Annotated in this window: 206 protein-coding genes, 1 tRNA gene and 1 riboswitch (2 of these 208 cut by a window edge); of the genes, 122 read left to right on the top strand and 85 right to left on the bottom strand. The window is 72.5% G+C overall.

Translation table 11 applies throughout. The features are described from left to right. A protein-coding gene (locus ACIP6W_RS02305; RefSeq protein WP_400427997.1) for a discoidin domain-containing protein crosses the window boundary here: on the top strand, window positions 1-2181 show its end. Its footprint begins 3276 nt before the window's first position; the window shows 2181 of its 5457 coding nt (coding positions 3277-5457); its start codon lies beyond the left edge, outside the window; its stop codon occupies window positions 2179-2181. 44 nt (window positions 2182-2225) lie between these two features. On the opposite strand, the gene ACIP6W_RS02300 is transcribed toward ACIP6W_RS02305, so the two are convergent. The 3 genes from ACIP6W_RS02300 to ACIP6W_RS02290 are packed head-to-tail and all read right to left on the bottom strand — an operon-like array spanning window position 2226 to window position 5025. Next, window positions 2226-3197, bottom strand: a complete 972-nt coding sequence (locus ACIP6W_RS02300) for an ATP-grasp domain-containing protein (RefSeq protein ID WP_400427994.1) — start codon at window positions 3195-3197, stop codon at window positions 2226-2228. Then, complete coding sequence (gene alr, locus ACIP6W_RS02295; RefSeq protein WP_271826194.1) at window positions 3194-4345, bottom strand: alanine racemase; 1152 nt, start codon at window positions 4343-4345, stop codon at window positions 3194-3196. The genes ACIP6W_RS02300 and alr overlap by 4 nt, the downstream gene beginning before the upstream one ends. Continuing rightward, window positions 4342-5025, bottom strand: a complete 684-nt coding sequence (locus ACIP6W_RS02290; RefSeq protein WP_400427991.1) for a M15 family metallopeptidase — start codon at window positions 5023-5025, stop codon at window positions 4342-4344. The genes alr and ACIP6W_RS02290 overlap by 4 nt, the downstream gene beginning before the upstream one ends. A gap of 88 nt (window positions 5026-5113) precedes the next feature. Between ACIP6W_RS02290 and ACIP6W_RS02285 the strand changes: the two genes are divergently transcribed. The 5 genes from ACIP6W_RS02285 (at window position 5114) to ACIP6W_RS02265 (ending at window position 10386) form a co-directional block, all read left to right on the top strand. After that, window positions 5114-5812, top strand: a complete 699-nt coding sequence (locus ACIP6W_RS02285; RefSeq protein ID WP_400427988.1) for a response regulator transcription factor — start codon at window positions 5114-5116, stop codon at window positions 5810-5812. Next, entirely contained in the window at window positions 5809-6924 is a 1116-nt protein-coding gene (locus ACIP6W_RS02280; protein ID WP_400427985.1) for a sensor histidine kinase, read from the top strand. The genes ACIP6W_RS02285 and ACIP6W_RS02280 overlap by 4 nt, the downstream gene beginning before the upstream one ends. Window positions 6925-6971: 47 nt before the next feature. Next, window positions 6972-7676 carry a 5'-methylthioadenosine/S-adenosylhomocysteine nucleosidase gene (gene mtnN, locus ACIP6W_RS02275; protein WP_251160560.1) on the top strand — a complete coding sequence of 235 codons (705 nt, stop codon included), beginning with the start codon at window positions 6972-6974 and terminating at the stop codon, window positions 7674-7676. A gap of 444 nt (window positions 7677-8120) precedes the next feature. Next, on the top strand, window positions 8121-10070 hold the full coding sequence (locus ACIP6W_RS02270) for a potassium transporter Kup (protein WP_081985211.1): 1950 nt from the start codon (window positions 8121-8123) through the stop codon (window positions 10068-10070). Window positions 10071-10170: 100 nt separating this feature from the next. Next, entirely contained in the window at window positions 10171-10386 is a 216-nt protein-coding gene (locus ACIP6W_RS02265; RefSeq protein ID WP_066652356.1) for a hypothetical protein, read from the top strand. Window positions 10387-10502: 116 nt separating this feature from the next. Here the strand turns inward: ACIP6W_RS02265 and ACIP6W_RS02260 are convergent, their stop codons facing one another. Then, window positions 10503-11381: a DUF808 domain-containing protein gene (locus tag ACIP6W_RS02260; RefSeq protein ID WP_400427982.1), complete on the bottom strand. Its 879-nt coding sequence runs from the start codon at window positions 11379-11381 to the stop codon at window positions 10503-10505. A 295-nt stretch (window positions 11382-11676) separates the two neighbouring features. Between ACIP6W_RS02260 and ACIP6W_RS02255 the strand changes: the two genes are divergently transcribed. After that, window positions 11677-12489 carry a glycoside hydrolase family 16 protein gene (locus ACIP6W_RS02255; RefSeq protein ID WP_400427979.1) on the top strand — a complete coding sequence of 271 codons (813 nt, stop codon included), beginning with the start codon at window positions 11677-11679 and terminating at the stop codon, window positions 12487-12489. A 54-nt stretch (window positions 12490-12543) separates the two neighbouring features. Here the strand turns inward: ACIP6W_RS02255 and ACIP6W_RS02250 are convergent, their stop codons facing one another. Continuing rightward, entirely contained in the window at window positions 12544-12852 is a 309-nt protein-coding gene (locus ACIP6W_RS02250) for a hypothetical protein (RefSeq protein WP_400427977.1), read from the bottom strand. Between the two features lie 64 nt (window positions 12853-12916). Here ACIP6W_RS02250 and ACIP6W_RS02245 point away from each other — a divergent pair, with 64 nt between their 5' ends. Then, window positions 12917-13201, top strand: coding sequence for a hypothetical protein (locus ACIP6W_RS02245; protein WP_400427975.1), 285 nt, complete (start codon window positions 12917-12919; stop codon window positions 13199-13201). A 6-nt stretch (window positions 13202-13207) separates the two neighbouring features. On the opposite strand, the gene ACIP6W_RS02240 is transcribed toward ACIP6W_RS02245, so the two are convergent. The 4 genes from ACIP6W_RS02240 to ACIP6W_RS02225 form a co-directional block, all read right to left on the bottom strand. Continuing rightward, window positions 13208-13630 carry a glyoxalase gene (locus ACIP6W_RS02240; protein WP_066652363.1) on the bottom strand — a complete coding sequence of 141 codons (423 nt, stop codon included), beginning with the start codon at window positions 13628-13630 and terminating at the stop codon, window positions 13208-13210. Between the two features lie 218 nt (window positions 13631-13848). Further along, a complete protein-coding gene (locus tag ACIP6W_RS02235; RefSeq protein WP_400427972.1) occupies window positions 13849-14871 on the bottom strand; it encodes a hypothetical protein in 1023 nt (340 codons plus the stop codon). Between the two features lie 182 nt (window positions 14872-15053). Next, window positions 15054-15644, bottom strand: a complete 591-nt coding sequence (locus ACIP6W_RS02230; protein ID WP_066652370.1) for a TetR/AcrR family transcriptional regulator — start codon at window positions 15642-15644, stop codon at window positions 15054-15056. A 119-nt stretch (window positions 15645-15763) separates the two neighbouring features. After that, entirely contained in the window at window positions 15764-18004 is a 2241-nt protein-coding gene (locus ACIP6W_RS02225; protein ID WP_066652372.1) for an MDR family MFS transporter, read from the bottom strand. Window positions 18005-18186: 182 nt separating this feature from the next. On the opposite strand from ACIP6W_RS02225, the gene ACIP6W_RS02220 reads away from it, so the two are divergent. Then, the gene (locus ACIP6W_RS02220) at window positions 18187-20007 is read left to right on the top strand and encodes a DEAD/DEAH box helicase (RefSeq protein ID WP_066652376.1); all 1821 of its coding nucleotides are present in this window, start codon (window positions 18187-18189) and stop codon (window positions 20005-20007) included. 180 nt (window positions 20008-20187) lie between these two features. Here the strand turns inward: ACIP6W_RS02220 and ACIP6W_RS02215 are convergent, their stop codons facing one another. Next, complete coding sequence (locus ACIP6W_RS02215) at window positions 20188-21117, bottom strand: NAD-dependent epimerase/dehydratase family protein (protein WP_400427968.1); 930 nt, start codon at window positions 21115-21117, stop codon at window positions 20188-20190. A 121-nt stretch (window positions 21118-21238) separates the two neighbouring features. On the opposite strand from ACIP6W_RS02215, the gene ACIP6W_RS02210 reads away from it, so the two are divergent. From ACIP6W_RS02210 to opgC, 4 genes are all read left to right on the top strand, one after another. Continuing rightward, window positions 21239-21988 carry a TetR/AcrR family transcriptional regulator gene (locus tag ACIP6W_RS02210; RefSeq protein WP_066652382.1) on the top strand — a complete coding sequence of 250 codons (750 nt, stop codon included), beginning with the start codon at window positions 21239-21241 and terminating at the stop codon, window positions 21986-21988. 115 nt (window positions 21989-22103) lie between these two features. Beyond that, window positions 22104-24131 (top strand): glycosyltransferase, encoded by a 2028-nt coding sequence (locus ACIP6W_RS02205; protein ID WP_066652384.1) that lies wholly within the window; start codon window positions 22104-22106, stop codon window positions 24129-24131. Continuing rightward, the gene (locus ACIP6W_RS02200) at window positions 24128-24541 is read left to right on the top strand and encodes an ATP-binding protein (protein WP_066652386.1); all 414 of its coding nucleotides are present in this window, start codon (window positions 24128-24130) and stop codon (window positions 24539-24541) included. Before ACIP6W_RS02205 ends, ACIP6W_RS02200 begins: the two co-directional genes overlap by 4 nt. Then, window positions 24538-27045 (top strand): OpgC domain-containing protein, encoded by a 2508-nt coding sequence (gene opgC / locus ACIP6W_RS02195; RefSeq protein ID WP_400427964.1) that lies wholly within the window; start codon window positions 24538-24540, stop codon window positions 27043-27045. The genes ACIP6W_RS02200 and opgC overlap by 4 nt, the downstream gene beginning before the upstream one ends. Before the next feature lie 204 nt (window positions 27046-27249). Here the strand turns inward: opgC and ACIP6W_RS02190 are convergent, their stop codons facing one another. The 8 genes from ACIP6W_RS02190 to ACIP6W_RS02155 all read right to left on the bottom strand — a co-directional run bounded on the left by ACIP6W_RS02190 (window position 27250) and on the right by ACIP6W_RS02155 (window position 35649). Continuing rightward, the gene (locus ACIP6W_RS02190) at window positions 27250-28128 is read right to left on the bottom strand and encodes a hypothetical protein (RefSeq protein ID WP_400427961.1); all 879 of its coding nucleotides are present in this window, start codon (window positions 28126-28128) and stop codon (window positions 27250-27252) included. Window positions 28129-28263: 135 nt separating this feature from the next. Beyond that, window positions 28264-28884, bottom strand: a complete 621-nt coding sequence (locus ACIP6W_RS02185; RefSeq protein WP_400427958.1) for a response regulator — start codon at window positions 28882-28884, stop codon at window positions 28264-28266. Beyond that, entirely contained in the window at window positions 28881-30245 is a 1365-nt protein-coding gene (locus tag ACIP6W_RS02180) for a sensor histidine kinase (RefSeq protein ID WP_400427955.1), read from the bottom strand. The genes ACIP6W_RS02185 and ACIP6W_RS02180 overlap by 4 nt, the downstream gene beginning before the upstream one ends. Window positions 30246-30501: 256 nt before the next feature. Next, a complete protein-coding gene (locus ACIP6W_RS02175) occupies window positions 30502-31623 on the bottom strand; it encodes a Gfo/Idh/MocA family protein (protein WP_400427951.1) in 1122 nt (373 codons plus the stop codon). Continuing rightward, window positions 31620-32465 carry a ThuA domain-containing protein gene (locus ACIP6W_RS02170; protein ID WP_245171596.1) on the bottom strand — a complete coding sequence of 282 codons (846 nt, stop codon included), beginning with the start codon at window positions 32463-32465 and terminating at the stop codon, window positions 31620-31622. Before ACIP6W_RS02170 ends, ACIP6W_RS02175 begins: the two co-directional genes overlap by 4 nt. 49 nt (window positions 32466-32514) lie before the next feature. Beyond that, on the bottom strand, window positions 32515-33405 hold the full coding sequence (locus ACIP6W_RS02165; RefSeq protein ID WP_209683854.1) for a carbohydrate ABC transporter permease: 891 nt from the start codon (window positions 33403-33405) through the stop codon (window positions 32515-32517). Further along, the gene (locus ACIP6W_RS02160) at window positions 33402-34352 is read right to left on the bottom strand and encodes a carbohydrate ABC transporter permease (protein ID WP_066652406.1); all 951 of its coding nucleotides are present in this window, start codon (window positions 34350-34352) and stop codon (window positions 33402-33404) included. The genes ACIP6W_RS02165 and ACIP6W_RS02160 overlap by 4 nt, the downstream gene beginning before the upstream one ends. Window positions 34353-34410: 58 nt before the next feature. Further along, window positions 34411-35649, bottom strand: a complete 1239-nt coding sequence (locus ACIP6W_RS02155; RefSeq protein ID WP_066652409.1) for a sugar ABC transporter substrate-binding protein — start codon at window positions 35647-35649, stop codon at window positions 34411-34413. Window positions 35650-35896: 247 nt separating this feature from the next. Here ACIP6W_RS02155 and ACIP6W_RS02150 point away from each other — a divergent pair, with 247 nt between their 5' ends. From ACIP6W_RS02150 to ACIP6W_RS02135, 4 genes are all read left to right on the top strand, one after another. Then, entirely contained in the window at window positions 35897-36916 is a 1020-nt protein-coding gene (locus tag ACIP6W_RS02150) for a LacI family DNA-binding transcriptional regulator (protein ID WP_245171591.1), read from the top strand. 161 nt (window positions 36917-37077) lie between these two features. Next, window positions 37078-38397, top strand: a complete 1320-nt coding sequence (locus ACIP6W_RS02145) for an ABC transporter substrate-binding protein (RefSeq protein ID WP_066652411.1) — start codon at window positions 37078-37080, stop codon at window positions 38395-38397. Continuing rightward, window positions 38394-39377 carry a carbohydrate ABC transporter permease gene (locus ACIP6W_RS02140; protein WP_400427945.1) on the top strand — a complete coding sequence of 328 codons (984 nt, stop codon included), beginning with the start codon at window positions 38394-38396 and terminating at the stop codon, window positions 39375-39377. The genes ACIP6W_RS02145 and ACIP6W_RS02140 overlap by 4 nt, the downstream gene beginning before the upstream one ends. After that, a complete protein-coding gene (locus ACIP6W_RS02135) occupies window positions 39377-40225 on the top strand; it encodes a carbohydrate ABC transporter permease (protein WP_081984659.1) in 849 nt (282 codons plus the stop codon). Before ACIP6W_RS02140 ends, ACIP6W_RS02135 begins: the two co-directional genes overlap by 1 nt. Before the next feature lie 135 nt (window positions 40226-40360). On the opposite strand, the gene ACIP6W_RS02130 is transcribed toward ACIP6W_RS02135, so the two are convergent. Further along, window positions 40361-40513 carry a hypothetical protein gene (locus ACIP6W_RS02130; protein ID WP_158407728.1) on the bottom strand — a complete coding sequence of 51 codons (153 nt, stop codon included), beginning with the start codon at window positions 40511-40513 and terminating at the stop codon, window positions 40361-40363. A 161-nt stretch (window positions 40514-40674) separates the two neighbouring features. Further along, window positions 40675-41121, bottom strand: a complete 447-nt coding sequence (locus tag ACIP6W_RS02125; protein WP_251160547.1) for a MarR family transcriptional regulator — start codon at window positions 41119-41121, stop codon at window positions 40675-40677. A gap of 121 nt (window positions 41122-41242) precedes the next feature. Here ACIP6W_RS02125 and ACIP6W_RS02120 point away from each other — a divergent pair, with 121 nt between their 5' ends. Continuing rightward, entirely contained in the window at window positions 41243-42229 is a 987-nt protein-coding gene (locus tag ACIP6W_RS02120; protein WP_066652426.1) for a helix-turn-helix domain-containing protein, read from the top strand. A gap of 733 nt (window positions 42230-42962) precedes the next feature. Here the strand turns inward: ACIP6W_RS02120 and ACIP6W_RS02115 are convergent. Then, on the bottom strand, window positions 42963-43991 hold the full coding sequence (locus ACIP6W_RS02115) for a LacI family DNA-binding transcriptional regulator (protein WP_066652428.1): 1029 nt from the start codon (window positions 43989-43991) through the stop codon (window positions 42963-42965). Window positions 43992-44149: 158 nt separating this feature from the next. Here ACIP6W_RS02115 and ACIP6W_RS02110 point away from each other — a divergent pair, with 158 nt between their 5' ends. The 5 genes from ACIP6W_RS02110 to ACIP6W_RS02090 all read left to right on the top strand — a co-directional run bounded on the left by ACIP6W_RS02110 (window position 44150) and on the right by ACIP6W_RS02090 (window position 51240). Next, complete coding sequence (locus ACIP6W_RS02110; protein WP_400427938.1) at window positions 44150-45448, top strand: ABC transporter substrate-binding protein; 1299 nt, start codon at window positions 44150-44152, stop codon at window positions 45446-45448. A 2-nt stretch (window positions 45449-45450) separates the two neighbouring features. Next, window positions 45451-46470: a carbohydrate ABC transporter permease gene (locus ACIP6W_RS02105; RefSeq protein WP_058728968.1), complete on the top strand. Its 1020-nt coding sequence runs from the start codon at window positions 45451-45453 to the stop codon at window positions 46468-46470. Continuing rightward, a complete protein-coding gene (locus tag ACIP6W_RS02100; protein WP_066652437.1) occupies window positions 46470-47363 on the top strand; it encodes a carbohydrate ABC transporter permease in 894 nt (297 codons plus the stop codon). The genes ACIP6W_RS02105 and ACIP6W_RS02100 overlap by 1 nt, the downstream gene beginning before the upstream one ends. 182 nt (window positions 47364-47545) lie before the next feature. Beyond that, on the top strand, window positions 47546-49918 hold the full coding sequence (locus ACIP6W_RS02095; RefSeq protein ID WP_400428868.1) for a glycoside hydrolase family 3 N-terminal domain-containing protein: 2373 nt from the start codon (window positions 47546-47548) through the stop codon (window positions 49916-49918). Window positions 49919-50082: 164 nt separating this feature from the next. Beyond that, the gene (locus ACIP6W_RS02090; RefSeq protein ID WP_400427935.1) at window positions 50083-51240 is read left to right on the top strand and encodes a PP2C family protein-serine/threonine phosphatase; all 1158 of its coding nucleotides are present in this window, start codon (window positions 50083-50085) and stop codon (window positions 51238-51240) included. Window positions 51241-51261: 21 nt separating this feature from the next. Here the strand turns inward: ACIP6W_RS02090 and katG are convergent, their stop codons facing one another. The 3 genes from katG to ACIP6W_RS02075 form a co-directional block, all read right to left on the bottom strand. Further along, window positions 51262-53667, bottom strand: a complete 2406-nt coding sequence (gene katG, locus ACIP6W_RS02085) for a catalase/peroxidase HPI (RefSeq protein ID WP_400427932.1) — start codon at window positions 53665-53667, stop codon at window positions 51262-51264. A 109-nt stretch (window positions 53668-53776) separates the two neighbouring features. After that, window positions 53777-54241: a DUF2231 domain-containing protein gene (locus tag ACIP6W_RS02080; RefSeq protein ID WP_066652441.1), complete on the bottom strand. Its 465-nt coding sequence runs from the start codon at window positions 54239-54241 to the stop codon at window positions 53777-53779. A 157-nt stretch (window positions 54242-54398) separates the two neighbouring features. After that, complete coding sequence (locus ACIP6W_RS02075) at window positions 54399-54593, bottom strand: hypothetical protein (protein ID WP_400427929.1); 195 nt, start codon at window positions 54591-54593, stop codon at window positions 54399-54401. 138 nt (window positions 54594-54731) lie between these two features. On the opposite strand from ACIP6W_RS02075, the gene ACIP6W_RS02070 reads away from it, so the two are divergent. Both ACIP6W_RS02070 and ACIP6W_RS02065 read left to right on the top strand, forming a co-directional pair. Then, window positions 54732-54905, top strand: a complete 174-nt coding sequence (locus ACIP6W_RS02070; RefSeq protein WP_200884131.1) for a hypothetical protein — start codon at window positions 54732-54734, stop codon at window positions 54903-54905. Window positions 54906-55023: 118 nt separating this feature from the next. After that, a complete protein-coding gene (locus ACIP6W_RS02065; protein WP_271826206.1) occupies window positions 55024-55596 on the top strand; it encodes a TetR family transcriptional regulator in 573 nt (190 codons plus the stop codon). On the opposite strand, the gene ACIP6W_RS02060 is transcribed toward ACIP6W_RS02065, so the two are convergent. The 4 genes from ACIP6W_RS02060 to xylA form a co-directional block, all read right to left on the bottom strand. Beyond that, entirely contained in the window at window positions 55554-56561 is a 1008-nt protein-coding gene (locus ACIP6W_RS02060; protein WP_209683830.1) for a helix-turn-helix domain-containing protein, read from the bottom strand. The two genes, ACIP6W_RS02065 and ACIP6W_RS02060, sit on opposite strands and share 43 nt — an antisense overlap. Before the next feature lie 144 nt (window positions 56562-56705). Further along, window positions 56706-57695, bottom strand: coding sequence for an acetylxylan esterase (locus ACIP6W_RS02055; protein ID WP_400427925.1), 990 nt, complete (start codon window positions 57693-57695; stop codon window positions 56706-56708). Window positions 57696-57809: 114 nt separating this feature from the next. Next, entirely contained in the window at window positions 57810-59315 is a 1506-nt protein-coding gene (locus ACIP6W_RS02050) for a xylulokinase (RefSeq protein WP_400427922.1), read from the bottom strand. Further along, window positions 59308-60501 carry a xylose isomerase gene (gene xylA, locus ACIP6W_RS02045; protein ID WP_066652452.1) on the bottom strand — a complete coding sequence of 398 codons (1194 nt, stop codon included), beginning with the start codon at window positions 60499-60501 and terminating at the stop codon, window positions 59308-59310. The genes ACIP6W_RS02050 and xylA overlap by 8 nt, the downstream gene beginning before the upstream one ends. A 97-nt stretch (window positions 60502-60598) precedes the next feature. On the opposite strand from xylA, the gene ACIP6W_RS02040 reads away from it, so the two are divergent. From ACIP6W_RS02040 to ACIP6W_RS01990, 11 genes are all read left to right on the top strand, one after another. Further along, complete coding sequence (locus ACIP6W_RS02040; RefSeq protein WP_066652454.1) at window positions 60599-61792, top strand: Gfo/Idh/MocA family protein; 1194 nt, start codon at window positions 60599-60601, stop codon at window positions 61790-61792. Further along, window positions 61792-62493, top strand: a complete 702-nt coding sequence (locus ACIP6W_RS02035) for a ThuA domain-containing protein (protein ID WP_400427918.1) — start codon at window positions 61792-61794, stop codon at window positions 62491-62493. The genes ACIP6W_RS02040 and ACIP6W_RS02035 overlap by 1 nt, the downstream gene beginning before the upstream one ends. Beyond that, complete coding sequence (locus ACIP6W_RS02030; RefSeq protein WP_251155295.1) at window positions 62478-63575, top strand: Gfo/Idh/MocA family protein; 1098 nt, start codon at window positions 62478-62480, stop codon at window positions 63573-63575. Before ACIP6W_RS02035 ends, ACIP6W_RS02030 begins: the two co-directional genes overlap by 16 nt. 83 nt (window positions 63576-63658) lie before the next feature. Beyond that, entirely contained in the window at window positions 63659-64735 is a 1077-nt protein-coding gene (locus ACIP6W_RS02025; protein WP_235426493.1) for a sugar phosphate isomerase/epimerase, read from the top strand. Window positions 64736-64872: 137 nt separating this feature from the next. After that, complete coding sequence (locus ACIP6W_RS02020) at window positions 64873-66198, top strand: ROK family protein (protein ID WP_400427916.1); 1326 nt, start codon at window positions 64873-64875, stop codon at window positions 66196-66198. After that, the gene (locus ACIP6W_RS02015; RefSeq protein WP_209683818.1) at window positions 66195-67241 is read left to right on the top strand and encodes an NAD(P)-dependent alcohol dehydrogenase; all 1047 of its coding nucleotides are present in this window, start codon (window positions 66195-66197) and stop codon (window positions 67239-67241) included. Before ACIP6W_RS02020 ends, ACIP6W_RS02015 begins: the two co-directional genes overlap by 4 nt. A gap of 168 nt (window positions 67242-67409) precedes the next feature. Then, window positions 67410-68789 (top strand): MFS transporter, encoded by a 1380-nt coding sequence (locus tag ACIP6W_RS02010; protein ID WP_311205988.1) that lies wholly within the window; start codon window positions 67410-67412, stop codon window positions 68787-68789. Window positions 68790-68874: 85 nt separating this feature from the next. Next, window positions 68875-70302 (top strand): bifunctional UDP-N-acetylglucosamine diphosphorylase/glucosamine-1-phosphate N-acetyltransferase GlmU, encoded by a 1428-nt coding sequence (gene glmU, locus ACIP6W_RS02005; RefSeq protein WP_209683812.1) that lies wholly within the window; start codon window positions 68875-68877, stop codon window positions 70300-70302. Between the two features lie 55 nt (window positions 70303-70357). Beyond that, complete coding sequence (locus ACIP6W_RS02000) at window positions 70358-71335, top strand: ribose-phosphate diphosphokinase (RefSeq protein WP_066652469.1); 978 nt, start codon at window positions 70358-70360, stop codon at window positions 71333-71335. Window positions 71336-71381: 46 nt separating this feature from the next. Next, window positions 71382-72167, top strand: coding sequence for a putative protein N(5)-glutamine methyltransferase (locus tag ACIP6W_RS01995; protein WP_400427913.1), 786 nt, complete (start codon window positions 71382-71384; stop codon window positions 72165-72167). A 28-nt stretch (window positions 72168-72195) separates the two neighbouring features. Then, a complete protein-coding gene (locus ACIP6W_RS01990; RefSeq protein WP_400427910.1) occupies window positions 72196-72648 on the top strand; it encodes a GNAT family N-acetyltransferase in 453 nt (150 codons plus the stop codon). Here ACIP6W_RS01990 and ACIP6W_RS01985 read toward each other — a convergent pair. Then, complete coding sequence (locus tag ACIP6W_RS01985; protein WP_400427907.1) at window positions 72635-74236, bottom strand: molybdopterin-dependent oxidoreductase; 1602 nt, start codon at window positions 74234-74236, stop codon at window positions 72635-72637. The two genes, ACIP6W_RS01990 and ACIP6W_RS01985, sit on opposite strands and share 14 nt — an antisense overlap. Before the next feature lie 144 nt (window positions 74237-74380). On the opposite strand from ACIP6W_RS01985, the gene ACIP6W_RS01980 reads away from it, so the two are divergent. Continuing rightward, a complete protein-coding gene (locus tag ACIP6W_RS01980) occupies window positions 74381-75067 on the top strand; it encodes a hypothetical protein (protein WP_400427904.1) in 687 nt (228 codons plus the stop codon). A gap of 168 nt (window positions 75068-75235) precedes the next feature. Here ACIP6W_RS01980 and gndA read toward each other — a convergent pair whose 3' ends face one another. Continuing rightward, window positions 75236-76708, bottom strand: a complete 1473-nt coding sequence (gndA, locus tag ACIP6W_RS01975; protein WP_081984671.1) for an NADP-dependent phosphogluconate dehydrogenase — start codon at window positions 76706-76708, stop codon at window positions 75236-75238. A gap of 113 nt (window positions 76709-76821) precedes the next feature. On the opposite strand from gndA, the gene ACIP6W_RS01970 reads away from it, so the two are divergent. Beyond that, window positions 76822-77361, top strand: coding sequence for a gluconokinase (locus tag ACIP6W_RS01970; protein WP_209683801.1), 540 nt, complete (start codon window positions 76822-76824; stop codon window positions 77359-77361). Here the strand turns inward: ACIP6W_RS01970 and ACIP6W_RS01965 are convergent. Continuing rightward, window positions 77348-77593 carry an SHOCT domain-containing protein gene (locus ACIP6W_RS01965; protein WP_251160531.1) on the bottom strand — a complete coding sequence of 82 codons (246 nt, stop codon included), beginning with the start codon at window positions 77591-77593 and terminating at the stop codon, window positions 77348-77350. The two genes, ACIP6W_RS01970 and ACIP6W_RS01965, sit on opposite strands and share 14 nt — an antisense overlap. Window positions 77594-77809: 216 nt before the next feature. Between ACIP6W_RS01965 and ACIP6W_RS01960 the strand changes: the two genes are divergently transcribed. Continuing rightward, a complete protein-coding gene (locus tag ACIP6W_RS01960; protein WP_400427901.1) occupies window positions 77810-79234 on the top strand; it encodes a sensor histidine kinase in 1425 nt (474 codons plus the stop codon). Then, window positions 79231-79914 (top strand): response regulator transcription factor, encoded by a 684-nt coding sequence (locus tag ACIP6W_RS01955; protein WP_235426495.1) that lies wholly within the window; start codon window positions 79231-79233, stop codon window positions 79912-79914. Before ACIP6W_RS01960 ends, ACIP6W_RS01955 begins: the two co-directional genes overlap by 4 nt. Here ACIP6W_RS01955 and ACIP6W_RS01950 read toward each other — a convergent pair whose 3' ends face one another. From ACIP6W_RS01950 to ACIP6W_RS01935, 4 genes are all read right to left on the bottom strand, one after another. Beyond that, window positions 79915-80538, bottom strand: a complete 624-nt coding sequence (locus ACIP6W_RS01950; RefSeq protein ID WP_251155287.1) for a class I SAM-dependent methyltransferase — start codon at window positions 80536-80538, stop codon at window positions 79915-79917. A gap of 183 nt (window positions 80539-80721) precedes the next feature. Beyond that, a complete protein-coding gene (locus ACIP6W_RS01945; protein WP_400427898.1) occupies window positions 80722-84132 on the bottom strand; it encodes an SdrD B-like domain-containing protein in 3411 nt (1136 codons plus the stop codon). Between the two features lie 220 nt (window positions 84133-84352). Continuing rightward, on the bottom strand, window positions 84353-85792 hold the full coding sequence (gene uxaC, locus ACIP6W_RS01940) for a glucuronate isomerase (RefSeq protein WP_400427896.1): 1440 nt from the start codon (window positions 85790-85792) through the stop codon (window positions 84353-84355). A gap of 85 nt (window positions 85793-85877) precedes the next feature. Then, on the bottom strand, window positions 85878-86918 hold the full coding sequence (locus ACIP6W_RS01935) for a LacI family DNA-binding transcriptional regulator (protein WP_066652489.1): 1041 nt from the start codon (window positions 86916-86918) through the stop codon (window positions 85878-85880). Window positions 86919-87061: 143 nt separating this feature from the next. Here ACIP6W_RS01935 and ACIP6W_RS01930 point away from each other — a divergent pair, with 143 nt between their 5' ends. The 9 genes from ACIP6W_RS01930 to ACIP6W_RS01890 all read left to right on the top strand — a co-directional run bounded on the left by ACIP6W_RS01930 (window position 87062) and on the right by ACIP6W_RS01890 (window position 97102). After that, a complete protein-coding gene (locus ACIP6W_RS01930; protein WP_400427893.1) occupies window positions 87062-88414 on the top strand; it encodes an ABC transporter substrate-binding protein in 1353 nt (450 codons plus the stop codon). Then, window positions 88414-89427 carry a carbohydrate ABC transporter permease gene (locus ACIP6W_RS01925; RefSeq protein WP_066652494.1) on the top strand — a complete coding sequence of 338 codons (1014 nt, stop codon included), beginning with the start codon at window positions 88414-88416 and terminating at the stop codon, window positions 89425-89427. The genes ACIP6W_RS01930 and ACIP6W_RS01925 overlap by 1 nt, the downstream gene beginning before the upstream one ends. Further along, on the top strand, window positions 89424-90371 hold the full coding sequence (locus ACIP6W_RS01920) for a carbohydrate ABC transporter permease (RefSeq protein WP_066652496.1): 948 nt from the start codon (window positions 89424-89426) through the stop codon (window positions 90369-90371). Before ACIP6W_RS01925 ends, ACIP6W_RS01920 begins: the two co-directional genes overlap by 4 nt. 125 nt (window positions 90372-90496) lie before the next feature. Next, window positions 90497-91333, top strand: coding sequence for a sugar phosphate isomerase/epimerase (locus tag ACIP6W_RS01915; RefSeq protein WP_209683783.1), 837 nt, complete (start codon window positions 90497-90499; stop codon window positions 91331-91333). Further along, the gene (locus tag ACIP6W_RS01910; RefSeq protein WP_400427891.1) at window positions 91330-92514 is read left to right on the top strand and encodes a Gfo/Idh/MocA family protein; all 1185 of its coding nucleotides are present in this window, start codon (window positions 91330-91332) and stop codon (window positions 92512-92514) included. The genes ACIP6W_RS01915 and ACIP6W_RS01910 overlap by 4 nt, the downstream gene beginning before the upstream one ends. Then, window positions 92511-93383, top strand: a complete 873-nt coding sequence (locus ACIP6W_RS01905; RefSeq protein ID WP_209683780.1) for a sugar phosphate isomerase/epimerase — start codon at window positions 92511-92513, stop codon at window positions 93381-93383. The genes ACIP6W_RS01910 and ACIP6W_RS01905 overlap by 4 nt, the downstream gene beginning before the upstream one ends. Then, entirely contained in the window at window positions 93380-94660 is a 1281-nt protein-coding gene (locus ACIP6W_RS01900; RefSeq protein WP_400427888.1) for a mannitol dehydrogenase family protein, read from the top strand. Before ACIP6W_RS01905 ends, ACIP6W_RS01900 begins: the two co-directional genes overlap by 4 nt. Beyond that, a complete protein-coding gene (gene manD / locus ACIP6W_RS01895) occupies window positions 94657-96012 on the top strand; it encodes a D-mannonate dehydratase ManD (RefSeq protein ID WP_245171582.1) in 1356 nt (451 codons plus the stop codon). The genes ACIP6W_RS01900 and manD overlap by 4 nt, the downstream gene beginning before the upstream one ends. A gap of 175 nt (window positions 96013-96187) precedes the next feature. Further along, window positions 96188-97102, top strand: a complete 915-nt coding sequence (locus tag ACIP6W_RS01890; protein ID WP_400427886.1) for a hypothetical protein — start codon at window positions 96188-96190, stop codon at window positions 97100-97102. A gap of 13 nt (window positions 97103-97115) precedes the next feature. On the opposite strand, the gene ACIP6W_RS01885 is transcribed toward ACIP6W_RS01890, so the two are convergent. Beyond that, entirely contained in the window at window positions 97116-97577 is a 462-nt protein-coding gene (locus ACIP6W_RS01885; RefSeq protein ID WP_400427884.1) for a hypothetical protein, read from the bottom strand. 263 nt (window positions 97578-97840) lie between these two features. On the opposite strand from ACIP6W_RS01885, the gene ACIP6W_RS01880 reads away from it, so the two are divergent. The 7 genes from ACIP6W_RS01880 (at window position 97841) to mfd (ending at window position 108697) form a co-directional block, all read left to right on the top strand. After that, window positions 97841-99043: a sensor histidine kinase gene (locus ACIP6W_RS01880; RefSeq protein WP_400427882.1), complete on the top strand. Its 1203-nt coding sequence runs from the start codon at window positions 97841-97843 to the stop codon at window positions 99041-99043. Then, a complete protein-coding gene (locus ACIP6W_RS01875) occupies window positions 99040-99696 on the top strand; it encodes a response regulator transcription factor (protein WP_400427880.1) in 657 nt (218 codons plus the stop codon). The genes ACIP6W_RS01880 and ACIP6W_RS01875 overlap by 4 nt, the downstream gene beginning before the upstream one ends. A gap of 10 nt (window positions 99697-99706) precedes the next feature. Continuing rightward, window positions 99707-100666, top strand: a complete 960-nt coding sequence (locus ACIP6W_RS01870) for a hypothetical protein (protein ID WP_400427878.1) — start codon at window positions 99707-99709, stop codon at window positions 100664-100666. A gap of 335 nt (window positions 100667-101001) precedes the next feature. Further along, entirely contained in the window at window positions 101002-101634 is a 633-nt protein-coding gene (locus ACIP6W_RS01865; RefSeq protein ID WP_066652537.1) for a 50S ribosomal protein L25/general stress protein Ctc, read from the top strand. A 32-nt stretch (window positions 101635-101666) separates the two neighbouring features. Next, entirely contained in the window at window positions 101667-102251 is a 585-nt protein-coding gene (gene pth / locus ACIP6W_RS01860; RefSeq protein WP_058742290.1) for an aminoacyl-tRNA hydrolase, read from the top strand. Between the two features lie 160 nt (window positions 102252-102411). Then, a complete protein-coding gene (locus ACIP6W_RS01855) occupies window positions 102412-105024 on the top strand; it encodes a hypothetical protein (RefSeq protein WP_400427874.1) in 2613 nt (870 codons plus the stop codon). A 61-nt stretch (window positions 105025-105085) separates the two neighbouring features. Further along, window positions 105086-108697, top strand: a complete 3612-nt coding sequence (gene mfd, locus ACIP6W_RS01850; RefSeq protein WP_066652554.1) for a transcription-repair coupling factor — start codon at window positions 105086-105088, stop codon at window positions 108695-108697. 225 nt (window positions 108698-108922) lie between these two features. Here mfd and nhaA read toward each other — a convergent pair whose 3' ends face one another. Next, the gene (nhaA, locus tag ACIP6W_RS01845) at window positions 108923-110101 is read right to left on the bottom strand and encodes a Na+/H+ antiporter NhaA (RefSeq protein ID WP_311205973.1); all 1179 of its coding nucleotides are present in this window, start codon (window positions 110099-110101) and stop codon (window positions 108923-108925) included. A gap of 103 nt (window positions 110102-110204) precedes the next feature. Here nhaA and ACIP6W_RS01840 point away from each other — a divergent pair, with 103 nt between their 5' ends. The 8 genes from ACIP6W_RS01840 (at window position 110205) to ACIP6W_RS01805 (ending at window position 118626) form a co-directional block, all read left to right on the top strand. After that, window positions 110205-110867 (top strand): MazG family protein, encoded by a 663-nt coding sequence (locus ACIP6W_RS01840; protein WP_311205972.1) that lies wholly within the window; start codon window positions 110205-110207, stop codon window positions 110865-110867. A gap of 358 nt (window positions 110868-111225) precedes the next feature. After that, window positions 111226-112470 carry a histidine--tRNA ligase gene (hisS, locus tag ACIP6W_RS01835; protein ID WP_400427870.1) on the top strand — a complete coding sequence of 415 codons (1245 nt, stop codon included), beginning with the start codon at window positions 111226-111228 and terminating at the stop codon, window positions 112468-112470. A gap of 98 nt (window positions 112471-112568) precedes the next feature. After that, entirely contained in the window at window positions 112569-113852 is a 1284-nt protein-coding gene (gene eno / locus ACIP6W_RS01830; protein ID WP_058728084.1) for a phosphopyruvate hydratase, read from the top strand. Between the two features lie 375 nt (window positions 113853-114227). Continuing rightward, entirely contained in the window at window positions 114228-114785 is a 558-nt protein-coding gene (locus ACIP6W_RS01825; protein WP_066652590.1) for a septum formation initiator family protein, read from the top strand. A 68-nt stretch (window positions 114786-114853) separates the two neighbouring features. Then, window positions 114854-115402 carry a DUF501 domain-containing protein gene (locus ACIP6W_RS01820; protein WP_066652599.1) on the top strand — a complete coding sequence of 183 codons (549 nt, stop codon included), beginning with the start codon at window positions 114854-114856 and terminating at the stop codon, window positions 115400-115402. Window positions 115403-115449: 47 nt separating this feature from the next. Then, window positions 115450-116925, top strand: a complete 1476-nt coding sequence (locus tag ACIP6W_RS01815) for an NAD(P)/FAD-dependent oxidoreductase (RefSeq protein WP_066652606.1) — start codon at window positions 115450-115452, stop codon at window positions 116923-116925. Window positions 116926-117001: 76 nt separating this feature from the next. Then, window positions 117002-117075: transfer RNA gene (locus tag ACIP6W_RS01810), tRNA-Leu, on the top strand. A 222-nt stretch (window positions 117076-117297) separates the two neighbouring features. Next, window positions 117298-118626 (top strand): threonine/serine exporter family protein, encoded by a 1329-nt coding sequence (locus tag ACIP6W_RS01805; RefSeq protein ID WP_251154682.1) that lies wholly within the window; start codon window positions 117298-117300, stop codon window positions 118624-118626. Window positions 118627-118909: 283 nt separating this feature from the next. Here the strand turns inward: ACIP6W_RS01805 and ACIP6W_RS01800 are convergent, their stop codons facing one another. Next, entirely contained in the window at window positions 118910-121282 is a 2373-nt protein-coding gene (locus tag ACIP6W_RS01800) for an Ig-like domain-containing protein (RefSeq protein WP_400427867.1), read from the bottom strand. 237 nt (window positions 121283-121519) lie between these two features. Here ACIP6W_RS01800 and ACIP6W_RS01795 point away from each other — a divergent pair, with 237 nt between their 5' ends. Then, on the top strand, window positions 121520-122101 hold the full coding sequence (locus ACIP6W_RS01795; protein ID WP_400427864.1) for a LemA family protein: 582 nt from the start codon (window positions 121520-121522) through the stop codon (window positions 122099-122101). A 23-nt stretch (window positions 122102-122124) separates the two neighbouring features. Next, window positions 122125-123027: a M48 family metalloprotease gene (locus ACIP6W_RS01790; RefSeq protein WP_066652624.1), complete on the top strand. Its 903-nt coding sequence runs from the start codon at window positions 122125-122127 to the stop codon at window positions 123025-123027. A 291-nt stretch (window positions 123028-123318) separates the two neighbouring features. Here the strand turns inward: ACIP6W_RS01790 and ACIP6W_RS01785 are convergent, their stop codons facing one another. Beyond that, window positions 123319-124581 carry a winged helix-turn-helix domain-containing protein gene (locus ACIP6W_RS01785; RefSeq protein ID WP_400427860.1) on the bottom strand — a complete coding sequence of 421 codons (1263 nt, stop codon included), beginning with the start codon at window positions 124579-124581 and terminating at the stop codon, window positions 123319-123321. Window positions 124582-124674: 93 nt separating this feature from the next. Here ACIP6W_RS01785 and ACIP6W_RS01780 point away from each other — a divergent pair, with 93 nt between their 5' ends. Together ACIP6W_RS01780 and ilvA are read left to right on the top strand one after the other, a co-directional pair. Then, on the top strand, window positions 124675-125913 hold the full coding sequence (locus ACIP6W_RS01780) for an AI-2E family transporter (RefSeq protein ID WP_066652641.1): 1239 nt from the start codon (window positions 124675-124677) through the stop codon (window positions 125911-125913). Window positions 125914-125978: 65 nt separating this feature from the next. Next, window positions 125979-127238, top strand: coding sequence for a threonine ammonia-lyase (gene ilvA, locus ACIP6W_RS01775; protein ID WP_066652647.1), 1260 nt, complete (start codon window positions 125979-125981; stop codon window positions 127236-127238). 363 nt (window positions 127239-127601) lie between these two features. On the opposite strand, the gene greA is transcribed toward ilvA, so the two are convergent. Together greA and ACIP6W_RS01765 are read right to left on the bottom strand one after the other, a co-directional pair. Beyond that, entirely contained in the window at window positions 127602-128090 is a 489-nt protein-coding gene (greA, locus tag ACIP6W_RS01770) for a transcription elongation factor GreA (RefSeq protein ID WP_066652650.1), read from the bottom strand. 67 nt (window positions 128091-128157) lie between these two features. Then, window positions 128158-128472, bottom strand: coding sequence for a DUF4307 domain-containing protein (locus tag ACIP6W_RS01765; RefSeq protein WP_400428867.1), 315 nt, complete (start codon window positions 128470-128472; stop codon window positions 128158-128160). 250 nt (window positions 128473-128722) lie between these two features. Here ACIP6W_RS01765 and mca point away from each other — a divergent pair, with 250 nt between their 5' ends. Both mca and ACIP6W_RS01755 read left to right on the top strand, forming a co-directional pair. After that, on the top strand, window positions 128723-129613 hold the full coding sequence (gene mca, locus ACIP6W_RS01760) for a mycothiol conjugate amidase Mca (protein ID WP_400427857.1): 891 nt from the start codon (window positions 128723-128725) through the stop codon (window positions 129611-129613). After that, window positions 129610-129903 carry a hypothetical protein gene (locus ACIP6W_RS01755; RefSeq protein ID WP_081984689.1) on the top strand — a complete coding sequence of 98 codons (294 nt, stop codon included), beginning with the start codon at window positions 129610-129612 and terminating at the stop codon, window positions 129901-129903. The genes mca and ACIP6W_RS01755 overlap by 4 nt, the downstream gene beginning before the upstream one ends. A gap of 159 nt (window positions 129904-130062) precedes the next feature. Here the strand turns inward: ACIP6W_RS01755 and ACIP6W_RS01750 are convergent, their stop codons facing one another. Next, on the bottom strand, window positions 130063-130761 hold the full coding sequence (locus ACIP6W_RS01750; RefSeq protein WP_209683735.1) for a hemolysin III family protein: 699 nt from the start codon (window positions 130759-130761) through the stop codon (window positions 130063-130065). Between the two features lie 86 nt (window positions 130762-130847). Here ACIP6W_RS01750 and ACIP6W_RS01745 point away from each other — a divergent pair, with 86 nt between their 5' ends. The 3 genes from ACIP6W_RS01745 (at window position 130848) to ACIP6W_RS01735 (ending at window position 134585) form a co-directional block, all read left to right on the top strand. Next, a complete protein-coding gene (locus ACIP6W_RS01745; RefSeq protein ID WP_235426501.1) occupies window positions 130848-131633 on the top strand; it encodes an isoprenyl transferase in 786 nt (261 codons plus the stop codon). A gap of 112 nt (window positions 131634-131745) precedes the next feature. Next, complete coding sequence (locus tag ACIP6W_RS01740) at window positions 131746-132855, top strand: aminotransferase class V-fold PLP-dependent enzyme (RefSeq protein WP_400427852.1); 1110 nt, start codon at window positions 131746-131748, stop codon at window positions 132853-132855. A gap of 368 nt (window positions 132856-133223) precedes the next feature. After that, a complete protein-coding gene (locus ACIP6W_RS01735; RefSeq protein WP_200884132.1) occupies window positions 133224-134585 on the top strand; it encodes a PhoH family protein in 1362 nt (453 codons plus the stop codon). 164 nt (window positions 134586-134749) lie between these two features. On the opposite strand, the gene ACIP6W_RS01730 is transcribed toward ACIP6W_RS01735, so the two are convergent. From ACIP6W_RS01730 to xseA, 5 genes are all read right to left on the bottom strand, one after another. Next, a complete protein-coding gene (locus tag ACIP6W_RS01730) occupies window positions 134750-136123 on the bottom strand; it encodes a class II fumarate hydratase (RefSeq protein ID WP_311206001.1) in 1374 nt (457 codons plus the stop codon). A gap of 164 nt (window positions 136124-136287) precedes the next feature. Further along, complete coding sequence (locus ACIP6W_RS01725) at window positions 136288-136902, bottom strand: carbonic anhydrase (protein WP_311205969.1); 615 nt, start codon at window positions 136900-136902, stop codon at window positions 136288-136290. A 35-nt stretch (window positions 136903-136937) separates the two neighbouring features. Then, window positions 136938-137573 (bottom strand): DUF4245 domain-containing protein, encoded by a 636-nt coding sequence (locus ACIP6W_RS01720; RefSeq protein WP_066652670.1) that lies wholly within the window; start codon window positions 137571-137573, stop codon window positions 136938-136940. Continuing rightward, entirely contained in the window at window positions 137570-137842 is a 273-nt protein-coding gene (locus tag ACIP6W_RS01715; protein WP_066652672.1) for an exodeoxyribonuclease VII small subunit, read from the bottom strand. The genes ACIP6W_RS01720 and ACIP6W_RS01715 overlap by 4 nt, the downstream gene beginning before the upstream one ends. A gap of 64 nt (window positions 137843-137906) precedes the next feature. Further along, window positions 137907-139148, bottom strand: a complete 1242-nt coding sequence (xseA, locus tag ACIP6W_RS01710) for an exodeoxyribonuclease VII large subunit (RefSeq protein WP_066652675.1) — start codon at window positions 139146-139148, stop codon at window positions 137907-137909. A gap of 137 nt (window positions 139149-139285) precedes the next feature. Between xseA and ACIP6W_RS01705 the strand changes: the two genes are divergently transcribed. Both ACIP6W_RS01705 and ACIP6W_RS01700 read left to right on the top strand, forming a co-directional pair. Then, window positions 139286-140350 (top strand): 4-hydroxy-3-methylbut-2-enyl diphosphate reductase, encoded by a 1065-nt coding sequence (locus ACIP6W_RS01705; protein ID WP_081984691.1) that lies wholly within the window; start codon window positions 139286-139288, stop codon window positions 140348-140350. Next, entirely contained in the window at window positions 140347-141105 is a 759-nt protein-coding gene (locus tag ACIP6W_RS01700) for a DUF6264 family protein (RefSeq protein WP_400339541.1), read from the top strand. The genes ACIP6W_RS01705 and ACIP6W_RS01700 overlap by 4 nt, the downstream gene beginning before the upstream one ends. Window positions 141106-141144: 39 nt before the next feature. On the opposite strand, the gene ACIP6W_RS01695 is transcribed toward ACIP6W_RS01700, so the two are convergent. Beyond that, a complete protein-coding gene (locus ACIP6W_RS01695) occupies window positions 141145-141714 on the bottom strand; it encodes a TetR family transcriptional regulator (protein ID WP_066652678.1) in 570 nt (189 codons plus the stop codon). An 85-nt stretch (window positions 141715-141799) separates the two neighbouring features. Between ACIP6W_RS01695 and ACIP6W_RS01690 the strand changes: the two genes are divergently transcribed. Next, on the top strand, window positions 141800-142921 hold the full coding sequence (locus ACIP6W_RS01690) for a zinc-binding alcohol dehydrogenase family protein (protein WP_400427847.1): 1122 nt from the start codon (window positions 141800-141802) through the stop codon (window positions 142919-142921). A gap of 46 nt (window positions 142922-142967) precedes the next feature. On the opposite strand, the gene ACIP6W_RS01685 is transcribed toward ACIP6W_RS01690, so the two are convergent. Together ACIP6W_RS01685 and fbaA are read right to left on the bottom strand one after the other, a co-directional pair. Continuing rightward, complete coding sequence (locus ACIP6W_RS01685; protein WP_326495683.1) at window positions 142968-144227, bottom strand: M18 family aminopeptidase; 1260 nt, start codon at window positions 144225-144227, stop codon at window positions 142968-142970. A gap of 94 nt (window positions 144228-144321) precedes the next feature. After that, window positions 144322-145350, bottom strand: a complete 1029-nt coding sequence (gene fbaA, locus ACIP6W_RS01680) for a class II fructose-bisphosphate aldolase (RefSeq protein WP_400427843.1) — start codon at window positions 145348-145350, stop codon at window positions 144322-144324. 120 nt (window positions 145351-145470) lie between these two features. On the opposite strand from fbaA, the gene glpX reads away from it, so the two are divergent. Then, window positions 145471-146460, top strand: coding sequence for a class II fructose-bisphosphatase (glpX, locus tag ACIP6W_RS01675; protein WP_081984693.1), 990 nt, complete (start codon window positions 145471-145473; stop codon window positions 146458-146460). A 147-nt stretch (window positions 146461-146607) separates the two neighbouring features. Here the strand turns inward: glpX and rmuC are convergent, their stop codons facing one another. Then, window positions 146608-147870, bottom strand: a complete 1263-nt coding sequence (gene rmuC, locus ACIP6W_RS01670) for a DNA recombination protein RmuC (protein ID WP_400427841.1) — start codon at window positions 147868-147870, stop codon at window positions 146608-146610. A 148-nt stretch (window positions 147871-148018) separates the two neighbouring features. Here rmuC and iolC point away from each other — a divergent pair, with 148 nt between their 5' ends. The 8 genes from iolC to ACIP6W_RS01630 all read left to right on the top strand — a co-directional run bounded on the left by iolC (window position 148019) and on the right by ACIP6W_RS01630 (window position 157028). Further along, on the top strand, window positions 148019-149032 hold the full coding sequence (iolC, locus tag ACIP6W_RS01665) for a 5-dehydro-2-deoxygluconokinase (RefSeq protein ID WP_400427839.1): 1014 nt from the start codon (window positions 148019-148021) through the stop codon (window positions 149030-149032). Next, window positions 149025-150014, top strand: coding sequence for a class I fructose-bisphosphate aldolase (locus ACIP6W_RS01660; protein WP_400427836.1), 990 nt, complete (start codon window positions 149025-149027; stop codon window positions 150012-150014). The genes iolC and ACIP6W_RS01660 overlap by 8 nt, the downstream gene beginning before the upstream one ends. Then, a complete protein-coding gene (locus ACIP6W_RS01655) occupies window positions 150011-151534 on the top strand; it encodes a CoA-acylating methylmalonate-semialdehyde dehydrogenase (protein WP_400427833.1) in 1524 nt (507 codons plus the stop codon). The genes ACIP6W_RS01660 and ACIP6W_RS01655 overlap by 4 nt, the downstream gene beginning before the upstream one ends. Window positions 151535-151542: 8 nt before the next feature. Next, on the top strand, window positions 151543-152451 hold the full coding sequence (gene iolB, locus ACIP6W_RS01650; RefSeq protein ID WP_066652709.1) for a 5-deoxy-glucuronate isomerase: 909 nt from the start codon (window positions 151543-151545) through the stop codon (window positions 152449-152451). Further along, window positions 152448-154385 carry a 3D-(3,5/4)-trihydroxycyclohexane-1,2-dione acylhydrolase (decyclizing) gene (gene iolD, locus ACIP6W_RS01645; protein WP_066652710.1) on the top strand — a complete coding sequence of 646 codons (1938 nt, stop codon included), beginning with the start codon at window positions 152448-152450 and terminating at the stop codon, window positions 154383-154385. The genes iolB and iolD overlap by 4 nt, the downstream gene beginning before the upstream one ends. A 31-nt stretch (window positions 154386-154416) precedes the next feature. Continuing rightward, entirely contained in the window at window positions 154417-155367 is a 951-nt protein-coding gene (locus ACIP6W_RS01640) for a sugar phosphate isomerase/epimerase family protein (RefSeq protein ID WP_400427830.1), read from the top strand. Between the two features lie 17 nt (window positions 155368-155384). Further along, entirely contained in the window at window positions 155385-156425 is a 1041-nt protein-coding gene (locus ACIP6W_RS01635) for a Gfo/Idh/MocA family protein (RefSeq protein WP_209683703.1), read from the top strand. Window positions 156426-156620: 195 nt separating this feature from the next. After that, entirely contained in the window at window positions 156621-157028 is a 408-nt protein-coding gene (locus ACIP6W_RS01630; protein WP_066652713.1) for a tautomerase family protein, read from the top strand. 18 nt (window positions 157029-157046) lie between these two features. Here the strand turns inward: ACIP6W_RS01630 and ACIP6W_RS01625 are convergent, their stop codons facing one another. Continuing rightward, window positions 157047-157805, bottom strand: a complete 759-nt coding sequence (locus tag ACIP6W_RS01625) for a GntR family transcriptional regulator (protein WP_066652718.1) — start codon at window positions 157803-157805, stop codon at window positions 157047-157049. A gap of 97 nt (window positions 157806-157902) precedes the next feature. Further along, the gene (locus ACIP6W_RS01620) at window positions 157903-158538 is read right to left on the bottom strand and encodes an exonuclease domain-containing protein (RefSeq protein ID WP_209683696.1); all 636 of its coding nucleotides are present in this window, start codon (window positions 158536-158538) and stop codon (window positions 157903-157905) included. Between the two features lie 80 nt (window positions 158539-158618). Here ACIP6W_RS01620 and ACIP6W_RS01615 point away from each other — a divergent pair, with 80 nt between their 5' ends. The 3 genes from ACIP6W_RS01615 to ychF all read left to right on the top strand — a co-directional run bounded on the left by ACIP6W_RS01615 (window position 158619) and on the right by ychF (window position 160521). After that, the gene (locus ACIP6W_RS01615) at window positions 158619-159161 is read left to right on the top strand and encodes a hypothetical protein (RefSeq protein WP_209683693.1); all 543 of its coding nucleotides are present in this window, start codon (window positions 158619-158621) and stop codon (window positions 159159-159161) included. 24 nt (window positions 159162-159185) lie between these two features. Further along, the gene (locus ACIP6W_RS01610) at window positions 159186-159386 is read left to right on the top strand and encodes a hypothetical protein (RefSeq protein ID WP_066652723.1); all 201 of its coding nucleotides are present in this window, start codon (window positions 159186-159188) and stop codon (window positions 159384-159386) included. Window positions 159387-159447: 61 nt separating this feature from the next. Then, window positions 159448-160521: a redox-regulated ATPase YchF gene (ychF, locus tag ACIP6W_RS01605; protein WP_066652725.1), complete on the top strand. Its 1074-nt coding sequence runs from the start codon at window positions 159448-159450 to the stop codon at window positions 160519-160521. Between the two features lie 49 nt (window positions 160522-160570). Here the strand turns inward: ychF and ACIP6W_RS01600 are convergent, their stop codons facing one another. Next, window positions 160571-161197 carry a TetR family transcriptional regulator C-terminal domain-containing protein gene (locus tag ACIP6W_RS01600; protein WP_066652727.1) on the bottom strand — a complete coding sequence of 209 codons (627 nt, stop codon included), beginning with the start codon at window positions 161195-161197 and terminating at the stop codon, window positions 160571-160573. Window positions 161198-161344: 147 nt separating this feature from the next. Here ACIP6W_RS01600 and ACIP6W_RS01595 point away from each other — a divergent pair, with 147 nt between their 5' ends. Further along, entirely contained in the window at window positions 161345-161710 is a 366-nt protein-coding gene (locus tag ACIP6W_RS01595; RefSeq protein ID WP_144411241.1) for a hypothetical protein, read from the top strand. A gap of 99 nt (window positions 161711-161809) precedes the next feature. After that, window positions 161810-162157: a hypothetical protein gene (locus tag ACIP6W_RS01590; protein ID WP_066652733.1), complete on the top strand. Its 348-nt coding sequence runs from the start codon at window positions 161810-161812 to the stop codon at window positions 162155-162157. Between the two features lie 99 nt (window positions 162158-162256). Here the strand turns inward: ACIP6W_RS01590 and ACIP6W_RS01585 are convergent, their stop codons facing one another. Both ACIP6W_RS01585 and ACIP6W_RS01580 read right to left on the bottom strand, forming a co-directional pair. After that, window positions 162257-162544, bottom strand: a complete 288-nt coding sequence (locus ACIP6W_RS01585) for a hypothetical protein (RefSeq protein WP_400427826.1) — start codon at window positions 162542-162544, stop codon at window positions 162257-162259. Between the two features lie 312 nt (window positions 162545-162856). Then, window positions 162857-163633, bottom strand: a complete 777-nt coding sequence (locus tag ACIP6W_RS01580; RefSeq protein ID WP_400427824.1) for an isocitrate lyase/phosphoenolpyruvate mutase family protein — start codon at window positions 163631-163633, stop codon at window positions 162857-162859. A gap of 112 nt (window positions 163634-163745) precedes the next feature. Between ACIP6W_RS01580 and ACIP6W_RS01575 the strand changes: the two genes are divergently transcribed. Beyond that, window positions 163746-164933, top strand: a complete 1188-nt coding sequence (locus tag ACIP6W_RS01575) for a MalY/PatB family protein (RefSeq protein ID WP_251154690.1) — start codon at window positions 163746-163748, stop codon at window positions 164931-164933. Window positions 164934-165056: 123 nt separating this feature from the next. Here the strand turns inward: ACIP6W_RS01575 and ACIP6W_RS01570 are convergent, their stop codons facing one another. From ACIP6W_RS01570 to ACIP6W_RS01560, 3 genes are read right to left on the bottom strand one after another with little or no spacing between them, the layout of a single operon-like run. Then, on the bottom strand, window positions 165057-165254 hold the full coding sequence (locus ACIP6W_RS01570; protein WP_400427821.1) for a hypothetical protein: 198 nt from the start codon (window positions 165252-165254) through the stop codon (window positions 165057-165059). A gap of 17 nt (window positions 165255-165271) precedes the next feature. Next, window positions 165272-165730 (bottom strand): GNAT family N-acetyltransferase, encoded by a 459-nt coding sequence (locus ACIP6W_RS01565; RefSeq protein ID WP_400427819.1) that lies wholly within the window; start codon window positions 165728-165730, stop codon window positions 165272-165274. 24 nt (window positions 165731-165754) lie between these two features. Next, on the bottom strand, window positions 165755-166240 hold the full coding sequence (locus ACIP6W_RS01560; protein WP_400427817.1) for a GNAT family N-acetyltransferase: 486 nt from the start codon (window positions 166238-166240) through the stop codon (window positions 165755-165757). 68 nt (window positions 166241-166308) lie between these two features. On the opposite strand from ACIP6W_RS01560, the gene ACIP6W_RS01555 reads away from it, so the two are divergent. Continuing rightward, entirely contained in the window at window positions 166309-167187 is an 879-nt protein-coding gene (locus ACIP6W_RS01555) for a LysR substrate-binding domain-containing protein (RefSeq protein ID WP_400427814.1), read from the top strand. A 41-nt stretch (window positions 167188-167228) separates the two neighbouring features. On the opposite strand, the gene ACIP6W_RS01550 is transcribed toward ACIP6W_RS01555, so the two are convergent. The 5 genes from ACIP6W_RS01550 to ACIP6W_RS01530 all read right to left on the bottom strand — a co-directional run bounded on the left by ACIP6W_RS01550 (window position 167229) and on the right by ACIP6W_RS01530 (window position 170510). Then, window positions 167229-168515: a hypothetical protein gene (locus tag ACIP6W_RS01550; protein ID WP_400427812.1), complete on the bottom strand. Its 1287-nt coding sequence runs from the start codon at window positions 168513-168515 to the stop codon at window positions 167229-167231. A 75-nt stretch (window positions 168516-168590) separates the two neighbouring features. Further along, complete coding sequence (locus ACIP6W_RS01545; RefSeq protein WP_209683676.1) at window positions 168591-168845, bottom strand: hypothetical protein; 255 nt, start codon at window positions 168843-168845, stop codon at window positions 168591-168593. Continuing rightward, window positions 168842-169324, bottom strand: a complete 483-nt coding sequence (locus ACIP6W_RS01540) for an FBP domain-containing protein (protein WP_081985224.1) — start codon at window positions 169322-169324, stop codon at window positions 168842-168844. Before ACIP6W_RS01540 ends, ACIP6W_RS01545 begins: the two co-directional genes overlap by 4 nt. A 48-nt stretch (window positions 169325-169372) precedes the next feature. Beyond that, window positions 169373-170107 carry a M56 family metallopeptidase gene (locus ACIP6W_RS01535; protein WP_400427810.1) on the bottom strand — a complete coding sequence of 245 codons (735 nt, stop codon included), beginning with the start codon at window positions 170105-170107 and terminating at the stop codon, window positions 169373-169375. Between the two features lie 13 nt (window positions 170108-170120). Next, complete coding sequence (locus tag ACIP6W_RS01530) at window positions 170121-170510, bottom strand: BlaI/MecI/CopY family transcriptional regulator (RefSeq protein ID WP_066652757.1); 390 nt, start codon at window positions 170508-170510, stop codon at window positions 170121-170123. A 95-nt stretch (window positions 170511-170605) separates the two neighbouring features. Next, window positions 170606-170696: riboswitch (glycine riboswitch) on the top strand. 170 nt (window positions 170697-170866) lie between these two features. Here ACIP6W_RS01530 and gcvT point away from each other — a divergent pair. From gcvT to ACIP6W_RS01490, 8 genes are all read left to right on the top strand, one after another. Next, window positions 170867-171970, top strand: coding sequence for a glycine cleavage system aminomethyltransferase GcvT (gene gcvT / locus ACIP6W_RS01525; RefSeq protein WP_066652765.1), 1104 nt, complete (start codon window positions 170867-170869; stop codon window positions 171968-171970). Window positions 171971-171974: 4 nt separating this feature from the next. After that, window positions 171975-172352 (top strand): glycine cleavage system protein GcvH, encoded by a 378-nt coding sequence (gcvH, locus tag ACIP6W_RS01520; RefSeq protein ID WP_066652768.1) that lies wholly within the window; start codon window positions 171975-171977, stop codon window positions 172350-172352. After that, window positions 172349-175264 carry an aminomethyl-transferring glycine dehydrogenase gene (gene gcvP, locus ACIP6W_RS01515; RefSeq protein WP_400427806.1) on the top strand — a complete coding sequence of 972 codons (2916 nt, stop codon included), beginning with the start codon at window positions 172349-172351 and terminating at the stop codon, window positions 175262-175264. The genes gcvH and gcvP overlap by 4 nt, the downstream gene beginning before the upstream one ends. Window positions 175265-175666: 402 nt before the next feature. After that, window positions 175667-177295 carry an ABC transporter substrate-binding protein gene (locus ACIP6W_RS01510; protein ID WP_066652772.1) on the top strand — a complete coding sequence of 543 codons (1629 nt, stop codon included), beginning with the start codon at window positions 175667-175669 and terminating at the stop codon, window positions 177293-177295. A 246-nt stretch (window positions 177296-177541) separates the two neighbouring features. Then, a complete protein-coding gene (locus ACIP6W_RS01505; protein ID WP_066652773.1) occupies window positions 177542-178471 on the top strand; it encodes an ABC transporter permease in 930 nt (309 codons plus the stop codon). After that, complete coding sequence (locus ACIP6W_RS01500) at window positions 178461-179411, top strand: ABC transporter permease (protein ID WP_066652788.1); 951 nt, start codon at window positions 178461-178463, stop codon at window positions 179409-179411. The genes ACIP6W_RS01505 and ACIP6W_RS01500 overlap by 11 nt, the downstream gene beginning before the upstream one ends. After that, window positions 179408-181150: an ABC transporter ATP-binding protein gene (locus ACIP6W_RS01495; protein WP_066652791.1), complete on the top strand. Its 1743-nt coding sequence runs from the start codon at window positions 179408-179410 to the stop codon at window positions 181148-181150. Before ACIP6W_RS01500 ends, ACIP6W_RS01495 begins: the two co-directional genes overlap by 4 nt. Window positions 181151-181212: 62 nt before the next feature. Next, entirely contained in the window at window positions 181213-181716 is a 504-nt protein-coding gene (locus ACIP6W_RS01490; RefSeq protein WP_066652794.1) for a PH domain-containing protein, read from the top strand. Between the two features lie 174 nt (window positions 181717-181890). Here ACIP6W_RS01490 and ACIP6W_RS01485 read toward each other — a convergent pair whose 3' ends face one another. From ACIP6W_RS01485 to ACIP6W_RS01475, 3 genes are all read right to left on the bottom strand, one after another. Then, a complete protein-coding gene (locus tag ACIP6W_RS01485; protein WP_400427804.1) occupies window positions 181891-182436 on the bottom strand; it encodes a hypothetical protein in 546 nt (181 codons plus the stop codon). A 212-nt stretch (window positions 182437-182648) separates the two neighbouring features. After that, a complete protein-coding gene (locus tag ACIP6W_RS01480) occupies window positions 182649-183125 on the bottom strand; it encodes a peroxiredoxin (protein WP_251154698.1) in 477 nt (158 codons plus the stop codon). Window positions 183126-183194: 69 nt separating this feature from the next. After that, complete coding sequence (locus ACIP6W_RS01475; protein ID WP_400427802.1) at window positions 183195-184877, bottom strand: ABC transporter family substrate-binding protein; 1683 nt, start codon at window positions 184875-184877, stop codon at window positions 183195-183197. A gap of 144 nt (window positions 184878-185021) precedes the next feature. Between ACIP6W_RS01475 and ACIP6W_RS01470 the strand changes: the two genes are divergently transcribed. From ACIP6W_RS01470 to ACIP6W_RS01460, 3 genes are read left to right on the top strand one after another with little or no spacing between them, the layout of a single operon-like run. Continuing rightward, a complete protein-coding gene (locus ACIP6W_RS01470; RefSeq protein ID WP_400427800.1) occupies window positions 185022-186005 on the top strand; it encodes an ABC transporter permease in 984 nt (327 codons plus the stop codon). A gap of 1 nt (window position 186006) precedes the next feature. Next, complete coding sequence (locus tag ACIP6W_RS01465) at window positions 186007-187035, top strand: ABC transporter permease (protein WP_400427798.1); 1029 nt, start codon at window positions 186007-186009, stop codon at window positions 187033-187035. Next, the gene (locus ACIP6W_RS01460; RefSeq protein WP_400427796.1) at window positions 187032-189167 is read left to right on the top strand and encodes a dipeptide ABC transporter ATP-binding protein; all 2136 of its coding nucleotides are present in this window, start codon (window positions 187032-187034) and stop codon (window positions 189165-189167) included. Before ACIP6W_RS01465 ends, ACIP6W_RS01460 begins: the two co-directional genes overlap by 4 nt. Before the next feature lie 52 nt (window positions 189168-189219). Here the strand turns inward: ACIP6W_RS01460 and ACIP6W_RS01455 are convergent, their stop codons facing one another. Next, window positions 189220-189759: a GNAT family N-acetyltransferase gene (locus ACIP6W_RS01455; RefSeq protein WP_400427793.1), complete on the bottom strand. Its 540-nt coding sequence runs from the start codon at window positions 189757-189759 to the stop codon at window positions 189220-189222. Next, entirely contained in the window at window positions 189756-190505 is a 750-nt protein-coding gene (locus ACIP6W_RS01450; protein ID WP_251159881.1) for a CPBP family intramembrane glutamic endopeptidase, read from the bottom strand. The genes ACIP6W_RS01455 and ACIP6W_RS01450 overlap by 4 nt, the downstream gene beginning before the upstream one ends. A 139-nt stretch (window positions 190506-190644) precedes the next feature. Between ACIP6W_RS01450 and typA the strand changes: the two genes are divergently transcribed. The 7 genes from typA to ACIP6W_RS01415 all read left to right on the top strand — a co-directional run bounded on the left by typA (window position 190645) and on the right by ACIP6W_RS01415 (window position 198751). Beyond that, window positions 190645-192567, top strand: coding sequence for a translational GTPase TypA (gene typA, locus ACIP6W_RS01445; protein ID WP_066652823.1), 1923 nt, complete (start codon window positions 190645-190647; stop codon window positions 192565-192567). Between the two features lie 109 nt (window positions 192568-192676). Further along, the gene (locus ACIP6W_RS01440; protein WP_400427789.1) at window positions 192677-193870 is read left to right on the top strand and encodes an amidohydrolase; all 1194 of its coding nucleotides are present in this window, start codon (window positions 192677-192679) and stop codon (window positions 193868-193870) included. A 75-nt stretch (window positions 193871-193945) separates the two neighbouring features. Beyond that, window positions 193946-194485, top strand: coding sequence for a hypothetical protein (locus ACIP6W_RS01435; RefSeq protein WP_066652830.1), 540 nt, complete (start codon window positions 193946-193948; stop codon window positions 194483-194485). A gap of 19 nt (window positions 194486-194504) precedes the next feature. Then, a complete protein-coding gene (locus ACIP6W_RS01430) occupies window positions 194505-195770 on the top strand; it encodes a PIG-L family deacetylase (RefSeq protein ID WP_251159879.1) in 1266 nt (421 codons plus the stop codon). A gap of 37 nt (window positions 195771-195807) precedes the next feature. Beyond that, a complete protein-coding gene (gene fdxA, locus ACIP6W_RS01425) occupies window positions 195808-196125 on the top strand; it encodes a ferredoxin (protein WP_066652836.1) in 318 nt (105 codons plus the stop codon). A gap of 14 nt (window positions 196126-196139) precedes the next feature. Continuing rightward, window positions 196140-197258 carry a succinyldiaminopimelate transaminase gene (gene dapC, locus ACIP6W_RS01420; RefSeq protein WP_400427787.1) on the top strand — a complete coding sequence of 373 codons (1119 nt, stop codon included), beginning with the start codon at window positions 196140-196142 and terminating at the stop codon, window positions 197256-197258. 194 nt (window positions 197259-197452) lie between these two features. Next, window positions 197453-198751, top strand: coding sequence for a citrate synthase (locus ACIP6W_RS01415; protein WP_081984701.1), 1299 nt, complete (start codon window positions 197453-197455; stop codon window positions 198749-198751). A 503-nt stretch (window positions 198752-199254) separates the two neighbouring features. Here ACIP6W_RS01415 and ACIP6W_RS01410 read toward each other — a convergent pair. Together ACIP6W_RS01410 and dapD are read right to left on the bottom strand one after the other, a co-directional pair. Further along, entirely contained in the window at window positions 199255-200070 is an 816-nt protein-coding gene (locus tag ACIP6W_RS01410; RefSeq protein ID WP_400427785.1) for an alpha/beta hydrolase, read from the bottom strand. A 23-nt stretch (window positions 200071-200093) separates the two neighbouring features. Further along, a complete protein-coding gene (dapD, locus tag ACIP6W_RS01405; RefSeq protein WP_209683644.1) occupies window positions 200094-201062 on the bottom strand; it encodes a 2,3,4,5-tetrahydropyridine-2,6-dicarboxylate N-succinyltransferase in 969 nt (322 codons plus the stop codon). 174 nt (window positions 201063-201236) lie between these two features. On the opposite strand from dapD, the gene dapE reads away from it, so the two are divergent. Continuing rightward, window positions 201237-202319, top strand: a complete 1083-nt coding sequence (gene dapE, locus ACIP6W_RS01400) for a succinyl-diaminopimelate desuccinylase (protein ID WP_326495709.1) — start codon at window positions 201237-201239, stop codon at window positions 202317-202319. Continuing rightward, on the top strand, window positions 202316-203554 hold the full coding sequence (locus ACIP6W_RS01395) for a hypothetical protein (RefSeq protein ID WP_271826003.1): 1239 nt from the start codon (window positions 202316-202318) through the stop codon (window positions 203552-203554). Before dapE ends, ACIP6W_RS01395 begins: the two co-directional genes overlap by 4 nt. Here the strand turns inward: ACIP6W_RS01395 and ACIP6W_RS01390 are convergent. After that, window positions 203533-204675, bottom strand: a complete 1143-nt coding sequence (locus ACIP6W_RS01390) for an AI-2E family transporter (protein WP_158407733.1) — start codon at window positions 204673-204675, stop codon at window positions 203533-203535. The genes ACIP6W_RS01395 and ACIP6W_RS01390 overlap by 22 nt on opposite strands. Window positions 204676-204820: 145 nt before the next feature. On the opposite strand from ACIP6W_RS01390, the gene ACIP6W_RS01385 reads away from it, so the two are divergent. After that, window positions 204821-204991, top strand: coding sequence for a DUF3117 domain-containing protein (locus tag ACIP6W_RS01385; RefSeq protein WP_017887054.1), 171 nt, complete (start codon window positions 204821-204823; stop codon window positions 204989-204991). 173 nt (window positions 204992-205164) lie between these two features. Here the strand turns inward: ACIP6W_RS01385 and ACIP6W_RS01380 are convergent, their stop codons facing one another. Next, complete coding sequence (locus ACIP6W_RS01380; protein WP_066652851.1) at window positions 205165-205797, bottom strand: O-methyltransferase; 633 nt, start codon at window positions 205795-205797, stop codon at window positions 205165-205167. 64 nt (window positions 205798-205861) lie between these two features. Between ACIP6W_RS01380 and ACIP6W_RS01375 the strand changes: the two genes are divergently transcribed. After that, window positions 205862-206242, top strand: coding sequence for a twin-arginine translocase TatA/TatE family subunit (locus ACIP6W_RS01375; protein WP_066652853.1), 381 nt, complete (start codon window positions 205862-205864; stop codon window positions 206240-206242). A gap of 69 nt (window positions 206243-206311) precedes the next feature. On the opposite strand, the gene ACIP6W_RS01370 is transcribed toward ACIP6W_RS01375, so the two are convergent. Genes ACIP6W_RS01370 through ACIP6W_RS01355 form a run of 4 tightly spaced genes read right to left on the bottom strand, consistent with a single transcriptional unit; the run spans window position 206312 to window position 210235 of the window. Beyond that, a complete protein-coding gene (locus ACIP6W_RS01370; protein ID WP_400427782.1) occupies window positions 206312-207163 on the bottom strand; it encodes a class I SAM-dependent methyltransferase in 852 nt (283 codons plus the stop codon). Between the two features lie 43 nt (window positions 207164-207206). Further along, complete coding sequence (locus ACIP6W_RS01365) at window positions 207207-208373, bottom strand: P-loop NTPase (protein ID WP_400427779.1); 1167 nt, start codon at window positions 208371-208373, stop codon at window positions 207207-207209. After that, entirely contained in the window at window positions 208366-208881 is a 516-nt protein-coding gene (locus tag ACIP6W_RS01360; protein WP_400428864.1) for a DUF1003 domain-containing protein, read from the bottom strand. Before ACIP6W_RS01360 ends, ACIP6W_RS01365 begins: the two co-directional genes overlap by 8 nt. Window positions 208882-208915: 34 nt before the next feature. Then, complete coding sequence (locus ACIP6W_RS01355) at window positions 208916-210235, bottom strand: magnesium transporter MgtE N-terminal domain-containing protein (protein WP_400427777.1); 1320 nt, start codon at window positions 210233-210235, stop codon at window positions 208916-208918. 157 nt (window positions 210236-210392) lie between these two features. On the opposite strand from ACIP6W_RS01355, the gene ACIP6W_RS01350 reads away from it, so the two are divergent. After that, on the top strand, window positions 210393-211310 hold the full coding sequence (locus ACIP6W_RS01350; protein WP_209683629.1) for a general stress protein: 918 nt from the start codon (window positions 210393-210395) through the stop codon (window positions 211308-211310). 120 nt (window positions 211311-211430) lie between these two features. Here ACIP6W_RS01350 and ACIP6W_RS01345 read toward each other — a convergent pair whose 3' ends face one another. Together ACIP6W_RS01345 and ACIP6W_RS01340 are read right to left on the bottom strand one after the other, a co-directional pair. Then, window positions 211431-211940, bottom strand: coding sequence for a GNAT family N-acetyltransferase (locus ACIP6W_RS01345; RefSeq protein WP_400428862.1), 510 nt, complete (start codon window positions 211938-211940; stop codon window positions 211431-211433). A 15-nt stretch (window positions 211941-211955) separates the two neighbouring features. Then, a complete protein-coding gene (locus tag ACIP6W_RS01340) occupies window positions 211956-213440 on the bottom strand; it encodes an aminopeptidase P family protein (RefSeq protein WP_209683626.1) in 1485 nt (494 codons plus the stop codon). 70 nt (window positions 213441-213510) lie between these two features. Between ACIP6W_RS01340 and ACIP6W_RS01335 the strand changes: the two genes are divergently transcribed. Further along, entirely contained in the window at window positions 213511-214383 is an 873-nt protein-coding gene (locus ACIP6W_RS01335) for a PHP domain-containing protein (protein WP_374191719.1), read from the top strand. 91 nt (window positions 214384-214474) lie between these two features. On the opposite strand, the gene ACIP6W_RS01330 is transcribed toward ACIP6W_RS01335, so the two are convergent. Then, window positions 214475-215971, bottom strand: coding sequence for a DEAD/DEAH box helicase (locus tag ACIP6W_RS01330; protein ID WP_066652870.1), 1497 nt, complete (start codon window positions 215969-215971; stop codon window positions 214475-214477). A 104-nt stretch (window positions 215972-216075) separates the two neighbouring features. On the opposite strand from ACIP6W_RS01330, the gene ACIP6W_RS01325 reads away from it, so the two are divergent. Continuing rightward, window positions 216076-216792, top strand: a complete 717-nt coding sequence (locus tag ACIP6W_RS01325; protein WP_066652872.1) for a ferritin-like fold-containing protein — start codon at window positions 216076-216078, stop codon at window positions 216790-216792. A 57-nt stretch (window positions 216793-216849) separates the two neighbouring features. Here the strand turns inward: ACIP6W_RS01325 and ACIP6W_RS01320 are convergent, their stop codons facing one another. Together ACIP6W_RS01320 and ACIP6W_RS01315 are read right to left on the bottom strand one after the other, a co-directional pair. Then, window positions 216850-217146: a hypothetical protein gene (locus ACIP6W_RS01320; RefSeq protein WP_066652875.1), complete on the bottom strand. Its 297-nt coding sequence runs from the start codon at window positions 217144-217146 to the stop codon at window positions 216850-216852. A gap of 1 nt (window position 217147) precedes the next feature. Beyond that, window positions 217148-217372, bottom strand: a complete 225-nt coding sequence (locus tag ACIP6W_RS01315; RefSeq protein WP_066657860.1) for a DUF3107 domain-containing protein — start codon at window positions 217370-217372, stop codon at window positions 217148-217150. A 117-nt stretch (window positions 217373-217489) separates the two neighbouring features. On the opposite strand from ACIP6W_RS01315, the gene ACIP6W_RS01310 reads away from it, so the two are divergent. Beyond that, window positions 217490-220645 carry a PD-(D/E)XK nuclease family protein gene (locus tag ACIP6W_RS01310; protein ID WP_400427774.1) on the top strand — a complete coding sequence of 1052 codons (3156 nt, stop codon included), beginning with the start codon at window positions 217490-217492 and terminating at the stop codon, window positions 220643-220645. A gap of 89 nt (window positions 220646-220734) precedes the next feature. Continuing rightward, window positions 220735-224001, top strand: coding sequence for an ATP-dependent DNA helicase (locus ACIP6W_RS01305; protein ID WP_400428860.1), 3267 nt, complete (start codon window positions 220735-220737; stop codon window positions 223999-224001). A gap of 179 nt (window positions 224002-224180) precedes the next feature. On the opposite strand, the gene ACIP6W_RS01300 is transcribed toward ACIP6W_RS01305, so the two are convergent. Beyond that, complete coding sequence (locus ACIP6W_RS01300; protein WP_066652883.1) at window positions 224181-225179, bottom strand: phosphotransferase; 999 nt, start codon at window positions 225177-225179, stop codon at window positions 224181-224183. A gap of 119 nt (window positions 225180-225298) precedes the next feature. Here ACIP6W_RS01300 and nudC point away from each other — a divergent pair, with 119 nt between their 5' ends. Beyond that, window positions 225299-226234 (top strand): NAD(+) diphosphatase, encoded by a 936-nt coding sequence (nudC, locus tag ACIP6W_RS01295; RefSeq protein ID WP_400427772.1) that lies wholly within the window; start codon window positions 225299-225301, stop codon window positions 226232-226234. Continuing rightward, window positions 226231-227985 carry an ATP-dependent helicase gene (locus tag ACIP6W_RS01290; RefSeq protein ID WP_209683617.1) on the top strand — a complete coding sequence of 585 codons (1755 nt, stop codon included), beginning with the start codon at window positions 226231-226233 and terminating at the stop codon, window positions 227983-227985. Before nudC ends, ACIP6W_RS01290 begins: the two co-directional genes overlap by 4 nt. Here ACIP6W_RS01290 and ACIP6W_RS01285 read toward each other — a convergent pair. Then, the gene (locus ACIP6W_RS01285; RefSeq protein ID WP_400427770.1) at window positions 227876-228733 is read right to left on the bottom strand and encodes a hypothetical protein; all 858 of its coding nucleotides are present in this window, start codon (window positions 228731-228733) and stop codon (window positions 227876-227878) included. The genes ACIP6W_RS01290 and ACIP6W_RS01285 overlap by 110 nt on opposite strands. Before the next feature lie 60 nt (window positions 228734-228793). Beyond that, window positions 228794-230215 (bottom strand): zinc-dependent metalloprotease, encoded by a 1422-nt coding sequence (locus ACIP6W_RS01280; RefSeq protein ID WP_209683613.1) that lies wholly within the window; start codon window positions 230213-230215, stop codon window positions 228794-228796. 169 nt (window positions 230216-230384) lie between these two features. On the opposite strand from ACIP6W_RS01280, the gene ACIP6W_RS01275 reads away from it, so the two are divergent. Next, on the top strand, window positions 230385-230686 hold the beginning of the coding sequence (locus tag ACIP6W_RS01275) for a PDZ domain-containing protein (protein WP_400427767.1). The gene runs 808 nt beyond the window's last position; the window shows 302 of its 1110 coding nt (coding positions 1-302); the start codon lies at window positions 230385-230387; its stop codon lies beyond the right edge, outside the window.

Here is a 230686-nt window from a genome sequence, read left to right as displayed (position 1 = left end):
CACACGTCGAACCCGCTGAGCCAGGTGTTCCGCGCCGCCGACGGCACGTACTCCTACGTGATCGACAACGTCGACGACGTCCAGCGCACCTACGACGTGTACGCGGGGCAGCGGGTCGTCGGGCAGATCGCGGTGCCCGCCCGGACGCAGATCACGTCGCACCTCGATGCCCGACTGGCGAAGGTCGTCGTCGGGACGGCGGGCGACCCGCGCACGCTCGCCCCGGGCAGCACGACCGCGTTCACCGCGACCGGCTACGACCAATACGGCGCGACCGTGCCGCTCGACGACGTGCGGTGGTCGACGAGTGCGGGGACGATCGACCAGGACGGCACCCTGCACGCGGGGGCCGCGGCGGACCAGGTGTCCGTGACCGCGACCGTCGGCACGGTCTCCGACGCGTACGACGTCCGTGTCGCCCCGGCACCGGTGCTCACGGGCATCGCCGTGACGCCCGGCACCGCCCGTGCCGTGGTCGGCGAGCCGGTGACGTTCTCCGCCGAGGGCCACGACCAGTACGGTGACCCGGCTCCGCTGCCCGCCGACGTCGCCTGGAGCACCACCGCTCCCGGCACGGTCACCGGTGACGGGACCCTCACCACCACCGCGCCCGGCGCAGGCTACGTCGTCGCGACGGTGGGCGACGTCGAGGCCGGCGGGGTCGAGGCCGGCGGGGTCGAGGGCAGCGCCGTCGTGTCGTCGATCGCCTCTGTCCCGGTGGTCGAGGGGACCACCGCGACCGCGAGCTCGACCGACGGGGGCAACACCGCGGCGAAGGCCGTCGACGGGGACCCCGCCACCCGCTGGGAGAGCGCGCACGGCGTCGACACGGTGGACCTGACGCTCGACCTCGGGTCCGCGCGGGACGTCGACTCCGTCAGGGTCACGTGGGAGAACGCCGCGGCGGCACGGTACGTCGTGCAGGTGTCCGACACGGACGACGGCCCCTGGCGGAACGTCCGCACCGTCACGAACGCGGACGCGTCGGTGGACACCGTGCCGGTCGGCGCGACCGCCCGCTTCGTCCGGCTGCACATGACCGACCGCCTCACCCAGTACGGCTACTCGGTCTGGGACGTGCAGGTGAGCGGGACACCGGCCACCGCCGACGTGGACGTGCGCGACCTGCTGGTCGCCCCGCGCAGCGTCACGGTGCTGCCCGGCGCCGCCGTCCGGCTCGCCGCGTACGGGTTCGACGCCGACGGCTACGGCGGTCTGCTGACCGGTGACGCCCAGCCCGTCTGGACCGCGGACGACGGTGCGACGGTGAGCGCCTCGGGCACGGCGACCCTGCCGGACCGCGGCGGTGCCACCGCGACGGTCCGCGCGGTCCGTGGTGCGGCGACCGGGCAGGCCGTCCTCACGACCCTCGACCAGGGTGAGTCGCCCGCGGTCTCCCGCGACGTCGCCGTCGGCAAGCCGGTGACGACCTCGTCCGACGAGCGCGGTGACCTGTCCGGCGACGCCGCCGTCGACGACGACGACACGACCCGGTGGTCGAGCACGGCTCGCGACGGCGAGTGGCTCGCCGTCGACCTCGGCTCGGTGCTGCCGCTCGACCGCGTCGAGGTCCTCTGGGAGACGGCTGCAGCGGCGTCGGACCACGTCGAGGTCCGCGACCGGGCATCCGACCCGTGGCGCACGGTCTCGACGACGGCCGAGGGACGGGGCGGGACGGAGACGCACGACCTCGACGGCATCCGGGCCCGCTTCGTGCGCCTGGTGGCCGACTCGCGCACGACCCGGTACGGCGTCTCGGTGTGGTCGTTCCGGGTGTTCTCCACCGAGGGCACGCCGACGCCGGACCTCGCCCGGCGCGCCGCGGTCTCGTCGTCCGGCGACGAGTCGGCAGGCACACCGGCGCGTCACGCGGTGGACGGGGACCCGGGCACGCGGTGGGCGAGCGAGCACCGGGACGATGCCCGGCTCGACGTCGACCTCGGTGCGCGCCACGAGGTGCACGAGGCGACGATCCGGTGGGAGGACGCGTACGGCCGCGCCTACCGCATCGAGGGACGGGACGGGACGACGGGCGCGTGGACGACCATCGTCACCGTCACCGACGGTGACGGCGGCACCGACCGGGTCCCGCTGTCCGGTACGTGGCGGCAGATCCGGTTGCAGGGTGTCGACCGGGCGACGCCGTACGGGTACTCGACGTACGCCTTCGAGGTCCGGTAGCGCGGGCGGCGGGCGGAGGACGACGTCGCCGCCCGCCCGCCTCGTCAGCCGAGCGCTGCCGCGAGCAGCTCGTCGACGAGCTCGACGTAGCCGAGGCCCACCGCCGCGTACATCCGCGGGACCTGCGACTGCTCGGTGAAGCCCGGCGCCGTGTTCACCTCGTTGAGCACCACCCCGTCACCGGTGACGAAGAAGTCGAAGCGGGCGACCCCGGCGCAGCCCAGGACCTCGTAGAGCACGGCGGCGGCACCGGTGACCGCTGCGTGCTCGGCGACCGACAGGCCGGCCGGGATCCGGAACGGGGCGCTGCCGTCGTACTTCTGTTCCCGGTCGAAGACGCCGCGCCCGTCGGTGGCGATCTCCAGTGTCGCGCCGCACCGCAGGACGCCGGACCGGTCGCGGAACAGCGCCACGTCGACCTCACGCCCGGCGACGAACGACTCGACGAGCACGGTGCCGCCGGCGGAGCGTGCGTGCTCGATCGCCGCCGTCAGGTCGTCGTGCCGCCGGACCAGGGTGACGCCGTTGCTCGACCCGGCAGACATCGGCTTCACCACGAGCGGGGGTGCGGACGGGACGGCCGCCGCTGCCTCGGTCGCCGACACCGCTGCCGCGACGCGCACGGCGGGCGCGCAGGCGATGCCGACCGCGCCGGCGACCGTCTTCGTCACCCACTTGTCCGCCGCGAGGGCGCCGGCTCGGACCGGTGAGCCGACGACGGGCACGCCGACGAGGTCGAGCAGCCCGGCGACGGCGCCGTCCTCGCCGTGCTCGCCGTGGAGCAGCGGGAAGGCCGCGTCGCAGGACGTCAACCGGGCGACGGCATCGGCCGGGGACAGGAGCGCCCCGCCCTCGTCGTGCCACGTGCCGTCACGGCCGACGGTCAGCGGGACCGCGGTGTGGCCGCCGGTGCGGAGTGCGGCGACGACGGCCGCCGCGGAGGCCAGGGACACGTCGTGCTCGTCGTTCGCGCCGCCGCCGATCACGGCGACGCGGTGGTGTGGTCGGTCGGTCACGGGTGCTCCTCGGTGCTCGGATTGGTGCTGGTGCTGGTGCTGGTGCTGGTGCGGTGCACGCGGGCGACCCGGCTGCCGATCCGCGTGACGAGCTCGTGCGGGATCGTCCCCGCCCACGCCGCCCACTCGGCGACGGTCGGTTCGCCGCCGTCCCCGGGGCCGAACACGGTGACCGGTTCGCCCGGGGACGTGCGTTCGGTGCCGGTGTCGACGACGACGCTGTCCATCGAGAAGCGCCCGACGACCGGACACCGGCGCCCACGGACCAGGACCTCGGCCCGGCCCGAGGCAGCGCGGGGGAGACCGTCGCCGTACCCGAGCGGCAGCAGCGCCAGGTTCGTCGCGGACGCGGTCGTGCTCGTCCCGCCGTACCCGATGCGGGTGCCCGCCCGCGCCGAGCGCGAGGACACGACCACGGTCGTCAGTGACAGCGCCGGCCGCAGCCGGTCGGTCGTGCCCGAGGGGTCGATGCCGAAGAGTCCGGCGCCGATCCGGTGCAGGTCGAACCCGGCCCCGACGCCGGTCAGCGTGGCAGCGGTGGCCGCGAGGTGCACCGTGGACGGGGTCAGCCCGCGGCGACGGGCGGTCCGGACGGCGTTGCCGAAGAGCAGGCGTTCGCGGACGTTCTGGTCGTCCTCGGGGCGGTCCGCCGAGGACATGTGCCCCATCACGCCGACGACCCGGACCGCGCCGGTGCCCTCGGCCTCGCGCGCCAGCGAGCACAGCGCTGCCCAGTCGGCCGGCGCACACCCCTCGCGGGCCATGCCGACGTCGACGTGCAGGTGCACCCGTGCCGCGCGACCGACGGCGCGTGCCGCGACCACGACGGCGACCAGGACGGCGGGGTCGGCGACGGCGAGCGCGACGTCGGCGCCGACCGCCGCGGCGAAGTCCGCGTCCGGTGGGTTCAGCCAGCTCAGCACCGGTGCGGTCACGCCCTCGGCGCGGACCGCGAGCGCCTCGTCGACGCTCGTGACACCGACGGAGCCGGCCCCGGCCTCCAGGACGGACCGTGCGACCGCCCCGTGCCCGAACCCGTCGGCCTTGAGCACCGCCATCAACCGTCCGCCCGTCAGGGCGGCGAAGAAGGTCGTGTTGGCGCGGATGGCGTCGTCGTGGACCGTCAGGAGCGACCCGGACGCGGTCACTGCTGCATCCGCGGGTCGCCGGTCGGGTCCCAGTACTTGCGGGGGCACCCGTCGGAGGGGGCGTCCGGCCGGAGCTCGAAGTGCCACGCCTCGTTGTCGTAGACCTGGCAGAGCCCGTACCGAGCGCCGTTGTCCTGCAGCCAGGTGGCCGCATCCCAGTCCCCGATGTCGATCGCCTCGCCGCGGACGTGGAGCGACGTCTCGGGCGTCGAGACCCAGCGCGCCGCCTCCTGCCGCGAGCCGTACTCGGCGACGGCGTCGTCGAGGAGTCGTTCCTGGAGCGCGGGGGAGCGCCAGCCGCTGTTCACGACGAAGCGCACGCCCTCGCCCTCGGCGTCCCGGGCAGCGCGACGGACCGCGTCGAGCAGGTCCGGCTGCAGTCGTGCGACCGCGGGCAGGTCGTCGTCGAAGACCGACGCGCCGGACGGCACCTCGCCGGCGGCGGATCCGGTGGCGGCGCCGGCCGTGCCGTCGTCGTGTGTGCCGGCGGAGGCGCCGGTGAGGCCGTGCCCCGGTGCGCCGCCGGTCGCTCCGGGGCGGCCGGAGACGGCGGACAGCACGACGAGGACGACGGCGACCGCCGCGACGAGGGCGAGGAGGACGACGACGACCAGGACGGCCCCGGTTCGTCGCGGTCGTGCGGGGACGGGGACGGAGGGAGGAGCGGGACGGTGCTGCATGTCGACCAGTGCAGCGTGGACCGTGTCGTCGGAGCGTACGCGTTTCCGCATACGCTCCCGACACGTACCGCCGCCTAGCATCGGTGCCGTGCGTGTGCTGATCCTCGAGGACGAGCCCCTGCTCGCCGAGGCCGTCCGCGACGGCTTCCGCCTCGAGGCCATCGCGGCCGACGTCGCGCAGGACGGGGACGCCGCGCTCGAGCTCCTCGCGCTGAACCGCTACGACGTCGCGGTGCTCGACCGGGACGTCCCCGGGCCGACCGGCGACGAGGTCGCCGCACACCTGGTCGCGACCGACGCCGGCGTCCCGGTGCTCATGCTGACCGCGGCCGACCGACTCGACGACAAGGTCTCCGGCTTCGCCGTCGGTGCTGACGACTACCTGACGAAGCCGTTCGCACTGCGGGAGCTCGTGCTCCGCGTCCGCGCGCTGGCACGGCGGAGCGGCGAGCACCGCCCACCGGTCCTCGAAGCGGCGGGGCTGCGGGTCGACCCGTTCCGCCGCGAGGTCTTCCGCGACGGCCACCACGTCGCCCTCACCCGCAAGCAGTTCGCCGTGCTCGAGGTCCTCGTCCGCGCCGGTGGCGGGGTGGTGAGTGCCGAGCAGCTGCTCGAACGCGCCTGGGACGAGAACGCGGACCCCTTCACGAACGCCGTCCGGATCACGGTGTCGGCGCTCCGCAAGCGCCTGGGGGAGCCGTGGGTGATCGCCACCGTGCCGGGCGTCGGCTACCGCATCGACACCGACGGACCGCGTGCCGACGGCGTGACGGACGGCGGCTCGTGACCGACCGTCGCCGCGGCGCCAGCGTGCGGGTGCGACTCGCCCTCAGCTACGCGGGGGTGGTGGTGCTCACCGGAGCGCTGATCCTCGCCGTGGTCTGGGTGTTCCTCCTGCGGTACGTGCCCGTCGGGAACCTGGCCACGACCGACGGCTACGTCCCGGATCGTTCCGACCTCGTCCGTGCGTTCGTCCCCGCAGCGGCCGCGGTGTCCGTGGGACTCGTGGTCGTCGGGCTGGTCGGCGGGTGGTTCCTCGCCGGGAGGGTGCTGGCGCCGCTCCACCGGATCACCGACGCCACGCGACAGGTCGCGGCGGGGTCGCTCGCGCACCGCGTCGCGCTCCCCGGGCGACGCGACGAGTTCCGCGACCTCGCCGACGCGTTCGACGGGATGGTCGGACGGCTCGAGGCGTACGTGGCGGAGCAGCAGCGCTTCGCGGCGAACGCCTCGCACGAGCTGCGGACGCCGCTGGCCACGACGCGCGCGCTGCTCGAGGTCGCCGCCCGCGAGCCGGACCGCGACCCGGCCGGGGTCCTCGAGCGGTTGCGGAACGTGAACGAGCGGGCGGTCGACCTGACCGAGGCCCTGCTGGTGCTCGCACGAGCCGGCCGGGAGCTCCCGGACCGCGAGCGGGTGGACCTGTCGCTCCTGGCGGACGAGGCCGTCGAGACCGTCCTGCCCCTCGCCGAGGCGCGGGGCATCGACGTCGAGCCCGTCACGGCGACGGCGTGGACGACCGGCTCGACGTCCCTGCTGCTCCAGCTCGTGACGAACCTCCTGCAGAACGCCGTCGTCCACAACGTCGGCCCGGGGCGGGACGGCTGGGTCCGCGTCACGACGGGCACCCGGCACGGCGCGTCGGTCGTCGTGGTCGAGAACCCCGGTGCCGTCGTGCCGGCCGCGGTCGTCCCGACCCTCACCGAGCCGTTCCAACGGGTGGCCTCGCGGCGGCGCGAGGACGACGCCGGCGCCGGTCTCGGTCTGGCGATCGTCGCGGCGATCGTGACCTCGCACGGTGGCACGCTCGACGTCGCCGCACGTCCGGAGGGCGGTCTCGTCGTCGAGGTGGCACTGCCCGCCGCGGGGTCCCCGGCCGGGCCGTCCTCCGCCGCGTGAGCGCCGTCGTGCACGGGAGCCGAGCCGCTCCGTGCGAGGATCGGTCGGTGCAAGCAACGCCCGTCGCCGTCGTCATCGCCGCGATGACCGAGGAACTCTCCGCCGTCGCCACCCTGCTGGGGGGTGTCGTCATCGACGACGGGCCGGTGGGCGGACACGACGAACACCACCTGCTCGACGTCGGCGGATCGGTGGTCGCCCTCCGCCGCAGCGGCATCGGGTTCACGAACGCGACGGCCGCCGTCGCGCACTGCTTCCACGACTTCGGCACCGTCCCGGTGCTCAGCGTCGGGACCGCCGGCGGGCTCATGCGCGGCATCGAGATCGGTGACGTCGTCGTCGGCGAGCACTACGTGAACATCAACGCGGACGCGACGGCGTTCGGCTACGCGCTCGGGCAGGTCCCCGGGATGCCGCCGCAGTACGCGCCCGACTCCCGCATGCTCGCCCGCGCCGCCGCTGCTCGGACGCCGTACCGCATCCGATCCGCGACCATCGGCTCGAGCGAGGTCTTCGTCACCGAGGGGCGCGCCCGTGCGTTGCGCGAGGTCTTCCCCGCGGTCGCAGCGGTGGACATGGAGTCCGCGGCCATCGCGCAGTTCGCGCACGTGCACGACATGCCGTTCCTGTCGATCCGTGGGATCAGCGACCTGTGCGCACCGGACGGCGACGAGTTCCGGGAGCACCTCGACGACGCGTCGGCACGCGCAGCGCGCGTGGCGCACGACGTGCTGCTCGACCTGGCGGCCTGAGGCGGCGACCACCAGCGACCACCGCCGCCCACCGGACGGGAGGCAGGGCACCCGTCGGTCCCGCGCCTCCCGTCCGTCGGTCGCCCGCGTCGGACGCGCGTGGCGGCAGACCGGGTGAGCGCCGGGTCAGCGACGCCGGCGGCTGGCGATCAGGCCGCCGAACACCAGGACGACCGCGATCACGAAGACGATCAGCTGGGCCGGTTGGAACCCGTCGAGGTCCATGGTGCACTCCTTCCGTGCGCGGGACGTCCGCGCTCGCATCGACCCGAACGGTAGGACGCGGTTCCTGTACGCGTCGAGGGGACGGGGTACGACTCCTGCACGACAGCCGGTCTCCGCACACTCGTGCACGGTTGGGCGCCAGCCGAGTGCCTCGACGCTCCGCCGGTGCGATGATGATCCGCGGCCGTCGCCCGGACGGCCCGGACGGAAGTGACGAGCGTGACCGAGACCCGCTCCCCGGCGCCGACGAGCGACACCGTCGACGACCCCTCGCACGGGCCGGCGAAGGGCATCGCAGCCCTCGCCCTCACCGCCCTCGGCGTCGTGTTCGGCGACATCGGCACCAGCCCGCTGTACGCCCTCCGCACGGTGTTCACCATCGACGGCGGCATCGTGAAGGCGAACCAGGAGGACGTCTACGGCGTCATCTCGATCATGTTCTGGAGCGTCACGATCGTCGTGTCGATCAAGTACGTGCTCGTGCTCATGCGCGCCGACAACGACGGCGAGGGCGGGGTCATGGCGCTCGCCGCACTGGCGCGCCGGCTCTACGCGAAGCGGCGCGGGGGCGCGACGGTCTTCCTGGTGATCGGCATCATCGGTGTCTCGCTCTTCTACGGCGACTCGGTCATCACCCCGGCCGTGTCCGTGCTCTCCGCGGTCGAGGGGCTCTCGACCGCGGCGCCGTCGCTCGAGCACCTCATCGTGCCGATCGCGGCCGTCATCCTCGTGCTGCTGTTCCTCGTGCAGCGGTTCGGCACCGGCAAGGTCGGCAACCTGTTCGGTCCGGTGATGCTGCTCTGGTTCGTGGTCATCGCCGCGGCCGGCGTCCCGCACATCGTCGCGCACCCCGGCGTGCTGCAGGGGCTCTCGCCGACCTGGGCGATCTCCTTCCTCGTCGCCCACCCGTACATCACGTTCGTGGCGATGGGCGCCGTCGTGCTCGTCATCACCGGGGCCGAGGCGCTGTACGCGGACATGGGCCACTTCGGCCGTCCGGCGATCCTCCGCGCCTGGTTCTTCGTGGTGTTCCCGGCGCTCGTGCTCAACTACCTCGGCCAGGCGTCGCTGGTGCTGCAGGACCCCTCGGCGGCGAAGGACCCGTTCTTCCTGCTCTTCCCGGACGCCCTGCAGATCCCGGTCGTCGTGCTCGCGACGATGGCCACGGTGATCGCGAGCCAGGCGGTCATCTCCGGCGCCTTCTCGCTCACGCGTCAAGCCGTCCAGCTCGGGCTGCTGCCGCCCCTGACGATCCGGCAGACCTCGCGGGAGGAAGGCGGCCAGATCTACCTGCCGGCGGTCAACCTGCTGCTCTTCATCGGTGTCCTCGCGATCATGCTCGCCTTCCGGTCGTCGGCGAGCCTCGCCACCGCGTACGGGGTGTCGGTGACCGGCGCGCTGGTCGTGGACACGCTGCTGCTGCTCCTGGTCGTCAAGCCGCTCTGGCACTGGGCGACGTGGAAGCTCGTGCTGGCCGCGGTGGTCTTCGGCGGGCTCGAGCTGACCTTCCTGGCCGGCAACCTGTCGAAGATCGTGCACGGCGGTTGGGTCCCGCTGCTCATCGCCCTCGCGGTGATCACGCTGATGACGACCTGGCGTCGGGGACGGCAGCTCGTGCAGGAGGAACGCAAGGAACGCGAGGGGTCGCTCGCCGAGTTCATCGAGCGCATCAACACGAAGCACGTCCCACGGGTCGAGGGCATCGCGATCTTCCCGCACCCCAACAAGGAGACGACCCCGCTGGCGCTCCGCGCGAACGTCGAGCACAACCACGTGGTGCACCGGACCGTGATCATCGTCTCGGTGCTCACCGCGAACGTGCCGCACGTGCCGCACGCCAGGGCGTTCTTCCGCGACGACCTCGGGTACGAGGACGACGGCATCGACCACATCACGGTGAAGTTCGGCTTCTCCGACGACCAGGACCTGCCGCGGGCCCTGCACGCCGCGTGCCTGGCCGAGGTGCTCGACGTCGATCCGGAGGCGATCGCCGGGGCGTCGTACTTCATCTCGCGCGGTGCGCTCCGACCGCAGGCAGGCAACCGCGGCATGGCGCGCTGGCGGAAGAAGCTCTTCGTCGGGTTGGCGCACAACGCGGCCGATCCGGCAGCGCGCTTCGGGCTGCCGGCACAGCGCACGGTGACGATGGGCAGCGACGTCGAGCTCTGAGCGCCGTCCGTGCGGCTGAGCACCGTCCAGGCGGACGGCGTAGCGTCCGACGGGTCGTTCCGCCACCCGGGCTCCTGCGGCACCGAACGGAAGCCGCACCATGGCACACCGGAACGACCTCACCTGGCGTCAGGACAGCGACGCCTCCTGGTCGGCGTGGGCCGACGGCCGCGTGCTGGCCCGCATCACGCTCCAGCGGCAGTACGAGCTCGAGTCCGAGGACGGATCGGTGCGCGGGTCGCACAGCGCACTCGGCAGTGCGCAGGCGCAGCTCGAGGCCTGGTACCAGTGGGAGACCGCGGTCGGCGACGCCTGAGGCCGCCGTCCCGGCCGCCGCAGCACTCCGCCCCGTCGCGGTGACGACCTGCCGGCCACGTCCACGGCGCGCCAGGAGGACCGCTCGGACCGTGCCGTCGGGGGAGCCCGGTCGGGTCAGTGCGCGCGGCCCCGCAGGCGACCGACACCGAGCACGATGCCGACCACGACCATGCCGAGCACGAGCCCGAACACGGCCGACACCGCGGTGTCGACGATCCACGTGACGACCGGGCCGGCGACCTCGACCGCGTGCTCGACCACGTGCAGCAGTTCTTCCGGGCCCGCCCAGAACGTCTCCGCCAGGTTCGCGATCACCAGGTGCCCACCGACCCAGAGCATGGCGACCGTGCCGACGATGCTGATGACCCGGAACACCGTCGGCATCGCGCGCACGATCCGCGCACCGGCACGGCGGGTCCGCCGGGAGTCGTTCTTCATCATCTGCAGGCCGATGTCGTCGACCTTCACCAGGAGCGCCACGGCGCCGTAGACCAGGGCCGTCATCCCGAGCCCGATCAGCGCGAGGGCACCGACCTTCGGCCAGAAGTCGAGCCCGGTGTCCAGGCTCGACAGGGCGATGAGCATGATCTCGGTGCTGAGGATGAGGTCGGTGCGCACGGCGCCGAAGACGAGCCTGGGCTCCGTGGTCGGCTGCGCGTCGCCGGCGGCCTCGTGGTGCACACCGAACCACTCGGTGACCTTCTCGGCGCCCTCGAAGCACAGGTACGTGCCGCCGATGACGAGCAGCCAGGGCAGCACCCACGGGGCGAACGCCGACAGCAGCAGCGCCAACGGGATGATGATGACGAACTTGTTGAAGAGGCTGCCGAGCGCGATGCGCCCGACGACGGGGAGTTCGCGAGCCGGTTGCAGTCCCTGGACGTACTGCGGAGTGACCGCCGCGTCGTCGATCACGACCCCCGCGGTCTTCGCGCTGGCCTTGAGGGCCGCGGAGAGGATGTCGTCCACCACGGCGAGCAACCCGACTGACATGTCGCTCACCCTACTGGAGCGGTCACCGGCGTCCGTCCCGCGCCCTCCCACCGGCCGGCGCTTCCCCCAGGTCGGGGTACGTGCGACGGCGGGTCCGCGCCGACATCCGCGGAGCGGCGCGCAGTCAGACCGTTCTGCTCGCGCGAACGGGGTACGCCGCTGGGGGTTGCCTGGCAGCCGCCCGTCGTTCCACTGACGGCAGCCCTTCCCGAGCCGACACAGCAGGGCACACCGAGCACCACCACCACGGTCCGCCGACGCCACCCACGTCGGCGCCCACAGGCAGGAGCGCCCCTTGCAGTCTTCGATCGTCGCAGCCCTCACCGTCGCCGTGCTCGCAGTCGGCGCGGTCGCCGATGTCTCGGCTCCCCCCTCCGCGTCCGCCGCACCGACGTCGACCACGACGACCTCCGCCCCGAAGGGCGCCGTCGTGTCGAACGGTCGGACCTGGAAGCAGACCTACCGGCAGGACTTCGCCACGGCCGCGCCGGCGGGCGAGGTCGCCGCGAAGTACCCGGGCATGGGCCTGTACGACGGGTTCTCCGACACGAGCGGTCAGGGGCGCTACACACCGTCGAAGGTGCTGAGCGTGCAGAACGGTGCGCTCGACTTCTGGCTGCGGTCCGACCGCGGTCAGCCGCTCGCCGCGGCCGTCATGCCCGACGGCTACGCGCCGCACCGCACCGGCCGCGTCTCGATCCGCTACAAGACCACGAAGACCCCCGGGTACAAGTTCGTCGTGATCCTGTGGCCGTCGAGCGACCGGTGGAACGAGGGCGAGATCGACTGGCCCGAAGCGGCCCTCGGCGCGAAGCCCCGACCCGCGTCGGCCGTCCCGGGCAGCCTGCGGAACGGCGCCATGACCTTCCAGCCGGAGCGTGAGACCTTCGCGGCCACCGACACGAGCAGCTACCACGTCGCCACCACCGAGTGGGACAGCAAGGTGGTCCGCTTCTTCTGGGACGGCAAGCTGGTCGCGTCGACGACGAAGGCCGTGCCGACGAAGCCGATGCGGGTCACGCTGCAGGCCGAGACCGACACCGGTGGGCGCGTGCCGGCGGGCGCCTCGGGGCACGTGAGCGTCGACTGGATCGCGATCTACGACTGACGGGAGGCGCGGTGTCGGTGAGCGGGACCGCCCACCGGCACCGCGCCTCCGTGCTCAGCCCGTGGTGCGACGGGCGGTCAGCCGACCGCGGCCCAGTGGCAGTGCGCTGCTGCGGTAGGCGAAGCCGTCGGCATCGCCGACCGTGCCGCTGGCGGTGCCGAAGTGCCACAGGCGGTTGAAGCAGGAGACGCCGATCCGGGTCGACCCGTCGTCGGCGACCGCCCACGTGCCGGTGCCCCACTGGGCCGGGTGACCGACGCCGTCGATCGTCACCGTCGGTCGTGCTCCCCAGGTCAGCAGGGGGCGACCGAGGTCGAGGGTGATCCGGCGCTTCGTCGTGCCGGACGGCTGTGGGGTGTCCATGCGGTCAGGGTACGGGCGTCGGGACCCTGAACGCGCTCGGGCGGCCGTCCGTAGGATCCGCTGCATGGCTGACTTCACCGCTGCACAGGCCGCCGTCGTCCGGATCGAGCGCGCGGAGGAGGGCCGGTGGGACCTCACACTCGTCAGCGACTCCGGCGTCCGGATGGGGCACGGCGTGCACCTCCCCGACGCTGCGTCCGACGACGCCGAGGACGAGCGGGTCGCAGCCCTCGACTTCGTGCGCGGGTACGGGTTCAGCTTCGAGGCCGACGCCGTCGTCACGGACGGCCCGGACGCGTTCTGGGCACCGTTGCTCCCGCTCGGGTCCGACGAGCACCCGACGGACTGAGGCTGGTCAGTCCTGGTCGTCGAGCGCTGACCGTTCGAACCCGATCAACCAGGTCACCCCGAACGCGTCGCGCACCGTTCCGTCCCAGTCGCCCCACGGCCGCTCCTGGAGGTCGTCGACCACCGTGCCGTCGGAGGCCAGGTCCACGAACCACCGCCGGAGCACCTCGGGCCGGGCGCTCCCGAGCAGGGCGAACAACAAGCCGGAGACCGCGAGCGCGGTGTCGTCGGGGCCGGTGTCGGCGGCGAAGAGCCGGACCGGGCCGACGAGCTCGCCGTGCGCCACGGCGCCGGGCGGCCCGTCCTCTCGAGCGGCCTCCTCGTACGAGGTGACGCGGACGTCGCCGCCGAAGACCTGCTGCCAGCGGGCGAGCGCCGTGCGGGCGGTGCCGGGGAGCAGGAGGTACGGGGTCGGGGCTGTGCCGTCCATGGGCTGACCGTACTCCGGTGCTCGCAGGCGGGCCCCCTTCGGCCTCCCTGTCCGTGGTCGACGTGAGACGCCGGCGTCGTGCCGAGACGCCGGCGTCGTGCCGAGACGCCGCCGAAGAGGACGGCGTCTCGCGCGATCGGGGGCGTCTCGCGGTGACGCCGGCGTCTCGGACCCGTCCGGCACGGCGAAACGCCGGCGTCTCGGGCCGGCCGCCCGGCTCAGGCGCGGTGCCGCGTCCGACGCGCCCGGCGCAGTCCGACCACGGCCGTGCCGAGCGTGAGGAGCGCCACGGCCCAGCCGATCGGCACGGCGGCATCGGCCCCGGTCCAGGCGAGCTCGCCGGCGGTGTCCGCGACGGAGCGGGCGCTCGACGGACCACCGTCCGGGTCCTGCCCGACCCGGGCTGCGGTGGTGGCGTCTCCCTCGGGAGCGGTCGCCGCCCGTCCGCCGGTCACCCGCACCGGGAACGTGGTCGCGGTGCCGTCGACCGACACCCGGACGGTCTGCGACGCCGCACCGGTGAAGGTCACCGTGACGGTCCCGTCGGCGCGGTCGACCCGGTCGGCGTCGTCGCTCGCACGGACCTCGGCGTCCTCGGCGACCGCCACCGTGTTGCCGAACCGGTCGGTCGTCCACGGTTCGAGCGTGAGGGAGCCGCCGAGCGCCACGCTCAGCGGATCCGGGTAGACCCTGCCGTCGGCACCGACCCAGGTGTACGTACCGTCCGACGCGGCGGGGACGGTGCGGACGACCACGCCGACGCCGGTGGCGGCAGCCGGCAGGACGGTCCAGCGCACCCAGTGCTCCGCGGAGCCGACCGCGGTCGTCGCGGTGACCCGCACGGTGGCGGTGCCCGCGTGGGTCGGGGTGCCGGAGAGCACACCGTGGGCGAAGGTCAGCCCGTCGTCCGGGTGGGCCGTGGCGCCGTCGGCGGTGGTGAGCGAGTACGTGGCTCCGTCGGCGTCCCGTGCGCGCAGGTCGGCGGAGGACGGTTCGCCGGCCCGGACGGTCGGGAGCACCTGGGGGGAGGACTCGCTGGTGGCCGCTGCCCAGGACGGCACGTCCGCCGTCGTCGGCGGGGTGACCGGTGTCGGCGACGACGACGCTGTCGACGCCGACACGGGCTGGGTGGCGCCCCGGGCCGTGGCGGCCGGCAGGACGCCGAGTGCGGCGGCGACCAGCACGGCGGCAGCCGCTGCGGTGGTGCGCGCTGCGGACCGAGCGCTCGGGACGTGGTGCATGGTGCTCCTCGCGGATCCCCGGAGCGTCGGGAGACCGCGCCGGGACCGGTCGTCGGGTACGTCCGGTGCCGCGAGCGTAGGCGGCGAGGAACCTTCGCGGACGATCGGTTGCGGCTTCCCGAAGGGACCCTGTGGAACCCCGCAGCGCCGTGCGGCACCGTGCGTCGCACCGCGGGCGCGGATCAGGACGCGGCGATCGCGCCCATCTCGGCGACGACGGTGCGGAGCTTCACCGCGAGCTCGTCGCTGTCACCGACGGTGTCGCGGTGCGCGACCTCGGACAGCGCGGACAGCACGAGTCCGACGGCCGTGCGAGCGGTCTGCTCGTCGGTGCGCGACGACACCGTGGCGAGGAGCGACTGCCGCGACTCGGCCATCCACTGCATGACCATCGGTGCCATCTCGGGTCGGAGCACGAGGAGCTCCTTCATCCGGCGGCGGTCCTGGGAGAGCGGGACGGTCGCGGCGATCAGGACGCACAGGTCGTCGACGAGTCGGCCGTCCGCCTCGGCGAAGCGCGTGGCCGCCCACTCCGGCACCTCGACGGTGTCGAGACCGAGCGCCGCGTGCGCCTTCGACGTGAAGTAGTTGAAGAAGGTCCGCGGGGAGACGTCGGCGTCGCTGCAGATCTGCTCGACGGTGACGCCGTCGAGACCGTGCTCGGAGACGAGCGTCAGGGCGGCGTCGTGGAGCGCCTGCCGGGTCTGCTGCTTCTTCCGCTCGCGCAACGTGCACGGCGCGGTGACCGGCTCCGGTGCTGCTGTGGTGCTCACGTGCACTCCTGTGGTGCTGGGCGGCCACCGTGTCCTGCGGTGGCCCGGGTCGTCTGCGCCGGACGGGTCCGGCACGGGGAGGCCGCCCGCACCCCGGGCGGGGTGCGGGCGGCCGGGGGTCACCGACGCTGGGTCGGCGTGGAGCCGGTCATCGGCCCGGTGAACGATCCGGCCTCGGCTGCCGCGAGCCCGGCGCGGGCCTCGAGCTCGGCCTCGGCCGACGGCGCCGAGCGGTCGACATCGGACGAGGAACCGTCGGACGAGGAGCCGTCTGACGAGGATCCGTTCGCGGCGTCGTGCTGTTCCTGCAGCGCCGAGCGCTGGCGCAGCGGCGGCACCCGGAAGAACCAGGTGAGCACGAAGGCGAGCAGGATCACGCCGAGTCCGACCCAGTAGATCGTCACGGACGAGGCGTTGAAGCCCGCCATGAACGGCCGCGTGAGGCGGCTGTCGGCGCCGGTGAGGAACGAGGTGTCGTTCGTGCTCGTCGCCGCGGAGTCCGAACTGGCGCCGTCGTCGATCTGCTTCGCCAGGGCCGGCGTGAGCTCGTCCACCCAGTACGACCGCTGCGAGGCGTTCGACCAGTCGACCGACACCGTGCCGTCCTGGACGCTGGCGTGCGCCTCGTCCGCCACGGCCTCGAGGGCTGCGGACTCTGCGGCCGGGGTGGCCGCTGCGACCTGCTGGTCGATCACGCCCTGCGCCGCGGCTGCGGGCACGGCACCGGCGGCGACCTGCTGCTGCACGGCCGCGGTGACCTGCTGCGTGACGGCCTGGTCGGCCGCCTGCTTCGCCTGCGCCGAGGCGTCGTCGAGCTTCCCCTGGACGGTCTGCTGCAGCGGGGTGGTGATCGGGGCCCAGATCGTGTCGATCGCGCCCTGGTTGGCCGGCTTGCTCGCCACCGCGGGGTCGAGTGCGGCCGACAGCGCCGGCTTGAGGTCGGCCTGGTTCGCGGTCGCCGTCAGGATGTTGCTCGGCATGACCGAGAACAGGATCGAGAGCAGCACCGCGGTGCCGAGCGTTCCGCCGATCTGCCGGAAGAACGTCGCCGAGCTGGTCGCGACGCCCATGTCCCGGGCCTCGACCGAGCCCTGCGACGCCAGGGTCAGCGACTGCATGACCGAGCCGAGCCCGAGGCCGATCAGGAACATGCCGATCATGAGGAACCAGAGCGGCTTGTCGATCGTCATGAAGGTCAGGACGACGTAGCCGGCCGACACCAGGAACGTGCCGATGACCGGGAAGATCCGGTAGCGGCCGACACGGGCGACGATCTGGCCCGAGGTGATCGACGCGATCATCAGCCCACCGACGAGCGGCAGCGTGGCGAAGCCCGACTCGGTCGGGGTCAGGCCCACGACGATCTGCAGGTAGAGCGGGATGGTCAGCATGGCGCCGAACATCGCGAAGCCGACCAGGAACCCGATGACGGTCGCCATCGAGAACGTGCCGGAGCGGAAGAGCTTCAGCGGGATGATCGCCGCGTCGCCCATCTTCGACTCGACGAGCAGCAGTGCGACGAGTCCGAGCGCACCGATCACGTAGCTGGCGATCGCGGCGGGCGAGCCCCAGCCCCAGGTGCGGCCCTGCTCGGCGACGAGCAGCAGCGGCACGAGCGTGACGATGACGGCCGTCGCGCCCCACCAGTCGACCTTCGGCTTGTCGCCCTTGCCGTGCACCTTCGGCAGGTGCAGGAAGACGATCACCATGATGAGCGCGGCGACGCCGATCGGCACGTTGATGAGGAGCACCCAGCGCCACCCGGTGATCCAGAGGATCTCGGAGGAGCCGGCGAGCAGGCCGCCGATGAGCGGTCCGATGACGGACGAGATGCCGAACACGGCGAGGAAGTACCCCTGGTACTTCGCACGCTCACGCGGCGCGAGGATGTCACCCATGATCGCGAGCGGCAGCGACATGAGCGCGCCGGCGCCGATGCCCTGCACGGCACGGAAGGCCGCGAGCATGAGCATCGAGGTGGACATCGAGGACAGCACGGCGCCGAGGATGAAGACGACGATGCCGAAGATGTAGAGCGGCCGTCGGCCGAAGATGTCGGAGAGCTTGCCGTAGATCGGCGTCGCGATCGTCGACGTGATCAGGTAGGCCGTGGTCACCCATGCCTGCTGGTCGAGACCGTGCAGGTCGTCGCCGATGGTGCGGATCGCCGTGCCGAACACCGTCTGGCCGAGGGACGACAGGAACATGCCCGCCATCAGGCCGTAGATCACCAGGAGGATCTGGCGGTGCGTCATGAGCGGCTGCTGGCCGGAGGTGCCGGGCGCGTGCGCGCCGGTCGCCGCGTCGGGGCCGGCGGTGTCGCGGCCCTGCTGCACCGAGACGGGTGCGGTGGCGGTCATCGAACTCCTTTTTCGTACTGTGTAACTTTGCAGACCGCGCAACGATACATCGGGTGGTTCCGAAATGCAACTAAATGGCGACGGACGGGAGGCGCGTCGCGGCGCCGCCACGCGCCTTCCGTCCGGCCACCGCTCGCCCGGTCGCGTCAGCGGGCGTCCGCCGTCCGAGGTACCGTTTCCCCATGAGCACGGACACCGCCACCGCCACCGAGACCGCCGACGAGGGGCCCGTGGTGACCTTCGCCGACCTCGGCCTGAGCGATCCGGTGCTCAAGGCCGTCAAGGACATCGGCTACGAGACCCCCTCCGCCATCCAGGAAGCGACGATCCCGACGCTGCTCGAGGGGCGCGACGTCGTCGGCCTCGCGCAGACCGGCACCGGCAAGACCGCGGCGTTCGCGCTGCCGATCCTGTCCCGCATGGAGTCGGGCAGCAAGGTGCCCCAGGCCCTCGTGCTGTCGCCGACCCGTGAGCTCGCGCTGCAGGTGTGCGAGGCGTTCGAGCAGTTCGCATCGCACATGAAGCACGTGCACGTCCTGCCCGTCTACGGCGGCCAGGCGTACGGCGTGCAGCTGTCCGCGCTGCGCCGTGGCGTCGACGTCGTCGTCGGCACGCCCGGTCGCATCATGGACCACATCGCCAAGGGCACGCTCGACCTGTCCCAGCTGAAGTACCTCGTGCTCGACGAGGCCGACGAGATGCTCAAGATGGGCTTCGCCGAGGACGTCGAGACGATCCTGGCCGAGACGCCGGACGACAAGCAGGTCGCGCTGTTCTCGGCGACGATGCCCGCGCAGATCCGTCGCATCTCGCAGCAGTACCTGAACGACCCGTCCGAGATCACCGTCAAGACCAAGACGAAGACCGCCGCGAACATCACGCAGCGCTACCTGATGGTGTCGTACCCGCAGAAGGTCGACGCGCTCACCCGCATCCTCGAGGTCGAGGACTTCGAGGGCATGATCATCTTCGTCCGCACGAAGAGCGAGACCGAGACCCTGGCCGAGAAGCTCCGCGCCCGCGGGTACGCCGCGGCGGCGATCAGCGGTGACGTCGCCCAGGCGCAGCGCGAGCGCACGGTCAACCAGCTGAAGTCCGGCAAGCTCGACATCCTGGTCGCCACCGACGTCGCCGCCCGTGGCCTCGACGTCGACCGCATCACCCACGTCGTGAACTTCGACATCCCCGTCGACATCGAGTCCTACGTGCACCGCATCGGCCGCACCGGTCGCGCGGGCCGCAAGGGTGACTCGATCAGCTTCGTCACGCCGCGCGAGCGCCGGCTCCTGTCGGCCATCGAGCGCCACACGAAGCAGCCGCTCACGCAGATGCAGCTGCCCACGGTCGAGGACGTCAACGAGACGCGCCTCAGCCGGTTCGACGACGCGATCACCGCGGCGCTCGAGCAGCAGGACCGCATCGAGAAGTTCCGTGACGTCATCGCGCACTACGTCCGCAACCACGACGTGCCCGCCGAGGACGTCTCGGCCGCGCTCGCGGTCGTGGCGCAGGGTGACTCGCCGCTGCTGCTCGACCCGGCCGACGACCAGCTCCGCAACCAGGTGGACCGCGACGGCCGCCGTGGTGAGCGCCGCGACCGTGACGACGACCGTGGTGGCCGCGAGGACCGTGGGCCGCGCCGCTCGCAGCCGATGACCGCCTACCGGATCGAGGTCGGGCGTCGCCACCGCGTCGAGCCGCGCCAGATCGTCGGCGCCCTGGCGAACGAGGGCGGCCTGCGGCGCGACGACTTCGGCGCGATCCAGATCCGACCCGACTTCTCGATCGTCGAGCTGCCCGAGAGCATGGACCCGGGCGTGCTCGACCGGCTCGCCGACACCCGGATCAGCGGGAAGCTCATCGAGATCGCGCCGGACCGCCGCGGCGGTGCCCGTCGGTACGACCGCGACGACCGCGGACCGCGTGCGCCCCGTCGGGACGACCGTCCCCGCCGTGACGACCGCCGCGACGACGACCGTCCGGCACGCAAGCCCCGGCACTGACCAGTCATCGGTCGGTCACTGACCGGCCACTGACCGGCCACTGATCCGCTGCGCGACCCCGTTCTCCGGGGTCGCGCAGTCGCGTCGCGGGACCCCATCGGCCCTGCCCACTGCCGGGCCGACTCCGGGACGGACGCGAGCCGCCCGCCCGTCGCGGGTCGTGCCTCCCGTCCGGTCGGCTCAGACGGTCAGCCCGTCCACCGTGCGGCGGCAGACCTCGTCCCAGGGCGTCGGGCCGAACCCGAAGTGCGCACGGGTCGCGGTGTCGTCGACCACGTAGGGGGCCGACCACTGGTAGCCGAGCTGCGCGACCTCCCGCATGAACGGGGACACCGCGCCGATCCCGCGGAGCAGGCCGATCGGCAGTGACCGCACGCGGACGGCGGGCCGACCGGCCGTCCGGAGCATCTCGGTGAGGACCTGCTCCTGGGTCCGCGGTGCGTTGGTCGGGACGATCCAGGTCCGACCGTGCGACCGCTCGTCGTCCGCCGCGGCGACGAGGAGCCGCGCGACGTCGCCGACGTCGGTGTACGAGTGCGGCTTGTCCGAGCGCCCGATCACGGTGACGGGCTTCCCCCGCATCGCGGTCGGGAGCACCCGCGTGACGTGCCCGTTGACGCCGGTGCCCGGGCCGACGTAGTCCGAGCCGCGGACCTCGACCGTGCGGATGCGTCCGGCCTCGTGCGCCGCCAGCGCGTCTGCCCACATCCGGGCCCGCAGGACGCCCTTGTGGTCGGTCGCGGCGTCGGGCAGGTCCGCGCGCATCGGTCCGTCGACCGGGCCGTACGGGTACAGGTTCCCGGTGATCGCGTACACGGCACCCGTCCGCTCGGCGGCGGTGAGGAGGGAGGACGCCAGCGGCGGCCACACCCGCTCCCACTGCGTGTAGTCGCCGGGGTTCGCGCAGTTGTGGAGTGCTGCCGCGCCGTCCGCGACGGCCGTCAGGGCGTCCGCGTCGGCGGCGTCGAGCCCGACGTGGCGGACCCCGGGCAGACCGGTGTCGCGTCCGGAGCGGGTGACGACGACGACCTCGTCGCCACGCTCGGACAGCAGTGCCGCAGTGTGGCGACCGACGGGGCCGGCGCCGACGACGACGTGGTGACGGGGCATGGTTCCTCCTGAGATTCGGGAGAGCAGTGCTCTCGGAAGCCATCATGCAGCCGGACGGGCTCCGATGCAAGAGCAGTGCTCTCGTTTGTGTGCAGTGCTCTCCCGTGGCACGCTTGACGGCATGGTGGAGAAGGCGAGGACCGCCCGGTCCCTGGCACGGGAGGCCGTGCACGCGAGCATCCTCGCGGCCGCGCGCGCCCGGCTCACCGAGGAGGGACCGGAGCAGCTGAGCCTGCGCGCCGTCGCTCGTGACGTCGGCCTGGTGTCCTCCGCCGTGTACCGGTACTTCCCGAGCCGCGACGACCTGCTCACCGCGCTGCTCGTGCTCGACTACGACGAACTCGGCGCCGCGGTCGAGGCGGCAGAGGCGCCGGTCGACCGGTCCGACCACGTCGGCCGCTGGGTCGCCGCGTGTCGTGCCGTCCGGCAGTGGGCGATCGGGCACCCCGGGGACTTCGCGCTCCTGTACGGCTCACCCGTGCCCGGGTACGTCGCACCGCAGGACACGGTCGAGCCCGCCTCGCGGACGACGCACGTGCTCGTCCGCGTCGTCACCGACGCGTGGTCGGGGGTCGCCGGGTCCGAGCTGGCTCCGGACTGGAGGCTCGGTGCCGGTCCCGCGATCGGCTCGCGGCCCGCAGCGCCGGGCGCCGTCGCCGACGCGGTCGCCTACACACGAGAGCGCGGCTTCCACGACGACCCCTCGCCCGAGGTCGTCCTGCGGACCCTGATCGCCTGGACGACGGTGTTCGGCGTCCTGTCGTTCGAGCTGTTCGGGCACGCGGTCGGCTCGGTGACCGACCCGGCGGCGTACTTCGACGAGGTGATCGTCCGCCTCGCGCACGATCTGGGGCTCGCAGCGCCCGGATGAGCCGATCTCACCCCGCGGACGGGGCGGCGGGCTGACAGCGGTGCCCTGCCTGCGGTAGACAGGGCGGTACGGCGCACTCACCCAGCGCTCGCCGGCTGCAGCAGGAAGGACGCCGATGACCGCGCTCGACGTCAGCCGTCAGGACCGTCGCCGACTCACCACCGGTACCCCGACCAAGCGGCTCGCGACCGTGCGCACCGTCGCGCTCCTCGCGTCGATCGCCGGCGTCAACTACATCGTCTGGCGCTGGATCGGCTCGGTGAACTGGCACTCGTGGTGGATCGCGGTGCCGCTGATCCTCGCGGAGACCTACAGCGTGATCGACTCGCTGCTGTTCGCGTTCGGCGCCTGGCGACTCCGCGAACGCGGGGAACCGCCGACGAAGCCCGCCGGGGACGTCACCGTCGACGTCTTCATCACGACGTACAACGAGCCGGTCGAGCTGGTCGTCCGCACCGCCCGTGCGGCGAAGGCGATCACGCACCCGCACGCCACGTGGATCCTCGACGACGGCAACCGCCCGGAGATGCGCGCCGCCGCCGAGTCCCTCGGCATCGGCGTGATCACGCGCGGCGCCGACTGGGTCGACCGGCCACGGCACGCGAAGGCCGGCAACCTCAACAACGCGCTGCTCGCGACGCAGGGCGAGTTCCTGCTCATCCTCGACGCCGACCAGGTCCCGGAGCCGTCGATCCTCGACCGGACGCTCGGCTACTTCAAGGACGAGCGCATGGCGCTGGTCCAGACGCCGCAGTGGTTCGAGAACGTACCCGAGGCCGACCTGCTCGGCAGCCAGGCGCCGCTGTTCTACGGGCCCATCCAGCAGTCGAAGGACGGCTGGAACGCGGCGTTCTTCTGCGGGTCGAACGCGATCCTGCGGCGCGAGGCACTCATGCAGCTCGGCGTGACCCGCTACGTGCGCGAGGTCGAGGAGTCCGTCGAGCGGACCATCAAGACGTCGCGGAAGCTGCTCGCACGAGCCCGCGAGACCGAGACCGACCCGCGGGTGCTCGACGCGCTCGACGGTGCGGAGCAGGTCGTCGACCGTGCCCGTGACCAGATCGACCGCGGCGAACCGCTCGGCGACGTCACCTACGACTTCCAGCGCGGCATCGACGCGATCGCGTACCGGTTCGCCGCCGCCGACCTCGAGTCGGTCCGCCGTGACCTGCAGGAGCTCGCCGCGATGTCGACCGAGGCGGACACCTTCGCCGGCCTCGACGACGCTGCCCTCGACGTGCTCGGACGACGGGACGCCTCGCCGGTGGCCGCGATCGAGTCCATCGCGGTGCTCGCCCGGGCGCTCGACGTGAACCGCGACGACGAGGCCCAGCCGATCATGCCGCTCGCCACGATCTCCGTGACCGAGGACATGGCGACCGCGATGCGCCTGCACGGCCTGGGATGGAGGTCCGCGTACCACGACGAGATCCTGGCGAAGGGCCTCGCGCCGGAGGACCTGCCCACCATGCTCGTGCAGCGACTCCGCTGGGCGCAGGGCACCATGCAGGTCTTCTTCCGCGAGAACCCCCTCGTGCAGAAGGGCCTGTCGTGGGGGCAGCGCCTCATGTACTTCTCGACCATGTGGAGCTACCTGTCGGGCTTCGCGGCGATCGTGTACATCGCGGCCCCGGTGCTCTGCCTGTCGTTCGGTGTCGTGCCCGTGCAGGCCTACAGCGTCGACTTCTTCGTGCGGCTCATCCCGTTCCTCGTGCTCAACCAGCTGCTGTTCTGGGTGGTGGCCGCCGGCAGACCCACGTGGCGCGGGCAGCAGTACTCGCTCGCGCTGTTCCCCGTCTGGATCGAGTCGGTGACGAGCGCGTTCGAGAACGTGTTCCGTGGCAAGCCACTGGGGTTCCGGGTCACGCCGAAGGTCAAGGACGAGTCCGACCAGCGACCGCGGTGGGACCTCGTGAAGCCCCAGCTGTACGCGATGGGTGCGCTCGTCGCCGCCCTCGTGATGATCGCGATCCGGTACGCCACGGGCCAGGCGGACGGCATCGCGCCGCTCGTGAACACCGCGTGGGTGATCTTCGACCTGTTCATCTTCAGCATCGTCGTCCGCGCCGTGCTCTACCGCGGACCGGAGGCGGGGACGCCGCAGTCCGAACACGTGTCCTCGACGGCAGGAGGCCCACTGTGACCGACCACGACCTGACCTTCGACGTCCCGGCCGTCGCCGAGTCGCTCGACGTCGTGCAGGACCGCTTCGGCGCCTGGTGGGACACCATGGCGATCGACGACGCCCGTCTCCGCTTCTCGCTCGAGACCGCCCTCGCCGAGATCGCCGCCAACATCGTCGAGCACACGCGACGCACCGATGCCGAGGCCGGCCGCGGGTACACGGTGGAGCTCTGCGCCACGGACCGTGAGCTCGTCGCGGTGCTCACCGACAACGGGCGCCCCGCCGACGTCGACCTGTCCGCCGTGACCATGGCCGACCCCGACGAGGAGAGCGGTCGCGGCCTCGCGCTGGCGATCGCCGCGCTCGACCGCCTCGAGCACGAGCACACCGGCGGCCACAACATCTGGACCCTGGCGTGCAACCGGTGAGGGGCGCGCTGGCGAAGGCCGTCGCGTTCCTCGTCGTCGTCGGGACGCTGCTGCTCGGCGGGGCGCTCCCCGCGTCGGCCGTGTCGGCTCCGGGTCGTGCCGGCGAGACGCCCTCCGACGGGCGCGTGTGGTTCGGCCCGGACCTCGACTGGGGGAGCGACGCCCCCGACGGGTACGAGGGTCGGCTCGGCGCGACGCCGTCGGTCTACGGGGTCGAGATCGAGTACCCCTTCGACCGCAGCGCACGGGACGAGTTCCTGCGGGCGACCCGCGCGGCGGCGACCCAGGGCGCGGTGCTCGCGGTGAGCCTGGAGCCGTCGCGGTCGCTGCGGTCCCTCACGAAGGCCGACGCCGCCGCGGCGAACCGGCTGTTCGAGGAGGTCCACCGGCAGTACGACACCCAGTTGCTCGTGCGCTTCGCTCCCCAGATGAACGGCACGTGGGTTCGCTGGGGACAGCAGCCGACCGCGTTCGTCCCGGCGTTCCGGACGCTGGCCGCGGCCGTGCACGCGGGTGACTCCGACGCTGCCATGGTGTGGTCGCCGTCGTACGGCGCGGGCTACCCGTTCGGCGAGTCCGCCGGGCGGCTGCAGACCCTGTCGGGCAGCGACGTCGCCGAGCTGGACACCGACGGCGACGGCCGACTCACCGCCGCCGACGACCCCTACGGCCCGTACTGGCCCGGCGCCGAGAGCGTCGACTGGGTCGGGCTGTCGATGTTCTTCTTCGGCAAGGGCAAGGCGACCGAGGCCGCCGGTCGCGACGTCCCGCTGACCCGCAACGAGGTCCCGCAGGACGGCGAGGTCGCGGCACGCTTCGACGAGACCTGGGGCTACGAGCAGACGCAGTCCGAGGGCACGTTCACCGAGCGCTTCGCACAGGGCGAGGACCGGCCGATGCTGCTCGACACCGGCGCGCTGTACGACCACTCGTTGCGCGGTGCGGCCGAGCTCCCGGTCAAGCAGGCGTGGTGGCGGCAGGTGATCGCCGCCGTGCAGGACCACCCCGAGGTCCGGGGCGTGACGTTCCTCGAGACGAACCGGCGCGAGCCCGAGGCCGGCAACCGCGTCGCCGACTGGCGGGACACGGCCGACCCCGGGATCGCCGGGTCCTTCCGGACGGACCTCGAACAGGCCGGGGCCTTCGTCCTCGGACCGGTGACGGAGCGCGTGACGACGCAGGAGGGTGCCGCGGCGATCAGCCAGCAGTACGAGACCGGCGGCGACCAGATGGCGTGGATCGTCTGGTGCGCCTTCGGCCTCGCAGCGGCGTTCCTGCTGAGCGGGCTCGTCGGACGGCTGCTGCCGAGCTGGCGGTACCCCGACGACGGCAAGCCCGGGCGCGACCTGCGCCTCGACCTCTTCCGCGGGTTCATCATCCTCGCGGTGGTGATCACGCACATCGAGATCGGCGGGCCCTACTCGTACATCACGCTGCACGCCACCGGTGCGATCACCGGCGCCGAGATGTTCGTGTTCCTGTCCGGCATGGTGCTCGGCATGACGTACCCGTTCGCGATCAAGAAGTTCGGCGAGTGGGTGGCGGCCGTCGGGGCGTGGAAGCGGGCGCGGAAGCAGTACGTCGTCACCCTGGCGGTGATCGTGGTCGTCTTCGCGCTGAGCTTCGTGCCGTTCCTGGACACCGATGCGATCACCACCTTCACCGACCGGGGGACCGGCACCGGGGGCGTCGGCGCCGAGGGCCGGGTGTACGACCTGTACCCGAACGCGATGCAGCTGCTGGCCTACCCGCCGCCCTGGTTCGCGATCCGGCAGTTCCTGCTGCTCGAGATGGGGCCGTGGCCGTTCAACATCATGGGCCTGTTCGTGGTGCTGAGCCTGTTCATCCCCGTCTTCCTGTGGGTGATCCGGCGCGGCTTCTGGTGGGCGCTGCTCCTCGTCAGCTGGGGGCTGTACGCGTTCCAGGCGCTGAACCCCGAGTTCCGCCCGCTGAACTCGCAGTTCGAGTCGGTGTTCCCGCTGCTCACCTGGCAGGTGGTCTTCACGCACGGCCTGGTGCTCGGCTACTACCGGCGCCAGGTGATCGGGGCGCTGACCGGCCGACTCGGCAAGGTCCTGATCGGCATCGGGATCACCGGGTACGCCGCGTTCCTCGTCTACGTGTGGGCGGGCGACCAGTTCGGGTTCACCCCGGCACCGTTCCCCGCGTCGATGTACAACGACCTGTACAACACGGCGTACCAGCGGGTGGACCTGCAGTGGGGGCGTCTGGTCGACATCGCCTTCTTCGCGATCGTCTCGTACGCGATCCTCACCGTGTTCTGGAAGCCCATCAGCGCCGTCATCGGGTGGCTGTGGATCCCGATCGGGCAGGCGAGTCTCTACGTGTTCGTCTGGCAGGTCTTCTTCGCGCTGGCCATCGCGTCGATCCCGGGCGTGGACTGGTTCAACGGCTGGATCGGCTTCGCGGCCCACACGGCCCTGATCCTGCTGGTCTGGTACATGATCCGGAAGCGCTTCATGTTCTCGGTCATCCCGCGCTGACCCGCGTGGGCGGCGTGGTCCGTCGCAGCGGGCTCCGAGTCTCGTCCTGACCGACGGTCCTCGCGGTCGGCGGCACGAGGACCGTCGCTGAGCCCGAGTCTCGGGCCGGGCTGGGCCGGGCCGGGCCGGGCGGGCGGGACGGAACGACGGACGGGAGGCGCGGTGCCAGCTGGCACCGCGCCTCCGGTCCGTCGCGTGGTCCCGTCAGCGCGTGGCGACGCGCAGCGGCTGCGGTTCCACCGGGTCCGGGGGGACCGGCAGGGAGCCGCGGACCTGGTTCTGCGCCTGGCAGTCGCTCGTGCAGTTCGTCGCGCCCTGCGACAGCTCGACCGCGTCCTCGCCGAGCACACCACCCATGCGTCCGCCGGGCTGGACCGTCCAGGTCGTGGTCGTCGCGGTCTGCGAGGTCTTCGTCGCGACCTGCGGGCTGTCCTTGCCGAGCAGCATCTGGTGCGCGTCGCTGCCCGAGGACACCGCCGCGACGCCGTCGCCGAAGTTGATCTTCCCCGTGTAGGGGTTGGTGAAGTAGAACAGCCCGGCCCCGAGCGTGTGCGTGAACGTCACGGGCTGGGCGAACTCGGTCTCCATCTGGAAGATCCCGCCCTGGGCGCCGTCCTTCGCCTGGATCTTGAACTTGCCCGCGCCGGTGCCGAAGATCGCCACGAGCGTGTCGTCGCGGACCTCGAGCGAGGAGAGCTTCGTGCCGGCGAGCTGCGCGGCGGTGAGCGACGGGACCTTCGAGGCGAACACCACGGTCGGCTTCGTCACCATCCGCTGGGTGTCCGGTGCCCCGGTCAGCGTGTAGTCGTACACGCCGAGGTCGGCGATGCGGATGTCGAAGCCGTTGTGCTTGCCGCGGACCGCGATGGTGCCGGTGACGGCGACGTCCTTGAGCTTGAAGTCCTTGCCGACCGCGGGGTTCGTCGTGGCGCCGTTGACGGTGACGGCGTAGTCCCCGCCGGTCGACGTCTTGCCGGACGCGTTCGCGGGGGACACCCCGACGAGGGCCGCCGCGGCGACGGCGCCGAGCGCGATCGCGGTGGCGATGCCGGTGGTGCGGCGTCGCGTGCGCTGGGTGGTCATGGGGTGCCTCCTGGGCTGGTCCGACGCGCCGGCGGTGGTCGCGTCCCTCGTGACGATCGTCGCCGGGACGCGGAGGCGGCACCATCGGACCTTGGTACTAGTACCCGCTCCGCCGGCGTGTGCACGGCCGGGTCGTCACCAGCCGTGGTCGCGGGCCCAGAGCGCCGCACTCGTCCGGTCGGCGACGCCGATGCGGCGGAACAGCGATCCGACGTGCACCTTCACGGTCCGTTCGGCGATCCCGAGCTCGGTCGCGATCTGGCGGTTCGACAGGCCGCGTGCGATGCGGTCGAGCACGTCGCGCTCGCGGGGCGGCAGGGCCGGTCCGCGGTCCCGCCCCGGAGCCGGCGCACCCGGCAGCAGGGCACGGGCGACGCGTGGGTCGACGGGTGCCTCGTGGCGCGCCGTCGAGCGGACCGCGGCGACGACCTCCTCCGGGGCCGCGTCCTTGAGCAGGTACCCGGTCGCCCCGGCGGCCAGGGCAGCGCGCACGCGGTCGTCGTCGGAGAAGGTGGTGAGGACGAGCACCCGGACCGTCGGCATCGTGGTGCGGATCACCCGCGTCGCCTCGACCCCGCCCGCGCCCGGCATGGAGAGGTCCATCACGACGACGTCCGGGCGCAGGGACGCGGCACGCTCGGTGGCCTCCTCACCCGTGCCTGCCTCGCCGACCACGTCGCAGTCGGTCGTGGTCGCGAGCACGGCGCGGAGGCCCTGTCGGACCAGGGCGTGGTCGTCGACGAGCAGGACCCTCACCGCAGCGACTCCGTCCTGGCGGGCAGCGTCAGCTCCCAGGCGGTCCCCGCCCCAGGTGCGGTCCGCAGCAGCAGCGCGCCGCCGGTGTCCTCGGCGACCTCGCGCAGGAGCGTCGTGCCGAGGTGCCCGGCGGGAGCCGGCCCGTCGAGGAGCCGCGGGTCGAACCCCACCCCGTCGTCGGACACGCGCACCACCAGGTCCCCGCGGTCGGTCCGCACCGACACCCGGATGCGGGTCGCGTCGGCGTGCTTCACGGCGTTCCAGACCGCCTCACGCACGAAGCGCACGACCGCGGTCCGCGCGGCCGTGGAGGCCTCGAGCGGCTCCGGCACGTCGACGTCCGTCACCACCCCCGCGGCCCGGGCACGGGCGCACGCGTCGTCGAGCGCGGCACCCAGGCCGTCGCGACCGGGAGCGGCCGGGCGGATCGTCGCCATCGAGGTCCGGAGGGCGGACACCGCCTGCCGGAGCGTCTCGGCGGCGGCACGGGTCTCGGGCACCGCACCGAGGGAGAGTGCGAGCCCGGCGACGTCCTGCACGGGACCGTCGTGCAGTTCGCCCGCGAGGCGTCGGCGCTCGGCCGCCTCGGCGTCGAGCGCGCGCCCGAGCAACCGCTCGCGGAGCCGCTGGCCCGTGCGGATCCGCACGAGCAGCCAGAGCAGCAGCGGCACGAGCAGCACGAGCACGACCCCGACGGTGCCGAACGCCAGCGCGGCGAACGCGGCACGCAGGTCGGCGGCGCGGGCGATGACCTGGTCGTACGGCCGGTACGCCTCGAACAGCAGGGCCTCGCCCGAGGGCGTGTGCACCGCCTGGTACGCCTCGAGCAGCGGTCCGTGCCCGCGTTCGTACCGGTTCTCGGGCTCGTCCAGGTCGGACACCTCGGCGTCGGACCGGTCGGACCGGAGCGCCGCGAGGTCCTCGTCGGAGAGCGGGAAGCGCTCGCCGACCAGCCGGGGTTCGTCGGACCAGAGCACGGTGCCGTCCGCACCCCAGAGCTTCAGACGCACCGTCGAGCCGGCGCGGGACTCGCCGGCCAGGGCGTCGTCGAGTCGTGCGCGGGCGACGGCTCGGGCGTCCGGGTCGCCGCTGGTGACGTCGTCCACGAGGGCGGGCTCCACCACCACCCGGGCGAGCGCAGCCGTGTCGGCGGTGGCGTCCCGCACGGCGAAGGACTCGGCGACGCGCTGCGACACGAGGGTGCCCGCGGTCGCGACGACGGCGCCGCCGAGCAGCGCGGCGACGACGACCCCGACGAGGACCCGCCGCCAGGGGGTCCGTGCCGCACGACGACGCGGGTCGGCGGTGACGAGCACGACCGGGGTCGGCTGCCCGCTGGTCGACGCCCGGTGTCCACGCACGGAGCAACCGTAATCGCCCTGAGCTGCACTCGCGTCCTGGTCGCGGATGCCGGACGAGCCGACCGTTTGCCGTGTGCCCGTTCCTCCCCATCACGCCTGGAGTGGGAAGCGGAACCGCGCGTACCTGGTCAGGAGGAACGACCTGGTACGCGCGGATCCGCCCGCGACGCGCGGATCCGTCCGGCGGGGTGGCGCGAACAGCGACGGACGGGAGGCGCGGTGCCGGCCGGCACCGCGCCTCGCGTCCGTGCCTGCGTCAGCCCGCGGGCGTGCGGTCCGGCGTGGAGGCGAGCGCCTGCCGCACCGACCCCCACGCGGCGAGCCGCTCCCGGACGGCGTCGTCCCGCTCGACCTCGAGCGCCGTCGCGTGCGCCTGCTCGAGCACGTCGTCGACCACGACGCGCTGACCCGAGCGGGCGGAGGCGATCGCCGCGTCCACCATCACCAGGCTCATGACGTTGCCGTGCACCTCGCCGTCGGGGGTGACCCCGGTCCGGACGGCCCGCACGAAGGACGCGAGCGCCCCGGCGATCTCCGTACCGACTCCCGGCGCACCCGCCGGCGTGCCGGGTGCGTCGTCGATCACGCTCGACGGGTCGTGGTCGCCGTCCCACGACGCCGACCCCGACGCTCCCGACGCGCGCCAGTCACCGTTCCACGACGTCTCGTCACCGGGCGCGCACCACGAGCCGTCGTAGACGTAGCGGACGTCGTCCTCGAAGGTGAACACCGCGGCGGCGTCCGCGTCACCGCGGTACCAGGACCACGACGGGTTCCACGACTCGCAGTACACCGACACCGGGTCGCGCTCGAGCACGTAGCGGGCGGAGTCGAAGGCGTGGATCGCCATGTCGAGGAGCAGGACGTCGTCCATCTCCTCGCGGAAGCCGCCGAAGTGCGGGGCCTTCGCGAACCGGGTGTTCAGGCTGCCGACGCCGCCGAGCGCGCGGACGTGCTGCCGGAAGGCCACGAGCTGGTCGTTGTAGCGGCGCGACTGCGACACCATGAACAGCTGCCCGGTGGCCTCGGCGGCGGCGGCGAGGGAGAGCGCCTCGGCGACGGTCTGCGCCGCGGGCTTCTCGCCGAGGACGGGGAGCCCCGCGTGCAGGGCGTCCATCGTCACCGGGTGGTGGGCGACGGGCACCGTGATGTCGAGGACGGCCTCGGCGCCGGTCTCCGCCAGGAGTGCGGGCAGGTCGCGACCGACCGGGATCGTCGGGGACCCGGCGAGCTCGGCCCCGGCTCGGGCGGCGTCGAGGTCGAGGTCGACGACACCGACGAGCTCGACGTCCGGGTCGGCGGCGACCGTCCCGAGCCACGCGCGGCCCATGCCGCCGGCGCCGACCTGCACGACCCGCAGCGGGGCGTGCTCGGTCATGCGCGGGCCTCGGCGGGCTCGGCGGGCTCGGCGGGCTCGGCGGGGTCGGTGGGCTCGGCGAGCTCGTCTTCGGGTGCGTCGTCGAACGGGCCGCGGTAGTGCTGCCCGTCGAAGTACTCGCCGAGGTCGTAGCGGCGCAGGGTCGGCAGCTCGCGCTCGCGCTCCGGTCGCGCCCACTCGGTCGCGTTCGCGATCACCCGTCGGACGTCCGGGTGGTGGTACACGGGGAAGTCCTGGTCACCGGGGGAGAAGTAGAAGATCCTCCCCAGGCCGCGGCGGTAGGTCATGCCGCTCCGGAAGACCTCGCCGCCGGTGAACCCGGAGATGAAGACCAGCTCGTCGGGCGTGGGCACGTCGAAGTACTCGCCGTACATCTCCTGCTCGGGGATGACGATCGGGTTCGGGACACCGCGTGTGATCGGGTGCTGCGGGTTCACGGTCCAGACGAGCTCCTGGTCGTGCTCGCTCCGCCAGCGCAGGGTGCACGTGGTGCCCATGAGCTTGCCGAAGATCTTCGACCAGTGGCCGGAGTGCAGGACCACGAGCCCCATGCCGGACAGCACGTGCTTGTGGACGCGGTCGACCACGGCGTCGTCGACGTCGGCGTGGGCGGCGTGCCCCCACCAGGTCAGGACGTCGGTCTCGGCGAGCACGGCATCGGTCAGCCCGTGCTCCGGCTCCTGCATGGTGGCGGTGCGGACGACGGCATCCGGCAGGTTCTCGCGGATGCCGTCGGCGATCGCGCCGTGCATGCCGTCTGGGTAGCGCTCGGCGACGTGCTGCTCGACCTGCTCGTGGACGTTCTCGCCCCAGACGGTGATGCGCAGCGGGGTGGTGGTCATGGTGTGGGCCTTCCTGGAGGGGTGGCGTGGAGCACGTCGGGGGCGGTCGTCACTTGACCGCCCCGCCGAGTGCACCGGCGGAGATGTAGCGCTGGGCGACGATGAGGAGCACGGCCGCCGGCAGGGACGCGAGGACCGACGTCGCCATGACGGGTCCCCAGTCGGTGACGTTCGAGCCGATGTAGTTGTAGATGCCGAGCGTGATCGGTCGGACCGCGTCGGTCGAGGTGAGCGTGAGCGCGATGAGGAAGTCGCCCCACGCGCCGAGGAACGTGAAGAGTGCCGCGGTGACGATGGCGTTGCGGCTGATCGGCAGCACGATCGACACGAAGGCACGCAGGTCGTTCGCGCCGTCGACGAGCGCGGCCTCGACCAGGCTCGGCGGGATCGACTCCATGAACGCCCGCATGAGCAGGATCGCGAAGGGCACCTGCACGGCGCTGTCGGCCAGGATCAGCCCGACGTAGCTGTTGAGCAGCCCGACGTTGTTGAAGAGCGTGTACAGCGCGTTGGCGATCACGATGCCGGGGATCATCTGGGTGATGAGCAGCACGAGCAGGAACACCTTCGTGCCGCGCATCCGGAACCGGGCGAGGCCGTACGCCGCCGGGGTCGCGATCGCCAGCGTGAGCACGACGGTGCCGAGGCCGATGATCATGCTCGACACGAAGTTCTGCCCCTGCTGGGCGAAGGCCGCCCGGTAGCCGGCGAACGTCGGGTTCCACGGGAACCAGGTCGCGGTGGCGGCTCCCGAGGTCGCCTGGAGGCTCGTGTTCACCATCCAGTACACGGGGAAGACCATGATCGCGAGGAACACGATCCCGAGGATGGTGAACGGCAACCCCTTCGCGGTGCGGCGCGGGCGGGGCGCTCGTGCGCTCCGCTTCGTCGTGATCGCGCGGGTGACGGTCACGGTCTGGTTCGCGAGTCCGACGCTCATTCGTCGACCGCCTTCCGGGAGATCGCGATGTAGACCATCGCGAAGACGAACGAGACGACGATGAGCACGTTGCTCACCGCGGCTCCGATGCCGAACTGGAAGTTGATGAACGACTGGTGGTAGGCGTTCGTGGCGAGCGTCTGCGTCGAGTTCGCGGGACCGCCGCCGGTCAGGCCGAGGATGATGTCGACGACCTTCAGCGTGTAGACGACCCCGAGCACGATGACCACGCTCACGACGCTCCGGATGCTCGGCCAGGTGATGTACCAGAACGCCTTGACGCCGGTGGCACCGTCGAGGGCGCCCGCTTCGTAGAGCTCCGGCGGGACGGACTGCAGCCCGCTGTACAGGATCGTCGTGTTGAAGGGGATGCCGAGCCAGACGTTCACGCCGATGACGGCGATGAGGGCCAGGCTCGGGCTGACCAGCCACGGCACGGGGCCGATGCCGACGACGCCGAGCAGCTGGTTCAGCGCACCGCTGTCCTGGTCGAGCAGCCACTTCCACACCGCGCTCGAGGCGATGAGGGGGAGCAGCCACGGCAGGAGCAGCAGGCCGCGCAGGAAGCCCGACAGCGGGAAGTGCCGCCGGAAGAACAGCGCGAGGCCGAGGCCGAGGACGAACTGCAGGACGATCGAGCCCGCGGTGAACAGGGCGGTGTTGACGACGCTGGTCGTGAAGACGCTGCTCGAGAAGACCGCGATGTAGTTGCCGAGGCCGACCCAGGGGGCCTCGCCGGTGAAGAAGGTCTTCGTCGTGTAGTCCTGGAACGACATCAGGATGTTCTTGACCACGGGGTAGCCGAAGAACAGGGCCACGAACACCGCGGCCGGCACGACGAACAGCCAGCGGGTGATGGACGACCGGATGCGCGCGCGGCGCTGTCCGGGGCGGGCGGGGGCCGCGGGCGTCGTCGCCCGGGGCCGGATCTGCGTGGAGGCGCTCATGTCAGGTCCTTCCGTCAGGGAACGGGGAGCCGGTCTCGCGACCGGCTCCCCGGCTCCGCTACTGGTTCTGCGACTGCGCCTGCTCGAGCGCCTGCTCGGGGTCGGCCTTGCCGGTCAGTGCGAGCTGCACGGCGGTGTAGATCCTCGTGGCGGCCTTGGGCCAGTCCGGTCCGAGCTCGGCCGTCCGGGCCCGGGCGGTCTGCACGGTGGTGACGAACGAGGCCACGTCGGCGTGGTCCTCCGCCCACTTCTTGCCGACCTCGATGTTGGTGGGCACATTGCCGCTGACCCCGGCCAGGACGGCCTGCATCTTGTCGCTGTTCAGGCACCCGACGAACTTGCCGGCGAGCTGCATCGTGTCCTTGTTCCCGGTCTGCGGGACGGTGAAGGCCTCGCCGCCGAGCGGGGCGACGGTCTCGGACCCGGTGCGCGTCGGGATCGGGACGCTGTCGAACTCGAGGTCCTTCGCCTTCTTGAGCGCCGGCAGCTGCCACGGACCGTTGATCATCATCGCGGCCTTGCCGGCGATGAACTGGTTGTTGACGTCGGCCTGCGCCCAGTTGATCGAGCTCTTCGACATCGAGCCGTCGTCCTGCAGGTCCTGCACGAGCTGCAGCGCCTGGGCGGCCTCGGGCGTCGCGATGTCCTTCTCGTCGCCGCCGTTCGACCAGAAGAACGGCAGGAACTGCCAGGTGCCCTCGTAGGTGTTGATGTTGCTCATCGCGAAGCCGTACGTCGACCCGTTCGTGAGCTTCTTCGCGGCTTCCTTGAGCTCGTCCCACGTCTTGGGCGGCTGGACGCCTGCCTCGTCGAGCAGCTTCTTGTTGTAGTACAGCGCGATGGAGTTCGTGTTCGGCTGCAGCCCGTAGAGCTTGCCCTCGAACGTGTTCGCGCCCTTCACGCCGGGGACGTCGTCGTCCGCGTCGAGGCCGTAGTCGGCGAGGTCGGACAGCGCCCCGGACGAGGCGATCTGCTGCACGTCGGGGTTGTCGAGCATGAGCACGTCGGGCAGGGTGCGCGACGACGCCTGCTGCAGGACCTTCGAGATGAGGCCGGCGCCGGCGACGTGGTTGATCTTCACCTCGACGCCGACGTCCTTCGCGCACTGCTGGTACACGGGGTCGTAGTTGGCGTCGTAGTAGTCCTCGATCGTGAGGGTCTTGCCGCCGCCGCCGGACGACGATGCGTTGCCGGAGCCGGAGCACCCGGCCAGGACGAGGGGGACCGTCGCGACGATCGCGGCGGCGCCGACGAGGGCGCGGCCCCGGCGGGACGTGGAGCGGAAACCAGGCTTCATTGCACTGCTCTTCTCTTCGCGGATGCGGGGAAGGACACGGTGCGTCGACTCCATTGACGTCGTCGTCGCGGTGGTCCTGGGGCGAGAAGCTAACAGAGAAGCGCTTCACCTGTAAAGCGCTTTTCTGGTTCCGGTGCGGGTCTATGCTCGTGACCACCGCAGTGCACGCGGAGCAGGACGGCACCGTCGCCGGCCTGCCGCCGGACCTGCACGGAACCCGACGGTGCCGATCGATCAGGAGGGGCCGATGGCCACGATGCAGCAGGTCGCCGACCGCGCCGGCGTCTCCATCGCGACGGTGTCGTTCGTGGTGAACGGCACGAAGTACGTCACGCCGGCGACGACGGCGAAGGTCACCGCGGCGATGCGCGAGCTGAAGTTCCGCGGCAACGTCGTGGCGCGCGCGCTCGCCAGCCGGCGGACGCGGATCATCGCCCTGCTCTTCCCGACCACGGGCAACCGCTTCAGCCCGACCACGTCCGAGTTCTTCATGAACGCCGCGGAGCGGGCCTCCGAGCGCGGGTACCACCTGGTGCTCTGGCCCGTCGACCCGGCCGGCGACGACCTCGACGACCTCGTCTCCGGCGGTCTCGTCGACGGCGTCGTGCTCATGGAGGTGCGGATGGACGACCCGCGCGTGGTCAAGCTGTCCGAGCTCGGGGTGCCCTTCACCCTGATCGGCCGGACGCGCGACGCGGACGAGCTGCCGTACGTGGACATCGACTTCGAGACCACCATCGAGGACGGACTCGACCACCTGCAGGGTCTCGGCCACCGGCGCTTCGGGCTCGTGCTCGAGAGCCTCGAGGGCACACCGATGGCCGGGTACGCACCGCACCTGCGGGTCGAGGACACCTTCCGCCGCTCGGTCGCCGAGCGCGGTGGTGCGGGAACGATCGTGTACGCCGGCCCCGGGAGCGAGGGCGGTCGCGACGCCGCCCGACGCCTGCTCGAGGCGGACCCGGACGTCACCGCGGTGCTCGTGATGAAGGACGACTCGTCCGCCGGTCTGCTGGTCGGTCTCTACGCCGCGGGTCGACGGGTGCCTGATGACGTCTCGGTGCTCAGCATCGCGTCGTCGGCCGCAGCGGGGGACCAGCACCACCCCCGCCTGTCGACGATGATCGCGCCCGGTCGCGAGCTCGGCGTGCGCGCGGCCGACGCGCTGATCGACCGCCTCGACGGCACGTCCGTCGAGCTCCCGCACTTCCTGCTGCCCTGCGTGCTCCGCCCCGCCGAGTCGACGGCCCCCGCACCCACCCGCTGACCAGCGCGGCCATGCCTCGGACGGGAGGCACGTGGCGGGGCCCGCACCGCGCCTCCCGTCCGTCGCCTACTCAGGCTCCCTGTGCGGTCGCTCAGGCGCGCTTGGTTCTGTGGTGCCACGTGATCGCCGGGTGCTCGCGCACCCTTCGTCGAGGAGGACGGATGGCAATCGACCGCAGGCTCTTCCTGCTCGGGGGCACGGGGGTGCTGCTGCTCGCCGGCTGCTCCACCCGGCCGGAGCGCACCACCGTCGAGCAGTGGCCCACCGACCCGCCCGAGGGCGACGTCACGATCAGCTGGTGGGCGGGGCAGGTGGCCTCGAAGGACGGCGGTGACCTCCGTCGCCGGTTGATCGCGGAGTTCCAGAAGGAGCACCCGAACATCCGCGTGCGGATCGTCAGCGCCCCGAGCGACACCGACACGAACCGCACCAGCCTGACGACGCAGATCGCCGCGGGGAGCCCGACACCGGACGTGTACCTGGGCGACGTCGCGTGGCCCGGGCAGTTCGCGAAGAACAAGCTCGCGACCCCGGTGAACCAGCTCGTCGGCGAGGACTTCTTCGAGCAGTTCCCCGAGGGACTCCGGCTGGCCGCCAGCGTCGACGGGACCTACTACATGTTCCCGCTCTACATCGACGAGTCGTTCTTCCTGTACCGGCAGGACCTGCTCGACAAGCACGGGTTCCAGGTCCCGCGCTCGTGGGAGGAGGTCAAGGAGACCGCCGCGAAGCTCGTCGACACGGGCGACGTCGACTACGGGCTGGCGTTCCAGGGCGACGTGTACGAGGGCCTCACCTGCAACGTCACCGAGTTCGTCGCCGATGCGGGCGGCTCGCTGCTCAACGACGACCTGACGAAGCCCGCGACCACGAGCTCGGAGACGAAGCGCGCCTTCGAGTTCATGCGGTCGCTCATCACCGACGGCGCCGCACCGCGCGCGACCCTGACGTACCAGGAGCAGGACACGAACGACGCCTTCGCAGGCGGTCGCGCCGCGTTCCTGCGCAACTGGTCGTACGCGTGGGGCATCGCCAACGGGCCGGACTCCGCGGTCGCGGGCAAGGTCGGTCTCGCCGCGCGCCCGACGTTCGACGGCACGGACGAGCACCACTCGACGATCGGTGGGTGGGGGAACTACATCAACCCGCACACCCAGCAGCCCGCGGCGGCGCTCACCTTCGCGGCCTGGATGTCGAGCGAGACGGCGCAGCAGTTCCTCACCCGCGAGGGCGGTGTCCTGCCGGCCCGCAGCGCGAGCCTGGTCAGCGACGACGCGAAGCGGCAGAACCGCCCGACGTACGACACCGCGGCGGGCATCACGCTCGTTCCCCGTCCGACCTCGACGGCGTACTACCCGAAGGTCTCGCAGGGCGTGTACCAGAACGGCAACAGCATCCTCGGCGGGCAGGCGTCCGTCGACGGCGGCACCCGCGCGATGGCCTCCGCGATCTCGCTCGCCCTGACCGGGGACGCGCTGTGAGCGCCGGCACCGCGACGCGGACGCCGGCCGGTGCGGCCGGGGGACGGACTCCGGGGAGGAGGCCCGACGGGTACCGCCAGGCGAGCGCTCGGTCGCGGATGGAGCGCGTCCGTGCCCGGGGCGCGTGGGGCTTCGCCGCCCCGGCGCTCCTGGTCGTCGCCGCGGTCACGATCTTCCCGGTGGTGTACTCGATCGTCCTGAGCTTCGCGGACGTCGAGATCGGCTACGACGGCTTCACGATCCAGGGCTTCGGCCTCGGCAACTACGCGGCCCTGCTGCAGAGCGCCGACTGGTACCGGGCGCTCGGCTTCACGGTGCTGTACACGGTCGTCACGGTGTCCGTGGAGCTCGTCCTCGGCATGCTCGTCGCCCTGGTGCTCGAACGGCTCGGGGTCACCCGCGGCTGGATGCTCGCGCTGCTCCTCGTGCCGTGGTCGCTCGTGACGATCGTGAACGCACAGCTGTGGAAGTACATCTACGACTCGACGTACGGCGTCGCGACGTGGTTCTTCGGGCTGTTCGGCGACGCCCCGGTGATCCTCGGTGAACCGGTCCCCGCGATCACGGGTCTGATGGTCGCGGACATCTGGAAGACCACGCCGTTCGTGGCGATCATCCTGCTCGCGGGCCTCGTCCAGATCTCGGAGGACCTCTACGAGGCCGCCGAGCTCGACGGGGCGAACGGGTGGCAGACGTTCTGGCGCGTCGTCGTCCCGCAGTTGGCTCCGACCCTGACGATCGCGGTCCTGTTCCGCGTGCTGCAGGCGTTCGGCGTCTTCGACCTGCCGTTCGTGCTGACGAACGGCGGACCGGGCACCACCACCCAGTCGCTCGCGATCATGGGCTACAAGGTGCTCTTCCAGGACATCAACATCGGACCGGGCGCAGCGATCGCGACCAGCACGGCGGTCATCGTGGCCGTCGGGTGCCTGCTCTTCCTGCGGGCGTTCCGGAACCAGGCGAAGGGAGGGGATGCCTGATGCCCCGTCAACGTGTCCGCAAGGGCTGGCGGAAGTGGGTCAACACCGTCAACGTCAGCGGTGTCGTCATCGCCGTGCTCACCGCGCTGCCGCTCTACTGGCTGGTCTCGACCTCGCTCAAGCCGTCGTCGGAGATCGCCCAGTCGCCGCCGACCGTCGTGCCGCAGTCGCTGACGTTCGACAACTTCGTCGTGGCCTTCCGCGACAACGCCCTCGGGCAGTACATGGTGAACAGCATCGTGGTGTCGGTGGCGACGACGGTCATCGTGCTCGCGCTGTCGTTCCTCGCCGGCTACGCCCTCGCCGGGCGGTGGATCAAGGGCCGCACGGCGATCATGACCTCGCTGCTCATGCTGTCGGTCTTCCCGGCGATCGCGGTCCTGACGCCGCTGTACCTGCTCGAGCGGAACCTCGGGCTGCTCAACTCGTACCCGGGCCTGGTCGTGCCGTACGTCGCGTTCAACCTGCCCTTCGCCATCTGGATCATGCGCAACTACCTGCAGGGGATCCCCTCGACCATCGAGGAGGCCTCCGAGATCGACGGCGCCGGCGCCTGGCGCACCGTGCTGTCGGTGATCCTGCCCATGGCGAAGCCCGGGCTCTTCACCGTCGGGGTGTTCACCTTCACGGCGTCGTGGAGCGAGTTCCTCATGGCGCTCACGTTCAACAGCGAGAACTCGTTCCGGACCATCCCGGTCGGCATCGCCCTGTTCGGGACCCAGTTCACCGTGCCGTTCGCGCAGATCTTCGCGGCGAGCGTCGCCGCGACGATCCCGATCGTCATCCTCGTGCTGGTGTTCCGCCGCTCGATCGTCTCCGGGCTCACCAGCGGAGCGGTCAAGGGGTGACGTCCGCAGCCTCGGTGACCGCGGACCGGTCGCCGGCCCCGTGACGGACGGGAGGCCCGTGGCGATCCCGCCACGGGCCTCCCGTCCGTCACCCGGCCGGTGCTCGCTCGTCGCGGCCCGGACGGTGCCGTGCCGTCAGCGACGTGCGTCGCGCGCGGTGTCGGTGAAGAAGTCGGCGTACAGGCCGTTCGCGTCCTGCAGCTCGCCGTACTTCCACCGCTTGCGCATCCGGCGGAACGTCTCGATGCGCACCGGGTCGATGCCCGGCTCGGACTGGTACGAACCCATGGTTCCTCCCCGTTTCCCTGATCCACCCCCGTGTGGGGGTACCCAGTGGTGACGGTACGGGCAGAGCGGCTCCGCGTCCGGCAAGATAGGTCGGGAAGTTACCTAACTGCGCTTGTTGGACAAACGTTCGAGCAGGGTCCTCGGCCGCCCGTAGCCTGCCGTCAGGGGGTCGGAGCGCCGTACTCGAGCGCCTCGATCACACGATCGATCACGCGGACGTACCGCGTGATCTCGCGCTCGGAGAAGGAGGACAGGAGCTCGTGCAGGTGCTCGTTCGTACTGTCCATCGCCGCGGCGTAGGCGCGCTGCGTCTCCGGCGTGAGCTCGATGAACCGGCTGCGGCCGTCCTCCGGGTTCGGCACGCGGCACAGGTGCCCGGCGCGTTCGAGCCGGTCGACCGTCCCGGTGACCGCCGGGCCCGTCAGGCCGAGGTGCGACACGAGGTCCTTCACCCGGACCGTCCGGTCCGCCGCAGCGGCGCGGGCGACGAACTGCAGGACCGTGAGGTCCGAACCGGAGACGGAGAGGCGTTCGCGCAGTCGGCCGCGGAGGGCACCCATCGCGGCCTCGAGCCGGGTGATCGCCGCCGTCAGGTCGATCTCACTCACGTGGTCGCCCCCTCCGTGCGCATCGGTCGTGCGCGACACTACGCGGCACCCACCCCAGAACCGTATCCGGATAACGAGGAAGCATGCGCCATCTGGACAGAGCCACGCCGACGGACCTGCCGTGGCTGACCCGTTGATCGAGGCGTTCGGCGCCGAGGAGACCATCGCACCGGTGCGGTTCGAGGTGTCCGGGACGCGCCCGGACGCCGCCGTCCGCGCCCTCGGCGGCATCTACGCGGGGGAGCGGTGGAGCGCCGTGCCGTCCCACGGGCGGTTCGACTACCGCTACACCGCGATCGGGGACAGCGAGGTCACCATCCGGCGCTCCCAGATGCACGGCGAGATCCGGGGCTGGATGCCCGTCGGCTCGGTCGACTACGTCGTCACGTGGATCAGCACCGGCACGGGTGAGCTCGAGATGCGCGGTGAGCGCTGGCCCATGCTGCACGACACCCCGGTGATGTTCCCCGCCGACGAGGAGTTCGGCTTCGTCACCGCGGACTACGACCAGCGGCTGGTGCACTTCGACCGCGAGTTCGTCCGACGTGTCGCCGCGGCGCGGGCGGACGTCGCGGACCGGCCGATGCGGTTCGACGCGCGACGCGGTGCCGACGAGTCGATCGAGCACCGCTGGCAGGGTGCCCTGACGGCGTTGTCCCGGGCGCTGCGCGTCGGCGGACCGGACTCAGACGCGTGGCAGGACGCCAAGGTCACCGCTGCCGAGGTCTTCCTCGACATGTTCCCGCCGCAGAGCGACGACCTGCCCGACGTGCTGGAGCAGCCGCGGAACGCCCGGCTCCGGGCCGCCGTGGAGTACATCCACGCGCACGCCGCCGAACCGGTGTCGATCGTCGACCTGTCCGAGGCCGCGGGGTTGAGCGTGCGGTCCGTCCAGGAGTCCTTCCGGCGGGTCTTCGACGTCTCCCCGCTGACCTACCTGCGCCACGTGCGGCTCGACCGCGTGCACGAGGAGCTCCTCGAGGCAGGGCCGCAGGCCGGTGCCGTCGGGGACATCGCGCGCCGGTGGGGCTTCGCGCACCTCGGGCGGTTCTCGGCGTCCTACGCCGAGCGCTTCGGCGAGTACCCGAAGCAGACGCTGCGGCGCTGAGCGCTGCGCCGCGCCGGTCGGCGCAGCGCGCAGCGGCGGGCGCGACGTGCTCACGCGCAACCAGGAGCACGTCGCGCCACGGAACGCCGTGGCGCGACGTGTCTTCGGTTGTGCCGCTGGCGCCGCGGGCGCGAGGGGCGCGAGCGGCGCGGCCTGCGCCGCTGTCGGCGGGTGCGACGTGCTCACGCATGACCAGGAGCACGTCGCGCCACGGAAAGCCGTGGCGCGACGTGCCGTCGGTTGTGCCGCAGGCGTCGTGGGCGCCGCGGGCGCGAGCGGCGCGGCCCGCGCCGCGGCAACGACGTGATTCCGTCTCCCGACCGCGGCGCACTGTCGCTCCCGCGGACGACTCGCGCCACCGCGCAGCAGGCGAGCACCGCCGGACGGGAGGCGCGGTGCCGGGTCGTCGCGCGCCTCCCGTCCGTCGACCCGTCGGGACGGCTGAGCGGGTACGACATGCCGCGGTCGTACGTCGAGCGGGCGCGATCGGTTGCCAGCAGCGCCGAGGGTGACGGATGTGGCCCGCTCGTCGTGCGGACGGGAGGCGCGGTGCCAAGTCGTCGCGCGCCTCCCGTCCGTCGACCTGTCCGTCGGCCCGTCGCGACGGCTGAGCGGGTACGACCCGCCGCGGGCGTGCGTCGGGCGGGTGCGATCGGTTGTCAGCAGTGCCGAGCGTGACGGATGTGGCCCGCTCGCCGTACTGACGGGAAGCGCCGCGCAGCGGCCGCGCGCCTCAGGCGTGCGCCGGCGCCGTGCTGCTCCGGACGCGCAGCGTCGAGCGCAGGCGCACGTGGTCGCTCGTGGGCTCGCCGCGGAGCATGGCGAGGAGCATCGCGACCGCGCTCGCGCCGAGTTCGGCGAGCGGCTGAGCCACGGTGGTGAGCGGCGGCGTCGTGGTCGACGCCTGCGGGACGTCGTCGAACCCGACGACCGACAGATCCTCGGGCACGCGCAGCCCGAGCGACGCTGCGGCGTGCAGCACGCCGATGGCCGACGAGTCGTTCGCGGCGAACACCGCCGTCGGCCGGTCGGGCAGCGTGAGGAGCTCGTGAGCAACGGCTGCCGAGCGCTCCTCCTGGTAGTCACCGGCGCGCACGAGTCGCTCGTCGACCGCGATGCCGGCGGCGGCGAGGGCGTCCCGGTAGCCGGTCTCGCGGAGCTGCGACGACGCCAGGTCACTGCGCCCCTGCACGTGGGCGATGCGGGTGTGCCCGAGCTCGAGCAGGTGGTCCACGGCGTCCCGGGCCCCGGCGACGTTGTCGGTGTCGACGGTCGCGTGGCCCTCCGGCCCGGTGTGCGGGTCGATCGCGACGACGGGGATGGACGCTCCCGACAGGGCGGCGGAGGGGGTCACGACGATGGCGCCGTCGATGAGCGTTCCGGACAGGCGTGAGAGCGAGCGGCGTTCCCACCCGGGCTGCCCCGTGCCGGCCTCGAGTCCGGCGTAGGCGAGCAGCTCGTAGCCGGTCCCCGTGGTCGCCGCCGAGACGCCGCGCAGGAGCTCGGTCGAGAACGGCTCGAACTCGGGGACCAGGATGCCGATGACGTTGGTGCGGGAGCTCCGCAGGCTGCGCGCGACGAGGGACGTCTCGTAGCCCAGGCGCTCGACCACCTCCTGGACACGGAGCATGGTCGCGGGCGCCACGCCGTCGCGGTTGTTGACCACCTTCGACACGGTCGGGATCGAGACGCCGGCGGCACGCGCGACGTCCGCGATCGTGACCCGCCCCGGTCCGGGCGTGTGGTCGACGGCGGTCTGCATGTGCTCACCGTACCGCCGCCACAGCGTTCCGCCAGCGGACACATCACGGTTAGAAAACGTTATCGATAACGATTGACAAGCCCGTGGAGCAGCTGGCACGCTCTCCGCAGCGGCATCGACTGCCGCGAACGTCAACGACGACACCGAGGAGTTCCACGATGACGAGGAAGATCCGTGCCGCGGCAGCCATCGCGCTGGTCGGGGCCACCGCTCTCACGCTGGCGGGTTGTTCCGCCGGCGGCAGCGACCCGTCGGAGGACGGCGGCAAGGTCACGATGACCTTCTGGCACAACTCGACCACCGGTCCGGGCAAGGCCTACTGGGACAGCACCGTCAAGGCGTTCGAGGAGAAGTACCCGAACGTCACCATCAAGACCCAGGCGATCCAGAACGAGGACCTGGACGGCAAGCTCCAGACCGCGCTCAACTCCGGTGACGGTCCGGACGTCTTCCTGCAGCGCGGCGGCGGCAAGATGGACGCGATGATCGCGGCCGGTCAGCTCATGGACATCTCCGACTCGATCAGCGACGACGCGAAGCAGTCGATCAGCAAGGGCACCTTCGCCGGGTACGAGAAGGACGGGAAGACCTACGCCATGCCGGGCGCCGTGCTCCCCGAGGGCATCTGGTACTCGAAGGACCTGTTCGAGCAGGCCGGCATCGACGGCACCCCGACCACGATGCACGAGATGAACGAGGACATCGCCAAGCTCAAGGCCAAGGACATCGACCCGGTGGCCGTCGGCGCGAAGGACGCCTGGCCCGCCGCGCACTGGTACTACAACTTCGCGCTCCGCGAGTGCAGCGAGAAGACGCTGAACGACGCGGCGAAGACGCTCGAGTTCGACGACGCGTGCTGGACCAAGGCCGGCCAGCAGCTCGAGGACTTCACCGCGACGAAGCCCTTCAACCAGGGCTTCCTCACCACCGCCGCGCAGCAGGGCGCCGGCAGCTCGGCCGGACTCCTGGCGAACCACAAGGCCGCGATGGAGCTCATGGGCGCCTGGGACCCGGGCGTGATCGCCTCGCTGACCCCCGACGCGAAGCCGCTCGGCGACCTCGGGTGGTTCCCGTTCCCCGCGGTGGACGGCGGCAAGGGTGACCCGAAGTCGATGATGGGTGGTGTCGACGGCAACTCCTGCTCGGCACAGGCCCCGAAGAAGGCCTGCACGGACTTCCTCAACTTCATCGTGCAGAAGGACAACCAGGAGGCGTACTACAAGGCCTTCAACGCGATCCCCGTCAACAAGGACGCGCAGTCCGTCGTGTCCGAGCCCTACCTGAAGACGGCCCTCGCCGCCTACCAGGAGGCCCCGTTCGTCTCGCAGTACCTCGACACCCTGTACGGCCAGAACGTCGGCAACGCGCTGAACACCAGCGTCGTCGACCTGCTCGCCGGCAAGGGCAGCGCGAAGGACATCGTCGAGACCACCAACCAGGCCGCGGCCAAGGGCTGATCATGGCGCTCGACACCTCCCTCGGCACGACCCCGGCGAAGGCGTCGGGCACGGCTCCCGGGACGTCCCCGGCGGGGAGCGGTTCGCCGCTCCCCGCCCGGCGGACCGCCCAGCGCGTCGCCGACTGGCGCAAGCGCGTCGAGATCGCGGTCCTCGCCGGACCCGCGGTCATCGTCTTCGTGACGTTCGTCATCCTGCCGGTGGCGCTCGCCGCGTACTACGGCTTCTACAAGTGGCAGGGCTACGGCCCGCCGACGAACTTCGTCGGGCTGCAGAACTACCTGATCATCTTCCAGGACAAGGCGTTCCAGTCGGTCCTGCTGCACAACGGCTTCATCGTCGTGATGTCGCTCGTGCTCCAGGGCCCGATCGCCATCGTCCTCGCCCTGCTGCTCAACCAGAAGATGCGCGGCCGCGGGCTCGTCCGCGTGCTCGTCTTCGTGCCCTACGTGATCTCCGAGGTCATCGTCGGCACCGGCTGGAGCCTCATGCTGCAGTCCAACGGCGCCGTGAACGACCTGATGCAGGGCATCGGACTCGGCGGACTCCGTCAGGACTGGCTGTCCAACCCGGACATCGCCATCTGGAGCCTCCTCGCGATCATCTCGTGGAAGTACATCGGCTTCGCGGTGATCCTGTTCCTGGCCGGTCTGCAGAGCATCCCCGAGGAGCTCTTCGAGGCCGCGGCGATCGACGGTGCGAGCTACTGGCAGATCCAGCGCCGCATCACCCTGCCGCTGCTCGGCCCCACCATCCGCATCTGGGCGTTCCTGTCGATCATCGGCTCGCTCCAGCTGTTCGACCTCGTCTACATCATCTGGGGCCAGTACATCTCGTCGACCGCAGGGACCTCGACCATGGCGACGTACATGGTCGCGAACGGCCGGACCTCGGGCAACTACGGCTTCGGCAGTGCCGTCGCGGTGGTCATGTTCCTGATCTCGCTCGCCGTCGCCCTGGTCTACCAGCACTTCGTGCTCCGTCGGGACACCGCCGGCGCCATCACCGAGAGGAAGCACTGATGGCCGTCACCAGCGCCACCACCAACCTCGTCGCCCCCGGCCGCCGCGGTGCCCGGGCACGGAAGTCCGGCGCAGCACTCGGCCAGGCGAGCCCACTGACCTACGTCGTCGCGATCCTGTTCGTCGCCGCGAACCTCGCCCCGGTGCTCTACATCGTGCTGGGCGGGTTCCGGACGAACTCGCAGATCACGACGAGCCCGGCCGGTCTGCCGGCACCGTTCCAGTTCGGCAACTACGGATCGGTCCTGTCGAGCGGGATCTTCTGGCAGCAGCTCGGCAACTCGACGATCAGCGCGGTCACCACGACGCTCGGCGTCGTCGTGCTCGGGCTCATGGTCAGCTTCGTGCTCGCCCGCTACTCCTTCCGGGGTCGCGGTGCGGTGTACGCGCTGTTCGCCGCGGGCCTGATGTTCCCGATCACGGTCGCGATCACACCGCTCTACCTGCTCGTCAAGGACCTCGGTCTCACGAACAGCCTGGCGGGCGTGATCCTGCCGCAGATCGCCTTCGCCCTGCCGACGACCGTCATCATCCTGGTGCCGTTCCTGCGGGCGATCCCGGACGAGCTCGAGGAGGCCGCCTCGATCGACGGGGCCAGCCGCCTCGGCTTCTTCTTCCGGATGATCGTCCCGCTGTCCCTGCCCGGTGTGGTGACCGTCGGCATCCTGGCGTTCATCGGCAGCTGGAACAGCTACATCCTGCCGCTGTTCATCCTCAACAACGAGGCCGCCTACACGCTGCCGCTCGGCGTCCAGGCGTTCTCGTCGCAGTACTCCGTCGACACGGCGAAGGTGCTCGCCTTCACGTCGATGTCGATGATCCCCGCGCTGGTGTTCTTCACGATCTTCCAGAAGCGCATCGTCGGCGGTCTGACCGGGGCGGTGAAGGGGTGACCACGCTCGACCACACGGTCACCACCGACGGCACCACCGACGGCCAGGCGGCACGCGGCACGTCCGCACCGCGGCCCGCCGCCACCCGTGACGGACGGGAGGGACGTGGCGACGCCGCCACGGGCCTCCCGTCCGACCCGGGGCACGTCACGGACGCGACCGCGTCCGACCGCGTCACCACGCTGCTGGCCGCGATGACCCTCGAGGAGAAGACCGCGCAGCTGGTCGGCTACTGGCTCGACCAGAACGGCGTCGTCGCCCCGATGCAGGGCGAGATGGCCGCGGCCCAGCAGGGCACGACGCTCACCGACGTCACCCGGCACGGCCTCGGCCAGTACACCCGCGTGTACGGCACCCGTCCCGTCGAGCCCGACGAGCGCGCCGCCTGGCTGTGGGCGGAGCAGCGTCGGCTGAAGCGCGAGACCCGCCTCGGCATCCCGGCGCTCGTGCACGAGGAGTGCCTGACCGGGCTCGCGGCGTGGAAGGCCGCGACGTTCCCGACACCGCTGGCGTGGGGTGCGTCGTTCGACCCGGAGCTCGTCGAGCACGTCGGTGCCGTGATCGGCCGCTCGATGCGCGAGCTCGGCGTCCACCAGGGCCTCGCGCCCGTGCTCGACGTCGTCCGCGACCCCCGCTGGGGACGGGTCGACGAGTGCATCGGCGAGGACCCGTACCTCGTCGGCACCGTCGGTACCGCGTACGTCCGCGGTGTGCAGAGCGCCGGCGTCGACGCCACGCTCAAGCACTTCCTCGGCTACTCGGCCTCGCGCGCCGGCCGCAACCACGCCCCGGTCCACGCCGGACCGCGCGAGGTCGCCGACGTGTTCCTGCCGCCGTTCGAGATGGCCCTCGTCGACGGCGGCGCGCGGAGCGTCATGAACTCGTACGCCGAGGTCGACGGCGTCCCCGTCGCCGCCGACCCCGCGCTGCTCACCGACCTGCTGCGCGACCGGCTCGGGTTCGACGGCACGGTCGTGGCCGACTACTTCTCCGTCGCGTTCCTCGAGGTCATGCACGGCGTCGCCCGTGACCGCGGCGAGGCCGCTGCGACGGCGCTCGCCGCCGGCATCGACGTCGAGCTGCCGACCGGTGACGCCTACCTGGCGCCGCTGGTCGAGCGGGTGCGCAGCGGACTCGTCGACGAGGCCCTCGTCGACCGCGCCGTGCTGCGCGTGCTCCGGCAGAAGGAGCGGCTCGGCCTGCTCGACCCGGACGTCTTCGAGGACGAACCGCCCACCGGCGTCGACCTCGACTCGCCGGAGCACCGGGCGCTCGCGCGGCGGCTCGCGGCGGAGTCGCTCGTGCTGCTCTCGAACGACGGCGTGCTGCCGCTCGACGGTGGCGCCGCAGCCCCCGTCTCCCCGACCCCGGGCGCCGACTTGCAGAGCCCCGTCGCGGTGATCGGCCCGAACGCCCACCGCGCCGAGGCCCTGCAGGGCTGCTACTCCTTCGCCAACCACGTGCTGGCCACGCACCCCGGGCTGGAGGCCGGTTTCGCGATCCCGACCGTGCTCGAGGCGCTGCAGGACGCGCTCGGGTCCGACACCATCCGGTACGCCCGTGGTGCCGAGGTCGAGGGCGAGGACCGCGCCGGGTTCGCCGAGGCGGTGGCGGTCGCGCGGGAGTCCTCGGTGGCGGTCGTCGTCGTCGGCGACCAGGCCGGCCTGTTCGGTCGTGGCACGGTCGGCGAGGGCAACGACTCCGAGTCGCTCGACCTGCCGGGCGTGCAGCGCGAGCTCGTCGAGGCCGTCGTCGCCACCGGCACGCCGACCGTCGTCGTGCTGCTGACCGGTCGTCCGTACGCGATCGGCTGGGCACTCGACGGCGACCAGCCGAAGCCTGCGGCGGTCGTCCAGGCGTTCTTCCCGGGCGAGGAGGGCGGCACCGCGATCGCCGACCTGCTCACCGGTGCCGCGGCGCCGTCCGGCCGCCTGCCCGTCTCGCTGCCGCGGTCGGCCGGCGCGCAGCCGTACTCGTACCTGCACCCTCGTCTCGGCGGACCGTCCGACGTCACCGCGACGGACTCCACGCCCGTCCGACCGTTCGGCTTCGGCCTGACCTGGACGTCCTTCGCGTACGAGGACCTGACGGTGGACGGGACCGCGTCCACGGACGGAGCGCTCACCGCGTCGGTCACCGTGCGGAACACCGGCGACCGGGACGGCGTCGAAGTCGTCCAGCTCTACGGGCACGACCCGCACGCGTCGATCACGCGCCCGGTCGCGCAGCTGCTCGGCTACGCCCGGGTCGCGGTCGCGGCGGGGGAGTGCGTCACGGTGCGGTTCGACGTGCCGGTGCAGCGGTTCGCCTTCACCGACCGCGCGATGCGGAAGGTGGTCGAGCCGGGGGACGTCGAGGTGTGGGTCGCGTCCGACGCGGCGGCGTCGCGGCCGGGAGGCCCGGTGGAGACGGGCGGGATCGTCGCGTCCGGGGACGGACCGGTCCGGCACGAGTTCCCCCGGTCGGCGACGGACCGTGCGGTCGTGCGCCTGACCGGCGCCGTGCACGAGGTCACGCTGGCCGACCGGCGCACCGTGACCTGGACGACCGTCTGAGCTGCCGACGCCGCCGTGGAGTGTCCGGATCAGGGCCTCCGCGGCGGCGTCCGCGTGCGTTCCGACGTCCGGCCGGTAGCGTGGAACGAGTCTTCCACGGGGACCGCGTCACGGTGCGCCACCACGCACCGCGGCCCCGGTGGACCAGGAGGAGGACGACACCCGTGAGCACCGACGACCAGGCACGCGTGCGCAGCGCGCTCGTGGCGGCACTCGACGTCGTCGACGCGCCACCGTCGGAGCGCTTCGAGCGCATCGTCCGGGTCGCGCGCGAGGTCTTCGACGTGCCGCTGTCGTACGTCAACGTGCTCGACGACGACCTGCTGCACACCCTCACCCCGAACGTGCCCGACGAGATCGTCTCCGGACCGGTCGGGTGGTCCTTCTGCCAGCTGACGGTGCAGCACACGGAGCCGACCGTCGTGCCGGACACCACGGCCGACCCCCGGACCGCCGACCTGCCGGGCGTGACACGGCGCGGCATCCGGTTCTACGCGGGCGTCCCGCTCACGATCGCGGGTGGGGAGCCCGTCGGGACGCTCTGCCTGATGGACACGCGACCGCGCGCCTTCTCACCCCAGGACACCGCCGCGCTCATCGACCTCGGACACTGGGCCGAGCGCGCGCTCGCCCAGGGGCTGCACCACGACCGCCTGCTCGAGGTCGCAGGCGCACTCGCGCCGAGCACCGTCGCGCCCGACGGCTACCGGATCGCCGGCACAACGGTGCCCTACGGCGACCTCAGCGGCGACCTGCACGACTGGTCGGTCGTCGACGGCGACCTCGTGCTGACGCTCGCCGACGTCATGGGCAAGGAGCAGCCGGCCGCGCTCCTCGCGGCCGGGATCCGGGCCGCCCTCCGGCAGCACCGCACCGTCGCGCCCGTGGCCGCCGTCGCCGCCGTCGAACCCGCCCTCGCCGAGGACCTCGGACGTGCGAGCGCCTTCGCCACACTGTTCCACGCCCGGCTCGACCCGGCCAGCGGCGTGGTCGACGTGGTGGACGCGGGCCACGGGCTGGCGGTGCACGTGCCGGCGGCGGGGACGCCTCGGGTGCTCCGGTCCCACGGGCTGCCGCTGGGGTTGCACGCCGAGGGTGCACGGCGCCGGGCGTCGACCACGGTCCTGGAGCCCGGGGACGCCCTCGTCGTGGTGAGCGACGGCGCGCTCGACCTGGGTGACGGGACGATCGACACCCTGCTGGACCTCGCGCGGACCCTGCGCGCCGCGTCGAGCGTCGACGCCTTCCTCGAGACGGTGCGGCTGCGTGCGGCCGAGCGGGCCGAGGACGACGTGACGGTCGTCGTCCTCGGCCGGGCCTGACCGCGCGCAGCGGCCTCCGGCTCAGGCAGCCATCGGGCCGTACCGGCGGTGCCCCTTGACGTCGTAGCGGTCGAGCATCATCACCTTGTCCCAGGCGGCGACGAAGTCCCGCACGAACCGCTCCTGCCCGTCGCTGCCGGCGTAGACGTCGACGATCGAACGGAGCTGCGCGTTCGACCCGAACACCAGGTCGTTCCGCGAGGCCGTCCACCGCTCCTCGCCGGTGGCCTGCACGGTCCCGGTGAAGGTCGTCTCGGTGTCGTCGGTCTTCTTCCACACCAGGTCGGTGTCCGTGAGGTTGACGAAGAAGTCCGTCGTGAGCGCCCCGACGCGGTCGGTCAGGACGCCCGTCGACGAGCCGTCCCAGTTCGCGCCGAGCACCCGCAGCCCGCCGGTGATCACCGTCCACTCCGGTGCCGTGAGCGTCATGAGGTTCGCACGGTCCAGGAACACCGCCTCCGGAGCGACACCGGGGGCGAAGTCCGCGAAGCGCTCGGACACGTGGTTCCGGAACCCGTCGGCGACGGGGCGCAGCCACTCGAACATCTCGACGTCGGTCTGCTCCTGGCAGGCGTCCACACGGCCGGGCGTGAACGGCACGGTGACCTCGACACCCGCGGCGCGTGCGGCGTCCTCCACCCCGACGCAACCGGCGAGCACGACCAGGTCGGCGAGCGAGACGTGCTTCCCGTCCTGCTCGAAGGCGGCCTTGACGCTGCGGAGGGTCTCGACGACCGGGACCGTCCGCCGGTTGATCGGCCAGTCCTTCTGCGGGGCGAGCGCGATCCGCCCGCCGTTGGCACCGCCGCGCTTGTCACTGTCCCGGTAGGTCGACGCGGCGGAGTACGCGGTGACGACCAGGTCGGAGACCGAGGTGCCGGTCGACCGGATCGCCGCTCGGAGCGTCTCGACGTCCGCGTCGCTCAGGGGCTCGCCGACCGGGTCGGGCAGCGGGTCCTGCCACAGCAGGTCGTCCGAGATCGTCGTCTCCGGACCGAGGTAGCGGTGCTTCGGCCCCATGTCGCGGTGCGTCAGCTTGTACCAGGCCTTCGAGAAGGCCGTGGTGAACAGGTCGAAGTCGGCGAGGAAGCGCTCGCACACCTCGCGGTAGGCCGGGTCGACCTTCAGCGCGATGTCCGAGGTCATCATCATGAGCGCGTGTGTCTCGCCGGGCACGTGGGCGTCCGGGGTGCGCGGGGCGTCGGGGTCCGCCGGGGTCCACTGCAGGGCGCCCGCCGGGCTCTTGGTCTGCTCCCACTCGTGGCCGAACAGGTTCTCCAGGTAGCTGTTGTCCCAGCGGGTCGGGTCCTGGGTCCAGCTGCCCTCGATGCCGTTCGTCATCGTGTCCTTGCCGTTGCCGGCACCCTTCGGGTTGTGCCACCCGAGCCCCATCGCCTCGATCGGCGCGATCTCCGGCGGCGGACCGATCTCGGCCGCGGGGACCTGGCCGTGGCTCTTGCCGAACGCGTGGCCACCGGCGATCAGGGCGACCGTCTCCTCGTCGTTCATGGCCATCCGGCTGAAGGTGATGCGGATGTCCCGCGCCGAGCCCATCGGGTCGCCGTTCGCGTACGGTCCCTCGGGGTTCACGTAGATGAGCGCCTGGTGCGAGGCAGCGAGCGGGCTCTGCAGGTCGTAGTCCGCGTCGCCGTTCTCGCCGTGCCACCGCTCGTCGCGCTGGACCATGTCGTCCTGGCTCTCGACGTGGTGCGGGTCCCGGACCTCCGGGCCCCACCAGGTGCCCTCGTCCGGCTCCCACGCGTCGAGTCGACCGCCGCCGAAGCCGTACGTCGGCAGACCCATGAGCTCGAGCGAGCAGTTCCCCGTGAGGACCATCAGGTCGGCCCACGAGAGCGCGTTGCCGTACTTGTGCTTGATCGGCTGGAGCAGACGACGCGACTTGTCGGTGTTCCCGTTGTCCCACCAGCTGCTGATCGGGGCGAAGCGCTGCATCGCGGTGCCCGCTCCGCCGCGACCGTCCGCGATCCGGTAGGTCCCCGCGGCGTGCCAGGCCATCCGGATCATCTGCGGGCCGTAGTTGCCGTAGTCCGCGGGCCACCAGTCGACCGAGGTCGTGAGCAGCTGCGTGATGTCGCGCTTGAGCTCGTCGAGGTCGATCGTCGCGAAGGCCGCCGCGTAGTCGAAGTCCGCACCGAGCGGGTCGGCGTCGACGCCGTTGCGGTGCAGCAGCTCGACACGGAGCCGCTGCGGGTACCAGCCCTCGAGCGACGACGGTGCCTGACCGAACGTCCCGCCCAGGTGGTCACCGCCGGCGGGCAGGGACCCGGCCATGTGGAAGCTGCAGGTGTCGGTGCCGTCGGCGTCCCGGCCGTGGGAGCCGTGGAAGGACGCGCCCTGCGGGGTCGCGGTGTCGTGCTGCCCGCTGTCGTCGGTGCCGTGCGTGCCGGTCGTGCTGTCGTTGCTCAACGCTGCTCCTGTTCGATGACTGTCCGCGGAACGCGGGGGACGCCCGTCACGCTCCGCCCCGAGGCTGTGAGGACGGCGGGAGCAGTGCGCATCCCGCCGGTGGGTCCGGTCAGCCCTTCCAGACGGACACGGCGCCGGCGTGACCGATCACGACGACCTCGACGAGCGAGCCGATGCCGGCGGCGACGAGCAGCACGGGGCCGACGATCCCCACCGCTCGTGCCAGCCCGGCGTCCGCGACCCGCGGGGCGGCGAAGCGGTGCCAGCCCCACCAGAGCGTCAGCAGCACGAACACCGCGATCGACCACGGCAGCAGTCCGTCGGCGAGCTCGGTGTGCCGCTCGAGCAGCGCGGTCTCACGCTCGCGGTGTTCGAGCCACTCGCCGGACGAGGTCGCGAGCGGCACCGAGACCAGCGCCACCAGGGCGATGGCCGGCGCGCCGACCGCGAGCCACCGTCGGGCTGCCGGCCAGGCCGCCGTCACGATCGCGGTGAGGGCCGCGACGGGCACCGAGACCGTGGTCAGGTGCACGAGGAGCGGGTGCAGGGGGATGCCGTCGAACTGCCAGTCCATCGTGGCCTTCCGGATCGCGCGTCGGTGGTTCCGACGACCTGCGATCAGCCAAGCGGACCGACCGGTACCGCGCTCGCCCGGCAGGCCGGTCGACGCGCTCCGCGATCACTCGAGACCTCACACGGAGCGGCCGGAGCGCCACACCGGGACGACCCCGTCAGGGGCGGTGGTCGTACCGACCCGGCGGTGGGTCGAGCGGCAGCTGTCGCGGCGACTGGCCGCCGTTCCTCGCAGCGCCCACGGCCGTGAGGGAGCGGGTCACGATGCTCACCGCGGTCGCGAACCACCCGCGCCTCCGCGGGTGCTCGAACGCGTCGTCACCCCACGGTCGGTCGTCGTCCGAGTGCCCCATGACGCCCCTCCCGGTGTCGGTGCTCGTGAGGCTACACGGCCGCGGCCCGCACCGGGAGGTCCGGGATCCGACCTCGCTCCGGGAACCCCGGGGGAGCGTGGGTACCGTGGCACTCCTCACACCGTGAAGGAGCACGCCATGTCGGACGCACACGACCCCCGCGACACCACCAACGACCCCGAGGGCACCGAGAAGGCCGACGGCCTCGGCGAGGACGGCACGATCCCCGCGCACCCCGAGGGCGTCGCCGCCGGCTTCGCCGGTGACGACTCGCACTTCAACCCCGAAGAGGACGACGAGACGGCGGAGTAGCCGACCCGAGCACGAGACGTACGGGAGGCCCGTGGCGACGCCGCCACGGGCCTCCCGTTGCGTCTCCGGTCGCCGCGTCGTCTGCGGGACCGGGCCGCGGATCGGTACCGTGTCGGGCATGGCCCGCTTCACACCCCCCGCTGCCGACGCGATGCGTGCGGCCCTGCTCGCCGCCGCCCGCGACGAGTTCGCTGCGCACGGGCTGGGCGGGGCGCGGATCGAGCGCCTCGCCGCCGACGCCGGGAGCAACAAGGCGCAGGTGTTCCACTACTTCGGGGGCAAGGACGGCCTGTTCGACGCGCTGCTGACGAGCGAGCTGACGGCCGTGCACGAGGCCGCGCCGCTCGACACGGCCGACCTGGCGGCGTGGGCCGGACGCCTGCACGACGTCCTGGTCGAGCGTCCCTGGGTGCAGCGTCTCGCCACCTGGCACCGGCTCGAGCGGCCGGAGACACCGATCGAGGCGCTCGCCGAGCAGTACGCCGACGCCGTCGCCGAGGTCGAGCGGGCACAGCGCGCCGGTGTGCTCCCGCGGCGCTTCCGCCCCGCGGTGCTCTACGGGCTGGTCGTCCAGCTCGCGGAGGTCTGGTCGACGCTCCGGCCCGAGGCGTCCGCTCCGGTCGCCGCGGTCGTGCCGCAGCGCCGCCGTCAGGTCGTCGTGGACGCCGTCGGAGCGCTGCTCGGCGACTGACCGGTGTCCCGTCGGGCCCTGCGGTGCAACGTGTCCGAGGGGCGCTCGCCGAAGGCGCCGGCGTAGGTCCCCGCGAACCGGCCGAGGTGTGCGAACCCCCACGCCTGCGCCACCTCGGAGACCGTGGTGGTGGTCGGGTCCCCGGCCTCGAGCGCGGCACGGACCCGGTGCAGTCGCACGTCGCGCAGGAACTGCATCGGGCTCGCGGCTCCGACGCGGTGGAACGCCGCCTGCAGCCCGCGGGCGCTGAGCCCGGTGGCGCGACAGACGTCGGCAGTGGTGAGCGGGCGGTGCGCGTTCGCGGCGATCCACTCCTGCGCGACCCGTACCGATCCCCGTCCTGCGGCCGTGACGCCGGACGCAGCGGTCACGTCGAACGCCCCGATGACGGCCTCGGCGACGCGACGGTGCTGCACCGAGCGGACGACGGGGTCGGCGCCCGGGTCCCACAGGGTCGTGGCGGCGCCCGCGATGGTCCGCCGCAGTGCGGGGAGCGCGTCCGGGTCGGCCTCCGCGCGCAGGTCCAGCGGGCCGGGGAGGTCACCGCGGACCGCAGCCGAGACGGACTCGAGGAAGGCGCCGTCGAAGCGGATCACGTGCTGGACCGCGGGGGCGGCGTCGAAGGTGAACGGGCGTCCTGCCGGGTACATCACGGGGACGTTCGGCCGCATGGTGATCCGGTCACGGCGGTCGGTGTCGAGGACCATGCCCGGCCCGGTCGCCCACGCCAGGGTGTACTGGCGCCCCGGGTTGATCGTGCCCCAGCGGTGCGCCGCGACCGCTGACGTCGCGGTGGTCACCTGGTCGTCGCCGACCGCGCGGTACCGGTACGAGAACCCCTCGGAGACCGCCTGTCCGATGTTGATGTCGTGACTGCTGTAGACGCCCTCGAACAGCTCCACGGCGTCGTCGACCGCTGCGCCGTGCTGTTCGGTGGCGGTGGGGGTGCGGAGATCGGTTCGCATGCGCGCACCAGTCTGCGCCTCCTCGCCGAGGACCAGTGGTGCAGTGCGCGTCGCGGCGTTCCGGCGTTGCGGCGTTGCGGCGTTGCGGCGTTGCGGCGTTAAATTTATCGTCGCCGGTCCGACGTTGTTGACTTTAACTGCGGGTCAGCCGAGGTGCCGAGCGAGGAACGCGGCCTGCCGCTCCCAGTGCCGGTGGCCGCCGCCCTCGTGGCCGTTGTAGGGGTAGACCTCGATGTGCTTGTCGGTCGACGCGAGCGCGTTGTACGCAGCGAAGGTCGTGCGCGGCGGGACCACGTCGTCCATGAGGGCGACCGAGAACAGCGCCGGGGCCGTGATGCCTGCGGCCAGGTTCACGCCGTCGAAGTACGCCGCGGTGTCCCACACGGTGTCGACCGCGTCCCGGTGCACGGCGAGGTACTGGGCGAGCTCGAGGTAGGGGCCGCCGGTCGCGACGTCGGTGCCGTGCTCCCAGTCGGACAGGAACGCGACGTCGGGCAGCACGGCGACGAGCGGCGCGGTGTGTGCCTCGACCAGGGCGGCCGCCGCGATCGCGATGCCCCCGCCCTGGCTGCCGCCGGTCAGTGCGATGCGGTCCCGGTCGACGCCCGGCAGTGTCCGCACGGCGTCGACGAGTCGGACGGCGTCCGTGTAGACCCGCCGGTAGTAGTGCTCGGCGGGCGAGGCGATGCCGCTCGCCATCCACCCGCCACCGTTCGGGCCGGACCCGTGCGGGTCGGGGGTGTCGCCGCCGGTTCCCCAGCCGCTGCCCTGCCCGCGGGTGTCCATCACGACGTGCACGTACCCGGCGAGCGCCCACGCGACCCGCTCGCCGGGCAGCCCGCGACCACCGCCGTAGCCGATGAACTCGACCACGGCGGGCAGGTCGCCCGTCGAGCCCGCCGGTCGCGAGACCCAGGCGCGGACGGGGTCGCCGCCGAAGCCCGGGAACGTCAGGTCCTGCACGTCGAGCGCCGTGACCGGCGTGGTGGCGGGGGCGAGCACGTGCTCGATTCCGGCGCCGGCCGCCCGCGCCTCGGCGACGGTGGCCGTCCAGAAGGCGTCGAGGTCGTCGGGCCGCCGCACGGTCGGGCGGTAGGCGCGCAGCTGGTCGAGGGGCAGGTCGGTGAGCGGCATGGGGTCCTCGCTGGTGGTGGGTCGTTCCGGGTGTCCCTGGTCGGAACGGGCGTACCTGGTCGGGAGTTCCGACCGGGTACGCCCGATTCCACCAGGTGGACGCGCCTCAGCGCATCAGCGTGCGGCGGCGCGGTACTGCTCGAGCACCTCGGGGTGCGGGTCCGCGGGCACCACGGTCGCGGCGACCTCCCACGACGGCAGGCTCCCGGTCAGCACCCACGCGGCCTGTCGAGCGGCACCCGAGGCGACGTACTCGCCCGGTTCCGGGATCGACACGTCGCGGCCGAACACCTGCGCGGCGACGGCCCGGACGGCCTCGTTCCGCGCGGCGCCGCCGATCAGCAGCAGCCGCGACACCTGCACTCCGGTGGCCTCGACCGCGGCGAGGCCGTCGGCCAGGGCGCAGAGCATGCCCTCGACTGCGGCGCGGGCGAGGTGCGCCCGGTCGGTCGTCGCGGGCGTCATGCCCACGAGCGAGGCGGTGGCGTCCGGTCGGTTCGGGGTGCGCTCGCCGACGAAGTACGGCACGAGCACGAGCCCGTCCGCCCCTGCCGGCGCCTGCAGCGCCAGCTCGCCGAGCTCGCCGTGGTCGACGGAGAGGAGTCCGCCGATCACCTCGAGCACGCGGGCCGCGTTGAGCGTGGTGACGATCGGGAGGCGCGACCCGGTCCCGTCGGCGAAGCCCGCCACGGTCCCGCTCGGGTCCGTCACCTCGGTGTCGGTGACGCCGAAGACGGTCCCGCTGGTCCCGAGGGACACCGCGACGTCACCCGGGCCGAGCCCGAGGCCGAGCGCTGCCCCGGCGTTGTCGCCGAGCCCCGGGCCGACGACGAGACCGGCGCGGGCGACGGCGCCGCCCGGCAGCTCGACGTCGGACGCCAGGGTGCCCATCGCCTCGTCGGGCGCCACGACCCGCGGCACCACGACCGGGCCGTCGCCGTCGGCGTGCGCGTCGCCGTCGTGCGGTCCGGCAGCGACCCGCGAGGGACGCCCGAGCGCCTGCTCGAACAGCTCCGCGTCGTACTCCCGGCGCACCGGGTCCCAGTAGCCGGTGCCGCTGGCGTCAGAACCGTCGGTCGCCAGCGCGTCGAGGTCCGGCCCGAGCGGGCTCTCGTCGGCGGGGCCGTACCCGCGCAGTCGCCACGACAGCCAGTCGTGGGGGAGCGCGACGGCGGCGACGCGCGCCGCGTTGTCGGGCTCCGCGTCGCGGAGCCACCGCAGCTTGGTGCCGGTGAAGGATGCCACTGGGACCAGCCCCGTCCGGGCGACCCATGCCTCCCGGCCGAGCTCCTCGACCATCTGCGCGGCCGCGTCGGCGCTGCGGACGTCGTTCCACAGGAGTGCGTCGCGGACCACGCGACCGTCGGCGTCGAGCGCGACCATGCCGTGCTGCTGCCCGGCGATCGCGACGGCGGCGACGTCGTCGAACCCGCCGGCGTCCGAGATCGCGGTGCCGAGCGCGTCCCACCAGTGGCGGGGGTCGACGGAGGTGCCGTCCGGGTGGGACGCGCGCCCCTCCCGGACGACCGCACCGGTCGCCGCGTCACGGACCGTGACCTTGCAGGACTGGGTCGAGGAGTCGACCCCTGCGACCAGCCGACGCTCGACGACGTCAGCCACGAGCGCCCATGAGGTGCTCGATCGCGAGCTGCTGCAGGCGCACGAAGCCGAAGCCCTTGCCGCCGAAGTACGCGTCGGCGTCGAAGTCCTCGTAGGCCGAGCGGTCGGCGAGGAAGTCGTCGTACGACTCACCGCTGTTCAGCGTCGGCGTCGAGAGCTCGTCGACCTTCGCGGCGGACAGGGCCTCCTGCACCTCGGGGTCGGCGCGGAACGCCTGGGCGCGCTCCTTGAGGAGCAGGTACATGCGCATGTTCGCCTGCGCCGAGTCCCAGACGCCGGTGATGTCCTCGGTGCGGCTCGGCTTGTAGTCGAAGTGGCGGGGGCCGTCGTACGCCTGGCCGCCCTGCGGGGCACCGTGCTCGAGCAGGTCGACGAGCGAGAAGGCGTTCTGCAGGTCGCCGTGGCCGAACACCAGGTCCTGGTCGTACTTGATGCCGCGCTGCCCGTTGAGGTCGATGTGGAAGAGCTTGCCCTGGTAGAGCGCCTGGGCGATGCCGGCCGTGAAGTTCAGGCCCGCCATCTGCTCGTGGCCGACCTCGGGGTTGATGCCGAAGAGCTCCGGACGCTCGAGCGTCTCGGTGAAGGCGATCGCGTGGCCGAGGGTCGGCAGGAGGATGTCGCCGCGGGGCTCGTTCGGCTTCGGCTCGATGGCGAAGCGGATGTCGTAGCCCTTGTCGGTGACGTACTGGGCGAGCAGGTTCACGGCCTCGCGGTAGCGCTCGAGCGCGGCCTGCACGTCCTTGGCGGAGTCGTACTCGGAGCCCTCGCGGCCGCCCCACATGACGAAGGTCTTCGCGCCGAGCTCGGCGGCCAGGTCGAGGTTGCGGAGCACCTTGCGGAGGGCGAAGCGACGGACGTTCCGGTCGTTCGAGGTGAAGCCGCCGTCCTTGAAGACGGGTGCCGAGAACAGGTTCGTCGTGACCATCGGCACGATGATGCCGGTGGAGTCGAGCGCGCCCTTGAGACGGTCGATCTGTGCCTGGCGCTCGGCGTCGGTCGAGCCGAACGCGAACAGGTCGTCGTCGTGGAAGGTCAGGCCGTAGGCACCGAGCTCGTCGAGCTTCTCGACCGCCTCGACCACGTCCAGCGCGGGACGGGTCGGGCCGCCGAACGGGTCGGAGCCGTTGTAGCCGATGGTCCAGAGACCGAAGGAGAACTTGTCGTCGCGGGTGGGCGTCGTTGCCATGGTGGATCACCGTTCGTCGTCGAAACAAAATGTTGCCGCGCCCAACATAAGCGGTAGGGTGGATCCTGGCAACACCGGATCGCAAAGGAGCGAGTGGATGGCACAGGACGGACACGGACCGGGACGACTGCGCGTCGCCATGGTCGGGCACGGCTTCATGGGAGCGGCGCACTCCCAGGCGTGGCGGACCGCACCGCGGTTCTTCGACCTCGGCGTCGAACCCGAGATGGCCGTGGTGGTCGGCCGTGACGCCGAGCGCACCGAGGCAGCGCGCGTGCAGTACGGGTGGCAGGCCGCGTCGACGGACTGGCGGCAGGTGGTGGCGGACCCCGACATCGACCTCGTCGACATCGTCTCGCCCGGTTCCTCGCACGTCGAGATCGCGATCGCCGCGCTCGAGGCCGGCAAGCACGTCCTCTGTGAGAAGCCCCTCGCCAACACGGTCGAGGAGGCCGAGGCGATGACCGCCGCTGCGGAGGCCGCCGCCGAGCGCGGCGTCCGCGCGATGGTCGGCTTCAGCTACCGCCGCGTCCCTGCGATCGCGTTCGCTCGGCAGCTGGTGGCGGACGGGAGGATCGGCACGGTCCGCCAGGTCCGCGCGCTCTACCTGCAGGACTGGTTGTCCGACGAGGACGGCCCGATGACGTGGCGCCTCGACAAGGCGCTCGCCGGCTCGGGCTCGCTCGGCGACATCGGTGCGCACGCGATCGACCTCGTCGAGCACGTCACGGGCGCACACCTGTCGACCGTGTCCGGCACGCTCGAGACCTTCGTGCACGAACGTCCGCTGATGGCCGAGGGGGTCGGGCTCTCCGGCACCGCGTCGAGCGAGCGCGGACAGGTCACCGTCGACGACGCCGCGTTCTTCCTCGGTCGGCTCACCGGCGGCGCTGCCGAGGGTGCGATCGGCACCTTCGAGGCCACGCGCTACGCGACCGGGCGGAAGAACGGCCTGACGCTCGAGGTCAGCGGGTCCGAGGGCGCGATCCAGTTCGACCTCGAGTCGATGAACGAGCTGCGCCTGTACGAGTCGTCGGCACCCGCGGGGGAGCAGGGCTTCCGTCGCGTCCTCGTCACCGAGCCGGAGCACGAGTACATGGCCGCCTGGTGGCCGACCGGGCACCTCATCGGCTACGAGCACACCTTCAGCCACCAGGTCGCCGACCTCGTGCGGGCGATCGTCGCGGGCACCGACCCCTCGCCGTCGTTCGCCGACGGCCTGCACGTGCAGCGCGTCCTCGACGCGGTCGAGCGCAGCGCGTCCGACGGCAGCGCCTGGACGGCGATCTGATGGCCGACACGACGAAGCGAGCGCTGGTCGTCCGTGGCGGGTGGGACGGGCACATGCCCGTCGAGACCACCGACCTGTTCGTCCCCTTCCTGCGCGACAACGGCTTCGACGTCCACGTGTCGGACTCGACGGCGGTGTACGCCGACGAGTCCGTGATGGCGGACGTCGACCTGATCGTGCAGGTCGTCACGATGTCGACCATCGCCGACGACGAGTTCGCGGGACTGCAGCAGGCGGTGCTCGGCGGCGCCGGGCTCGCCGGGTGGCACGGCGGGATCGCGGACGCCTTCCGGAACACCGCCGACTACCTGCACATGGTCGGCGGGCAGTTCGCGCACCACGCGGGCAAGCACCCGTCCGAGCGCACCGGCGAGCAGTCCGACAACTACATCCCGTACACGGTGCACATCACCGAGGCCGGGCACGAGCACCCGATCACGCAGGGCATCGAGGACTTCGACCTCGTGACCGAGCAGTACTGGGTGCTCTCCGACGAGTACAACGACGTGCTGGCGACGACGACGCAGGAGGCCCGGGACTTCGACGCCTGGAACCGTCCGGTCACCGCGCCGGCGATCTGGACCCGGCAGTGGGGGCAGGGACGCGTGTTCGTCTCGGCACCCGGGCACCGGCTCGAGGTCGTCGAGTCGCAGCCGCTCCGCACGATCATCGAGAGGGGACTCCTGTGGGCAGCCCGATGAAGGTCGGTGTCGTCGGGGTCGGCGTCATCAGCCAGCAGTACTTCGAGCACTTCCCGGCGCTGCCCGGGCTCGAGCTCACCGCCGTCGCGGACATCGACGTGGCCCGGGCACGGTCGGTGGGCGAGACGCAGGGCGTCCGCGGTTCCTCGGTCGACGAGCTGATCGCCGCGGACGACGTCGACGTCGTGCTCAACCTGACGATCCCGGCGGCCCACGCCGAGATCGCCACGCGGGCGCTCGAGGCCGGCAAGCACGTGTACGGCGAGAAGCCGCTCGCGATGTCGACGGCCGAGGCGCGCCCCGTGCTCGACCTCGCGCGTCGCTCGGGCCTGCGGGTGGGCAGCGCGCCGGACACCGTGCTCGGCACCGGGATCCAGACGGCGCGGCAGGCGCTCGACAGCGGCGCGATCGGCACCCCGGTCGGCGCCGCCGTGTCGTGGTCGGCGCCCGGACACGAGCTCTGGCACCCGGCGCCGGCGTTCTACTACCAGCCCGGCGGCGGCCCGCTGCTCGACATGGGGCCGTACTACCTGACGAGCCTCGTGTCGTTCTTCGGCCCGGTCGTCCGGGTCAGCGGAGCCTCGACCCGGTCGGACCGCGAGCGCACCATCGCGACCGGCCCCGCGGCCGGCACCCCGCTCCGGGTCGACATCGACACGCACGTCGTCGCCGTCCTCGAGCACGCGGACGGCGTCGTCTCGACCGTCACGGTGTCGTTCGAGGTCTGGGCCACCAGGGCGCCGCTGTTCGAGGTGTTCGGCACCGCGGGCACCCTCGGCGTCCCCGACCCGAACCGGTTCTCCGACACCGTGTCGATCGCCGACGCCGCCACCCGCGAGTGGCGGGACCTGCCGACGAGCGCCGGGTACGCCGACGCCGGACGCGGCTACGGCCTGGCCGACATGGCGCACGCGATCGCGACGGATCGCCCGCACCGCGCGTCCGGCGACCTCGCGTTCCACGTGCTCGAGGTGATGGAGGCGGTCTCCACCGCGGCCCGCGAGCACACCGTGGTCGAGGTCCGGTCGCGCGTCGACCGCCCCGACACCGTGCCGGCCGGTGCCACCCCCGGGTCCTGGTGAGCCAGACTCAGCAGCAGCAGCAGCAGCAGCAGCAGCAGCAGCACGACGCGACACGACACGACAGGCGAGGAAGGACGACGACGATGACGACGACGGACGGAACCGGCGAGACCGGGGCGAGCGGCGCCTCCAGGCCGGACGGCGGCGGCCGCTCGACCAGGCCGGTGACCCTGTTCACCGGGCAGTGGGCGGACCTGCCCTTCGAGGAGGTCGCACGGCTGGCGGGCGAGTGGGGCTACGACGGGCTGGAGATCGCCTGCTGGGGCGACCACCTGGACGTCCGACGCGCCGCGACGGACCCGGCGTACGTGGCCGACCGGAAGGCGGTCCTGGAGCGCAACGGACTGCAGGTCTGGACGATCGCGAACCACCTGACCGGCCAGGCCGTCTGCGACGACCCGATCGACCAGCGGCACGAGGACATCCTCGCGCCGCACGTGTGGGGCGACGGCGACCCCGAGGGCGTCCGGCAGCGGGCGGCGGAGGAGCTGCAGTGGACCGCCCGTGCGGCCGCTGCGCTCGGGGTGTCGACCGTGACCGGCTTCTCGGGATCCTCGATCTGGAAGACCGTCGCCGGGTTCCCGCCCGTGCCCCCGGCGATGATCGAGGCCGGGTACCAGGACTTCCACGACCGCTGGTCGCCGATCCTCGACGTGTTCGAGGAGGTCGGCGTCCGCTTCGCGCTCGAGGTGCACCCGTCCGAGATCGCCTACGACTACTGGACCGCGAAGCGGGCGCTCGAGGTGTTCCGGGACCGCCCGTCGTTCGGGTTCAACTTCGACCCGTCGCACTTCGTGTGGCAGGACCTCGACCCCGCCGCGTTCCTGCTCGACTTCGCCGACCGGGTGTACCACGTGCACTGCAAGGAGTCGGTGAAGCAGCTCGACGGCCGCAACGGTCGACTCGGATCGCACCTGCCGTGGGGCGACCCCCGTCGTGGGTGGGACTTCGTCTCCGCCGGGCACGGGGACGTGCCGTGGGAGCGGGTGTTCCGCGTGCTGAACCACATCGGGTACGACGGCCCGACGAGCGTCGAGTGGGAGGACGCCGGCATGGACCGACTGGTCGGCGGCCCCGAGGCGCTCGCGTTCGTGCGTCGCCTGGGGACGATCGCCCCACCGGACGCCGCGTTCGACGCCGCGTTCTCCCGCTCGCGCTGAGCCGCGCGCGGGTACGGACGGACCCGCGAGACTCGGCACCGCGGACAGTTCCGCGGTGCCGAACCCGCGAAGGTGTCCGCCGAGCCGAGACTCGGCCCCCCACACCACACCAAACCACACCACCACGAGGAGGACCCATGGCCAGGTCGGCCACGACCACGCCCGGGAACGTCGCGCGCGTCCTCCGTATCGTGCACGAGGGCGGGCCGGTCACCCGAGCCGAGCTCACCCGTCGGACGGGACTCAACCGGTCGACGGTCCTGGCGCTCGTCGGGGAGCTCGTCGAGCAGGGGTTCGTGCACGAGGAGCTCCCGGGAGCCGGGGCGGACCGTCCCGCCGGGGTCGGTCGGCCGAGCGCCGTCGTCCGGGCATCGCGCGACGTCGTGGCTGCCGCGGTGACCGTGGAGATCGACGCCGTCGCGGTGGCGCTCGTCGCGCTCGACGGCACCGTGCGCGACCGCCTCGTCGAACCGCAGTCGAGCGTGCCCGGTGCCGCCGCAGCGATCGACGCCGTGGCCCGTGTCCTCGCCACGCTGACCGCACGCGCCGATCCGGCACTGCGGCTCGTCGGTGTGGGCGTCGCGGTGCCGGGCATCGTCCGGGTCGAGGACGGGGTCGTCCGCGACGCCCCGCACCTCGGTTGGCGGGACGAGCCCTTCGCCGGGCCCCTCGCCGAGCGTCTCGGGCTGCCCGTCCGCGCGGCGAACGACGCGAACGTCGGTGCGTGGGCCGAACGGCTCTACGGCAGCGCGCGCGGCGTCGACGACCTCGTGTACCTCAACGGCGGCGCCAGCGGCATCGGCGGTGGGATCGTCAGCGCCGGCCGCCCGTTCAGCGGCGCGGACGGGTACGCGGGCGAGCTCGGGCACACCTTCGTCGCGGCGAACGGCATCCGCTGCCACTGCGGGGCGATCGGGTGCCTGGAGACCGAGGCTTCACGCGGGGCCCTCACCGCGGTGACCCGGACCGCGCCCGACGACCTGGACGCCCTCGCCGCCGCCCTGGCCGAGGGACACGACGCGGTCGAACGGGTCGTGGACCGCCAGGTGACCGCGCTCGCGACGGCGATCCGGAACGCCATCCACACCGTCGACCCGCAGGTCGTCGTGCTCGGGGGGTTCCTCGGCGTGCTGCTCGGGCACGTGGGGGACCGCGTCGAGGACGACGTCCGGGCGCAGACGATGGCCGCGATGACCGACCGGCTGCGCATCGTGCCGGCGGAGCTCGGCCGTGACGTCCTCGTCCGGGGCGCCGCCGAGCTCGGCTTCGCCGACCTGCTGCGCGACGGGACGCTGCCGACCACGACCGGCGCGACCACGACCGGCCCGAGCGGCGCGACCCCGACCGGCGCGACCGGCGCGCCCGGGACCCGCGCGACCGCCGCGACCTCGACCCGCGCGTCCGACACCGACCACACCACAGCCGACCGCGACGACGCGGTCGAGGAAGCGAGATCCGCATGAGCACCACCTCCGACACCCAGCGCGCGAGCGTCCTGCTCGGCACCGAGGACCTGACGATCGAGGATCGCCCCGTCCCCGAGGTCGCCCCCGGCGACGTGCTCGTCCGCGTGGCCGCCGTCGGCGTCTGCGGCTCCGACGTCCACTACTACCGCCACGGCCGCATCGGCGACTTCGTCGTCGAGGAGCCGCTCGTCCTCGGTCACGAGCTCTCCGGCACGATCGCCGCCGTCGGCGAGGGCGTCGACCCCGCCCGCGTCGGCGAGCGCGTCGCCGTCGAGCCCCAGCGCCCCTGCCACCGCTGCGCGCAGTGCCTGGCCGGCCGGTACAACCTCTGCCCGCACATGCGCTTCTACGCGACACCGCCGGTCGACGGTGCCTTCGCCGAGTACGTGACGATCGAGGCCGAGTTCGCGCACGCCCTGCCCGACACGGTGTCCTTCGAGGCGGGTGCACTGCTCGAGCCGCTGTCCGTCGGCATCGCCGCGGCGCGCAAGGCCGGCATCGTGCCCGGCTCGAGCGTCCTGATCGCCGGTGCCGGTCCGATCGGGGTCATCTGCGCCCAGGTCGCCCGGGCGTTCGGCGCGACCCGCGTGGTCGTCAGTGACCTCGTCCCCGAGCGGCGCGAGCGGGCGCTGTCCTTCGGCGCCACCGAGGTCGTCGACCCCGTCGCCGTCGACGTCACCTCGGACATCGTCCCCGTCGACGCCTTCATCGACGCCAGCGGTGCGCCCCGTGCCGTCTCGGACGGCATCAAGGCCGTCGGGCCCGCCGGTGCCGCGGTGCTCGTCGGCCTCGGCAACTCCGAGATGGTGCTGCCCGTCGAGCACATCCAGAACCTCGAGGTGACGGTCACCGGCATCTTCCGCTACACGAACACCTGGCCGGTCGCGATCGGTCTGGTCGCGTCGGGCCAGGTCGACCTCGACGCGCTCGTCACCGGGCGCTTCGGACTCGACGCGGTCCGCGAGGCCCTCGAGAGCGACACCGACCCGGCCTCGCTCAAGTCCGTCGTCTACCCGAACGGCGTGCCCGCGGGCGCGTGAGGACGCGAGCCGACGTGCGCGACGCGGGGTCGCGCCGTCCGGTGAGCGGTCGACGGACGGGAGGCGCGGTGCCGGCGGGTGCCGTCCTCCCGTCCGTCGTCCGGTCACCACGGCGAGCCGTGGCCGGGTCGGCCCCGCCGCGACACCGCGACGCGCTACGGTTCGGCCATGACCGCGACACCGGCGGCGGCAGTGCCGCGACGCACCGACCGGCGGGCACTCGTGTCCTGGGCGCTCTGGGACTGGGGGTCCTCGGCGTTCACCGCCGTCGTCACCACCTTCGTCTTCAGCACCTACCTGGCGAGTCGGGCGTTCGTCGACCCGCGGCTCGTCGCTGCCGAGGACTCGTCGACGGCCGCTGCGCAGACGGTCGAGCGGGAGCTGGCGCACAACGCCGCGACGGTGTCGACGGCCCTGACCCTGGCGGGGATCGTCGTGGCGCTCGTCGCACCCGCGGTGGGGCGGCTGGCGGACTCGTCCGGGCACCGCCGCCGGTCCGTGCTCATCGGGACGATCGGGGTGGCGCTGTCGATCGGGGCGATGGTGTTCGTCGCGCCGCAGCAGCCGTACCTGGTGCTCGGCGCAGCGCTCCTCGGCATCGGGACCGTCGCGTACGAGGTCGCCACCGTCGGCTACAACGCGATGCTCGGCCAGGTGGCGTCGGGCCCGCAGACCGGACGCGTCTCGGCGATCGGCTGGGCCGCCGGGTACTTCGGCGGGATCGTGTTGCTCGTCGTCCTGCTCCTGCTCTGCATCCAGGACTTCGGCACCGAGGGCGTCGCCGGCCTGCTGCAGCTGCCGTCGACCGTCGCGTCCGGGTCGTGGGACGTCCGGGTCGCGATCGGGATCGCCGCGGTGTGGCTCGCGGTCAGCTCGGTCCCGCTCTTCCTGACCGTGCCCGAGGCGGCGCCGGACCGTTCGCGCACGGGCGGTCTGCTCAGCGCCTACCGTGACCTCGGACGGCACGTCGCCCGGCTGTGGCGGGAACGCCGCAACGTCCTGGTCTTCCTGCTCGCGAGCGCCGTGTTCCGCGACGGCGTCGGTGCGGTCTTCACCTTCGGCGGCATCGTCGCCGCGCAGGTGTTCGGCTTCAGCCCGTCGCAGGTGATCCTCTTCGCGATCGCGGCGAACGTGGTGGCGGGTGTCGCGACCTTCGCCTCCGGGCGGCTCGACGACCGCTTCGGTTCCCGGGCGGTCATCACGGTCGCGCTCGTCGGGCTCGCGCTCACCGGCATCGGGGTGTTCCTGATCGGGAGCGCGACGGCCGGGTTCTGGGTGCTCGGGCTCACGCTGGCGATCTTCGTCGGGCCGGTGCAGTCGTCGTCCAGGGCGTACCTGGCACGCCTCGCCACCCCGGGACGCGAGGGCGAGCTCTTCGGCCTCTACGCGACGACCGGGCGTGCGGCGTCGTTCCTCGCGCCGGCGCTGTTCGGCATCGCGGTGACGGTCGGCGGCTCGACGCGGTACGGGATCATCGGCGTGGTCGTGGTCCTCGTCGCGGGCCTCGTGCTCATGGCGTTCGTGCAGCGGGAGCCCGCGCGGGCGTAGCGCACGGTCCGCTCGCCCCGCTCCGGGCCGGCGCTGCCGGTGCGGGTCGAGCACCCGGTCGGAGCACATGCGCCAGGATGGGTGCATGACCGACCAGCGGATCGCCGTCGTCGTCCTCGCCGCCGGGCAGGGCACGCGCATGAAGTCGTCCACCCCGAAGGTGCTGCACCGCCTCGCCGGCCTGCCCCTGCTGGCGCACGTGCTGCGCACGGCGTCCTCGATCGAGCCGGAGCACGTCGCCGTCGTCGTGCGGCACGAGCGCGAGCGCGTCGCGGCCGAGGTCGCCGAGCGTGCCCCCGGGGCGATCGTGGTCGACCAGGACGAGGTCCCCGGCACCGGACGCGCCGTCGAGGTCGCGGTGCAGGCGCTCCCGGCGGACTTCGACGGCTCGGTCGTGGTGCTCTCCGGGGACGTCCCGCTGCTCGACACGGCGTCGCTCCGACGCCTCGTGGACGCGCACGCCGGCAACGCCGTCACTCTGGTCAGCGCGATCGCCCCGGACCCGACGGGGCTCGGCCGGGTCGTCCGCGACGCCGCCGGGGCGTTCGTGCGCGTCGTCGAGCACAAGGACGCCACCGAGGCCGAACGGGCCATCACCGAGGCGAACGCCGGCATCTACGCGTTCGACGTGACCCACCTGCGTGCGGTGCTGCCCTCGCTCACCACGGCCAACGCGCAGGGCGAGAAGTACGTCACCGACGTCCCGTCGCTCGTCGCCGCGCGCGGGGGAGCGATCGACGTCGTCACGCTGACCGACCCGTGGCTCGTCGCCGGCATCAACGACCGCGCGCAGCTCGCCGACGCGGCGCGTGAGCTCAACGCCCGCATCGTCCGTCGGCACCAGCTCGCCGGTGTCACCGTGCAGGACCCGGCGACCACGTGGATCGACGTCGACGTCACCGTCGAGGCCGACGCCGAGATCCTCCCCGGCACGCAGCTCGTCGGGGCGACGGCGATCGCCGCCGGCGCGGTGGTCGGACCGGACACCACGCTCCGCGACACCGAGGTCGGAGCCGGCGCGGTCGTGAACCGTGTCGACGCGACGCTGGCGGTCATCGGCGACGGCGCCACGGTCGGTCCCTTCGCCTACCTGCGACCGGGGACGGTCCTGGGCGAGCACGGCAAGATCGGCACGTTCGTCGAGACGAAGAACGCGGTGATCGGCCGCGGCAGCAAGGTCCCGCACCTGTCGTACATCGGTGACGCCGAGGTCGGCGAGGACTCGAACATCGGGGCCAACACGATCACCGCGAACTACGACGGCGTGCACAAGCACCGCACCGAGGTCGGGTCGAACGTCCGCACGGGCTCGCACAACGTGTTCGTCGCCCCGGTTAGGATTGGTGACGGGGCGTACACCGGCGCGGGTACGACCGTCCGCAAGGACGTACCGGCCGGGTCGCTGGCGATCAGCTACGCCCCGCAGCGCAACACCGACGGATGGGTCGAGGAACACCGACCCGGTTCGCCGGCGGCCGAGGCGGCTCGGCGCGCGCACGGCGAACAGATCTGACGGCGGTCGGGTCGATCGAGACGACCCCGAGCGGGTCAGGGAGTGAGCACCGCACTTGTCCGGAATCAAGACCACGGGCCAGAAACGACTCGTCCTCGTGTCGGGCCGGGCGCACCCGGAACTCTCGGCGCAGATCGCCGACGAGCTCGGAGTCGACCTGGTGCCGACCGATGCCCGGACCTTCGCGAACGGTGAGCTCTACGCCCGCTTCGACGAGTCGGTCCGCGGTTGCGACGCGTTCGTCATCCAGTCGCACACCGCGCCCATCAACGAGTGGCTCATGGAGCAGCTCATCATGGTCGACGCCCTGAAGCGTGCCTCGGCGAAGCGCATCACCGTCGTCGCGCCCTTCTACCCCTACGCGCGCCAGGACAAGAAGGGCCGCGGGCGCGAGCCGATCTCGGCCCGGCTCGTCGCCGACCTGTTCAAGGCCGCCGGTGCCCACCGCATCATGAGCGTCGACCTGCACGCCGCACAGATCCAGGGCTTCTTCGACGGCCCCGTGGACCACCTGTTCGCCATGCCCGTCCTGCTCGAGCGCTTCCAGCAGATCCTCGACCCGAAGACCCTGACCGTGGTGTCGCCCGACATGGGCCGTGTGCGCGTCGCCGACATCTGGTCCGAGAAGCTCGGTGCTCCGCTGGCGATCATCCACAAGCGGCGCGACCCGCTCGTGCCGAACCAGGTGTCCGTGCACGAGATCGTCGGTGACGTCTCGGGCCGCGTGTGCCTGCTCGTCGACGACCTCATCGACACCGGCCGCACCATCGCGAAGGCCGCCGAGGCGCTGAAGAACGCCGGCGCGACCGGCGTGGTCGTCGCGGCGACCCACGCCGTGTTCTCCGACCCGGCCACCGAGCTGCTGCAGAGCGAGTTCATCGACCGCGTCGTCGTCACCGACACGCTGCCCCTGCCCGAGGACAAGCGCTGGGACCGCCTCGAGGTCCTGCCGATCGCGCCGCTCATCGCCCGCGCGATCCACGAGGTCTTCGACGACGGGTCCGTGACCTCCATGTTCGACGGTGCCGCGTAGGCGGACCGGCCGCGCGTCGGGCGTGACCCGGCCGGCGGGCTGAGCCGTGCCTCCCGTCCACGCGGCACGCGCTGCCCTGGCTGCCCGTCTGCGGGCGACGGGCAGCGTGTTCGCCGAGGACGAGGCCGACCTGCTGCTCGAGGCCGGCGACGGCGATCCCGTGAAGCTGCGCGGGCTCGTGCAGCGGCGACTCGACGGTGAACCGCTCGAGGTCGTGCTCGGCTGGGCCGCGTTCGACGGGCACCGTGTCCGGGTCGTCCCGGGGGTCTTCGTGCCGCGGACCCGCACCACCGTCGTCGTCGAGCAGGCCGCGCGACGCCTGCACCGCTACGACCGGGTCGTCGACCTGTGCTGCGGTGTCGGGGCGATCTCGGTGGCGTTGCTCGGACGGGTCGGCGCACTCGACCTCGTCGCGGCGGACATCGACGCGGACGCCGTCGACGTCGCGGCGGAGAACATCGGCGACCGGGGGATCGTCGTCCTGGGCGACCTGTTCGCGCCGCTGCCCGAGCGCTTCCGCGGCGTCGTCGACGTCGTCGCGGTGAACGCGCCGTACGTGCCGTCGGACGCGCTGGCCACCATGCCGGCCGAGGCGCGGGAGCACGAGCGGCGCATCGCGCTGGACGGTGGGCCGGACGGGCTCGACGTGCACCGGCGCGTGGCCGCGGGAGCGGGGGAGTGGCTGCGCCCGGGCGGCGCGGTCGTCATCGAGGTCTCGTCGACGCAGGCGCCGCAGTCCGCTGCGCTGTTCGAGGGCGCCGGGTTCACCGTGACGGTCGAGTCCGACGAGCAGGTCGAGGGCACGTGCATCGTCGCGGAGTTCCCCGCCTGACACTCGTCCGCCGCGGTACCGTCGCGGTGTGGAGTACTCGTTCGCACCGCCGACCGCAGCGGAGTTCCGGGCCCTGTACGACGAGACCGGGTGGGGTGCGTGGGACCTCGAACGGTTCCGTCGGGCGCTGGCCGGCAGCTGGCTGGTGTGCAGCGCACGCGACGAGACGGGGCGTCTGGTCGGCATCGGACGGCTGATCAGCGACGGCGCCCTGCACGCCTTCGTGACCGAGATGATCGTGGCGGAGGACGCGCGCGGCCGGGGCGTCGGCGGCGAGGTGCTCGCGCGGCTCGTCGACGAGTCGCGCCGTCGTGGGGTCGACGACGTGCAGCTCTTCGCGGCTCGGGGCCGAGCTGCCTTCTACGAGCAGCGTGGCTTCGGACGCCGGCACGAGGACGGACCGGGCATGGACCTCGTGACGGTCGTCGCGGCGCCCGGCAGCGGCAGCGACGGCATCGGCAGCGGGGTCAGCCGGCGCTGACCTGCACCGTGTGCCACCCGGTCGCGCCGTTCGGCGCCGGCGGCCGCTCGACGCTCGTCTGCACCTGACCGTCGGCGCTGACCGCCCGGACCCGGATCGTGTGCGAGCCGGCGTCGGGCGTCCAGCGGTACACCCACTGTCGCCAGGTGTCGGCCGAGACGGAGTCGGCGAGCGTGGCGTCCTGCCACGAGCCGTCGTCGATGCGGACCTGCACGGCCTTCACGCCGGTGTGCGGCTGCCACGCGACGCCGGCGACCGCGACCTGCTGCCCGGCGGTCACCGAGGCACCGCCGCGAGGGGTGTCGATCCGCGACTCGAGCTTCACCGGCCCGCGCTCCGACCACCCGCGGGGTGTCCAGTAGCCCTGGGCGTCGGCGAAGCGGGTGACCTCGAGCTCCGTCACCCACTTCGTCGCGGAGACGTACCCGAACAGCCCGGGGACCACCATCCGCACCGGGAACCCGTGCTCGGCCGGCAGCGGTTCGCCGTTCATCCCGATCGCGAGCAGCGCAGCCGTGCCCTCGTCCTGCAGCACGTCCAGCGGCGTGCCCGCGGAGAACCCGTCGATGCTGCGGGACAGCACCATGTCGGCACCGTCCTGGACACCCGCACGAGCGAGCAGCTCACGGATCGGGTAGCCCAGCCACAGCGCGTTGCCGATCAGGTCGCCGCCGACCTCGTTCGACACGCAGCTGAGCGTGGCCATGTGCTCCTGCAGCGGGAGCGCCAGCAGCTCGTCCCACGTCAGCTCGACCTCGCGGTCGACGGCGCCGTGGATGCGGAGCGACCAGTCCGCGGGGTCGACGGACGGGACCCGCAGCGCGGTGTCGATCCGGTAGAAGTCGGCGTTCGGGGTGACGTAGGGCGTGATCCCGTCGACGTCGAGGGACGCGCCCCCGGGAACGGCGGGCGCGGTCGTCGCCGCGCGGGGCAGCCGGACCGCCCGCCGTGCCGCTGCGGCGGCCTGCGCCGCCGCGGTGCCGGCTCGCGACGCTCCTCCCACGACGATCGCCGCCACGGCCGTCGTCGCGCTCCACACGAGGAAGGTGCGCCGCTCGGTCGCCGCGGGGCGGGGCGAGGCCGACGGCACGGCGGTCGCTGCCTCCCACCGGCGGAGGTGGCGCAGGAGCACGCGGAGCACGACGATCGCGGCTGCGACGCCGAGGACCGTGGGCGCTCCGTCCCACGTGCCGCTGCCCGATCGGGTGGTGACGGCGATCAGCGCGAGGACCGCACCGGCCGCGAGGACGAGCGCGCCGAACGGCGGGCGGGCACGTTCGAGCACACCGGCGCCGGCGCTGACCGCGGCCGTCACCACGGCCATGAGCACGAAGAGGGCGACCTTGTCCCCGGTGCCGAACAGGCCGACCATCAGGTCCTTCGCCGCCGGGGGAGCGAGGTCGATCACGGCGGAGCCGACGGCCACCAGCGGACTGCCCGCCCCGCCGAGCAGCAGCGCTCCGAGCTCGGCGACCGCCAGGAACGCGGCGATCGCGATCACGCCGCAGACCGCGGCGAGCAGGGCCGGGCGACGGACCGGGGTCGGGGTCGGTGCCTGCTCGGTGGTCGGTGCCGCTGACGTGCTCACCCGTGCAGCGTAGGTCGGCGCCACCGCGGATGGGCTGACAACAGCACGGCGGTGGACGCCTCGGTCCCGCTCCGCGCCGGGTTCGTCGGTCGTGCGCCGCTCCGGGACAGCGCCGCCGACCGCGGCCGTGCGAGGATCGGGAGCGTGTTGGACCGACCAGACCGCGTGCCCAGCGGCCGCCGCGCGCACCGGCCGCGGACGCCGGGGAGCGCTGGCCGCCGGTTCGCGGTCCTGCGGTGGACCCTCGTCGGTGTCTGGACCGCGCTCGTCGTCAGCCGCATCGTGGTCGTGGCGGCAGCGCCGCAGACCGACCTGGCGTTCCTCGGCATCGTCGAGCTCGTCGCGATCTCCGTCGGCGTGGTCGGGCTCGTCGTCGCCGTCGTCCGCGCCCGCGCGATCCGTCGGCGACGCGCGGACGAAGCGCTCGCACTGGCCATCCGTCGCATCGACCCGACGGTCTGGCTGGTCCCCGCGGCGCCGACACCGGAACTGCGCCAGGACGTGCTGCGGGCCCGCCCCGAGGTCACCCTGGGCGAGCGCGTGACCTGGGCGTTCGGAGCCACCGAGGCGTCGCTCTGGGAACTCGAGGAGCGCCGGGCGACGCGGCTGCTCGTGATCCGCTGGAGCCGGATGGTGCACGTCGGGGTCGAGGACGTCCCGGGGGAGCGCGACGCGAGCGCCGTGGCGATGCACTACGTCCGACCGGACGACTCCGCTGCCGTCGCGACGTTCTTCGTCCGCTCGTCGCCCGGGTCCCGACGGCTGCTCGGACGGGGACCTCGGCTCGAGCGACTCGTCGCCGACCTCGCGCGGGAGCGGATCGTGGCCTGACCGCGTCGCCCGTGTCCGGCCCCGGGGCCGAACGGATCGACCGACCGGCCGCGGCAGCTGCCTCCTCCGGCCGGGCGGGAGCACGCCCCGCCGACCCGGCGGGAGCACGCCCCGCCGACCCGGCGGCAGCAGGCCCCGCCGTCCGACGGGGCCTGCTGCCCGACCGGGTCAGTGCGTGGAGGGTTCCTGCTCGACCTCGCGCCGGCCGTCCTCGGACCACAGCGTGTGGAACGTGCCGTCCTTGTCGACGCGCTGGTAGGTGTGCGCTCCGAAGAAGTCACGCTGCCCCTGGATGAGCGCCGCCGGCAGTCGATCGGACGCGAGCGAGTCGAAGTACGCCAGCGCGGACGAGAACCCCGGGGCGGGGATGCCGGACGCAGCGGCGATGCCGACGATGCGACGCCAGGCCGCTTCGCCCTCGGCGACGGCGTCCGCGAAGTACGGGTCGACCAGCAGGCTCTCGAGCGCGGGGTTCTTGTCGTACGCCTCGACGATGCGGTTGAGGAACTGGGCGCGGATGATGCAGCCACCGCGCCAGATCTTCGCGACCGCGCCGAGGTCGATGTCCCAGTCGTACTCCTTCGCCCCGGCGATGATGAGGTCGAAGCCCTGCGCGTACGCGACCACCTTCGACGCGTACAGCGCGGCCCGGACGTCGTCCTCGAACGTGTCGGGGACGTCGACCACGTCCGGCCGGTTCGTCACGGAGCGCTGGACGGCTGCGCGCTGCGACGGCTTCGAGGACACCGCGCGGGCGAAGACCGCCTCACCGATGCCGGAGACGGGGATGCCGAGCCCGACCGCGTTCTGCACCGTCCACACACCCGTGCCCTTGGACCCGGCCTCGTCACGGATGACGTCGACGAGCGGCTTCCCGGAGTCGGCGTCCTGCTGCTTGAGGACCTCGCCGGTGATCTCGATCAGGTAGGACTCGAGGTCGCCCTCGTTCCACTTCTCGTAGATCTGGACGAGTTCGTCGACCGAGTGTCCGCCGGCACGACGGAGCAGGTCGTAGGACTCGGCGATCAACTGCATGTCCGCGTACTCGATGCCGTTGTGGACCATCTTGACGAAGTGACCGGCGCCGTCGGTACCGATGTGCGTCACGCACGGCTCGCCCTCGGCCACCGCGGCGATCGACTTCAGGATCGGGCCGAGGGTCTCCCACGCCTCGTCCGAGCCGCCGGGCATGATCGACGGGCCCTTCAGCGCGCCCTCCTCGCCACCCGAGATGCCGGTGCCGACGAAGTTGAGGCCCTGCTCACGCAGGTCGTGCTCGCGGCGGATGGTGTCGTGGAAGTTGGCGTTACCGCCGTCGACGATGATGTCGCCTTCCTCGAAACGGTCGGCGAGCTGCTCGATGACGGCGTCGGTGCCCTTGCCCGCCTGCACCATGATGATCGCGGTGCGCGGCTTCGACAGCGACGCGACGAAGCCGTCGATGTCCTCGGACGCGATGAACCCCATGTCGCCGTGCTCGTCCAGCAACTCCTGGGTGCGCGCGTAGGTGCGGTTGTACACCGCGACCGTGTTGCCCTCGCGCGAGGCGAGGTTGCGGGCCAGGTTCGACCCCATCACCGCCAGACCGACGACACCGATGTTCGCCGTGCCGCCGTCGTCGTGCTGTTCGTTGTCCGCCACCTGAGTCTCCTTCGTCCTGACGTGTCGCGGCCCACGGTACGACCGACACCTGGGGTCGGCACGGGGATCCGGTCAACTGGGGACGGGAAGCGGACGACCCGTACTGTGGAGGGATGACCGACCACGACGTCCTCCCGCCCGTGCTCGTGATGGGTGTCTCCGGCTCGGGCAAGTCCACGATCGGTCAGGCGCTGGCCGACGCGCTCGCCGAGCAGGGCCAGCCGAGCACGTTCGTCGACGCCGACGACCTCCACCCGGCCGCCAACAAGGAGAAGATGCGGCAGGGTACGCCGCTGACCGACGAGGACCGATGGCCGTGGCTGGACGCCTGCGCGGCACGGATCGCCGAGGTGCAGGCGTCGGGGCGCCGGTGCGTGATGGCGAACTCCGCGCTGAAGCGCGTCTACCGCGACCGGCTGCGCAGCGCGGCACCCGACCTGGTGATCGCCTTCCTCGACGGCTCGCACGACCTCATCGCCGAGCGCCAGGCGCACCGCCACCACGAGTACATGCCGTCGTCGCTGCTCGACTCGCAGTTCGCGACCCTCGAGCGGCCCCAGCCCGACGAGACCGTCGTCGCGGTGTCCATCGAGGGGTCGGTCGACGACACCGTGGCGACGATCACGTCGGCGCTGGCGGTCACTTCCGGCTGAGCTCCGCGAGCCGCGAGCGGTACTCGTCCGCGTCGATGTCACCCCGGGCGAACCGGTCGGCGAGGACGGCCCGGGCATCGGACCGCGCCCGCCAGCCGCCGCGACGCAGGACGCCGAACACGACGGCGGTGGCCAGGAGCACCAGCAGGAAGAACGCCGGGAACAGGAAGAAGGGCGGCCCGCCGTGCCCGAGGGGGCCGACGGCGGCGAAGGTGGAGAGAGCGGTGTGCACGGTTGCCTCCTGGGCGGATCGTGTCGCCCGGTCGGGCGACGTTCCCAGCATCCGGCCCGGAGGCTCGTCCCGCGTCCGCCACGGAGGCCGACTCCCGCCTGCTCCCGCAGCCGTACGACCGGTCCTCCTGCACCACCGACTACTCCCGTAGGAGTAGTCCACAGCTCCTGCCACGACCCGATGCCGTGCCGCCGAGGCGACCCTAGGCTCGGACGCATGCACCGCACCCCCACTGCCGCCGCCGAGGCGACCGACGACCAGCGAGACGGCGTCCGTCGCTTCGCCCGGTTCGGTCGGGTACTGCCGGTCGCACTCGTGCAGATCGTGGGGACACTGCTGGCGGCGCGCTTCCCGACCGGGCCGACCGACACCGTCGGCCCTCGCGGTGGCCCGCCCTGGGCGACCCACGTCCTCGGCTCCTCGATCGTCGACGCAGCGCAGCCGGGTCCACTCGCGATCGTGCTGCTCGTCGTCGGGGTGCTCGTCCTGCCGTGGCGCTGGCGGTGGCCGACGGGCGTCCTCGCCGTGACGCTCGTGACGACGATCGGCTACGCCCTGCTGGTCAGTCCGCGGGGGCCGTTCGTGGCCGCGCTGACGATGGCGGCGGTGAACGCGTGGCTGCACGGGGGCCGCACCGCAGTGGGTGTCGCGCTCGGACTGGCCGTCACGGCGCTGCCGACCGCCGACGAGTTCCTCGGCCGTGCACCCGCGCGGAACCTCGACGCGGTCGTCCTCGCCGTCGCCTGGGCAGCGGTGACCCTGTCCGTGGCGGAGCTCGTCCGCGTCCGTCTCGACCGCGTCGCGGACCGACGGCGTCGGCGCGCTGCCGCAGAGCAGGAACGCGCCCGTGACGAGCGCGTCCGCATCGCCCGTGAGCTCCACGATTCCGTCGCCCACAGCATGTCGCTCATCAACCTGCAGGCGGGTGTCGCGCTCCACCTGGGGTCCGCGCTCCCCGAGCAGACCCGCACCTCGTTGGCCGACATCCGTGAGACGAGCCGCGAGGCACTGGTCGAGCTGCGGACGATCCTCGGGGTCCTCCGGTCGGTCGACGGGTCCGGGGACCGGGTCGTTGACAGGACGGACGGACCGACCGGCGGAACGGCCGACCGCGGGTCCGCCGGGAGCGAGCCGCTCCCCGGCGCCGTGGACCGCACCCCCGTCCCGGGGCTCGACCGCCTGGCGGACCTGGTCGAGCGGGCACGCGCGGCCGGGGTCGACATCAGCGCGACGGTCGACGGTGACCCTGCACCGGTGGACCGGACCACGGACCGCACGGCCTTCCGGATCGTGCAGGAGTCGGTGACGAACGTGATGAAGCACGCTCCCGAGCACCGCGCCCGCATCGCGGTGCGGTTCGGACCGGAGATCGTGGACCTGTCGGTCGAGGACTCCCCGGCCCCGGACCGTGACCCGGCCGACGCCCGGGTCACGCCGCTGCTCGGACCGTCCGGCAACGGCATCATCGGGATGCGCGAGCGGGCCTCCGCCGTCGGTGGCACCCTGTCGGCCGGACCCACGCCGGACGGCGGGTGGCGCGTCGTCGCACGACTGCCCTCGACCGTCGCCGCGCGGTCGTCGGACGAGCACGAGCACGAGCACGAGCACGAGGACGAGGACGAGGACGAGGAGCGATCGTGACGACCACCGACGAGGCCATCCGGGTCGTGCTCGTGGACGACCAGGTGCTCATCCGCGCCGGGCTCCGCGCCCTGGTCGACGCCGAACCGGGGATGACCGTGGTCGGCGAGGCCGGCGACGGTGACTCGGCCGTCGCGGCGGTCCGGCGTGAGCGTCCGGACGTCGTGCTGATGGACATCCGGATGCCGGGCACGGACGGGCTCGTCGCGACCCAGCGCATCTCGGCGGATCCGGACCTCGACGGCGTGCACGTGGTGATCCTCACCACCTTCGAGGAGGACTCGTACGTGTTCGAGGCGATCCGTGGCGGTGCGGCCGGCTTCCTCGTGAAGGACACCGAACCCGCCGAACTGCTCCGCGCCGTCCGTACCGTGCACGCCGGGGAGTCGTTGCTGTCGCCGGGTCCGACGCGCTCGCTCGTCGCCGCCTACGCAACGCACGCGAAGCCGTCCGCGCTGGCCCCGTCCCTCGACGTCCTCACCGACCGCGAGCGCCAGGTCATGCAACTCGTCGCCCTCGGCCTGACCAACACGGAGATCGCCGAGCGGCTCTTCGTCAGTCCGATGACCACGAAGACGCACGTCTCGCGCGCCATGATCAAGCTCGGTGCCCGCGACCGCGCGCAGTTGGTCGTCTTCGCCTACGAGACCGGGCTGGTCACTCCGGGATGGCAGCCGTGATCAGGCCCGGTGCGCGAGGACGGCCGCGTGCGGGCGCGCTCCGTCGTCGGAGCGTCGGTGCACGGCGTCGACCGTGAGACCCGCGTCCTCGATCGCAGCGACCATCCGCTCGACGGGCCATCGGTGGGCGGTCGTCACCGCGTGGTCGAACGGCTCGAGCGTCGGACCCTCGAAGAACCCGACGAGCAGCCCGCCCCCGGGTGCCAGGATCCGGCGGCACTCCGCGAGCGCGACAGGCACCCGGTCCGGACGGTGGTGCACGAGCGAGTACCAGGAGAGCACACCGCCGACACCGCCGTCGGACAGACCTGTCGCCTCGATCGTCCCGGTCCGGAAGTCGACCTCGGGAGCGGCAGCGCGCGCGAGCTCGACGAACCGCGGTACGGGCTCGATCCCGATGACGGCGTGGCCACGACGGTGCAGGTGCGCGGTCCAGTGGCCGGGTCCGCATCCCACGTCGAGCAGGAGTCCGTGCGTCGTGTCCGCCCAGTCCTCGACGAGCGTCCGGTCCTCGGGGTGGACGGCGTCCATGGACCCGAGGACCTCGGCGTACTCGTCCGCCCGGTCGTCGTAGGCCGCCACGACACGGGCGTCCGCTCGAGCTGCTGCGCTCGGGGCGCTCATCGAGGCAGGGTCCACGGGGCGACGCTACCGCCGACCGCCGACCGCCGACCGCCGACCGCCGACGTACCGACGGGCGCACGACCGGGGCCGCTGCTGCCCGACGGTGAGCGGTGGGCGCACGACAGCGGGGTCGAGCCCCCCGGAGGTGACCCGACCCCGCCGTGCGGAGCGCCGGACGCCGGGTCAGTCAGACGACCGACGGGACCGTCGTCGGCTGATGAGCACGGTCAGCCCGGGCACGAGGAGCGCGAGCGCCAGCGCCACCGCAGCACCGACGGTCGTCCCCGTGTAGGCGAGTCGGTCGGCGGACAGGGCCTGCGCCGCGCCGATCCGCTCGTGACCGCTGCCGATCGGCGCATCACCGCCCGCCTCGGTACCGGCACCGGCGCCACCAGGACGGCCGCCGTCACCGTCGCCGGGGTTCCCCGGGCCACCGGACCCGTCGCCTGCCCCCGGGTCCCCGCCGTCGTCCCCACCACCGCCGTCCCCACCGTCGCCGGGTCCGCCCTCGACCAGGCCGGCATCGACGGTCGTGTCGCGGCGCACCCCCTCGAGCGCTCCCTCCGCGCTCGTGACCCGGTCGATCATGACCGCCGCGGTCTCGCCGTCCGGTCCGGCGTCGGAGTCGACCGCCGGGTCGTCGCCGACGTGCTCCTCGGTGAAGTGCATGCCGTCGGGCGCCCTGAAGTGCACGCGGTAGTCGCCCGGCCGCAGCCCGTCGAAGCGGTACCCGCCGTCGTCGGCGGTGGTCGTCCGCCGCTCGACCGCGTCACCGTGGTCGTCGGTCCCGGTGAGGGTGACGGGGACGCCACGGACGCCGGGCTCGTCGTCGTCCTGCAGGCCGTCGTCGTTCCGGTCGTCCCACACCCGGTCACCGATCATGCCGGCGACGACCCGGACCGTCGACGGGTTCGACTGCACCGGGAGCGCCAGGTCGGACGTCCGCAGGCCGAACCGGTTCACGTAGCGGTCGCCGTCGTGCGCGCCGCTCGTCGCGAGCACGAGCCGGTGCGTGACGGTCTCGCCGGCGGGGACCGGCGTCTGCCGTTCGATCCGGACGGCGGTCACCCGGTCGAGTGTGTCCGGGCAGCCGCTCGCACCGAACTCGTCCTCGGTGCACCAGTGGGTCGTACCGCCGGGCTGGTTGCTCGGGTCGGCACCGTCGGGGGAGACGTCGGCGGCCTCGGTGTCGGTGTACCGGACGACCTCACCGGCGTCGGGGTCGGTGGGGGCCGGCGCCGCGAGTCCGACGGTGCCGTGGAAGTCCGAGCCTCGTGCGTCTCCGTGGTGCGGGAGCACGTCGATCAGGTCGAGGCCGCCGATCGCGGCGTCGTCGGTGTTCGTGACGTCGAGGTCCCACTCCGGATCGTCGCCGGTCACGACGACGGGGGCAGGCGTGCGCTTCTCGACCCCGACCCCGCCGGTGGTGACGACCTCCAGGCCGCGCTCGGCGGTGCGCCAGCGTTCGTCGGACCGGTCGGCCGGTGACGCCACGGTCACCGTGTTGCTGATCGGACCGGCCGGCGCCGAGCGGTCGATCCGCGCCGTGTAGGTGATCGGGGTGATGCGGCTGTTCGGTTCCACGTCGTGCAGCGTCCAGGTCAGACGCTGGTGCTCCTGGCCGTCGGCACCCGGCACCGTGTCGACCTCGGGGGTCCTCGACGCACTGTCCTCGACGTACGAGGTGTGCGCGGGCAGGACGTCACGGACGGTCACGTCGGTGGGGCGACCGTCGGCGAAGCCGTTCGTCAGGGTCGGACGGAGCGCGTAGTCGACGGTGTTGCCGGGGACGACCGAGCTCGTCCGGTCCGGGGTGTCCGCAGCGTCGGAACCCGGATCGACGACGACCTTGCCGACGCGGACCAGGTCCTCGGTGAGCTCCACGCTGTCGGCCAGCCCGCCGGCACCGAGCCCGGGGTCCTGGTGGTCGTGCACCCACTCGGGCCGGTGGTCACCGAAGCGGGCGTGCCCGAAGTCGTACACGCGGGTCCCGTCGGGCGCGCGCTGCGTCGTCACCGTGGAGTACAGGCCGCCGCTCGCGCCGCCGGCCAGGTCGCCGGTGACGCGGACCGCCCCGACCGCCGCGATGCCGCCGGGGACCTCCGCCGGGTCGTCGAACCAGGGGCCGTCGCCGTCGTCGCAGGTGCGGACCTGGCCTGCCGGCGGTGACGCCATGTCGTACGCGGCGTACTGCACGTGCGCGTGCTCGAGGCCGCTCGACCACGCAGGAGCCCGCCCTGCCACCGTCGTCAGGCGCTGCGTCCGGCGGTCGAAGGTGTCGCAGAGCGCTGCGCCGCGGAAGGGTGCGAGACCGGTGTTCACCATCGTGACGTCACTGCGGAGTCGGGTGCCGCCCGTGGCCCACGGGTCTCCGTCCTTCGCCGATCCGGCGGTCACGCCGCTGCCGTCGCTCCCGAGGCGCCAGAGCCGCTTGCCTGCGCTGCCCGGTCCGAGTTCGACGAGGTTCCGCCGGGCGCTGTTGTCGGCCGTCGGCTCCGCGCCGCCGGGGAAGTTCGGGGTCCCGCTGACCGAGGTCGTCTGCAGCGGCGTGAAGGTGTTCACCGACTCGACGGACGTCGGCACCGACGGGGTGGGCATCCACAGCGAGATCCACCCGCTCACGACGTACGGCTTCGCGCCGCCGCTGATCGGGCCGCCGCCGATGTTGCGCCCCGGCATGCGCGCGGCGTCCGTCACGGCGCCGTGGATCGTCACGTCGACCTCGCCGCCGGGCGCTGCCTGCGTGCAGGTGACGGTGCCGGAGTCGGCCACGGCTCGGTCGCCTCCGCCGCGGCCGCCCGGCAGACCGCCGAACTGCACGCCGTCCTCGCCGTTGCGGCCGCAGGCGGGTCGACCGCCGTTCCAGAGCACCGCACCCGACGGTCGGTCGCCGAGCAGGTGGGACAGGTCGTCGGTGAAGTGCATGTCGCCCGTGCTCCGCTCGAAGCCGAGCAGGCCCTGCCCGGGGACGGGGGACTGCCAGTCGACGGTGATCGGGTAGCGCAGTTGCACGCCGGGGGTGCCGTCCGGCCCCGGCACGTCCGACCGCAGGGTCGAGCCCACCACGGCCTTGCTGAGGTTGTACCGCGGCGCGGCGGACACGACGGTCGTCGCCGACGTGACCGGTGCGGTGGGCTCGGCGTCGTCGGCGGTCGCGGTGCCCGTCACGGCGATGCGGTCACCGTTCCGCAGGTCCCCGGAGACGTCGAGCACGGCCGGCACGGCGACGGCGTGCCCCGAGGGGACGTCGCCGAGGTCGCAGGTGAGCCGCTGGCCCTCGACCGCCGACCCGGCACCCGTGCACGCGAGCGGGACCCCCGCCCAACCCGTGCCCGCCGGAGCGTCGAGGACGAAGCGCTCGTGGTGCGCGGTCCCGTCGCCGGCGTTCACCGTGACCCGGTACGTGACGGCGTCGCGGGTCCGGACGATGCCGTTCGCGGGACCCCGGTCCCCGCCCGGGCCGTCGTCCGGCGTGAAGGGCCCGCGGCCGTCGGCGGCGACCTCGACGGCCAGGCCGACCACCGCTGCCGGCGCGGTCGCGGCAGCGGCAGCACCGGCCGGTCCGAGCAGGACGGAGGGGACCGCGAGGGCCACTGCCCCCAGGGCGCCGACCGCGCGGCCGAGCGAGGGCGGCCCGTCGGGTCGGCCGGGTCGGCCGGAGCGGGCAGGGGCGGGCGAGGGAGGACGTTCGGACGACGGACGACGAGACATGGCGCTCCTCGGTCGGAGATCGGATGGACGACGGACGCCTCACCCTGACCCCGCCGACGCCGAAGGACCGAACACTCCGCATGTCACATGTGCGGCATCCCGCTCAGAGCTTGAACGTCGCCCGTGGGATGTCCGACACGATCCTCCGTGCCGTCCGCACCGCGTCCTCCTCGGAGAGCTGGTGCGACACCACGAGCGACGCCAGGTACGCCGCATCGGCCCGTCGTGCCATGTCGTGCCGTGCCGGGATCGAGCAGTACGCCCGGGTGTCGTCGATGAACCCGGAGGTCTTCGTGAACCCGGCGGAGTCCGTCACCGCCGCCCGGTAGCGGCCGATCGCCGCCGGGGTGTCGGTGAACCACCACGGGGCGCCCGCGTACACGGCGGGGTAGAAGCCGGCCAGGGGGCCGATCTCGCGCGAGAAGACGGTCTCGTCCACGGTGAACAGCACGAGGTGGAAGCCGGGTGCGGTCCCGAAGGCCTCGAGCAGCGGCCGGAGCGGCTCCGTGAACGCGCCGACGGCCGGCAGGTCGTGGCCCGTGTCCGGGCCGAACCGCTCGAGGGTCGGCGTGTGGTGGTTCCGGAGCACGCCCGGGTGCAGCTGCATGACGAGGCCGTCGTCGACGCTCATCTCCGCCCACCGGTAGAGCATGTCGTGGCGGTAGGCGACCGCCTCGGCCGCGGTGACGCCGGACGGGCCCTGCATCGCCGCCGCGTGGATGCGCGAGCGCTCGGTCGCGGACAGCGGCGCGGATCCCGCGTCGAGCACGCCGGTGTCGGTGGCGGTCGCGCCGTGCTCGATGAAGTACCGGCGCCGGTCCCGGAGGGCCGCCAGCAGCCCGTCGTGGGTGCCCGTGTCGATGCCGGACGCCTCGCCGATCGACGCGACCACGTGCCTCCAGTCCGGGCGTGACGGGTCGAACACGGCATCCGCGCGGAAGGTGGGGAGCACCCGACCGGTGAAGGAGGGGTCGGCGGCGAGCCGTGCGTGCGCTGCGAGGTCGTCCGCGGGGCCGTCGGTGGTCGCGAGCACCTCGATCCCGAAGGAGTCGAACAGCGCGCGGGGTCGGAGCGCCGGCGTCGCGAGCGCGGCTGCGATGCGGTCGTACTGCGCGTCCGCGTTCGCGGCCGACGGCTGCTCGGTCAGACCGAAGACGTCGTGCAGCTCGGTCTCGAACCAGTAGCGGACCGGCGTGCCGGCGAAGTCGTCCCAGTGCTCGGCGAGCCGGCGCCAGACCTCCCGGCCGTCGGGGTCCGGGTGCGTGCCCGTCAGGTCGCGGCGACCCAGTTCCTGCAACCCGACCCCGTTCGCGTGCAGCAGGCGCAGGACGTAGTGGTCGGGCGTGACCAGCAGCGCAGCGGGGTCCGGGAACGGCTGGTCGTCCGCGATGAGCGCCGCGTCGACGTGCCCGTGCGGGGAGATGATCGGGGCGTCGCGGACCGCCTCGTAGACGGTGCGGGCGACCGAGCGCGTCCCCGGGTCCGCCGGGAACAGCCGGTCGGGGTGCGGTGCGAGCGGCGTGGTCGTGCTGGTGGAGGGCATCATCGGCTCCTTCGGGCAGGCGGGCGAGGTCGGGCGAGCGGCGGGTGGGCGGGCGGGCGGGCGGGATCGTGCGGCGGTGCGGGGATCAGCGGGGCCGCACGGGTGCCGGGCCCGTGGACCCCCGGACGGTCAGGTGGGTCGGCAGCGCGACGGCGCCCGACGGGTGCTCACCCGGCGGCTCGTCGGCCGGCAGCGCATCGAGTCGACCGAGCAGCATCCGGATCGCCACCCGACCGGCGCGCTCGATCGGCGACGTCATGGTCGTCAGGGGCGGGTTGCAGAAGTCGGCACCGAAGATGTCGTCGCAGCCGACCACGCTCACGTCCTCGGGCACGCGGACGCCCCGCTCCCGGAACCGCGTCAGCATCCCGATCGCGATGAGGTCGTTGAAGGCGATGCACGCGGTGGCCCCGGCGTGCACGGCGGCGTCGGCGGCGGCCGCTCCGGAGTCGACGAACGGCGCGTGCGGGCCGACGCGGGCGACCCGGACGCCCAGACGCCCCGCCACGCGGACGAGCGCCCGCCAGCGGCGTTCGTTCGACCACGAGCTGTCCGGGCCGGCCACGTAGAGCACGTCCCGGTGCCCGAGGGAGACCAGGTGCTGCACGGCCTGCTCGACGCCTCCGGGGGTGTCGATGAGGACCGACGGCACCCCGGCCGGGCGACGGTTCACGACGACGAGCGGGGTGCGCTCGGCGAACCGGGCGATCTGCGCGTCGGACAGGCGGGACGCCGTGAGCACGGCGCCGTCGGCCTTGCCGGCGACGGCACGCAGCGCCGCGACCTCGGCCTCGGCGGACTCCTCGGTGTCGACGAGCAGCTGCGTCCACCCGGCGGCGGAGAGCTGGTGCTGCGTGCCGCGGATCACGTCGAAGTAGAAGGGGTTGGTGATGTCGGACACCAGGACGGCGACCGCCCGGGTCCGTCCCGAGGTGAGCGCCCGGGCCTGCGAGTTCGCGACGTAGCCGAGCTCGCGGGCGACCTGCTGGATCCGCTGCTGGGTGTCGCGGTTGACCCGGTCCGGCAGCGAGAGCGCGCGGGAGACCGTGGACGGGGCGACCCCGGTCGCGTCGGCGATGTCCCGGATGGTCACCCGCCGCGAGGTGTCCGTGTCTGCGCTGCTCACGAGGCGAAACTAGGCCGGCGTGGCAACAAGTGGCAACCGGTTGCCGGTTGTTGCCACGGCCGGGACAGTGGTGGCACGTCGGCAGCGCAGCCGCCGTCCCGGGCACCGTCGCCCGGGGGAGATGTCGAGGAGGACACCCCCGCATGATCACAGGAAGACGCAGGACCCGCATCCTGGTCGGTGCCGCCGTCGTCGCCGTCGCCGCCCTCTCGCTGCAGGGCTGCGCGATCGTCGACGGCAGCGGCGACGACCCGGACACCCTCCGCGTGATGATGGGCGCGGACACGACCTACCCGAAGGAACGCGCGCAGTGGCAGCGGGAGACCGCCGCCGAGTTCGAGCGCACCACGGGTGCCGACATCCAGTGGGAGACCTACTCGACCCCGCAGGAGGAGCTCACCGCGATCCAGACCAGCGTCATCTCGGGCCAGGGCCCGGACGTCTACGCGATCGGGACGACCTTCACCCCGACCGCCTACGCCACCGGTGCCTTCGTCGAGATGGGGCCGGAGCAGTGGGACGCGGTCGGCGGCAAGGACCAGTTCGCGCCGGCGTCCCTCGGCATCTCCGGCCCGAGCACGGCGGAGCAGATCGGGATCCCCTTCGCCAGCCGACCGTTCGTGATGGCCGTCAACACGGAGCTCCTCGAGCGCGCCGGGATCACGGACCTGCCGACGACCTGGGACGAGCTCACCGAGGACGCCCGGAAGACCACCGGCGACGGTACCTACGGCATGGCGATCGCCTACGCGGACGGCTTCGACCCGTGGAAGTTCGTGTGGGGGATGGCACAGAACGCCGGCAACACGATCATCGACGGTGGGAAGGCCGAGATCGACGCCCCCGCCGTCGAGCAGGCCTACCGCACCTACTTCGACTGGGTGACGGAGGACGGCGTGGTCGACCCCGCGGCGATCGGCTGGAACAACCCGCAGGCCCTCGCGCAGTTCGCCGACGGCAAGGCCGCGTTCTTCCCGATGACCACGACGACCTCCCTGAACTCGCTGCAGGGCTCGGCCGTCGACGGCAAGTACGAGTACGCCCTGCTGCCGACCGTGCCCCCGGGCGCGACCGAGCGTCCCGCCGACGGCATCGAGGCGGCGAGCATCCTGTCCGGGGACAACCTCGTCGTCGCCGACTACGGCTCGAAGCAGGACCTGTCGTTCGACTTCGTGCGGCAGGTGTCCTCGCCCGAGGCGCAGGAACGCTACTTCGAGCTGTTCGGGCAACTGCCGACGAACACCGTCGCGGCAGACCGCATCGCGCAGCAGAACCCCGACCTCGCCCCCATCGTCCGCGCCGGCGAACTGTCGAAGCCCACCGCCTTCACCGGCGCCTGGTCGGACGTGCAGCTCTCGCTGGTCGACGTCGTCGTGCAGTCGATCCCGTCGCTGAAGCGCGGCGAGGTCAGCGACGACCAGCTCCGGAAGCGCCTCGCAGCGGCGCAGCGGGACGCCCAGGCAACGCTCGACCGCCAGAAGAACGGAGGGCTGTGATGACCACCACGCAGACCCGACCCCGCCAGGAGACCCCGCGGGAGGTCCGCCCGCACGGGACGACCCCGCTGTACCAGCGCGAGCGTCCGCTCTGGATGCTCCTGCCCGGCGGCGTCCTCATGCTCGCCGTCATCGTCGTACCGCTGCTCGTCGGCCTGTACATCGCGATGCTCGACCTCGACCAGTACACGCTGCGCCAGTGGTTCAGCGCCCCCTTCGTCGGGTTCGCCAACTTCGCCGAGGCCTTCACCGACTCGCCGCTCCTGCACTCGATCTGGATCTCGGTGTCCCTGTCGGTGCTCGTCACCGCGGTCACCGTCCCGATCGGTGTCGCCGCGGCGGTCTCCACGCAGAACCGGTTCCCCGGGCGCGGCCTGGTCCGGTCGATCTACCTCGTGCCGTACGTGCTGCCGGCCTTCGTCGTCGGGACGTTCTTCCGCACGATGCTCCAGCCGCAGGGCGTGGTGAACACCGTCCTCGGCACCGACGTCCTCTGGCTGAACGGCTCCGCGTCCTACTGGGCGCTCGCCGGCGTCATGGTGTGGACGAGCTGGCCGTTCGTCTACCTGCTCTCGCTCGCCGGACTGCAGGCGGTCGACAACGAGGTGCACGAGGCCGCCGCCCTCGACGGCGTGACGTGGTGGGCGAAGCTCCGCTACATCGTCTTCCCGTACCTGCGCGGACCGCTGAGCCTGGCGATCATCATCTCGATCCTGCACAACATCAACAACTTCACGCTGCCCTTCGTGCTCTTCGGCAACCCCCTGCCCTCGAGCGTCGAGGTGATGCCCGTCCTGACGTACATCGCGAGCTTCCAGTCGTTCCGCTTCGGCCTGTCCGCGGCGATGGCGATCTGCTCGCTGGTGATCGTCGCGATCCCGCTGTTCGTCTACCTCCGGGCCGTCAAGCTCGACACCGGAGACGACGCGGGCCCCACCCGGAAGCAGCGTCGCGCGGACCGCGCCCTGCTCGCCGCCCCGGCCGCCGCCGACCTCGAGGGAGCCCGCGCATGAGCGCCTTCAGCCAGACCCGCACCCGTCCGACCGCGACGCTCACCGAGAGCATCACCGCCGGTGGCGCGAAGCGCCCGAAGCGTCCGTACGACACCGACGTCACCCGGCTGCTGCCGCGGTGGCTGCTGGTCACCGTGATCGCGGTCCTCGTCGCGTTCATCGCCGTGCCGGTGCTGTACATCCTGTTCGGCTCGGTGAACTCGGACGTCGCGGTCGCCCGCGGCGAGTACTTCCCGTCCGAGTTCACGCTGTCGAACTACGTGGCGATCTGGGACACCGTGGCGCTCGGGCAGGGCCTGGTGAACTCCCTGCTCACCGCCGGTGCGGTGGCGGTCGCGAGTGCGGCGCTCGCCGTGTCCACCGCCTACGTGCTCGTCCGGTTCCGGTTCCTCGGCAGGCTGACGATCCTCCGCGGGCTGCTCGCCCTGCAGTCGATCCCCGGCACCCTGCTGCTCCTGCCCGTCTTCGTGGTCTTCGCCAACATCGCGAGCGCCACCGGCGTGCAGGTGATCGGCACCCGCTGGGGCCTCTTCGTCACCTACCTGACGTTCGCCCTGCCGTTCTCGACGTGGGTGATGGTGACGTACCTGCGCGGTCTGCCGAAGGAGCTCGAGGAGGCGGCCCGCATCGACGGCGCCTCGAGCACCCGCATCCTGCGGAGCGTCGTGCTGCCCCTCTCGTGGCCCGGCATCGTGGTCTCGGCGATCTTCGCCTTCCTGCTCGGCTGGAACGACGTGCTCTTCAGCACGATCATGACGACCCCGAACACCCGCACGGTCGCCGTGGTGCTGCAGGTGCTCGGCACCGCCCAGGAGGGCGGCGCCGTCCCGATCTACGGCCAGATGATGGCCGCGTCGATCGTCTGCGCCGTGCCGGTCGTCGCGCTCTACCTCATCTTCCAGCGCTACCTGGTCGGCGGGCTCACCGCCGGCTCCGTCAAGTGACCTGGTCGGCGGGCAGGACCCGTCGAGGCCGCCGGCTCCGTCACGTAGCGAACGCAACCACACGACGGACGGGAGGCGCGGTGCCGGCCCGCCACGCGCCTCCCGTCCAACAAGGAAGGAACACGATGACCCAGCCAACGTGGGAGCTCTCCGGCTTCGGCGACGAGATCGATGCCGACCCGGCCGTCCAGGTCGCGGTGCTGCAAGCGCTCGGCGCGAGTGCGATCGAGGTGCGCAGCGCCTGGGGCACCAACGTCGTCGACCTCGACGACGACCAGCTCGCCGGCCTCCACCGCCTGTTCGAGGAGCGCGGGCAGACCGTGTCCGCGATCGCCTCGCCGATCGGCAAGGTGGTCGTCGACCGGCCCGTCGAGCACGAGGTCGAGCGGCTGGGCCGCGCGATCGCGGCCGCGCACGCGCTCGGCACGACGAACATCCGGATCTTCTCGTTCTACTTCGACGGGCGCACCGCGGACGAGGTGCGCGACGACGTCATGGTCCGGATGCGTGCGCTCGCCGACCTCGCCGAGCGCGAGGGCGTCACCCTGCTGCACGAGAACGAGAAGGACATCTACGGCGACGTCCCCGAGCGCGTGCTCGACATCGTCGAGAGCGTCGGGTCGAGCGCGCTGCGGCTCGCCTGGGACAACGCGAACTACGTGCAGTGCGGCGTCCGGCCGTTCACCGACGGCTGGGCGCAGCTCGCGCCGTACGTCGACTACCTGCAGGTGAAGGACGCCCTGGCCGCCGACGCGTCCGTCGTCCCGGCGGGGGAGGGCGACGGCGAACTGCTCGAGACCCTGACCGCCCTCCGCGACGCCGGCTACTCCGGGTACGCCTCCCTCGAACCGCACCTCAGCGACGTCACCTCCCTCGGCGGGTTCTCCGGCCCCGCGGCCTTCGGCCGTGCCGGACGGGCCTTCCGTTCCCTCACCGACCAGATCGGAGTCACCCTGCGATGAGCACCCCCCTGAAGTTGGCGGTCGTCGGCGCCGGCGTCATCGGACGCCACCACGCCCGCGTCGCCGTGCAGCACCCGGACCTGCAGGTCGTCGCCCTCGTCGACGCCGTCCCCGCAGCCGCCACCGGCGCGGCGGACGAGATCGAGGCGACGGGCGCCGACCGGCCCGTCACCACCGCGACCGTCGAGGATGCCATCGCGCAGACCGACATCGACGTCGTCGCGATCTGCTCCCCGTCCGGCATGCACGTCCAGCTGGCCGAGGCGGCGCTCGCCGCGGGCAAGCACGTCGTCATCGAGAAGCCGCTCGACACCACGATGCCCCGGGCGCGCCAGATCGCGGCGCTCGCCGCGGACGCCCGCTCGCGTGGGGTGACGGCGAGTGTGATCAGCCAGCACCGCTTCGACCCGGCCTCGGTCGCGGTCGCGGGAGCCGCGCACGGTGGCGACTTCGGCACCGTGACCTCCGGCGTCGCGAGCGTCGCCTGGTACCGCTCGCAGGGCTACTACGACTCGGGCGACTGGCGCGGCACGTGGGCGCTCGACGGCGGCGGCGCGGTGATGAACCAGGGCGTGCACACCGTCGACCTGCTCGTCTGGGCACTCGGTCGTCCCGAGGAGATCTCGGCGCAGGTCGGGCTCCTCGCGCACGACCGCATCGAGGTCGAGGACACCGCGGTCGCGACCGTCCGGTTCCGCGGCGGCGCGCTCGGCGTCATCCACTGCACGACCGCCGCCTACCCGGGACTCTCCGCGCGCTACGCGGTGTACGGCACGCACGGTTCGGCGATCGTCGACGACGACCGGCTCGCGTACTTCCACGTCGCACCGGACGCGGCGACGCTCGAGTCCGCGTCGACCACGGCGAACGCCACCGCGGTCGCCGACGCCGTCGACCAGAAGCACGACGTCGTCCCGCCGGAGCACGTCGTCGGCGGCCCGCCGGAGCCCGACCACTTCGCCGCGGGGCACGCCCGCCAGTACACGGACATCGTCGCCGCGATCCGCGAGGGGCGCGACCCCGGCGTGACCGTCGACGACGCCCTCGTGTCGCTCGCGACCGTCCGCGGCCTGTACGTCAGCGCGACCCTCGGGCAGCCGGTCCGGATCGACGACGTCATCGAGGGGAAGTACGACGACGTCGAACCGGTCGTCGCTCCCCGGGAAGGAGCAGTCCGGTGAAGTTCTCCGTGTTCACCGCGTCCACGCCCGACTGGACCCCGTCGCAGGCAGCCGACACCCTCGCCGAGCAGGGCTGGGACGGCATCGAGTGGCGGATCGTCGACGACCGCACCGAGGACGGCTCGTCCGGCTTCTGGGCCGGCAACCGGTCGACCTGGCAGTTCACCGGCATCGCGGACCGGGTCGGCGAGATCGCCCGCACCACCGCCGCCGCCGGCCTGCAGTACTCGGGCATCGGCGGCTACCAGCCGGTGTCCGACCACGAGGGCGTCGAGACGATGCTCCGGGTGACGAGCGAACTCGGCGCCCGCCAGGTGCGCGTCACCATGCCCTGGTACCAGCGGGAGCGCGAGCGGACCGGCGCCACCTACGGGGAGCTCTTCGACCGCACGCGCGCCGACCTCGAGTGGACGGCGGCACGCGCTGCCGAGCTCGGTGTCAAGGCACTCGTCGAGCTGCACCACATGACGATCACCCCGTCCGCGTCGGCCGCGCTCCGGCTCGTCGACGGGCTCGACCCCGAGCACGTCGGCGTCATCCACGACCTGGGGAACCTCGTGATCGAGGGGCAGGAGGACCACCTCGCGGCCTTCGAGCTCCTCGGGCCGTACCTCGCCCACGCGCACGTGAAGAACGCACGGTGGGTCGACACCGGCGAGACCCGGGCCGACGGCAGCCGGATCTGGCGGAACGAGTGGGCACCGCTGCGCGACGGCCAGGCGTCGGTGTCCGAGTACCTCGACGCCCTGCGACGGCACGGGTACGGCGGCTGGGTCACCATCGAGGACTTCTCGACCGACCTGCCGCTCGCCGAGCGCACCGCCGACAACCTGGCGTACCTGCGCTCCCTGGTCCCGGTGACCGCATGAGTCGGCGCCCCGGCATCGCCCACCTCGGCATCGGCGCGTTCGCGCGCGCCCACCTCGCCTGGTACACGCAGCACGCCAGCGGTGATCCGTGGGGGATCACCGCCTTCACCGGGCGCTCGCCCGGGGCAGCCGATGCGCTCGCCGGCCAGGACTGCCGGTACACGCTGGTGACGCGAGCGGCCGACGGCGACACGGCCGAGGTGGTCGACTCGATCGTGGCGGCGCACCCCGGCGGCGACGGCACGGCCTGGAGGCACGTGGTCGCGTCCCCGGGGACGACCATCGTCACGCTGACGGTCACCGAGGCCGGCTACCGCACCGACGCCGACGTGCCGGCCCGGTTGGTCGACGGGCTCGCCGCACGCCGGGCCGCCGACGGCGGACGCATCGCCCTGGTGTCGCTCGACAACCTGACGCACAACGGCGCCGTGCTCCGCGAGGCCGTGCTGGGGGCGACGGACGACCCGGCACTCCGGTCGTGGATCGAGTCGTCCGTCGCCTTCCCGTCGTCGATGGTGGACCGGATCACGCCGGCCACCACCACCGCCGACCTCGACGAGATCGGCGACCTGCCCGGGGCGCTCGACGGTGACCGTGTGCCCGTGGTCACGGAACCCTTCGCCGAGTGGGTGCTCGAGGACGTCTTCGACGGCATCGACCGCCCGGCGTGGGAGACCGCCGGCGTCCGGCTCGTGCCGGACGTCACCCCGTACGAGCAGCGGAAGCTCTGGCTGCTCAACGGGGCGCACTCGCTCCTGGCGTACCTCGGCCTGCTGCTCGGCCACGACACCGTGGCGTCGGCGATGGACGACCCACGCTGCCGGATCGCCGTCGAGCAGCTCTGGGACGAAGCCGCCGCCGAACTCCCGCTGCCGGCCGACGAGGTCGCCGACGCCCGGGCCGCGCTCGTCGAGCGGTTCGCGAACCCGCGCATCCGGCACACCCTGCGCCAGATCGCGTCCGGCGGCTCGCAGAAGCTGCCCGTCCGCGTCGTCGACGTCCTGCGTCGGCGACTCGAGCGCGACCCCGACGCCGGGGTCGGCCCGGGCGCCGCGACCCTGCTCGCCGCCTGGTGGGTGCACTGCACCACGCAGGCCGAGCTGGTGGACGACGCCGGAGCACCCGGGCCAGACTCGGACGTGCACGACGTGTTGGGGGTCGTCGCGCCCGACCTCGACACCACCCCCGTGGTGGCCGCCGTCACCGCGGCCGCCGAACGCATCCGCGCCGCCGCGGCACCAGCACGCGGCCCCGTCGACGAAGGAGTCCACGCATGACCGACACCGGCACCACGAACCCCGCTGCGCCCGTCCCCGGCGCTGCCGACGGCGGCGCGGCGACGGACCCGACCGCCGGCCGACCGGACACCTGGGCGTCGGCCGACCGCGGACAGCTCATCGACCGGGCGGAGGTCATCGTCACGAGTCCGGACCGCAACTTCGTCACCCTGCGGATCACCACCGCCGACGGTGTCACCGGGCTCGGCGACGCCACCCTCAACGGCCGCGAGCTCGCCGTGTCCGCGTACCTGTCCGAGCACGTCGTCCCGCTGCTCGTCGGGCGGGACGCCAGCCGCATCGAGGACGCCTGGCAGTTCCTCTACCGCTCGTCGTACTGGCGCCGGGGCCCGGTCACGATGGCCGCCATCGCGGCCGTCGACATGGCGCTGTGGGACATCAAGGCCAAGGTCGCCGGGATGCCGCTCTACCAGCTGCTCGGCGGGGCGTCGCGCACCGGACTCATGGCGTACGGCCACGCCTCGGGCAAGGAGCTGCCGGAGCTCTTCGACTCGATCCGCGAGCACCAGGAGGAGGGCTACCGGTCCATCCGCGTGCAGACGGGCGTCCCCGGGCTCGAGAGCATCTACGGCATCGCGTCGAACCGGACGACCGAGGGCAACGCCGGCGTCCGGTACGACTTCGAGCCGGCACAGCGGGGTGCGTTCCCGGCGATGGAGGACTGGGACACCCGTGCCTACCTGCGCCACGTGCCGACCGTGTTCGAGGCCGTCCGGAACGAGTTCGGGCCCGAGCTGCCGCTCCTGCACGACGGCCACCACCGGATGACCCCGCTGCAGGCGGCCAAGCTCGGCAAGAGCCTGGAGCCGTACGACCTGTTCTGGCTCGAGGACTGCACCCCCGCCGAGAACCAGGAGGCGCTCAAGCTCGTCCGGCAGCACACCACCACGCCGCTCGCGATCGGCGAGGTCTTCAACACGATCTGGGACTTCAAGGACATCATCCGCGACCAGCTCATCGACTACGTGCGCGGTGCCGTGACCCACATGGGCGGCGTCACCCCGCTGCGCAAGACGATGGACTACGCCGCGATGTACCAGATCAAGTCCGGGTTCCACGGGCCGACGGACATCTCACCCGTCGGACTCGCCGCGCAGATGCACCTCGGGATGGCGATCCACAACTTCGGCATCCAGGAGTACATGCAGCACGGACCGAGGACGAACCAGGTGTTCCGGCAGACGTTCACCTTCACGGACGGGTACCTGCACCCGGGCGACGAGCCGGGCCTCGGCGTGACGCTCGATGTGGACGAGGCGGGGAAGTACCCGTACGAGCAGGCGTACCTGCCGTTCAACCGCCTGGCCGACGGCACCGTCCACGACTGGTAGTCCGACGCCGGACCGGCGGCCGACCCCGCCCCCGCCCCCGAGCGGGCGACGTACGGCACGGTCGCGCACGACGGTGACGTACGCGGCCCGCTCGGTGAGCGACGCGCGGCGTGTCGTGCCCGGTCGCTCGTGCTTCCGTCGAGAGCGCGGGTGCGTCGACGGGCATGCTGGGGGCATGGAGTTCGCGGACGAGGCGAGGGAACTGCTCCTCGTCGCGCCCGCCGACTTCGTCCGGGAACGCACCGCTCGGCAGCGTGCGGTGCGGAAGGACGACCGAGCGCTCGCGACGCGCATCGGCGGTCTGCGCAAGCCCGCGCCCGCGGCGTGGGTCGTCGACCTGCTCGCGCACGAGGGCGCCCTGGACGAGGCGGTCGACCTCGGCCCGGCGATCCGGCAGGCCCAGGCGGACGCCGACCCCGACGAGATCCGACGGCTCCGCCGCCAGCGGTCCGACGTCGTCGCCGCGCTGGCGCAGGCGGGGGCCGACCTGGCGTCCGACGCCGGCCACCCGCTGACATCCGCCGTCCTCGACCAGGTCCGCGCGACGATCGAGGCTGCGATGGCCGACGGACACGCGGGCGCCGCGGTCCGGTCCGGCCTGCTCGTCCGACCGCTCGAGAGCGCCGGGTTCGACGACGTCGACCTCGACGGGGCACTGGCCGATCCCGACGCGGTACCGGACGCGTGGTCCGGTACCGACGCCGAACCCATCCCGATCACCAGCGCGCGCCGATCCCGGAAGGGGAGCCGAGCCTCCCGGCCGGAGCCGGAGCCGGAGCCGGAGCTGCAGCCGGAGCCGCAGGCCGAATCCGGACCGCGTACCGACCCCGCTGCCGAGCGCCGCGCCGCTCGCGAGGCCGAGGCGACCGCTCGGGCCGAGTCCCGCGACGCCGACGCGGCGCTGGACGCCAGAGAGCAGGAACTCGAGGCCGCCGAGGACCGTCGTGCCGAGCTCGAACGGCAGCTCGCCGACGCCACCGCCGAGGTCGAGCGGGCCGAACGCGCGCGCGACGAGGCAGCGGACGCGAGTGACCGCGCGCGGGACCTCCTGCGCGCCGCGCAGCACCACCGCCGCGACGTCGGTCACTGACCGGTGACGACCCTCAGGCACCAGCCGATCGCTCGGAACGCACCTCCGCGACGAGCCGCTGCACGCGCGACCACCGACGACGTTCAGCGACGGCGAGGACGACCACCAGGACGGCGGTCGCGAGGACGATGGCGGGGACGAGCGGCCCCGGGGAGCCGAGCAGGACGATCCCCAGTCCGACGAGGCTCGGCAGGGTCGCCGCCGACGTCCGGCGCCGCCACCGGGTGATCGCGTCGACCAGGTCGACCGATCGCGGCGTGGGTACCTCCGCACCGCGGAGCTGTCGGCGGAGGTCCCGACGATCGGCAGCCCCGAGGAGTGCGACCGGAGACCGGGCAGGGAGGAACGGTTCGAGTCGCCCGCGCCGTCGAGCGACCGACCACGCCCCGACCGCCACGACCCACCCGAGGACCGCGACGGCGACGCGCCAGTCGAGCCCACCGAGGACCGCGAGCGGCACGTCGATGCCGGCCACCAGCGTCGCGGCGGCGGAGAGCGGCCTGGATCGACGGCCCGCGTCCCCGCCTCGGTCCGCGGGCGAGCGCTTCGGCTGCGCGCGCCGCCGCTGCCCACCGGTCGTCGGTGGCCGGGTCGCGCGCGGGCAGGGACTCGTTCGTCGACACGCCCCGACGCTAGCGACGCGTCCTGACCGCAGGGCTCGACGACACCTCATCCACTCGGATGAAAGGTGCCGCCCGAGCTCGCAGCCGCGTCGACGCCCGCCCTACGCTCGCCGACATGACCTCCTTCCTGCGTCGCCGCGCCCGGCACGTGCTGCCTCCGGTCGTCGGTGCCGTGTACCTGGTGCTCTGGATCGTCGCCGAGGCCGGACGCTCCGAGCTGACCGGCCACGTGCTCGTCGTCGCCGCGTTCGCCGTCGCCATCGGGTTGACGAACTGGATGCCCGCGACGGCGCTCGGCCTGGTCGTGGTGGTCCCGCTGCTGCAGGCGCTGCACCTGCTCGACCGCCCGCGCGCGACGACGTGGCCGGAGTACCTGGCGATCGCGATCGTCGTGGGCGTCGTCGGTGCAGGGCGGTCGGGGCTGCTCCGGTGGCTCGCGGTCCCGGTGCTCGGCGTCGCGAGCATCGCCGCCGCCTGGGCGATGGCGGTGCCGACGGTCGCCGACCCCGACGTCTGGGGCAACTGGACCGGGGCGCACTCGGGGACGCGGAGTGACCTCGTGCTCCTGTCGCTGGCGATCGCCGGCGCGAGCGGCATCGCCTGGGCCGCCGGCGTCGCCGTCGGTGCAGCGTGGCGGATCGGCCTCGCCAGGACCCGCGTCGTCGCGGCCGAGCGGGAGACCGAGGTCACGACCGCCGAGCTCCGCGCGGAACAGGAACGCGCCAGGATCGCCCGCGACGTGCACGACTCGCTCGCACACTCGCTCGCCGTGGTGGTCTCGCAGGCCCAGGGCGCCGCGGCGATCGCCGGTGCCGGCGCACCGGCAGCGACGGCCCTCCGTGACATCGCCGACGTGAGCCGGAGCGCCCTCGGCGACGTCCGTGCACTCGTCGAACGCATCCAGGGCACCGGGTCGGCGGCGGTGCACGGCCTCGTGGACGTCCCCGACCTCGTCGAGGACATGCGCGACCTCGGCATGCGTGCGACGTTCGAGCAGCACGGTGTGCCCGGACCCGTCGGCACGGCGACCGGGGGAGCGGTGCACCGGATCGTGCAGGAGAGCCTGACGAACGTCCTCAAGCACCAGGGGCGGACGGCGTCGACCCGCATCGTGCTCGACTGGCGCGGCCCGGGCCTCGGCATCGTGGTCACCTCGCGAGGGGACGCGCCCCTGGTGCAGCTCGACGGCGCGGGCTCGGGCATCGAGGGCATGCGGGAGCGGGCACGGCTCGCCGGCGGGTGGCTCCGGGCCGGTGCGGGTGACGACGTCGACGAGTTCGTCGTGACCGGTTGGGTGCCCGTCGAGGACGCCCGGTGAGCGCGATCCGCGTCGCCGTGGTCGACGACCAGCACCTCTTCGCCTCCGGCATGCGGATGCTCGTCGAGGCCCAGGACGACATGGCCTGCGTCGGCACCGCTGCCGACGGCGCCGCGGCGCTCGAGCTCTGCGCCGACGAGGACCCCGACGTCCTGCTCCTGGACCTCCGCATGCCGGTGCTGAACGGCATCGAGACCACCGCACGCCTGGCCGCGCAGGGCGGAGACCGCCCGAGGGTCGTGGTGTTGACGACGATCCGCCGCGACGAGGCCGTGCTCGCCGCCCTCCGTGCGGGAGCGGCGGCGTTCCTGACGAAGGACGCCCTGCCCGAGGTGGTGCTCGGCACGATCCGCGACGTCCACGAGGGGCGTCCGGCGCCGACCGAGGCCGAGGCGCTCGACCTGCTCCGCGCCGACGGGACCCTCGTCGAGACCCCGCGCCCGGACGAGGTGCTCGACGTCCTCACCGCCCGGGAGCGCGAGGTCTTCCTGCTCGTCGCGAAGGGGCTCAGCAACCAGGAGATCGCGGCGACCGTGTTCCTCAGCGAGGCCACGGTCAAGACGCACGTCCGCGCGGTGCTCACGAAGCTCGGACTCCGGAACCGGATCCAGGTCGTCATCACCGCACACGAACGCGGACTCGTCCGCGCCTAGGGGGAACACCATGCGCATCACCCAGCGTGCCGCGAAGTCCGGCGCACTCGTCCTCGTCCTCGCCGGCCTCGGGGGAGCCGTGCTGCACAGCCTGCCCGAGCCCGCCGACCACGCCGTCCGCCCGACGGTGGAGCGCGACCTCGACACGTGGTCGATGCCGCTCGACGGCTACGCCCGGCCCGCGGTCGACGAGACGTCCTACGCCGAGGAACTGGTCGCGGAGCCGTGTCTCGAGCGGCTCGGGATCGACGGGGCACCACCGTGGGCGACGGTCTCGGGGCTCCGCGCACTGAGCGAAGCGGACGACCCGGCGGTCCGCGGCAACACCGCGCCGGCACTCGCGACGACGAAGCCGCTGCTGCCCGCACTGGCCGAGCGCCGCGGGTACCACCTCACGTCGACCATCGGCGCGAACGTCGAGGCGAGACGGTCGTGGGCCGGCTCTCCCGAGCGGACCGCGGTCATCGCGGCAGCGCCGCGGGACGCGGTCGCCGGCTGCTGGCACCAGGCCCGTCGGACGCTCGGCACGAACGGGCGCGGCGTGGAGCAGAGCACCGAGGTGGCCGAGCGGCTCACCGCCCTCGCCGCCGCCGACGCCCGTCAGGACGCATCGGTCGAGGCGACGACGGGCGCCTGGCACCGCTGCATGTCCACGGCCGGTCTGGTCGACCTCCCCGCGGCGCCGAGCGGCCTCCCGTCGCAGTCGATGCTCATGGACTACGGCCTGAACTTCCGTGAGGGTGAGGTCACGAAGCCCGAGATCGCCCTCGCCGAGCACGACCTGGCCTGCCAGCAGTCGTCCGGCTACCGGGAGGCGCTCTACGACGCGCAGTGGTCCCGGCTCCTCCACGTCACCGCCACCGACGCCGCCGTGCTGGCAGCCGCCCGGCCGGACCAGCTCGCGGTCGCCGACCGCGTCGCCAGGACGATCGAGCGACTGGCGCCGGAGGCACCGGAGGGCGTCGACTGACGGGCACCGGCGACAGACCCGCGGTCGCGGGCAGGTGGACCTGGGGGGACCGGTCCGCGACCGTGCGCAGGGACGGACGGGAGGCTCGTGGCGGCACCGCCACGAGCCTCCCGTCCGGTGGTGGGCGGTGCCGCGGTGCGACACGCCCGACGTCCCCTGCTAGACTCACAAACCGACTTCGGCGAGGGCCGCGCAGCGCGCGGCCGTGATCGACGCGGTAGGGAGACCCGGCCCAGTCCTGGGAGCGTTCCTCACGCGTGCACGCGTTCGAGTTGCAACACCACAGACCCCCCGATGCCGGCACCCCGGCGTCGACCCCGACACCAGGAGGCACCATGGCCGACTACACCAAGCTCGCAGCGGAGACCCGCACCAAGTTCGGCAAGGGCGCTGCGCGCAAGCTCCGCGCCGCCGACAAGATCCCCGCGGTCGTCTACGGCCACGGCACCGAGCCGCAGCACATCACCCTCCCGGGCCACGAGACGATGCTGCTCGTCCGTACCGCCAACGCGGTCGTCGACCTCGACATCGAGGGTGCGGCCCAGCTCGCCCTCGTCAAGGACGTCCAGCGCGACCCGGTGCGCCAGATCATCGAGCACATCGACCTCGTCGTCGTGCGCCGTGGCGAGAAGGTCACCGTCGACGTCCCCGTCGTCGTCGAGGGCGAGTCGTTCTCCGGCACGATCCACGTCCAGGACCTCTCCTCGGTCTCGCTCCTCGTCGAGGCGACCGACATCCCGGAGCACGTGACCGTCGACGTCGAGGGCCTCGAGGACGGCACCCAGGTGCTGGCCTCGCAGCTCGAGCTGCCGACCGGCGCCGAGCTCGAGACCGACGGCGAGGCGCTCGTCGTGCAGATCGTCACCCCGCGTGGCACCGCTGACGACGACGCTGCCGACGAGGCCGCTGCCGAGGCGGGCGCCGAGGCCGGCGCCGAGGGCGGCTCCGCCCCGGTCGACTCCGAGTAACACACCCTCCGCGGAACGTCTGGCCGACGCTGATGACAGGAACGACCCTCGTCGTGGTCGGGCTCGGGAACCCCGGGCCCGGCTACGCGGGGAACCGTCACAACGTCGGCCAGATGGTCCTCGACGAACTCGCCGCCCGCATGGGTGCGACGTTCAAGAAGCACAAGACGCCGAACCAGGTCGCCGAGGGGCGCCTGGTGCCCGGCGGACCGAAGCTCGTCCTGGCGAAGCCGGGATCCTTCATGAACACCTCGGGTGGCCCGGTCTCGAGCGTGCTCGGGTTCTACAGCGCCACCCCGGCGGACCTCGTCGTCGTCCACGACGAACTCGACCTGCCGTTCGACACCGTCCGTCTCAAGGGCAGCGGCGGGCACGGCGGCCACAACGGGCTCCGCGACATCATCAAGGCGACCGGCACGAACGAGTTCACCCGGGTGCGGATCGGCATCGGCCGTCCCCCGGGTCGCCAGGACCCCGCCGACTACGTCCTGCGTGACTTCTCGCCGACCGAGAAGAAGACGCTGCCGAACCTGCTCGCCGACGGCGCCGACGCCGTCGAGGCGATCGCGGAGCTCGGGCTCCTCGCCGCGCAGCAGCGCGTGCACGCGCCCTCCTGACGCGTCCGGTCGAGTTCGCGGATCCGGCCGGGAGGCACGGTGTGGGTCGTCCACGCTGCTGTCCGGTTCCCGCCGGGTCCCCGAACTGGGGGACCGTCACGTCCCCCGGTCGTCGGTAGGTTCGCCGTCGGGGCGACCGTCCCGACGACGAGGGGGCGACGTGGGGCGAGCACGACACCGGGCAGGACCGACAGACGTCGCACAGCGCTCCGGCACGGGGGTGCGTGCGGTCCTCGCCGTCGTCCCGGCCGCGGTCGCGCTCATCGCGGTCGGCATGGCCTCCCTGCTCACCCAGGACGGCGCGGTCGCCGCCACCGAGACCTGGACACCGACGAGCGCCGAGTCGTCCGCGCCACCGGTCGCGAGCAGCTTCTCCGCCCCGAACGACGTGCACCACGACGTCGACGGACGACTCCTGGTCGCCGACTTCGCCGGGAACGGCCTGCTGCGCCGCGGACTCGACGGCACCTGGAGCGTGGTCGCTCCGTTCGGCACGGCGCCGGGCGACATGTGGAACCCGTCGGCCGTGACCACCCTCGACGACGGCCGCATCCTCGTCGCCGAGGCCGGGCGGCGGTCGATCACGCTCCTCTCCCCGGACGGGCTCGTCGTCTCCCGGTGGGCCCCGCCTCCGAGCGGACGAGCCGTCTCCGAACTCGCGGTGCAGGGGACGACGGTCTTCGCGGCCGTGCCCGGCAGCGGATCGCTCTGGACGGCCGAGCTCGGCAGCGGGACGTGGACGGCGGTCGCGGGTCCGTGGTCCGACCCGAGCGGCGTCGCGATCTCCGCCGACGGTGGAACGCTCACCGTGACGGACGCCGGACCCGACGAGGTGTGGCAGGTCGACCGCGCGTCGGGCGTCGTCAGCGCGCTCGGGTTCCCGGCCGACGGGCAGACCCGGCTCCGCGGGGTGGCGGTCGACGACGGGGACGTCTTCGTCGTGGACAACGGGAACGGCCGCGTCTGGTCGGACGCCGGTGGCGCGTGGGCTCCGGCGTTCTCGACGGCGCCCGACGGATCGGCACTCGCGAACCCGACCGCCGTGTCCGTCGGCCCGGGTCGGAGCCTGGTCGTGGCGGACTACAACCGGCAGCGGATCGTCACCGCGACGTCGTCCGGCCGCGTCGAGGAGAGCCCGGGTACGAGCCCGACCGCACCGACGGCGGAGCCCCTGCCGTCGGACACCCCGACGCCCGAGCCGACGGCTGGCCCCACGACCGCCCCGTCTCCCGGACCTTCGGCGGAGCCGACGACTCCGGCGACCGGCGAGCCGACGACGCCGGCGAGCAGTGACCCGAGCAGCGGTTCGACCCCCTCGCCGACGGCCGACCCGACCGACCCGCCGACGGCGGAGCCGACCGTCTCGCCGACGGCCGACCCGACCGACCCGCCGACGCCTGACCCGACCGCAGAGCCGACCGCCTCGCCGACGTCCGACCCGACGGGGGAGCCCACCCCCGAGCCGACGTCGGAACCGACCGCTGCACCGACGTCCGACCCGACGGGGGAGCCCACCCCCGGGCCGACGTCGGAACCGACCGCAGCGCCGACGTCGGATCCGACCGACCAGCCGACGCCGACGCCGACGCCGAGCAGCGAGCCGGGTGCGGACCCGTCGGCGCCGGCGGCCGACGAGCCCACCCCCGCCCCCACGGGTGCGCCGACCGACGAGCCCTCCGACGAGCCGAGCGCGACGCCGACGGTGACCCCTGCACCGACCTCGTCGCCCTCCCCGACCGACGATCCCACCGCGGAGCCGACCGCCACGCCGCAGCCCGATCCGTCGACGGAGCCCGGTCCCTCGACGGAGCCCGGTCCCTCGACGGACCCGGAGCCGACCGACGAGCCGGGCCCCACCCCGACGCCGCCCGCCCCCGGACCGACCACCCCGGAGCCGACCCCGTCGCCGTCGGGCACCCCGAGCGCGACACCGACGACCGACCCGGACCCCCGACCCGAGCCGGATCCCGACCCGACGTGGGAGGCGAGCGCGACCCCGACCCCCTCCGCCCCGGCCACGGCAGGACCGCTCCCGACCGGGACACCCTCGACGGGAGCGCAGCCGTCGCCCGCACCGTCCCCGACGGCCGAGCCGACCGCGGGGCCGGAGCCCGGAGCGACCTCCGCGCCGGAGCCGACCACCGCGCCCGGACCGACGACCGCGCCGCAGCCGACCACGGCGCCCGGACCGACGACCGGGCCGGAGCCGACCACCGCCCCCGAGCCGACCACCGCGCCCGAGCCGACCACCGCGCCCGAGCCGACCACCGCGCCCGAACCGACCACCGCGCCCGAGCCCACCACCGCGCCCAGACCCACCACGGCGCCCGAGCCGACCACCGCGCCCGGACCCACCACGGCGCCCGAGCCGGGGGCGACCACCGCCCCGGAGCCCGGACCGTCGCCCTCGCCCGACGTCTCGTCCGGACCCACCCCCGGTCCGACCGGCGCCCCCGGACCGACGCCCGCACCCGACCCCGACCCGTCGCCCGGCCCGGACGGCACCACCGGCGGGGGAGGACCGACCGCCCCGACCCCGACCGCCCCGACCCCGAGCGCCGACCCGGGGGCGGCCGCCGGCCGCGGCGGGACCACCGGCGTGACGGGTGCCGACGCGGCGGACGGTGCCGCGCCTCCCGACCGGGCCGGCTCCACGTCTGCGGACCGCAGCCCGACCACCCTCGCCTGGACCGGCGCCGCACCCGTCGCGCCCGCGCTGCTCGTGGCCGCGCTGCTCGTCCTGATCGGGTCCCGACTCCGTCGCCGCAGCTGACCGTGTTCGCCGCCCGCGCACGCCGGGCCGGGTGTCGGACGCCGCCGGTACCATCGTCTGAGTGACGATCTCGGGCATCATCCCTGCGCTCTCGCGCGCCTCCGCGTTCGATCGCGTCCTCCGCGCTGCCGGGCGTGACGCGGACTTCTCCGTCGTCGACGGCCTGCGGGTCCCGTTGCTCGGCGCGCTGCTCGCCGAGCGCAACGGTCCCCAGTGCCTCTTCGTCGTCACCGCCACCGGGCGCGAGGCCGAGGCGGTGCGCGGCGCCTTCACGTGCACGGTCCCCGACGCCGAGGTCCTCGAGTTCCCCGCGTGGGAGACCCTGCCGCACGAGCGCCTCAGCCCGAGCGCCCAGACGGTCGGCACCCGCATCGCGACGCTCCGCAAGCTCGCCGCGTGGCAGGACGCCGATCCGGCCGACCGCCGCACGATCGTCGTGGTCGCGAGCGTCCGCGCCGCACTGCAGCCCATCGCGGGCAACCTGACGTCGCTCGCCCCGGTCGCACTCGCGACGGGTTCACGCGGCAACGACCTCGCGGCCATCGCGTCGCAGCTCGTCGACCTGGCCTACGCCCGGGTCGACCTCGTCACCCGCCGCGGCGAGTTCGCGGTGCGCGGTGGCATCCTCGACGTCTTCCCGCCCGGTGCCGACCACCCGGTGCGCGTCGACTTCTTCGGCGACGAGATCGAGGCGATCAAGGCGTTCTCGGTCGCCGACCAGCGCACCACCGACGACGACCTCGGCTCGGTCGAGCTCACCGCCTCGCGCGAGCTCCTGCTCAGCGACGACGTGCGCCAGCGGGCACGCGAGATGCTGCACGAGTTCCCGAACCTGTCGCAGATGCTCGCGAAGATCGCCGAGGGGATCCCGGTCGAGGGCATGGAGTCCCTCGCGCCGGCCCTCGTGCAGGACCTCGTGCCGATCACCACCTACCTGCCCGAGACCGCCACGATCGCGGTCCTCTCGCCCGAGCGGGTCGCCGGTCGCGCGCACAGCCTGGCCGAGACGAACACCGAGTTCCTGCAGGCCGCGTGGAGTGCCGCGGTCGCGGGCGCACAGGCACCCATCGACCTCGACGCGGGCAACTTCCTGTCCGTGCAGCAGCTCAAGAACACCCGTGGCCAGCGCACCTGGTGGACGGTCACGCCGTTCGACTCGGGGCTCGACGAGGGTGACCGCGAGCGCGTGCTCACCGACGCCGAGGCCGCTGCCGAGGCCGGTGAGTACATCCGCGTCCGAGCGGAGTCGATCCCGAGCTTCGCGGGCAGCGCGGACGGGGCCGTCGAGCACGTCAAGCAGCTCGTCGACGACGGCTGGGGCGTCGTCGTGACGGCGCAGGGCAAGGGGCTCGTCGAACGAGCGGTGCAGGTGCTTGCGGACGCCGGTGTGGCGGCTCGTGCCGAGGACCTCACCGCGCCGCCCGAGCCGGGTGTCGCGATCGTCACCACCGCCACCGTCGAGGCCGGCTTCGCGACCCCCGACCCGCGGATCGCCGTCCTGAGCGAAGCCGAGTTCTACGGCCGCAGCGTCCAGCAGGGCGCCCGCACCGTCAAGAAGCTCGCCGCCCGCCGCAAGAACGTCGTCGACCCGCTGCAGCTGAAGCCGGGCGACGTCGTCGTGCACAACACCCACGGCATCGGCAAGTTCGTCGAGCTCGTCTCGCGCGAGGTCAGCTCCGGCGGTCGCAACGCCGTGAAGACGCAGCGTGAGTACCTCGTGCTCGAGTACGCCCCGTCGAAGCGGAACTACCCGGGCGACAAGCTCTTCGTCCCGACCGACCAGCTCGACCAGCTCTCCCGGTACGTCGGCGGCGAGAACCCCACCCTGTCCAAGATGGGCGGCTCGGACTGGTCCGCAGCGAAGTCGAAGGCGCGCAAGGCCGTCCGCGACATCGCCGTCGACCTCGTGAAGCTGTACTCGGCGCGCATGGCCTCGAAGGGGCACGCGTTCGGCCCGGACACCCCGTGGCAGCGTGAGCTGGAGGAGGCCTTCCCGTTCGCCGAGACCGCCGACCAGCTCACCACCATCGACGAGATCAAGCGCGACATGGAGAGCCCGATCCCGATGGACCGCCTGCTCTCCGGCGACGTCGGCTACGGCAAGACCGAGGTCGCGATCCGCGCGGCGTTCAAGGCCGTGCAGGACGGGAAGCAGGTCGCCGTGCTCGTCCCGACGACGCTGTTGGTGCGTCAGCACATGGAGACGTTCCAGGAGCGCTTCGCGGGCTTCCCCGTGCACCTCCGCGCACTCAGTCGCTTCCAGACCGAGAAGGAGTCGAAGGAGACGATCGCCGGCCTCGCCGACGGCACCGTCGACATCGTGATCGGCACACACCGCATCCTGTCGCAGAACATCGCGTTCAAGGACGTGGGGCTCGTCATCATCGACGAGGAGCAGCGGTTCGGCGTCGAGCACAAGGACCAGCTCAAGAAGCTCAAGACCAACGTCGACGTGCTCGCGATGTCCGCGACCCCGATCCCGCGGTCGCTCGAGATGGCCGTCACCGGCATCCGGGAGATGTCGACGCTCGCGACCCCGCCGGAGGACCGCCACCCCATCCTGACCTTCGTCGGGCCGCAGTCCGACCTGCAGGTCGCCGCCGCGATCCGCCGCGAGCTCCTGCGCGAGGGCCAGGTCTTCTACGTGCACAACCGCGTGAAGGACATCCAGTCGGTGGCGTCGCACCTGGCCGAGATCATCCCCGAGGCCCGGATCCAGGTCGCCCACGGGCAGATGTCCGAGGGCACCCTCGAGCAGGTCATGGTCGACTTCTGGGAGCGCAAGTTCGACGTGCTCGTGTCGACGACCATCGTCGAGACGGGCCTGGACATCGCCAACGCGAACACGCTGATCATCGACAAGGCCGACAAGTACGGGCTGTCCCAGCTCCACCAGCTCCGAGGTCGCGTCGGCCGCGGGCGTGAGCGCGGGTACGCGTACTTCCTCTACGACGCCGACAAGCCGCTCTCCGAGACCGCGCAGGACCGTCTCGAGACCATCGCCGCGAACAACGAACTCGGCGCCGGTATGCAGGTGGCCATGAAGGACCTCGAGATCCGGGGTGCCGGCAACCTGCTCGGTGGTGAGCAGTCCGGGCACATCGCGGGGGTCGGGTTCGACCTCTACCTGCGGATGATCGGCGAGGCCGTGTCCCAGTTCCGGGGAGACGTCGCCGAGGGGCAGACCGAGCTCCGGCTCGAGATCCCGGTCGACGCGCACATCCCCGAGGACTACGTCGAGTCCGAGCGGCTCCGGCTCGAGGCGTACCAGAAGCTGTCGGCCGCATCGGCTCCGGCTGCGCAGCCCGAGGCGATCGACATGGTGCTCGACGAGCTCACCGACCGCTACGGCCAGCCGCCGCAGCCGGTGCTCACCCTGGTCGAGGTGTCGCGCCTGCGGCGCATGGCGCAGCAGGTCGGCCTGTCCGACGTCGTCGTGATGGGGTCGAACCTGCGGATCGCGGGCAAGGAGCTCGCCGACTCGGCCCAGGTCCGGCTGAAGCGCATGTTCCCCGGCGCGCGCTGGTTCCCGCAGCAGGACGCCGCGAGCATCCCGCTGCCGAAGCCGCACGGCGAGACGCTGCCCGACGACGGGCTCATCGAGTGGGTGGAGAGCATCCTGACGGCCGTCTACGGCGCGTCCAAGGCCCCCGCGGAGGCGCCCGCCTCCTGACACGGTCCGGCGCGAAGTGACGCGGCCCGACGCGGCCTGGAGGCGCGGTGCCAGTCGGTACCGCGCCTCCAGGCCGTCGGGTGGCCGTCGTCCGACATCGCACGTGTCGTCGTCCGACATCGCACGTGTCGATCGACCCGTGCGGAGTCGTACGATGCGCCTGCAACGACACGTCCGCGGTCGTCCGACCGCGGACGTGTCGCAGCGCAGCGGCCGCTCGGTGCGCTACTCGGTGGCCTCGGCCTCGGAGAGCTCGCGTCGCGCGCGGTAGCGGCGGGCGCGCAGGCTGACGACGACGGCGGACGCGAGGATCGCGATGCCGGACCCGACGAGCACGGCGAGGACACCCTCGTCGAGGATCTCCTCGTTCCGGGCGAACGCCAGCTCGTTCATGAGCAGCGAGACCGTGAAGCCGATCCCGCCGAGCACGCCGACCGTCACGATCGACCAGAACGAGAGCGTCGATCGACCGGGGGCGCGGAAGATGCGCGTCGCTACGGCACCGAACAGCGTGATGCCGATGACCTTGCCGACCGGGAGCGCGAGGACGACGGCCCAGAACGTGGGGGAGAGCTCGCCGATGCCGACGCTCGGGATCACGACCGCCGCCGAGGCGAAGGCGAACACCGGCAGGACGACGGCGTTCGACCACGGCTCGACGTTCTCGTGCAGCGTGTGTCCCGGACGGCGGGGCAGGACGAGACCGAGCGCGACGCCGGCGATGGTCGCGTGCACGCCCGAGTGGTACACGAGCCACCACGTCACGAGGCCGACCAGCACCATCGCGGCGAGGATCCACACGCGGCCGGTGCGGCCCGGTCGCAGCAGCCGACCGAGCACCGCGAAGACGGCGAGGGCGACGACCGCACCGCCGAGCGCGAGGAAGTCGGTGCCGTGCGCGAAGACGACGGCGATGATGACGATCGCGATGAGGTCGTCGAGCACCGCGAGCGCGAGCAGGAAGACGCGGAGCGTGGAGGGCAGCCCTCGACCGAACATCGCCAGGACCCCGAGCGCGAACGCGATGTCCGTCGCGGTCGGGATGGGCCACCCGTGCTGGTAGGGCGTGCCCGAGGTCACCAGGAGGAAGATCCCGGCCGGCACGAGCACGCCGCCGACCGCGGCGATCGCCGGGATGACGGCCGTCTTCGGGTTCGAGAGTTCCCCGTCGAGCAGCTCCTGCTTCAACTCGATCGCGACCAGCAGGAAGAAGACCGCGAGCAGGCCGTCGCTGATCCAGTGCGACACGGACAGGTCGAGACCGACCGCTCCCCACGGCGAGTGCGCGTCGAGGGCTCGTTCGAGGCCCGGTCCGAGCGGCGAGTTCGCCACGAGGAGGCCGAGCACGGCGGCGGTCAGGAGCGCGATCGCGCTGAAACGGGGGGAGCGGACGAGTGCCGACATGGATCTCCGACGGTGTGCGGGTACGGGTACGGAACCGTCGACCAGACTTCCCGACACACCAGGGGTCAGCCTACCGGAGCGGCCTGCGTGCGAGCATGACGCCATGACCGCCGTCACGGACCTCGTCGAAGTCGTCGACCGCCTGCTCGCCCCCGAGGGTGGTTGCGTGTGGAACCGTGCACAGACCCACGCATCGCTCGCGCGGTACGCCGTGGAGGAGTCGTACGAACTCGTCGACGCCATCGACTCCGGCGACGACGACGACCTCCGCGAGGAACTCGGCGACGTGCTCTACCAGGTCGTGTTGCACGCCGGACTGGCTGCAGCGCAGGGCCGGTTCGACCTCGAGGACGTCGCCGCCGGTGCTCGCGACAAGATGGTCCGTCGGCACCCGCACGTGTTCGGTGCCGAACGGGCGGACACGGAGGCGGAGGTCGTCCGGGTGTGGCGGGCGGCGAAGTCGGCCGAGAAGGCGTCGCGCACGAGCGTCCTCGACGGTGTCCCGAGGGCGATGCCGCCGCTGGAGCGAGCCGTGAAGCTGCTCGAACGCCTGGAGGAGCGTGGCGACGCCGCCACGGTCGTCGCCGCCGTCACGTCGGCGGCCGCGCCTGCTGAGGGCAGCCGGTCGGAGGGCGCCGTCGACGACCGGTGGGGTGCGGGGATGCTCGCCGAGGTCGCAGCGGCGCGCGAGGCGGGCATCGACGTCGTCGCCAGCCTGCGGGACGCGGTGAGCCGGCTCGAGGCCGGCGCGCGCGTCGGGGAGTGAGCTGCGCCTCCAGTTCGGAGACGCGGGGGAGTGGGCTGCACCTCCTGTTCGGAGCGTGCGGGTGAGTGGGCTGCGCCTCCTGTTCGGAGCGCGCGGAGGAGTGCCGGACGGGCAGACGAGAGAGCGGGCACCCTCCCAACCCGAAAAAGGAGGGTGCCCGCGAGCGGGCCACGACGTGCCAGGGGGACACGACGACAGGGACGCCCGCTCGAACCGCGGGGCACCGTTGCAGCACACCGGCCCCGCGAACGATCTGGTGGCCGGATCAGGAGGCCGCCAGACCGAGGTTCTGCATCCAGAGTATCAGTGGGCCGGATGCGGCGCAAGGTCGTGCCCTGGTTCTGGCAGGATTGGCGACATGGCGACGACCGTGACGGCTCCCCGTGGCATGCGTGACTTCCTCCCGGCGGACAAGGCCCGTCGCGAGCACGTCCTCGGGGTGGTCCGGGACGTGTACGCGCGACACGGGTTCGACGAGATCGAGACGCCGGTCGTCGAGGACGCCGCACGCCTGCACTCGGGGCTGGGCGGCGACAACGAGAAGCTCGCGTTCGCGGTGATGCGCCGCGGGCTCACCACCGAGGACCTCCAGGAGGCGGATGCGCCGCTCGACCTCGCGGACCTCGGGCTCCGCTTCGACCTGACGGTCCCGCTCGCCCGCTTCTACGCCTCGCACCGCGCCGAGCTGCCCTCGGTGTTCCGTGCCGTGCAGATCGCACCCGTGTGGCGTGCCGAGCGTCCGCAGAAGGGGCGCTACCGGCAGTTCGTCCAGTGCGACATCGACATCCTCGGCGAGCCGGGGCAGCTCGCGGAGATCGAGCTCATCCGCGCGACCACCGCCGCGCTCGACGCGCTCGGCATCGCGGACACCACCATCCGCATCAACGACCGACGCATCCTGCTCGCGCTGCTCGCCTCGTGGGGGATCACCGACCCGGACGCCGCGGACCGGGCGCTGATCACGGTCGACAAGCTCGACAAGATCGGTGCGGACGGTGTGGCCGCCGAGCTCCGCGCGACGATCGGCGCCGACCTGCCGGGCCTCGAGGACACGATCCGTGCGCTCGAGGCTGCGGACTGGGTGTCTGTCGAGGGGGCGCCGTGGCTCGATGCCGAGGCGTTCGCGGACCTGCTCCGCCTCCGCCGGGCCCTGCCGGGCGTGGACCTGCGCTTCGACCCGACACTCGTGCGCGGCATGGGCTACTACACGGGCACGATCTTCGAGGTCGCCCACCCCGACTTCGGCTACAGCCTCGGCGGTGGCGGTCGCTACGACGGCATGATCGGACGCTTCCTCGGGCAGGACGTGCCCGCGGTCGGGTTCTCGCTCGGGTTCGAGCGGCTCGTCGACCTCGTCACGCTGCCGGAGTCGGCCGAGTCGGACGCCGTCGTGCTCCTGTACGACAAGGACGTCGACCCGGTCCGCCTCGCGGCGCTCAAGACCGAGGCCCTCGCGTCGCACCGTCGCGTCCGGCTCGAGCGGCGGCCGAAGAACACCAAGAACCTGCTCGCGAGCCTCGCCGAGCAGGGCTTCGCGGCCTTCGCCGGTGTGCGGGCCGACACCGAGACCCTGGAAGGTGTCGAGTTCCGCCCGCTGGCGTGAACTCCTCCACACCCGACGTCATCCGCGGCGAGGCGTCCACCGCGCCTCGGTAGGATCGACCCGCTGTCCACCACAACCGAACTCGTAGGGAGTACCCCGTGGCCCAGATCGATGCCGTAGGCGCACGCGAAGTCCTCGATTCCCGAGGCAACCCGACGGTCGAGGTCGAGGTCCTCCTCGACGACGGCGTGGTCTCGCGCGCGCTCGTCCCGTCCGGTGCCTCCACCGGTGCGTTCGAGGCGTACGAACTCCGCGACGGCGACGCGAACCGCTACGGCGGCAAGGGCGTCCTGAAGGCCGTCGACGCCGTCCTCGACGAGATCGGCCCGGCGCTCGAGGGCTTCGACGCCACCGACCAGCGCCTCGTCGACGCCGCGCTCATCGAGCTCGACGGCACCGAGAACAAGTCCCGCCTGGGCGCCAACGCGATCCTCGGCGCCTCGCTCGCCGTCGCCCGTGCCGCCGCCGACTCGGCCGACCTGCCGCTGTTCCGCTACCTCGGTGGCCCGAACGCGCACACGCTGCCCGTCCCGCTCATGAACGTCGTCAACGGTGGCGCGCACGCCGACACCAACGTCGACATCCAGGAGTTCTTCCTCGTGCCCTACGGCGCCGAGAGCTTCTCGGAGGCCCTGCGCTGGGGCGTCGAGACCTACCACGCCCTCAAGGGCGAGCTGAAGAAGCAGGGTCTCGCGACCGGCCTCGGCGACGAGGGCGGCTTCGCCCCCGAGCTCGCCTCGAACCGTGCTGCGCTCGACTTCCTGCTCGCCGCGATCGAGAAGGCCGGCTTCACCCCGGGCAAGGACATCGCGCTCGGCCTCGACGTCGCCGCGACCGAGTTCTTCCACGACGGCAAGTACGCGTTCGAGGGCAAGCAGCTCTCGAGCGAGGAGTTCACCGGGTACTTCTCGGACCTCGTCGCGAACTACCCGCTCGTCACCATCGAGGACGCCCTGGCCGAGGACGACTGGGAGGGCTGGAAGCACCTCACCGCCGAGCTCGGCTCGAAGCTGCAGCTCGTCGGCGACGACCTGTACGTCACGAACCCGAAGCGTCTGCAGCGGGGCATCGACGAGCAGGCCGGCAACTCGATCCTGGTCAAGGTGAACCAGATCGGCACGCTGACCGAGACCCTCGACGCCGTCTCCCTGGCGCACCGCCACGGCATGACCGCGATCCTGTCGCACCGCTCGGGCGAGACCGAGGACACCACCATCGCCGACATCGCGGTGGCCGTCGACGGTGGCCAGATCAAGACCGGTGCCCCGGCCCGCTCGGACCGCGTCGCGAAGTACAACCAGCTGCTCCGCATCGAGGAGGAGCTGGGCGACGCCGCCGTCTACGCCGGCCGCACCGCGTTCCCCCGCGCCGCTGCGCTCTAGGTCGCACCCGCACCACCACGAGACGCCGTCCTCCTCCGGGAGGGCGGCGTCTCGCCGTCCCCGGGCACTCCCGTCGCCGTCGAACTGATCCGCCCTCGCCCTCGAATCGGTCTGCTCTCGCCCTCGAGCGGGCAACATCTGCGACGTCCGGCGCAGCAGTCCGACGGATCTCGCCCACTCGGCGGACGCGAGCGGCACGTCCTGCCCGTTCGGCGGCCAGCTGGCCCAGCGGTGGACGCTCGGCGGTGGGTGGCGGACGGGAGGCGCGTGGCGGCCGTGCGCCGCGCCTCCCGGCCGCTGGGAGGGTGCCGAGCGACGCACGACGGTCCGCGTGCCGGGTCACGTGACCGTGCCGTGCCGGGTTATCGTCGAGCCGTGCCCAGCCAGAAGCCCCGCGTCCGCCGCATCCCCGTGGCCGTGCCGGAGTCCGGTGCGCACGAGCAGCCCTGGTACCGGTCCATCCGGTTCTCCGGCTTCAGCCTCCTCATGCTCGCGATCATCGTGCTGTTCGTCGTCGTGCTCGCCCCCTCGCTGCGGACGCTCATCCAGCAGCAGGAGCAGATCGCGCAGCAGCAGCGCGAGGTCGCAGCGCAGAAGGCCGACGTCGCGCAGAAGAAGCAGGACGTCGCGCGGTGGGACGACCCGGCCTACATCGAGGCCCAGGCACGCGACCGGCTGCTCTACGTGTACCCGGGCGAGGAGAGCTACCTCGTGATGGGTGCGGAGCAGGCGAAGGGGTCGGACCGGGCCGAGACCGACTCCGGCAGCCCGGTCAGCTCGACGGTGCAGACGCCGAAGGTCGACTGGGTGCAGGCGATGCTCTCCAGCGTGCTGCAGTCAGGACTGACCGAGAAGACCACCGAGCAGCTCGTGGCGCCCGACGTCTCCGGCACCGGAGACCCGACCGGCGCCGCGACGAGCGACAGCAAGTAGGGCAGCCGGGGGCGCCGCGGCGTCACGGAGTGGGACGGCGACCAGGACTCGGGTAGGCTCACGTGCCCGTGACGACCCCTCCCTTCGATCCGCCGTCCGACCGCGACATCCAGGTCGTCTCGGCGCAGCTCGGGCGACCGGCCCGCGACGTCGTCGGGATCGCTGCACGGTGCGCCTGCGGCAACCCCACCGTCGTGTCGACGAAGCCCCGACTCGCGAACGGCACCCCGTTCCCGACGTTCTACTACCTGTGCCACCCCGCCGCCACCGCGGCCGTGAGCACGCTCGAGGCGAACCACGTCATGCCCGAGCTCGCCGCCCTGCTCGAGGACGAGACCGTCGCGGCGCAGTACCGCGCGGCCCACGAGTCCTACCTGGCGGACCGCGAGTCGATCGAGCACGTCGACGAGATCGACGGCATCAGCGCGGGCGGCATGCCCACCCGCGTGAAGTGCCTGCACGCGCTCGTCGGCCACGCCCTCGCTGCCGGACCCGGCGTCAACCCCATCGGCGACCTCGCGCTCGAGCGCGTGGACTGGTCGCCCTCCCGCTGTGAGTGCCGGGCGTATGATGGCATCGCAGACGCTGGAGTCGGGGCGGGTGGCGGCGAAGACTGACCAGCCTCCCGGCAAGCAACCACCCCACTCCAAGGAGATCATCCCCCGTGCCCAAGATCCTCGTCGTCGGCGGCGGCTACGCCGGTTTCTACACCGCCTGGAAGCTCGAGAAGCACCTGCGTCAGGGTGAAGCCGAGGTCACCATGGTGGACCCGCTGCCGTACATGACGTACCAGCCGTTCCTGCCCGAGGTCGCCGCCGGCTCGATCGAGCCGCGTCACGCGATCGTGTCGCACCGTCGTCACCTGAAGAAGACCCGTGTCGTCACGGCGAAGGTCACGAAGGTCGACCACGCCACGAAGACCGCGACGATCACCCCGGCCGAGGGCGAGGCGTGGGAGGAGTCCTACGACCAGATCGTCATGACCGCCGGTGCCGTCTCGCGCACCTTCCCGATCCCGGGCGTCGCGGACGAGGCCATCGGCCTGAAGACCATCGAGGAGGCCGCGGCGATCCGCGACAAGATCCTCACGAACTTCCACAAGGCGGCGAACCTGCCGGCCGGTCCCGAGCGCGACCGACTGCTCACCGTCGTCGTGGTCGGCGGTGGCTTCGCCGGCATCGAGGTGTTCGCCGAGCTCCGCTCCTTCGCGTCCGACCTGCTGAAGAGCTTCCCGCAGCTGTCCTTCGACGACACGCACTTCCACCTGGTCGAGGCGATGGGCCGCATCATGCCCGAGGTGTCGCTCGAAACCTCGCACTGGGTGCTCGAGAACCTCGCGTCCCGCGGCGCGACGGTGCACCTCGAGACCCAGCTGGCCTCGGCCGAGGGCGGCGTGTGCCAGCTCAAGGCCAAGGACGAGTCGATCGAGACCATCGAGTCCGACCTCATCATCTGGACCGCCGGCGTCATGGCGAACCCGATGGTCAAGGGCACCGACTTCCCGCTCGAGCAGCGCGGTCGCATCCGCGTGCAGCCCGACCTCCGCGTGGTCGACGACAACGGCGTGATCGCCGACGCGTGGGCCTGCGGTGACGTCGCGGCCGTGCCGGACCTGACCGGTGGCGGTGTCGGCGGCTTCTGCGTGCCGAACGCCCAGCACGCCGTGCGTCAGGCGAAGCAGCTCGCGAAGAACCTGGTCGCGGTCGTCCGCGGCGAGGCGACGACGGACTACAAGCACGAGAACCTCGGTGCCGTCGCGGGCCTGGGTCTCGGCACGGGTGTGTTCCAGTCCGGCAAGTTCGCCATGAAGGGCTTCCTGGCCTGGGGCGCCCACCGCGGGTACCACGGCCTGGCGATGCCGTCGTGGGAGCGCAAGTGGCGCGTCATCGGCGACTGGGTCGGCGGCTTCTTCCTGGGCCGTGACATCGCGTCGCTCGACGACCGTGAGACCCCGCGTGCCGCGTTCGAGGCCTTCGCGTCGCGCCCGAAGCCCGCTGCAGCCGAGGAGCCCAAGGCCGTCGCTGCCCCGGCTCCGGCGGAGGGTCAGCCGGCCGACGCCGCCGGCCCCGCGTACGCCACCCCGGCCGAGGACGTCTCGAAGGACGCTGCGCCCGTCGCCGCCCCGGCGGACGCCAAGTAGCACCAGCACCAGCACCGACGGCCGTCGCCCCACGTGGGGCGACGGCCGTCGTCGCGTCGGTAGGCTGTTGCGGCCCGCCCCCGTGGCCCAATCGGTAGAGGCACGCGACTTAAAATCGCCGAGTTGTGGGTTCGAGTCCCACCGGGGGTACGCGAGATTTGGCGCGCCGTCGGCAGCGCCGCCGGCCGCGCCGCCGCGCTGGCCGCGCCGCCGGCGACGGCGACGGCGACGGCGGGCGAGTCTCGGCTCCGCGGACAGTTTCGCGGATCGGCCGTCGCGAACGTGTCCGCACAGCCGAGTCTCGTGCGAGCGCCCCGCCCGCACAGACGCCCCGCCCGCACAGACCCCCGCCGCGCAGTAGCATCGACGTCCGTGGTCGGACTCGGAAGCGCTCTCGCGAACCTGCGCAACGCGCTCAACCGACCCGAGGCGCACGTCGAGGTCGTCGACGGCGAGACGGTCCCCACCGGGATGCTGCTCGGGACCCTCGGCGCCCTGCTGCTCGACGCCGGCAGCTCCGTCACCGACGTCCGCTCCGCGCTCGAGAAGGCCCGCGACGCCGCCGGGGTCGGACCGACGCTCGCCGTGGGTGTCCTGCCCGCACTCGTCATGGTCAGTGAGGTCGCCACCGGCGCCGCCACCATCGTGAACGCCGAGGGCGTCGAGCTCTCGTCGCGTCAGGCAGCGCGGGCGAACCGCCTCGTGCTCGGCCTGGAACGCGGTTCCATCGCCCTCGCCGAGATCCCCGCCCGGGTGCGCGCGATCCGGACCGGTACCGTGCCGCCGCCGGCGCTGCCGTGGATCACCGGGAACGCCCTCACCTCGGTCGGACTGGCCGTCGTGTTCCGCTGCCCGTGGTGGGCGATCGTGCTCGCGCTCGTCGTCGGTGCCCTGGTCGGTGTGCTCAGCCTGGTGCTCCGCCGCTTCCGCGAGGCCGTCGCGATCATCCCGTTCCTGGCCGCGTTCATGTCGACGAGCGTCGTCGGCCTCGTCGCCGCCGGCACCGGGTTCGACCACGTGCCCCTGTTCGCGGTGTGTGCGCCCGTCGCGGTCTTCGTGCCCGGCGCGCTGATCACGAACGCGCTGCTCGAGCTGACGGCCGCCGACATCGTGACCGGAGCCTCGCGCCTGGTGCAGGGGCTCATCACGCTCGGCTTCATGGCCGCCGGTATCGCCGCGGGGAGCGCCCTCACCGGCCTGCGTGTCGACCCGTCGTCGGCGGCCCTCGTCGGCGAGGTCGCCGGCGTCGGCACGCTCCGCGGTGGTTGGGAGGCCGTACCGTCCTACTGGGTGTCCTGGGTGGCGGTGGCGGGCCTCGCCGTCGGCCTCGGGCTCGTGTTCCGCTCCGGCTGGCGGCTCACCGTCGTGTCCGTCGCCGTCATGATCAGCGCGTACGCGGTCGTGAGCGGGACGACGCCGGTGTGGGGCAGCGTGGTCGCGACCGGAGCTGCGGCCGCACTGCTGTTCGTCGCGACGCGGTTGCTCGAGCGTGTGGTCCCGGTGATCCCGGCGACGGTGTCGTTCTTCCCCGCGTTCCTGCTGCTCGTTCCCGGCACCGTGGGACTCGTCGCGGTGACCACGTTCGACCCCGTCGCGCTCGGCACGCCCCTGGCGACGTTCGTCAGCCTGTGCATCGGGACGAAGATCGGCGGCCTGCTGCCCGGTCTGTTCCGGCGGAACGTCCCGCACCGCGTGGCCTGAGACCTGGGGCGCGCGGCGGTCGGGAGGCGCGCAGCCGCCCCGTCACGCGCCTCTCGTCCGACCGGTGCGGGCCGGGAGGGGCGTGGCGGGCGAGCCCAGCGCCTCCCGTCCGACCGGTGCGGGCCGGGAGGGGCGTGGCGGGCGGGCGCGGCGCCTCCTGTCCGGTGGGTGGCGGGCCGGGAGGGGCGTGGCGGGCGGGCGCGGCGTCTCCTGTCCGGTGGGTGGCGGGCCGGGAGGGGCGTGGCGGGCGAGCCCGGCGTCTCCCGTCCCGTGGACGGACCGGTCAGCGGTGCTGTGCGGCGGTGCGCGAGCCGCGCAACCAGACCCAGCAGCAGGCGACGGCGGCGGCGCACAGGGCGGAAGCCACCGCGGTCTCGGTCGGTGAGGGGACAGCGGGAGCTCCCGCGCCCGCCGTCACCGCCGCCAGCGCGACCCCAGCGGCGGTGAGGCCGACCCAGCGCGCACGCGCCCCGGCGACGAGCACCGCACCCGTCGACCCGGGCAACGGCAGCAGCGACACGACGAGTGCCCCGACCGCGCCGACGCAGAGCGTGGTGGCGAACTCGGCCGTCAGCGTCGTCCAGAAGCCCGACCCGTGCACCAGCGAGTGCAGGACCCAGCCGACGGTGGCGACGCCGAGCAGCGCGGCCGAGCGGGCCGTGGCGCTCCGGACCCCGCGGGCGAGGCTCGAGCCCAGTCGCAGGGCGGCGGTGTCGGCGCCGGGGCGGCCGACCGGGACGAGGACGGCCCCGACGACCAGGGCGGGGGAGAGGTCGGTGACGCGGGTCAGGGCGCAGCCCAGCACGGCGGCGAGCACGAGCCAGGGGGAGACGCGGAAACCGACGGCGGCGCGGTCCTTGCCGGCCGCCCAGCGGGTGGCCAGGACGACGACCCCGGTGGTGACCGCCGAACCGAGCAGCACCGCGAGCGCGAGCCGGACGTAGCGGGCCTCGAGCGCGACGCCGACACCGAGGAGCGTCGTGACGACCACGATCCCGACGCCGACGGCCGCCGCGGCCCAGGCGGGCAGGACCTCGTCCCCGAGTCGTCGCTCCGTGCGCGAGCGGTTGCGGCCGAGCAGCGCGGCGAACGGGTTGCGCAGGCGACCCCGGGCCGTGGCGCCGACCACCGCGAGCGGCACGGCGACGAGCACGAGGAAACCGGCGGCGACGCCGGTGGCGAGCAGGACGGTACCCCACGAGAACGAGGCCTGGATCGTCGGGACACCGCGGTCGTAGGCGGTGTCGGCGGTCCAGTCGCCCGCGGGGCCGGACCAGTCGGGCACCCCGCTGGTGCTGCCCCCGGCGCCTGCCGTGCCGCTGCCCCCGGCCGTCCCGGTCGACCCGCCGCCGCTCGTGCCGGTGTCGGTCGGGGTCCCGGTGCCGTCCGTCGCACCGGACGTGTGGTCCGGCGTCGTCCCCGGCGTGCCGGACGACGACGTCTGCCCGCCCGGGGCCCCGGAGGCACTCGCGCTGGGCCCGGCGCTCGGCGCGGCGGTCGCGTCGCTCAGCACGACGCGGACCCCAGACGACGACGGTGAGGAGTTGCCCGCGGCGTCCTGCTGCATCGCGCTCACCACCCGGGTCCCGGCGGGTGCGGTCGCGCCCGTCGTCGTGCACGCCCACCGGCCGTCGGCACCGACGTCGGAGCGGCACACCGGCGAGCGGTCGACGTACACGGTGAGGACGGCACCGGGCTCACCGGTGCCGCGCACGGTGAACGGCTGGGAGCGGACGCGCTCGTCGGACTCCGGCGTGGTGACGACCGGTGCTGCCGGGGCGGTCCGGTCCACGACCACCGTCCGCGGGGCCGAGGGGGCGCTCCGCAGGTCCGAGCGGAAGCCGTTCGCGGTGCTCGCGGTCTGCGCCGCGGAGACCGTGATGCGCCCGTCGCGCGCGCTGCCGGGCAGCGCGACGGTCCAGCGACCGCCGGCGTCCACCCGCGCGGTGCGGTCGGTCGGGGTGCCGGAGACCGACACGGCGACGGTCGCTCCGGGCAGGCCGGTGCCGGACACGGGACCCGAGGTGGGACCGTCGGTCGTGACGGCCGGCGGGACGACGACGTCCGAGGCCGGAGCACGGGACGACCCGAGCGCGGCGTCGGTCTCGTCGGCGACCGTGAAGACCTGCTGCGGACCCGAGTGGACGGTGGCGATGCACGACCAGGACCCGTCGGTGGCCACGGTCGTCGTGCAGCCGCTCGAGCCCGTGGCCGCCGGTCCGGTGACGCGCAGCCGGTGCCCGGGGGTGCCGGCACCGTGCAGCCGGACGGTGGCGGTCGTGACGTCGCCGGGGTCGGCGATGCTCGGGCGGACGGCGGGGCGGTCCGTCGGCGAGGGTGCCGGGGAACCGGTGTCCGGTGGCAGGGTGCCGAACTGGGGGAAGGGCGTCGGGGAGGCGGTCCGGGCCGCGTCGTCGTCCTGCTGCGTCGCGGTGTCGGTGGTGGACGTCGTGGACGTCGTGGTCATCGCGGTCGCGGACGTCGTCGCGGGCGCGGCTGCGGCGGGCTGTGCGCCGAGCAGGACCGTCCCGGTGGCGAGCACCGTCACCAGCGCCGCGGCCAGCAGCCCGACGCGCGATCGGGGTCGACCGACGGGACCGCCGCCCCCGACGGTCCCCTCCTGCGCGTTGTCCCCGAGCCTGTCCACCGTCTCCATCACACGCGATCATCGGGCTCGGGTCAATCCACCACCCGGATGATGTGTCCTGGGACCGATCCCCGGCTGGGGGTCCCCGGACGGTGGGTGTGCGCCACTCGGGAATCCCCCGTGAACCAGACTGCGCGAACGGGTCGTGCCGGTGCGCCTCGGTACACTCGTGGACGGTCGTCCCACGGCCACGCACCGGCCGCGGTCCCACTGCGCCGGACCCGAAGCGCAAAGGAGTACGCCCAGATGGACACCGGACTCGTCACGACGCTGATCGTCGTCGGAGTGGTGGTGGTCCTGCTCGTCGTGGTCGGGATCTACCTCTGGGTGACCTACAACTCGCTCGTCACGCTGAAGCTGCGCGTGGACGAGGCGTGGAGCGACATCAGGGTGCAGCTGAAGCGCCGCGCGGACCTCATCCCCACCATCGTCGAGACGGTGAAGGGGTACGCCGCGCACGAGAAGTCCGTGTTCGAGTCGGTGACGCGCGCCCGCGCCGAGACCCTCGGCGCATCGGACGCCTCGAGCGCCTCGGTGGCCGAGGGGCACATGCAGAAGGCCCTGAAGGGTGTGTTCGCCGTCGCGGAGGGCTACCCCCAGCTGCAGTCGAGCCAGAACTTCCTGCAGCTGCAGTCGGAACTCGTCGACACCGAGGACAAGATCCAGTCCGCCCGGCGCTTCTACAACGGTGGCGTGCGCGAGCTGAACACGAAGATCCGGCTCTTCCCCAACTCGACCTTCGCGAAGAGCAAGGGCTTCAGCGAGGCGACGTTCTTCGAGACGGCCGAGCCCGCGGCGATCGCCGAACCGCCGCGCGTCCAGTTCTGACGCCGACCGGGGCGGCCTGACCCGTGTACAGCGCCATCGCGCGGAACAAGCGCAACACCGTCGTCATCATCCTGGTCTTCCTGCTCATCGTCGGGGCGCTCGGGTTCCTGGGCGGCTACCTCGCGGGCAACGTCTCCGTGGGCGTCATCGTGCTGCTCGTCGCGCTCGGGTACGCGGTGCTCCAGTACTTCCTGGCCGGGCGGCAGGCGACGGCCATCGCCGGCGGCGTCGAGATCGACCGGAACACGGAGCCGCGGCTCTGGCGGACGGTCGAGAACCTGGCGATCACGAACGGCATGTCGATGCCGCGGGTGTTCGTCATCGAGGACCCGGCACCGAACGCCTTCGCCACCGGACGGGACCCGGAGCACGCGATCGTCGCGGCGACGACCGGGTTGCTCGCGATCATGGACGACAGCGAGCTGCAGGGCGTCATGGCCCACGAGCTCGGTCACGTCAAGAACTACGACATCCGCGTCTCGACCATGGTGTTCGGCCTGGTCGTCGCGGTCGGGTTCCTGGCGGACGTGCTCCTGCGCATCTCGATCTTCAGCGGGCTGAGCGGGCGCGGGCGGAACAGCGACTCCGGGGGTGGAGGTGGCAACCCGATCGTCCTCGTCGCGGGGATCGTGGCCGTGCTCGTCGCCCCGATCGCGGCCGCGGCGGTGCAGGCGGCCGTCTCGCGGCAGCGGGAGTACCTCGCCGACGCCACGGGTGCGATGACCACGCGGTACCCCGAGGGACTCGCCCGTGCGCTGGAGAAGCTCCAGGCGTACGGCCGACCGACCCGGTCGCAGAACTCCTCGATGGCGCACCTGTGGATCGCGGACCCGATGCGACCGGGCGTGATGGACCGGTTGTTCTCCACGCACCCGCCGCTGCCCGACCGGGTGGCGCGACTCCGGGGGAGCCTCGACCGGTTCTGACGGGCGCTGCCGCCGTCGCCGTCGCCGCCGTCGCTGCGATGCCGGCGCCGAGACGCCGGTGTCCACACGAGCCGGACCCGTGCCGGCGAGACGCCCTCGGAATCCGCGGCGTCTCGACGACGATGCGGCGTCTCGACGACGAAGCGGCGTCTCGACGACGATGCGGCGTCGCCGCGACGCGGCGGCGTTCCGCGGGCCGTGCACGACCGGCGCGACGGAGCGGCGGGTGACGGGACCTCGACCCGAGCCGGACGGGCGGGGCGGACGGGCGCCGTGCCTCCCGGCCGCTGGTCACACGACCGTGTCGTCCTCGGGAGCCGGAGCATCGGCGTCGTCCGCCGCCTCGGGCGGGACGAGCGCGACCCCGAGCGCCGCGGCCACCGCACCCGCGGCGGTGCCGCGATCCGTGACCTCGACGCCGTCGAGGCCCTGCCACGCCGCCGCCCGCCGCAGCGTCTCGGCGAGGCGCTCCGCGTCGAGGTGCTCGCCGGGCTCCTGCCAGGCAGTCCGGACCCGGAGCACGCCGCGCTGCCGATCGCTCTTCAGGTCGACGCGTCCGGTCAGCCGGTCGTCCTGCAGCACCGGCAGCACGTAGTAGCCGTACACACGCTTCGGTGCCGGCGTGTAGATCTCGATGCGGTAGTGGAAGTCGTACATGCGCTCCGCGCGACGCCGGAACCACACGACGGGGTCGAACGGGCTGAGCACCGCGTCGGCGGCGACGTGGCGTGGGACCCTGGCGTCGACGTGCAGCCAGGCACGGTCCCGCCAGCCCGCCACCCGCGCCGGCACGAGTTCGCCGCGCTCCTCGAGCTCCGTGATCGCGGCGGCGGTGTCGTCCGCACGCAGGCGGAAGTAGTCGGCGAGGTCCGCGCGGGTCCCGACGCCGGACGCGCGCGCGGCACGCCGGACCAGCTCCGTGACGGCCGTGTGGCGGTCGGGCGCGGCCTCGAGCGTCCCCACCGGCAGCACCTGGTCGGGCAGGGCGTAGACACGCTCGAACCCGGCGCGTCCGGCGCTCACGACCTCGCCCCAGCGGAACATCTGCTCGAGCCCCGCCTTCACGTCGCTCCACCCCCACCACGGCCCGCGTCGGACGTTCGCCTCGTGCTCGACCGCGCTGGCGGGCAGGGGCCCCTCGGCGGCGAGCAGTGCGCGGAGCTCCCGGCGGACGCTCGCGGTCCGTTCCACGCCGGCGATCCGGTTCGGTCGGGCGTCGCGTTCGCGGTACGCGTCCATCCGCCACCGGAAGAGCGGGAGGTCCGTCCGCGGCAGGAACGCCGCCTCGTGCGCCCAGTACTCCGCGTAGGGGCCGGAGCGCCGCATGGTGAGCCGGTCCAACGTGTCCCGGTCGTAGGGACCGAGGCGGGCGAAGAGGGGCAGGTAGTGGCTGCGTTCGAAGACGTTGACCGAGTCGATCTGCAGCAACCCGAGCCGGCCGATCGTGCTGGTCAGGGTGCGGGTGCCCACCGCGTCGCGCGGGGGTGCGCCGAAGCCCTGGGCCGCCAGCGTGACGCGGCGGGCCTCGGCGGCGGAGAGCGTGGACCGGACCATGGCACGACGCTACCGATCGGCGCCGACACCGGGGTCGCGCCGACGTATGCCGCATCTGGAACACACACCGGCACGCGTCGGTACACTCACCGCATGGCCTGGGGAAAGAAGACGCATCCGGATCCCGTCGTCGAACAGGTCGTGCCGACGGGCATGCGGATCGCGGGCGCGTGGTCGTGGCGCGTGCTGGTGGTCGTCGGCGTGGTCGCGGTCTTCATCTACCTCGTGACGCTGTTCAGCGAGGTGCTCATCCCGTTCCTCATCGGGATCGTCGTCGCCGCCCTGCTCGTGCCGCTGTCGAACTGGATGCAGCGCCACCACGTGCCGAAGTGGATCGCCGTCGTGGTCAGCCTCGTCGGTGGCCTCGCGGCCGTCGGCGGACTCATCTGGCTCGTCGTCGACCAGATCGCGGCGGCCTACCCCTCGCTCCGCGACCGGACGCTCTCGCAGTACGACAACATCCGCGAGTTCGTCCTCAGCTCCGGTCTGGGCATCAGCCAGTCCGACCTCAACAACTACCTCAACCAGGCGACCGACTGGCTGTCGAGCAACTCCGGCTCGATCCTGTCCGGGGTCGCGAGCGCGGGATCGTCGCTGACGCACCTGCTCACCGGCTTGTTCGTGGTCATCTTCACGGTGATCTTCCTGCTCATCGACGGCAAGAACGTGTGGCGCTGGACCGTCCGGCTGTTCCCGAAGAACGCCCGCGCCGCGATCGACGGCGCCGGGGTCGCCGGGTGGACCACCCTGACGAGCTTCATCCGCGTGCAGATCTTCGTCGCGTTCGTCGACGCCGTCGGCATCGGCATCGGTGCCGCCGCGCTGCAGCTGCCGCTCGTCATCCCGATCGCCGTGTTCGTGTTCCTCGGCGCGTTCATCCCGGTCGTCGGCGCCATCGTCACGGGCTTCCTCGCCGTCTTCATCGCCCTCATCTTCAACGGCTGGGTCGCGGCGCTCGTCATGCTCGGCGTGATCCTCGTCGTGCAGCAGGTCGAGGGGCACATCCTGCAGCCGCTCGTCATGGGCAGCGCGGTCAAGGTGCACCCGCTCGCCGTCGTCCTCGGCGTCACCGCGGCGTCCGGGCTGGCCGGCATCGCCGGAGCCTTCTTCGCGGTGCCGCTGATCGCGACCGTGAACTCGATGGTCACGACGATCGCGAGCGGCCGGTGGAAGGGGCTCGACTCCGACCACGTGCTCGAGGCGAAGCAGCGCGACCACCACGCGAGCGTCGAGGCGAAGAAGCGCCGCCGCTGGCGGAAGCGCCACCCCGACGGCGTCCCGGCGCCGGGCAGTGACGAACAGCCCACCGCCGCCAAGGGGACCGCGGGCTGAGCGAGCGTTCACCGACGGACCGTCACGAGTTCGCCGTGACGGCTCCGACGGACGATGATGGGTCCGTGACCGACACCTCCGCGCCCCAGCAGCAGACCGACGCGTTCCCGACGCTGGCGGACATCGAGGCCGCTCGGCAGACCATCGCGGGGGTCGCACGCGTCACGCCGATGGAGACGTCGCAGTTCCTCGCCGAGCTGCTCGGCTCGCCGGTGCACCTGAAGTGCGAGAACCTGCAGCGCACGGGCGCGTACAAGGTGCGCGGCGCCTACAACCGACTCGCCGCCCTCAGCCCCGAGCAGCGAGCGGCGGGCGTCGTCGCCGCGAGCGCCGGCAACCACGCGCAGGGAGTCGCCCTCGCCGCTCGTGAGCTCGGCATCCCGGCCACGATCTTCACCCCGGTGGGCGTCGCGCTGCCCAAGCTCCAGGCGACGCGGCACTACGGCGCCGAGGTCGTGCTGCGCGGCCACTCGGTGGAGGAGGCGCTGAGCGCCGCCAAGGACTTCGCCGCCCACACCGGTGCGGTGTTCATCCCGCCCTTCGACCACCCGGACGTCATCGCGGGCCAGGGCACGCTGGGCCTCGAGATCATCGACCAGGTGCCCGACGTCGACACGGTGGTCGTGCCGATCGGTGGCGGCGGGGTCATCTCCGGCATCGCGCTGGCGGTGAAGGGCATGTCCGAGCGCCTCGGTCGTCCGATCCGGGTGATCGGCGTGCAGGCGGAGAACGCCGCGGCGTACCCGTCGTCGATCACCGCGGGAGCACCCGTGACGATCACGACGAAGCCGACGATCTCGGACGGCATCGCGGTCGCCCGACCGGGCGACCTGAACTTCCCGATCATCCGCGACCTGGTCGACGAGATCGTGACCGTCTCGGACGACGACACCGCCCGTGCCCTGCTGGTGCTGCTCGAGCGCGCGAAGCTCGTGGTCGAGGCCGCCGGCGCCGTCGGCGTCGCGGCGATCATGTCGGGCGCCGTCCGCGACACCGGCCGCACCGTCGTGCTGCTGAGCGGTGGGAACATCGACCCGCTCATGATGGAGCGGATCATCACCCGCGGTCTCGTCGCGGCGTCGCGCTACATCGGCATCCGGATCATGCTGCCCGACCGCCCCGGGCAGCTCGCCCGCGTCGCCCAGGTCATCTCGGACGCCGGCGCCAACGTGGTCGAGGTGCTGCACACCCGGCACGGGCAGGGCCTGGTGATCAACGAGGTGGCCCTGGACCTGTCGATCGAGGCACGCGGTCCCGAGCACGCGCAGGAGGTCATCCAGCGCCTGCACGAGGTCGGCTTCCGCCCGGAGCTGCTCGAGAACTGACCCCGCCGCGCTGGCTGCACGCGTCGGTGTCAGCGGTGCGCACGGGACGGCCGCGCAGGCCTCAGGGTCGCGTGAGCGACACCGCGGACGGCCGGGAGGCGCGTGGAGCTCCCGTCATGACCCTCACGGTGATCCTGCCCTCGCTCCGCAACGTGGTCGCGCACTGACCGGCGCCGAGAGCCCAGTAGGCCACCGCACAACGAAGAGCAGCTCGCGCCACGTGGTTCCGTGGTGCGAGCTGCTCCTCGTTGTGCACTGGCACGTCGCGCCGCGGGCCGGCCCGCCGCGCGCTCTGCGCCGCCCGCCCCGGCACGTCGCGCCCGCCGCGGGCCGTCGCACCGGGCGCACTGCGGCGCCGGGCGCCTACGGCTCGTAGCGCTCGACCTTCGTCACCTTGGCGCTGATCTCCTTGCCGTTCGGCGCGGTGTAGGTCGTCTCGTCGCCCGCGCGCAGCCCGAGGATCGCGGCACCGACCGGACTCACCGGGCTGTACACGGTCAGGTCGGACCCCTCGGCCACGATCTCGCGGTTGCCCACGAGGAAGGTCGACTCGTCGCCGGCGATGACCGCCGTGACGACGGTGCCCGGCTCGACGGTGCCGTCGAAGTCGGCCTCGCCCACGGTGGCGTGCTTGAGCAGCTCGGTGAGCTGCCGGATGCGGGCCTCGATCTTGCCCTGCTCGTCCTTCGCGGCGTGGTAGCCGCCGTTCTCCTTGAGGTCGCCCTCTTCACGCGCCGCCTCGATGCGGTCCGCGATCTCCTTGCGGGCCGGGCCCGACAGCTGTTCGAGCTCGGCCGTGAGACGGTCGTGCGCCTCCTGGGTCAGCCAGGTGGTCTGCGTGTCGTTGCTCATCGGTCTCCCTTTCGACAAAGGACGAGACCGGCCGGTGTGGCCGGTCTCGTCCGCGAATCAGTCGAGTCTAGGGAACCCAGCAGTCGTGGATCAAGCCGGTCACGCCGCGGGTCGTGGTGTTCACCTCGGTCGACATCGAGCGGGTGCGCTGCTCGGATGCCGGCAGCGTCACCTCCTTCCACCCGACGATCGAGTACGACTTGTCGAGCACCTGCACGGCGCACCGGACCTCGGTGCCCGGGTCGGCCGACACCTGTGAGTGCACGACGGTGCGGTGGTCGGAGACGACGGTGTACCCGAGCTCGGTGTTGTCGAGCCCGTGTGACTCCTGGTCGAGGCCGGCCCAGACCACCCACGCGACGAACACGAGCACGACGGCGATCGCCGCGGCGACCCCGAACAGCTTCCCGCGGCGCCGACGATCCGGCGTGCGCCCGTACCGGTCGTCCAGCGACGCGGTGGTGGCCGTGGCCGACGCAGCGGTGGGGGTGGGGTGCAGCGGTTCGGACAGTTCGGGGCTCCTGGGGTGATTATCCTGGTCCCAGGGTAGTTCACGCCCCGCTGTGCGCTGCCCCCACGCCCGGGTCGATCCGTGCGCGTCCCGCCCGCTCCGTCACCCGTGAGGATCCTCCGTGCCGTACCGCCTGCTGGCCGTCCACGCCCACCCCGACGACGAGTCGAGCAAGGGTGCCGCGACGGCCGCGAAGTACGTCGCCGAGGGGCACCAGGTGCTGGTCGTCTCCTGCACCGGCGGCGAGGCCGGGGACATCCTCAACGACCAGCTCGGTGAGCCGGCGACGAGCCGCGCCCACCGCGACATGGCGGGCTACCGGCGCACCGAGATGGCGGCTGCGCAGGCAGCGCTCGGCATCGACCACGTCTGGCTCGGCTACCACGACTCCGGGCTGCCGGACGCCGAGAAGGGCGAGACGGTCCGTCCGGGCACGTTCTCGACGGTGCCCCTCGAGTACTCGACCGAGGCACTCGTCCGCGTCGTCCGCCGCTTCCGTCCGCACGTGCTCGTCACCTACGACGAGAACGGCGGCTACCCGCACCCCGACCACATCCGCACGCACGAGGTCTCGGTCGCCGCCTGGCGCGCCGCCGCCGACCCCGCGGAGTACCCGGACGCCGGGGGGCCGTGGTCGATCAGCAAGCTCTACTACGAGCGCACCATGAACCCGCGCCGCTTCCGCACGATCTACGAGGCACTGCGCGAGCGCGACCCGGACAGCGCTGCCGTCGAGCAGCTGCGCGAGTGGGTGGAGCGGTTCGCCGACCGGCCGGACCTGGCGACGACCCACGTCGACGTCCGCGACCACTTCGACGCCCGCGACGCCGCCCTGCACGCGCACGCCAGCCAGGTGCCGCCGGACAGCGTCTTCTTCTCGTGGCCGAACGACCTCCTCGCGACGGTGTGGCCCACCGAGGACTACCAGCTCGTCGAGGCCCGCGTGCCCACCGACCTGCCGGAGTCCGACCTGTTCGCGGGGCTCCCTGACGACGAGGACACCACCGCGTGAGCACCATCCTGACGGCCATCGCCGCCGCCCCCAGCCCGAGCCCGTCGGTCGTGCCCGACGTCGACGTCACCCCCGGGGTCGCCGGCTTCGTCGCGATCGCGGTCGTCGCGGTCGTCACGATCCTGCTCGTGGTCGACATGACCCGCCGGATCCGTCGGACCCGCTACCGCGCGGAGATCCGCCAGCGGCTCGAGTCCGACGCGGGCGACGGCACGTCGACGGACGAGCCGGTGCGTCGCGCCGACGAGGACGGCCGGACCGACGTGGGCGACGACACCGAACGCGGCTGAGCCCGCGACGTCGGCAGCGGCGACACCAGCAGCGGCGACGTCGGCAGCAGCGACGTCCCCAGCAGACGGACGGGAGGCCCGTGGCGAGCGTGCCACGGGCCTCCCGCCCGTCGTCCGGTCGCCCCTGCCGGCCGGTGCCGCGGTCCGCAGCGGCTGCGGTCAGCGCACCGGGTCGAGGGCCACGATGAGCACGCCGACCCACTGCGCGGCGAACGCGACGACGGTCAGTGCGTGGAAGACCTCGTGGAAGCCGAACACGGTCGGGGCGGGGTCGGGGCGCTTGAAGCCGTAGACCAGGGCACCGATGACGTACGCCAGGCCGCCGGAGAGCACGAGGACCGTCATGGGGACGCTCGCGGCGAAGAACTGCGGGAGCAGACCGAGCGCGGCGCACCCGAGCACGAGGTAGATCGGCACGTACAGCCAGCGCGGGGCGCCGATCCACAGGACGCGGAAGGCGATGCCCAGCGCGGCTCCGGACCACATCACCCAGAGCACGACCACCATGAGCGTGTGCGGCAGCGCGCAGATCGCGATCGGCGTGTAGGTGCCGGCGATGAGCAGCAGGATGTTCGTGTGGTCGATCCGCTTGAGGACCTTCTTCACCGTCGGGCCCCACGGGAAGCGGTGGTAGGTCGCGGAGACGCCGAACATGAGCAGCGACGTCGCCATGAACACGGCGCTGCCGGCCTTCGCGGCCCCGCTGTCGGCCAGCGAGATGAGCACGATGCCCATCGCGATGGCGAACGGGAACGTGCCGAGGTGGATCCAGCCGCGCCAGGCGGGGCGCGGCGGCTCGGTGGTGTCCGCTTCCTCGGTGAACGGGACGTGGGGGAGCGTGGCGGTCTCGTCCTGCATGGGGCGACAGTAGGGCCCCCGGCCGAACGGCAGCAGGGAATGCACAGCCCCGCACGGCCGGCGTCACGGTGCACTACAGTCGTGGCGTGACCGGCAGGGTGGGATGGGCAGGGCGCGGCGTCCTCTACCGTGCCTACCAGCGTCGTATCCGCCGCCAGATCGACGGCCAGGCGATGCCGAAGCACGTCGCCATGATCGTCGACGGCAACCGTCGCTGGGCCAAGCAGCTCGGCCTCGAGTCGGCCGCCCACGGGCACCGTGCCGGCGCCGCCAAGATCCCCGAGTTCCTCGACTGGTGCGACGAGCTCGGCATCGAGGTCGTCACGCTCTACCTGCTGTCCGCCGACAACCTGACCGGTCGGGGCGGCGAGGAGCTCGAGCAGCTCGTCGGCATCATCGGCGACCTGGCCGGGACACTCGCCGTGCACCGCGACTGGCGCGTGCAGCACGTCGGTTCCGACGAGGGGCTGCCCGCGGGTCTCCTCGGGGCGCTCGCGGACGCCGAGGCCCGGAGCGCAGCCCACACCGGCCTGCACGTCAACCTCGCGGTGGGCTACGGCGGACGCCGGGAGATCGCCGACGCCATGCGGAGCATCGTCCGGGCGCACGGCGAGGGCGGCGGCACGCTCGACACCCTGGCCGAGGTGCTGACGCCCGAGCTCATCGGCGACCACCTGTACACGCAGGGCCAGCCCGATCCCGACCTGGTGATCCGCACCTCGGGTGAGCAGCGGTTGTCGGACTTCATGCTGTGGCAGAGCGCGCACAGCGAGTTCTACTTCGTCGAGGCCCTCTACCCGGACCTGCGCGAGGTCGACTTCCTGCGGGCCGTGCGCGACTTCGGTCTGCGCTCCCGTCGTTTCGGCGGCTGATCGCGGGAGGCTCCCGACGGCGGCGGCGAGTGCGTCGGGCGGCTCAGGTTCGCGCGGCCTCCGTGCGTCCCAGTAGACTCACAGGGTTTTCGTCCCACGGAAGGTTGCCCCTGTGAACATCGCCGAGTACGCGGCCGGCTTCGACGAGGAGCCCGGCTACCTCGACCACGCCGCCTTCGGGCCGGTGCAGACCGCCGTGCTCGAGGAGCAGCGGGTGCTCGGGACGATCCAGGAGCGCATGCGCTTCGGCGCCGTGGAGACCCTCGACGAGCAGGACGCCCGGGTGCGCACCGTCGCTGCCCGGCTCGTCGGCCGTCGCGAGGACCAGGTGGTCTCGCAGACCGCCACGACGCCGGGGCTGCTGCACACCGCGTTCGGCCTGACCGGCGGTGTCCTCGTGGCCGCCGACGAGTACCCGTCGCTGCCGCTCGCACTGGCGAGCGCCGCCTCGGCGACGGGCGGTCGCGTGCAGCCCGTCGTGGTCGAGTCCGGAGCCGGCTGGATGACCCCGACGCTGGTCCGGGAGCGCCTGACCGACGACGTCGCCGCCGTCGCCGTGTCGCTCGTCGACTGGCAGACCGGGTACCTCGCCGACCTCGCTGCGATCCGGGAGGTCATCGGGGACCGCCTGATCATCGTCGACGCGATCCAGGGCTTCGGCGTCGTCGACGCCCCGTACGAGGTCGCCGACGTCGTCGCCACCGGCGGGCAGAAGTGGCTGCACGCCGGGTGGGGCACGGGCTTCCTCGCGTTCAGCGACCGCGCCCTGAACCGCCTGCGCCCGGCGCTGTCCGGGCCGCACGGCACGACCGGTTGGCCGACCGAGGTCCCCTCGGTGAAGCCGGGCGCCGCGGGGTACCAGATGACGCGCGTCGACCCGGTCGCCCAGGCCCGGATGGCGGTGTCCCTCGAGCGGCTGGTCTCCGTCGGGGTCGGGGCCGTGCAGGAGCGCGTGGCCGACCGGGTCGAGCGGGTGCTCGACATCGCCGACGAGTTCGGCCTGTCGGTCGAGTCCAGCCGTGACCCGCGCGAGCGTGCCGGCATCGTCGTGCTGCGTCCGCCGCAGGGTCGGCTCACGGCGCTGTCCGCGGCGCTGCACAACCACGGGGTCACGGCGACGACGCGGCTCGGGGTCGCGCGGGTGTCGGTGTTCGCGTCCACCACGGACGCGACGCTCGACATGTTCCGCGACGCGTGCCTGTCCTACGCCACGATGCAGTAGCGCGCCCGCGCGCTGGCCGCCCGCCCGCCGGCCTGGCCGCGGTCCGCGAGACTCGGCCGGGCGGACGTGTTCGCGCCTCCCAGCCCGCGAATCCGTCCGCGTCCGCGAATCTCGCCGCTGCGCGCCTGCGCCCGAGGCGGCCGGGAGGCCCGTGGCGGGCCCGCCACGTGCCTCCCGGCCGTCGTGGTGCGCGTTCACGTGACCGTAACCTCGGGGACCGCGTGTCGCGGTCCGGCTGTCGGGGGCCGGTCGTAGCTTGGCCCCACCGGACACGGTGCCCGGTCGGAGCGGCCAGGCAACGGTGCTTCGGGACCGCTCTCCGGCCGCGTCGAGGACAGTGACCGGGCCGAGCGCGGCCCGGGGATGGAGTGGTCGTGACCTCTCGCAACGTCGCTCGCGAACCCGCCCAGCGGTCCACCGCGGACTCGTCCACGTCGGTCGCCCAACGCACGTACGTGCTCGACACGTCGGTGCTCCTCAGCGATCCGCGGGCGCTGTTCCGCTTCGCCGAGCACGCCGTGGTGCTGCCCGTGGTCGTCGTCAGCGAGCTCGAGTCCAAGCGCGACGACCCGGAGATCGGGTACTTCGCGCGCCAGGCCCTGCGGCTGCTCGACGAACTGCGGGTCGAGCACGAGCGACTCGACTTCCCGGTCGCACTCGACGACGGCGGTTCCTTCCGCGTCGAGCTGAACCACTCCGAGCAGTCCGTGCTCCCGTCCGGGCTCCGGCTCGGGGACAACGACTCGCGGATCCTCGCGGTCGCGTCGAACCTGGCGAACGACGGGCTGGACGTCGTCGTCGTGTCGAAGGACCTGCCGCTCCGCGTGAAGGCGTCGTCGATCGGCATGGCCGCCGAGGAGTACCGCGCCGAGCTCGCCGTCGACTCCGGCTACACGGGCATCACCGACCTGCAGGTGTCCGGCGAGCAGATGAGCGACCTGTACGAGCACGAGGAGATCCGGTCCTCGCACCTCGACGGCGTCCCGGTGAACACCGGCGTCGTCATCCACTCGGAGCGCGGGTCGGCCCTCGGCCGCGTGCACGAGGCCGGCGCGGTGTCGCTCGTCCGCGGCGACCGCGAGGTCTTCGGGCTGCGGGGACGCTCCGCCGAGCAGCGGCTCGCGATCGACGCCCTGCTCGACCCGGAGATCGGCATCGTCTCGCTCGGAGGTTCGGCCGGCACCGGCAAGTCGGCGCTCGCGCTCTGCGCCGGGCTCGAGGCGGTGCTCGAACGACAGCAGCACAAGAAGATCATGGTGTTCCGGCCGCTCTACGCCGTGGGTGGGCAGGAGCTCGGGTACCTGCCCGGCGACGCCGCCGAGAAGATGAACCCCTGGGCGCAGGCCGTCTTCGACACCCTCGGCGCGCTGGTGTCCGACAACGTCCTCGACGAGGTCGTCGAGCGCGGGATGCTCGAGGTGCTGCCGCTCACGCACATCCGCGGGCGGTCCCTGCACGACGCGTTCGTGATCGTGGACGAGGCGCAGTCGCTCGAGCGGAACGTCCTGCTCACCATGCTGTCGCGCATCGGGCAGAACTCGCGCGTGGTGCTGACGCACGACGTCGCCCAGCGGGACAACCTGCGGGTCGGCCGGCACGACGGTGTCGCGAGCGTGATCGAGCGCCTGAAGGGGCACCCGCTGTTCGCGCACGTGACGCTGACCCGCTCGGAACGGTCGGCGATCGCGGCGCTCGTGACGGAGCTGCTCGACTCGCCCGACCTCGGGTAGCGCGGCTGGTCGGCCGCCGGCGGGACTCGCCTGGGCGGACACGTTCGCGGTCGCAGGACTGCGAACGTGTCCGCAGGCGCGAGTCTCGGGGGTGACCCGACGACGGACGGGAGGCGCGGTGCCAGCCGGCACCGTGCCTCCCGTCCGGCAGTGGGTCCCGTGGGTCAGTTCGGGTGCGTCATCGACAGCACGTCCAGCGCGCTGTCGAGCTGCTCCTCGGTGACCTCGCCGCGCTCGACGTGGCCCAGGGCGACGACCGCCTCGCGCACGGTGATGCCCTCGGCGACGGCGTACTTGGCGACCTTGGCCGCGGCCTCGTACCCGATGACGCGGTTGAGCGGCGTGACGATCGACGGGGACGACTCCGCGAACGCGCGGGCGCGCTCGAGGTTCGCCTGCAGCCCGTCGATGGTCTTGTCGGCGAGCACCCGCGAGCTGTTCGCGAGCAGGCGGATCGACTCGAGCAGGGCCGTGCCCATCACCGGGATCGCGACGTTGAGCTCGAAGGCACCCGAGGCGCCGGCCCAGGCGACCGTCGCGTCGTTGCCGATGACGCGTGCAGCGACCATCAGGGTGGCCTCGGGGATGACCGGGTTCACCTTGCCGGGCATGATCGACGAGCCGGGCTGCAGGTCCGGGATGTGCAGCTCGCCGAGGCCCGTGTTCGGCCCCGAGCCCATCCAGCGCAGGTCGTTGTTGATCTTCGTCAGGCTGACCGCGATGACCTTGAGGGCGCCCGACGCCTCGACCAGTGCGTCCCGGGCACCCTGCGCCTCGAAGTGGTCGAGCGCCTCGGTGATCGGCAGGCCGGTGTCCGAGGCCAGGCGGGCGATGACCTGCTGCGGGAAGCCCTTCGGCGTGTTGATGCCGGTGCCCACCGCGGTGCCGCCGAGCGGGACCTCGGCGACGCGGGGGAGCGTGGCCTGCACGCGCTCGATGCCGAGCCGGACCTGGCGGGCGTAGCCGCCGAACTCCTGTCCGAGGGTGACCGGGGTGGCGTCCATCAGGTGGGTGCGTCCGGACTTCACGGCGTCGGCCCAGAGCGTCGCCTTGGCCTCGAGCGACTCCGCCAGGTGCTCGAGCGCGGGGACGAGCGTGCGGATGAGGGCCTCGGTCACGGCGACGTGCACGGAGGTCGGGAAGACGTCGTTCGACGACTGGGACGCGTTCACGTGGTCGTTCGGGTGGACGTCCGTGCCGGCGACGCGGGTCGCCAGGGTCGCGAGGACCTCGTTCATGTTCATGTTCGACGAGGTGCCGCTGCCCGTCTGGTAGACGTCCACCGGGAACTGGTCGTGGTGCTCGCCGCCGATGATCGCGTCGGCCGCCTGTGCGATCGCCTCGGCCACCGTCGGGTCGACGATGCCGAGGGACCCGTTGACGACCGCCGCGGCGCGCTTGATCCGGGCGAGGGCGACGATCTGTGCCGGCTCGAGACCGCTGCCCGAGATCGGGAAGTTCTCGACCGCGCGCTGTGTCTGGGCACGGTAGAGGGCGTCCACCGGGACCCGGACCTCGCCCATCGTGTCGTGCTCGATGCGGAAGCCGTCACCGCCCGTCGCGGTCCGGTCGGTCGCGGTCTGGTCGGGCTCGCTGGTGTGGGTCACGTCGTCGTGGTCCTTCCTGTGGTGCACGGCCGGAGCGGTCGCCCCGGTGTCTTCGGCGGCCCGGTGGTGTCCGGGCGTCGCGTCGTGGCGGCCGGTCAGGCCTGGCCCACGACGGTGTCGATGGCGACCTCGCCCGTGGAGAGGTCGTAGGTCGCCCCGACGACGGCCAACCTACCGTCGGCGACCGCGTCGGAGACGACACCGGACCGCTCGATCACCTGGCGGAGCGTGGCCTCGAGGTGCGCGGCACCGACGGCCTCCTGCGGGAGCTCGGCGTCGGTCGCGCGGACCCGCTCGACGCTCGGAGCGATCGCGTCGACGAGCGACTGCAGGTGCGGCGCGGGCACGGGCTCGCCCGAGCGCGCTGCGGCGACGGCCCCGCACGCGGTGTGGCGGAGGACGACGACGAGCGGGGTGCCGAGGGCGACGACCGCGAACTCGATGGAGCCGAGCACGACGTCGTCGACGATCTGACCGGCGTTGCGGATCGCGAACAGGTCACCGATGCCCGCGTCGAAGACGTGCTCGAACGGCACGCGTGAGTCGGAGCAGCCGAGCACGGTCGCGAAGGGCGCCTGCGAGCCCGTGAGCTCGCCACGGCGGTCCGGGTCGATCCGGCCGGTGCGGCGCTTGTCGGCGGCGAAGCGGGCGTTGCCCTCGACGAGCAGGCGGAGGGCGTCGGACGGGGTGGAGGCGGCGCGGTCGGGCATGGTCTTCCTCGTGCTTCGGGTTCGGTCGGGCGGGGTCAGTTCGCGAGCTGCTCGGTGACGGCCTTCGCGACGGTCGTGAACGACGAGTCGTCGGCCGTGCCGGACAGGACGATGGTGTCGCGGCCGAAGGTGTGCACGAGCGAGTACGCGTGGTTCCCGGCGTCCTTGCCCTCGTCACGACGGTCGTACACCGTCCACTTCGTGCCGTCGATGGTGCGGTCACCGGTGGCGGGCTCCTGGTCGAGCTGGTTGGCCACCCACGACGCGTTCGCATCGATGCCCTGCTGGAGGCCGATGTACTGGCGGTCCGGGGTCACGAGGCCGACCGTCCAGACCCGCACGCCGTCCGACGTCTTGTCCTGGAAGTCGGCGCGGTTCGAGGTGAAACCGTCGGGCAGGTCCGGTGCCGCGAGCGTCACGCCGGGCACGTCGGCACCGGCGGCGACCTGCTGGTAGTCCACGGACCGGTCGACGGTCTGGTCCGGCCGCACGACGACGGCGACCAGGAAGAGCACGATGCCCAGCGATGCGATGAGCGCCAGCACGAGGTTGAAGGCGGTCTGGTGCTCGCGGCGGGAGCGTCGCGCGGCGTCCTTGCGGGCCCAGGTCTCCTCCGGGGTCTCCGGGCGGCCGAGCTCGGCGACGATCGGCCGTCCGTCGGGGTCGGTCACCGTGCTGCTCCGTCCGGGTCGCCTGCGGTGTCCGCGGTGCCGTCACCGGCCGACGCGGCACGGGCGGCGTCCAGCCGGGCGCGCGCACCGACGAGCCACTCCTCGCACCGGGCCGCGAGGGCTTCGCCACGCTCCCAGAGCGCGAGCGAACGCTCGAGCGTCGCGGACCCCTGCTCCAGCTCACCGACGACGCGCACGAGTTCGTCGCGCGCTGCCTCGTAGCTCAGCGACTGCACGTCGGACGGCACGGGTTCCTGCTGGGATGACACACGCCGATCCTACCGAGCACCCTCCGTCGGCGGTGCACCGCCGACGGAGCCCGTGGAGACCGGGCTACGCCCCGGAACCGTCCGGCCCCGGTCCCTCCGGCTCGAGTGTCCCCGTCGCCGTGCCCGCGCCGAGGGTGACGTGGACCGGCGTCGCGCCGTCGAGGTCCTCGGTGCCGCGCACGACCCCTCCGTCACTCCGCTGCACGATGGCGTAGCCGCGCCGCAGGGTGTCGCGGGGCGAGAGCGCGCGCAGCCGCCCGGTCAGGTGCCCGACGTCGCTGTGCGAGCGCTCGAGGCGTCGGTCGAGCAGCTCACGGGCACGGGACAGGTCGCGTGCGACCTCCTCGGCCCGGGTGTCGACGAGCCAGGCGGTCGACGCCAGCGCCGGGCGCGACCGGAGGGCGGCGATCCGGTCGGCCTCGACCGACAGGGTGTGCGAGAGCCGCAGCCCGAGCCGGGCCCGGGCCTGGCGGACGTTCGCGAGCTCCTCGGCCACGTCGGGCACCACGCGCTTCGCGGCGTCCGTGGGGGTGGAGGCGCGCAGGTCGGCGACCTCGTCGAGGATCGGACGGTCCGCCTCGTGCCCGATGGCGGAGACGATGGGGGTGGTGGCGGCAGCGGCGGTCCGGACGAGTCCCTCGTCGCTGAAGCCGAGCAGGTTCTGGAAGTCGCCGCCACCCCGGGCGACGATGATGACGTCGACGGTCGGGTCGGCGTCGAGCTCGACGATCGCGGCCGTGACCTCGCCCACGGCCCGCTCGCCCTGCACCGCCGTGTGCACCGTGCGGAACTCGACCTGCGGCCAGCGGAGCTGCGCGTTCCGCTTGACGTCCTTCTCGGCGTCGGAGTCCTTGCCGGTGATCAGGCCGATCCGGTGCGGCAGGAACGGCAGACGCTTCTTGCGGGAGGGGTCGAACAGGCCCTCCGCCGCCAGGGTGCGCCGGAGCCGTTCGAGCCGCTCGAGCAGGTCACCGAGGCCGACGTGCTTCATCTCGACCACCTGCATGGTGAGCGAGCCGCCCTTGACCCAGTAGTTCGGCTTCACCGCGGCGACGACGCGGGCGCCCTGCCCCAGGTCCGCGGGCACCCGGGAACGCACGCTCGACCAGATCGAGAAGGACACGGTCGCGTCGACCTCGACGTCCTTGAGCTTGCCGTAGACGTTGCCGCCGGCGACGTTCCACTGCGTGATCTCGCCCTCGACCCAGGCGGTGCCGAGTCGGTCGATCCAGTCGCGGAGCTTCGCCCCGAGCAGGGCGACGGGCCACGGGTTGTCGGCCGTCGGCGGGCCCTGTTCGATCGCCATGCCCACCATCGTGCCGCATCCCGGCGACAGCGCCGGCCCGCGGCGCCGCACGCCGGTGCTCCACCACGTCGTCACGGCCCGGCTCGGCCCCGGACGCACCCAGGCCCCGCGCGTGCCCGGCACCTATCATCGGGGACGTGACGATCACCAACGGCCGCACGGTCCCGCTCGCCCCGCCGCGGGTGCACGCAGCGCGTGGTCGGCTGCGGGACGAGCCGGTCGCCGGCACGAAGAAGGTCCTGCTCGCCGCGCCCCGCGGGTACTGCGCGGGTGTCGACCGTGCCGTGGTCGCCGTCGAGAAGGCGCTCGAGCAGTACGGCGAGCCGGTCTACGTGCGGAAGCAGATCGTCCACAACGTCCACGTCGTCTCCACGCTCGAGCAGCGCGGCGCGGTGTTCGTCGACGACGTCGCCGAGGTCCCGCGCGGCGCACACGTCGTCTTCAGTGCGCACGGCGTCGCACCCGCCGTCGTGGCCGGTGCCGCAGAACGCGACCTGCACGCGATCGACGCGACCTGCCCCCTCGTCACCAAGGTCCACCGCGAGGCCACCCGCTTCGCGAAGGCGGACCGCACGATCGTCCTGATCGGCCACGCCGGTCACGAGGAGGTCGAGGGCACCATGGGCCACGCGCCCGAGCGCACGATCCTGGTCAACGGACCCGAGGACGTCGCCGCGCTCGAGGTGCCCGACCCCGACAACCTCGTCTGGCTGTCGCAGACCACCCTGAGCGTCGACGAGACGATGGAGACCGTCCGCCTGCTCCGTGAGCGGTTCCCGTCCATCGAGAACCCGCCGTCGGACGACATCTGCTACGCCACGCAGAACCGCCAGGTCGCGGTGAAGAAGGTGGCGCCCGACGCCGACCTCGTCATCGTCGTCGGTTCGGCGAACTCCTCGAACAGCGTGCGCCTCGTCGACGTCGCCCTCGAGTACGGTGCGGCGTCCGCCCACCGGGTCGACTACGCCGAGGAGATCCGCCAGGACTGGCTCGACGGTGTCCGCACGGTGGGTGTGACCAGCGGTGCCTCGGTGCCCGAGGAACTCGTCACCGAGGTGCTCGAGCAGCTCGCGGACGCCGGCTACGGCACCGTGGAAGAGGTCGTGACGGCGCACGAGGACCTCATGTTCTCGCTCCCCAAGGAGCTCCGCACGGACGCCGCGGGCAACCCCACCCGCGCCCTCGGCGGGCGTCGCTCGTGAGCGGCCTCCGCGGCGACTGGTCGTCGGCACCGGCCCGTGAACCGGGGCACGTGGACGAGACCGCCCTCGGCCTGGAGGCCCGTCCCGCCTCCGCCGCACCGGCCTCCGGTCGACGGGACGGCCGGGTCCACGGCACGCCCGCTCCCGAGTACGGCGAGTACGCGCCGGAGGGCTGGGTGAACCCGGTCCTGGTCGAGCAGGAACGGCGCGACCGGCAGCGGCGCGAGGCCGACGACCGTGCCCGCGCGGCGACCCAGGGGCCGACCGACCGTGGCACGGCACGCACGACCCGTCCGACGGACCGCCGCACGCCCGGTGGCACCGGCGCCGGGCCGTCGCGGGGTGCCGCGGCCGGTCAGGAGCGGCCGACGCTCTCGAGCCGCTTCGGGGCGTCGCAGTTCGACTTCGTGGTGACGGTCGCCCTGTTGGCGTTCGGGCTGCTGTCGGTCGTGCAGTCGCTCGCGGTGAGCGACGTCGCCTCCGCCGTGCGCAGGGCGTTCGAACAGCAGGGCCTGGAGCTCTCCGACCCCACGGCGCTGTCGACCGCCGCTGCCGTCGGAGCCATCGGCAACGTGGTCGTGTTCGCCCTCGTCGCGTGGTGGTCCCTGCGTCGGCTGGCCGCTCGGAGGTGGACGTTCTGGGTCCCGCTGCTCGGCGGGGCCGTGGCGTCGCTCGTCAGCCTGGTCGCCTTCGCCGTGGTGATGTTCCAGGACCCGGGCTTCGTGCAGGTGCTGATGCAGCAGTCCGGGGCCTGACCCTCGGGCCCTCGCTGTCGTGTGGGGGCCGTGCGCCGGTCAGCGACCGGTGTCGAGCAGTCCGGTGACCCGGTCGACCGTGGCGTCGAGGTGGTCCTGCAGCGGTGTTCCGTCCGCGTCCTCGAGCCACGTCTCGAGCGCGGTCTGCAGGACGAGGACCGTGAGCCCGGCGACGGAGCGGGCGGTCCGGTCGTCCTCGCCGCGGCGACGGAAGCCGTCCCGGACCGCCGCCCGCAGGTCCTCCTGCTTCCGCAGGTCCCGCTCCCGCAGGTCGGGCTCCTCGCTGATGATCCGTCGTGCGGCGAGCACCTGGTCGCGGCGGGGGTCGAACCGCTCGGCCGCGAGCCGTCGGAGCCCGTCGAGGACCACGCGCATCGGTGCCTCCTCGGCCGGCGCGGTCTCGATCATCCGGGTCGCGATCGCGGGGATCTCGTCATCGCCGAAGAAGACCTCGCGCTTGTCGCTGAAGTGGCGGAAGAACGTGCGCCGGGTGACGCCCGCCCGCGCGACGATGTCGGGGACCGTCGTCGCATGGAAGCCGCGTTCCGCGAAGAGCTCCATCGCGGCCGTCCGCAGTCGCTCACGGGTGTCCGGTGCCCATCTCGCCATGGGGACACCCTAGTGATGACACTCGGTGCCGAGGGCGGGTAGAGTGACGACACCAGGTGTCATCGCTCGTGACGAAAGGCCCGCCGTGCCCGACAACTCCGCCGCTCTGCTCCGTGAACCCCGGGGCGCACTCGTCGTCGACCGGGTACCGGTCCCCGTCCCCGCCGAGGACGAGGTGGTCGTGCGCGTCCGCGCCGCTGCCGTCAACCCCGTGGACTGGGTGATCCAGGGCACGGGGCCGGTGACCTACCGCTGGCTCCGGACGCCGGCGGTGCTCGGCTCGGACGTCGCCGGCGAGGTCGTCGCCGTCGGCTCCGGCGTCACCCGCTTCGCGGTCGGCGACCGCGTCGTCGGACTCGCGACCGGGACCGACCGTGGCCGCGACCCGGTGCACGAGGGCGCGTTCCAGGAACACACCGCGCTGCTCGAACGCCTGACCGCCGCGGTGCCGGACGACGTGCCCCTCGAACAGGCCGCGGTCCTGCCGCTCGGGGCCTCGACCGCCGCCTGCGCGCTGTTCCAGCCGAAGCACCTCGGGCTCCCGCTCCCCGGGGCCGCCGACGCGCCGTCGGACCGCTCCGGCGTCGTCGTGGTCTGGGGTGGTTCGACGAGCGTCGGGATGAACGCGGTGCAGCTCGCCCGTGCCGCCGGGTACGCGGTCGTGAGCACCGCGTCGCCCCGGAACGCCGCGACCGTCCGGTCGCTCGGGGCCGAGGTCGTCGTCGACCACGGTTCGCCGACGGCGGTGGACGACCTCGTCGCCGGCGTCGCCGGACGCCCCGTCGTCGGTGCCGTCGCGCTCGGGACGACCTCGACGGCCGCGTGCATCGAGGTGCTCCGCCGGACGGGTGGCGCCGCGCTGGCGATGGCGAGCACGCCGGTCTCCCTCGACCGGATCGCCGGCCGTCGGCGACTCTTCCCGGCGATGCTCCCGGTGTTCACCCGCCTCGGACTCGCCACGCTGGCGCTCACGCTGCGTGCCCGTCGTGCGGGGATCCGGGCCGCGTTCGTGTGGGGGAGCAGCCTGCGCGACGACGACCTGGGCCCGGAGCTGTGGGGCCGGGTCCTGCCCGAGGGACTCGCCGACGGCTCGATCCGACCGATGCCGGAGCCGCTCGTCGTCGGGCACGGGCCGGGCGCGGTGCAGGGCGCGATCGACCGGCAGCGTGCAGGGGTGTCCGCGCGCAAGGTGGTCGTGACGCTCTGACCCGCGGGCCAGCCGGCGCTGTCCGGCCGGCCGGGCCGTGACCCGCCTACCCGGCGAGGAAGGCGGCGACGGCGCCGTGCAGTGCCGCGAGGTCGTCCACGTGCACGAGCTCACGGACCGAGTGCATCGACAGCAGGCCGACGCCGATGTCGATCGTCGGGATGCCGAGCCGCGTCGCCGCGATCGGGCCGATGGTCGAGCCACCGGGGATGGTGTTCACGTTGACGAAGGGCTGCCAGGAGACGCCGGCGGTGTCGCAGGCGGTCGCCCACACGGCCTCGCCCTTCGCCTCGGTCATGTAACGCTGGTTCGCGCTGATCTTCAGGAGCGGGCCCGCTCCCGGACGCGGACGGTTCGTCGGGTCGTGCTTCTCCGGCTGGTTCGGGTGGACGAGGTGTCCGGCGTCGCTCGACAGGAGCCAGGACGCCCGGAACGCCCGGGCGGCCTCGGAGCGGGTGGCACCGAGCCCCTCCTGCACGCGGCCGAGCACGTCCTCGAGGAACGGGCCCCCGGCACCGGACGGGGTCGAGGAACCGATCTCCTCGTGGTCGAACGCCGCGAACACCGGGATGTGGTCGCCGTCGGTCGGCGCGTCGACGACCCCGCGGAGCCCGGCGTGCACGCTCGTCAGGTTGTCCATGCGGCCGGACGCGAGGAACTCCCGATCGATGCCGATGCGCGCCGGGGGCTGTGTGTCCGCGAGGAAGAGGTCCCACGAGACCGCGTCCTCCCCGAGCCGGCCGCGCAGCCACCCGAGCACGTCGGTGCCGCCGGTGGTGCCGTCCGTGCCGACGACCGGCAGGGTGTGGCGCTGCCGGTCGATCTCCTTGCCGTCGTTCACCCCGCGGTCGAGGTGGATCGCGAGGTTCGGGATCCGCGCGACCGCGTCGGTCGACACGAGCCGCACCGATCCGTCGGCGTCGACCACACGTCCGGCGATGCGGAGGTCGCGGTCGAACCAGGTCGACAGGAGGGCACCGCCGTAGACCTCGACGTTGAGCTGCTCCCAGCCACCGACGCGCACGGTCGGGTTCGGCTTGATGCGGAAGCCCGGGGAGTCGGTGTGGGCACCGAGGATCCGGAAGGGGGTGGTGGGCGTCGCCGACTCCGGCAGACGCCAGGCGATGACCGCGCCGTCGCGGACGACGACGTAGGCGCCCGCCTCGGTCGGCCAGGCGTCGAGTTCCGACAGCTCGGTGAACCCCGCTGCGACGAGCTGGTCCCGCGCGACCGCGGCCGCGTGGAACGCGGTGGGGGACTCGGTGACGTACTGGGCGAACGAGGAGGCGATGGCGTCGGAGGTCACCCGCCCATCGTGGCACGGGTGGTGGCGGTGACCGGACGCGGAACGGGGCGCGTCCTTGCGGACGCGCCCCGTTCCTCCCGGCTGGTGGTGCCGATCAGCCCTTGCTCTTGCCGGCCGAGCCGAGGACCTTCGCCGCCTCGACGACGCGGGCCGCCATGGCGGTCTCGGCGACCTTGCCCCAGGCACGCGGGTCGTACTGCTTCTTGTTGCCGACCTCGCCGTCGATCTTCAGCACGCCCTCGTAGTTCCGGAACATCGAGTCGGCGATCGAGCGCGTGAACGCGTACTGCGTGTCCGTGTCGATGTTCATCTTGATGACACCGTTGCGCACGGCCTCGTGGATCTCGTCGTCGGTCGAGCCGGAGCCGCCGTGGAAGACGAGGTCGAGCGGGTTCTCACCGGTGCCGTGCTTCTGCGCGACCGAGGCCTGGATCTCGCCGAGGAGCTCCGGGCGCAGCTTGACGTTGCCCGGCTTGTAGACGCCGTGCACGTTGCCGAACGTGAGCGCGGCGATCCAGCGACCCCGGTCGCCGAGCCCGAGGGCGTCGACGACCTTCTCGACGTCGTTCGGGGTCGTGTAGAGCGCGTCGTTGGTGCCCTCGTGCTGGACGCCGTCCTCTTCTCCGCCGACGACGCCGATCTCGACCTCGAGGATCGCGTTGATGTTGCGCGTCTTCTCGATCATCGTGCGGGCGATCTCGATGTTCTCGTCGAGCGGCACGGCCGACCCGTCCCACATGTGCGACTGGAAGATCGGGTTGCGGCCCTGGCGGACCTCCTCCTCGCTCGCGGCGATGAGGGGCATGACGAAGCCGTCGAGGGCGTCCTTCGGGCAGTGGTCCGTGTGCAGCGCGACCGTGACGTCGTAGTTCTTCGCGACCTCGTGGGCGAAGCGGGCCATCGCGAGGGCGCCGGCGGCGCGGTTCTTCACGGTGTGCCCGGCGAAGTAGTCGGCGCCACCGGTCGTGACCTGGAGGATGCCGTCCGAGCCGGCCTCCTGCAGGCCCTGGAGGACCGCGTTGATCGTCTGGGAGGAGGACACGTTCACCGCGGGGTAGGCGAACTTGCCGGCCTTCGCTCGTTCGAGCATCTCGGCGTACTGTTCCGGCGTTGCGATGGGCACTGCGATCTCCTTCGACTGGTGGTTCCCCGCCGAGCCTAGTCAGGGCTCCTCAACGGGTTACAGCGTGCACGTCCGTGCACCCGTGCGGCCGTCCCGGAGCCCGGTCGGTAGGCTCTGGTCGTGACTCCCACGACTGAGACCGGCTCCCTGTTCCTCCAGCCCGACCGCAACCTGGCGCTCGAGCTCGTGCGTGCGACGGAGGCCGCCGCGATCCGTGCGCAGCCGTGGGTCGGCCGGGGCGAGAAGAACCTCGCGGACGGCGCAGCCGTCGACGCGATGCGGAAGTTCCTCGGCACGGTGAACTTCGACGGCGTGGTCGTCATCGGCGAGGGCGAGAAGGACGACGCCCCGATGCTCTTCAACGGCGAGCACGTCGGCAACGGCCACGGCCCGGCCTGCGACATCGCGGTCGACCCGATCGACGGCACCTCGCTCACCGCCGCCGGCCGGCAGAACGCCATCTCCGTGATGGCCGTCTCCGACCGCGGCTCGATGTACGACCCGTCGGCGGTGTTCTACATGGACAAGATCGCCGCGGGCCCCGAGGGCCGTGGCGTCCTCGACCTCGAGAAGCCGATCGGTGAGAACATCCGCGCGCTCGCGAAGGCGAAGCACAAGGACATCGAGGACATGCAGATCGCCGTCCTCGACCGCCCGCGCCACGACGAGCTCATCCGCGCGATCCGCGCAACGGGCGCCGGCACGCGCCTGCTGCTCGACGGTGACGTCGCCGGTGGCATCTCGGCGGCACTGCCCGGTTCGAAGATCGACATGTGCGTCGGTGTCGGCGGTACGCCCGAGGGCATCATCACCGCGTGCGCGATCAAGGCGCTCGGCGGCGTGATCCTCGGCAAGCTCCAGCCCAAGGACGACGAGGAGCGCCAGAAGGCACTCGACGCCGGGCACGACCTGGACAAGGTCCTCGACCAGGACGACCTCGTGACGGGCGACAACACGTTCTTCGTCGCGACAGGCGTCACCGACGGTGTCCTCGTGGACGGTGTCCGTCGGTCGCGCGGTGTCATCCACACCGACTCGCTCGTGCTCCGCTCGCGCTCGAACACGATCCGCCGCATCCAGGCCGACCACCGCGCCGAGAAGTGGTTCTGATCCGTCCGGACCGCTGACGGCCGTCGGGACACCTGACCGCTCGCACGACGAGAAGCACCCCGAACCACGCGATCACGTGGTTCGGGGTGCTCCTCGTCGTGCCGGAGCACCTCGCGCCGTGGCGCCTCGTGCCGTGGCGCCGCGCGGTCAGTCCTCGTCGAGGGCGCCGACGAGCTCCGGCGCGGTGAGCAGCCGCGGCTCGTCGTCGATCGTCGCCGGGTCGGCGAGCACCTTCGACTCGTCGAGCAGCGACAGCCGCCGGGCGCTCGGCAGCACCTGGCGCTCGAGCGACCCCACGAAGCGGTTGTAGTCGACGACGGACCCCCGGATCGCCCGGCCGAGCTTGTCGACGTGCCCGCCCATGGTGGCCAGGCGGCCGTACAGCTCGCGGGACACCCGGAAGAGCTCGCGTGCCTCGGCGGTGACGACGTCCTGCTGCCACGAGAACGCCACCGTCTTCAGCACCGACCACAGCGTGACGGGTGACGCCAGTGCGATGCGCTTGCGGAAGGCGTGGTCGAGCAGTCCGGGGTCGGCGGCCAGCGCGCTCGAGACCAGCGACTCGGACGGGATGAACGCGATCGTCAACTCGGGCGACGCGTCGTAGCCCGTCCAGTACTCGCGGGCGGCGAGGGCGTCGACGTGCGCCCGGAGCGCCTTGACGTGCTGCGCGATGAGCTGCTCGCGCCGGGCACCCTCGGCACCCGTCGCGCTCGCCGGGATCTCGGCCGCCTGCAGGTAGGCGCTGAACGGCACCTTCGCGTCGACGGCGATCGTCTTGCCGCCGGGCAGGTGCACGACCATGTCGGGTCGGGCGGTCCCCGCGGTCGTCGTGACGGAGGACTGCACGTCGAAGTCCACGCGTTCGAGGAGCCCCGCGGCCTCGACGACGTTCCGGAGCTGCGTCTCGCCCCAGACGCCCCGGGTGCTGTTCGAGGAGAGGGCGCTCGCGAGGGTGTCCGCCGTCGCGCGGAGCCGTTCCTCGGACTCGGCGGCCGATCGCAGCTGGGCGGACAGGGCGCCGTACTGCTCGGTCCGCGACTGCTCGAGCTCGGCGATCTTCGCCCGCATCTGGTCGAGCGTCTGCGCGACGGGGCTCAGCGCCGACAGCACCTTCGACTCGCCCTGGTTCCGCGCCGCGTCGGCGCCGTGCATGCGCTGCACGAGGTGCTCGAGCTCGGCGGCACGGCGTTCGAGGGAGTCGACCTGCCGGCGGTACTGGGCGTCCTGGGCGTCGAGGCGCTCCTCGGCGTCGGCGCGCACCGAGTCGAGCTGCGCACGCAGCACGTCGGCCGTCGCCCGTGCGGCTGCCGCGTCCACCCCGGCGCGCGAGCGGGCGAGCGACCACGCGACGACGGCACCGACGGCCGTACCGAGGACGAGGCCGATGACCAGGGCGAGGATCTGCATGTCGTGACCCTGGCAGGTCCCACCGACACGCGCCTCCGGGCCGGAGAGGCGCCCGACAGCAGCCCGGTCCATGTACTGACATCAGCGCAAAGTCAGTGTACAGTCGTGCTCGTCCGCCGATGAAGCCGCCCGGAAGGTCCCGCGTCGCATGACCGACGAAGCCCCGCACGTCCACGACGTGATCACGATGGGACGCGTCAGTGTCGACGTCTACCCGCAGCAGACCGGACCGCTCGAGGACGTCACCACCTTCTCGAAGTCCGTCGGTGGGAGCGCGACCAACGTCGCCGTCGCCGCCGCCCGGCACGGCGCGGACGCAGCGGTGATCACCCGTACCGGCAACGACCCCTTCGGCCGCTACATCGCCCGCACCCTGCCCGAGTTCGGCGTCGCGAACGACTTCGTCGAGCCGGTCGAGGGCCTCAACACGCCCGTGGCGTTCTGTGAGATCTTCCCGCCGGACGACTTCCCGCTCTACTTCTACCGCGCGCCGAAGGCGCCGGACCTGATGATCACGTCGGAGTCCCTGCCGCTGCACGCGATCGAACGGACGCGGGTGTTCTGGACGACCGTGACGGGACTCAGCGAGGAGCCGAGCCGCAGCGCGCACCACGCGGCCGCCGCGGCACGGAGCGCGGCACTGCGGGCGCCGGGCGCCACCGGGCGGCACACCGTGCTCGACCTCGACTACCGAGCGGTGTTCTGGCCCGAGCCGGCGGCCGCGACGCGCGAGGTCGCCGTCGCCCTCGACCACGCCACCGTCGCCGTCGGCAACCGTGAGGAGTGCGAGATCGCCGTGGGGGAGACCGACCCCCTGCGCGCCGCCGACGCCCTGCTCGAGCGCGGCGTCGAGCTCGCGATCGTGAAGCAGGGCCCGAGGGGCGTGCTGGCGAAGACCCGCGACGAGACCGTCGCGTACCGACCGCACGCCGTCGACGTCGTCAACGGCCTCGGGTCCGGCGACGGGTTCGGCGGAGCACTCGTGCACGGGCTGCTGCAGGGTTGGAGCCTCGACCGCACCCTCGCCTTCGCGAACGCGGCCGGGGCGATCGTCGCCACCCGGTTCGAGTGCTCGACCGCGATGCCGACGAGCGACGAGGTCGAGAGCTTCCTGCGCACGAACCCCGCGCCGGCGACCGCGGAGGAGGGCGTCGGTGCCTGAGGTCAGCCCGGCCGACTTCGCCCGGTTGCGCGACCTGCGCGCCGGGTCACCGGAACGCGTCGCGGAGGTCCTGCGGACCCGGACCCGCCGTCCGCTGCTCGCCGAGGACGGCAGGCTCCTCATCGTCGCCGCGGACCACCCCGCGCGCGGTGCGCTCGCGGTCCGCGACGACGCCTCGGCGATGGCCGACCGGTACGACCTGCTCGAACGGCTCGTCGTGGCCCTCGGCCGCCCGGGCGTCGACGGGGTCCTCGGCACGCCGGACGTCCTCGAGGACCTGGCGCTCCTCGGGGCGCTCGACGGCAAGGTCGTCGTCGGCTCGATGAACCGCGGCGGCCTGCGCGGAGCATCGTTCGAGCTCGACGACCGCTACACCGCGTACTCGGCGCAGGCGATCACGGACGCCGGGCTCGACGTCGCGAAGCTGCTCGTCCGGATCGCGCTCGACGATCCCGGCACCGCCTCGACGCTCGAGGCGACGGCGCGGGCGGTGACAGAGGCCGCGGCCCTGCAGCTGCCGATCATGCTCGAGCCGTTCATGTCCTCGTGGCGGGACGGCAGGGTCGTCAACGACCTGAGCGCCGACGCCGTCATCACGTCGATGGCGATCGCCGCCGGCCTGGGCGAGTCGAGCGCCTACAGCTGGCTCAAGGTCCCGGTCGTCGACGACATGGCACGCGTGATGGCCGCGACCACCCTGCCGACGCTGCTGCTCGGCGGCGACCCGTCGGGCAGTCCGGACGAGACGTACGCCGCCTGGGACGACGCGCTCGCCCTGCCGGGCGTCCGCGGGCTCGTCGTCGGTCGCACCCTGCTCTACCCGCAGGACGGCGACGTCGCCGCCGCCGTCGACGTCGCCGCCGCACTCGTCCACAGCCGGGAGGCACGGGGCGATCGCTCCACACCGGCTCGCCGCCGCGCCGAATCGCCTGCCCCGTCCGCCACCCTGGACCCGTCCGTCCCGGAAGGAAGCACCGCATGACCACCAGCACCGAGACCAGCGCCGGCAGCACGACGGTCGGGCACTGGATCGACGGCGAGCACGTCGCCTCGGCCTCCGGTCGGACCGCCCCGGTCCACGACCCGGCGCTCGGCGTCGTGACGAAGCGGGTCGCCCTGGCCGACGAGGCCGAGGTCCAGCGGGCGATCGCGAGTGCCAAGGCGGCGTTCCCGGCGTGGGCGGACCTGTCGCTCGCGAAGCGCCAGCAGATCATGTTCGCGTTCCGTGAGGTCCTCAACCGCGACAAGGCCGAGCTCGCCGAGATCATCACGAGCGAGCACGGCAAGGTCATCGACGACGCCCTGGGGGAGATCGCCCGCGGGCAGGAGGTGGTCGAGCTGGCGACGAACATCCCGTCGCTGATGAAGGGCGAGTTCTCGGACCAGGTGTCGACCGGCATCGACGTGTACTCGATCCGTCAACCGCTCGGTGTCGTGGGCATCATCTCGCCCTTCAACTTCCCGGCGATGGTGCCGCTCTGGTTCCTGCCGATCGCGATCGCCGCCGGCAACACCGTCGTGCTCAAGCCCAGCGAGAAGGACCCGTCCGCCGCGATGTGGCTCGCGCGGAAGTTCCGGGAGGCCGGTCTGCCCGACGGCGTGTTCACGGTGCTCAACGGCGACAAGGCAGCGGTCGACGGACTCCTCACCAGCCCCGACGTCGAGTCGATCTCGTTCGTCGGGTCCACGCCGATCGCCCGGTACGTGTCCGAGACGGGCACGAAGCACGGTAAGCGCGTCCAGGCGCTCGGCGGGGCGAAGAACCACATGCTGGTGCTGCCGGACGCGGACCTCGACCTCGTCGCGGACAATGCGGTCAACGCGGGCTTCGGCTCGGCCGGTGAGCGCTGCATGGCGATCTCGGTGGTGGTGGCGGTCGAGCCGGTCGCCGACGAGCTGATCGCGAAGATCAGCGAGCGCGCGGCGACGCTGCGCGTCGGCGACGGACGTCGGGGCTGCGACATGGGCCCGCTCGTCACCGAGCAGCACCGCGACAGGGTCGCTTCGTACATCGAGGTCGCCGAGCAGGACGGAGCCGAGGTCGTGGTGGACGGCCGCACCGTGCGACCCGACGGCGACGAGAACGGCTTCTGGCTCGGCCCGACGCTGATCGACCGGGTGCCGACGTCGAGTCGCGTCTACACCGAGGAGATCTTCGGTCCGGTGCTCTCGGTCGTCCGGGTGCAGTCCTACGACGAGGGGCTCGAGCTGATCAACTCCGGCGCCTTCGGCAACGGCACCGCGATCTTCACGAACGACGGCGGAGCCGCTCGACGATTCCAGCGCGACGTGCAGGTCGGCATGATCGGCATCAACGTGCCGATCCCGGTGCCGGTGGCCTACTACTCGTTCGGCGGCTGGAAGAACTCGCTGTTCGGCGACCACAAGGCGTACGGCGCCGACGGGGTGGCCTTCTTCACCAGGCAGAAGGCGATCACCTCCCGCTGGCTCGACCCGGCAGTGCACGGCGGTGTCGACCTCGGCTTCCCGTCGAACGGCTGACGCGCAGCATGGCGAACGAACAGCAGCAGCGCGACCGCTGGTTCATCCCGGCGGGCTCCCGCCCCGAGGCGGGCTGGACCGACGTGGTCGACGGCCGCGTCGAGGGGTGGACGCACACCGGTCTGCGGACCGGCGCCCTGCAGGACGGGGGCGAGCTGCGCCTCCCGGCCGACGCGGTCGAGCGCCTCGTCGTCCCGCTCGCCGGCAGCTTCACCGTGGCGTACGACGACACCGAGCAGGCGCTCGAGGGACGCACCGGCGTCTTCGAGGGGCCGACCGACGTCCTCTACCTGGGGTCCGGCACCGCCGCGACGATCACCGGCTCCGGTCGTGTCGCCGTGGCCGAGGCGCCCACGGCGACGGTCCGGCCGAGCACGTACATCGCCCGCGTCGACGTCCCCGTGGAACTCCGCGGCACGGGGCAGTCGAGCCGGCAGGTGCACAACTTCGGGACCCCGGCCGCCCTCGACGCGGTGCGGTTCATCGTCTGCGAGGTGATCACGCCGGCCGGCAACTGGTCGTCGTACCCGCCGCACAAGCACGACACGAACCGCCCGGGCGAGGAGTCGGACCTCGAGGAGATCTACTACTACGAAGCCGCCGTGGCCCGTGGTGTGCAGGCTCCCGAGCAGGCCGACCCCTTCGCCCTGCACCGCACGTACGCCTCGGACGACCGGCCCATCGACGAGTTCCGCCAGGTGCGGACCGGGGACATCGCCCTCGTGCCGTACGGCTGGCACGGACCGGCCGTCGCGGCACCGGGCTACGACATGTACTACCTCAACGTCATGGCCGGACCGGACCCGGAGCGCGTCTGGAACATCACCGACGACCCCGCCCACGGGTGGGTCCGGCAGACGTGGACCTCGGAACCGATCGACCCGCGCCTGCCCTACGAGAAGGAGCCCTCCCGATGAGCCAGCACGCCGGCCCGGAGCAGACCCGTCGGATGACCGTCGGTCAGGCGCTCGTCGCGTTCCTGGCGAACCAGTGGACCGTCGACGGTGATCACCGCGAGCGCACGATCCCGGGGATCTTCGGCATCTTCGGGCACGGCAACGTCGCCGGTCTCGGGCAGGCGATCAAGCAGCTCCACGTCGACCAGCCCGGCCTGCTGCCGTACCACCAGGCCCGCAACGAGCAGGCGATGGTGCACCAGGCCGTCGGGTTCGCCCGGATGCACCGCCGCCGGGCGACCTTCGCGTCGACGGCCTCGGTCGGCCCCGGCGCGGCGAACATGCTCACCGGCGCCGCGCTCGCGACGACCAACCGGCTGCCCGCGCTCCTGCTGCCGTCGGACACCTTCGCCACCCGCAGGACCGATCCGGTGCTGCAGCAGATCGAGATGCCGCACGACCCGTCGCTGCAGGTGACGGACGCGTTCCGGCCGCTGTCGCGGTTCTTCGACCGCGTCGAACGGCCCGAGCAGCTGTTCCCGATCGCGCTCGCCGCGATGCGGGTGCTCACCGACCCGGCCGAGACCGGCGCCGTGACGATCGCCCTGCCCGAGGACGTCCAGGCCGAAGCGCTCGACGTGCCGGTGACGTTCCTGCAACCGCGCGAGTGGCACGTCCGGCGTCCGCTGCCGGAACGCGGACCGCTGGCCCGTGCGGTCGAGGCGATCCGGAGCGCCGAGCGTCCCGTGGTCGTGGCCGGTGGTGGCGTGCTCTACTCGGGTGCCGAGGACGAACTCGCGGCCTTCGTCGAGACGACGGGCATCCCCGTCGGCACCTCGCAGGCGGGCGGCGGCTCGCTCGTCTGGGACCACCCGCAGTACCTCGGCGGCATCGGGGCGACGGGGACGGCTGCGGCGAACGCGATCGCCGCACGGGCCGACGTCGTGATCGGCATCGGCACGCGGTACAGCGACTTCACCACGGCGTCCCGGACGGCGTTCCAGGACCCCGACGTGACCTTCGTCAACGTGAACGTCGCCGCGTTCGACGCCCACAAGCACGGCTCGCAGCTGCCGCTGGTCGCGGACGCCCGGGAGGCGCTGGTCGCGCTGACCGAGATGCTCACGGCAGGTTCGTCGGACGCCCCGTCGTACGCCGTCTCCGCCGGGTACGCCGCCGAGGTCGCGTCGCGGAAGCAGGAGTGGGACGCCGTCGTCGACGCCGCGTCCGTGCCGTCCGGACGCGCGGTCCCGGGCCAGTCGGAGATCATCGGCGCGGTCCGGGCGGCGACGGACCCGCGCGACGTCGTGGTCCAGGCAGCCGGCTCGCTGCCCGGCGACCTGCACAAGCTCTGGCGGGTCCGCGACCCGCTCGGGTACCACGTCGAGTACGCCTTCTCGTGCATGGGCTACGAGATCGCCGGCGGCATCGGTGTGCGACGCGGCGCCCCGGACCGCGACGCGATCGTCCTCGTCGGCGACGGTTCGTACCTGATGCTGCACACCGAGCTGGTGACGGCGGTCGCCGAGGGCATCAAGGTCGTCGTCGTGCTCGTGCAGAACGACGGCTACGCGTCGATCGGCCGCCTGTCCGAGACCGTCGGTTCCGAGCGCTACGGCACGGAGTACCGCTACCGGGACGACACCGGGTCGTTCGAGAACGACGAGGTGCTGCCCGTCGACCTCGCCGCGAACGCGCGCTCCTACGGCGTCGACGTGATCGAGGTCCGCCCCGGCCCGGACGTGATCGCCGACCTGACCGCGGCCGTGCGGCAGGCCAAGGCGAACGACCACACCACGCTGGTGCACGTGCACGCCGACCCGCTCGCCCCCGCCCCCGAGGGTGACGGCTGGTGGGACGTCCCCGTCGCCGAGACCTCGACCCTGCCGAGCACCCGGCGGGCCCGCGCCGAGTACGAGCAGCAGGTCGCGTCGCAGCGCCCCCTGCTCGGCTGAACGAACCCATCCCACGAAGGACGACGACGTCATGACCGACACCGCCGACACCGCTGCCACCGACGCAGCGGCCGCCCCCGCCGCGATCCGCATCGGTACCGCCCCCGACTCCTGGGGCGTCTGGTACCCGGACGACCCGGGCCAGGTGCCGTGGCAGCGCTTCCTCGACGAGGCCGCAGCAGCCGGCTACACGTGGATCGAGCTCGGTCCGTACGGGTACCTGCCCACCGATCCGGCGCAGCTGTCCGACGAGCTCGAGTCCCGCGGCCTCCGGCTGTCCGCCGGCACGGTCTTCACCGGGTTCCACAAGGGTGACGACCAGTTCCAGCGGGCGTGGGACCAGGCGGTCGCGGTCGCCGGGCTCGCGTCGGCGCTCGGTGCCCGGCACCTCGTGACGATCCCGGACCTCTGGCGCTCGGACGCGACCGGTGCGGTGCTCGAGTCGCGGACCCTGACCGACGAGCAGTGGGAGCGCCTCGGCAGGGGACACGACCAGCTGGGCAAGGCGCTGCTCGAGGAGTTCGGCGTCCGCCAGCAGTTCCACACGCACGCCGACAGCCACGTCGGCACGTACCGCGAGACCGTGCGCTTCCTCGAGGAGACCGACCCGCGGTACACGAACCTGTGCCTGGACACCGGGCACTTCGCCTACTACGGCGGCGACAACCTCCGCATGATCGCCGAACACCCGGAGCGCATCGGCTACCTCCACCTCAAGCAGGTCGACACCGAGCTGCTGTTCGACGTGCTCAAGAACGACGTGCCCTTCGCGACGGCCGTGGCGCAGGGCATCATGACCGAGCCGCCGCGCGGCACCCCCGAGCTCGCCCCGGTCATCGAGGCCGTCGCCCGGATCGACCCGGACGTCTTCGGCATCGTCGAGCAGGACATGTACGGCTGCTCGGTCGACGCCCCCGGCCCGATCGCCGAGCGCACCGTCCAGCACATCCTCGGCTCGACCGCCTCGGCGCGCGTCCGCTGACCCCCCAGGAGAACCCCGTGAGCACCACCGAGAACCTCCGCGTCGCCGTCGTCGGAGCCGGCGCGATGGGCAGCGACCACGTCCGTCGCATCACGTCCACGATCGCCGGCGCAGACGTCGTCGCCGTCGTCGACCCGGACACCGCCCGGGCCACCGCCACCGCCGAGCGGGCACCGGGGGCGCTCACCGCAGCGTCGTTCGAGGACGCCCTCGACGCGACGCCGATCGATGCCGTGCTCGTCGCGACGCCCGGGTTCCTGCACGAGCCCGTCCTCGTGCCGGCGATCGAGCGTGGTCTCGCCGTCCTGTGCGAGAAACCCCTCACCACGAGCGCGGAGGACTCCCTGCGCATCGTCGAGCTCGAGCAGGCGAGGTCCGACCGCCCACGGATCCAGGTCGGCTTCATGCGTCGCTTCGACAAGGGGTACCAGGAGCTCCGGGCACTCCGCGAGTCCGGCACGAACGGCGCGCTGCTCGCCCTGCACCACGCGCACCGCAACCCGACGACGCCGCCGAACTTCAGCGAGTCGATGCTCATCCACGACTCGGTCATCCACGAGATCGACATCATCCCGTTCCTCACGGGCGAGCCGATCGTCGCGGTCGAGGTGAAGAAGCCCCGCAGGAACTCGCTCGGACCGGTCGACCTGCCGGAGCCGCAGTTCGTGCTGTTCACCACCGCGTCGGGCACCATGGCGATCGTCGAGATCAACGTCAACGCGCAGTTCGGGTACCAGGTGACGACCGACGCCGTGTTCGAGTCCGGCGTCGCGTACATCGGGCGCGAGACGACGATGAACGTCGTGTCGGCCGGTGTCTCGGGCCAGGGCGTCACCCCGTCCTTCGTCGAGCGCTTCGGCGCCGCGTACGACGAGGAGGTCCAGCGCTGGGTGGACGCTGCCCGCACCGGGGGCATCGACGGGCCGAGCGCCTGGGACGGCTACACGGCGTCGGTCGTCGCCGAGGTCGCCGTGCGGGCGCAGCAGACCGGCGCCCTCGAGCACGTGACCTACGCCACCGCGAAGCCCGCGTTCTACGAGACGACGCCTGACGCCTGAGGACGCACCCTGACGAAGGACGCCCGACGGCGGTGCCCGACGGCGGCGCCCGGCGGCGGGCGCCCGGCGACGGAGGTGCCGGCACCGGTGCTGGAGACGGGCCGTGTACCGGACGGGAGGCGCGGTGCATGCTGGCACCGCGCCTCCCGTCCGCGACGGCGCACCGCCACCCCCCACGCACCCTCAGGAGGCACCATGCCGCTCGTCCGCATCGATCTCGTCACCGGTCGCACCCCGGAGCAGGTGCGTGCCGTCGCCGACGCGATCCACACCGCCATCGTCGCCGAGTACGGCATCCCCGAGCGCGACCGGTTCCAGGTGATCACCGAGCACCCGGCGCAGCAGATCATCGCGCAGGACGCCGGTCTCGGCTTCGAGCGGACCGAGGGCGTCGTCATGGTCCAGGTCTTCACCCAGGGCGGTCGGAGCGACGAGGCGAAGCAGGGTCTCTACCGCGCCGTGCACGACCGGCTCGCCGAGGTCGGCGTCGCGAGCGAGGACGTCTTCATCGGCTACGTGGAGAACGGGCCGCAGGACTGGTCGTTCGGGTTCGGCCGCGCCCAGTACGTGACCGGCGAGCTCGGCGTCCCCTCCGCCGGCTGAGGCAGCGGGTCCGCCGGCCTACTTGTCGACGAGGGTGACCTCGAACGAGTAGCGGTCCGGGCGGTAGCAGTGCATCCCGTACTCCACCGCCCGGCCCGACGCGTCGTACGCCGTGCGGCTCATCGTCAGGACCGGGTCACCGTCCTCGATCTCGAGCAGCGAGGCCTCGTCGTCGGTGGCCGCCCGTGCCCCGATCCGCTGCTTCGCGACCCGCATCGTGACACCCCGGCCGCGGAGCAGCTGGTACAGCCCGTGCGTCCGCAGGTCCTCGTCGGTGATCGCCGTGAACTCGGGCGGCAGGAAGTTCTCGAGGATCGCCATCGGGACGTCCTCGGCGAAGCGGACGCGGCGGATGTGGACGACCGGCGTGCCCGGGGCGGTGCCGAGGGCCTCGGCGACGACGTCGCTCGCCGGCAGGTCCGTGCGCTCGAGCAGCGTGGTCGCCGGTGCCTGCGAGCCCTGCGCGAGGTCGTCGTACAGGCTCGTCAGCTCCACCTTGCGCGTCACGGGGCCGTGCACGACCTGCGTGCCGATCCCTCGACGACGGACGAGCAGCCCCTTGTCGACCAGGTCCTGGATGGCTCGGCGGATCGTCGGGCGCGAGAGCCCGAGTCGCTCGCCGAGGGCGATCTCGTTCTCGAGCCGTGCGCCGGGCGGCATCGCGCCGGAGCGGATCGCCTCCTCGAGCCGCGATGCGACCTGGAAGTACAGCGGCACCGGCCCGGAGCGGTCCAGGTCCGTGGAGAAGTCGGACGGCAGCTGGCCCTCGTTGGTCATCGCGGTCCTCCGGGTGGGGAGGGCACCGGCGACGGCACCCCACGGCTATGTCGTGACAATAGCACCGGACTCCGCGCGGCCCGGCCCCCCGGGATCGTCAGTCGGCGAAGATCATCGGACGGTTCGACAGCCGCGGCTGGGCTGCCGCACGGGGCTGCTCCGTCCGCGGTCGCACCGGCGCGATGTGCACCCGGGTGGCCGCACCGAGCGCCTCGACCGTGTCGCACCCGTGCTGCCCCGCGGCGTGCACGACGATCGCGGCGCAGGCCTCGGCGTCGGCAGCGGCGTCGTGGTGCTGGAAGCCCTCGTACCCGGCCGCGCGGGCCGCCATCGGGAGTCGGTAGGAGTCGAGCGTGTAGGTCTTGCGCGCCACCTGGAGCGAGCACAGCGAGTGGTGCTCCGCCAGTTCCGTGCCGGTCGCCGAGCAGCCGCCGGCGATCACACCCATGTCGAACCGGGCGTTGTGCGCGACTAGGACGTCCCCCTCGGCGAACGCCACGATGTCCCGGTACTGCTCGGCCCACCCCTTCGCCCCGACCACGTCCGTCGCGACGATGCCGTGGATGCGGGTGTTCCACTCGAGGAACGCGTCGTGGCCCAGCGGTGGCTGGATGAACCAGGAGGCCCGCTCGACCACGCGGCCGCCGCGGACCTTGACGAGTCCGACGGAGCAGGCGCTCGCGGGGGAGCTGTTCGCGGTCTCGAAGTCGATCGCGGTGAAGTTCAACGGCACGCCCTCGATGGTCGCACGGGGTTCCGACATCACCCGCGCGCGGCCTCGGCGTTGCGGCCCGGCGCGGTAGCGTCCGAGGCGTGACCGCCACCGCCACCACGACCCCGCTCGTCCTCGTCCTGCCCGGTGCCGGGTACGGGCAGCAGGCGCCCCTGCTCTGGTGGACGCGCGCGATCGCCGCGCAGCACGGCGTCGAGGTCGTCGCGCCGGCGTGGACGGTCGACGCCGCAGCGAAGGACGACCCGGTGGCCTTCGTCGAGCGCCAGGTGGCGGGCGCACTCGACGGCCGCCGCCCGGACCTCGTCGTCGCGAAGTCGTTCGGGTGCTCCGCCCTGCCCTGGGCGGTCCGCCACGGCGTCGACGGGGTCTGGCTCACGCCGGTCCTCACCGATCCGGCCGTCGTCGCCGCGCTCGCCGGGGCGGGCACCGGTTCGCTCGCCGTCGGCGGCTCCGCCGACCCCATGTGGCTGCCCTCCGCGGTCGGGACGACACGCGCCGGACTGCACACGGTGGACGGTGCGGACCACGCGCTCGAGGTGCGCGGTGACTGGCGCGGTTCCCAGCGCCTCCAGGCCGAGGTGCTCGCCCTGGTCGACGAGCGCCTCAGAGCGCTGGTGTCCTGACCCGCCGCGACGTACAGTCGGCGCATGGGGGAGCCGAGGGACCTGGACGAGCTGTTGGCGGGCGCACACCGCGTGGACGCGCGGCCGCACACCGTGCGGCGTGGGATCGGTCTCGGGACCACCCTGCTCGTGACCGCGGTGCTGGTCGCCGGCATCGTGCTCGGGATCGCGCACGGCCTGCTGCTCACGTTCGTGAGCTTCCTGTCCGGCATCTGGCCGTCCTGACGGCACCGGCCTGGAGGACCGGGTCGGCTCCGGCGGGCCGCCGCCGGTAGGCTGTGCTCCCGTGGCTCTCACCATCGGAATCGTCGGTCTCCCGAACGTCGGCAAGTCGACCCTGTTCAACGCCCTGACCAAGAACCAGGTCCTCGCCGCGAACTACCCGTTCGCGACGATCGAGCCGAACGTCGGCGTGGTGAACCTGCCCGACCCGCGGCTCGACCAGCTCGCGACGCTCTTCAGCTCCGAGAAGACCGTGCCCGCGCCCGTGTCGTTCGTCGACATCGCCGGCATCGTGAAGGGTGCGAGCGAGGGCGAGGGCCTCGGCAACAAGTTCCTCGCGAACATCCGCGAGGCCGACGCCATCGCGCAGGTCGTCCGTGGCTTCACCGACGACGACGTCGTGCACGTGGCGAACAAGGTCTCGCCGAAGGACGACCTCGAGGTCATCAACACCGAGCTCATCCTCGCGGACCTCGAGACCATCGAGAAGGCGCTGCCCCGGTACGAGAAGACCGTGAAGCTCAAGCAGGCCGAGCCGATCGTGCTCGAGACCGCGAACGAGGCGAGGGCGGCGCTCGAGCAGGGCACGCTGCTCTCCGCGACCTCGATCGACCTCGCGCCGATCGCCGAGCTCGGCCTCCTGTCGGCCAAGCCGTTCATCTTCGTCTTCAACGTCGACGAGGCGATCCTGACCGACGAGTCCCGCAAGGCCGAGCTGGCCGCGCTCGTGGCACCGGCGCAAGCCGTGTTCCTCGACGCCCAGGTCGAGTCGGAGCTCATCGAGCTCGACCCCGAGGACGCCGCCGAACTGCTCGAGTCGACCGGGCAGACCGAGTCCGGCCTCGACCAGCTCGCCCGCATCGGGTTCGACACCCTCGGGCTGCAGACCTACCTGACCGCCGGGCCGAAGGAAGCCCGGGCGTGGACGATCGGCAAGGGGTGGAAGGCTCCCCAGGCTGCCGGCGTGATCCACACCGACTTCGAGAAGGGCTTCATCAAGGCCGAGGTCATCTCGTTCGAGGACCTCATGGCGGCGGGCTCGATCGCGGAGGCCCGTGCGCACGGCAAGGCCCGCATCGAGGGCAAGGACTACGTCATGCAGGACGGCGACGTGGTGGAGTTCCGCTTCAACAACTGACCGGTACGCGGCGGCCGACGGCTGTCGGCCGCCGCGCTCGGAAGTCCGGTCAGGCCGTCTCGAGGTCCCACACCGGCGGCACGTACTCGCGCGACCAGCCCTCGCGGAGTCGGGTGACCGCGCGGTCGAACGACTCGAGCAGGTCCATCTCCGGCCGCACCATCGACTGCAGCTGCAGCCCCTCGTACGTCGCGAGGAGCTGCTCGGCGCCACGAGCCGGCTCCATGGTGCGCGGCTCCCGGCCGAGCTCGACGTCCCGCTGCAGGGCCGCCAGCACGAACCCGTGGAAGCGACGCCAGCGCAGGTGGAGCATCGGTGCGAGCGGGTGGTGCGGCGTCGCGGCGATGTTCAGCGTCGAGGTCAGGAAGCGCATGAGCGACGGGTCGGCGACGTTCGCCCGGACGATGGCGCGGAGGAACACGATCGTGCCGCTGCGCTCGGCGATCGGCAGCAGCGCGGTGGTCCGCTGGTCGTTCCACTGGTCGATGGTGGCGAGCAGGAGGCCGTCCCAGGTCGGGAACACCTCGGTGACGACGTCGAGCGGCTGCGACGCCTCGGTGGCCACGTGCTCGTACGACACCTCGTGCAGGGCGTTCGCGCGGAGCACACGGATCATCGCGTCGACGATCTCGACCCGGAGCAGCGCTGACGTGTCGAGGGGGTGGAACGATCGCATGGGTCCAGTCCACCGGGTGCGTGCTGCCCTGACCAGTCCCCAGAACTGGGAAGAGCCGATCTCCGCAGCCGCGCAGTCCCGGCGTGGCGGAGGAGCAGCGCGTCCCCCGGGGCACGTCCGAGCTGAGTGCCCATCGAGGATGCAGCGTTGACTGGACCGATGAAGTACGTGGTCTACGGAGAGAACCGAGTGATGACCGGCGACGCGATCGCCGAGGCGGTGCTCGCCTACGCCGCTGCGCTCGGCGAGAACGGCACGACGGACATCGTCGAGATCCCGACCGCGGACGCCGAGGGCTACGGCACCACGGCGGAGGTCCTGCTCGGCCCGGCTTCCCAGATCATGGTCGAGGCGGCGCCGGACGACGAGCTGGAGCCCGAGGACGAGGACCTGGTCAACGAGCTCGGGCGCCGCATCGCGGTGGTGGGCGGCGGACGGTTCACGGACGCCGCGTCGTCGCACTCCGACGAGCCGGAGGCCAAGCGCCTCCGGACGGACCCGCCTGAGGTCTGACCGGCGCACGCCCCGAGGAGTGGACTGGCCACGGAACGCACACTCCAGACCTCCTCGCACTCGCGGTACCTACCGTCGAGGGAGAGATGAGGAGGAGACGTGAAGTACATCAACTACGACGCGAGCCAGATCCTCACCGGGGACCTGATCGCGGACGCGGTCGCCGACTACGCGGCCGTCCTCGGAGCGAACTCGCGCACCGACACGATCACGGTGCCGAGCGTCGGTGACGACGGCTCGGTGTCGACGTCGATCCTGCTCGTCGGCCCGGCGAGCGAGCTCTGCGTGACGGTCGCCCCGGACGACGAGCTCGAGCCCGAGGACCCGGCGTTCATCCGTCGCCTGCGCGACGCGGCACGGCGTGCGGGTCCGGCGCTCCCGGTGAACGCGGACGGTGGCACGCGCTTCCGCGGAGCCGAGGGGCCGTCGTCGTACGGGCCGGCCTGACACCCCGAAGGCACAGACGACGAACGCCGCCGGCGCTGAGCCGGCGGCGTTCGTCGTGTGTGGACCGGGAACCGTGTGAGCGGTTCCGGCGGGTCCGACCTAGGCGGCCAGGGCGAGCTCGCCCTTGCCGACGCGGCGCGCGAGCAGGATGGTCCGGCTCGACTCGCCCCGCCAGGAGCGGCCGGGTACGGTCCAGCCGGCCTCGCCGTCGATGTCCACGCGTGCGTCACGCGTGACGAACAGGCGCAGGTCGTCGGCCGCGATGCGGACGAGGTACTCGCGCTGCGAGCGGTCGTCGCGGACCGGGAACTCGGCGATGCGGTCGGGGGAGACGATGGGGGCCGCGAGTGCGGTCCCGGAGATGGTGATGCGGTCGTTGCTGGTCATGGTGGTGCGGTACTTCCTGGTCGTTCGGCACCCGGCCGTGCTCTGGTCGGCGGACTCCGTGGTCCGGCACGACGCATCGGCTGCGGGTGCGCACGTCGTGTCTCGACGTGCTGCTCGTCCGTTCGGATCGAGCGGTGGTCTCGGTGGAATGCGACCCGGCGGGTCGGTACGAGACGTGCTGGTGTGCGCGAGTCAGATGGGTTCGCTGCAATGCACCAATGAGACACTATACGTCGCTTCGTCCGGAACGTCCAGCAAGACGGACGGGAGGCGCGGTGCGGGCGTGCACCGCGCCTTCCGTCCGGTGGGCCGTCAGTTCAGAGCGGGGGTGTCCTCCGGCACGACGCCGTCGCCGTACAGGTCGGTCGCCAGGTCGCGGAGCGCGCGCAGCGCGACGCGCTGCGTCAGCGGACCGTAGGAGATGCGGGCGACGCCGAGGGCCTCGTACTCGGCAGCCGGCAGGGCGCCCGGCAGTCCGATCACCGAGAGCTTGCCGCGACCGAGCCCGTCGACGAGTCGTTCGACCACGTCGCGCTGGATCGCACCCGGCACGAAGACGAGTGCGGCGCCGTTGTCGAGGAACGCCTTCCCGCGGGCGATGGCGTCCTCGATGCTCTCGTCGATCGGGCGGTCGCCACCCCGGGCGATCGCGTCGGTGCGGGCGTTGAGCTGGAAGGCGACGCCCTCGGCCTCGGCTGCGGCGGTGATCGCGGCGACGCGTGCGACGGCCTCGTCGAAGGGACGGAAGCGGTCCTCGACGTTCGCGCCGACGATCCCGGCGGCGATCGCGCGACGGATCGTCTCGGCCGGGTCCGCGTACCCGTCGTCGAGGTCCGCCGTGACGGGCAGGTCCGTCGCGGCGGCGACGGTCGCGGCGCCCGCGAGGGCCACGTCGAGCGGCATCCCGCCGTCGTCGTAGCCGTGGCTCGCGGCGATCGAGTGCCCGGCGGTCGCGATCGCCTTCGTCTCCGGCAGGTCGCTCACGACCTTCGCGCTGATCGCGTCCCACACGTTCACGACGCGCAGGATCTCGGGGGCTTCGTGCAGCTGCTTGAGGGTGGTCGCCTTGTCGGCGGTGCTCGTGCTCATGGTGCCGAACCTACGTGGGCGGGCCTCGGCACGCACGGGAGGTGACCGCTGGACGACGCGGGATGACGGCCGGACTCGCACCGGGCCTCCCGGTCGATGCATGCTGGGACGCATGGCTGACGACGAACAGGACCCGGTCGGCACGCTCCGCGGGGTCCGCACGAGCATCAAGTGGACGCGCTACGCGCCCGACGTGCTGCCCCTGTTCGTCGCCGAGATGGACCACGACGTGGCGCCGGCCATCCGGCAGGCACTGGTCGAGCGGGTGCAGCAGTCCGACCTCGGGTACCTGGACGGCCCCGGGCCGCTCGCGCCGGCGTTCGCGCAGTTCGCGCGCGACCGGTGGGGGTGGGACGTCGATCCGGGTCGTGTGCACCTGGCCACCGACGTCAGCGTCGGGATCGTCGAGTCGCTCCGGCTCGCGCTCCCCGAGGGCGGACGCGTCGCGATCACCCCGCCGGTGTACCCGCCGTTCTTCGAGCTCGTCGAGGAAGCACGATGTCAGGTCGAGGAGGTCCCGCTGACCGAGCAGTGGGGCGTCTACCGGCTCGACCTCGCCGGGCTCGAGCGCGCCTTCGCCGACGGCGTCCGGGTGTTCCTGCTCTGCAACCCGCACAACCCGATGGGGCTCGTGCACGACCGGGCCGACCTCGAGGCGCTCGCCGAGCTGGCGGCGCGGTACGACGTGCTCGTCGTCAGCGACGAGATCCACGCGCCGCTCACGCACCCGGGGGTCCACTTCACCCCGTTCGCGATGGTCGCCGAGCAGCACGGCGCCCGCAGCGTCTGCGTGACGAGCGCGAGCAAGGGCTGGAACCTCGCCGGCGTGAAGTGCTCCGTCATGGTCGCGGGGGACGGCCGGACCGCGGCGCTCCTCGACACGCTGTGGGAGGAGGTCGCCTGCCGCACGAGCATCCTCGGGCTGCACGCGAACCTCGCCGCGTTCACCCTCGCGACGGACTGGCTCGACGACGTCGTCGCCCGCATCGTCGCGAACGAGCGGCTGCTCGGCGCCCTGCTCGCCGAGCACCTGCCCGGGGTCGTCTACACGCGGCCGCGGGCGGGTTACCTCGCATGGCTCGACTTCCGGGGAATCGGCCTCGGCGACGACCCGGCGGTGCCGCTCCGTGAGCACGCGTACGTGGCGCTGAACTCCGGGCTCGGGTTCGGCGCCCAGGGGCGGGGGTTCGCGCGGCTCAACCTGGCGTGCTCGCCGGAGACCCTGCGCGAGGCCGTGCACCGCATCGCGGCGGCCTACCCGTCGAGCGCGCAGGAGGGGCTGGTCTGGCACGTCGCCTGAGCGGTCGGTCGCGCTCGGACGAGCCTCGGGCTCCGCGACCCGTCCCTGGCCCGGGCGCGAGGGACGTCGCGCGGCCCGAGCTTCACCGCGGGAGGACGCTCGCGGAGGAGCGCCGCGACGGCGTCAGTCGGACAGCTCGTCGACGTACTGGTTGCGGCCGACGACGCGGATGCGCAGGTCGTCGTCGCGGTCCATCGCGAGGAACTCCCGTGCGACCGGAACGACGGAGGACCAGCGGAGCACCTCGGTGATCGGGGTCCCCTCGATGAACACCTGCCACACGCCGCGCTCACGGACGGCCTGCACCTCGTACGTCGCCATGCGGCGAGCGTACCGGCTCACGGCAGGCGCTTCTCGTACCACCGCATGGTCGGGACGGTCCCGTCCGGCTTCGTCCAGTCCGCGGGAGACCGGTGGGTCAGCCGCCAGCCGCGGCGTTCGTAGAGCCGCCACGCACCGGGGGTCTCCTCGGTGACGTCGAGCCGCAGGACCGGTGACGCCGCGGAGGCCTCGGCAGCCGCCAGCAGGGCGTCGGCGACGCCCTGCCCACGGTGGTCCGGGTGGACGACGAGGCGGGTGACCAACGGTGCCGCGGCCGCGGCGGGAGCGGCCAGTCCGACGTGACCGACCACGCTGCCCGACGACCACGCGGTCCACGCCGAGCGGTACCCGGGCGGGGTCAGCCACGTGACCGGATCGTCGGGCCAGTGCGCCGGGTAGCCGTCCTCGTCGTGCGTGCGCCGGAGCACCTGGAGCAGGTGCTCCAGGTCGTCGTCGCGGCGCGGTCGGATGTGCACGATCGTGACGCTACCGGGTCGGGGTCAGACCAGGTCGAGCACCATGTGGACGTCCGCGCGGGCGTACGGGCTCGGCGCGATCTCGTCGTGTGCGAGGTGCCGGAAGCCGAACGCCTCGTACAGGTGCACGGCGCTCGCCAGGGCACTGTTGCTCTCGAGCGCGACCCGCTGCGCGCCGAGGGACCGGGCGCGGTCGAGTGCTGCGGCGATGAGCTTCCGCCCGGTGCCGTGCCCCTGGTGCACCGGCGAGACCGCCATCTTGACGAGTTCGAACACGCGCTCGCCCACGGGCATGATCCCGATGCAGCCGATGACCTCGTGGTCGAGCCGCGCGACGAACACCGCACCGCCGGGCTCGATGATGCGGCCGACCGGATCGCCGAGGATCGCGCGGTCCTCGTCCTCGAGCGTGAAGTACTGCTCGATCCACGCCTCGTTGAGGGTGCGGAACGCCGTGGCGTCGGCGGTGGTCTCGAACTCGGCGATGGTCAGCGTGGGCGTCTCGGGCACGAACCCATCCTCGACGAGGGATCCGATCGCGTCCAATACTCGTTCCAGCGCATCGATAGGCTGCGCGCATGGATGTCGACCTACGGCAGCTCCGGGCGTTCCTCGCCGTCGCCGACGAGCTGCACTTCGGGCGGGCCGCCGAACGGCTGCGCATCGCCCAGCCCGCGCTCTCGCAGCAGATCCGACGGACCGAGCGTGACCTCGGGGTGGACCTGTTCGTCCGCACCTCGCGCAGCGTCGCGCTCACCGCCGCCGGTCGGGTGCTGCAGGGCCGTGCGCGCTCGCTGCTCGACCAGGCAGCGCGCGACCTGGACGAGGTCGTGCGGGTCGGACGCGGTGAGGCCGGACGGCTGGACGTCGGGTTCGTCGTCTCGGCGTTGCCCCTCGGTCCGATCGAGCGCGTGCAGGCCTTCCGGCAGCGGTACCCGCTCGTCCGCGTCGAACTCACCGAGGGCTACTCGTCGACGCTGCTCGCCCGCATCGTCCGCGGCGAGCTCGACCTGGCGGTCCTGCGCGACCCCGACCCGGACCCCGCCGTGCGGTTCCTGCCGTTCCGCTCCGAGCCCTTCGTCGCGGCGGTCCCGCACGGGCACCGGCTCGCGGAGCGGGTGTCGATCCGCGGCATCGAACTGGTCGACGATCCGTTCGTGTTCTTCCCGGCGATCGCCGGTGCGGTCGCGACCGAACGCAACCTCGCGCCCGTGGTCGTCGAAGGACGGCGACCCGAGGTCGTGCAGGAGGCCACGACGTGGGCCACCGTGCTCCACCTGGTCGGAGCGGGGCTCGGTGTGACGATCGCCCCGGAGAGCGCGACCCTCGCGGCACCCGACACAGTCGTCCTGCTCCCGCTGCAGGACGACCCGCACCGCAGCGAGCTGGTCTGGGCGGTCCGCGTCGACGACGACCGCGAGATCCTCCGCAACTTCATCGCGGCCACCGAGCCCTGAGCGGTGCCCCGCCACAGCACCGAGCCCGCTCCAGGGCGGCGTCAGCGAGCGCAGACGGACCGGACGTGCAGGCTGATGCCCTCGGTCGTGCCGCGGATGTCCGCGCTCGCGACGCCGTGCGGTGTCGGGTCGTCGGCGGTCCACAGGTCGAGTCCCGACGCCCGGCCGCTCATCGTCAGTCCCGCGGCCGTCCACGTCGCCGTGACCCGGTCGAACGGCACCTGCGCGTCCCGGTAGCGGGTGAAGACCGGGACGACGGTGGACGCGACGGCCCGCGTCCCCTGCTCGTTCCCGAGTGCCTCCCGTCCCACCGCGCACGGTTCGATCGTCGTCGTCACCTCGGCGGCGACACCGGTGCGCTCCACGGACTGCGCCGCGAAGGACCGCACGGCCTCGGTCTCGGCGGTGACGTCGACCGGTGCCCACGGCAGGGCCGGCGCCTCGAGGTCCTGCGGCTCCGCGGACCCGAGGGGGAGTCCGAGCAGTCCCTCGGTCGTGGCCTCGGCACCGCCCGGGCCCGTCAGCGAGAACGCGGTGCGCGGGGCGATCCCGGCCTCGGCGGCCTCGTCGGGTGTCGTGGCGAGCACCGCGGCGGTGGCGGCCGGGTCCGGTACGGTCGCGTGCAGCGAAGGCCGTGCCGGTCCGCCGCCCACGCTGCGGTCGTAGCGCGTCCCGGCCTCGGAGCGGACGTCCCGGGCACCGACCCGGTCGAGCACGCCCAGCACGGCCTGTCCGGGCTGCAGCGCGTCGACCTCGACGGAGGAGTCGCCCGACTCCACGGTCACGGAGCGTCCACCGGCATCCGCGCGGACCCGGCGCACGGTGTCGGTCCAGGACGGCAGGTCCACCGCGGCCACCCGCGTCGCGTACCGATCAGCACGGACAGCGCGGACGAACGACTCGGTCCGCAGGCGGTCCGCCACGTCGACCAGTCCCGCGTCGAGCGGGTCGACGACCCCCGCCGCCCGGTCGTCGCCGGCCGGCACCGAGAGGTCGATGACGAGTGTCGTGCCGGGCACGGGGCGGGCCCCTCGAGCAGACGCCGTGCTCCGCACCGCAGCCGCCACACCGAGGTCGCTCGACCGCGCCTGCACGGTGACGTCGGCGAGCCAGTCGGTCGGGTGGTCCTTCTCGTCGACCTGGCGCACGTCGCCTTCTGCACCGGCCACGTCGGGCAGCGTCCGGAGGTCGTCGAGCAGCGCGCCGAGGGCATCCTCGGACCCCTTCGGCGGCGGGGTCTCGAGGAACCCCCTGGTGCACCCGCCGAGCAGGATCGTCGTCAGCAGGGCGAGGAGGACGGCGAGTGCGGTCGGTGGTGCGGTGGTCACGGCACCGACCCTAGGAACGCCGGGCCGACGGCAGCGCTCAGCCGCGACGTGGTGTGCCCGAGGACACACGGTCGCTCACCCGAGCGGCAGCACCGGTGCGCGCTGGTCGCCGAGTTCGTCCTCGTGCCACGGCCGCGCACCGCGGAGCGTCAGTCCGAGCTGCACCAGGACGAACGCCACGTGCGGCTCGACGTCCGGGTCCCACGGCCCCTCGACCCCGAGGCCGAGCGCGCCGAGCTCGTCGTCCGCCTCGTCGCGGATGCTGAGGCGCCAGCGCCCGTCGCCCTGTTCCTCGACGACGGCCCACCGCGCGGTGGCGAACCGGCTCACGCGGTCTTCGCCACGTCCTCGGTGAAGTTCCGCACGCGCCCGAGCAGGGCCTCACCGCGCATCGCGATCGTCGCGGGCGGGTTGAGGTGCGGCGGGGCCGTCCGGATGAGCATCGAGCAGCCGAGGTCCTCGCAGATGTAGGACCCGATGGTGTTGCCGTTGCGGCCGGACTCACCGGCGCGGGCGGCGGAGAACAGGCGGACCTGCGTCGCCGGCTGCGGGGAGTGGCAGAACGAGCACATCGCGGCGATGCCCGGGCGGAGCGAACCGCCGGCGGAGCGGACGACGATGCCGACCGGGCGGTCGTCGATCCACGACACGATGTAGCCGCGTCGGGCGGCCTGCGGGTCGCGCCAGCCGAGGAACTCGCGCTCGTCCCACAGCATCTCGTGCAGCCCCGGGATGGGGAGCTGCTCGAGCTCGTCCGGGGTGGCGTTCACGAACGACGAACGGATGTCTGCTTCGGTCAGTGGCTTCACGGTGCCTGCCACCCTATGCCTCGCCCCCGACATGCGTGACCGGTGGGCTCAGCGCAGCCGGGAGGCACGGACCGCCCCGAGCGCGCTCGTCCCGTCCGCCACGAGCACCGCCCGGCGCAGGGCGTCGCGTCCGACGCGTCGGGCCGCCGCGTCGTCGGCCGCGAACTCGACGAGGACGCGCGTCGAGCGCGCCATGGCGCGCGCCCCGGGCACCCACGGGACCGCACGCTCGATGGACTCGGCGACCGCGACGGCCACGGCGTGGCGCTGCGTCAGGTGGGCCCGCTCGTGGGCGACCACGGCCTCCAGTTCGTCGGTCCGCAGCAGGTCGGCGAGCCCGGTGCTCACGAGCACGCCGCCGGACCGACCGGGGACCGCGCAGGCGAGCGCGTGGTCCGCCTCGACCAGGGCGACGGTGGTGCCGTCGATCTGTCGGTGCGGAGCGGTGCCCGACCGCATGGCCTGCCGCACGGCCTCGTGCTCGGCACCGGGACGGACCCGGACCGCGACGACGAACGCCGCCACGCCGAGGAGTGCGACGCCGAGGTTCAGGCCGTGCGTCGGGGACTCGGTGAGCCGGAAGGGGTCGAGTGGTCGGTCGGCCGCGACGACGAGGGCGACCCCGACGACGAAGCCGACCATGCCGAGCAGGACCGCGACGGACCACGAGACCAGCGCCGTGCGTGGGTGGTCGATCGTCCAGGCGGACCGGGTCAGGACGCGCGGGGCGACCACCACGACGACGAGGGCGAGGGCGATGAGGGCGACTCCGACGACGACCACTGCTCGGTTCCGGTCAGGAGCGGGCTCGGGCGTCGAGGGCGCGGCGCAGGACGTCGAGGTCGTCCGAGGCGAGCGATCCGGTGAACTGGAGCAGCGCGGCCTCGCGGTCCGACGCGGCGGCCAGCGCGTTCGACATCAGCGATGCCGTCTGCTGCTCACGGCTGTGCACGGCGCGGAAGGTCAGCGGGGCCTCGGCGTGCTCCTGCCGCTCGACCTGGCCCTTGCGTCCCAGGCGGTCGAGCACGGTCAGCACCGTGGTGAGCGCCGGACGCGGCTCCGGGAAGGCGTCCAGCACCTGCCGTGCCGTGCACCCGTCCACGACGCCGCGGTCGGCCGCAGCGCGCAGGGTCTCGAGGACCGCCTGCTCGAGCTGCCCACGGGGGCGCGATCGCTGTCCTGCCATCCCCGCATTCTACGAGACGTCGAAGGGTCGACCACGACACATGCCGGAAACGCGGGGTCGGTATGCTCGGGCCTGCACAACTCAACACCGGCCGCACACCCGCCGCGGGAGAGCCGAGCGCACGCGCACGGCACCGAAGGAGCAACCTCCCCGTCAATCTCTCAGGTCCCACACCGCAGCGGACAGGCCACTCTGAAAAGCAGACACGCGTCCCCGCCGGGCCCGCGCGGCGTCTCGCCCACGGTGAAAGCCGCCGGACCTCACGGGCCGCGGTGAAACTCTCAGGCCCATGACAGAGGGGGAGTTCCCACCCGACGACGGCCGTCGGGTCCTGCCGATGCCAGGAGAACTCCGTCATGCGTTCCTCCCCACTCGAGTCCGCGCACGAGGCTGCGGGCGCCACCTTCACCGACTTCGCCGGGTACCGGATGCCCGTGCGGTACTCGTCCGACCTCGCCGAGCACCACGCCGTCCGTCAGGCCGCGGGCGTCTTCGACCTGTCGCACATGGCCGAGGTCGGCGTCGTCGGCCCCGACGCCGTGCCGTTCCTCGACCACGCGCTCGCCGGGTCCTTCGGCGCGATGCCCGTCGGTCGCGCGAAGTACTCGCTGCTCCTCGCCGAGGACGGCGGGATCCTCGACGACCTCGTGGTCTACCGCACCGGCGAGGACGTCTTCCTCGTCGTGGCGAACGCCGCGAACCGCTCCGTCGCGGTCGACGCGCTCGTCGCGCGCTCGGGCGGCCACGACGTCGAGGTCACCGACGACTCGGACACCACCGCCCTCGTGGCGATCCAGGGTCCGGCCGCCGCAGGGACGCTCGACGCCCTGGTCGTGGCGGACCGCCTGCAGCCGGAGACCCCGCTCGACGAACTCCGGTACTACCGCGTGCTGCACGCGCTGTTCGACGGCGCCGAGGTCCTCGTCGCCCGGACCGGCTACACCGGCGAGGACGGCTTCGAGATCTACAGCGACACCGACGTCGCGTCGTCGATCTGGGACGCCCTGCTCGAGACCGGCGCCGACCGCGGCGTCGTGCCCGCCGGGCTCGCCGCGCGGGACACCCTGCGGCTCGAGGCCGGCATGCCGCTCTACGGGCACGAACTGTCGACCGAGGTGCGACCCGCCCAGGCCGGTCTCGGTCGTGTCGTCGCGACCTCGGGCTCGTTCGTGGGGGACGCCGGCGTGGTGCCCGCCCCCGGCGCCCGCGTGCTCGTCGGCCTCGTGACCGAGGGACGCCGTGCGCCGCGCGCCGGGTACGACGTCGTGCACGACGGGCAGGTCGTCGGCACCGTCACGTCCGGGGCGCTCTCGCCGACGTTGGGACACCCCGTCGCCATGGCCTTCGTCGATCCGACCGTGGCCGGCGAGGGACAGCTCCTGCACATCGACGTGCGCGGGACCGCGATCCCCAGCACCGTCACCCCCTTCCCCTTCTACCGCCGCACTCCGAGAGGCTGATCCCGTGACCGACCAGACCGCACTGCAGTACACCGCCGACCACGAGTGGATCCTCGTCGAGGGCGACACCGTGACCGTCGGCATCACCGACCACGCCGCCGAGCAGCTCGGGGACGTCGTCTACGTCGAGCTCCCCGCCGTCGGTACCACCACGACCGCCGGCGAGCAGATGGGCGAGATCGAGTCGACCAAGAGCGTCGGCGAGCTCTTCGCCCCGATCGAGGGCGAGGTCGTCGCGATCAACGACGCCGTGGTCGACGCCCCCGACACCGTCAACCAGGACCCGTTCGGCGCCGGCTGGCTCGTGAAGCTCAAGGTCGAGGGCACCTCCTTCCCCGAGGACCTGATGGACCACGACGCGTACCGGGCGTCCCTCGCATGACCGGCGCGCAGCAGAACCTCCAGACGTCCTTCGCCGACCGGCACATCGGCACGACGAGCGCCGACCAGCAGGTCATGCTCGACGTGGTCGGGCAGCCGTCCCTCGACGCCCTCGTCCGCGCGGCGATCCCGGAGTCGATCCACGCCGCGCCCACCACCGACACGGTCGTCCCCGCGGCCGTCGGTGAGACCGAGGCGCTCGCCGAGCTCCGCGCGAAGGCCGGGCGGAACACCGTCCGTCGCGCCATGATCGGCCTCGGCTACCACGGCACCCACACGCCCGCGGTGATCCAGCGGAACGTGCTCGAGAACCCGAGCTGGTACACGGCGTACACGCCCTACCAGCCGGAGATCTCGCAGGGCCGACTCGAGGCGCTCATCAACTTCCAGACGATGGTGTCCGACCTGACCGGCATGGCCACCGCCGGCGCGTCGATGCTCGACGAGGGCACGGCCGTGGTCGAGGGCATGCTCCTGGCCCGTCGTGCGTCGAAGGTGAAGGGCGACGCGTTCCTGGTGGACGCCGACCTGCTGCCGCAGACCCGCGCGCTGCTCGACCACCGTGCCGACGCGGTCGGGATCGCCCTGCGCGAGTTCGACGCGGCGACCGGGCCAAGCGACGACGACCTGGACGGCGCCTTCGGCGTGATCGTGCAGTACCCCGGTGCCTCCGGGCGCGTGGTCGACCCCTCGACGACCATCGAGCGCGTGCACGCCGGTGGCGGCATCGCCGTGGTCGCGGCCGACCTGCTCGCGATGACGCTCCTGGCGAGCCCGGGCGACCTGGGTGCCGACGTCGCCGTGGGCACGAGCCAGCGCTTCGGCGTCCCGCTCGGCTTCGGCGGCCCGCACGCCGGGTACCTCGCGGTCCGTGCCGGACTCGAGCGGCAGCTGCCCGGCCGGCTCGTCGGCGTCTCCTTCGACGCCGACGGACAGATGGCCTACCGGCTGAGCCTGCAGACGCGTGAGCAGCACATCCGTCGCGAGAAGGCCACGAGCAACATCTGCACCGCGCAGGTCCTGCTCGCCGTGATGGCCTCGATGTACGCGGTCTACCACGGCCCCGAGGGGCTGCGCTTCATCGCGGACCGCGTGGCCCGGACGACCTCGGCGCTCGCCGACGTCGCCCGTGCGGCGGGGCTCGAGGTCGTGCACGAGCACTGGTTCGACACCCTGACCCTGCGGGCTCGCGGGCGCGCGGCAGCGATCGTCGACGCCGCGCGCGACGCCGACCGCCTGCTCCACCTGATCGACGCCGACACCCTCCAGCTGTCGGTGGACGAGACGACCACACCCGAGGACGTGACGGCGCTCGCCGACGTGTTCGGGGCGGTGGACGTGACCGTCCCGTCGACCGAGGGCGCCGTGCGCGAGGCGGCCACGGGCCTCCCGTCCGAGCTGCTGCGCAGCAGCGACTACCTGACGCACCCCGTGTTCAGCGCGCACCGCAGCGAGACCCGCATGATGCGGTACCTCAAGCACCTGGCCGACAAGGACTACGCGCTCGACCGCGGCATGATCCCGCTCGGCAGCTGCACCATGAAGCTCAACGCGGCGACCGAGATGGCGGCGGTCACCTGGCCCGAGTTCGCGAACGTGCACCCGTTCGCCCCGCGCGAGGACGTCGAGGGGTACCTCGACATGATCGGCGACCTGGAGACCTGGCTGGCCGAGGTCACCGGGTACGACACGGTCTCGTTGCAGCCGAACGCCGGCAGCCAGGGCGAGCTCGCGGGGCTGCTCGCGATCCGGGGCTACCACCGGTCCCGCGGTGACGTCGACCGCACGGTGTGCCTCATCCCGTCGAGCGCCCACGGCACGAACGCCGCGTCCGCCGTCCTCGCCGGCATGAAGGTCGTCGTCGTGGCCTGCGACGAGGACGGCAACGTCGACCTCGCCGACCTCCGTGCCAAGACCGCGCAGCACGCCGACACCCTCGCCGCGCTGATGATCACCTACCCCTCGACGCACGGCGTGTACGAGCACGACGTCCGCGAGGTCTGCGACGCCGTGCACGAGGCCGGTGGCCAGGTGTACGTCGACGGTGCCAACCTCAACGCACTGCTCGGGCACGCCCGGTTCGGCGACTTCGGCGGCGACGTCTCGCACCTCAACCTGCACAAGACGTTCTGCATCCCGCACGGCGGCGGCGGCCCCGGCGTCGGCCCGGTCGCGGCGAAGGCGCACCTCGCGCCCTTCCTGCCGGCGCACGCCTTCGCCCAGGACCCGGACCGGCGACCCGGATCGACCTCGGACGGGCGACTCGCCCACGCCGGTGGGCCGGTCTCCGCAGCGCCCTACGGCAGCCCGAGCATCCTGCCGATCACCTGGACCTACGTCCGCATGATGGGACTCGAGGGCCTCACCCGGGCGACCGAGGCCGCGGTCCTCGGTGCGAACTACATCGCCGCGCGGCTCCGTGACGCGTTCCCCGTGCTCTACACGGGGGAGTCGGGGCTCGTCGCCCACGAGTGCATCCTCGACCTGCGCCCCCTGCGCGAGTCGTCCGGCATCACGGTCGACGACGTCGCGAAGCGCCTGGTGGACTACGGCTTCCACGCCCCGACGATGTCGTTCCCGGTCGCCGGGACGCTCATGGTCGAACCGACCGAGAGCGAGGACCTCGCCGAGCTCGACCGCTTCGTCGACGCGATGCTGGCCATCCGTGCCGAAGCGGCAGCCGTCGAGCGGGGGGAGTGGCCGGCGGACGACAACCCGCTCGTGCACGCCCCGCACACCGCGGCGTCCGCGATCTCGGGGGAGTGGACGCACCCGTACACGCGGGAGCAGGCCGTCTACCCCGTCCCCGGGATCAGTGCGCGGAAGTACTGGCCACCGGTCCGCCGGATCGACCAGGCGTACGGCGACCGGAACCTGGTCTGCGCGTGCCCGCCGATCGAGGCGTTCGCCTGATCGGGCCCGCCGCCCGTGTCACACGGCGGCGGTCCCACCCCTGAGCGCGTAGCGTGTGCCCTGTCCGGAGATCCGGGCAGGGCACACGTGCGCCAGGGGGTGTGCGCCGACGGTTCCGGACCGCGGGATGTCGGAGCGCTCCACCTCCGTCCGAGGGCTGCTCGGCTAGCCCATCGCTGTGCGCTCGTGCAACAACTTCGTTGCAGAAGCAACAAACCCGCTCGCGCCTCGTCAGGGCGACCGAATCTTGCATCCTCCCGCAACGATCCTGCAACTTGGTTTCCGGTTTGTAACCGATGGCCGCAGGGTTTGGTCGGCGGTCCGAGCACTGCCTACAGTGCAAGGACAAACGCGCCCGGCAGCACCTCTGTGCCTGGCGCGTCCCATGCACCAGGAGGAACCTTGATCAAGAAGCGCGCTGGGCTCTCTGCCCTCGCCGTGCTCGGGGCCACAGCAATCGCCCTGACCGGCTGCTCCAGCAACGGAAGCGGCAACGGCGGTGACTCGGGCTCGACGAACGCGTCCGGGATCGTCACCACGAACGGCTCCGAGCCCCAGAACCCGCTCATCCCCTCGAACTCCACCGAGACCGGTGGCGGCAAGATCATCACGTCGATCTTCGAGGGCCTCGTCTCGTACGACGCCGACGGCAAGCCGGTGAACGAGGTCGCGAAGAGCATCGACACCGATGACTCCAAGACCTACGACATCACGCTGAACACGGGCTACACCTTCACCAACGGCGAGAAGGTCACGGCCGAGTCGTTCACGAAGGCGTGGAACTGGGCTGCCCAGAAGTCGAACGCGCAGGGCGCGAGCTACTTCTTCGAGAACATCGAGGGCTACGACGCCGACAAGGACTCGGAGCTCACCGGGCTCAAGGTCAAGAGCGACGACGAGTTCACCGTCACGCTGAAGTCGGCGCAGTCGGACTTCCCGCTGTCGCTCGGCTACTCGGCCTTCATGCCGCTCCCCTCGGCGTTCTACGACGACACCAAGGCGTTCGGTGAGAACCCGATCGGCAACGGCCCGTACAAGCTCGACGGCAAGGGTGCGTGGACGCACAACCAGTCGATCAAGCTCGTCACCAACGAGGACTACGCCGGCAAGCGCAAGCCGAAGAACGGTGGTCTGACGATCACGTTCTACACCTCGCAGGACACCGCCTACGCGGACGTGCAGGGTGGCAACCTCGACGTGCTCGACGCCATCCCGGACGCTGCCTTCGCGACGTACAAGTCGGACTTCCCCGACTCGAACGCGAACCAGGCCGCGGCGATCTTCCAGGGCTTCTACCTGCCCTACTACCTCGACCACTGGAAGGGCGAGGAGGGCAAGCTCCGTCGCGAGGCCCTGTCGATGGCGGTCAACCGCAAGCAGATCACCGACAAGATCTTCGACGGCACCCGCACCCCGGCCAAGGACTTCACCTCCCCGGTCATCGCCGGCTGGAACGGTGACCTCAAGGGCTCCGACGTCCTCGACTACAACCCGTCCGAGGCCAAGAAGCTCTGGGCGCAGGCCAACGAGATGTCGCCGTACGACGAGACGCTCACCATCGCCTACAACGCCGACGGCGGACACGAGGCATGGGTGACCGCGGTCACCAACTCGATCTCGAACACGCTCGACATCAAGGCCGAGGGCAAGGCGATCCCGACGTTCCAGGAGGCGCTCGACGCCCAGACGCAGGACAAGCTCACGGGCGGTAGCCGCACCGGTTGGCAGGCCGACTACCCGTCGCTGTACAACTTCCTCGGCCCGACCATGGGTGAGGGCTCGTCCAGCAACTACGCGCGCTACGACTCGGCCGAGTACAACGAGCTGCTCGCCAAGGGCCGTTCCGCCTCGACCGTCGAAGAGGGCAACAAGTACTTCGACCAGGCCCAGGAGCTCCTGTTCCAGGACCTGCCGGAGATCCCGCTGTGGTACTCCAACGTGACCGGCGTCTGGTCGGCCGACAACGTGAAGAACGTCAAGTTCGGTTGGGACTCCGTGCCGCTGTACTACGACATCGAGGTCACCAAGTAACACCGGTGTCACCGCGGTCGAGCACCGCGGAGACACATCGCGAGCAGGTATCCTGCTCCGCGGCCACCGGACGGGGGTCCGGAGACCACACGGTCTCCGGGCCCCCGTACCTCGGCGGCAACACAACCCCCACCACCGCGGGCGCCGCCGCCCGCACCGGACACCCGTGCCGACCCGCGAGCCGTCCACCCCTCACGACATGAACCTGAACGACACGCGCGCCGCTGCGCAGGGCCGAGCGATCTGATGCTCTGGTACCTCGGCAAGCGCCTCCTGCAACTCATCCCCGTCTTCTTCGGGGCCACGTTCCTCATCTACTTCATGGTCTTCTCGCTGCCCGGCGACCCGATCGCCGCGCTGTTCGGCGACCGTCAGCCGTCGCCGCAGGTGATCGAGCAGCTCCGGCAGCAGTACAACCTGGACAAGCCGTTCCTCGTCCAGTACTTCCTGTGGATCGGTGGCGTCTTCCGCGGCGACCTCGGACTGACCTACTCGGGCCTGCCGGTGTCGCAGCAGCTCGCGTCGGCGTTCCCGATCACCGCGCGTCTGGCGCTCCTGTCCCTGCTCTTCGAGGCCGTCGCGGGCATCGTCGTCGGTGTCATCGCGGGTCTCAAGAAGGGCAAGTGGTTCGACACCTCCGCGCTCGTCGTCTCGCTGCTGCTCATCTCGGTGCCGACCTTCGTCGTCGGCTTCCTGCTGCAGTACGTCTTCGGCATCCAGCTCGGTCTGTTCCGCGTGACCGTGTCGGGTCAGGCACCGTGGTCGGAGCTCGTGCTCCCGGCCGTCGTGCTCGCGACGGTGTCGTTCGCGTACATCGTGCGGCTCACGCGCGCCAGCGTCGCCGAGAACATGAACGCCGACTTCGTCCGGACCGCCACCGCGAAGGGCCTGCCCCGTCGTCGCGTGGTCGGGGTGCACATCTTCCGCAACTCGCTCATCCCCGTGGTGACGTACCTCGGTGTCGACATCGGCAACCTGATGGTCGGCGCGGTCGTGACCGAGGGCATCTTCAACATCAACGGTGTCGGCGGCACGGTGTTCCGCGCCGTCAAGCTCGGCGAGGGCCCCACGGTCGTGTCGTTCGTCGCCGTGATGGTCATCATCTTCATGCTCGCCAACCTCCTGGTCGACCTGCTCTACGCCGTCCTGGACCCGAGGATCCGCTATGCCAAGTAACGCCGAACCCCGCTCCGCGACGCACTACGTGGCGCCGATCGAGGAGACGCCGCTCCAGGCCGTCGACCAGGTCGACGAGACGGAGAAGACGCGCTCGACCTGGACCGACGCGTGGGACTCCATGCGTGTCCGCCCGACCTTCTGGATCTCCTCGGTCCTGATCCTGCTCGTGCTGGTCGTCGCGGTCTTCCCTGGCCTGTTCACGCACGTGGACCCGCGCGCCGCGAACCTCGACTTCAGTGACGAGGGCGCCCGCCCGGGTCACCCGCTCGGGTACAACCGCCAGGGCTACGACGTGTACGCCCGTGTCATCTGGGGCGCACGCAGCTCGGTCATCGTCGGCCTGGTGGCCACGATCCTGGTGTCGCTCGTCGGCATCATCATCGGTGCCCTCGCCGGCTTCTACGGCGGCTGGCTCGACACGATCGTCTCCCGCATCGGCGACATCTTCTTCTCGATCCCGACCATCCTCGGCGCGATCGTGATCATGTCGGTCATCCCGGCCCGCAACGCGATCACGGTGGCCCTCGTGCTCGCCGCGTTCGCGTGGCCGCAGATCGCCCGCATCATGCGCGGTGCGGTGCTCAGTGCGAAGCAGTCCGACTACGTCACCGCCTCGGCGGCGCTCGGCGTCAGCCGCTTCACCACGCTCGTCCGCCACGTGATCCCGAACGCGATCGCCCCGGTCATCGTCATCGCCACGGTGTCGCTCGGGTCGTTCATCGTCGCCGAGGCCACCCTGTCGTTCCTCGGCATCGGGCTGCCCCCGTCGGCGCTCAGCTGGGGCCTCGACATCGGGACCGCGCAGACGTCGATCCGCACCAATCCGTCGACGATCTTCTGGCCGTCCGCCGCCCTGTCCATCACCGTGCTCGCGTTCCTGCTCCTCGGCGACGTGGTCCGCGACGCGCTCGACCCGAAGGCGAGGGCCCGTCGATGACCGAGACGCTCACCGATCCCACCACCCGTCGTCCGGCCGGTTCCGGCGCCCCGCTGCTCGAGGTCTCCGGCCTGCAGGTCGGGTTCCGCACGCAGAGCGGTCTCGTGCAGGCCGTACGCGGCGTCGACTTCACCCTCGAGCAGGGCGAGCGTCTGGCGATCGTCGGCGAGTCCGGTTCGGGCAAGTCGACCAGCGCCCAGGCGATCATCAAGCTGCTCGCCGGCACCGGCGAGGTCACCGGCGGGTCGATCAAGTTCAACGGGCGTGAGCTCGTCGGGCTGTCCGACAAGGAGATGGCCGGCATCCGCGGGAAGGAGATCGGCTACGTCCCGCAGGACCCGATGTCGAACCTCAACCCGCTGTGGTCGATCGGCTTCCAGGTGGAAGAGGCCATCAAGGCCAACGGCATGGCCACCGGCAAGCACGCGATCCGCGCCCGCGCGGTCGAGGTGCTGCAGGAGGCCGGCCTCGGCGACGCCGCCACCCGGCTCAAGCAGTTCCCGCACGAGTTCTCCGGCGGCATGCGCCAGCGGGTGCTCATCGGCATCGGTCTGTCCAGCCGCCCGCAGCTGCTCATCGCCGACGAGCCGACCTCGGCGCTCGACGTCACCGTCCAGCGGATCATCCTCGATCACCTCGAGACGCTGACCCGTGACTTCGGCACCTCGGTCCTGTTCATCACGCACGACCTCGGCCTCGCCGCCGAGCGTGCCGAGAAGCTCGTCGTGATGTACAAGGGCCAGGTCGTCGAGTCGGGTCCGTCCAAGGAGATCCTGGCCAACCCGCAGCACCCGTACACGCAGCGCCTCGTCGCCGCGGCGCCCTCGCTCGCGAGCCGTCGCATCCAGTCGAAGGTGCAGCACGCGCGGGTCGACATCGCCGACGCGGGCAGCGAGGACGACGAGCTGATCGCCCGCGCCCAGGAGCGCGAGCACCGTCCGGCGCAGGACCTCATCGTGGTGAAGAACCTCCAGAAGGTCTACAAGCTCCGAGGGAAGAACCTGCAGTCCCGCGAGCTCAAGGCCGTCGACGACGTCTCGTTCGCGATCCCGAAGGGCACCACCACGGCGCTCGTCGGCGAGTCGGGCTCGGGCAAGTCGACCGTCGCGAAGCTCGTGCTGCAGCTCGAGTCGATCAGCGGTGGTTCGGTCACGTTCGACGGCATCGACATCGGCGCCCTCAAGGGCAAGGACCTGTTCGACTTCCGTCGCCGGGTGCAGCCGGTCTTCCAGGACCCGTACGGCTCGCTGGACCCGATGTACAACGTCGGGAACACGATCGCCGAGCCCCTTGCCACGCACAAGGTGGGCGACAAGGCGAGCCGCCGAGCCCGCGTGCTCGAGCTGCTCGACCAGGTCGCGCTGCCGAAGTCGATGGTGAACCGCTACCCGAACGAGCTCTCCGGCGGGCAGCGGCAGCGCATCGCGGTCGCGCGTGCGCTGGCGCTCAAGCCCGAGGTCATCGTGCTCGACGAGGCGGTCTCGGCACTCGACGTGCTCGTCCAGGGACAGATCCTCGACCTGCTCACCGAGCTGCAGACCGAGCTCGACCTGACGTACCTCTTCATCACGCACGACCTCGCCGTCGTCCGCCTCGTCGCGGACAACGTCTGCGTCATGCGGAAGGGGCAGATCGTCGAGAAGGCGACGACCGACGAGGTCTTCGCGAACCCGAAGGAGCAGTACACGAAGGACCTGCTCGCCGCGATCCCGGGTGCCGGGTTCGAGTTCGGGCGCTGATCCCGCTGCACCACCCCGAGGCCGGACGTCCCGTCGTCCTCCGCGCAGGTCGCGGAGGGGCGGTGGCGTCCGGCCTCGTCGTCGTCCTGGGGGTGTTCCTGCTCGCCGACGCCGCGGTACGGGGGAGTTGGGACGTCGTCTGGGTCGCGGTCGGCCCGGTCGCCGCGATCGTGTGGGCGCTCTGGCTGCTCACCGTCCGGCCGTCGGTGCGGCTCGACGACGACGCGCTCACGGTCGTGAACCCGATGCGCACCACCCGCGTCCCGTGGGCTGCCGTCACCGACGTCCGGCTGCGCTGGCAGATCGTGGTGCAGACCGCCGACGGGCGCTCCGTCACCTGCCGCGGCGGGCCGTCGATCCGCGGGTCGCGTCCGGTCCGTCGTGGGCAGCTGTCCGTGCCGCAGGAGCCAGAGGAACTGCGGACGATCCGCCAGCGCTGGCGCGCACGCCGCGCGGCCGGGGCACCCGACAGCGACGTCCGCCGCGGGTGGGACCGTCCCGCCGTCGTGACCGGGGCGGCGGTCGCGGTCCTGCTGCTGGTCTCCGCGGGCGCGCTGGCGGTCTGACGCACCACGGGGCGGTCGGGAGGCCCTGCGCGGTCCCGCCACGCGCCTCCCGTCCGCCGACGGGATGGCCGGGAGGCTCTGCGCGGTCCCGCCACGCGCCTCCCGTCCGCCGACGGGATGATCCGGAGGCTCGACGCGGTCCCGCCACGCGCCACCGGGCCGTTGCGTGCTCGTCTAGAGCTGTGCGCCGGCCATCGACGCGGCGACACCGAGCACGATCATCGCCGTGACCGTCCACCCGTGCACGCGGTGGACGATGGTCGCGGCCTCGACGGTCGCCGGCGGCGGTCCGTCCTGCACGACCGGCGCCGGCACGTGCGCGCGGAGGACGTCTGCGACCTCCCGCACGTCGGCGGCCGTCGTCGCGCCGTCGCCCGGCCGACGGATCCCGAGCGCGGCGGTCGGCCGCGTCGCGAGCCAGGTGCGGCGGACGCCCTCGGTCGTGACCACCTCGATGCCGTACTTCGTGCGGACCTCCTGCACGCGGCGCCAGGGGTAGGTGCTCGTGCGGCGGACGTCGACGATCGTCAGCGTCTCCTCCGTGAGCTCGAACCGCGGGCGCCAGAGCACGGCCCACGCGATGAACGCGGTGAAGACGCTCGGGACGGGGACGAGCAACGGGTTGCCGCCGGTCAGGAGCGCGAGCGGCACCAGCACGACCGCGACGACCCACAGGACGACGGCGAACAGGCGCATCCGGGGCGCGACGACGGTGCTCATCCAGGCCATCGTAGGGGAGTGGGCGGGGTCGAGAGCGCCTCCCCGGGGACGTCCGGGAGCGGGTGTGACACACCTGCGCGTACCGCCGGACGACCCGGTTCCCCGGAGAGGCGGGTCCGTTGCGGACCTCGTCCGTCCATGGTCAGCACCGCCACGCCCGGGTGTCAACACCCGGTGCCCGATCTTCAGGAACGCTGGTCCGTCCCGCGCGGTCAGACGAGTCGTTCGACCTGCTCGCGGATGGTGTCGGCCTTCGGGAAGCGCAGGCCGACGAGCCCGACGTGGCGCCAGCGGACGATGCCGTCGGCATCGATGACGAAGACCGAGCGGCGGAGGCCGATGCCCGGCGCACGGACGCCGTAGGCCCGCGCGACGTCGCCGCCGGTGTCGCTCAGCAGCGGGAAGGTGAGGGACGCACCGCGGGCGAAGTCCTCGTGCGAGTCCAGTGCCTGCGGGCTGACACCCCAGACGACGGCCCCGAGGTCGGTGAACTCGTCGAGCTCCTCCTGGTAGCTGCAGAGCTGAGCCGTGCACACGGGCGTGGCGTCGCCGGGGTAGAAGGCGAGGACGAGCGGACGGCCGATGACCGCGGACAGGGCGTACTCGTCGTCCGTGCGGGTGCCGTTCCGGACGACGAGTCCGGGCAGGGAGAAGTCGGGCGCGGTGTCGCCCGGCTCGGGGATGCTCATGCCCTCACAGTAGGACAGGGAACGGGCCCGGTCGCGTGGTGCGACCGGGCCCGTCCTGGTGTCGTGCTGCTACTTGGTGAACCCGACCTTGGTCCAGTCGATGTTCTGCGCGCCCGCGAACGCGCCGTAGTTGGCGAGCTTCGGGTTCTGCGCGACGAGGGCAGGCTTCGCGGTGATCGGCATCGAGTGCCCGATCGCCCAGACCTGCTTGTCGACCTTGTTCCAGATCGCGTTCGCCTTCTCGGTGTCCGGCTCGGCGACCGCCTGCGCGATGAGCTTGTCGATCGCGTCGTCACCGATGCGGCCGTAGTTCTGACCGGTGTCGCCGGTTTGGTAGATCGACGCGCTGCTGGAGTGGAAACCGGTGCCGCCCCAGACGAAGATCGTCATGTCGTAGTTGCCCGGCGTGACGTACTGCTCGAAGAAGTCGTCCACCGCGACGGACTTGAGCTTCAGCTCGATGCCGACGTCCTTGAGCTGCTGCTGCATGACCTCGGAGAGCTTCTGCGACGAGGTCGCACCCGACGGGATCGTGATGGACAGCGAGAGCGTCTTTCCGCCCTTCTTGCGGTACTGGCCGTCGGTCTTCCAGCCGTCGTCGTCGAGGATCTTCTTCGCCTTCTCGACGTCGAAGGTGCCGTTCGGGTCGGTGTTCGCCTCGTAGCCGTCGTCGGTCGACAGGAAGACGTGGTTGTCGAGCGTGCCGAGCTTGTACGGCAGGGTCCCGCCGATGACCTGCGCCAGCGCTTCCCGGTTCACCGCGTGCTGGATCGCGAGTCGGAGCTGCTTGTCCTTGAGGATGCCCTTGGACGAGAAGTCGACGTGCGTGTACTGCGCCGAGGTCGAGGCGTAGACCTTCGAGTTCTTGGCGTCCTTGACGCGGTCGAACCGTTCCGAGGTTGTCGTCAGGACCGAGTCGATCTCCTTGTTGAGGTAGGCGTCGACGTCCGCGTTGCCGTCGAGCGACCGGAAGATGACCTGGTCGAGCTTCGGCTTGTCACCCCACCAGTTCTCGTCGGGGACGATCGTCACGGTGCCGGCGGTCTCGTCGAGCTCGGACACCTTGTACGGGCCCGAGGAGACCGGGACCTTGCCCTTGTACGCCTCGTTGAACTGCTCGGGGGTTCCGGTCTGGCTGGCCGGGTAGAGCGGGGTGAAGAGCGACTTCCAGTCGGAGAACGGCTTGTCGAAGACGACCTTGACGTCCTGGTCGGACGACCCCTTCGTCACCGAGGCGATGTCCTCGTACCCGGTGGTCGACCCGACCAGGTAGTCCGGGTTCGTCCCGTTCAGGGCCTTCCACTCGTTCTCGAAGTCCTTCCACGTGATGGGGGACCCGTCGTTCCACTTCGCCTTCGGGTTGATCTCGTACTCGATCGTGAGCGGGTCGTCGCTCGTCGCCTCGGCCTTCGACACGTAGTCGGTGTCGAGCTGCGGTGCGCCCTTGCCGTCGATCACGTAGATGAACGGCATCGTCGCCTGTTCGATCGTGGAGGCGTCGACCAGGGCGCCGTCGACCTGGTTGTAGTTCCACTGCGTGATCCACTGCGAGATCGGCAGACGGAGCGTGCCGCCGTCCTGCAGGTCCGAGACCGGCTGCTCGTTGATCTGGGCCGAGGTGGGCAGGGTCTTCTTGCCCGAGTCGTCCGAGCCGCCGCCGGATCCTCCGTTGGATCCGCTCGAGCAGCCGGTCGCGACGAGAGCGAAGCCGGCGAGTGCCGCCGTCAACGCCAGGACTTTCCTGTGCTTCATGGTGTTCCCCTCGTGAAGTTGTGGATCACCATACGGCCCCCGCGCGGGGGCAGTCGACCCGTTCTGTTGCAAACACCAATCCGTTACGCGGCATGTGGCGGGATGTGATCTCCCGGAAACAAATCGGGTCGTATGGTGTTCCGCATGACCCGCTTCCTGGCGCGTCGACTCGTGTACTACGTCGTGCTCGTGTTCCTCGCCACCTCGCTGACGTACTTCCTGGCCTCGGCGACGTTCAGCCCCCGATCCGTCTACGCAGAGCGCAACCCGGCACCGCCTGCGGCCACCATCGACAAGAAGCTCGACGACATCGGCGTCAACGACAAGACGCCGATCGTCGTGCGCTACGGGCACTGGCTCGGCGAGGTCGTGCAGGGCGACATGGGACGGACGATCCAGGACCGCCCCGTGACCGACCAGTTCTGGCCGCGCCTGGGGGTGAGTCTCCGCCTGCTGCTGGTGGGCACGATCGTCGGCATCCTGCTCGGGGTGCTGCTCGGCGTCTGGAACGCCGTCCGGCAGTACCGGATCTCGGACCGGGTGAGCGCGATCATCTCGATCGTGCTCATCTCGACACCGGTGTTCCTGACGGCCGTGTTCCTGAAGATCGGCGCGACGAAGCTCAACCAGGACACCGGGACGCAGCTCATCAACTTCACCGGCGAGGCGACGCCCGGGCTCTCTGGCAGCTGGTGGGAGCTGTTCGCGGACCGGGGTGTGCACCTGCTCCTGCCGACGATCTCGATCGCGCTCGGGCTCATCGCGATCTACAGCCGGTACCAGCGGGCGACGATGCTCGACGTGCTCGGCTCGGACTTCCTGCGGACCGCGCGCGCGAAGGGCCTGACGAAACGACAGGCGACCTTCAAGCACGGTCTCCGGACGGCGCTCCTCCCGATGACGACCCTCTTCGCCTACGGCTTCCTGGGCATCCTGACCGGGGCGATCTTCACCGAGAAGATCTTCGGGTGGAACGGCCTGGGCGCGTGGTTCATCGACTCGGTGAACAACAACGACGTGAACGCGGTCACGGCGTACTCGCTGTTCGCGTCGGTGATGGTCCTCATCGCCGGGTTCCTCGCGGACACCCTCACCGCCGTCCTCGATCCCCGCGTGCGGAGGAACTGACATGACCGACACCCGGATCGAACCCGTCGACGGCACGACCCTCGGCCGGTCCGACACGCCGCTGCCCGGCAGCCCGAAGCCCGGCGGGAAGCAGCGCAACCGCTTCGTGCAGACCGTCGTCCGCACCTTCATGAACCGCGGCGCCGGGATCGGCCTCGTCGTGATCGTGCTGCTCTTCGGCTTCGCGTTCATCGGGCCGCTCGTGAGTCCGTACGGCTACTCGCAGATCGACTACACCGCGTTCTCGCAGCCGCCGAGCGGGACGCACTGGTTCGGCACGAACGGCATCGGGCAGGACGTCTTCGCGCAGACCGCGCGGGGGATGCAGAAGAGCCTGCTCATCGGCCTGCTCGTCGCGGTGTTCTCGACGGCGATCGCTGCCCTGACGGGTGCCGCGGCCGGGTACTTCGGCGGCTGGGTCGACCGGATCGTGATGTTCTTCGTCGACATGCTGCTCGTGCTGCCGTCGTTCCTCATCATCGCGATCATCAGCCCACGCATCCAGAACTCGGGCTGGATCGTCCTGGTCGCCCTCATCGCGGGCTTCGGCTGGATGATCACCGCCAGGGTCGTCCGTTCGATGACGCTGTCGGTGAAGGAGCGCGAGTTCGTGCGCGCCGCCCGGTACATGGGCATCGGACCGTTCCGGATCATCGTCCGGCACATCCTGCCGAACGTGGCGTCCTTCCTCATCATCGACGGCACGATCCAGGTCGGCGCCGCGGTGTTGTCCGAGACGAGTCTCAGCTACTTCGGCTTCGGCGTGCAGGCACCGGACGTCTCGCTGGGCACGCTCATCGCGCAGAACCAGGACGCCGCGCTCACCAGCCCGTGGCTGTTCTTCTTCGCGGCCGGTGCGCTCGTGGTCTTCGCCATCGCGGCGAACCTGCTCGGCGACGGGCTGCGCGACGCGCTCGACCCGACGTCGGCGACGGGCAAGAAGCAGAAGCGGAGCGGCCGGAAGCGCGATCAGGACCAGGCCGCGGTCGACGCCGCGACCATCACCACGCAGGCAGGGGCCGGCGCATGAGCACCACCACCACGACGACCACGACCGAGCCGCTGCTCCGCGTCCGCGACCTCGACGTCCGCTTCCCGACCCCGCGCGGCGTCGTGCACGCCGTTCGGGGGGTCGACCTCGAGCTCCGGCGGGGCGAGGTCCTCGGCATCGTCGGCGAGTCCGGTTCGGGCAAGTCCGTCACGAGCATGGCGATCCTCGGACTGCTGCCGGAGACCACGAAGGTCACGGGGTCGATCGCGCTCGAGGGGCAGGAGCTCCTCGGCCGCAGCGACCGGCAGCTGAGCAAGCTGCGGGGCGCCAAGGTGGCGATGGTCTTCCAGGACCCGCTGTCCGCCTTCACGCCCGTGTACACGATCGGTGAGCAGATCGCCGAGACCGTCCGCGTGCACCGGGGTGCCTCGAAGCAGGACGCACGCGCCCGGGCGATCGAGCTGCTCGAGCTCGTCGGCATCCCGCAGGCCGAGCAGCGTGTGGACGCCTTCCCGCACGAGTTCTCCGGTGGCATGCGGCAGCGCGCGATGATCGCGATGGCCATGGCGAACGACCCGGACGTGATCCTGGCCGACGAACCGACCACGGCACTGGACGTGACGATCCAGGCGCAGATCATCGACGTGCTCCGCACCGCGCAGCGCGAGACCGGTGCCGCCCTGGTGTTCGTCAGCCACGACCTCGGGGTGATCGCCGGCATCGCCGACCGCATCGCCGTGATGTACGCCGGCCGGATCGTCGAGACGGCGAGCGCGGACGAGCTGTTCGCCCGGCCACGCATGCCCTACACGATCGGCCTCATCGGCGCGCTGCCGCGGCTCGACGAGTCGAGCGGCGAGCCGCTCGTGCCGATCCCCGGGTCGCCCCCGTCGCTCATCGGGCTGCCCGACGCCTGCCCGTTCGCCGACCGGTGCCCGCTCGCCGCGGCCGTCTGCCGTGGGTCGGAACCGCCGCTCGCCGCGGTCGACGTGGCGGCCGGTGTCCCCGGAGAAGGGCCGGTCGACACCTCGGTGCCGCACGCGGTCGCCTGCCACCGGTACGAGGAGGTCGCCGAGGCCCACGCCGACGCCGGCGCGATCTTCCGGCTGCCCGAGATCCCGGACACCGGCGTCGCGGTCACCACACCCGCCGCCCGCGAGCAGCGTCCCGCCGTCGTCCAGGTCGAGGGGCTGACGAAGACGTTCCCGCTCGTCAAGGGGTCGGTGTTCAAGCGCAAGGTCGGCGAGGTCTACGCGGTGGACGGCGTCGACCTCGACATCCGCACGGGCGAGACGCTCGGGCTGGTCGGGGAGTCGGGGTCCGGCAAGTCGACGACCCTGCACCAGCTGATGGACCTCGAGCGGCCCGAGCACGGCACGGTCGAGCTCTTCGGACAGCCGGTCACGGCGTCGAAGCAGCTGCGGCAGCGCATCTCGATGGTGTTCCAGGACCCCGCAGCGAGCCTCGACCCGCGCATGTCCGTGTACGACGTCGTCGCCGAACCGCTCCGGGCCATCGGCGCCTCGTCGGACCGCATCGCCGAGCGGGTGCCGGAGCTCCTCGGGCTCGTGGGGCTCCGTGCCGCCGAGGCCGACCGCTACCCGCACGAGTTCTCCGGCGGGCAGCGGCAGCGCATCTCGATCGCTCGGGCGCTCGCGACCGAGCCGGAGCTCATCGTGCTCGACGAGCCGGTCTCCGCGCTCGACGTGTCGATCCAGGCCGGGGTGCTCAACCTGCTCGCCGACCTCAAGGCACGACTCGGGTTGTCGTACCTGTTCGTGTCGCACGACCTGTCGGTGATCCGGCACGTCGCGGACCGGGTGAGCGTGATGTACCTGGGCCGCACCGTCGAGGAGGGCGCGGTCGACGAGGTCTTCGAGCGCCCGATGCACCCGTACACGGCTGCGCTCATGTCGGCGGTCCCGGTGCCGGATCCCGTCGTGGAGCGCGCACGGCGGACGATCCTGCTGCCGGGGGACCCGCCCAGCCCGACCGAGCGCCCGACCGGCTGCCGGTTCCGCTCGCGCTGCCCGCTCTACGCGATGCTGCCCGAGGCGCAGCAGGCGCGGTGCCGCGACGAGGTGCCCGAGAAGGCGCCGCGCGCCGGCGCGGAGCGCGACCACCGTGCGGCGTGCCACTACCCGGAGCAGGTGCCGCAGCTGGTCGCGTGACCAGCCGACGGACGGAAGGCGCGGTGCCGGTCGGTACCGCGCCTCCCGTCCGTCACCGGCCCACGTCCCGGTCGGTGCGCGACCACACGGTGAGGTCGACCACCGACCCGTCACCGAGGAACCCGGCGCGCCGCAGCGTCCCCTCGGGGACGAAACCGGCTCGGCGCGCGAGGGCGAGGGACGCAGCGTTGCCCGGTGCGATCCGCAGCTCCACGCGACGGAACTCCGCCGACGTGACGAGGTGGTCCGCCAGGGTACGGACGGCTGCCGCGGTCCCACCGGTGCGGCGCCGATCGGGCACCGACCAGTAGCTGAGTTCGCAGCTCCGGGCCCGGCGGTCGACACGTCTGACCTCGATCGACCCGGCCAGACCACCCGCCCACTCGATGGCGAGACGGAGGCCGTCGCCGGATGCGCGGAGCGCCGCGGCCTCGTCGGCCCAGGCTCCGTACGCCTCGGGCGGCAGGCCCCGCGGGACCGGGAGCCAGCGGCAGATCTCGTCGTCGCGGTAGGCCGCCGCGATGGCGAAGCCGTCGGCGGCCGTCAGGTCGCGCAGTCCACCGGGCAGCCGACCCCACCTCGGTGCGCTCACCGGAACAGTCCCGGGAACGCCTGGGCGACGAAGGGGTAGCCCACGAAGACGACGGCGTCGAGCAGGCAGTGCGTGATGACGAGCGGGAGCAGCCGCCCCCACCTCGTGTAGATCCACCCGAACACGACGCCCATCACCGCGTTCCCCACGAACGCCCCGAACCCTTGGTACAGGTGGTAGCTCCCGCGCAGGACCGCGGTCGACAGGATGACCTGCCACCGCCCCCACCCGAGCCCGCCGAGCCGCTCGTACAGGTACCCGATCACGATGACCTCCTCCTGCAGCCCGGACCGGACGGCCGAGAGCAGCAGGACGGGGATCGTCCACCAGTAGGTGTTCAGCGCCGCCGGGTCGACGTCCACCGTGAAGCCGAGTGCGCGACCGGTGAAGTAGAGCGCGAGTCCGGGGATGCCGATGCCGAGCGCGATGAGGGCTGCTCCGCCGAGGTCCGGCCGCGCCCGGAAGCGGTCGATGCCGAGCCGGTGGAGGTGCGGGCGCCTCGCGCTCCAGAGGAGGTAGCAGACCAGCGCGACCGGGGCCAGGTCGACCGCGATGCCGACGAGCTGCCGCGCGAGGTCGACGTACTGCACGGTCGTGGTGGACGTGTTGAGTGCCGTCGACTGCTCGCCGAGGGGCGTCGTCTGGGACAGGTCGTCGATGATCTGCAGCACCGAGTACAGCGCGCTGCCACCCAGTGAGAGCATGAGGACGATCGTGATCTCGGTCCACGTCCGCCGTCGGGTCATGCGCTGTACTCCTCAGGGTTGCGAACTACCGGTAGACTGGCGTGTCGGGCGTTCCAGCCCACCCACGGGCAGTGCCACCACGGCGCGAGAGCCGCCGTCGGCCGCCCGATCTTCTCCGAACACTTGAAGGATGTCCTGTATGGCGCTCGCCACCCGGTCCGACCTGCGCAACGTCGCCATCGTGGCACACGTCGACCACGGCAAGACCACCCTCGTCGACGCGATGCTCACGCAGACCAACTCGTTCGACGCCCACTTCGAGGGCGAAGACCGGATGATGGACTCGAACGACCTCGAGCGCGAGAAGGGCATCACCATCCTCGCGAAGAACACCTCGGTGCTCTACAACGGGGAGCACGCCGAGCAGTTCAACCCGGGTGGCCGCATCACGATCAACGTGATCGACACCCCCGGCCACGCCGACTTCGGTGGTGAGGTCGAGCGCGGCCTCTCCATGGTCGACGGTGTCGTGCTGCTCGTCGACGCGTCCGAGGGCCCGCTGCCCCAGACCCGCTTCGTGCTGCGCAAGGCGCTCGCCGCGAAGCTCCCGGTGATCCTGCTCGTCAACAAGACGGACCGCCCGGACTCCCGCATCGACGAGGTCGTCTCCGAGTCGCAGGACCTGCTCCTCGGCCTGGCCTCGGACCTGTCGGACGAGGTCGACGACCTCGACCTCGACGCGATCCTCGACGTCCCGGTCGTCTACGCGTCCGGTCGTGCCGGCGCCGCGAGCCGCAACAAGCCGAACGACGGCGAGCTGCCCGACAACGACGACCTCGAGCCGCTGTTCGAGGCGATCCTGCAGCACGTGCCGGCGCCGACGTACGACGACGAGCACCCGCTGCAGGCGCACGTCACCAACCTCGACGCCTCGCCGTTCCTCGGCCGCCTCGCGCTGCTCCGCATCTTCCACGGCACGATGAAGAAGGGGCAGACGGTCGCGTGGGTCAAGCACGACGGCACCGTCGCGAACGCCCGCATCACCGAGCTGCTCATCACGAAGGCACTCGACCGCTTCCCGGCCGAGTCCGCGGGCCCCGGTGACATCGTCGCCGTCGCCGGCTTCGACACCATCACCATCGGTGAGACGCTGTCCGACCCCGAGGACGTCCGCCCGCTGCCGACCATCACGGTCGACGACCCCGCCATCTCGATGACCATCGGGACCAACACGAGCCCGCTCGTCGGCAAGGTCAAGGGCCACAAGCTGACCGCGCGCATGGTCAAGGACCGCCTGGACCGCGAGCTCATCGGCAACGTGTCGCTCAAGGTGCAGGACATCGGCCGTCCGGACACCTGGGAGGTCCAGGGCCGTGGTGAGCTGGCGCTCGCCATCCTGGTCGAGCAGATGCGCCGCGAGGGCTTCGAGCTCACCGTGGGCAAGCCGCAGGTCGTCACGAAGCGTGACGAGAACGGCAAGCTCCAGGAGCCCTACGAGCACATGACGATCGACACGCCGGAGGAGCACCTCGGCGCGATCACGCAGCTCATGGCCGCGCGCAAGGGTCGCATGGAGAACATGACGAACCACGGCACCGGCTGGATCCGCATGGAGTTCATCGTGCCGTCGCGTGGCCTCATCGGCTTCCGCACGTCGTTCCTCACCGAGACCCGTGGCACGGGCATCGCGAACGCGATCTCGCACGGCTACGACGACTGGGCGGGCCCGATCCAGACCCGCATCAACGGCTCGATCGTCTCCGACCGCGCCGGTGTCGTCACGCCGTTCGCCATCACGAACCTGCAGGAGCGCATGACGTTCTTCGTCAACCCGACGGAGGAGGTCTACGAGGGCATGGTCATCGGCGAGAACTCGCGCGCCGACGACATGGACGTGAACATCACGAAGGAGAAGAAGCTCACGAACATGCGTTCGGCGAACGCCGACTCCTTCGAGTCGATGACGCCGTCGCGCCAGCTCTCCCTCGAGGAGTGCCTGGAGTTCGCGCGCGAGGACGAGTGCGTCGAGGTCACCCCCGACAACGTGCGCATCCGCAAGGTCGAGCTCGACGCGCAGGCCCGTCAGCGCGCGTACGCCCGCCTGAAGCGCCAGGACGCGTAACTCCGCGACAGCCTGGAGGCACCGCCTCCGTCCGACGGCCCGGTCACCTCGTCGAGGTGGCCGGGCCGTCGGCGTCCGCGCCCTCCGGCTCCAGGGTTACGGTGGACGGGTGACCCTCGATCTCCTCTCCCTGTACCAGGACCTGCACGCCCACCCGGAGCTCGGCTTCCGGGAGCACCGCACCGCCGGTGTGATCGCCGACCGACTGGCCGAGATCGGTGGGATCGAGGTCACCACGGGCGTCGGCGGCACGGGCGTCGTGGGCGTCCTGGCGAACGGCGACGGGCCGGTCGTGTGGCTCCGCGCCGACATCGACGGCCTGCCCGTGCAGGAGCGCACGGGGCTGTCCTACGCGAGCACGCACACCGGCCGCGACGACGAGGGCGTCGAGGTCCCGACGATGCACGCCTGCGGACACGACATCCACGTCACGTGGCTGCTCGGGACCCTCGAGCGCCTCGTCGACACCCGTGACGCGTGGCACGGCACGGTGGTCGCCGTCTTCCAGCCCGCAGAAGAGGTGATCTCCGGTGCCCGCGCGATGATCGAGGACGGCCTGGTCGAGCGCTTCCCGCAGCCGGAGGTCGTGCTGGGGCAGCACTCCGCCCCCGCGCCGGTCGGGATCGTCGCGGTCGGCAGCGGACCGGTCATGGCGTCGAGCGACCGGCTGACGGTCACGTTCAACGGCCGCGGCGCGCACGGTTCGGCGCCGCAGGCCTCGCTCGACCCGATCGTCACCGCCGCGAGCGCCGTCGTGCGGCTGCAGACGGTCGTCTCCCGCGAGGTCTCGCCGTCCGACGCCGGCGTCGTCACCGTCGGCGCCTTCCACGCCGGGACCCGGCCGAACATCATCCCGGACCAGGCCGTCATCGAGATCTCGACGCGCGCTCGGAACGAGGAGACCCGCGAGCGGATCATCGCCTCGATCGAGCGCATCGTGCGGGCCGAGAGCGAGGCGGGCGGCCTCGCCGCGCCGACCATCGAGCGTGCCCCGGGTGCCGAGGTGACCGTGAACGACCCCGAGGCGGCGAAGCGCGTGCTCGAGGCGATCCGTCCCGTCGTGCCCGGTGCGCGCGACCTGGAGATCGGGCTGGCGATGGCGTCGGAGGACGTCGGCCAGCTCGCCACCGCGGCGGGGGTGCCGCTCGTGTACTGGTTCACCGGCATCACCGACCCGGAGCTGTTCCGCCGCGGCGAGGAGATCCCGAGCAACCACTCGCCGTTCTACGCGCCGCAGGCCGAGACGGCGATCCCGGTCGGCGTCGACGCCCTGACGGCAGCCGCCCGCACCTACCTGTCCTGACCGGCGGCGCGGCGGACGGGAGACTTCCCAGGGAACGCACGCCGCGCCTCCCGGCAGTCCACCTAGGGTGTCCGCATGCGCACGACCCGGACCCTCATCGCCGCCGTGACCGCGGGGATCGCCCTCGCGGGCCTGACCGGCTGCTCCGCCGACGCGGTGCGCCAGGCGACCGACCTCGGCTCGTCGGTCGCCTCGAACGTCAGCGAGACCGTGCAGGGCATCGACGGCAAGGCCGTGCAGGACGGCATGGCCTCGGTCGCGGGCGGCATCGACGGCGCCCTCGACGCGGCACTGTCGGGCACGGGCGTGACGAGCGACGGCAGGGTGCCGGACGGCTTCCCGACCCCCGACGTCCCGCTCGTCGACGGCACCGTGCTCGGCGGTGGGGCCGGGCCGAACGGTTCCGGCTGGGTGGTGCAGGTCCGCGTGGCCTCGGTCGACGACTTCGCGGCGGCCGCCGAGCAGCTCGCTGCCGCCGGGTACACCGAGTCCGCGAAGCGTGCGGACACGTCGAGCGCGTTCGGGATGTTCCGCAGCGACGCGTACCGCGTGGTGCTGACGGTGTCCGAGTCGTCGGACGGCGTCACCGCGACGTACATCGTCACGCCCCGCTAGCGAAGTACCCTGGGACGCGATGTCCAAGGCTCCCGCACCGCGTCCCGAGCGCGTCCTGTTCGTGCACGCCCATCCCGACGACGAGACCCTGTCGTCCGGCGGCACCATCGCCACCCTGCTCGAGCTCGGCGCCGAGGTGACGGTGCTCACCGCCACGCGGGGCGAGCGCGGCGAGATGCTCACCGAGGCCCTGGCGCCGCTCTTCGGTGACGGCCCCCGTGTCGCGGCACACCGCGAGACCGAGATCGCCGCCGCGCTGGCCGCGCTCGGCGGTCCGGCACACCTGTGGCTCGGCGGCCGGGGAGCACGTCCCACCGACCTGCCCGAGCGGCGGTACAGCGACTCCGGCATGCAGTGGGGACCGGACGGACGCGCGACGGCCGCCGACGACGCCCCGGCCGACTCGCTCACCGCGGCGGACCTGGGCGAGGTCGTCGACGACGTGCGCGCGGCGATCCGCTCCACCGGCGCCGACGCGGTGGTCAGCTACGCCGACGACGGCGGGTACGGCCACCCGGACCACGTGCGGGTGCACCACGCTGCCCGGTACGCGGCCCGGGCAGAGGAGGTCCCCTTCTCGATGATCGTCGACCCGACGTCGGACGAGGTCGACCTGACCGTCGACGTCGTCCCCGTCCGGGCGAAGGTCCGCGCCGCCGTCGAGCAGTACCGGTCGCAGGTCGCCATCGACCCCGTGGACCCGACGGATCCGCAGCGCCTGACCTGGGTGATGCCCCACGGCGTCCGGCAGGAGGCCCCCGCGGTCGAGGCGTTCCGGCACGACGCCGACCCGGTGCCCCACGCTCCCGAGACCTTCGCCGAGCTCACCCCTCAGGGGAAGGTGACGGCGGTCGTCGTCGCGGCGGTCGCCGGGCTCGTCGTCGGAGCACTCGGGACCGTCACGCACCAGCAGCGGCTCGCGGGCTTCCCGGTCGGCATGGTCCTGACGACGCTCATCGTGCTCGGACTCGTGGTGGGACTGCGCCTCCTGTACCGCTCGCGGGCGATGGTCGCAGCGGCCGGCATCGGGATCATCGTCGCGACGCAGGTGCTCGTGAGCGTCGGCGGGCAGTCGTCCCCGCTGGTGCTCGCGAACCTCGCCGGCTACGTCTGGACCTTCGCGCCGGCGGCGATCGCGGCGTTCGCCCTCGCCTGGCCCGACCTGTCGGGGCTGCGAGCCCGCGCCGCGGCGGCGTCGGCGTCCGGAGCCGGAGCCGGGGCCGGGACGGCTGCCGCATCGTCCACGGACACCGCGCGGTCCGGGGCTCCCGGGCGCCGCGAGTAGACTCGACCACGCTCAGTCCGAAGGGAGCACCCGCACCGTGACCTACGTGATCGCCCAGCCCTGTGTCGACGTCAAGGACCGCGCCTGCATCGACGAATGCCCGGTCGACTGCATCTACGAGGGTGACCGGTCGCTGTACATCCACCCCGACGAGTGCGTCGACTGTGGTGCGTGCGAGCCGGTCTGCCCGGTCGAGGCGATCTACTACGAGGACGACCTGCCGGACGAGTGGGCCGACTACTACAAGGCCAACGTCGAGTTCTTCGACGAGGTCGGTTCGCCCGGCGGTGCCGCCAAGGTCGGTGTGATCCACAAGGACCACCCCGTCATCACGGCCCAGCCCCCGCGCGGCTGACCCCGGACCGCTCCGTGGCGCTCGACCTCCCCGACTTCCCCTGGGACCAGCTCGTCCCGTTCAAGCAGCGCGCAGCGGCGTACGAGGGCGGCATCGTCGACCTCAGCGTCGGTTCGCCCGTCGACCCGACCCCCGAGGTCGTCCGACGGGCCCTGGCGGGTGCCACCGACGCGCACGCCTACCCGCAGGTCGCCGGCACGCCCGCGCTGCGCGAGGCGATCGCCGACTGGTACGGCCGTCGGCAGGGCATCACGCTGACGCCCGAGCAGGTGCTCCCGACCATCGGCTCGAAGGAGTTCATCGCCGGGCTCGCGCTCTGGCTCGGGATCGGCCCGGGGGACACCGTCGTGCTCCCGGAGGCCGCGTACCCGACCTACGAGCTCGGAGCCGCGCTCGTGCGCGCTGACGCGCTCGCCTCGGACGACCCCGCCGCATGGCCGGAGAGCACGAAGCTCGTGTGGCTGAACTCGCCCGGCAACCCGGACGGTCGCGTGCTGTCCGTCGAACAGCTGCGCGCCGCGGTCGCACGGGCGCGGGAGCTCGGCGCCGTGATCGTCGGCGACGAGTGCTACGCCGAGCTCGGGTGGGAGCCGCCGTACGACGCGTCGCCGACACCCTCGATCCTCGACCCGCAGGTCGTGGGCGATCGGGTGGACGGCGTGCTCAGCGTGTACTCGCTGTCGAAGCAGTCGAACCTCGCCGGGTACCGTGCTGCCTTCGTCGCGGGGGACGCCGCGATCCTGGCCGACGTGCTGGCGGTCCGGAAGCACACCGGCATGATGCCGCCGCTGCCGGTCCAGGACGCGATGATCGTGGCCCTCGCCGACGACAGGCACGTGCAGCAGCAGAAGGCCCGCTACCGGGCCCGACGGAACATGCTCCGACGGGCACTCGAAGGAGCGGGCTTCCGGATCGACAACAGCGAGGCCGGGCTCTACCTCTGGGCGACCCGCGGCGAGCCCGCGCTCGACACGGTCGGCTGGCTGGCGGAACGGGGCATCCTCGTCGCACCAGGCACCTTCTACGGGCCCGCCGGGGCGGAGCACGTCCGGGTGGCGCTCACCGCGACCGACGACCGGATCGCGGCCGCGGCGCAGCGGCTGGCGAGCACCCGGAGACTGGCCGCGTCCTGATCGAGGTGGGCCGCGCCTCCCGGTCGTGACGAGGGTTGGGACCGCTGTGCGCTCCCCGCACAATCCGTGGAATCCACCAGATCTCCGCCTTCCGGTGGTGCACGACCGACAGTCGGCGCAGTTAGGCTGTCGTCGTGACTGACACTGCCAACGACGCTCAGAAGACGGCCACACCGCCCACCACGCCCGTCCCCGTGAGCCCCGCCGCCGCGGAGTCGACGGAGACGGCGACACTGACGTTCCCGGGTGGCACGGCGGAGTTCCCGATCCTGCCGAGCGTCGACGGCGCGTCCGCCATCGACATCTCCTCGCTGAAGAAGCAGACCGGGCTGAACACGCTCGACTACGGCTTCGTCAACACCGGCGCGACCAAGAGCGCCATCACGTACATCGACGGCGACCAGGGGATCCTGCGCTACCGCGGGTACCCGATCGACCAGGTCGCATCGGGGTGCACGTACCTCGAGGTCGCGTGGCTCCTCATCTACGGCGAGCTCCCCACGAAGGACGAGCTCGACGACTTCGACGCCCGCATCCGTCGGCACACGCTGCTGCACGAGGACCTCCGCCGCCTCTTCGACGCACTGCCGCACTCGGCGCACCCGATGTCGGTGCTGTCGAGCGCCGTGAGCGCACTGTCCACGTACTACGAGGACGACATGGACGTCGACGACCCCGAGAAGGTCGAGCTGCAGACCGTCCGGCTCCTCGCGAAGCTCCCGGTCATCGCCGCCTACGCGCACAAGAAGGCGATCGGGCAGGCGTTCCTCTACCCGGACAACAAGCTGTCGTTCGTCGACAACTTCCTCCGGCTGAACTTCGGCACCATGGCCGAGCCCTACGAACCGAACCCGGTGCTGTCGAAGGCGCTCGAGCGGCTCCTCATCCTGCACGAGGACCACGAGCAGAACGCCTCCACCTCGACCGTGCGCCTGGTCGGCTCGACGAAGGCGAACATGTTCGCGTCGATCTCCGCCGGCATCAACGCGCTGTACGGGCCGCTGCACGGTGGCGCGAACGAGGCCGTGCTCGAGATGCTGCAGCAGATCAAGGACTCCGGCGAGCCGGTGTCGCGCTTCGTCGAGCGGGTGAAGAACAAGGAGCGCGGGGTGAAGCTCATGGGCTTCGGGCACCGCGTCTACAAGAACTACGACCCGCGCGCGAAGCTCGTGAAGGAGTCCGCGCACGAGGTGCTGCAGTCGCTCGGGGTGCAGGACGACCTGCTCGACATCGCGATGGAGCTCGAGCAGATCGCGCTCGAGGACGAGTACTTCGTCAGCCGCAAGCTCTACCCGAACGTCGACTTCTACACGGGCATCATCTACCGGGCGATGGGCTTCCCGCCGCGCATGTTCACGGTGTTGTTCGCCATCGGGCGTCTGCCGGGGTGGATCGCCCAGTGGCGTGAGCTCAACAACGACCCGCTCAACAAGATCGGCCGCCCGCAGCAGCTCTACGTGGGGCACCCGGAGCGGGACCTGCCCGCTCGCTGACGTCCGGCCCCGGTCCACTCGACACGGTCCGAGAGGCCCGCTCGCGCCCCGCGAGCGGGCCTCTTCCGTCACGCTCGACGGGCGGGGCCCGCGAGCGGGCCATTCCTGTCACGCTCGGCGTCGTCCGGCGACGGTTCCTGCCCGCTCGGCAGGAGACGCGCGGCGTGTCCTGCCCGCTCGGTGACCTGAGCGCAACTGCGAACGCGCCGGACGGGAGGCGCGGTGTGGGCTGGCACCGCGCCTCCCGTCCGGCGCACCCGTTCCTTCCCAACACGCGTGCCATGGCAAGCGGAACCGGGCGTACCTGGTCGATCCTGCGGATCAGGTACGCCCGGTTCTGCTGGGTGCGCCCGGTTCTGCTGGGCGCGCCCGGTTCTGCTGGGTGCGCCCGGTTCCGTGGGTGCGCCCGGGGTCCGTCGGTCCCCGGCGGCGTCACCCGGCTCGCGGCGAACTCCTCGCGGCGCTCGGGAGCGGCGGTCAGGCGCCGCGCTCAGGAGCGGCGTTCAGCAGGCGCGGCGCACCGCCGACGGGAACCGGCCCGTCGCCCAGGTCCCGAGCAGGTCGACGGCCGCACGGAACGCGGGCGTGCCCGGTCGGTTCAGGAAGGCGTGCCGATCGGGCAGGACGTGTCGCTCCACCGACGTGCCCGCCGAGACGAGCTCGGCAGCGAACCGCTCGCCCGACGCCCGCATCGCGTCGGACGCGGCGTCGACGACGAAGGCGGGCGGGAAGCCGGTCAGGTCCTGTCCGCCGGCGAACGCCGTCCGCTGCCCGAGTGCCGTCCGGGGCACCGCGTTCCGGTTCGCGACGTCGAGGGCCCACGGGGCGTGCGTCACACGGCGGTGTCCGCGGACGGTGCGCTGCACGGCGCGGTCGCGGGGGAGTCGGGCGTGGTGGAAGCCGTACGCGAGGACGACGCCCTCCGGTGGGTCGCCGGCATCGAGCAGGCCGAGCGTCGCGGCGGACGCGAGGCACACCCCCGCGCTCGCCCCACCGAGCAGCAGCGGCCCGTCGGTGTGCGCCCTCGTGTGTCGGACCACCGCGAGCACGTCGTCGCGCGCGTGGGGCCACCGCGCCCGGGGCCGAGCTCCACGGCGTCCGACCCAGGGCAGCCCGGGCAGCGGAGCGAGGCGGTAGTCGACGGTCACGACGGCGAGCCCGTGGGCGGCCAGCGCGGTGGCGACGGCGTGCGACTCCGGTTGGTCGAGGCCACCGCGGAAGAACCCGCCCCCGTGCAACCAGACCAGGGTGGGTCCGCCCGGTCGTCCGTACCGCCGGACGGGCACCGGTCCGTGCGGCCCCGCGATCGTCGCCCCCATGCCGTCTCTCGTCGGGAGCCGCGCTACGCGTGCAGCGCCGTGTTGAGCTGGATGCCCTGGCCCTGGCGCTGCAGGGCCTCGACCGCACCGGAGAGCGAGTTGCGCCGGAACAGCACGTTCGGCACGCCCGACAGCTCTGCGGCCTTCACGGTGCGCGGCGTGCCGTCCGGGTTCGGAGCGACACCCACCAGGACGACCTTGGTGCCGGCCGTCACGTAGAGCCCGGCCTCGATCACGGAGTCGTCCCCGAGCGAGATGCCGAGGCCGGCGTTCGCCCCGAGGAGCGCCCGCTCGCCCAGCGACACCCGGTGCGTCCCGCCGCCGGACAGGGTCCCCATGATCGACGCACCCCCACCGATGTCGGTGCCGTCTCCGACGACGACCCCCTGCGACACCCGACCCTCGATCATGGCGTCACCGAGCGTGCCGGCGTTGAAGTTCACGAAGCCCTCGTGCATGACGGTCGTGCCGGGAGCCAGGTGTGCGCCCAGCCGCACCCGGTTGGCGTCGCCGATGCGCACCCGGTCCGGCACGACGTAGTCGAGCAGGCGGGGGAACTTGTCGACCGCGTGCACCGCGATGCCCGCACGCTGCAGGACCGGACGAAGGCGGACGAGGGCGTCCGGGTGCACCGGGCCGGCGTTGGTCCAGGCGACGATCGGCAGGTGACCGAAGACGCCGTCGAGCGAGACGGTGTTCGGCCGGACGTGCAGGTGGCTGAGCAGGTGCAGCCGCAGGTACGCATCGGGCGTGCTGGTCGGTGCGTCGTCGATGACGATCTCGGTCGTCACCGCCTCGATCCGGACCTCGCGCCGGGGGTCGTCGCCGACGTGCGCCTCGAGCTCGGGCGGGAACACCGCGTCGGCCGGACGCGCACCGAGGTGCGTCTCGGGGTACCAGGTGTCGAGGACGGTGCCGTCGGCGGCGATCGTCGCGAGGCCGTGGCCCCAGGCGTGCGTGGGTCGGTCGGTGGCAGCGGTCGCGTCGGTCACGCCCCCAGGGTAGCGAGCGGGCCGGTCGGCGACCCGTCCGGGGAGACGGTCTGTGGAGAACGTCGGTGACGCGACCAGGCCGGCCTGGAGGCAAAGGTGCTGTGGACGGATCGGCACCGTCCACCGGTGGTCGCCTCACCGTCCGCTGAGGGAAGCGGCCGGTACGCTGACCGCATGCCGGAGCAGCTCGACCTCACCGCCTCGTCCATCGACATCACGCGCGCCGTCTGCGACATCGAGTCGGTGTCGGGGAACGAAGGACCCCTCGCCGACGCGATCGAGGCGGCGCTGTCGTCGCTGCCCCACCTCGACGTCGTGCGCGACGGCGATGCGATCGTGGCACGCACGCAGCTCGGTCGCGAGCGCCGGGTCGTGATCGCCGGGCACATCGACACGGTGCCGCTCAACGGCAACCTGCCGACCGAGTTCCGGACCGCGGACGACGGCACCGAGATCCTCTGGGGTCGCGGCACGGTCGACATGAAGGCCGGGTGCGCCGTGCAGCTGAAGCTCGCGCACGACCTGACCGAGCCGAACGTCGACGTCACGTGGGTGTTCTACGACCACGAGGAGGTCAGCGACTCCCTGAACGGCCTCGGTCGGCTGGCGCGGACCCGTCCCGAGCTGCTCGCGGGCGACTTCGCGATCCTCGGCGAGCCGTCGGGCGCCCAGATCGAGGGTGGGTGCAACGGCAACCTCCGCGCCGAGGTCCGGACCTCCGGCAAGCGCTCCCACAGCGCACGCAGCTGGATCGGCGACAACGCGATCCACAAGACCGCACCGATCCTGGCGACGCTCGCGGCGTACGAACCGCGCACCGTGACGGTCGACGGGCTCGAGTACCGCGAGGGGCTCAACGCCGTGGGCATCACCGGGGGCATCGCCGGCAACGTCATCCCGGACGAGGCCATGGTGCACGTGAACTACCGCTTCGCGCCCTCGCGCAGCGCGGACGAGGCGGTCGCGCACATCCGAGAGCTGTTCGACGGGTACGACGTGCAGATCGTCGACCTCGCCGCCGGCGCCCGCCCCGGGCTCGACGCGCCGCTCGCGCAGCAGTTCGTCGCAGCGGTCGGCGGCCCGGCCCCGCGCCCGAAGTACGGGTGGACCGACGTCGCCCGCTTCTCGGCGCTCGGGGTCCCGGCGGTCAACTACGGTCCCGGCGAGCCGGTCTTCGCCCACCACGACGACGAGCAGGTCCCCGTCGACCAGATCACCGCGGTCGAGGACGGCCTGCGTCGGTGGCTGACGGCGTGACCACCGGCCCCGCGCGCACCGTCGCGGGGCTCCACGGCGCCGGCCGCTGGCGCGCGCGCTACCGGCTCGTGCCCTGGTGGGTCCGGGTCACCGTCGTCTACGTGGTCGCGCGGCTCGTGACGGGGGCGATGCTCCTGGCCTTCGCCGGAGTGCAGACCGCCAACTCGTTCACCGGCGCGCGTCCGTCGTACCTGTCCTTCGCATCCATCTGGGACGGCGCCTGGTACCGGGTGATCGCGTCGAACGGGTACCCGTCGACCCTGCCGGTGGACGCCGCGGGCCACGTCACCGAGAACGCATGGGCGTTCATGCCCGCGTACCCGTTCCTCGTCCGAGGGCTCATGGTGCTGACCGGGGCGTCGTTCGAGGCCGTCGCGGTCACCGTGTCGCTGGTCGCCGGGTGGGGCGCTGCGCTGGTGTTCCGACGGCTGATGGGCCGCTTCCTCGACGACGGCCGGGCGACGTTCGCCACGGTGCTGTTCTGCGTCGCGCCGGTGTCCGCCGTGTTCCAGGTCGCCTACGCCGAGGCGATGGGGCTCTTCCTGCTCCTGGTCGCCCTGCTGCTGATGGTCGACCGTCGCTGGTGGACGATGCTGCCGGTCGTGCTGCTGCTCGGGATGACCCGACCGACCGGGCTCGCGTTCGCGTTCCTCGTGGTGCTGTTCCTGGCCGCCTGGACGATCCGGCCGTCATGGGTGCGCGAGGTGGAGCGGCCGACCCTGCGCACCGCTCTGCCGCCACTCGTCGTGGGTGCGGTCTCGGGGCTCGTCGGACTCGCATGGCCGGCGATCGCGTGGGCGGTGACCGGGGTCCCGAAGGCGTACACCGACACCGAGCTCGCCTGGCGGTCGTCGTACATCGGGTGGCGGGAACTCGTCCCGTTCGCGCCGTGGATCCAGGGCGCCGGCTGGTGGTTCGGGCAGCCGGCGGGGGCGATCCTGCTCGCCGTGGCGCTCGTCGGGTTCGCGGTGTTCGTCGCGCACCCCGCTGTGCGGCGCGTCGGCCTCGAGCTGCGGTTGTGGGGCGTGGCCTACGTCGTCTACCTGCTCGCCGTGTTCTTCCCGCAGTCGAGCACCTGGCGCATCCTGCTGCCGATCGCGCCGCTCCTCGGCATCGTGGCCCTCCCGCGGTCGTCGGGCTACCGGGTGCTGGTGGTCGCGGTCTGTCTCGGTCTGCAGTTCGTCTGGCTGTACACCTGCTGGTGGGTCGACGGCTACGACTGGACGCCGCCGTGATCGACCTCGCGGTCGTCTGAGTCCTCGGCGGCGGGTGTCGCCGAGGGGTCCTCGCCCGGGCGCCAGTCGGCCGCGGCGTGCACCATCGCGTTCACCGTCGCGATGAACGGCACGGCGAAGAAGGCTCCGACGACGCCGGCGATCGTGGTGCCCGCGGTCACACCGAGCACGACGCCGAGCGGGTGCACCCGGACGGCCGAGCCGGTCAGGAACGGGTGCAGCACGTGGCTCTCGAGCTGCTGGACCACCACCACCACGGCGAGCATGACCAGCGCCGGCACCAGTCCGTTGAAGACCAGCGCGATGAGCACGGCGACGATGCCGGCGACGATCGCCCCGACCACCGGGACGAACGCGCCGAAGAACACGATCACGCCGATCGGGACGGCGAGCGGGAGGCCGAGCGCGAGCGCGCCGATGACGATGCCGAGTGCGTCCGTCACCGCGACGACGAGCTGCACGCGGATGAAGCTGGTGAGGGTCTTCCACCCCGCCTGACCCGCGGCGTCGATGCGTCCGCGCGAGCGTCGCGGGAAGATCCGCACCACCCACGACCAGATCCGGCGGCCGTCGATGAGCACGAAGATCGTCGTGAACACCACGATGAACAGCCCCTCGAGCGCGTGCACCAGCCCGCTGCCCGCCTCGGCGGCCCCGGACAGGATCGACGCGACGTGGGTCTGCAGGAACTTCGTCGCCTCCGCCAGGTACTTCGTGACCTGCGCCGAGGTGATGCCGAACGGCTCGGACGCGAGCAGGGTCTGGAAGGTCTGCACGTTGCTCGTCAGTCGACGCTCGAGCGTCGGCAGGTCGTAGCGGATCTGCGCCGTCACGACGAGCGCCAGGACACCGAGGACGACCACGACCGAGATGCAGGCCGTGAGCACGGCGAGCCACTTCGGCCACCGGTGACGTTGCAGGAACGCCGAGAAGGGGGCGAGCAGTGCGCAGACGAGCAGCCCGACCAGGAACGGCACGAGGATGTCCTGCAGCAGGACCACGAGGGCGACGACGACGGCGAGGGCAGCCACCACCACGAGGAAGCGCCACGAGAACGCTCCGGCGATGCGCATGCCCCTCGGCACCGCCTCGACGACCGGATCGACCTGTGGACGCAGCATGGAGCGGATGTTCGGCACACGCCAAGGTGACCACCCGGAGCCGCGAGAACGTCGCATTCCGACACCCCCAACCTGGGCGGTTTCGCAGTTGCCCCCTCGGTACGGGATAATGGGCCTGCATCTTCTGCACGAAAGGGGACATCTGATGGCAGCGATGAAGCCGAGGACCGGTGACGGGCCGATGGAGGCTGTCAAGGAGGGTCGACTCATCATCGTGCGGGTTCCGCTCGAAGGTGGAGGCCGCCTGGTGGTCTCGGTCAACGACGCCGAGGCCAAGGAACTCCACGACGCACTGGCAGAGGTCGTCTCCGCCTAGTCCGTCGACGCACCACGACGAGAGGCCCGGAGCGCGTACGCTCCGGGCCTCTCGTGTGCGTCGTGGCCGACGGAACCGGCAGACCGGGCCGCGACGTCCGTCGATCCAGGACGTCCATCGGATCAGGATGTCCGTCGGTCCAGGACGTCCGTCGGGTCAGGACGTCCGGCGGGTCAGGCCGAGACCTTCGTCATCTGCAGCAGCCCGTCCCCGGCGGGGGAGAGCGCACTCCGCACCGCGCCCGAGGTCGAGACCTCGGTGAGCAGCAGTCGGAAGTCCGTCGTCGCGCGGTCCCGACGCACCGGGTCCGCGACGCGACCGCGCCAGAGCGCGTGCGGCACGAGCACGGTGCCCCCGACGCGCGCGAGGCGGAGTCCGTGCTCCACGTACTCGATCACGTGCTCGGGGTCGGCGTCGACGAGGACGACGTCGTACGACGCCTCGTTCATCCGGGGCAGCACCTGGTTCGCCCGACCCGGGATGAGCCGGACGCGCGAGGGCGCCGTGCCGGCGGCGACGTAGGCGTCACGGGCGTACTGCTGGTGGTCGACCTCGACGTCGATCGTCGTGAGGGTCGCATCGGGCGCGCCGCGCAGCAGGTAGAGCCCGGAGACGCCGAGCCCGGTGCCGATCTCGATCATGCTCGTCGCGCGCGATGCCGCTGCGACCACGGCGATCTGGGCGCCGATCGCGGGGGAGACGGCTTCGACCCCGAGTTCGAGGGAGTGCTCTCGCGCTCGGGCGATCACCTCGGGCTCCGAGACGATGTCCTCGGCGAACTTCCAGTTCGACTCTTTCTCTGACACGCACACTCCGTTCGGGAGACAACTCTACGGGTGCGGCGCAGTGGGACGGGTTACGCTCGTTGCCGTGTCCATCGACTTCAACAAGATCCTGATCATCGGGATCATCGCGGTGCTGCTGCTCGGGCCGCAGCGCCTGCCGATGTACGCGCAGAAGCTCGCCGAGTTCGTCAAGGCGATCCGCCGGTTCGCGGACACCGCGAAGGACCGCATGCGCGAGGAGATGGGCCCCGAGTTCGACGACGTCGACTGGCAGAAGCTCGACCCCCGGCAGTACGACCCCCGTCGCATCATCCGCGACGCCCTGCTCGACTCCGGGGGCACCGCCGCCGGCAGCACGGCCGCGGTGGAGACCGCGCAGGTCACCGCGTCGAAGGTGCGTGCGACGGCGCCGGTGGTGCCGCTCGCCGAGGGCGAGCCAGCCCCCTTCGACACCGAGGCGACCTGACGCGGCTCCCGTCACGACACGACGGACGGGAGGCCCGGTGCCAGCTGGCACCGGGCCTCCCGTCCGTTCTCAGGCACGCGTCGCGACGATCGTGAACGTCGTCGGCATCCGGTCGCGGTCCGGGGCGGGCCACACCCACGAACCGTGGCCGTCCTCCTCCATGCGCGGGCTGAACCGCCACGGCAGGGTGCGCCCCTCGTCCAGACGGCGGAGACGCAGTCCGGCGCCGAGCAGGGCGTTGACGACCTCGGACAGCGGGTGCGGCCACTCGTACGTCCGGGTGTTCGCGACGGTGCCCTCGCCGACGTAGGTACCCGCGTCCTCCCACTGCTGGGCCGTGCCGTCGGGGAAGTACCGGTGTCGCGTCACGAGCTCCGGCGCGTCCTCGTCCAGGGCGTACAGCGCGGGGTGTCCGTCGCGGATGAAGAACACCCCGCCCGGCCGGAGGAGCCCCGCGACCTGCGCGGCCCAGCGGTCGAGGTCCGGGAGCCAGCAGATCGTGCCGATGCTCGTGTAGACGACGTCGAAGTCGCCCACGACGGCCGCGCGGGCGTCGAGGACGTCGGTCTCCACCCACGTGACGTCGAGGCCGAGCCGATCGGCCAGGGCCGCTGCCGACGCGAGCGCCGGTGCCGAGAAGTCGACCCCGGTGAGGCGTGCACCCTCGCGGGCCAGCGAGACCGTGTCGGTGCCGATGTGGCACTGCAGGTGGCAGACGTCGAGCCCCGCGAGCGTGCCGCCGGGCAGCCACGGCGTGAGCGCGGGCAGGTCGTCGCGCACGACGTCCGACCGGTGTGCCGGGTCGTCGAGCGCGGCGACGTCGTACGCGCCCTCGTGGATGGGGACCCGGTCGTCCCAGTTCGCGCGGTTCGTCGCGCGGGCGGCGTCCCAGTCGACGCTGACGTGGTCGGAGCTGTCCATGCGGCCACGCTAGCGGGCGCATCGGCCCGTGCGCGACGATCGCTCAGGACAGGCTGAGCCCGAGCTTCCGTCCGGCCAGGCCCCGTCCCATCGTGGTGATGGTCTCGGCGACGGACCGCAGGGCGACCGCGGCGGGGTCCTCCGGGGCGCCGAGCACGACGGGGACGCCGCCGTCGCCGCCCTCCCGGAGCGGGACCGACAGGGGGACGCGGCCGAGGACCGGCACGGGGACGTCCTGCCCCCGGGAGAGCCGAGCGGCGGTCTCGTCGCCGCCGCCCTCGCCGAACAGGTGCAGGACGCTGCCGTCGGGCTGCACGAGCCCGGCCATGTTCTCGACCACACCGATGACCTTCTGCCCGGTCTGCCGTGCGACGACCCCGCTCCGCTCGGCGACGTCGGCGGCCGCGGCCTGGGGCGTCGTGACGACGAGCACCTCGGCGTGGGGGAGCAGCTGCCCGACCGAGATCGCCACGTCGCCGGTGCCGGGCGGCAGGTCGAGCAGGAGCACGTCGAGGTCGCCGAACCACACGTCGGTCAGGAACTGCGAGACCGTGCGGTGCAGCATCGGTCCACGCCAGGACACCGCGGTCGAGACGTCGTCGACGAACATGCCGATCGAGACGACCTTCACCTCGTGGGCGACCGGCGGCAGGATCATGCTGTCCACACGGGTCGGTCGTGGTGCGACGCCGTGCTCGTCGGTCAACCCCATCAGGCCGGGCACGCTGAAGCCGTGCACGTCGACGTCGACGATGCCGACCCGCTGACCGGCCGCTGCGAGCGCGACGGCCAGGTTGACGGTGACCGTCGACTTCCCGACTCCGCCCTTGCCGCTCGTGACGGCGATCACGCGGGTCAGGGAGTCCGGGGTGAACTGCACGCCGCGCGGCCGGCCGGCACGGAGGCGTTCGGTGAGGGCGGCGCGGGTCGCCGGGCTCATCACGTCGACGTCGACCTCGACGTGGTGCACGCCGTCCACGGAACCGGCGGCCGATCGCACGTCGCGCTCGATGGTGTCGGCGGCGGGGCACCCGACGATCGTGAGCTGCAGGTCGACCCGCACCGAGCCTCCCGGCCGGACGTCGACCCCGCGGATCATGTCGAGCTCCGTGACGGGGCGGCGGATCTCGGGGTCGATCACGCGACCGAGCGCAGCGAGGACCGCGGCGCCGAGCTGCTCGTCGGGCGTCGCTGCGGTGCCGTCAGCCACGCGTGCTCGCCGCTCCCTCACCGTCGTCGACGGAGTCGGCGCGCAGCGCTGCCTCCTCGGCGTCCCGCCGGTCGAGCTCCTCGAACAGCGACCGGATCTCGGCGCGGATGAAGTCCTTCGACGCCATCTCCCGCATCGCCAGACGGAGGGCGACGACCTCGCGGGCCAGGTACTCGGTGTCGGCGAGGTTGCGCTCGGCGCGCTGGCGGTCCTGCTCGAACTGCACACGGTCGCGGTCGTCCTGCCGGTTCTGCGCGAGCAGGATGAGCGGCGCCGCGTACGAGGCCTGCAGTGAGAGCACCAGGGTGAGCGCGGTGAAGCCGATCGCAGCCGAGTCGAACTGCCACGGCTTCGGAGCGAGGGTGTTGTAGCCCATCCACAGGGCACAGAAGAGGGTCAGGCCGACCAGGAACCAGGGCGTTCCCATCGCCCGCGCGATGCCCTCGGTCGCCCGACCGAAGGTGTCCCCGCGGCCACGGCGGCGGGTCGGGAGCACACGCGTGCGCATGCCCTTGGGCGAGTCGAGTCGCTCCTGGCGGTTGTCATCCGTTCGGGCCACGGGTGGTCCTCCTCCCCGTCGTCACGGGCGTCTTGCGCTGGCGTTGGCGGAGTCGCGAGGGGGCATCCCCCTCGCCGTGACTTCGCCAGTCGTCCGGCAGGACGTGGTCGAGGACATCGTCGATCGTCACCACCCCGACCAGACGGTGGGCGTCGTCGACCACAGGGACGGACACGAGGTTGTAGGTCGCCATCACGCGCGTGACCTCGGCAGCGCTCGCGTCGACGCGGACCGGCTCGGTCTGCTGGTCGATGAGCGTGCCGAGGCGCTCGTTCGGCGGGTACCGGAGCATGCGCTGGAAGTGCACGAGCCCGAGGAACCGACCGGTCGGCGGCTCGTACGGCGGCAGCACCACGCACACGCTCGCGCCGAGCGCCGGGGCGAGCTCGTGCCGGCGGATGAGCGCCAGCCCCTCGGCGACGGTCGCGTCCGCCGAGACGATGACGGGCTCGGTGGTCATGAGACCACCCGCGGTGTCCGGCTCGTACTCGAGGAGCATGCGGACGTCCTGCGCCTCCTCCGGCTCCATGAGCTGCAGCAGCGCCTCGCTCCGGTCGTCGGGGAACTGCGCGAGCACGTCGGCGGCGTCGTCGGGCTGCATCTGGTCGAGGACGTCGGCTGCGCGGGCGTCCTCGAGCCGGGTCAGGATCTCGATGCGCTCCTGGTCGGGCATCTCCTCGAGCACGTCGGCGAGCCGGTCGTCGGGGAGCTCCTCGGCGACCTCGAACCGGCGCTCCTCGGGCAGGTCGAGGAGCGTCGACGCCAGGTCGGCCGGGACCAGGTCGGAGTAGGCGGCGATCACGTGCTCGGCGGACTGGGCCTCGCCGGGGAGCTCGTCCTCGGTGACCTCGTTCCACGTGGCGAACGTCGTCGGGCCCTTGCCGAACGGCGACGGCGTCGTCTTCGGCTTGCGGAGGAAGAGCTGCGACACCTCCCAGTCGCCCTGTCCGCGGTCCTCGATCGCGACGTCCTCGATCGTGGTGCGGATGCGGTCGCGCGTCAGCAGGACCTTGCGGCCGAGCATCTCCGCGATGACGCGCACCTCACCCCCGCGCTGCTCGAAGCGACGCATGTTGACGATGCCGGTGGTGATGACCTGACCGGCGCCGATCGACGTGACGCGGCCGATGCTGAGGAAGATGCGGCGCTTGCCGGGCACCTCGACGATGAGCCCGACGACGTGCGGGGCGTCGACGCGGCGGTACACGACCAGGACGTCCCGGACGCGACCGACGCGGTCGCCCGCGGGGTCGAAGACGGAGCACCCGGCGAGGCGGGCGACGAAGACCTTCGTGGCGCTCACCCGTCCAGCGTAGTCGCTGCCGCGCGGGCCGGGGACGAGCGCACCCTGCGCACACCGAGGGGACGTGCGGCTCGGTGCACCAGCCGCTGCGCCCCTGCCCCGGAGGTTCCCGGGAGGCGCACGTGTGATCGCAAGGTGCCCGGTGGATGATGGCTGGGTGAGCAACCAGAGCCCGTTCGCCGGACGCACCGCCCAGGCCTTCCCGACGCTGCCGCGTGGGGACGTCCTCGGCACCTACGACAGCTACCCCGATGCCCAGCGCGTCGTCGCGAAGCTCGCCGAGGCGGACTTCCCCGTCGCCAAGATCTCGATCGTCGGCAACGACCTGAAGACCGTCGAGCGCGTCACCGGGAAGATGACCTACGGCCGTGCGGCCATCGCGGGCGCGCTCTCCGGTCTCTGGCTCGGCATCTTCTTCGGCATCGTCCTGACGCTGTTCTCACCGACGGCGGGCGGGCTGATCATCGCCGCGGCGATCATCGGTGCCGCGTTCGGCATGCTGTACGGCATCGTCTCGTTCGCGATCACGAAGCGGCAGCGGGACTTCACGAGCGTGCACCAGGTGCTCGCCACGAACTACCAGATCGTCGTCGACCCGCAGCTCACCGGCCAGGCGCAGCGGATCCTCGGCCAGCACGGCGCGACGCCGTCGACGCACTGGAACGACGCTCCGCAGCCTGGCGCGCCGGGTTCGCAGGCCCGTCCGTCCCAGGGCCAGGAGCCGTGGCGTCCGGGCCCCCAGCAGGGCTCGCCCTACGGTGGGCACGCGACGCCGCACCAGCCGCAGCAGCACCGGCCTGGAGGCCCGCAGCAGTCCGGCCCGTCGGCCGCCGGTCCGCGGTACGGGACCAACGACGGCCCGCGGTACGGGACGAACGACGGCCCCCGGTACGGCGAGACCCCGCAGACGGCGCAGCAGCCGGCGCCGACGTCGGACCCGCGTGTCCCGCAGTCACGACCGGGCCAGCCCCCGCAGTACGGGGAGCGCGTCGACGGAGCCGACGAGCGCTCCGCCGGTGCGGACCAGCGACCCGGCTCGGCACCCGACGACCGCCGCGACGGCGAGCGCGGCTGACGGAGGGACCGAACCGAACCGGAGGACGCCCGCGTCGACGATCGTCGACGCGGGCGTCCTCCGTTGCGGCGCGTGACCGGTCAGGGCTCCGGTCACGGGTCGCCGGTCAGGGCTCGGTGGTCAGAGCACCTTCGAGTAGCACATCGACCGCGCCGCTCCGACGTAGGGCCCGAACTGCGCGATGCGGCGGAAGCCCTCGCGCTCGTAGAACCCGATCGCGCGCTTCTGCTCGTCGCCGGTCTCGAGCACGAGCGCCGGGGAACCCAGGTCGATCGCGGCCTCCTCGAGGCGACGGAGGATCGCGCTCGACACCCCGGCCCCGCGGGACTCCGGCCGCACGTACATCCGCTTCACCTCGGCGATGCCGTCCTGCACCAGGCGCAGGCCACCGCAGCCGAGGGGCGTGCCGTCCTCGTCGCGGGCCAGGAAGAAGACCGCGATCGAGTCGGCCGTCGGCTTCTCGCCCGGTTCGGTGTCCCCGCCGTAGGCCCGGTCGATCTCGAGACGCTGGGCGGCGCGGAGCCGCTGTGCGTCGGGCGAGTCGAAGTGCTCGACGTCGATCACCAGCCTGCGCGGCGCGATCGGGCCGTCGGTCGGGGCGGACGTCGTGCTGGGGGAGGCGTCGGGCATCGTCACCCGCTCAGGCTAGCGGCCGGTGCGGGCGATCCACCCCTCCACTTCCGAGGGGGTCCGGGGGATGCCGACCGACAGGTTCTCGGCGCCGTCCTCGGTCACCAGGACGTCGTCCTCGATCCGGACGCCGATGCCGCGGAACTCCTCGGGCACGGTCAGGTCGTCCTGCTGGAAGTACAGGCCGGGCTCGATCGTGAACACCATGCCCGCTTGCACGACGCCGTCGATGTACATCTCGCGACGGGCCTTCGCGCAGTCGTGGACGTCGAGCCCGAGGTGGTGGCTCGTCCCGTGCACCATGTAGCGGCGGTGGAACTGGTTGTCCGGCTGCAGCGACTCCTCGGCCGTACCGGGCAGGAAGCCCCACTCGGCGGTCTTCTTCGCGATGACCTCCATCGCGGTGGCGTGCACCTCGCGGAAGGTGATGCCCGGCTTCACGATCGCGAACGCGGCGTCGGCGGCTTCGAGTACGGCCTCGTAGACCATGCGCTGCACGTCGGTGAAGGTGCCCGACACGGGGAGCGTCCGGGTGATGTCGGCGGTGTAGAACGAGTCGACCTCGACGCCGGCGTCGATCAGGATCAGGTCGCCCGGCTGCACCGCGCCGTCGTTGCGGGTCCAGTGCAGGATGCACGCGTGGTGGCCGGACGCGGCGATCGTGTCGTAGCCGACCGTGTTGCCGTCGGCCCGTGCGCGACGGTTGAACGTGCCCTCGACGATGCGCTCGCCGCGAGGGTGCGCGAGCACGGCGTCGAAGTCGGCGATGACGTCGTCGAAGCCCGACCCCGTGGCCTCGACGGCCTTCCGGAGCTCGCGCACCTCGTACGCGTCCTTGACCAGCCGGAGCTCGGACAGGTCACGGGAGAGCACGTCCTCGGTCGCCGGGGCCCCGTCCACGGCGTCCGCACCGCCGACCGTCGTGCCGAGTCGGGTGTCGAGAGCGCGCGTCAGCTCGGCGTCGGCATCGCGGACGAGCAGGACGGATGCGTCGAGGCCGTCGGCCACCCCGGCGAAGGCGCCGAGGTCGGCCGTCGCGAGACCCAGGTCGGCGGCGACCTCGTCGAGCGAGGGACGGGGCCCGACCCAGAACTCACCGATCTCGGGGTTCGCGTAGAACTCCTCGGAGTCACGGCCGGCCGTGGCGCGGAAGTACAGCGTGGCGTCGTGACCGGACCCGTTCGGGGTCATCACCAGGACGGAGCCGACGACCGTGTCGGTGCCCCAGCCGGTCAGGTGCGCGAAGGTCGAGTGCGGACGGAACGGGTAGTCGCAGTCGTTCGACCGCACCTTCGCCTGACCCGCGGGGACGACGATCGTGCGTCCGGGGTGCAGCTCCGAGATGCGAGCACGTCGCTCCGCCGCGAAGGGCGACTGCTCGCGCGGCTCGGGGGTGGGGCGCTCCCGGTCCGCCCACTGCGACGCGATGTGGTCCTTGAAGGTCGAGGACCCGGGGGTGGTGGATCGGTTGCTCGTCGCGCGAGGAGTGGTGTCGGCCATGTCACCCATCATCGCACCGAGCTGACCCTCCGGCCTGAGCGGCTGTTCACCTGTCGGTAGCATGGTCGACGTGCCCGATCCGTTCATCGACCTGCACGCCCACTCGAGCGTGTCCGACGGCACCGAGCGGCCGGCGGAGCTCGTCACTGCCGCCGCCGCTGCCGGCCTCGACGGCGTCGCCCTGACGGACCACGACACGACGGCCGGCTGGGACGAGGCGACCGCCGCCGTCCGCGACCGCCCGATGTCGCTGCTCCCCGGCCTCGAGCTGAGCACCCGCGTCGGCCACCGGAGCGTGCACGTGCTCGGCTACCTGGTCGACCCGACCGACGAGGCCCTGGTCGCGGAGACCGCCCGGATCCGCGACGGCCGGTTCGCGCGGGCACGACGCATGGTCGAGCGCATCGGTCGCGACCACCCGATCACGTGGGACGACGTCCTCGCGCAGGCGCGCGACGGCGCCACCATCGGTCGGCCGCACATCGCCGACGCCCTGGTCGCCCGAGGGCTCGAACCGGATCGCAGCGCGGCGTTCCGCGGGATCCTGCACCCGGCCTCCGGCTACTACGAACCGCACGAGGCGCCGACGCCCCTGCGCGGCGTCGAGCTCATCCGCGGAGCCGGTGGCGTGCCGGTGATCGCGCACCCGGCGGCGTCCTCGCGCGGGATCGTGATCGACGAGCCCATGCTGCGTGACCTCGTCGACGCCGGCCTCGGCGGGCTCGAGGTCGACCACCGCGAGAACCTCGCCCACGGCAAGCGGACGCTGCTCGACTGGGCCGGTCGCTACGACCTGTTCGTCACCGGCTCGAGCGACTACCACGGCACCGGCAAGCCGAACCGGTTCGGCGAGCACCGGACCGCGCGGCACTCCTTCGACGCCATCGTCGACCAGGCCACCGGCAGCGACCCGGTGCACGGAGCGGGCTCCCGCCTGGCCTGACGTCCGCCCCTGTCGGGGTCCCCGGCGGGCAGGCCCGCGGACGTGACGAAGGCCCCGTCAGGTGAGTGACGGGGCCTTCGGACGGGAGGCGCTACTCGCCCTCGCCGGTGCCCTGCGGTGCCGAGGTGGTCGCCTCGGCGGAACCGCTGCGGCGACGACGACGGCGACGGCGCTTCGCGGCCCCGTCGGTGGTCGAGCCCTCGCCGGCGGGCTGCGCGGCGTCGGGACCCGTGGACTCGGCGGCCGGAGCCGACGTGACGGCGTCGGACGAGCCTCCCGACCGGGTGCGCGAGCGCGGACGCGAGCCGCCCTGGCGGTCACCGCTGCGCTCGGAGCCGCGACGGTCACCGGTCCGCTGCGCGCCACGGCCGGCGGAGGAACCTGCCTCGGCCGCGTGCGAGGGCGCACCGGGCAGGCGGCCCTTCGTCCCGGCGGGGATGTCGAGGTCGGCGAACAGGTGCGGCGACGACGAGTAGGTCTCGACGGGCTCGGGGATGCCGAACTCGAGGGCCTTGTCGATGAGCGTCCACTTGTGCAGGTCGTCCCAGTCCACGAAGGTGACCGCGATGCCCGTCTTGCCGGCACGACCGGTGCGGCCGGCGCGGTGCAGGTACGTGTCCGGGTCGTCCGGGATCGTGTGGTTGATGACGTGCGTGACGTCGTCCACGTCGATGCCGCGCGCCGCGACGTCGGTCGCGATCAGCACGTCGCGCTTGCCGGCCTTGAACGCCGCCATCGCGCGCTCGCGCTGCTCCTGGTTGAGGTCGCCGTGGACGGCGGCGGCGTTGAAGCCACGGTCCTTCAGCTCCTCGACGAGCTTCGCGGCGGCGCGCTTCGTGCGCGTGAAGATCACGGTCTTGCCGCGGCCCTCGGCCTGCAGGATGCGGGCGATGACCTCGTCCTTGTCGAGCGAGTGCGCGCGGTAGATGACGTGCTTGATGTTCGCCTGCGTCAGGCCCTCGTCGGGGTCCGTCGCGCGGATGTGCACCGGGCGCGTCATGAACCGGCGGGCCAGCGCCACGATCGGAGCCGGCATCGTCGCCGAGAAGAGCATGGTGTGGCGCACCGCGGGGACGGCCTGGAAGATGCGCTCGATGTCCGACAGGAAGCCGAGGTCGAGCATGCGGTCTGCTTCGTCGAGCACGACCTCCTGCACCTTCGACAGGTCGAGCAGGCGCTGGCGCTGCAGGTCGATGAGGCGACCGGGCGTGCCGACGACGATCTGCGCGCCGGCCTTGAGCTGCTCGATCTGGCCCTCGTACGCCTTGCCGCCGTAGATCGACACGATCGTGGTCGACCGGTTCGACGTGGCGAGCTCGAGGTCCTCGGTCACCTGGACCGCGAGTTCGCGGGTCGGGACGACGACGAGCGCCTTCACGCCGTGCTCCGGGTCGGCACCGAGGCGCTGGATCAGCGGCAGGCCGAAGCCGAAGGTCTTGCCGGTACCCGTCTTGGCCTGGCCGATGATGTCCTGGCCGGTGAGGGCGAGCGGGATCGTCTGCTGCTGGATCGGGAAGGGCTCGGCGATGCCCTTCGTCGCGAGCGCGTCGACGATGTCCTGCTCGATGTTGAGGTCTGCGAAAGTCAAAGAATCACCTTAGTCCTGGTGGAAGTCCAGGCCAGTCTACCGACGGCGGGCGAGGACAGCGCCCGCCGGGCGGGAGTGGTGCCCGCGGCCCGTATGCTTGGGGCGTGGTGTCGTGGTGGAACCGGAAGCGCGCTGCGCAGCTCGCCGCCGCGTGGCTGGCGTCGCGGAACCCGCGGAACGCCAAGCCCGTGGAGCGCCTGCAGCTGGACGACGTGAGTCCCGAGCTCGACGTGTACCTGGGGCAGGCGGCCTACCTGCAGCTGTCGCTCTACGAGACGATGGGTCGAGCCGGTGCCGCGGCGCCGACGATGTCCGGGCGACTCGTCACGGGCGTGCTCGCGACGACCGCGCTCGAGCGGCACCGGACGATCGTCGCCGAGATCGAACGAGGCGGGTGGGCGCCGGCGGAGCTCATGGAGCCCCACCGCGAGGCGATCGACCGCTTCCTGCTGCGCACGAGCGGCGCTGACTGGTACGAGTCGATGCTCACGGGCTACGTGACGGCAGGGATCCTCAACGACCTCTTCGGCAGCCTGCTCCGGTCGCTGCCGCTCGACGTCCGACAGCGGTTGCGGACGGTGTTCGACGCGCGCGAGGAACCGGCGGTCGTCGAGGAGCTGGCAGCGCACATCGAGCAGGACCCGCGCGTCGGGTCGCGCCTGGCGATGTGGGGCCGGCGGCTCGTGGGGGACACGCTGCTCGTGGCACGGTCGGCGCTGGCGGTCCACGCCCGTGAGGACCAGGAGAAGCTCGAGCCGGTGTGGACGGAGCTCATCGCTGCGCACACACGGCGGATGGACGCACTCGGCCTGACCGCCTGAGGCGCGGGCCGCGTCGACGGCCCGGGGCGCGGGGCGCGCTCGCTCGGGCCTGCTCGGTCAGACGCGCTCGGTGCGTGCGCGCTCGAAGGCGTGCTCGTCTGCGGCCGTGCGACGACGACCCAGGACCCACTCGGTCACGACGGCGACGACCCCGGCACCCACCAGGGCCACGACCCAGATCCATCCGCCGTCGTACGGCCAACCGGCCCAGGTCAGGGCCTCCCACACGACGGCCGCCACGACGCCGCCGACGACGGGGCCGAGCAGTGCTCCGCGCGTCGAGCGCCACGGCACCACGACGTGCGCGACGGCCCCCGCGATGAGGCCGCCGAGCACGGCGAAGAGCAGCTCCACGTCAGGCGACGAAGCCGATGCGGCGGGACTCCTCTGCGCCGACCTCGACGTAGGCGAGCGAGGCGACGGGCACGATGAACCGGCGGCCCTTCTCGTCCTTGAGGGAGAGGTGGGTCGACTGCGACTCGAGGGCCGCTGCCACGGCCTGCTCGATCTCCTCGGCGCTCTGGGCGGTCTCGAAGGCGATCTCGCGCGGGCTGTTGATGATGCCGATCTTGATGTCCACGAGCACAGCGTATCCGAGCGGTACCCCGTCGGCCCGGGCGTTCGCCGGGGGCGCACCGCCGACGGCGGTCCCGGTGCGTCGAGCGTTGCTGTCGGCCGTCCTCGGTACCGTGTCCGCGTGCCAAGGACCACGCTGACGACCCTCCCCGAGGACGTCGGGGTCGTCCGCCCGCTCGTCGCCGACCCCGCGCAGGACGCCGTGCTCGCCCTGCCGGAGGGCCGGCACGCCGCCGTGCTCGGCGCGCCGGGCACCGGCAAGACCACCACGCTCGCGCGGCTCGTCGCCGACCGGCTCTCCCGTCCGGACGCGGTCTCGCCGGACGGTCACGCCACGGTGCTCGCGCTGACCTCGGCCCGCACCGCAGCCACGGCGCTCCGCGATCGCCTGGCGGCCGCGGTCGACCGGGCGGTCCCGGGCGCGCTCGCCCGGACGGTCAACTCCCTGGCCTTCCAGGTCGTCGCGCACGCCGCCGCGCTGCAGGGGCAGGAGCCGCCGACGCTGCTCACGGGTGGCGAGCAGGACCGCATCATCGCCGACCTGCTCGCGGGGCACGAGACCGACGGGGTCGGACCGGAGTGGCCGGCGCCGATCACCGCCGTCGTGCGGGAACGGGCCGGCTTCCGCACGGCACTCCGCGACGTGATGATGCGCGCCGTGGCCGCCGGGGTGGAGCCCGAGGACATGCGGGAGCTCGCCGACGAGCGCGGTCGCCCCGAGTGGCGCGCGGTCGGTGACTTCGTGGACGAGTACCGCGCAGCGGTGACGGCCTTCCGTGGCAGCAGTCTCGACGCCGCGGAGCTCGTGGCGTTCGCGACCGCCGCGGTGCTGCGACACGAGGTCCCGGCGAGTGTCGCCGCGCTGCGCCTGGTCGTCGTGGACGACACACAGGAACTCGTCGAGGGCGAGGTCGCCCTGCTCGGGGCGCTCGCCCGCTCCGGGGTGCAGGTCGTGGCCTTCGGGGACCCGGACATCGCGGCCTCGGCGTTCCGCGGTGCGGAGCCGGACGTGCTCGGACGCCTGGCCACCCGGCTCGGTGTGGCGCGCGTCGACGAGGTCGTGCTCGGCACGGTGCACCGGCACGCGGTACCGGTCCGGGAGCTCGTCGGCGCGGTGACGGCGCGCATCGGGGCCGCCGCGGCCGGGCGCCAGCGCACCGCCGTCGCGTCGACGACCGGTGCCCGGAGCGACGCCGTGCTGCACCTCGAGGCCGGCAGCCGTTCGGCGCTCGTCGTCGCCGTCGCCCGGCGCCTCCGTGAACACCGGCTGCTGGACGGCCTGCCGTGGCACCGGATGGCCGTCGTCACCCGCAGCGGAGCCGCCATCCCGGAGCTCGTGCGTGCCCTGTCCGTCGCCGAGGTGCCCGCGACGGCCGGCGCCGCTCCGGTGCGCCCGCGTGACGACAGCGCTGCCCGGGCGCTGCTCGACGCCGCCGCGGTCGCGCTCGGGGTGCTCCCGCTCGGTGCCGACCTGGCGACGTCGTTCGCGACCGGACCCCTCGGTGGCCTGGACACCCTGGCGATGCGACGTCTCCGGCTCGCCCTGCGTCGCGAGGAACTCGCGGGCGGCGGGACCCGTACCGCCGACGAGCTGCTCGTCGAGGCGCTCGGTGCCCCCGAACGGCTCGCCACCGTCGACGCCGGCTTCGCCCGACGCGCGACCCGACTCGCCCGCAGCCTCGTGCAGGCGCGGGCGGACGCCGCCGCGGACGCCAGCATCGAGGAGATCCTGTGGGGACTGTGGGAGCGCAGCGGCCTCGCGACGGCCTGGGGCGGGCAGTCCGCGGCAGGAGGTGTCGGGGCCGCCGAGGCCGACCGGCACCTCGACGCCGTCGTCGGGCTCTTCACCGCGGCGAAGCGCTTCGTCGAGCGCACCCCGGACGCGCCCGCGCGGGTGTTCGTCGACGACCTGCTCGGCGCCGACCTGCCCGAGGACTCCATCGGCCCCGACCGCACGGCCGGCCGCGTGCGCGTGCTCACCCCCTCGGCCACGATCGGGCTCGAGTGCGACGTGGTCGTCGTGCTCGGGCTCCAGGACGGTGTCTGGCCGAACACCCGGGTGCGCGGGAGCCTGCTCGACCCGGACGGGCTGGTCCGCGCAGCCGCCGGCATCGACGACCAGACCGTCGACGACCGGGCAGCCGTCATCGCGGACGAGCTCCGGTTGTTCGCCCGCGCCGTCTCCCGCGCCACCACCCAGGTCGTCATCGGCACGGTCGCCAACGACGACGAGGCACCGTCGCCCTTCGTCCGGCTCGTCCCGGTGCCGCCGGACCGGCAACCGACCGTGCACCCGCTGTCGCTCCGGGGCATGGCGGGTTCGCTGCGGCGCCGCGTCGTCGCCTCGGGCGACCACGAGGCCGCATCCGCCCTCGCACGGCTCGCCGAGGCCGGGGTCGCCGGTGCGTCACCGAACGAGTGGTACGGGACGGCCGAGCCGACGACGGAGGATCCGCTGGTCGACCTGGACGCCCCGCCGGCGCCCGAGCACGAGGACGGTGAGCCGGTCGCCCCGACGGTCGCGGTGTCGCCCTCGCGCATCGGCACCTTCGAGGAGTGCCCGGTGCACTGGTTCGTGCAGACCTTCGGTGGCAGCGCGCCGAGCCCGGCGATGGGCATCGGGACCATCGTCCACGAGGCGATGGAGCAGGCCACCGCGGTCGACGTCGAGTCGCTGTGGGACCACGTGGAGGGGCGCTGGGACGAGCTGACCTTCGAGTCGCCGTGGGTCGCCGACCGCGAACGCGCGCGGACCCGGCGGATGATCGAGGGGCTCAGCGACTACCTGCGCACGTTCGCGAGCGCCGGTCGACGGCTGCTCGGCGCGGAGACGTCGTTCGCACTCGTGACCGGGCCGGCGCGGATGCGCGGCAGCATCGACCGCATCGAGGTCGACCCCGACGGGCGGGTCAGCGTCGTCGACCTGAAGACCGGCCGCTCCATGCCGAGCGAGAAGAACGACATGCCGGAGCACCCCCAGCTCGGCGCGTACCAGCTCGCGGTCGAGGACGGCGCGGTCGAGGGGGTCCCGGCGGGCGCGCCGATGGCCGACGCCCGACTCGTCTTCGTGCAGAACCCCCGCTCGGGACAGGCGTACTCGGAGCGCACGCAGCACGCCTTCGACGACGAGGCGCGCGAGGCCTACCGGGAACGGTTGCACGCCGTCGCGCGGGGGATGGCCGGCCGGACCTTCCTGGCGAACGTCGACGACCACTGCGACCGGGCGCGGACCGGCGTCGAGTGCCGCATCCACGTGGTGGGGGAGGTGACCTGGTGACGACCGGTACCGACACGCAGCCCGGGGCCGACGCAGGTGTCGACACCGCCGCACCCCCGGCGGCCCACGACGCCGACGCGCCCCCGGCGATCCACGATGCCGACGCGATCGCCGACGCCCTCGGCCGACCGCGCCCGACCGACCAGCAGCGTGCGGTCATCGAGTCGCCGCTCGCTCCCGCGCTCGTCGTCGCGGGAGCCGGCAGCGGCAAGACGGAGACGATGGCGTCGCGGGTGGTGTGGCTGCTCGCGAACGGGTTCGTCCGTCCCGCCGAGGTGCTCGGGCTGACGTTCACCCGCAAGGCGGCCGGTGAGCTGTCCGTGCGCATCAACGACCGGATCCGTGCGCTCGAGGACGTCGGGCTCCTGACCGCCGGCGACGCCTTCGAGGCCCCGACGGTCTCCACCTACAACGCGTTCGCCAACGCCGTGTTCCGCGAGAACGCCCTGCTGGTCGGACGCGACGGCGAGTCCCAGGTGCTCACCGAGCCCTCCGCCTGGCAGCTCGCCCGTCGGGTGGTCGTCGGTGCGCGGGACGACCGGCTCGCCGGGCTCGACCGCGACGTCGACACCGTGACCGCTGCCGTCGTGGCCCTCGCCGGGGCGGTGTCCGAGCACCTCGTCGACCCGGCCGACCTGCGTCGCTTCGCGATCGACTTCGGTGCGCTGCTCGAGCTGCCCGGGAACGCCAGGGGCAACCCCTACAAGGCCGTGACCGACACCGTCGCAGCGATCGGAGCGCTGGAGCCGCTCGTCGACCTCGTCGAGGAGTTCCGACGGCAGAAGGTCGACCGCGGCTTCGTGGAGTTCTCGGACCAGATCGCCCTCGCGCTCGCCGCGGCCGAGTCCGCCCCGCGGGTGGTCGACGACCTGCGGAGCCGGTTCCGTGTGGTGCTCCTCGACGAGTACCAGGACACCTCCGTGGTGCAGACACGCTTCCTCGCCCGGCTCTTCCGCGGACACCCGGTGATGGCGGTCGGCGATCCGCACCAGTCGATCTACGGCTTCCGCGGGGCGAGCGCGGCGAACCTGGCCCGCTTCCCGCGCGACTTCGCGGTCGCACCGGTCGCACCGGTCGCACCGGACGCACCGGACGCACCGGTCGCACCGGACGCACCGGTCGCGGGGACGGACGGTGCCGGAACGCCGGCGCCGGTGACCTTCGCCCTGTCCACGAGCTGGCGCAACCCGGTCGACGTGCTCGCCGGCGCGAACGCCGTCGTCGACCCGCTGTCGGCTGCGTCGGAGGTCGCCGTGGAGCGACTCGCGCCGCGACCCGGTGCGGACGCCGGCACGGTGACGGCCGTCTTCCCCGAGACCCTGCCCGAGGAGGCGGACGCGGTCGCCCGCTGGTTCGCGGACCGCCGGAGTGCCTCGCCGGAGGGCTCGATGGCGCTGCTGCTGCGCTCGCGGAAGGACCTGTCGGCGTTCACCGCCGCGCTCGGTGCACACCGGGTGCCGTTCCACGTGCTCGGCACCGGCGGCCTCCTGCAGCGACCCGAGATCGTCGACCTGGTGGCGTGTCTCCGGGTGCTCCACGACCCGGCGGCCGGCAACGACCTCATCCGCCTGCTCGCCGGCGCACGGTGGCGGGTCGGTGCCGCCGACGTCGCCGCGCTGCACGAACTCGCCCGCTGGCTGTTCCGCCGCGACCACACGCAGCAGCGCCTCGACGACGAGCTGACCGCGGCGTTCCGCGCGTCCGTCGCCGCCGGGGAGCACGGATCGATCGTCGACGCGCTCGACTTCGTCGCGAGCGCCCCCGACGAGCACGGCGCCCTCGAGGGCATCAGTCCCGCCGGCCGCCAGCGGATGCGCGAGCTCGGGCAGCAGCTCGCCGCGCTCCGGGCCCGGGCGGCCGGGGACCTGGTCGACTTCGTGACCCTGGTCGTGCAGGAGATGCGGCTCGACGTCGAGGTCGCCGCCCACGAGCAGGGGAGCGCCGCCTTCCTCGACGCGTTCGTCGACGAGCTCGCCGGGTTCGTGACGACCGACGACCGCGCCGACCTCGGTGCCTTCCTCGGCTGGATCGACGCCGCCGCCCGCCGCGACGACATGGGCCCGCGGTCCGAGGAGCCGGAGGCCGGCACGGTGCAGATCCTGACGATCCACGGGTCGAAGGGCCTGGAGTGGGACGCGGTCGCGGTGCCGCGGCTCGTCGAGGGCGCGCTCCCCGCCCGACCGCAGGAAGGATCCTCGGGGTGGCTCGGCTTCGGCCGCCTGCCGTACGAGTTCCGCGGGGACGCCGACGAGCTCCCGCGGCTCGAGTGGCGGGGGCACGCGGACCAGAAGGGCGTCGTCGACGCCATCGAGGCCTACAAGGAGCAGGTGAAGGCCCGGAACGAGGACGAGGAGCGTCGGCTGACCTACGTGGCGCTGACGCGGGCACGGCACGACCTGCTCGTGTCCGGGTCGTCGTGGGCCGGCGGGGTCAAGCCGACGCCGCCGAGTCGGTACCTCCGGGACCTCGTCGCGGCAGGGGTCGTCGCTGCCGACGCCGTCCCCGACGGCACCGTGCACGAGGAGAACCCCCTCGGCGGGGACGGGGCGACCCAGACCTGGCCGCACGTGCCGTTCGGGCAGCGGGGTGCCCGGGTCCTCGCGGCAGCCGACCGCGTCCGGAACGCGAACCCCGGTGCGGCCGGGCGCTTCGCGGCGGACATCGACCTGTTGCTCGCCGAACGGCAGGCTGCACGGTCGGACCGGCGCCGCGTCGCGATCCCGCACCGCGTCCCGGCCTCGGGGTTCAAGGACTACATCGGCCAGCCGGACGCGGTCGCCGAGCGCCTGCGCCGGCCCATGCCGGAGCGGCCGTACCGTGCGACCAGGCTCGGCACGCTCTTCCACCAGTGGGTCGAGCAGCGCGCGCGCAGCGGTGGCTCGCTCGAGACCCTCGACCTGTGGGACGACGAACGCGACCTCGACGCGGACGAGGCCGTGGACGCCTCGACCGACGCCGCGGTCACCGACGACGACGCACGACGACTGGCGGCGTTCCAGGCGACCTTCGCCCGGTCACGCTGGGCCGACCTGACCCCGGTGGAGGTCGAGCGCGAGATCCACATCCCGTTCCTCGGGCACAGCGTGGTGTGCAAGCTCGACGCGGTGTACGAGATCGACGGTCGCGCCGAGGTGGTGGACTGGAAGACCGGCAAGGCACCGACCGGCACGGCGGACCTGGCCGCGCGGCAGCTGCAGCTCGCGCTGTACCGGGTGGCGTACGCCGAGTTCACCGGGCGACCGGTCGACGAGGTGGACGCCGTCTTCTACTTCGTCGCGGACGACCTCGAGGTGCGGCCCACGGCACTGCTCGACCGTGCCGGTCTCGAGCGCGCCTGGCAGGAGGCGCTCGGCTGATCCGGTGCGTCGACCGGCCTGGTGCGTCGACCGGCCGGGCCCGGTGCGTCGGCCGGCCGGATCAGGGCTGGGCCGCTGCGGCACGTGGACCGACGCCGTGTCGGACGGGAGGCGCGGGGCGGGGCCGCGGGGAGCCTCCCGTCCGGTGGGTGGTCGCGACGGACGGGGCGGCGGCCGGGTCAGCCGTGTCGACGCTCGGTCGACGACAGCAACTGCTCGACCTCGCCGATCTCCATCGTCTCGGGGGAGACCGACTGCAGCGGCGCCGCGCTCGGGGTCTGCACGGCGTCGACCAGCCGGTGCATCATCGCGACCGCGTCGTCGACCACCTCGGTGCTCTTCGCCTGCACGCCGTGCAGCAGCCACTGGGCGGTCTCGAGCTCGTGGTGGACGCGGGCGCGCTGGGCGAGCTGGCGGTCCCGACCCCCGCCGTTCGCCTCGTACGCACTGATCACGGTGTCGAAGGCGTCGCGGTGACCGGCGAGCACCCATGCCAGGTCCTTCGCGGGGTCGCCGAGTCGGAGCTCGCCCCAGTCGAGGACGCCGGTGACCGAGTCGCCGTCGACCAGGACGACCCCGGTGCCCAGCGCGCCGTGCACGACCGTCGGGGTGAACTGCCAGAGCTGCTGGTCGCGCGCAGCGCCCTCCCACCGTTCGACGAGTGCGGCGGGCACGAGCTTCGTGGCGACCGCGCGGTCCATCACGGAGACGGCGGAGCGCAGGACCTCGAACGGGGTGAGCGACGGCAGTCCCGCGTCCGTCACGAAGCTCGTCGGCAGCTGGTGGACGGCCGCGACGGCACGGCCGACGGCTGTCGCGAGGTCGGGACGCTCGGTCAGGTCGCGCAGCGTCGGGTGGGTGCCCGGCACGTAGGTCGTGACGATCGCCCGGGTCGAGCCGATCGGCGCCTGACCGCGGTACTCGGCCACGGCGAACGGCAGACGCGAACGGATGCCGGCGCTCAGGGCACGGATCGCGACGAGGTCCGCGGACTGCCGGGCCTCGGCCCGCTGGTTGCGCGGGCGACGGATCGCACTGAGCGCGCCGTCCGCGTCGCGGAGGACGGCCGACTCGTAGTCACCGGAGGCGGCCGAGCCGAGTGTGCGCGTGCCCGTGACGACCAGACCGGGAACGGCTGTGGTCGCCAACGCGGCTAGAGTGAACTGGGATCCCGCCATGCCCCTCAGGGTAGGTCCGCGTCCGGTGCCGGAGCGCACGCCACGCTGGCCTGTGCAAGCCCGGGCACCGTCCACAGGGTCCCGTTGAGAAGCCCGTCCCGATCGAGGAGCACCCCGCCGTGACCGTCGAGTTCGCCGCCAGACTCCCGCTGTCCCGCAACGAACTCGACCGCGACGCGGAGTTCCGGACCACCCCCGACCTCGACCGCGTCCTGCGGGCCGACCCGGACACCCGGTGGCTGCCGGTCCGCGGTGCCGAGCTGCTCCGTGACGCCGACGGCGCGCTCCGGTTCGTGGGCGCCGACGCGGTGCCCGAGCACGCGGTGACGCTCTACCTCGGCCGAGCGGTCACCGACGCCGCCGACGCTCCCGCCGGCACGCGCTTCGCCGCCGCGCTGCTCGACGAGACGGCCGCCGCCGCGATCGAGCCCGACGACGGGGCGTGGTCGAGCCTGCGCATGTTCGGGGCCGAGCTGTCCGCCCGCGACCAGGGCCTCGCGGTCGAGGCCGTCGCGATGGCGAACTGGCACGCCGTGCACGGGTTCTCCCCGCGCACCGGCTCGCCGTCCGACGTCGTCAGCGGCGGGTGGGTCCGCCGCGACCCCGAGGGGCACGAGCTCTTCCCGCGGACCGACGCGGCGATCATCGTCGGTGTCACCGACGCCGACGACCGCATCCTGCTCGGGTCGAACGCCGCGTGGGACGCCGACCGCTACTCGCTGCTCGCCGGCTTCGTCGAACCGGGGGAGTCCCTCGAGGACGCCGTCCGCCGCGAGGTCTGGGAGGAGTCCGGTGTGCGCGTCGAGGAGCCCGAGTACCTCGGGTCGCAGCCCTGGCCGTTCCCCGCGTCACTCATGGTCGGCTTCCGCGCACGCGCCGTGGACGGCGATCCCTCGACCGCTCGACCGGACGGCGTCGAGATCCTCGACGTCCGGTGGTTCTCGCGCGACGAGGTCCGCGAGCGTGCCGGCGACACCCTGCTGCTGCCCGGCCGCACGTCGATCGCCCGCGCGATCATCGAGGAGTGGTACGGCGGGCCGCTGGACGTGCCGTGACCGATCCCCGCGCGGCGACCGGTGCCGCACCGGTGCGCCCGCCGTCGCCGGACGAACTGCTCGCGGCGCTCGACGCCGAGCAGCAGACCGTGGCCCGGACGTTGCTCGGCCCCGTCGCCGTGCTCGCCGGCGCAGGGACCGGCAAGACCCGGGCGATCACCCACCGGATCGCGTACGGGGTCGCGACCGGCACGTACTCGCCGAACCACGTCCTCGCGCTCACCTTCACGACACGGGCGGCCGGGGAACTCCGGTCGCGGCTGCGCGCGCTCGGCGCCGGGACGGTCCAGGCGCGGACCTTCCACGCCGCGGCGATGGCACAGCTCAGCTACTTCTGGCCGGACACCGTCGGCGGGCACGCCCCGCGCATCGTGGAGTCCAAGGGTCGGGTCATCGCGCACGCCGCCGACACGGTCGGGATCCACGTGGACACCCCGGTGCTCCGCGACCTCGCGGCCGAGGTCGAGTGGCGCAAGGTGCAGATGCTCACCTACGACGAGTACGAGGCCGCTGCGGCCGACCGGGTGATGCCACGGGACACCCCGCCCCGGCGGGTGATCGACCTCATGAAGGCGTACGAGCAGCTCAAGGACGACCGTCGGCAACTCGACTTCGAGGACGTCCTGCTCGCGACGCTCGGCATGGTCGAGTCGGAGCCGCGGGTGGCCTCGTACGTCCGACAGCAGTACCGGTTCTTCGTCGTGGACGAGTACCAGGACGTCTCGCCCGTGCAGCACGACCTGCTGCGCGCGTGGCTCGGCGGCCGCGACGACGTGTGCGTGGTCGGTGACGCCAGCCAGACGATCTACTCGTTCGCGGGCGCGTCGAGCCGGTACCTGCTGGGCTTCGGGTCGGAGTTCCCCCGCGGGTCGGTCGTGCGCCTCGAACGGAACTACCGGTCGACGCCCGAGGTGGTGCACGCCGCGAACACCCTGATGCGCGGGCAGCCCGGTGCGCTCGACCTCGTCGCGCAGTCCGCCGAGCGGGGCCCGGAGCCGGAGGTGCTGCCCTGCGTGCACGACGGCGACGAGGCGCAGACCGTCGCCCGTCGCATCGGCGAGCTCGTGGCGTCGGGAGCGGCGTTCGGCGACTGCGCGGTCCTGTTCCGCGTCGGCGCGCAGTCCGCCGCGCTCGAGTCCGCCCTCGGTCGCGCCGGCATCCCGTACCGGGTGCAGGGCGGCACGCGGTTCTTCGACCGGCCCGAGGTGAAGCTCGCGGTGCACCACATGCGCGGCGAGGCCGTCCGGCAGACCGACGACGAGCTCACCCGCCGGGTCGGGCTCGTGCTGCAGCTGAGCGGCTGGACCCCGACGCCGCCGGACGGCACCGGCGCGGTCCGCGACCAGTGGGAGGCGTTGCAGGCGGTCATGGGCCTGGCCGAGGCCGCGCCCGCCGGCACGACGATGCAGCAGTTCACGCAGGACCTGGTCGACCGTGCGGCGACCCACCACGAGCCGGAGCTCGACGCTGTGACCCTCGCCACGCTGCACTCCTCGAAGGGTCTGGAGTGGCCCCACGTCGTGGTCGTGGGCGCCGCCGAGGGGCTGCTGCCCATCTCCCACGCCGCGACCGACGCCGAGGTCGACGAGGAGCGCCGGCTGTTCTACGTCGGGCTGACCCGCGCGCGTCGCTCGGTCACCGTCACGTGGTCACGGCAGGGTTCCACGCGCGGGGGTGCCCGGGCGCCGAGTCGGTTCCTGGCAGCGCTCGACAGGCGCACCGAGGGTGCTGTGCCACCGGCAGCAGGCTGACCGTCAGGTCGTCGCGGTCGAAGACGACCTGCTCCGTCGTGGGGACCTGGGTCCGCAGGGGCAGGCGCTGCACGAGCAACCGCACCGCGGCCGACGCGACCGCTGCGCGTCGCCAGGGCGACAGCGGTGCTGCCGGCCGACCCCACACCTGGGCGGCCAGCGCGGGCCACGCCGGGTCCTCGTCCACGCGGGCGTACTCGACACACTGCAGGCACGGGCCGTCGCCCGGGACGACCACCGGCCCGAGCCGGATCCGACCGTCGCCGACCACGAGCGACAGGTGCGGGGTCCCGCGCCGCGCCCACGCCGACCGGAGCGCCGGGTCGACGACGTGGTCGACGACGACCACCGCGAGTGCGGGGGTCGGGTCCGGCAGCACGACCGGCCCACCGCGGCGCGCGGCCGTCCGGGCCACCGTCACGCCCTCGCCGGAGAGCATCTCGGCGACGGTGTCGGCGAGGACGCCGTCCCCGTGGACCTCGACCCGGGCGAGCGGCTCGGGCAGGACGTCGACGACGGCGGGGGAGGCGTCACCGAGCACGCGGGCCGCCACCTCGGGCCTGCACCCCGTCGTCCCGGCGAGGGCGGTCAGGGCGTCGCGGCTCGTCTCCCGCCGGAGCGCGCAGAGGAAGCGCTCCTCGGCCACGGTCGGGACGGGGACGACGGCGCGCGGCGGGTCGACGCCGAGCTGCACGGTCCCCGGGTCGCGCCAGACGAACTCGAGCGTGGGGTCGATGCGGATGCCCATGCACCCACGCTGGCGGAACGGCCGGCCCCGTGGGGACCGGCCGTCACGATCTGTGGAGAACTAGCGGGGTCCGGCGCCGGGGGTGTCGTCGCCCGCAGCGCGGTCGTCCGCGGGGCCACCCTCGTCCTCGATGCCGCCGCTCTCGTCCTCGCGCGGGCGGTCGCCGGAGGCGTCGTTGAGCAGGTCCTCGAGCGCCTTGTCGAACGCGTCGTCCTCGGCGGAGCGACCCGGGTTCCGCAACCGCAGCACGAAGGCGTCCGGGTCGTCCACGTCCTCGGACGTCGGCACGGCGTCGAAGTGCGACCACAGGGCGTCGCGCTCCTCGGCCCCGAACTCCTCGGTGACGCGCTGCCAGAGCGCAGCGGCCTCGCGCAGACGGCGGGGGCGCAGCTCGAGGCCGACGAGCGTGGCGAAGGCCGACTCGGCGGGACCACCGGCGGCACGGCGACGGCGGACCATCTCCGCGATCGCGTCGGACTTCGGCAGCCGGACCGTCGCGGCGGCGGTGACCGTGTCGACCCAGCCCTCGACGAGCGCGAGCATCGTCTCGAGCCGGCCGAGCGCGGCTTCCTGCTCGGGCGTGCGCGGCGGGATGAGCGCCCCGGACGCGAGTGCGTCGCGCAGCTGCTCCTGGTTGGTCGGGTCGATCTCCGAGGCCAGTTCCTCGACCCGGTCGAACGGGATGTGGATGCCCCGTGCGTAGTCGGTGATCGACGAGATGATGTGCAGCCGGAGCCAGCGGGCCGACCGGAAGAGCCGGGCGTGCGCGAGCTCACGGACGGCCAGGTAGATCCGGACCTCGTCCTCGGGCACGTCGAGGCCCTCGGCGAACTCGGCGACGTTCTGCGGCAGCAGTGCGGCGACCTGCTCGTCCAGGAGCGGCACGCCGACGTCGCCGCCGGAGACGACCTCCTTCGACAGCTGCCCGACGACCTGGCCGAGCTGGATCGCGAACAGGGCGCCGCCGACGCCGCGCATCGCCTTCGAGACGTCGCCGAGCATGGCCTTGAGCTGCTCGGGCGCGCGCTGGTCGATCGCCTCGGTGAGCGCGTTCGCGATGCTCAGCGCCACCGGCTCGGCGATCTGCGCCCAGACCGGGGTGGTGGCCTTCGCCCACTGCTCCCGCGTGTACAGGCTCGGCGTCGCGGTGAGCTCGGGGACGCTCGTGGCCTCGTCCAGCCAGAGCGCGGCGACCTGGAACGCCTGGTCCGATGCCTGGGCGGTCGCCGGGTCGACCGGGTGCCCGCCGTCGCGCGCGATCGCGGTCGCACGCTCGGACGCGACCGAGAAGTCGATGCCGTCCCTGCCCGACTGCGCCGCGCGCTGGAGCTGGCTCATCAGGTTCGCCACGAACGCCGGGTCGTTCGGCAGTCCGGCCGCGCCCGCGAGCTGCGACGGGTCGATCTGTCCCTCTCCGGAGAGCAGCTTGCGCAGCATCTCCTGGAAGTCGTCGTCCGGCCCCGGCTGCGGTTGATCAGGCATGACGACTACGCTAACCGCTGCTCACGGGGCCGCGCCCGGGATGCTCCCGAGGGGACGCCCGGACCGCTGCGCCGAGGGCGAACAGCCCGCGAGCACGCGGGCGACCGACCCGCCAGCGCGCGGGTGCACCGCCCGCACCCGCGGGCGCCCCGCCCGTGGAAGGACGTCCGTGACCCTCTTCGCCCCCGCGCCCCGTCGCCGTTCCCGCGCACGCACCGTCGGCTGGGCGTTCGTCATCGGCGCGGTCGTGCTCGGACTCCTGGCGAGCTTCCTGCCGAGCCCCTACCTGATCGAGGTGCCCGGGCCGGTCTACAACACGATCGGCACGCAGCGGCAGGGGCAGGGCAAGGACGCGAAGGACGTCGAGCTCATCCAGATCGACGGGGCGGAGACGTACCCGACGGGTGGCGCGCTCGACATGCTCACCGTGGGCATCCAGGGTGACGCCACGAACCGCCCGTCGTGGACGAG

It is taken from the genome of Curtobacterium sp. NPDC088465, from assembly GCF_044753165.1.
Taxonomy (GTDB): domain Bacteria; phylum Actinomycetota; class Actinomycetes; order Actinomycetales; family Microbacteriaceae; genus Curtobacterium.
The sequence above is the reverse complement of the archived record's forward strand: the minus strand, read 5'-3'. Positions and strand labels throughout refer to the sequence as shown.

What these genes read in the sequence shown, in the direction of transcription:
- ACIP6W_RS01280 (WP_209683613.1), bottom strand. Translation starts at nt 230,215, where the DNA reads ATGCCTGATCAACCGCAGCCGGGGCCGGACGACGACTTCCAGGAGATG.
- ACIP6W_RS02100 (WP_066652437.1), top strand. Translation starts at nt 46,470, where the DNA reads ATGGCCGTCACCAGCGCCACCACCAACCTCGTCGCCCCCGGCCGCCGC.
- ACIP6W_RS01370 (WP_400427782.1), bottom strand. Translation starts at nt 207,163, where the DNA reads ATGGACAGCTCCGACCACGTCAGCGTCGACTGGGACGCCGCCCGCGCG.
- ACIP6W_RS02290 (WP_400427991.1), bottom strand. Translation starts at nt 5,025, where the DNA reads ATGCAGCACCGTCCCGCTCCTCCCTCCGTCCCCGTCCCCGCACGACCG.
- ACIP6W_RS01385 (WP_017887054.1), top strand. Translation starts at nt 204,821, where the DNA reads ATGGCAGCGATGAAGCCGAGGACCGGTGACGGGCCGATGGAGGCTGTC.
- ACIP6W_RS01870 (WP_400427878.1), top strand. Translation starts at nt 99,707, where the DNA reads ATGCGCATCACCCAGCGTGCCGCGAAGTCCGGCGCACTCGTCCTCGTC.
- ACIP6W_RS02010 (WP_311205988.1), top strand. Translation starts at nt 67,410, where the DNA reads ATGACCGCGACACCGGCGGCGGCAGTGCCGCGACGCACCGACCGGCGG.
- ACIP6W_RS01840 (WP_311205972.1), top strand. Translation starts at nt 110,205, where the DNA reads ATGACCGCCGTCACGGACCTCGTCGAAGTCGTCGACCGCCTGCTCGCC.
- ACIP6W_RS01640 (WP_400427830.1), top strand. Translation starts at nt 154,417, where the DNA reads ATGACCGACACCGCCGACACCGCTGCCACCGACGCAGCGGCCGCCCCC.
- ACIP6W_RS01340 (WP_209683626.1), bottom strand. Translation starts at nt 213,440, where the DNA reads ATGGCCGACACCACTCCTCGCGCGACGAGCAACCGATCCACCACCCCC.
- dapE (WP_326495709.1), top strand. Translation starts at nt 201,237, where the DNA reads ATGCCGGAGCAGCTCGACCTCACCGCCTCGTCCATCGACATCACGCGC.
- ACIP6W_RS02150 (WP_245171591.1), top strand. Translation starts at nt 35,897, where the DNA reads ATGGCCACGATGCAGCAGGTCGCCGACCGCGCCGGCGTCTCCATCGCG.
- iolB (WP_066652709.1), top strand. Translation starts at nt 151,543, where the DNA reads ATGGCGAACGAACAGCAGCAGCGCGACCGCTGGTTCATCCCGGCGGGC.
- ACIP6W_RS01925 (WP_066652494.1), top strand. Translation starts at nt 88,414, where the DNA reads ATGACCACCACGCAGACCCGACCCCGCCAGGAGACCCCGCGGGAGGTC.
- ACIP6W_RS01915 (WP_209683783.1), top strand. Translation starts at nt 90,497, where the DNA reads ATGACCCAGCCAACGTGGGAGCTCTCCGGCTTCGGCGACGAGATCGAT.
- ACIP6W_RS02155 (WP_066652409.1), bottom strand. Translation starts at nt 35,649, where the DNA reads ATGAAGCCTGGTTTCCGCTCCACGTCCCGCCGGGGCCGCGCCCTCGTC.
- ACIP6W_RS02105 (WP_058728968.1), top strand. Translation starts at nt 45,451, where the DNA reads ATGGCGCTCGACACCTCCCTCGGCACGACCCCGGCGAAGGCGTCGGGC.
- ACIP6W_RS01865 (WP_066652537.1), top strand. Translation starts at nt 101,002, where the DNA reads ATGGCCGACTACACCAAGCTCGCAGCGGAGACCCGCACCAAGTTCGGC.
- ACIP6W_RS01880 (WP_400427882.1), top strand. Translation starts at nt 97,841, where the DNA reads ATGACCTCCTTCCTGCGTCGCCGCGCCCGGCACGTGCTGCCTCCGGTC.
- ACIP6W_RS01390 (WP_158407733.1), bottom strand. Translation starts at nt 204,675, where the DNA reads ATGCTGCGTCCACAGGTCGATCCGGTCGTCGAGGCGGTGCCGAGGGGC.
- greA (WP_066652650.1), bottom strand. Translation starts at nt 128,090, where the DNA reads ATGAGCAACGACACGCAGACCACCTGGCTGACCCAGGAGGCGCACGAC.
- ACIP6W_RS02205 (WP_066652384.1), top strand. Translation starts at nt 22,104, where the DNA reads ATGACCGCGCTCGACGTCAGCCGTCAGGACCGTCGCCGACTCACCACC.
- ACIP6W_RS02110 (WP_400427938.1), top strand. Translation starts at nt 44,150, where the DNA reads ATGACGAGGAAGATCCGTGCCGCGGCAGCCATCGCGCTGGTCGGGGCC.
- ACIP6W_RS01360 (WP_400428864.1), bottom strand. Translation starts at nt 208,881, where the DNA reads ATGCGCACGCGTGTGCTCCCGACCCGCCGCCGTGGCCGCGGGGACACC.
- ACIP6W_RS02135 (WP_081984659.1), top strand. Translation starts at nt 39,377, where the DNA reads ATGCCCCGTCAACGTGTCCGCAAGGGCTGGCGGAAGTGGGTCAACACC.
- ACIP6W_RS01555 (WP_400427814.1), top strand. Translation starts at nt 166,309, where the DNA reads ATGGATGTCGACCTACGGCAGCTCCGGGCGTTCCTCGCCGTCGCCGAC.
- ACIP6W_RS02225 (WP_066652372.1), bottom strand. Translation starts at nt 18,004, where the DNA reads ATGACCGCCACCGCACCCGTCTCGGTGCAGCAGGGCCGCGACACCGCC.
- xseA (WP_066652675.1), bottom strand. Translation starts at nt 139,148, where the DNA reads ATGGCGATCGAACAGGGCCCGCCGACGGCCGACAACCCGTGGCCCGTC.
- ACIP6W_RS01950 (WP_251155287.1), bottom strand. Translation starts at nt 80,538, where the DNA reads ATGAGCGCCCCGAGCGCAGCAGCTCGAGCGGACGCCCGTGTCGTGGCG.
- ACIP6W_RS01500 (WP_066652788.1), top strand. Translation starts at nt 178,461, where the DNA reads ATGCCAAGTAACGCCGAACCCCGCTCCGCGACGCACTACGTGGCGCCG.
- ACIP6W_RS02245 (WP_400427975.1), top strand. Translation starts at nt 12,917, where the DNA reads ATGGCTGACTTCACCGCTGCACAGGCCGCCGTCGTCCGGATCGAGCGC.
- ACIP6W_RS02235 (WP_400427972.1), bottom strand. Translation starts at nt 14,871, where the DNA reads ATGCACCACGTCCCGAGCGCTCGGTCCGCAGCGCGCACCACCGCAGCG.
- ACIP6W_RS01920 (WP_066652496.1), top strand. Translation starts at nt 89,424, where the DNA reads ATGAGCGCCTTCAGCCAGACCCGCACCCGTCCGACCGCGACGCTCACC.
- ACIP6W_RS02065 (WP_271826206.1), top strand. Translation starts at nt 55,024, where the DNA reads ATGGCCCGCTTCACACCCCCCGCTGCCGACGCGATGCGTGCGGCCCTG.
- manD (WP_245171582.1), top strand. Translation starts at nt 94,657, where the DNA reads ATGACCGACACCGGCACCACGAACCCCGCTGCGCCCGTCCCCGGCGCT.
- ACIP6W_RS01960 (WP_400427901.1), top strand. Translation starts at nt 77,810, where the DNA reads ATGCACCGCACCCCCACTGCCGCCGCCGAGGCGACCGACGACCAGCGA.
- ACIP6W_RS02170 (WP_245171596.1), bottom strand. Translation starts at nt 32,465, where the DNA reads ATGACCACCACCCCGCTGCGCATCACCGTCTGGGGCGAGAACGTCCAC.
- ACIP6W_RS02070 (WP_200884131.1), top strand. Translation starts at nt 54,732, where the DNA reads ATGTCGGACGCACACGACCCCCGCGACACCACCAACGACCCCGAGGGC.
- hisS (WP_400427870.1), top strand. Translation starts at nt 111,226, where the DNA reads ATGGCGACGACCGTGACGGCTCCCCGTGGCATGCGTGACTTCCTCCCG.
- ACIP6W_RS01465 (WP_400427798.1), top strand. Translation starts at nt 186,007, where the DNA reads ATGACCGACACCCGGATCGAACCCGTCGACGGCACGACCCTCGGCCGG.
- ACIP6W_RS01795 (WP_400427864.1), top strand. Translation starts at nt 121,520, where the DNA reads ATGGACACCGGACTCGTCACGACGCTGATCGTCGTCGGAGTGGTGGTG.
- ACIP6W_RS01910 (WP_400427891.1), top strand. Translation starts at nt 91,330, where the DNA reads ATGAGCACCCCCCTGAAGTTGGCGGTCGTCGGCGCCGGCGTCATCGGA.
- ACIP6W_RS01575 (WP_251154690.1), top strand. Translation starts at nt 163,746, where the DNA reads ATGGCTGACGACGAACAGGACCCGGTCGGCACGCTCCGCGGGGTCCGC.
- ACIP6W_RS01345 (WP_400428862.1), bottom strand. Translation starts at nt 211,940, where the DNA reads ATGCCCGACGCCTCCCCCAGCACGACGTCCGCCCCGACCGACGGCCCG.
- ACIP6W_RS02145 (WP_066652411.1), top strand. Translation starts at nt 37,078, where the DNA reads ATGGCAATCGACCGCAGGCTCTTCCTGCTCGGGGGCACGGGGGTGCTG.
- ACIP6W_RS01460 (WP_400427796.1), top strand. Translation starts at nt 187,032, where the DNA reads ATGAGCACCACCACCACGACGACCACGACCGAGCCGCTGCTCCGCGTC.
- ACIP6W_RS01430 (WP_251159879.1), top strand. Translation starts at nt 194,505, where the DNA reads ATGTCCAAGGCTCCCGCACCGCGTCCCGAGCGCGTCCTGTTCGTGCAC.
- ACIP6W_RS02115 (WP_066652428.1), bottom strand. Translation starts at nt 43,991, where the DNA reads ATGCAGACCGCCGTCGACCACACGCCCGGACCGGGGCGGGTCACGATC.
- ACIP6W_RS01300 (WP_066652883.1), bottom strand. Translation starts at nt 225,179, where the DNA reads ATGGCGGGATCCCAGTTCACTCTAGCCGCGTTGGCGACCACAGCCGTT.
- ACIP6W_RS01285 (WP_400427770.1), bottom strand. Translation starts at nt 228,733, where the DNA reads ATGGGCATCCGCATCGACCCCACGCTCGAGTTCGTCTGGCGCGACCCG.
- typA (WP_066652823.1), top strand. Translation starts at nt 190,645, where the DNA reads ATGGCGCTCGCCACCCGGTCCGACCTGCGCAACGTCGCCATCGTGGCA.
- ACIP6W_RS01580 (WP_400427824.1), bottom strand. Translation starts at nt 163,633, where the DNA reads ATGAGCACGAGCACCGCCGACAAGGCGACCACCCTCAAGCAGCTGCAC.
- ACIP6W_RS01530 (WP_066652757.1), bottom strand. Translation starts at nt 170,510, where the DNA reads ATGGCAGGACAGCGATCGCGCCCCCGTGGGCAGCTCGAGCAGGCGGTC.
- ACIP6W_RS02060 (WP_209683830.1), bottom strand. Translation starts at nt 56,561, where the DNA reads ATGCGAACCGATCTCCGCACCCCCACCGCCACCGAACAGCACGGCGCA.
- ACIP6W_RS01485 (WP_400427804.1), bottom strand. Translation starts at nt 182,436, where the DNA reads ATGAGCACCGTCGTCGCGCCCCGGATGCGCCTGTTCGCCGTCGTCCTG.
- ACIP6W_RS01625 (WP_066652718.1), bottom strand. Translation starts at nt 157,805, where the DNA reads ATGACCAACGAGGGCCAGCTGCCGTCCGACTTCTCCACGGACCTGGAC.
- ACIP6W_RS02080 (WP_066652441.1), bottom strand. Translation starts at nt 54,241, where the DNA reads ATGGACTGGCAGTTCGACGGCATCCCCCTGCACCCGCTCCTCGTGCAC.
- ACIP6W_RS01695 (WP_066652678.1), bottom strand. Translation starts at nt 141,714, where the DNA reads ATGGCGAGATGGGCACCGGACACCCGTGAGCGACTGCGGACGGCCGCG.
- ACIP6W_RS02015 (WP_209683818.1), top strand. Translation starts at nt 66,195, where the DNA reads ATGAGCACCACCTCCGACACCCAGCGCGCGAGCGTCCTGCTCGGCACC.
- ACIP6W_RS01585 (WP_400427826.1), bottom strand. Translation starts at nt 162,544, where the DNA reads ATGACCAGCAACGACCGCATCACCATCTCCGGGACCGCACTCGCGGCC.
- ACIP6W_RS01970 (WP_209683801.1), top strand. Translation starts at nt 76,822, where the DNA reads ATGACCGACCACGACGTCCTCCCGCCCGTGCTCGTGATGGGTGTCTCC.
- ACIP6W_RS02075 (WP_400427929.1), bottom strand. Translation starts at nt 54,593, where the DNA reads ATGGGGCACTCGGACGACGACCGACCGTGGGGTGACGACGCGTTCGAG.
- uxaC (WP_400427896.1), bottom strand. Translation starts at nt 85,792, where the DNA reads ATGCCCTCCACCAGCACGACCACGCCGCTCGCACCGCACCCCGACCGG.
- glmU (WP_209683812.1), top strand. Translation starts at nt 68,875, where the DNA reads ATGACCGACCAGCGGATCGCCGTCGTCGTCCTCGCCGCCGGGCAGGGC.
- ACIP6W_RS02215 (WP_400427968.1), bottom strand. Translation starts at nt 21,117, where the DNA reads ATGCCCCGTCACCACGTCGTCGTCGGCGCCGGCCCCGTCGGTCGCCAC.
- ACIP6W_RS02250 (WP_400427977.1), bottom strand. Translation starts at nt 12,852, where the DNA reads ATGGACACCCCACAGCCGTCCGGCACGACGAAGCGCCGGATCACCCTC.
- ACIP6W_RS01725 (WP_311205969.1), bottom strand. Translation starts at nt 136,902, where the DNA reads ATGCCCGACCGCGCCGCCTCCACCCCGTCCGACGCCCTCCGCCTGCTC.
- ACIP6W_RS02220 (WP_066652376.1), top strand. Translation starts at nt 18,187, where the DNA reads ATGAGCACGGACACCGCCACCGCCACCGAGACCGCCGACGAGGGGCCC.
- iolD (WP_066652710.1), top strand. Translation starts at nt 152,448, where the DNA reads ATGAGCCAGCACGCCGGCCCGGAGCAGACCCGTCGGATGACCGTCGGT.
- rmuC (WP_400427841.1), bottom strand. Translation starts at nt 147,870, where the DNA reads ATGCAGATCCTCGCCCTGGTCATCGGCCTCGTCCTCGGTACGGCCGTC.
- ACIP6W_RS01780 (WP_066652641.1), top strand. Translation starts at nt 124,675, where the DNA reads ATGGCCTGGGGAAAGAAGACGCATCCGGATCCCGTCGTCGAACAGGTC.
- ACIP6W_RS02025 (WP_235426493.1), top strand. Translation starts at nt 63,659, where the DNA reads ATGACGACGACGGACGGAACCGGCGAGACCGGGGCGAGCGGCGCCTCC.
- gcvP (WP_400427806.1), top strand. Translation starts at nt 172,349, where the DNA reads ATGACCGGCGCGCAGCAGAACCTCCAGACGTCCTTCGCCGACCGGCAC.
- ACIP6W_RS02035 (WP_400427918.1), top strand. Translation starts at nt 61,792, where the DNA reads ATGGCCGACACGACGAAGCGAGCGCTGGTCGTCCGTGGCGGGTGGGAC.
- ACIP6W_RS01800 (WP_400427867.1), bottom strand. Translation starts at nt 121,282, where the DNA reads ATGGAGACGGTGGACAGGCTCGGGGACAACGCGCAGGAGGGGACCGTC.
- ACIP6W_RS02240 (WP_066652363.1), bottom strand. Translation starts at nt 13,630, where the DNA reads ATGGACGGCACAGCCCCGACCCCGTACCTCCTGCTCCCCGGCACCGCC.
- ACIP6W_RS02130 (WP_158407728.1), bottom strand. Translation starts at nt 40,513, where the DNA reads ATGGGTTCGTACCAGTCCGAGCCGGGCATCGACCCGGTGCGCATCGAG.
- xylA (WP_066652452.1), bottom strand. Translation starts at nt 60,501, where the DNA reads ATGGCAACGACGCCCACCCGCGACGACAAGTTCTCCTTCGGTCTCTGG.
- ACIP6W_RS01450 (WP_251159881.1), bottom strand. Translation starts at nt 190,505, where the DNA reads ATGACCCGACGGCGGACGTGGACCGAGATCACGATCGTCCTCATGCTC.
- ACIP6W_RS02165 (WP_209683854.1), bottom strand. Translation starts at nt 33,405, where the DNA reads ATGAGCGTCGGACTCGCGAACCAGACCGTGACCGTCACCCGCGCGATC.
- ACIP6W_RS01610 (WP_066652723.1), top strand. Translation starts at nt 159,186, where the DNA reads ATGGGGGAGCCGAGGGACCTGGACGAGCTGTTGGCGGGCGCACACCGC.
- ACIP6W_RS01495 (WP_066652791.1), top strand. Translation starts at nt 179,408, where the DNA reads ATGACCGAGACGCTCACCGATCCCACCACCCGTCGTCCGGCCGGTTCC.
- ACIP6W_RS01630 (WP_066652713.1), top strand. Translation starts at nt 156,621, where the DNA reads ATGCCGCTCGTCCGCATCGATCTCGTCACCGGTCGCACCCCGGAGCAG.
- ACIP6W_RS01505 (WP_066652773.1), top strand. Translation starts at nt 177,542, where the DNA reads ATGCTCTGGTACCTCGGCAAGCGCCTCCTGCAACTCATCCCCGTCTTC.
- ACIP6W_RS01410 (WP_400427785.1), bottom strand. Translation starts at nt 200,070, where the DNA reads ATGGGGGCGACGATCGCGGGGCCGCACGGACCGGTGCCCGTCCGGCGG.
- ACIP6W_RS02175 (WP_400427951.1), bottom strand. Translation starts at nt 31,623, where the DNA reads ATGACCGAGCACGCCCCGCTGCGGGTCGTGCAGGTCGGCGCCGGCGGC.
- ACIP6W_RS02260 (WP_400427982.1), bottom strand. Translation starts at nt 11,381, where the DNA reads ATGTCAGTCGGGTTGCTCGCCGTGGTGGACGACATCCTCTCCGCGGCC.
- ACIP6W_RS01570 (WP_400427821.1), bottom strand. Translation starts at nt 165,254, where the DNA reads ATGGCGACGTACGAGGTGCAGGCCGTCCGTGAGCGCGGCGTGTGGCAG.
- ACIP6W_RS02190 (WP_400427961.1), bottom strand. Translation starts at nt 28,128, where the DNA reads ATGACCACCCAGCGCACGCGACGCCGCACCACCGGCATCGCCACCGCG.
- ACIP6W_RS01655 (WP_400427833.1), top strand. Translation starts at nt 150,011, where the DNA reads ATGACCACCAGCACCGAGACCAGCGCCGGCAGCACGACGGTCGGGCAC.
- ACIP6W_RS01930 (WP_400427893.1), top strand. Translation starts at nt 87,062, where the DNA reads ATGATCACAGGAAGACGCAGGACCCGCATCCTGGTCGGTGCCGCCGTC.
- nhaA (WP_311205973.1), bottom strand. Translation starts at nt 110,101, where the DNA reads ATGTCGGCACTCGTCCGCTCCCCCCGTTTCAGCGCGATCGCGCTCCTG.
- ACIP6W_RS01435 (WP_066652830.1), top strand. Translation starts at nt 193,946, where the DNA reads ATGCGCACGACCCGGACCCTCATCGCCGCCGTGACCGCGGGGATCGCC.
- ACIP6W_RS02265 (WP_066652356.1), top strand. Translation starts at nt 10,171, where the DNA reads ATGGCACACCGGAACGACCTCACCTGGCGTCAGGACAGCGACGCCTCC.
- ACIP6W_RS01785 (WP_400427860.1), bottom strand. Translation starts at nt 124,581, where the DNA reads ATGGTCCGGTCCACGCTCTCCGCCGCCGAGGCCCGCCGCGTCACGCTG.
- ACIP6W_RS01890 (WP_400427886.1), top strand. Translation starts at nt 96,188, where the DNA reads ATGGAGTTCGCGGACGAGGCGAGGGAACTGCTCCTCGTCGCGCCCGCC.
- ACIP6W_RS02020 (WP_400427916.1), top strand. Translation starts at nt 64,873, where the DNA reads ATGGCCAGGTCGGCCACGACCACGCCCGGGAACGTCGCGCGCGTCCTC.
- ACIP6W_RS01480 (WP_251154698.1), bottom strand. Translation starts at nt 183,125, where the DNA reads ATGAGCATCCCCGAGCCGGGCGACACCGCGCCCGACTTCTCCCTGCCC.
- pth (WP_058742290.1), top strand. Translation starts at nt 101,667, where the DNA reads ATGACAGGAACGACCCTCGTCGTGGTCGGGCTCGGGAACCCCGGGCCC.
- ACIP6W_RS01750 (WP_209683735.1), bottom strand. Translation starts at nt 130,761, where the DNA reads ATGCAGGACGAGACCGCCACGCTCCCCCACGTCCCGTTCACCGAGGAA.
- ACIP6W_RS02040 (WP_066652454.1), top strand. Translation starts at nt 60,599, where the DNA reads ATGGCACAGGACGGACACGGACCGGGACGACTGCGCGTCGCCATGGTC.
- ACIP6W_RS01475 (WP_400427802.1), bottom strand. Translation starts at nt 184,877, where the DNA reads ATGAAGCACAGGAAAGTCCTGGCGTTGACGGCGGCACTCGCCGGCTTC.
- ACIP6W_RS01600 (WP_066652727.1), bottom strand. Translation starts at nt 161,197, where the DNA reads ATGCGATCGTTCCACCCCCTCGACACGTCAGCGCTGCTCCGGGTCGAG.
- ACIP6W_RS02055 (WP_400427925.1), bottom strand. Translation starts at nt 57,695, where the DNA reads ATGCCGCTCACCGACCTGCCCCTCGACCAGCTGCGCGCCTACCGCCCG.
- ACIP6W_RS01470 (WP_400427800.1), top strand. Translation starts at nt 185,022, where the DNA reads ATGACCCGCTTCCTGGCGCGTCGACTCGTGTACTACGTCGTGCTCGTG.
- iolC (WP_400427839.1), top strand. Translation starts at nt 148,019, where the DNA reads ATGACCGACGAAGCCCCGCACGTCCACGACGTGATCACGATGGGACGC.
- gcvT (WP_066652765.1), top strand. Translation starts at nt 170,867, where the DNA reads ATGCGTTCCTCCCCACTCGAGTCCGCGCACGAGGCTGCGGGCGCCACC.
- ACIP6W_RS02160 (WP_066652406.1), bottom strand. Translation starts at nt 34,352, where the DNA reads ATGAGCGCCTCCACGCAGATCCGGCCCCGGGCGACGACGCCCGCGGCC.
- ACIP6W_RS02210 (WP_066652382.1), top strand. Translation starts at nt 21,239, where the DNA reads ATGGTGGAGAAGGCGAGGACCGCCCGGTCCCTGGCACGGGAGGCCGTG.
- ACIP6W_RS01900 (WP_400427888.1), top strand. Translation starts at nt 93,380, where the DNA reads ATGAGTCGGCGCCCCGGCATCGCCCACCTCGGCATCGGCGCGTTCGCG.